This is a genomic window from Rhizobium sp. BE258, from assembly GCF_031457345.1.
In the GTDB taxonomy this organism is placed as follows: domain Bacteria; phylum Pseudomonadota; class Alphaproteobacteria; order Rhizobiales; family Rhizobiaceae; genus Rhizobium.
Genome location: NZ_JAVDWL010000001.1, coordinates 912,119 through 1,101,489 on the forward strand (window position 1 = coordinate 912,119; position 189,371 = coordinate 1,101,489).

The 189,371-nt window shown below is 61.8% G+C and carries 171 protein-coding genes, 2 pseudogenes and 2 riboswitches (1 of these 175 cut by a window edge); of the genes and pseudogenes, 70 read left to right on the forward strand and 103 right to left on the reverse strand.

Going from position 1 to position 189,371, the window contains the following annotated elements; translation table 11 throughout:
• Window positions 1-98, reverse strand: a riboswitch (FMN riboswitch); it reaches 46 nt to the left of the window's first position.
• A gap of 62 nt (window positions 99-160) precedes the next feature.
• The 4 genes from J2X43_RS04240 to J2X43_RS04255 all read right to left on the reverse strand — a co-directional run bounded on the left by J2X43_RS04240 (window position 161) and on the right by J2X43_RS04255 (window position 4,352).
• The gene (locus J2X43_RS04240; protein WP_112444104.1) at window positions 161-1,525 is read right to left on the reverse strand and encodes an FAD-containing oxidoreductase; all 1,365 of its coding nucleotides are present in this window, start codon (window positions 1,523-1,525) and stop codon (window positions 161-163) included.
• Window positions 1,522-1,983 carry a DUF4126 family protein gene (locus tag J2X43_RS04245; RefSeq protein ID WP_112388455.1) on the reverse strand — a complete coding sequence of 154 codons (462 nt, stop codon included), beginning with the start codon at window positions 1,981-1,983 and terminating at the stop codon, window positions 1,522-1,524. Before J2X43_RS04245 ends, J2X43_RS04240 begins: the two co-directional genes overlap by 4 nt.
• Before the next feature lie 86 nt (window positions 1,984-2,069).
• Window positions 2,070-3,332, reverse strand: coding sequence for an NAD(P)/FAD-dependent oxidoreductase (locus J2X43_RS04250; protein WP_112389004.1), 1,263 nt, complete (start codon window positions 3,330-3,332; stop codon window positions 2,070-2,072).
• Window positions 3,333-3,413: 81 nt separating this feature from the next.
• On the reverse strand, window positions 3,414-4,352 hold the full coding sequence (locus tag J2X43_RS04255; RefSeq protein WP_112388454.1) for a LysR family transcriptional regulator: 939 nt from the start codon (window positions 4,350-4,352) through the stop codon (window positions 3,414-3,416).
• Window positions 4,353-4,603: 251 nt separating this feature from the next.
• On the opposite strand from J2X43_RS04255, the gene J2X43_RS04260 reads away from it, so the two are divergent.
• The 7 genes from J2X43_RS04260 (at window position 4,604) to mmsB (ending at window position 11,902) form a co-directional block, all read left to right on the forward strand.
• On the forward strand, window positions 4,604-5,815 hold the full coding sequence (locus tag J2X43_RS04260) for an ABC transporter substrate-binding protein (protein ID WP_112388453.1): 1,212 nt from the start codon (window positions 4,604-4,606) through the stop codon (window positions 5,813-5,815).
• A gap of 3 nt (window positions 5,816-5,818) precedes the next feature.
• Entirely contained in the window at window positions 5,819-6,601 is a 783-nt protein-coding gene (locus J2X43_RS04265; protein ID WP_112388452.1) for an ABC transporter ATP-binding protein, read from the forward strand.
• A complete protein-coding gene (locus J2X43_RS04270; protein ID WP_112388451.1) occupies window positions 6,601-7,302 on the forward strand; it encodes an ABC transporter ATP-binding protein in 702 nt (233 codons plus the stop codon). Before J2X43_RS04265 ends, J2X43_RS04270 begins: the two co-directional genes overlap by 1 nt.
• A 218-nt stretch (window positions 7,303-7,520) precedes the next feature.
• On the forward strand, window positions 7,521-8,408 hold the full coding sequence (locus tag J2X43_RS04275; protein ID WP_112388449.1) for a branched-chain amino acid ABC transporter permease: 888 nt from the start codon (window positions 7,521-7,523) through the stop codon (window positions 8,406-8,408).
• Window position 8,409: 1 nt separating this feature from the next.
• The gene (locus J2X43_RS04280; RefSeq protein ID WP_112538218.1) at window positions 8,410-9,399 is read left to right on the forward strand and encodes a branched-chain amino acid ABC transporter permease; all 990 of its coding nucleotides are present in this window, start codon (window positions 8,410-8,412) and stop codon (window positions 9,397-9,399) included.
• 16 nt (window positions 9,400-9,415) lie between these two features.
• Entirely contained in the window at window positions 9,416-11,011 is a 1,596-nt protein-coding gene (locus tag J2X43_RS04285; protein WP_112389003.1) for a GMC family oxidoreductase, read from the forward strand.
• A 9-nt stretch (window positions 11,012-11,020) separates the two neighbouring features.
• Window positions 11,021-11,902, forward strand: coding sequence for a 3-hydroxyisobutyrate dehydrogenase (mmsB, locus tag J2X43_RS04290; RefSeq protein WP_112388447.1), 882 nt, complete (start codon window positions 11,021-11,023; stop codon window positions 11,900-11,902).
• Here the strand turns inward: mmsB and J2X43_RS04295 are convergent, their stop codons facing one another.
• From J2X43_RS04295 to J2X43_RS04330, 8 genes are all read right to left on the reverse strand, one after another.
• Window positions 11,903-12,661 (reverse strand): fumarylacetoacetate hydrolase family protein, encoded by a 759-nt coding sequence (locus J2X43_RS04295; RefSeq protein WP_112388446.1) that lies wholly within the window; start codon window positions 12,659-12,661, stop codon window positions 11,903-11,905. It abuts the gene before it with no gap.
• A gap of 79 nt (window positions 12,662-12,740) precedes the next feature.
• Complete coding sequence (locus J2X43_RS04300; protein ID WP_112388445.1) at window positions 12,741-14,108, reverse strand: FGGY-family carbohydrate kinase; 1,368 nt, start codon at window positions 14,106-14,108, stop codon at window positions 12,741-12,743.
• Window positions 14,105-14,425, reverse strand: a complete 321-nt coding sequence (gene rhaM / locus J2X43_RS04305; protein WP_112388444.1) for an L-rhamnose mutarotase — start codon at window positions 14,423-14,425, stop codon at window positions 14,105-14,107. The genes J2X43_RS04300 and rhaM overlap by 4 nt, the downstream gene beginning before the upstream one ends.
• Entirely contained in the window at window positions 14,422-15,432 is a 1,011-nt protein-coding gene (locus tag J2X43_RS04310) for an ABC transporter permease (RefSeq protein WP_112388443.1), read from the reverse strand. Before J2X43_RS04310 ends, rhaM begins: the two co-directional genes overlap by 4 nt.
• The gene (locus J2X43_RS04315; protein ID WP_112388442.1) at window positions 15,429-16,430 is read right to left on the reverse strand and encodes an ABC transporter permease; all 1,002 of its coding nucleotides are present in this window, start codon (window positions 16,428-16,430) and stop codon (window positions 15,429-15,431) included. The genes J2X43_RS04310 and J2X43_RS04315 overlap by 4 nt, the downstream gene beginning before the upstream one ends.
• Window positions 16,431-16,439: 9 nt before the next feature.
• A complete protein-coding gene (locus J2X43_RS04320) occupies window positions 16,440-17,975 on the reverse strand; it encodes a sugar ABC transporter ATP-binding protein (protein ID WP_112389002.1) in 1,536 nt (511 codons plus the stop codon).
• Between the two features lie 69 nt (window positions 17,976-18,044).
• Window positions 18,045-19,040, reverse strand: coding sequence for a rhamnose ABC transporter substrate-binding protein (rhaS, locus tag J2X43_RS04325; RefSeq protein ID WP_112388441.1), 996 nt, complete (start codon window positions 19,038-19,040; stop codon window positions 18,045-18,047).
• A 51-nt stretch (window positions 19,041-19,091) separates the two neighbouring features.
• Window positions 19,092-19,904 carry a DeoR/GlpR family DNA-binding transcription regulator gene (locus J2X43_RS04330; protein ID WP_112388440.1) on the reverse strand — a complete coding sequence of 271 codons (813 nt, stop codon included), beginning with the start codon at window positions 19,902-19,904 and terminating at the stop codon, window positions 19,092-19,094.
• 194 nt (window positions 19,905-20,098) lie between these two features.
• On the opposite strand from J2X43_RS04330, the gene J2X43_RS04335 reads away from it, so the two are divergent.
• Both J2X43_RS04335 and rhaI read left to right on the forward strand, forming a co-directional pair.
• Window positions 20,099-22,195, forward strand: a complete 2,097-nt coding sequence (locus tag J2X43_RS04335; protein ID WP_112388439.1) for a bifunctional rhamnulose-1-phosphate aldolase/short-chain dehydrogenase — start codon at window positions 20,099-20,101, stop codon at window positions 22,193-22,195.
• 229 nt (window positions 22,196-22,424) lie between these two features.
• A complete protein-coding gene (rhaI, locus tag J2X43_RS04340; RefSeq protein ID WP_112388438.1) occupies window positions 22,425-23,717 on the forward strand; it encodes an L-rhamnose catabolism isomerase in 1,293 nt (430 codons plus the stop codon).
• Between the two features lie 50 nt (window positions 23,718-23,767).
• On the opposite strand, the gene J2X43_RS04345 is transcribed toward rhaI, so the two are convergent.
• On the reverse strand, window positions 23,768-24,226 hold the full coding sequence (locus tag J2X43_RS04345) for a carboxymuconolactone decarboxylase family protein (RefSeq protein WP_112388437.1): 459 nt from the start codon (window positions 24,224-24,226) through the stop codon (window positions 23,768-23,770).
• Window positions 24,227-24,340: 114 nt separating this feature from the next.
• Between J2X43_RS04345 and J2X43_RS04350 the strand changes: the two genes are divergently transcribed.
• From J2X43_RS04350 to J2X43_RS04375, 6 genes are all read left to right on the forward strand, one after another.
• Window positions 24,341-25,216, forward strand: a complete 876-nt coding sequence (locus J2X43_RS04350; protein ID WP_112388436.1) for a sigma-70 family RNA polymerase sigma factor — start codon at window positions 24,341-24,343, stop codon at window positions 25,214-25,216.
• Between the two features lie 162 nt (window positions 25,217-25,378).
• Entirely contained in the window at window positions 25,379-26,905 is a 1,527-nt protein-coding gene (locus J2X43_RS04355) for an ABC transporter substrate-binding protein (protein ID WP_112388435.1), read from the forward strand.
• Between the two features lie 225 nt (window positions 26,906-27,130).
• Window positions 27,131-28,072 carry an ABC transporter permease gene (locus J2X43_RS04360; protein ID WP_162698694.1) on the forward strand — a complete coding sequence of 314 codons (942 nt, stop codon included), beginning with the start codon at window positions 27,131-27,133 and terminating at the stop codon, window positions 28,070-28,072.
• Window positions 28,072-28,941: an ABC transporter permease gene (locus J2X43_RS04365; RefSeq protein WP_112388433.1), complete on the forward strand. Its 870-nt coding sequence runs from the start codon at window positions 28,072-28,074 to the stop codon at window positions 28,939-28,941. Before J2X43_RS04360 ends, J2X43_RS04365 begins: the two co-directional genes overlap by 1 nt.
• Complete coding sequence (locus J2X43_RS04370; protein WP_112388432.1) at window positions 28,942-30,150, forward strand: amidohydrolase/deacetylase family metallohydrolase; 1,209 nt, start codon at window positions 28,942-28,944, stop codon at window positions 30,148-30,150.
• A gap of 19 nt (window positions 30,151-30,169) precedes the next feature.
• Complete coding sequence (locus J2X43_RS04375) at window positions 30,170-30,682, forward strand: RidA family protein (protein WP_112388431.1); 513 nt, start codon at window positions 30,170-30,172, stop codon at window positions 30,680-30,682.
• Window positions 30,683-30,691: 9 nt separating this feature from the next.
• Here the strand turns inward: J2X43_RS04375 and J2X43_RS04380 are convergent, their stop codons facing one another.
• Complete coding sequence (locus J2X43_RS04380; RefSeq protein ID WP_112444098.1) at window positions 30,692-31,534, reverse strand: IclR family transcriptional regulator; 843 nt, start codon at window positions 31,532-31,534, stop codon at window positions 30,692-30,694.
• 105 nt (window positions 31,535-31,639) lie between these two features.
• On the opposite strand from J2X43_RS04380, the gene J2X43_RS04385 reads away from it, so the two are divergent.
• Together J2X43_RS04385 and J2X43_RS04390 are read left to right on the forward strand one after the other, a co-directional pair.
• Window positions 31,640-32,836 (forward strand): aminotransferase class V-fold PLP-dependent enzyme, encoded by a 1,197-nt coding sequence (locus tag J2X43_RS04385; protein WP_112388429.1) that lies wholly within the window; start codon window positions 31,640-31,642, stop codon window positions 32,834-32,836.
• A gap of 178 nt (window positions 32,837-33,014) precedes the next feature.
• The gene (locus tag J2X43_RS04390) at window positions 33,015-34,847 is read left to right on the forward strand and encodes an ABC transporter ATP-binding protein (protein WP_112388428.1); all 1,833 of its coding nucleotides are present in this window, start codon (window positions 33,015-33,017) and stop codon (window positions 34,845-34,847) included.
• Here the strand turns inward: J2X43_RS04390 and J2X43_RS31030 are convergent.
• The 4 genes and pseudogenes from J2X43_RS31030 to J2X43_RS04405 all read right to left on the reverse strand — a co-directional run bounded on the left by J2X43_RS31030 (window position 34,844) and on the right by J2X43_RS04405 (window position 35,865).
• Entirely contained in the window at window positions 34,844-35,086 is a 243-nt protein-coding gene (locus tag J2X43_RS31030) for a PIN domain-containing protein (protein ID WP_112388427.1), read from the reverse strand. The two genes, J2X43_RS04390 and J2X43_RS31030, sit on opposite strands and share 4 nt — an antisense overlap.
• Window positions 35,085-35,270 (reverse strand): annotated as a pseudogene (locus tag J2X43_RS31035) (PIN domain-containing protein); the annotation flags it as partial. The gene J2X43_RS31030 and the pseudogene J2X43_RS31035, both read right to left, overlap by 2 nt.
• Window positions 35,271-35,513 (reverse strand): type II toxin-antitoxin system Phd/YefM family antitoxin, encoded by a 243-nt coding sequence (locus J2X43_RS04400; RefSeq protein WP_112388426.1) that lies wholly within the window; start codon window positions 35,511-35,513, stop codon window positions 35,271-35,273. It abuts the pseudogene before it with no gap.
• A gap of 133 nt (window positions 35,514-35,646) precedes the next feature.
• Window positions 35,647-35,865 (reverse strand): hypothetical protein, encoded by a 219-nt coding sequence (locus J2X43_RS04405; protein WP_112388425.1) that lies wholly within the window; start codon window positions 35,863-35,865, stop codon window positions 35,647-35,649.
• Window positions 35,866-35,992: 127 nt separating this feature from the next.
• On the opposite strand from J2X43_RS04405, the gene J2X43_RS04410 reads away from it, so the two are divergent.
• Window positions 35,993-36,616, forward strand: a complete 624-nt coding sequence (locus J2X43_RS04410; RefSeq protein WP_112388424.1) for a TetR/AcrR family transcriptional regulator — start codon at window positions 35,993-35,995, stop codon at window positions 36,614-36,616.
• 72 nt (window positions 36,617-36,688) lie between these two features.
• Window positions 36,689-36,877, forward strand: coding sequence for a hypothetical protein (locus J2X43_RS04415; protein WP_112388423.1), 189 nt, complete (start codon window positions 36,689-36,691; stop codon window positions 36,875-36,877).
• Here J2X43_RS04415 and J2X43_RS04420 read toward each other — a convergent pair.
• Window positions 36,874-37,311, reverse strand: coding sequence for a DUF1810 domain-containing protein (locus J2X43_RS04420; protein WP_112388422.1), 438 nt, complete (start codon window positions 37,309-37,311; stop codon window positions 36,874-36,876). The two genes, J2X43_RS04415 and J2X43_RS04420, sit on opposite strands and share 4 nt — an antisense overlap.
• A 59-nt stretch (window positions 37,312-37,370) precedes the next feature.
• A complete protein-coding gene (locus J2X43_RS04425) occupies window positions 37,371-37,646 on the reverse strand; it encodes a hypothetical protein (protein WP_112388421.1) in 276 nt (91 codons plus the stop codon).
• A 234-nt stretch (window positions 37,647-37,880) separates the two neighbouring features.
• On the opposite strand from J2X43_RS04425, the gene J2X43_RS04430 reads away from it, so the two are divergent.
• From J2X43_RS04430 to J2X43_RS04440, 3 genes are read left to right on the forward strand one after another with little or no spacing between them, the layout of a single operon-like run.
• Window positions 37,881-39,248: an amidase gene (locus J2X43_RS04430; protein WP_112388420.1), complete on the forward strand. Its 1,368-nt coding sequence runs from the start codon at window positions 37,881-37,883 to the stop codon at window positions 39,246-39,248.
• 39 nt (window positions 39,249-39,287) lie between these two features.
• Window positions 39,288-40,145, forward strand: a complete 858-nt coding sequence (locus J2X43_RS04435) for a sugar phosphate isomerase/epimerase (RefSeq protein ID WP_112388419.1) — start codon at window positions 39,288-39,290, stop codon at window positions 40,143-40,145.
• 18 nt (window positions 40,146-40,163) lie between these two features.
• Window positions 40,164-40,961 carry an aldolase/citrate lyase family protein gene (locus J2X43_RS04440; protein WP_112388418.1) on the forward strand — a complete coding sequence of 266 codons (798 nt, stop codon included), beginning with the start codon at window positions 40,164-40,166 and terminating at the stop codon, window positions 40,959-40,961.
• Here J2X43_RS04440 and J2X43_RS04445 read toward each other — a convergent pair.
• The 11 genes from J2X43_RS04445 to J2X43_RS04495 form a co-directional block, all read right to left on the reverse strand.
• Entirely contained in the window at window positions 40,958-41,635 is a 678-nt protein-coding gene (locus J2X43_RS04445) for a spermidine synthase (protein WP_112444096.1), read from the reverse strand. The genes J2X43_RS04440 and J2X43_RS04445 overlap by 4 nt on opposite strands.
• A gap of 51 nt (window positions 41,636-41,686) precedes the next feature.
• Window positions 41,687-42,586, reverse strand: a complete 900-nt coding sequence (locus J2X43_RS04450; RefSeq protein ID WP_310291119.1) for an ATP-binding cassette domain-containing protein — start codon at window positions 42,584-42,586, stop codon at window positions 41,687-41,689.
• Window positions 42,583-43,386 carry an ABC transporter ATP-binding protein gene (locus J2X43_RS04455; protein WP_112388415.1) on the reverse strand — a complete coding sequence of 268 codons (804 nt, stop codon included), beginning with the start codon at window positions 43,384-43,386 and terminating at the stop codon, window positions 42,583-42,585. Before J2X43_RS04455 ends, J2X43_RS04450 begins: the two co-directional genes overlap by 4 nt.
• The gene (locus J2X43_RS04460) at window positions 43,383-44,261 is read right to left on the reverse strand and encodes an ABC transporter permease (protein WP_405049567.1); all 879 of its coding nucleotides are present in this window, start codon (window positions 44,259-44,261) and stop codon (window positions 43,383-43,385) included. The genes J2X43_RS04455 and J2X43_RS04460 overlap by 4 nt, the downstream gene beginning before the upstream one ends.
• 13 nt (window positions 44,262-44,274) lie before the next feature.
• Window positions 44,275-45,252, reverse strand: a complete 978-nt coding sequence (locus J2X43_RS04465; protein ID WP_112388413.1) for an ABC transporter permease — start codon at window positions 45,250-45,252, stop codon at window positions 44,275-44,277.
• A gap of 55 nt (window positions 45,253-45,307) precedes the next feature.
• Window positions 45,308-46,957, reverse strand: a complete 1,650-nt coding sequence (locus J2X43_RS04470; RefSeq protein WP_112388412.1) for an ABC transporter substrate-binding protein — start codon at window positions 46,955-46,957, stop codon at window positions 45,308-45,310.
• A gap of 39 nt (window positions 46,958-46,996) precedes the next feature.
• A complete protein-coding gene (locus J2X43_RS04475) occupies window positions 46,997-48,019 on the reverse strand; it encodes a glycoside hydrolase family 3 N-terminal domain-containing protein (RefSeq protein WP_112388411.1) in 1,023 nt (340 codons plus the stop codon).
• 21 nt (window positions 48,020-48,040) lie between these two features.
• Window positions 48,041-48,523 carry a GNAT family N-acetyltransferase gene (locus J2X43_RS04480; protein ID WP_112388410.1) on the reverse strand — a complete coding sequence of 161 codons (483 nt, stop codon included), beginning with the start codon at window positions 48,521-48,523 and terminating at the stop codon, window positions 48,041-48,043.
• Between the two features lie 184 nt (window positions 48,524-48,707).
• A complete protein-coding gene (locus tag J2X43_RS04485) occupies window positions 48,708-49,349 on the reverse strand; it encodes a ThuA domain-containing protein (protein ID WP_112388409.1) in 642 nt (213 codons plus the stop codon).
• A gap of 18 nt (window positions 49,350-49,367) precedes the next feature.
• A complete protein-coding gene (locus J2X43_RS04490) occupies window positions 49,368-50,468 on the reverse strand; it encodes a Gfo/Idh/MocA family protein (RefSeq protein ID WP_112388408.1) in 1,101 nt (366 codons plus the stop codon).
• A gap of 33 nt (window positions 50,469-50,501) precedes the next feature.
• Entirely contained in the window at window positions 50,502-51,701 is a 1,200-nt protein-coding gene (locus J2X43_RS04495; RefSeq protein ID WP_112388407.1) for an ROK family transcriptional regulator, read from the reverse strand.
• A 205-nt stretch (window positions 51,702-51,906) separates the two neighbouring features.
• On the opposite strand from J2X43_RS04495, the gene J2X43_RS04500 reads away from it, so the two are divergent.
• The 4 genes from J2X43_RS04500 (at window position 51,907) to J2X43_RS04515 (ending at window position 55,740) form a co-directional block, all read left to right on the forward strand.
• Window positions 51,907-53,214 (forward strand): ABC transporter substrate-binding protein, encoded by a 1,308-nt coding sequence (locus tag J2X43_RS04500; protein ID WP_112388406.1) that lies wholly within the window; start codon window positions 51,907-51,909, stop codon window positions 53,212-53,214.
• A 71-nt stretch (window positions 53,215-53,285) separates the two neighbouring features.
• Window positions 53,286-54,224, forward strand: a complete 939-nt coding sequence (locus tag J2X43_RS04505) for a carbohydrate ABC transporter permease (protein ID WP_112388405.1) — start codon at window positions 53,286-53,288, stop codon at window positions 54,222-54,224.
• On the forward strand, window positions 54,217-55,065 hold the full coding sequence (locus J2X43_RS04510) for a carbohydrate ABC transporter permease (RefSeq protein WP_112388404.1): 849 nt from the start codon (window positions 54,217-54,219) through the stop codon (window positions 55,063-55,065). The genes J2X43_RS04505 and J2X43_RS04510 overlap by 8 nt, the downstream gene beginning before the upstream one ends.
• Window positions 55,066-55,131: 66 nt before the next feature.
• Complete coding sequence (locus tag J2X43_RS04515; RefSeq protein WP_112388403.1) at window positions 55,132-55,740, forward strand: YdeI family protein; 609 nt, start codon at window positions 55,132-55,134, stop codon at window positions 55,738-55,740.
• A gap of 31 nt (window positions 55,741-55,771) precedes the next feature.
• Here J2X43_RS04515 and thiD read toward each other — a convergent pair whose 3' ends face one another.
• The 9 genes from thiD to J2X43_RS04560 all read right to left on the reverse strand — a co-directional run bounded on the left by thiD (window position 55,772) and on the right by J2X43_RS04560 (window position 64,595).
• Complete coding sequence (gene thiD, locus J2X43_RS04520) at window positions 55,772-56,584, reverse strand: bifunctional hydroxymethylpyrimidine kinase/phosphomethylpyrimidine kinase (protein WP_112388402.1); 813 nt, start codon at window positions 56,582-56,584, stop codon at window positions 55,772-55,774.
• Complete coding sequence (thiE, locus tag J2X43_RS04525; protein WP_112388401.1) at window positions 56,581-57,216, reverse strand: thiamine phosphate synthase; 636 nt, start codon at window positions 57,214-57,216, stop codon at window positions 56,581-56,583. The genes thiD and thiE overlap by 4 nt, the downstream gene beginning before the upstream one ends.
• Window positions 57,213-58,016: a hydroxyethylthiazole kinase gene (gene thiM, locus J2X43_RS04530; RefSeq protein ID WP_112389000.1), complete on the reverse strand. Its 804-nt coding sequence runs from the start codon at window positions 58,014-58,016 to the stop codon at window positions 57,213-57,215. The genes thiE and thiM overlap by 4 nt, the downstream gene beginning before the upstream one ends.
• A gap of 53 nt (window positions 58,017-58,069) precedes the next feature.
• A riboswitch (TPP riboswitch) is annotated at window positions 58,070-58,166 on the reverse strand.
• A gap of 41 nt (window positions 58,167-58,207) precedes the next feature.
• On the reverse strand, window positions 58,208-59,269 hold the full coding sequence (locus J2X43_RS04535) for a sn-glycerol-3-phosphate ABC transporter ATP-binding protein UgpC (RefSeq protein WP_310291140.1): 1,062 nt from the start codon (window positions 59,267-59,269) through the stop codon (window positions 58,208-58,210).
• A gap of 22 nt (window positions 59,270-59,291) precedes the next feature.
• Window positions 59,292-60,146, reverse strand: a complete 855-nt coding sequence (locus J2X43_RS04540) for a sugar phosphate isomerase/epimerase (protein WP_112388399.1) — start codon at window positions 60,144-60,146, stop codon at window positions 59,292-59,294.
• 34 nt (window positions 60,147-60,180) lie between these two features.
• The gene (locus J2X43_RS04545) at window positions 60,181-61,419 is read right to left on the reverse strand and encodes an ROK family transcriptional regulator (RefSeq protein ID WP_112388398.1); all 1,239 of its coding nucleotides are present in this window, start codon (window positions 61,417-61,419) and stop codon (window positions 60,181-60,183) included.
• Between the two features lie 39 nt (window positions 61,420-61,458).
• Window positions 61,459-62,301 (reverse strand): carbohydrate ABC transporter permease, encoded by an 843-nt coding sequence (locus J2X43_RS04550; RefSeq protein ID WP_112388397.1) that lies wholly within the window; start codon window positions 62,299-62,301, stop codon window positions 61,459-61,461.
• The gene (locus J2X43_RS04555) at window positions 62,298-63,227 is read right to left on the reverse strand and encodes a carbohydrate ABC transporter permease (protein WP_112388396.1); all 930 of its coding nucleotides are present in this window, start codon (window positions 63,225-63,227) and stop codon (window positions 62,298-62,300) included. Before J2X43_RS04555 ends, J2X43_RS04550 begins: the two co-directional genes overlap by 4 nt.
• A gap of 69 nt (window positions 63,228-63,296) precedes the next feature.
• On the reverse strand, window positions 63,297-64,595 hold the full coding sequence (locus J2X43_RS04560) for an extracellular solute-binding protein (RefSeq protein WP_112388395.1): 1,299 nt from the start codon (window positions 64,593-64,595) through the stop codon (window positions 63,297-63,299).
• Between the two features lie 276 nt (window positions 64,596-64,871).
• Here J2X43_RS04560 and J2X43_RS04565 point away from each other — a divergent pair, with 276 nt between their 5' ends.
• Complete coding sequence (locus tag J2X43_RS04565) at window positions 64,872-65,918, forward strand: Gfo/Idh/MocA family protein (RefSeq protein ID WP_112388394.1); 1,047 nt, start codon at window positions 64,872-64,874, stop codon at window positions 65,916-65,918.
• Between the two features lies 1 nt (window position 65,919).
• Here J2X43_RS04565 and J2X43_RS04570 read toward each other — a convergent pair whose 3' ends face one another.
• Window positions 65,920-67,053 carry an ROK family transcriptional regulator gene (locus J2X43_RS04570; RefSeq protein ID WP_112388393.1) on the reverse strand — a complete coding sequence of 378 codons (1,134 nt, stop codon included), beginning with the start codon at window positions 67,051-67,053 and terminating at the stop codon, window positions 65,920-65,922.
• Window positions 67,054-67,260: 207 nt separating this feature from the next.
• Between J2X43_RS04570 and J2X43_RS04575 the strand changes: the two genes are divergently transcribed.
• On the forward strand, window positions 67,261-70,287 hold the full coding sequence (locus tag J2X43_RS04575; RefSeq protein WP_112388272.1) for a glycoside hydrolase family 38 C-terminal domain-containing protein: 3,027 nt from the start codon (window positions 67,261-67,263) through the stop codon (window positions 70,285-70,287).
• A 24-nt stretch (window positions 70,288-70,311) separates the two neighbouring features.
• On the opposite strand, the gene J2X43_RS04580 is transcribed toward J2X43_RS04575, so the two are convergent.
• Both J2X43_RS04580 and J2X43_RS04585 read right to left on the reverse strand, forming a co-directional pair.
• Entirely contained in the window at window positions 70,312-74,043 is a 3,732-nt protein-coding gene (locus J2X43_RS04580) for a PAS domain-containing protein (protein ID WP_112388271.1), read from the reverse strand.
• Between the two features lie 120 nt (window positions 74,044-74,163).
• Window positions 74,164-74,658 (reverse strand): cupin domain-containing protein, encoded by a 495-nt coding sequence (locus J2X43_RS04585; protein WP_112388270.1) that lies wholly within the window; start codon window positions 74,656-74,658, stop codon window positions 74,164-74,166.
• A gap of 132 nt (window positions 74,659-74,790) precedes the next feature.
• On the opposite strand from J2X43_RS04585, the gene J2X43_RS04590 reads away from it, so the two are divergent.
• The 8 genes from J2X43_RS04590 to J2X43_RS04625 all read left to right on the forward strand — a co-directional run bounded on the left by J2X43_RS04590 (window position 74,791) and on the right by J2X43_RS04625 (window position 81,911).
• Window positions 74,791-75,339 carry a hypothetical protein gene (locus J2X43_RS04590; protein WP_112388269.1) on the forward strand — a complete coding sequence of 183 codons (549 nt, stop codon included), beginning with the start codon at window positions 74,791-74,793 and terminating at the stop codon, window positions 75,337-75,339.
• A 145-nt stretch (window positions 75,340-75,484) separates the two neighbouring features.
• Window positions 75,485-75,796, forward strand: a complete 312-nt coding sequence (locus tag J2X43_RS04595) for a hypothetical protein (protein ID WP_148654897.1) — start codon at window positions 75,485-75,487, stop codon at window positions 75,794-75,796.
• Between the two features lie 86 nt (window positions 75,797-75,882).
• Window positions 75,883-76,953, forward strand: a complete 1,071-nt coding sequence (locus J2X43_RS04600) for an Ldh family oxidoreductase (protein ID WP_112388267.1) — start codon at window positions 75,883-75,885, stop codon at window positions 76,951-76,953.
• 109 nt (window positions 76,954-77,062) lie between these two features.
• Window positions 77,063-77,821: a FadR/GntR family transcriptional regulator gene (locus J2X43_RS04605; protein WP_112388266.1), complete on the forward strand. Its 759-nt coding sequence runs from the start codon at window positions 77,063-77,065 to the stop codon at window positions 77,819-77,821.
• A gap of 23 nt (window positions 77,822-77,844) precedes the next feature.
• A complete protein-coding gene (locus J2X43_RS04610; RefSeq protein ID WP_112446004.1) occupies window positions 77,845-78,819 on the forward strand; it encodes a sialic acid TRAP transporter substrate-binding protein SiaP in 975 nt (324 codons plus the stop codon).
• A gap of 63 nt (window positions 78,820-78,882) precedes the next feature.
• On the forward strand, window positions 78,883-79,455 hold the full coding sequence (locus tag J2X43_RS04615; protein ID WP_112388264.1) for a TRAP transporter small permease: 573 nt from the start codon (window positions 78,883-78,885) through the stop codon (window positions 79,453-79,455).
• A gap of 4 nt (window positions 79,456-79,459) precedes the next feature.
• Entirely contained in the window at window positions 79,460-80,866 is a 1,407-nt protein-coding gene (locus tag J2X43_RS04620; protein WP_112388263.1) for a TRAP transporter large permease, read from the forward strand.
• A gap of 10 nt (window positions 80,867-80,876) precedes the next feature.
• Window positions 80,877-81,911, forward strand: coding sequence for an L-idonate 5-dehydrogenase (locus tag J2X43_RS04625; protein WP_112388262.1), 1,035 nt, complete (start codon window positions 80,877-80,879; stop codon window positions 81,909-81,911).
• Here J2X43_RS04625 and J2X43_RS04630 read toward each other — a convergent pair.
• The 6 genes from J2X43_RS04630 to J2X43_RS04655 form a co-directional block, all read right to left on the reverse strand.
• Complete coding sequence (locus J2X43_RS04630; protein ID WP_112388261.1) at window positions 81,908-82,960, reverse strand: Ldh family oxidoreductase; 1,053 nt, start codon at window positions 82,958-82,960, stop codon at window positions 81,908-81,910. The genes J2X43_RS04625 and J2X43_RS04630 overlap by 4 nt on opposite strands.
• Before the next feature lie 18 nt (window positions 82,961-82,978).
• A complete protein-coding gene (locus J2X43_RS04635; RefSeq protein WP_112388260.1) occupies window positions 82,979-83,941 on the reverse strand; it encodes a hydroxyacid dehydrogenase in 963 nt (320 codons plus the stop codon).
• A 52-nt stretch (window positions 83,942-83,993) separates the two neighbouring features.
• Window positions 83,994-84,980, reverse strand: a complete 987-nt coding sequence (gene pdxA, locus J2X43_RS04640; protein ID WP_112538211.1) for a 4-hydroxythreonine-4-phosphate dehydrogenase PdxA — start codon at window positions 84,978-84,980, stop codon at window positions 83,994-83,996.
• 12 nt (window positions 84,981-84,992) lie between these two features.
• Entirely contained in the window at window positions 84,993-86,126 is a 1,134-nt protein-coding gene (locus J2X43_RS04645; protein ID WP_112388258.1) for an iron-containing alcohol dehydrogenase, read from the reverse strand.
• 297 nt (window positions 86,127-86,423) lie between these two features.
• On the reverse strand, window positions 86,424-87,614 hold the full coding sequence (locus tag J2X43_RS04650) for an exo-alpha-sialidase (RefSeq protein ID WP_112388257.1): 1,191 nt from the start codon (window positions 87,612-87,614) through the stop codon (window positions 86,424-86,426).
• Window positions 87,615-87,624: 10 nt separating this feature from the next.
• Window positions 87,625-88,530: a dihydrodipicolinate synthase family protein gene (locus tag J2X43_RS04655; protein ID WP_112388256.1), complete on the reverse strand. Its 906-nt coding sequence runs from the start codon at window positions 88,528-88,530 to the stop codon at window positions 87,625-87,627.
• 283 nt (window positions 88,531-88,813) lie between these two features.
• Between J2X43_RS04655 and J2X43_RS04660 the strand changes: the two genes are divergently transcribed.
• From J2X43_RS04660 to J2X43_RS04690, 7 genes are all read left to right on the forward strand, one after another.
• Window positions 88,814-90,454, forward strand: coding sequence for an ABC transporter substrate-binding protein (locus tag J2X43_RS04660; RefSeq protein ID WP_112388255.1), 1,641 nt, complete (start codon window positions 88,814-88,816; stop codon window positions 90,452-90,454).
• A 136-nt stretch (window positions 90,455-90,590) separates the two neighbouring features.
• Window positions 90,591-91,547, forward strand: coding sequence for an ABC transporter permease (locus J2X43_RS04665; RefSeq protein ID WP_112388991.1), 957 nt, complete (start codon window positions 90,591-90,593; stop codon window positions 91,545-91,547).
• Between the two features lie 2 nt (window positions 91,548-91,549).
• Window positions 91,550-92,509, forward strand: coding sequence for an ABC transporter permease (locus J2X43_RS04670; RefSeq protein WP_112388254.1), 960 nt, complete (start codon window positions 91,550-91,552; stop codon window positions 92,507-92,509).
• On the forward strand, window positions 92,509-93,513 hold the full coding sequence (locus J2X43_RS04675) for an ABC transporter ATP-binding protein (protein WP_112388253.1): 1,005 nt from the start codon (window positions 92,509-92,511) through the stop codon (window positions 93,511-93,513). The genes J2X43_RS04670 and J2X43_RS04675 overlap by 1 nt, the downstream gene beginning before the upstream one ends.
• The gene (locus J2X43_RS04680; RefSeq protein ID WP_112388252.1) at window positions 93,513-94,505 is read left to right on the forward strand and encodes an ABC transporter ATP-binding protein; all 993 of its coding nucleotides are present in this window, start codon (window positions 93,513-93,515) and stop codon (window positions 94,503-94,505) included. The genes J2X43_RS04675 and J2X43_RS04680 overlap by 1 nt, the downstream gene beginning before the upstream one ends.
• A complete protein-coding gene (locus J2X43_RS04685; RefSeq protein WP_112388251.1) occupies window positions 94,502-95,563 on the forward strand; it encodes a four-carbon acid sugar kinase family protein in 1,062 nt (353 codons plus the stop codon). Before J2X43_RS04680 ends, J2X43_RS04685 begins: the two co-directional genes overlap by 4 nt.
• A 26-nt stretch (window positions 95,564-95,589) precedes the next feature.
• Complete coding sequence (locus J2X43_RS04690) at window positions 95,590-96,357, forward strand: FadR/GntR family transcriptional regulator (RefSeq protein ID WP_310291159.1); 768 nt, start codon at window positions 95,590-95,592, stop codon at window positions 96,355-96,357.
• On the opposite strand, the gene J2X43_RS04695 is transcribed toward J2X43_RS04690, so the two are convergent.
• The 5 genes from J2X43_RS04695 to J2X43_RS04715 all read right to left on the reverse strand — a co-directional run bounded on the left by J2X43_RS04695 (window position 96,350) and on the right by J2X43_RS04715 (window position 101,075).
• Window positions 96,350-96,742: a DUF779 domain-containing protein gene (locus tag J2X43_RS04695; RefSeq protein ID WP_112388249.1), complete on the reverse strand. Its 393-nt coding sequence runs from the start codon at window positions 96,740-96,742 to the stop codon at window positions 96,350-96,352. The two genes, J2X43_RS04690 and J2X43_RS04695, sit on opposite strands and share 8 nt — an antisense overlap.
• Before the next feature lie 204 nt (window positions 96,743-96,946).
• Entirely contained in the window at window positions 96,947-98,455 is a 1,509-nt protein-coding gene (gene adh / locus J2X43_RS04700) for an aldehyde dehydrogenase (RefSeq protein WP_112388248.1), read from the reverse strand.
• A 135-nt stretch (window positions 98,456-98,590) separates the two neighbouring features.
• Window positions 98,591-99,553 carry a helix-turn-helix domain-containing protein gene (locus J2X43_RS04705; RefSeq protein ID WP_112388247.1) on the reverse strand — a complete coding sequence of 321 codons (963 nt, stop codon included), beginning with the start codon at window positions 99,551-99,553 and terminating at the stop codon, window positions 98,591-98,593.
• Window positions 99,554-99,678: 125 nt separating this feature from the next.
• Window positions 99,679-100,680: a dicarboxylate transporter/tellurite-resistance protein TehA gene (gene tehA, locus J2X43_RS04710; protein ID WP_112388246.1), complete on the reverse strand. Its 1,002-nt coding sequence runs from the start codon at window positions 100,678-100,680 to the stop codon at window positions 99,679-99,681.
• A gap of 56 nt (window positions 100,681-100,736) precedes the next feature.
• Window positions 100,737-101,075, reverse strand: a complete 339-nt coding sequence (locus J2X43_RS04715; RefSeq protein WP_112388245.1) for a carboxymuconolactone decarboxylase family protein — start codon at window positions 101,073-101,075, stop codon at window positions 100,737-100,739.
• A gap of 116 nt (window positions 101,076-101,191) precedes the next feature.
• On the opposite strand from J2X43_RS04715, the gene J2X43_RS04720 reads away from it, so the two are divergent.
• Window positions 101,192-102,106: an AraC family transcriptional regulator gene (locus J2X43_RS04720; RefSeq protein ID WP_112388244.1), complete on the forward strand. Its 915-nt coding sequence runs from the start codon at window positions 101,192-101,194 to the stop codon at window positions 102,104-102,106.
• Between the two features lie 18 nt (window positions 102,107-102,124).
• Here J2X43_RS04720 and J2X43_RS04725 read toward each other — a convergent pair whose 3' ends face one another.
• The 6 genes from J2X43_RS04725 to J2X43_RS04750 form a co-directional block, all read right to left on the reverse strand.
• Window positions 102,125-103,846, reverse strand: a complete 1,722-nt coding sequence (locus J2X43_RS04725; RefSeq protein ID WP_112388243.1) for an ABC transporter ATP-binding protein — start codon at window positions 103,844-103,846, stop codon at window positions 102,125-102,127.
• Between the two features lie 247 nt (window positions 103,847-104,093).
• Window positions 104,094-104,951 carry a transporter substrate-binding domain-containing protein gene (locus J2X43_RS04730; protein WP_112388242.1) on the reverse strand — a complete coding sequence of 286 codons (858 nt, stop codon included), beginning with the start codon at window positions 104,949-104,951 and terminating at the stop codon, window positions 104,094-104,096.
• A 34-nt stretch (window positions 104,952-104,985) separates the two neighbouring features.
• The gene (locus J2X43_RS04735; RefSeq protein WP_112388241.1) at window positions 104,986-105,759 is read right to left on the reverse strand and encodes an ABC transporter ATP-binding protein; all 774 of its coding nucleotides are present in this window, start codon (window positions 105,757-105,759) and stop codon (window positions 104,986-104,988) included.
• Complete coding sequence (locus J2X43_RS04740) at window positions 105,756-106,496, reverse strand: ABC transporter permease (protein ID WP_112388240.1); 741 nt, start codon at window positions 106,494-106,496, stop codon at window positions 105,756-105,758. The genes J2X43_RS04735 and J2X43_RS04740 overlap by 4 nt, the downstream gene beginning before the upstream one ends.
• Complete coding sequence (locus J2X43_RS04745) at window positions 106,496-107,215, reverse strand: ABC transporter permease (protein ID WP_112388990.1); 720 nt, start codon at window positions 107,213-107,215, stop codon at window positions 106,496-106,498. Before J2X43_RS04745 ends, J2X43_RS04740 begins: the two co-directional genes overlap by 1 nt.
• Window positions 107,215-108,636, reverse strand: coding sequence for a M20 family metallopeptidase (locus tag J2X43_RS04750; RefSeq protein ID WP_112388239.1), 1,422 nt, complete (start codon window positions 108,634-108,636; stop codon window positions 107,215-107,217). Before J2X43_RS04750 ends, J2X43_RS04745 begins: the two co-directional genes overlap by 1 nt.
• 175 nt (window positions 108,637-108,811) lie before the next feature.
• Here J2X43_RS04750 and J2X43_RS04755 point away from each other — a divergent pair, with 175 nt between their 5' ends.
• A complete protein-coding gene (locus J2X43_RS04755; protein ID WP_112388238.1) occupies window positions 108,812-109,447 on the forward strand; it encodes a GntR family transcriptional regulator in 636 nt (211 codons plus the stop codon).
• A 49-nt stretch (window positions 109,448-109,496) separates the two neighbouring features.
• On the opposite strand, the gene J2X43_RS04760 is transcribed toward J2X43_RS04755, so the two are convergent.
• The 9 genes from J2X43_RS04760 to J2X43_RS04800 all read right to left on the reverse strand — a co-directional run bounded on the left by J2X43_RS04760 (window position 109,497) and on the right by J2X43_RS04800 (window position 119,434).
• Window positions 109,497-111,221, reverse strand: a complete 1,725-nt coding sequence (locus J2X43_RS04760; protein ID WP_310291172.1) for an ABC transporter substrate-binding protein — start codon at window positions 111,219-111,221, stop codon at window positions 109,497-109,499.
• Window positions 111,222-111,300: 79 nt separating this feature from the next.
• Entirely contained in the window at window positions 111,301-111,582 is a 282-nt protein-coding gene (locus J2X43_RS04765; protein WP_112388236.1) for a DUF2160 domain-containing protein, read from the reverse strand.
• A 13-nt stretch (window positions 111,583-111,595) separates the two neighbouring features.
• Entirely contained in the window at window positions 111,596-112,423 is an 828-nt protein-coding gene (locus J2X43_RS04770) for a carbohydrate ABC transporter permease (RefSeq protein WP_112388235.1), read from the reverse strand.
• 14 nt (window positions 112,424-112,437) lie between these two features.
• Window positions 112,438-113,304, reverse strand: a complete 867-nt coding sequence (locus tag J2X43_RS04775; RefSeq protein WP_112388234.1) for a carbohydrate ABC transporter permease — start codon at window positions 113,302-113,304, stop codon at window positions 112,438-112,440.
• Window positions 113,305-113,307: 3 nt separating this feature from the next.
• Window positions 113,308-114,378, reverse strand: coding sequence for an ABC transporter ATP-binding protein (locus J2X43_RS04780; protein ID WP_112388233.1), 1,071 nt, complete (start codon window positions 114,376-114,378; stop codon window positions 113,308-113,310).
• A 9-nt stretch (window positions 114,379-114,387) separates the two neighbouring features.
• On the reverse strand, window positions 114,388-115,467 hold the full coding sequence (locus J2X43_RS04785; RefSeq protein WP_112388232.1) for an ABC transporter ATP-binding protein: 1,080 nt from the start codon (window positions 115,465-115,467) through the stop codon (window positions 114,388-114,390).
• 42 nt (window positions 115,468-115,509) lie between these two features.
• Window positions 115,510-117,039: a glycerol-3-phosphate dehydrogenase gene (gene glpD, locus J2X43_RS04790; protein WP_310291177.1), complete on the reverse strand. Its 1,530-nt coding sequence runs from the start codon at window positions 117,037-117,039 to the stop codon at window positions 115,510-115,512.
• A 193-nt stretch (window positions 117,040-117,232) separates the two neighbouring features.
• Window positions 117,233-118,465, reverse strand: coding sequence for a peptidase T (gene pepT, locus J2X43_RS04795; RefSeq protein WP_112388230.1), 1,233 nt, complete (start codon window positions 118,463-118,465; stop codon window positions 117,233-117,235).
• A gap of 75 nt (window positions 118,466-118,540) precedes the next feature.
• A complete protein-coding gene (locus J2X43_RS04800) occupies window positions 118,541-119,434 on the reverse strand; it encodes a LysR family transcriptional regulator (RefSeq protein ID WP_112388229.1) in 894 nt (297 codons plus the stop codon).
• A gap of 126 nt (window positions 119,435-119,560) precedes the next feature.
• Here J2X43_RS04800 and J2X43_RS04805 point away from each other — a divergent pair, with 126 nt between their 5' ends.
• Window positions 119,561-120,172: a glutathione S-transferase family protein gene (locus J2X43_RS04805; protein WP_112388228.1), complete on the forward strand. Its 612-nt coding sequence runs from the start codon at window positions 119,561-119,563 to the stop codon at window positions 120,170-120,172.
• 50 nt (window positions 120,173-120,222) lie between these two features.
• A complete protein-coding gene (locus J2X43_RS04810) occupies window positions 120,223-122,274 on the forward strand; it encodes a pyridoxamine 5'-phosphate oxidase family protein (RefSeq protein WP_112388227.1) in 2,052 nt (683 codons plus the stop codon).
• Between the two features lie 666 nt (window positions 122,275-122,940).
• Here J2X43_RS04810 and J2X43_RS04815 read toward each other — a convergent pair.
• The 5 genes from J2X43_RS04815 to J2X43_RS04835 form a co-directional block, all read right to left on the reverse strand.
• A complete protein-coding gene (locus J2X43_RS04815) occupies window positions 122,941-123,579 on the reverse strand; it encodes an alpha/beta fold hydrolase (protein ID WP_112388226.1) in 639 nt (212 codons plus the stop codon).
• 40 nt (window positions 123,580-123,619) lie between these two features.
• On the reverse strand, window positions 123,620-123,817 hold the full coding sequence (locus tag J2X43_RS04820) for a hypothetical protein (RefSeq protein ID WP_112388225.1): 198 nt from the start codon (window positions 123,815-123,817) through the stop codon (window positions 123,620-123,622).
• Window positions 123,818-123,911: 94 nt separating this feature from the next.
• Window positions 123,912-125,291: an aspartate aminotransferase family protein gene (locus tag J2X43_RS04825; RefSeq protein WP_112388224.1), complete on the reverse strand. Its 1,380-nt coding sequence runs from the start codon at window positions 125,289-125,291 to the stop codon at window positions 123,912-123,914.
• A gap of 37 nt (window positions 125,292-125,328) precedes the next feature.
• Complete coding sequence (locus J2X43_RS04830; protein WP_112388223.1) at window positions 125,329-126,825, reverse strand: NAD-dependent succinate-semialdehyde dehydrogenase; 1,497 nt, start codon at window positions 126,823-126,825, stop codon at window positions 125,329-125,331.
• 118 nt (window positions 126,826-126,943) lie between these two features.
• Entirely contained in the window at window positions 126,944-127,438 is a 495-nt protein-coding gene (locus J2X43_RS04835; RefSeq protein WP_112388989.1) for an Lrp/AsnC family transcriptional regulator, read from the reverse strand.
• 194 nt (window positions 127,439-127,632) lie between these two features.
• On the opposite strand from J2X43_RS04835, the gene J2X43_RS04840 reads away from it, so the two are divergent.
• Window positions 127,633-127,956, forward strand: a complete 324-nt coding sequence (locus J2X43_RS04840; RefSeq protein ID WP_112388988.1) for a DUF6074 family protein — start codon at window positions 127,633-127,635, stop codon at window positions 127,954-127,956.
• Between the two features lie 3 nt (window positions 127,957-127,959).
• On the opposite strand, the gene J2X43_RS04845 is transcribed toward J2X43_RS04840, so the two are convergent.
• The 16 genes from J2X43_RS04845 to J2X43_RS04920 form a co-directional block, all read right to left on the reverse strand.
• Entirely contained in the window at window positions 127,960-128,466 is a 507-nt protein-coding gene (locus J2X43_RS04845) for a hypothetical protein (protein ID WP_112388987.1), read from the reverse strand.
• A gap of 69 nt (window positions 128,467-128,535) precedes the next feature.
• Window positions 128,536-129,567, reverse strand: a complete 1,032-nt coding sequence (locus J2X43_RS04850) for a CorA family divalent cation transporter (RefSeq protein WP_112388222.1) — start codon at window positions 129,565-129,567, stop codon at window positions 128,536-128,538.
• Between the two features lie 145 nt (window positions 129,568-129,712).
• Window positions 129,713-132,367: a nitrate reductase gene (locus J2X43_RS04855; RefSeq protein ID WP_112388221.1), complete on the reverse strand. Its 2,655-nt coding sequence runs from the start codon at window positions 132,365-132,367 to the stop codon at window positions 129,713-129,715.
• A gap of 207 nt (window positions 132,368-132,574) precedes the next feature.
• Entirely contained in the window at window positions 132,575-132,910 is a 336-nt protein-coding gene (gene nirD / locus J2X43_RS04860) for a nitrite reductase small subunit NirD (protein WP_112388220.1), read from the reverse strand.
• Between the two features lie 4 nt (window positions 132,911-132,914).
• Window positions 132,915-135,365: a nitrite reductase large subunit NirB gene (gene nirB, locus J2X43_RS04865; protein WP_112388219.1), complete on the reverse strand. Its 2,451-nt coding sequence runs from the start codon at window positions 135,363-135,365 to the stop codon at window positions 132,915-132,917.
• Window positions 135,366-135,369: 4 nt separating this feature from the next.
• Window positions 135,370-136,167, reverse strand: coding sequence for an ABC transporter ATP-binding protein (locus J2X43_RS04870; RefSeq protein WP_112388218.1), 798 nt, complete (start codon window positions 136,165-136,167; stop codon window positions 135,370-135,372).
• Window positions 136,168-136,239: 72 nt separating this feature from the next.
• Window positions 136,240-137,127 carry a nitrate ABC transporter permease gene (gene ntrB, locus J2X43_RS04875; RefSeq protein ID WP_112388217.1) on the reverse strand — a complete coding sequence of 296 codons (888 nt, stop codon included), beginning with the start codon at window positions 137,125-137,127 and terminating at the stop codon, window positions 136,240-136,242.
• 58 nt (window positions 137,128-137,185) lie between these two features.
• Entirely contained in the window at window positions 137,186-138,484 is a 1,299-nt protein-coding gene (locus J2X43_RS04880) for a CmpA/NrtA family ABC transporter substrate-binding protein (RefSeq protein WP_112388216.1), read from the reverse strand.
• Window positions 138,485-138,844: 360 nt separating this feature from the next.
• The gene (locus J2X43_RS04885) at window positions 138,845-140,119 is read right to left on the reverse strand and encodes a CmpA/NrtA family ABC transporter substrate-binding protein (RefSeq protein WP_405049560.1); all 1,275 of its coding nucleotides are present in this window, start codon (window positions 140,117-140,119) and stop codon (window positions 138,845-138,847) included.
• A 49-nt stretch (window positions 140,120-140,168) separates the two neighbouring features.
• A complete protein-coding gene (locus J2X43_RS04890) occupies window positions 140,169-140,756 on the reverse strand; it encodes an ANTAR domain-containing response regulator (RefSeq protein ID WP_112388214.1) in 588 nt (195 codons plus the stop codon).
• Window positions 140,757-140,854: 98 nt separating this feature from the next.
• Window positions 140,855-141,931, reverse strand: a complete 1,077-nt coding sequence (locus J2X43_RS04895; RefSeq protein ID WP_112388213.1) for an ABC transporter ATP-binding protein — start codon at window positions 141,929-141,931, stop codon at window positions 140,855-140,857.
• A 1-nt stretch (window position 141,932) separates the two neighbouring features.
• Window positions 141,933-143,861, reverse strand: a complete 1,929-nt coding sequence (locus tag J2X43_RS04900) for a glycoside hydrolase family 127 protein (RefSeq protein ID WP_112388986.1) — start codon at window positions 143,859-143,861, stop codon at window positions 141,933-141,935.
• Between the two features lie 27 nt (window positions 143,862-143,888).
• Complete coding sequence (locus J2X43_RS04905) at window positions 143,889-144,752, reverse strand: carbohydrate ABC transporter permease (protein WP_112388212.1); 864 nt, start codon at window positions 144,750-144,752, stop codon at window positions 143,889-143,891.
• Window positions 144,752-145,666: a carbohydrate ABC transporter permease gene (locus J2X43_RS04910; protein WP_112388211.1), complete on the reverse strand. Its 915-nt coding sequence runs from the start codon at window positions 145,664-145,666 to the stop codon at window positions 144,752-144,754. The genes J2X43_RS04905 and J2X43_RS04910 overlap by 1 nt, the downstream gene beginning before the upstream one ends.
• Window positions 145,667-145,752: 86 nt before the next feature.
• Window positions 145,753-146,991, reverse strand: coding sequence for a sugar ABC transporter substrate-binding protein (locus J2X43_RS04915; protein WP_112388210.1), 1,239 nt, complete (start codon window positions 146,989-146,991; stop codon window positions 145,753-145,755).
• 40 nt (window positions 146,992-147,031) lie between these two features.
• Complete coding sequence (locus J2X43_RS04920; RefSeq protein WP_310291197.1) at window positions 147,032-148,009, reverse strand: LacI family DNA-binding transcriptional regulator; 978 nt, start codon at window positions 148,007-148,009, stop codon at window positions 147,032-147,034.
• A gap of 302 nt (window positions 148,010-148,311) precedes the next feature.
• Here J2X43_RS04920 and J2X43_RS04925 point away from each other — a divergent pair, with 302 nt between their 5' ends.
• From J2X43_RS04925 to J2X43_RS04940, 4 genes are all read left to right on the forward strand, one after another.
• Window positions 148,312-148,593 carry a type II toxin-antitoxin system ParD family antitoxin gene (locus J2X43_RS04925; RefSeq protein WP_112388208.1) on the forward strand — a complete coding sequence of 94 codons (282 nt, stop codon included), beginning with the start codon at window positions 148,312-148,314 and terminating at the stop codon, window positions 148,591-148,593.
• Window positions 148,583-148,897, forward strand: coding sequence for a type II toxin-antitoxin system RelE/ParE family toxin (locus J2X43_RS04930; RefSeq protein ID WP_112388207.1), 315 nt, complete (start codon window positions 148,583-148,585; stop codon window positions 148,895-148,897). Before J2X43_RS04925 ends, J2X43_RS04930 begins: the two co-directional genes overlap by 11 nt.
• Window positions 148,898-149,052: 155 nt before the next feature.
• A complete protein-coding gene (locus J2X43_RS04935; RefSeq protein ID WP_112388985.1) occupies window positions 149,053-150,246 on the forward strand; it encodes an acyltransferase family protein in 1,194 nt (397 codons plus the stop codon).
• 106 nt (window positions 150,247-150,352) lie between these two features.
• A complete protein-coding gene (locus tag J2X43_RS04940; protein WP_112388206.1) occupies window positions 150,353-151,264 on the forward strand; it encodes an alpha/beta hydrolase in 912 nt (303 codons plus the stop codon).
• A gap of 3 nt (window positions 151,265-151,267) precedes the next feature.
• Here J2X43_RS04940 and J2X43_RS04945 read toward each other — a convergent pair whose 3' ends face one another.
• The 7 genes from J2X43_RS04945 to J2X43_RS04975 all read right to left on the reverse strand — a co-directional run bounded on the left by J2X43_RS04945 (window position 151,268) and on the right by J2X43_RS04975 (window position 161,575).
• Complete coding sequence (locus J2X43_RS04945) at window positions 151,268-153,271, reverse strand: CocE/NonD family hydrolase (protein WP_112388205.1); 2,004 nt, start codon at window positions 153,269-153,271, stop codon at window positions 151,268-151,270.
• A 57-nt stretch (window positions 153,272-153,328) separates the two neighbouring features.
• Window positions 153,329-154,960 carry an ABC transporter ATP-binding protein gene (locus tag J2X43_RS04950; protein WP_112388204.1) on the reverse strand — a complete coding sequence of 544 codons (1,632 nt, stop codon included), beginning with the start codon at window positions 154,958-154,960 and terminating at the stop codon, window positions 153,329-153,331.
• Window positions 154,953-155,780, reverse strand: a complete 828-nt coding sequence (locus J2X43_RS04955; RefSeq protein ID WP_112388203.1) for an ABC transporter permease — start codon at window positions 155,778-155,780, stop codon at window positions 154,953-154,955. The genes J2X43_RS04950 and J2X43_RS04955 overlap by 8 nt, the downstream gene beginning before the upstream one ends.
• Window positions 155,777-156,784, reverse strand: a complete 1,008-nt coding sequence (locus tag J2X43_RS04960; protein ID WP_112388984.1) for an ABC transporter permease — start codon at window positions 156,782-156,784, stop codon at window positions 155,777-155,779. The genes J2X43_RS04955 and J2X43_RS04960 overlap by 4 nt, the downstream gene beginning before the upstream one ends.
• A 92-nt stretch (window positions 156,785-156,876) precedes the next feature.
• A complete protein-coding gene (locus J2X43_RS04965; RefSeq protein ID WP_112388202.1) occupies window positions 156,877-158,466 on the reverse strand; it encodes an ABC transporter substrate-binding protein in 1,590 nt (529 codons plus the stop codon).
• Window positions 158,467-159,171: 705 nt separating this feature from the next.
• The gene (locus tag J2X43_RS04970; RefSeq protein WP_112388200.1) at window positions 159,172-160,665 is read right to left on the reverse strand and encodes a carnitine 3-dehydrogenase; all 1,494 of its coding nucleotides are present in this window, start codon (window positions 160,663-160,665) and stop codon (window positions 159,172-159,174) included.
• 7 nt (window positions 160,666-160,672) lie between these two features.
• Window positions 160,673-161,575 (reverse strand): 3-keto-5-aminohexanoate cleavage protein, encoded by a 903-nt coding sequence (locus tag J2X43_RS04975; protein ID WP_112388199.1) that lies wholly within the window; start codon window positions 161,573-161,575, stop codon window positions 160,673-160,675.
• Window positions 161,576-161,675: 100 nt separating this feature from the next.
• Between J2X43_RS04975 and J2X43_RS04980 the strand changes: the two genes are divergently transcribed.
• Window positions 161,676-162,674: a GlxA family transcriptional regulator gene (locus tag J2X43_RS04980; RefSeq protein ID WP_310291212.1), complete on the forward strand. Its 999-nt coding sequence runs from the start codon at window positions 161,676-161,678 to the stop codon at window positions 162,672-162,674.
• Here the strand turns inward: J2X43_RS04980 and J2X43_RS04985 are convergent.
• Window positions 162,643-163,518 carry a LysR substrate-binding domain-containing protein gene (locus J2X43_RS04985; protein WP_112388197.1) on the reverse strand — a complete coding sequence of 292 codons (876 nt, stop codon included), beginning with the start codon at window positions 163,516-163,518 and terminating at the stop codon, window positions 162,643-162,645. The genes J2X43_RS04980 and J2X43_RS04985 overlap by 32 nt on opposite strands.
• 107 nt (window positions 163,519-163,625) lie before the next feature.
• On the opposite strand from J2X43_RS04985, the gene J2X43_RS04990 reads away from it, so the two are divergent.
• The 7 genes from J2X43_RS04990 to J2X43_RS05020 all read left to right on the forward strand — a co-directional run bounded on the left by J2X43_RS04990 (window position 163,626) and on the right by J2X43_RS05020 (window position 171,046).
• Complete coding sequence (locus J2X43_RS04990) at window positions 163,626-164,549, forward strand: DMT family transporter (RefSeq protein ID WP_112388196.1); 924 nt, start codon at window positions 163,626-163,628, stop codon at window positions 164,547-164,549.
• Window positions 164,550-164,734: 185 nt separating this feature from the next.
• On the forward strand, window positions 164,735-166,315 hold the full coding sequence (locus tag J2X43_RS04995) for an ABC transporter substrate-binding protein (RefSeq protein ID WP_310291216.1): 1,581 nt from the start codon (window positions 164,735-164,737) through the stop codon (window positions 166,313-166,315).
• A complete protein-coding gene (locus tag J2X43_RS05000; RefSeq protein ID WP_112388194.1) occupies window positions 166,316-167,398 on the forward strand; it encodes an ABC transporter permease in 1,083 nt (360 codons plus the stop codon). It abuts the gene before it with no gap.
• Window positions 167,395-168,252, forward strand: coding sequence for an ABC transporter permease (locus J2X43_RS05005; protein WP_112388193.1), 858 nt, complete (start codon window positions 167,395-167,397; stop codon window positions 168,250-168,252). The genes J2X43_RS05000 and J2X43_RS05005 overlap by 4 nt, the downstream gene beginning before the upstream one ends.
• Window positions 168,245-169,069 (forward strand): ABC transporter ATP-binding protein, encoded by an 825-nt coding sequence (locus tag J2X43_RS05010; RefSeq protein WP_112388192.1) that lies wholly within the window; start codon window positions 168,245-168,247, stop codon window positions 169,067-169,069. Before J2X43_RS05005 ends, J2X43_RS05010 begins: the two co-directional genes overlap by 8 nt.
• Window positions 169,066-169,779, forward strand: coding sequence for an ABC transporter ATP-binding protein (locus J2X43_RS05015; protein WP_112388191.1), 714 nt, complete (start codon window positions 169,066-169,068; stop codon window positions 169,777-169,779). Before J2X43_RS05010 ends, J2X43_RS05015 begins: the two co-directional genes overlap by 4 nt.
• Before the next feature lie 139 nt (window positions 169,780-169,918).
• Window positions 169,919-171,046, forward strand: coding sequence for an HPP family protein (locus tag J2X43_RS05020; RefSeq protein WP_112388190.1), 1,128 nt, complete (start codon window positions 169,919-169,921; stop codon window positions 171,044-171,046).
• Window positions 171,047-171,051: 5 nt separating this feature from the next.
• Here the strand turns inward: J2X43_RS05020 and J2X43_RS05025 are convergent, their stop codons facing one another.
• Window positions 171,052-171,354 carry a hypothetical protein gene (locus J2X43_RS05025; protein WP_112388189.1) on the reverse strand — a complete coding sequence of 101 codons (303 nt, stop codon included), beginning with the start codon at window positions 171,352-171,354 and terminating at the stop codon, window positions 171,052-171,054.
• Between the two features lie 219 nt (window positions 171,355-171,573).
• On the reverse strand, window positions 171,574-172,857 hold the full coding sequence (locus J2X43_RS05030) for an ROK family transcriptional regulator (protein ID WP_162698898.1): 1,284 nt from the start codon (window positions 172,855-172,857) through the stop codon (window positions 171,574-171,576).
• A 521-nt stretch (window positions 172,858-173,378) separates the two neighbouring features.
• Between J2X43_RS05030 and J2X43_RS05035 the strand changes: the two genes are divergently transcribed.
• From J2X43_RS05035 to J2X43_RS05080, 10 genes are all read left to right on the forward strand, one after another.
• A complete protein-coding gene (locus J2X43_RS05035) occupies window positions 173,379-174,380 on the forward strand; it encodes an ABC transporter ATP-binding protein (protein WP_112388187.1) in 1,002 nt (333 codons plus the stop codon).
• Between the two features lie 11 nt (window positions 174,381-174,391).
• The gene (locus J2X43_RS05040; RefSeq protein WP_112388186.1) at window positions 174,392-175,261 is read left to right on the forward strand and encodes an ABC transporter permease; all 870 of its coding nucleotides are present in this window, start codon (window positions 174,392-174,394) and stop codon (window positions 175,259-175,261) included.
• Complete coding sequence (locus tag J2X43_RS05045) at window positions 175,258-176,064, forward strand: ABC transporter permease (RefSeq protein WP_310291224.1); 807 nt, start codon at window positions 175,258-175,260, stop codon at window positions 176,062-176,064. The genes J2X43_RS05040 and J2X43_RS05045 overlap by 4 nt, the downstream gene beginning before the upstream one ends.
• 21 nt (window positions 176,065-176,085) lie before the next feature.
• Window positions 176,086-177,123, forward strand: coding sequence for an extracellular solute-binding protein (locus J2X43_RS05050; RefSeq protein WP_112388184.1), 1,038 nt, complete (start codon window positions 176,086-176,088; stop codon window positions 177,121-177,123).
• Window positions 177,124-177,218: 95 nt separating this feature from the next.
• Window positions 177,219-179,192 (forward strand): primary-amine oxidase, encoded by a 1,974-nt coding sequence (locus tag J2X43_RS05055; RefSeq protein ID WP_112541038.1) that lies wholly within the window; start codon window positions 177,219-177,221, stop codon window positions 179,190-179,192.
• A gap of 42 nt (window positions 179,193-179,234) precedes the next feature.
• On the forward strand, window positions 179,235-179,903 hold the full coding sequence (locus tag J2X43_RS05060) for a DUF2182 domain-containing protein (RefSeq protein WP_112388182.1): 669 nt from the start codon (window positions 179,235-179,237) through the stop codon (window positions 179,901-179,903).
• Window positions 179,904-179,951: 48 nt separating this feature from the next.
• Window positions 179,952-181,313 (forward strand): NAD-dependent succinate-semialdehyde dehydrogenase, encoded by a 1,362-nt coding sequence (locus J2X43_RS05065; RefSeq protein WP_112445350.1) that lies wholly within the window; start codon window positions 179,952-179,954, stop codon window positions 181,311-181,313.
• A 333-nt stretch (window positions 181,314-181,646) separates the two neighbouring features.
• Window positions 181,647-182,828: a M24 family metallopeptidase gene (locus tag J2X43_RS05070; RefSeq protein ID WP_112541039.1), complete on the forward strand. Its 1,182-nt coding sequence runs from the start codon at window positions 181,647-181,649 to the stop codon at window positions 182,826-182,828.
• A complete protein-coding gene (locus J2X43_RS05075; RefSeq protein WP_310291232.1) occupies window positions 182,815-183,999 on the forward strand; it encodes an amidohydrolase in 1,185 nt (394 codons plus the stop codon). Before J2X43_RS05070 ends, J2X43_RS05075 begins: the two co-directional genes overlap by 14 nt.
• Window positions 184,000-184,169: 170 nt before the next feature.
• The gene (locus tag J2X43_RS05080; RefSeq protein ID WP_112388180.1) at window positions 184,170-184,871 is read left to right on the forward strand and encodes an SDR family NAD(P)-dependent oxidoreductase; all 702 of its coding nucleotides are present in this window, start codon (window positions 184,170-184,172) and stop codon (window positions 184,869-184,871) included.
• 31 nt (window positions 184,872-184,902) lie between these two features.
• Here the strand turns inward: J2X43_RS05080 and J2X43_RS05085 are convergent, their stop codons facing one another.
• The 3 genes and pseudogenes from J2X43_RS05085 to J2X43_RS05095 all read right to left on the reverse strand — a co-directional run bounded on the left by J2X43_RS05085 (window position 184,903) and on the right by J2X43_RS05095 (window position 188,986).
• Window positions 184,903-186,039, reverse strand: a complete 1,137-nt coding sequence (locus J2X43_RS05085; protein ID WP_112388179.1) for a calcium:proton antiporter — start codon at window positions 186,037-186,039, stop codon at window positions 184,903-184,905.
• 228 nt (window positions 186,040-186,267) lie between these two features.
• A complete protein-coding gene (locus J2X43_RS05090) occupies window positions 186,268-187,269 on the reverse strand; it encodes an IS30 family transposase (RefSeq protein WP_112445352.1) in 1,002 nt (333 codons plus the stop codon).
• A gap of 290 nt (window positions 187,270-187,559) precedes the next feature.
• Window positions 187,560-188,986, reverse strand: a pseudogene (locus tag J2X43_RS05095) (ISNCY family transposase).
• Window positions 188,987-189,371 lie beyond the last annotated feature (385 nt).

The following is a 189,371-nucleotide window of genomic DNA, read 5'->3' on the forward strand; positions in this document are numbered from 1 at the left end:
CCGGATCTGCTGACCTTCCATTGCTGGAAGCGCTCGCGGGCTCCGGGCGTAAACCCGATACCGCCGGTGGGGAATTGCACCCCGCCCTGAGAACAGTGCGAGGTAAATCCAAAATCGGAAAGAATGCAAGTCCGGAAGCGGCGTCAGATGGCCTGTCTGATCAAACCGGCTTGAGATCGCCGATGATGGTCGGAATGAGTTCCGAGACCGTCGGATGGATTGGCACCGACCATTGCAGCACCGGATAGCGGGTTCCGGCATTCATCGCATCGATGATACCGTGGATCGCCTCGTCGCCCTCGATGCCCAGGAAGGCGGCGCCGAGGATTTCCTTGGTCTCCGCATCGGCGACGATCTTCATGAAGCCCTTGGTCTCGCCGCGTTCGTTAGCGCGGCCGACCCGGCTCATCGGCCGTTTGGAGACCATGACCTTGCGGCCCGAGGCGCGGGCCTGCTTCTCGGTGATGCCGGCGCGGCCGAGCGGCGGGTCGATATAGAGCGCGTAGGCCGGAATGCGGCTGGAGACCTTGCGGTCGCCGCCATCCAGCAGGTTGGCGGCGGCGATCTCGAAGTCGTTATAGGATGTATGCGTGAACGCGCCATGGCCGTTGCAGTCACCGAGCGCATAGATGCCGTCGACATTGGTCATCAGCCGGTCATCGACGGTGATGAAGCCGCGCTTGTCGGTCGCGACGCCAGCCGCTTCGAGGCTGAGATCGCCGGTATTCGGCGTGCGGCCGGTGGCGACGAGCACATGGCTTGCCTGGATATCCGGCTTGCCGGAAATCGAGACAGCGACACCGTCAGCCGCGTTCGCGAAAGCGATGTTCTCCGCGCCGGTGTGAACCGTGATGCCTTCGGAAACGATGATCTCCTCGATCGCATCCGAAACATCCTCGTCCTCGCGGGAGGCGAGCTTCGGGCCGCGTTCGATAACCGTCACCTCGGCGCCGAAGCGGCGGTACATCTGCGCGAATTCAAGGCCGATATAGCTGCCGCCGATCACCACGAGATGGCGGGGCAGGGTGTCGAGCTGGATGATCGAGGTGCTGGTGAGGTAATCGATATCGGCAAGGCCGGGAAAATCAGGAATGGCCGGGCGGGCGCCGACATTCAGGAAGATCAACGGTGCGGTCAGCGTCTCGCCGTTCACCTCAACGGTCTTCTGGCCGGCGAATTTCGCATGGCCGTAGATGACCTCCATGGTCTTCATGCCCGAGAACCAGCCGATCAGGCCGTTGCGGGCGTTCATGGTCACCGTCTCGGCGCGTTTGCGCACCGTCTTCATGTCGATCTCGATCGCGCCCGAAATCCTGACACCGTAGTCGCCGCCGGTCCGGGCCACATGGGCGGCGCGAGCGCTGGCGACCAGCGTTTTCGTCGGCATGCAGCCTGCATTGACGCAAGTGCCGCCGAGATACTTGCGCTCGATCAGCGCCACCTTCATGCCCTTCTCGGCCATGCGGGCGGCGAGAAAGGGGCCTGCCTGACCGGCCCCGATGAAGATGGCGTCATAGGTCTTCATGCGACAGCCGATACGATCAGGAGCGCGCCGACGATGGCGATCGCGTCCTCGATGAGGGCGGCGGGCGTATCCTTGCCGAAAGCGGCTGCGAGCTTGCCGCGGACGGCAGCCCCGCCGAGCGTCCCAACGATGGCGCCAACCACACCGGCGATCAGGCCAGCCACCAGCGAGCCGCCGGATGCGCCGATCGTGGCGCCTGTCAACGCACCCATGATGATGCGGGCGCCGAACTGCATCGGCACCTTGCGGCTGGGCGTTGTCGGCAGCTGGTCAGTGATCAGCTCAACGGCGGCCAGCACCGTGAAGATCCACGGCGTCCATTTGTAACCCATGAAGGCAAGCGGCGTCTGCGACACGTCGAACCAGCCGAGGGCTGCCCCCCAGGCGACTGCGGCCGGTGCGGTCATGGCCCGAAGGCCGGCAATGATCCCGATCAAAAATGCAAGAAATAGAAGCATGCGAGGGGTCCCCTTCCTCTGCGAATGCCGAAACGGCACGGCCAGCGTGGCACAAAGCTCTACCGGTTGCAATTGGGGGTGCGGCTCTACCGGCCGAGCGCCTGCAGCGCTTCTTCGGCGGCCCGAAGCCCGCTTTCGTAGGCTCCATGCGCGGTCGAAAAATCTGTGCGGTTGGTCGCTTCGCCGGCGAAGAAGATCCGGTTGTCGAACGGCCTTGCCAGAGCCTGACGCGCCGCCGCATGGCCGGGCAGGGCATGACTGTAGCCACCGCGGATCGAGGGGGTGTTGGTCCACTCGGACGCCGCAAGCGGGCGAAGTTCCCTGTGAATGCAGGAGCCGAACAGGGCCGAAAGCTCCTCCATCGCACGCGGGAAAGCCGCTTGCGGGTTTTCGGCCACGGCGCGGGCGCCGCTTCCGCCGAGGAAGACCTCGATGACGGGCTTGCCGAACGGACGGATATAATAGCTTGCCGTCTTCGGATCGCGGGGATTGCCGATCACGTGGCTTTCGTCATCGAAACTGTGGCCGCCGGTGATTTCGAAATAGAGCTTTTCGTTGTTGCCGAGCGGCAGCTTGGCTGCGGCCTCGCACCATGGGTCGAGCGATGACGGCATGCGGATGACGCCGCCGGCGAGCACATTGGTGGAGATGGTGACGATCACTACTCGCGGTCTGACGGTGCCGCGCTCCGTCTGCAGCATCACGCGACTGCCATCGACAGAAATCGACTGGATGGGCGTTGCGATATGCAGTTCGGCCGAGGCCGGCATGGTGGCTGCGACAAGCGCACCGTAGCCTGTCTCGAGACGCCAGTTGTTTTCCGTCGAGGCCTCGTCATAGGCGGCATAATCCTCCGCGGAGATGCGCTCCAGCTCGTCGCCGCTGATATAGCCGCTCAGCGCCTGAAGATAGGCAAGCCAGGGCTCGCCCGGCTCGACAGCGTCGATGGCACAGTCGCTTGGCGGTGGCGCCTCGGCAACGCGCTCGGCCCAGCGGCCAAAGGCAGCGCGGGCGGCATCGCGCTCGGCGCGCGGAAAACCGAAATCGCGATCCTGCCGATGCCAGGCGCTCGGTTTTCGGTCGACCGTTACGCCCGCTTCTTCGGCAATTCGGGTCCACGGATTGCGGTCGCCCGAATGCAGCCAGCCACAACCGAGATCGATCGCGGCAACAGGCGTGTTCAATGTCCAGGCGCGGCCGCCGATCCGGGGCAGAGCTTCGAAGACCGAAACGGAAAGGCCGCTCTTTGCAAGCCGACGCGCTGCGCCGACGCCTGCGGCGCCCGCTCCGATGATGGCAATGTCAGGTTCTGAATTCATGGGGCAAATGGACTCGAAAAGACGGCGCATCATGGACCCTGCCTCAGGCCGCACGCAAGCCGCTTCGCGGCCCCGCCGGTACGCCAGGCTTTCGCAGGGCTGCCGAGGCGCTCAGCCGCCTCTGCGGACGGCCGATATTGCGAAGGGCGGAATGAAGCGTGCATCCGGCCAGGTAACGGCTTCGCGCAAGAAATCGATGACGGCCCGCACGCGCGGCGCCTGCTTCTGGTCCTGGTGGCAGGTGATCCAGTAGCTGCGGTTCAGATCCACCTCGTCAGGCAATACGCGTTCGAGCTCGGGATAGCGGCTGGCGAAGAAATAGGGGAGCACGCAGAGCCCAAGCCCGTTTCGCGTCGCCGTCAACTGCGCGAAGATGCTGGAGCTCTGGAACTGCGGCTTGATGCGCGGATGAACGTCACCGAGATAATCCAGCCCCGGCGCAAAGATCATCTCCTCGATATAGCTGATGAAGGGATGCGAGAGCAGATCCTCGCGGCTGACGACCGGGGCGTTGGCGGCCAGATAGTCTCGCGAGCCATAGACCTGCAGATGATAGTCGGTGAGTTTCTCGGCATAATAGGGGCCGCCCTTCGGCTCGTCGAGGACAACGCTGATATCCGCCTCCTTGCGCGACAGTGACATGATCTGCTGGATCGTCACCAGCTCCAGCGACAGATGCGGGTGGCGTTCGGCAAATTGCGGCAGCACCGTCGCAAAGAAGAAATTCGCGAACCCTTCGGGAGCACTCAGCCGCACCACGCCGCGCTGCGCCATGGCACCTGTCGCAAGATCGGCCCGCAACCGCTCCGTCTCCTGCTCCATCTTCTCGGCCGTATCAACGAAGCGGTTGCCCATCGCCGTCAGCACATAGCCGCGCGGATTCCGCTCGAAGAGCTTGACCTTCAGCGCGAATTCCAGCCGGTCGATCCGCCGCGAAACGGTGGCATGACTGCTCCGGAGCTGCCGCGCCGCAGTCGACAGCTGCCCGGTTCTGGCCACGGCTAGAAAAAACTGCAGATCGTCCCAAGTAAACTGCGAGGAGTTGGTCATCGAAGGTCCGTGCTTATCTTAGTCTTTGGTCTAATGCAGCTTCGCGTGATGCGCAGCAGAGAGGCCGGAAATGGCGCTTTCGGTACGGATCTGTGCAAAAATGAACAGATACTGTTTGGAATTAATTGTAAACGTCTGGTTGCCTCACGGTGGAAATTCCGTGATCGTGGGCGTTGAGTGGTCGCCTTGAGGAGGGTGGCTCATCAAATTTGAACAGATCGCGATCTGCCAATCTCTGGGAGGAGAGACTTATGCGAAAGAGCTTCATTGCGTCACTTGCATTTCTTCTGGCAAGCAGCACGGCCGTTTTCGCCCAAAGCGGCGCGGTGTCCGACGGTAAGGTCAAGATCGGCATTCTGAACGATCAGTCCGGCGTCTATGCCGATTTCGGCGGCAAGTCTTCGGTCGAGGCCGCCAAGATGGCGGTCGAGGATTTCGGTGGCAAGGTGCTCGATATGCCGATCGAGATTGTCGATGCCGACCACCAGAACAAGCCCGACGTCGCCTCCAACATTGCCCGCCAGTGGTATGACACCGAGCAGGTGGATGCGATCATGGAGCTGACGACATCCTCGGTGGCGCTCGCCGTCCAGGCCGTCGCCAAGGAAAAGAAGAAGATCGATATCGTCACCGGTGCGGCGACCACCGATCTGACCGGCAAGGCCTGCAGCCCCTACGGCTTCCACTGGGCCTACGATACGCATGCACTCGCGGTCGGCACCGGTGGCGCCCTCGTCAAGCAGGGCGGCGACAGCTGGTTCTTCCTGACGGCCGACTATGCCTTCGGCTACTCGCTGGAGCAGCAGACCGGCGACTTCGTCAAGGCAAACGGCGGCACGATCGTCGGCTCAGTCCGTCATCCCCTGTCCAGCCAGGACTTCTCGTCCTTCCTGCTGCAGGCGCAGTCCTCAGGCGCCAAGGTTATCGGCCTGGCGAATGCCGGTCTCGACACCGCGAATGCCATCAAGCAGGCCGCCGAATTCGGCATCGTCCAGGGTGGCCAACGTTTGGCCGCGCTGCTCTTCACGCTCGCCGAAGTGCACGGCCTCGGCCTCGAAGCGGCCCAGGGCCTGACGCTGACCGAAGGCTTCTATTGGAACCGCGACGATGAAAGCCGTGCGTTCGGCAAGAAGTTTTTCGACCGCACCGGCAAGATGCCGAACATGATTCACACGGGCACCTATTCCGCCGTTCTCCAGTATCTGAAAGCCGTCCAGAAGGCCGGCACGGATGAGACGGAAGCGGTGGCCAAGCAACTGCATGAAATGCCCGTCGATGACGTCTTCGGCCGCGGCGGCACTGTTGGCGCCAACGGCCGGATGATCCATGACATGTACCTGCTGCAGGTGAAGAAGCCCGATGAAAGCAAGGAGCCGTGGGACTACTTCAACGTGCTCGCCACAATCCCCGGCAAGGAAGCCTATATCGACCCCGCCAAGAGCGGCTGCGATCTGGTGAAGTGATCGATGGCGGTTTCCGCACCAGTCAATGATACGAAGCCGCGGGTGGTTCTCTCCGCCCGCGGTCTCAGGCGGGATTTCGGCGGCTTCACCGCGGTGAAGAACGTCGATCTCGATGTCCATGATGCCAGCGTCCATGCGCTGATCGGCCCGAACGGGGCAGGCAAGACCACGGTCTTCAACCTGCTGACCAAGTTCCTACAGCCGACGGCGGGCACGATCATGCTGATGGGCACCGATATCACCAGGACGCCGCCCGACCGGGTGGCGCGCATGGGTCTCGTCCGCTCCTTCCAGATTTCGGCGGTCTTTCCGCACCTCACCGTGCTCGACAATGTCCGCGTCGCTCTGCAGCGGCCCAACAATCTCTCGACGCAGTTCTGGCGGCCGCTTTCGGCGCTCGACCAGCTGACGGGCAGAGCCGAGCAGCTGCTCGCCAGCGTCGGCCTATCCAAGGAACGCGATGCGATGGCCGCCGATCTTTCCTACGGCCGCAAGCGGGTGCTGGAGATCGCCACGACACTGGCGCTCGATCCCAAGGTATTGCTGCTCGACGAGCCGATGGCCGGCATGGGGCAGGAGGATGTCAGTGTCGTCTCCGCCATCATCCGCGACGTCGCCCGCGATCGCGCGGTGCTGATGGTCGAGCACAATCTCTCCGTCGTCGCCAATATCTGCCAGCAGGTGACCGTGCTCCAGCGCGGCGAAATCCTGGCCGAGGGCGATTACGCCACCGTCAGCCAGGATCCGCGTGTGCGCCAAGCCTATATGGGCGTAGAGGAGGACTGATGGCGGCACTGCTCGAAATCCAGGGCCTCAATGCCTGGTACGGCGAAAGCCATATCCTGCACGGCATCGACATGACCGTCGGCGAGGGCGAGACGATCACCATCCTCGGCCGCAACGGGGTCGGTAAGACGACGACGCTGCGCACCATCACCGGCATCGTGCGGGCGCGGAAGGGCAGGATCAGCTTTGCCGGAACCGACATGATGCAGGTGCCGCTGCACAAGACGGCGCATAAGGGCATCGGCTTCGTGCCCGAGGAACGCGGCATCTTCTCGACGCTGACGGTTTCGGAAAACCTGCTGCTGCCACCCGTTGTGGCGCCGGGCGGCATGACCATCGATGAAATCTACGAACTCTTCCCGAATCTCTACGAACGGCGCGCCAGCTCCGGCACCAAACTCTCGGGCGGCGAGCAGCAGATGCTGGCGATTGCCCGGGTGCTGCGCACTGGCGTGAAGATGCTGCTGCTCGATGAGCCGACGGAAGGGCTTGCGCCTGTTATTGTCCAACGCATCGGTGAGGTGCTGAAAAAGCTCAAAGAGCGCGGCATGACGATCCTGCTGGTGGAGCAGAACTTCCGCTTTGCGAGCCGCATTGCCGATCGGTTTTACTTGATGGATCACGGGCAAGTCGTGTCGGAATTCCCGGTTGGGGAACTGCCGCAGCGGATGGATACGCTGCACAAGGTTTTGGGGGTTTAGGGTATGGTCGCCAACCTGAATGAAACCTCCATATCCGCCAGCAATACATCCCTCATCCCTGTGCTTGTCACAGGGATCCAGCAGCGCCGCGTCTGCGGCGCGGAGGACTCTTTTCACGCGAAAGACTTCGCGTGGCTGGATTCCTGTGACAAGCACAGGAATGAGGGATGCAGGGAGGGCGCCGTGACGCCTTTCGCCTACCTCGAGCGGGGCGCCCTATGACCATGATCTTCGGCATTCCCGTCCAGGCGCTTCTCGGCCAGCTCTTGATCGGCCTGATCAACGGCTCCTTCTACGCCCTGCTGAGCCTCGGCCTCGCGATCATCTTCGGCCTGCTGCGCGTCATCAACTTCGCCCACGGCGCGCAATATATGCTCGGCGCTTTCGTCGCCTACCTGATGCTCGACTATGGCGGCATCGGCTATTGGCCGGCGCTGATTCTGGCGCCCGTGGTCGTCGGTCTGTTCGGCGCAGTCGTTGAGCGGCTGTTTCTGCGGCGGCTCTATGATCTCGATCCGCTCTACGGCCTGCTCTTCACCTTCGGGATGGCGCTGGCGATCGAGGGGACGTTTCGCTACCTCTACGGCTCCTCCGGCCAGCCCTATGCGACGCCCGCAGCACTTGCCGGCGGCACTAATCTCGGCTTCATGTTCCTGCCGATCTATCGCGGCTGGGTGGTCATCGTCTCGCTGGTCGTCTGCATCGGGACATGGCTGCTGATCGAGAAGACCAAGCTCGGCGCCTATCTGCGCGCCGCGACCGAAAACACCACGCTGGTGCAGGTTTTCGGCGTCAACGTTCCGCTGCTGCTGACGCTGACCTACGCGTTGGGAGCCGGACTTGCTGCTTTCGCCGGAGTGCTGGCCGCGCCGATCTATCAGGTCTCGCCGCTGATGGGCTCGAACATCATCATCGTCGTCTTCGCCGTCGTGGTCGTCGGCGGCATGGGCTCGATCATGGGTGCCATCGTCACTGGCTATGTGCTCGGTATCGCCGAAGGCCTGACGAAGGTTTTCTATCCTGAGGCCTCGAACATCGTGATCTTCGTGATCATGGCGATCGTGCTTCTCATCAGGCCCGCGGGCCTCTTCGGCCGGGATGCGTGACATGACAGAGATCACCGAAACCATCCGCCCGGAAAAGAGCCGTACCGCGCTGTCGGTCCAGGCGGCATTTCTCGTCATCGGCCTGCTGCTGCTGGTGCTCGCGCCGTTCTTCTTCTACCCGATCTTCCTGATGAAGCTGCTCTGCTTCGCGCTCTTTGCCTGCGCCTTCAATCTGCTGCTCGGCTATACCGGGCTGCTGTCATTCGGCCATGCGACCTTCTTCGGTGGCGCCGCCTATTTCACCGCCTATACCGTGAAGTCCTGGGGCTTCCCACCCGAACTCGGCATCCTCACCGGTGTCGCCGGCGCAGCGCTTCTCGGGCTGGTGATGGGCTATCTGGCGATCCGGCGGCAGGGGATCTATTTCGCGATGGTGACGCTGGCGCTGTCGCAGATGTTCTTCTTCTTCTGCCTGCAGGCAAAGTTCACCGAGGGCGAGGACGGTATCCAGTCGGTTCCGCGCGGCCATCTCTTCGGCTTCATCGATCTGAACGATTCCACCAACATGTATTTCTTCGTGCTGGCGGTGTTCTTGATCGGCATGCTGCTGATATGGCGCTTCATCAATTCGCCTTTCGGCATGATCCTGAAGTCGATCCGCGAAAACGAGCAGCGGGCGATCTCGCTCGGCTATTCCGTTGCCCGATACAAGCTCGGCGCCTTTGTGATGTCGGCAGCGCTGGCCGGGCTCGCGGGCGCCGTCAAATCGCTGGTTTTCCAGTTCGCGACGCTGACCGATGTTGCCTGGCAGATGTCGGGCGAGGTGATCCTGATGACGCTGCTCGGCGGTATCGGTACGCTGATCGGGCCAATCTTCGGCGCCGGGCTTGTCGTCACCCTGCAGAACTATCTGGCGACCTCGGAATTTCCGGTGACGATCATCACAGGCATCGTTTTCATGGTCTGCGTCCTGATCTTCCGCCGTGGTATCGTCGGCGAGTTCTATGCGTCGCGGATCGGCCGCATGTTGGGCTTTGTCTATCGCCGTTGAGCGGCTGGTGCTGAAGATGGATCGCTACGACTATATCATCATCGGCGCAGGCAGCGCAGGCTGCGTGCTGGCCAACAGGCTGTCCGAAGACCGCAACAACCGGGTGCTTCTGCTGGAAGCCGGTGGCAACGACAACTACCACTGGATCCACATTCCTGTCGGTTATCTCTACTGCATCAACAACCCGCGCACCGACTGGTGCTTCACGACGGCGCCGGAGGATGGCCTGAACGGCCGTGCGTTGAATTACCCGCGCGGAAAAGTGCTCGGCGGCTGCTCGTCGATCAATGGCATGATCTATATGCGCGGCCAGGCCCGCGACTACGATCTCTGGCGGCAGATGGGCTGCACCGGCTGGAGCTGGGACGACATTCTGCCGTTCTTCCGCAAGTCGGAAGATCACTATCGCGGCACGGACGAGATGCATGGCGCCGGCGGCGAGTGGCGGGTGGAGAAGGCGCGCGTCAAATGGGCGGTGCTCGACGCCTTCCAGCAGGCAGCCAAGGAAGCGGGCATCCCCGTCACCGAGGATTTCAACCGCGGCACCAATGAAGGCTCCGGCTATTTCGACGTGAACCAGCGATCCGGCATTCGCTGGAATGCCACCAAAGCTTTTCTCCGCCCGGCAATGAAGCGCGGCAATCTCAAGGTTCTGACCAAGGCGCAGGTGCGACGGTTGCTGATCGAGGAGGGCGCTGTCACCGGCGTCGAATTCCAGCATGGCGGCATGGCGAAACGCGCCTATGCCTCGAAGGAAACGATCCTTTCGGCCGGTTCGATCGGCTCGCCGCATATTCTGGAGCTCTCGGGGATCGGCCGCGGAGACGTGCTGCAGAATGCCGGGATCGATGTGGTCAGCGAGGTCAGGGGCGTCGGCGAGAACCTGCAGGACCATCTGCAGCTGCGCCTCGCCTACAAGGTGACCGGTGTTCCGACGCTGAACGAGAAGGCGACGAAGCTGATCGGCAAGGCGGCGATCGGGCTGGAATATCTGCTGCGCCGCTCGGGACCGATGGCGATGGCGCCGAGCCAGCTCGGCATCTTCACCCGCTCGGGGCCGGACAAGGAAACGCCCGATCTGCAATATCACGTCCAGCCGGTATCGCTCGACAAGTTCGGCGACCCCGTGCATGCCTTTCCGGCGATCACGGCCAGCGTCTGCAATCTGAGGCCCGAGAGCCGTGGTTCGGTGCATGTCTCGAGCCCGGATTTTGCCGCGCAGCCCATCATTGCGCCAAGATACCTCTCGACGGAACGCGATCGCGACATAGCTGTCAGATCGATAAAGCTGACACGGCGGATCGTCGCCCAGCCGTCCTTCGCCCGTTTCAATCCCGAGGAGTTCAAGCCCGGTCCTGCCTATCGAAATGATGAGGAGCTGGCGCAGGCGGCGGGCGATATCGGCACGACGATCTTTCATCCCGTCGGCACCTGCCGGATGGGCGGTGACCGCGACAGTGTCGTCGATCCGCGGTTGAGGTTTCGGGCGCTCGCCAGGCTCAGGATCGCGGACGCCTCGGTCATGCCGTCGATCACCTCGGGCAACACCAATTCGCCTGTCATCATGATTGCCGAGAAGGCAGCCAGCATGATCCTCGAAGACAACAGATAGGAGACGTCAATGGCACGGATCGCGTTTATCGGCCTCGGCAACATGGGTGGTCCGATGGCCGCTAATCTGGTGAAGGCGGGTCACGATGTGACCGGGTTCGATCTCGCTTCGACGGTGTTGAAGGCGGCGGCGGAGAGTGGCGTGAAACCTGCCAGCCATGCGAGCCAGGCGGTCAAGGGCGCCGAGATCATCCTCACTATGCTGCCGCAGGGCAAGCATGTGCTGACCGCCTGGGCCGACATCTTGCAGTCGGCAGACAAGGGCACGCTTGTCATCGACTGCTCAACGATCGATGTCGAGAGTTCACGCAAGGCGCATGAGCTGGCGCGTGGCGCCGGTTGCCTGTCCCTCGACGCGCCGGTCTCTGGCGGGACGGGCGGGGCGACGGCGGGAACGCTGACCTTCATCGCAGGCGGATCGGACGAGAGCTTTGCCAAGGCAAAGCCCATCCTCGAGGCGATGGGCAAGAAGATCGTCCATTGCGGCGAGGCGGGCGCCGGGCAGGCGGCGAAGATCTGCAACAACATGATCCTGGGCATTTCGATGATCGGTGTCTGCGAGGCCTTCGTGCTTGCGGAGAAGCTTGGTCTCGAACATCAAGCACTGTTCGACGTCGCCTCGACATCGTCGGGCCAATGCTGGTCGATCAACAGCTATTGCCCGGTTCCGGGGCCGGTTCCCGCGTCGCCCGCCAACAACGACTACAAGCCAGGCTTTGCGGCGGCATTGATGCTGAAAGATCTGCGGCTGTCGCAGGAGGCGGCGCTTGCCAGCGGCGCCTCGACACCGCTGGGTGCCGAAGCTGCACAGCTCTACGCTCTGTTCGAAAAGCTCGGCAATGGCGGAAAGGACTTTTCCGCCATCATCGAGATGTTTCGCAACAGGGAGTGATTACCGCACCAGCGCCAGCTGCATCCTCGCATCGCCGAGCGTCACATCGAGTTCGCCGGCTGTTGCGACCTCGATCGCACCGCAGAGCGAGCCTGTCGTGATCACTGCGCCTGCGCGCAGCGAGCTGTCCGGACGGAACGTGTCATTGGCATAATCGACCAGCCAGGTGAGAACGTCGACCTTCACATGCTTGGCGGCCGCATCGTAGATCGGCTGGCCGTTCAACATCACCTTTAAGGGCGTACCGGTGCAGGTATCAAGGATCGATCGCGGCATCACCGGGCCGAGCACGTAGCCGAGATTGGCAAGGCGGTCGGCGAGGAACAGTAGCGGGGAAATCTTGCTGCCTTCGGCAACGGCCGTCCAGGACATCTCGACACCGAGATAGGCGTCCGCAATGGCATCGGCGACTTCGGCGCGCGTGTACTTGCCGCTGGAGCGGATCGGCAGATCCTTGCCGAGGCGCACGGCGATCTCGGCTTCGAACTTCGTACCGGCGACCCAGGGCAGCTTCGCGCCGGAAACGGCTTCGAAATAGGGATGCAGCGGCGCGGTGACCGGCTGATTGTCGGCCGGCATCGAGACCTTCCAGGCGTTGCTGCGAATGCCTTCTTCAGCCGCGAGGAAGTTCTGCGCGTCCATGGCCTGGCGGTGGTCGCCGGGCAACGGGAATTCCGCGGTGGAAGCCTGCTTGCCCGCGTGGCGAAGGCCTGCAAGCTTGGCCGCGAGGGCGCGCGGATCGAAGGTCGAATCTGTCATGGTTTATCCTCCACCTGATGTGTGCGCGCAAACTAGCCGCTCGGGTTAGATGGGGTAAAGGGCGAGCTTGGAAAGACTGTTATTCCGTCAGCGCATACCAGGCGGCGCGATAGGCCTCCAAACCGTCGACAGCAAAGGGCTCGAAGCGTGTTTCCTGTGTTGCCGCCGGCTTGACGCCGGTTAGAAGCGAGGCACCCTGGCTGGTGCCGGTGGAGCCGGGAAGGGCGATCACTGTCCGCTGCGCCAGCGCCGCAAGAAGGATGAGATAGGTGCTGTTTGCGGCAAACGGTCCCTCGACGATCACTGGCCCCTTGGCGCCGATCAGGCCGAGGCACGCCTCGCTCATCAGCGCCAGATAGAGGCAGGCAGCAGTATAGCGTTCAGCCGTGCTGGCATCGCCGGCGTTCAGCCATTGCTTTTCGCGTCCGGGGAAGGGGCCGGAGCCCGGCGCGACATTCGGCAACAGCATGATCTTGCGGGCGATCACGGCAGGTAGCGCGGCAAGCGCCTCGTTCGCAGGCACTGTACCGATCTCGGCAGAGAGAATTTCGAATTCGCGGCCGCCCATGAAACGCGAGGAGGGCACGGCGCGGCCATAGGCATCGACATTGGCGAGCGCATCGCGCCGCGGATCGAGATGTTCGAGATCGCCACCGACGCCGAAATTGATCACCCAGGTGCCGGTCGAGACGACGGCGAAGGGGGCTTCCCGCGAAACCAGATGCGGCAGCAGGGATGCATTGGAATCGTGAATGCCGCAATAAACGGGCACCGATACGCCGATCTCCATGGCTATCTCCGGCCGGACCGGGCCGAGCGCGTCGAAGGCGGAGCGGATCGGCGCCATGAGGCTGCGGATACCGAGCGTATCGACCAGAGAGGAGTATTCGCCGTTTCCAGGGTTCCAGAGGTCGGTGTGGCAGCCGAGCGATGTCGCCTCGTTGGCGGCAACACCGGTCAGCCGCGCGGCCCAATATTGCGGATAGGTGACGATGGTGGCGACCTTCGCGAAGTCATCCGGGAAAGCCGTCTTCTGATAATGCAGCTGGGCGCCGATGTTCAGGCCCATCGTCTGGTGCGGGGAGTAGGTCTCGCTGAAGGGCGGACGGAGCGCAGCATAGGCGTCGCGGATCGGTTGCGGATATTCGTGTTCGTAATCGAGCACCGGCATGGCGAGATTACCAGCGGCATCAAGAAGTGCGGCCGATGCGCCGTGCGTTGTGATCGAGATCGCCTCGAAACCCGGCGCCTTGGCGAAGCGCTTGAAGGCGTCGAGCATAAAGGACCAGAGGGCCTCGATATCGTAATGTGGATAGAGGCCGTCCTTCAGGACGGTATTCGCCATTTTGGCGACGGCGATTTCCTCGCCGGTCGCCGCGTCGAGCACGACGACCTTGGCGTTGGTCTTGCCGATATCGAGAACGGCGATGCGGCGGTAGTCGCTCATGGCATATGGAAGACGCTGACGAGATCGCTCTGGACGGGGGAATTGTCGGGATTGGTGGCCATGATATCGGCCATGTGCGCCCACCATTTCTTCATGACCGGGTGTTCCGGCAGGCTTGCCATCGTGTGATCGGCCGGCCGCGTCAGCACGGCAAACAGCGTACTGGTTTCCCGATCGAGATAGATCCAGTAGTCGCTGGCACCGGATTTTCTCAGTAGATCAACAAGTTCCGGCCAGATCTCGTCATGGCGCTTGATGTATTCGGCTTCCATGCCCGGGTTGAGCTTCATCTTGAAGGCGTGTTTCTGGAGGGTCATTTGGAACTCATCAGCTTGAGGCGGCGGACAATGATCGGGATGGCGATGGTGATGATCAGCAGCAGGCCGATGAAGATCGACATGACGATGCCGGGCACGTTGAGAAGGCCGAGTCCGAAAGTCACGAGACCCATCACGAAGGCGGCAATGACGACGCCGCCGATCGTGCCGGAGCCGCCGAGGATCGACACGCCGCCGAGCACGACCATGGTCACCACTTCGAGTTCCCAGCCCTGCGCGATCGAGGGACGGGTGGAGCCGAGACGCGAGGTCAGGCAGACGGCGGCAATACCGCTCATCACGCCGGTCAGCATGAAGAGGATGAATTTGACGCGCTCGACCGGAATGCCGGAGAAGCGGGCGGCAAAATCGTTGTTGCCGATCGTATAGACCTGACGGCCGAAATTCGTGGCGTGCAGCAGGATGGCAAAGAGGATGGCCAGCACGATGAACAGCACGAATTCGAAGGAAAAGACCCAGAAGACATAGCCCTGGCCGAAATAGGCGAAATCGGCGGGGTATTTTCCATAGGCCTGGTCGCCAAGCACGATATAGGAAATGCCGCGGAAGAGGCTCATCGTGCCGATGGTGACGACGATCGACGGCAGTTTCAGCGCCGAGACGAGGAAGCCATTGAAGAGACCGCAGGCGAGGCCCGTGCCGATGCCGATGGCAACGAGACCGGGCGTTCCGACGCCTGCCTGGGCTGCGGCGCCCATGGCCGTCGAGGCAAGCGCGATGATGGCAGCCACGGACAGATCGATTTCGCCGGCGATGACCAGCAGCGCCATAGCAAAGGCAATCATCGCCTTTTCGGTGAAGTTGAACGTGGCGTCCGAGAGGTTCCAGGCATCGAGAAAATAGGGCGAGGCCACGGAATTAAAGATGAAGATCAGCACCGCGACGCCGAACAGCAGCACTTCCCAGCTCGACATAATGCGGCGGAACGGCGTGCCCAGACGGTCGGGAATGACGCGTTTTTCAGGTGCGGCGGAAACGGTGCTCATGCTGCCACCTCGATTGGCGTTTCGGCTGCGGCCTTGTCACGCAGGATGATGCGGCCGCGGTTGCGCTCGCGTCTGGCGTTGAAGACGACGGCGAGGATGATGACGGTCCCTGAGATCGCCATCTGCGTGAAGGGCGAGATGCCGATGACGGGCAGGGCGTTCTTGATGACGCCGAGGAAAAGCGCGCCAAGCACCGTGCCGACCACCGATCCGACGCCGCCGGCAATCGAGATGCCACCGATAACGCAGGCCGCGACGCTGTCGAGCTCGAAGCCGTTGGCGATATCTACATAGGCGACAGCATAACGCGACACCCAGAGATAGCTGGCCAGACCGGCCAGCGCACCAGAGAGCACGAAAGCCAGGAACTTCGTCCAGCCGGTGTCGATGCCGGCATAGACGGCCGCCGTCGGATTGCCGCCGGTCGCATAGGCGGAGCGGCCGAACTGGGTGTATTTCAGGACGACATACATGATCAGCACGATGACGATCCCGACCCAGCCGAGAACCGGAAGCCCGAGGATCGGCGTGCGCGGAACGGAAAGGAAGGTCGGCGTCATTTGGTGGGCGTTGACCCAGGCGCCGCCCGAGAGCACGAAAGCCATGCCGCGATAGATGGTGAGCGTGCCCAAGGTCACGACGATCGGCGGTATCTCCAGCGCCCAGACCAGAAAGCCGTTGATCGCGCCCAGGCAGGCGCCGATGGCGATGGCTGCAATGATCAGCACTGCCAGCGGCAGATCGGGATAGGCGGCGTTCATCATTGCGATCGCCATGCCGGTGAAGGCCAGATTGGCGGCCACCGACAGGTCGATCGACTTCGTCAGGATCACCGTCATCTGCGCCAGCGCCAGGATGATGAGGATCGAGGTGTCGTTGAAGATGCCGGCGAGATTGTCGGGCGTTGCGAAATCGGCGGCACGCGTCGAGAAGACGCCGATCATCACGACGATGATGAGGAAAAGCAGGGTTTCCCGTTTTCTGATCAGTCTTGCCATGCTTTTCCCTCACGCATTTCCGGTCGCCGCGCGCACCAGCGCCTCTGGCGAAAGCTTGTCGCGGTCGTAGAGGCCGGCCGAAAGGCCTTCCTTCATGACCAGAACACGGTCTGACATCCCGATGATTTCAGGCAGTTCGGACGAGATCATGATGATCGACAGGCCCTCGGCGGCGAGCTCGCTGATGAAGCCGTGGACGGCGGCCTTGGAGCCGATGTCGATGCCCTTGGTCGGCTCGTCGAGGATGATGACCTTCGGCATGGTGGCGAGCCACTTGCCGATGACGACCTTCTGCTGATTGCCGCCCGACAGCGTGCCGACGGGAACGGAGAGCGCCGCGGCGCGCAGATCCAGCCGCTCGGCATATTTGCGGGCGAGCGCGAATTCGTTGGCGGCCTTCAGGAAGCCCTTGCGCGAGGTGCGCGTCAACGATGGCAGCGTCATGTTCTGGTAGATCGGCATCGGCAGGGCCAGGCCATGGCGGCCGCGCTCCTCCGGCACGTAGACGATACCGGCGCGGATCGCATCGAGCGGCGAGCTGATCGAAATCTCCTGCCCCTCCAGCGTCAGCTTGCCCGACAGAGGCTTGGTGATGCCGAAGAGGGACTGGCAGAGTTCGGAGCGCCCGGCGCCGATCAGGCCGTAGATCCCTAGGATTTCGCCTTTGCGGAGCGTGAAGGTGATATCGCGGAATTCCGTGCGGTGACAGTATCTCTCCACAGCGAGAACCGGAGCGCCGATCGCCACGTCGATCTTCGGAAAGGCGTTCTCGACATCGCGGCCGACCATCAGCTTGACGATCGCATCCTGCGGCGTTTCCTTCAGGCGCCCGGCGCCGACGGCCTTGCCGTCGCGGAAGACCACGAAATTGTCGGCGATCTCATAGACCTCGTCGAACTTGTGGCTGATGAAGAGGATCGCCTTGCCCTTGGCCTTCAGGCCCTGGACGATACGGAAGAGGTCGTCGATTTCCTTGCGGGAAAGCGCGGCCGTCGGCTCGTCCATGATGACGATGCGGGCCTCGATCGACAATGCGCGGGCGATCGCCACGAGATGGCGCTGCGCGATCGAGAGGTCCTTCAGGCGGATCGTCGGATCGATATTGCTTTCCAGCGAAATGAGCAGCTCGCGCGAGCGCTCGTTCATCGCCTTCCAGTCGATGGTGCGGAAGCGGGTCTTCGGCGCATGGCCGAGAAAAATGTTTTCGGCGACCGTCAGCTCGTCGAAGAGCACAGTCTCCTGATGAATGGCGGTGACGCCCGCGTCGATCGCGGCCTGCGCGCTCGTAAAGCTGACGGCCTGCCCATCGACGATGATTTCGCCCTCGTTGGGACGGTAGATGCCGGTGAGGATCTTGACCAGCGTCGACTTGCCCGCGCCGTTTTCGCCGATCAGGGCTGTGACCTTGCCGGGATAGAGCGCGATGCTGACGTTATCGAGCGCTTTGACACCCGGAAAGATCTGCGAGATGCCGCGCATTTCCAGAATGGCGGGCGCGTCCTTGGGCTCGGCAGCCGCGACGGGTTCTTGAAGGGCAGTGGTCATCAGCAAAACCATGAAGAAAGAGAAGCCCGGCGGCACGAAGCCGCCGGGTGTTCATGCGTGTTTCGAAGATCAGAAGACCTTGGAGAACTGGTCGATGTTCGAAGCGTTGTAGACGAACGGATCGGACATGGCGGCTTCGCCCTTGTCGTCGATCTTGATCTTGCCCATGCGGCCGGCTTCGATTTCCGTGCCCGGCTTGCCATCGGCATCACCCTTGACGAGGTGATAGGCGATCTGCGTTGCCGAGTAGCCGAGGTCGATCGGGTTCCAGATGGCGAATTCCTTCGTCGCACCCGACTTGATCGCGCCGGCCATTTCGGAAGGCAGGCCGAGACCGGTTACGTAGACCTTGCCGACCAGACCCTTGTCTTCGACAACCTTCGAAGCGGCCAGAACACCAACCGTCGTCGGAGCGACGATGACCTTGACGTTCGGGTTGGACTTCAGAAGGCCTTCAGCTTCGCGGTAGGACTTGTCCGAGAGGTCGTCGCCGTAAACGGTGGTGACGAGGTTCAGGCCGGCGAAGTCCTTGAGCTGCTTCTTCATCTGGTCGATCCAGATGTTCTGGTTCGTCGAGGTCGTCGTTGCCGACAGGATGGCGAAGTCGCCCTTGCCGCCTTCGAGGTGATCCTTGACGAGCGTCAGGCACATCTTGCCGATCAGCTCGTTGGAGGACGGGTTGAGCTGCAGGATGCGGCCTTCAGGCGCAACACCCGAATCCCAGGAGATGACCTTGATGCCGCGCTGAGCAGCCTTCTTGAGTGCCGGAACGACGGCGTCCGGGTCGTTCGCCGAAATCGCGATGGCATCGACGCCCTGTGCGATCAGCGAGTTGATGACTTCGATCTGGCCTTCAGCCGTCGTCGAGGTCGGGCCGGTATAGATCACTTCTACGCCGCCGAGTTCCTTGGCTGCTTCCTGCGCGCCCTTGTTGGCGGCATCGAAGAAGCCGTTGCCCAGCGACTTGACGACGAGACCGATCTTGATGTCCTTGGCGCTGGCCGAACCGGCCATCATGGCGACGGCAAATGCCACTCCAATTGCAAGTTTCTTTGCGAGTTTCATGCTTTCATCCTCCCACGTTGATTAAGTCTAACGACATCCGGCCGGCGCCCCTCAGGCGACCGACGAGGAATCCTCCCTTGCGGCCTGCGCCGCGGCGCTCGCAATAACGAGCTTGATACCTGCATCTTCGATCATCCGGACGGATTCCTCCGGAATTCCATCGTCGGTAATGATCGTCGAAACGCGCTCGAGCGGGCACAGAATGAGGCTCGAGCGGCGGCGGAACTTGCTGGAATCGACCATGACGACGAGCTCGTCGGCCTGGTGCATCAGCTTCTGTTCGCTCTGAATGATCTGCGCATCGGCTTCCATGATGCCGTGCGGGCCGACGCCCTGGGCGCCGAAGAAGAACCGGCGCGCATAGAAATGGCGTATCGCGTCATTATCGAACGGCGAGAGAATGAGGCTCTGCTCGCGATAGATGACGCCACCGGGCACGGTGACGGTGTTCTTCGAATGCTTCACCAGATGCTCGGCAATGGCGAAGGAATTGGTCATCACCTGCATCCGGTGGCCGGACATGAAGTGGACCATCTGGAATGTCGTGGTGCCGCCATTGATGATGATGGCATCGCCGGGATCGCAGAGATCGACGGCGGCGCGGGCGATTGCGCGCTTCTTGTCGATATTGACTGATTCTGAAACCCGGAACGGGCGGCCTGCCAGATTGCCGAGCTGCGGCGGATGAACGGCCTCGGCGCCGCCGCGGACGCGGCGGATCTTGCCCTGTACGTGAAGAGCCGCAATGTCACGACGGATCGTGGCCTCGGAAGCCTCGGTCAGTTCAGCGATATCCTGTATCGTGACGACCGACTTTTCCTGTACCGCGCTCATGATGATGCGATGGCGTTCGCGTTCGTGCATTGGTTCCTCCGTGTCACATTTATTTCGTATCGGTTAAAAGCTGTCAATCAAAAACGATCAAGAATTTTCATATTGCGCTGCACAATAATTGTTTTTGATCGTTTTCGATTGACAACGCGCATTTTCATGAGCGATATCGGTCACGACAAGGGCGTGGATTGCTCCGCGCAAAAGAACTCATATGGGAGGATGACATGGCGGCCAACGTCCGGCTTCTTGATAACCGTTGGGATGACAGCTACGCGGCAAAGCTCGATGAGCCCGGCAAGCTGCTCTACCGCTCCAACCTCCTCGGCGCCGACAAGCGCATCACCAATTACGGCGGTGGCAACACCTCCGCGAAGGTGATGGAAACCGATCCGCTGAACGGCGAAAAGGTCAAGGTTCTCTGGGTCAAGGGCTCCGGCGGCGACGTCGGAACCATCAAGCTCGATGGCTTCGCCACGCTTTACCAGGACAAGCTGGATTCGCTGAAGGGCATCTACAAGGGCACAGCGGACGAAGACCGCATGGTCAGCTTCCTGCCGCATTGCACCTTCAACCTGAACTCGCGTGCCGCCTCGATCGATACGCCGCTGCATGGCTTCGTGCCGTTCACGCATGTCGACCACATGCATCCCGACGCGATCATTGCCATTGCCGCTTCCAAGAATTCCAGGGAATTGACGCAGCAGATCTTCGGCGCCGATATCGGCTGGCTGCCCTGGCGCCGCCCGGGCTTCCAGCTCGGTCTTGATCTCGAAGCCTTCGTCAAGGCCAACCCGAATTCCAAGGGCGTCGTGCTCGAAAGCCACGGCCTCTTCACCTGGGCGAACGACGCCAAGGCCTGCTACGAGCTGACACTCGACATCATCAACAAGGCGATCGTCTGGTTTGCCGAAAAGACCGAGGGAAAGACGATCTTCAGCGGCGCTGCGGCGCAGAGCCTGCCGGTCGCCGAACGCCGCGCGATTGCAGCGCGCCTGATGCCGGAAATTCGCGGCCGCATCGGCAAGCAGGAGCGCAAGCTCGGCCATTTCGACGATCAGGATGCCGTGCTCGAGTTTGTCAATTCGAAGAGCCTTCGCCCGCTCGGCGCGCTCGGCACCAGCTGCCCGGATCATTTCCTGCGCACCAAGATTCGCCCGCTGATCGTCGATTTCGATCCGGCAAAGCCTGATGTCGATGCGATCATTGCTGGTCTGGACGCGGCGCTGGAAGCATATCGCGCCGACTACGCACGCTATTACAATGACTGCAAGCATGACAATTCGCCCGCCATGCGCGATGCGAACCCGGTGATCTTCCTGGTGCCCGGCGTCGGCATGCTGTCCTTTGCTCGCGACAAGGCAACCGCCCGTATCGCCAGCGAGTTCTACGTCAACGCCATCAACGTCATGCGTGGCGCCTCGACGGTCTCGGAATATCAGGGGCTTCCGGAACAGGAAGCCTTCGACATCGAATACTGGCTGCTCGAGGAAGCCAAGCTGCAGCGCATGCCGAAGCCGAAGAGCCTAGCCGGCAAGGTCGCCTTCGTCACCGGCGGCGCCGGCGGTATCGGCCGCGCGACGGCGGCACGTCTGGTGGGCGAGGGCGCCTGCGTCGTGCTTGCCGATATCGATCAGGCCGCGCTCGAAGCGACGGAAGCCGATTTCAAGGCCAAGTTCGGTGCTGACGCCGTTCGCAGCGTCAAGCTCGACGTGACCAAGGAAGATGCCGTCATCTCGACCTTCGCCGAATCCTGCGTCGAGTTCGGCGGTGTCGACATCCTGGTTTCGAATGCCGGTATCGCTTCGTCTGCACCGATCGAAAGCACCGAGCTTTCGATGTGGAACAAGAATATCGACATTCTGGCGACCGGCTACTTTCTGGTGTCGCGCGAAGCCTTCCGGCTGTTCCGCAAGCAGAACCTTGGCGGTAACGTGGTCTTCGTCGCTTCGAAGAACGGTTTGGCGTCGTCGCCGAACGCGGCTGCCTATTGCACCGCCAAGGCTGCCGAAATCCATCTGGCCCGCTGCCTGGCGCTCGAAGGGGCAGAAGCCGGTATCCGCGTCAACACGGTCAACCCGGATGCAGTTCTGCGCGGCTCGAAGATCTGGAACGGCGAATGGCGAGAACAGCGCGCGGCGTCCTCGAAGATCGAGGTGGATGATCTCGAGGAACATTACCGCAAGCGTTCGATGCTGAAGCTCAATGTCTTCCCTGAGGATATCGCCGAGGCAATCTACTTCCTGGCGTCGGATCTCTCGGCGAAGTCCACCGGCAACATCATCAATGTCGATGCCGGTAACGCCCAGAGCTTCCCGCGCTGAGGGGCGTAGTTTCGGAATGATGCGGGGGCCTTGCTCTCCTCCCTCATTCCTGTGCTTGTCACAGGAATCCAGTGCGCCCAAGTCCTTGGGCGCGGGAGACTAGAGGCTTCAGCGATTGGTCAGTTATTCACGGCGCAGACGCGCCGTGGCTGGATTCCTGTGACAAGCACAGGAATGAGGGATAGAGCCGCGGACCTCTCCAGGCCGCGATGCAGATCGGGAGGAAATCATGGCCGAGTTCAAGATCGCGCAGGATGTGATCGCGCAGGAAAACGACAAGCGTGCAGCGGCGCTCAAGGAAGACTATGACGCGCTGGGCGCGACGCTGTCCCGCCGCGGCATCGACATTGAAACAGTCACGCGCCGCGTTTCGGAATTCTTCGTCGCCGTCCCTTCCTGGGGCGTCGGCACCGGCGGCACGCGCTTTGCCCGCTTTCCGGGAACCGGCGAGCCGCGCGGCATCTTCGACAAGCTCGAAGATTGCTCCGTGATCAACGAATTGACGCGGGCGACGCCCAATGTTTCTCTGCACATTCCGTGGGACAAGATGGATGCCAAGGAGCTGAAGGCAAAGGGTGATTCACTCGGCCTCGGCTTCGACGCGATGAATTCCAACACCTTTTCCGATGCGCCCGGCCAGAAGCATTCCTATAAATATGGCTCGCTGAGCCACACCGATGCGGCAACGCGGGCGCAGGCCGTCGAGCACAATCTCGAATGCATCGAAATCGGCAAGGCGATCGGCTCCAAGGCGCTGACGGTCTGGATCGGCGACGGTTCGAACTTCCCGGGCCAGAGCAATTTCACCCGGGCCTTCGAGCGCTATCTCGCCTCCATGGCCGACATCTACAAGGCTCTGCCTGACGACTGGAAGCTGTTCTCCGAGCACAAGATGTACGAGCCGGCCTTCTATTCGACCATCGTGCAGGACTGGGGCACAAACTACCTGATAGCCCAGACGCTCGGCCCCAAGGCACAGTGCCTCGTCGACCTTGGCCACCACGCGCCGAACACCAATATCGAGATGATCGTCGCCCGTCTGGTGCAGTTCGGAAAGCTCGGCGGCTTCCATTTCAACGACTCGAAATATGGCGACGACGATCTCGACGCCGGCTCGATCGAGCCTTACCGCCTGTTCCTCGTCTTCAACGAGCTTGTCGATGCCGAGCAGCGTGGCGTCAATGACTTCAACCCGGCACACATGATCGATCAGTCGCATAACGTGACGGACCCGATCGAAAGCCTGATCAACAGCGCCAACGAAATCCGCCGCGCCTATGCGCAGGCGCTGCTCGTCGATCGCAAGGCGCTGGCTGGTTACCAGGATGGAAACGATGCACTGATGGCGACCGAAACGCTGAAGCGCGCCTACCGTGCCGATGTCGAGCCGATCCTCGCCGAAGCCCGGCGCCGCGCCGGCGGCGCCATCGATCCGGTCGCGACCTATCGCGCCAGCGGCTACCGCAACAAGGTCTCGGCCGAGCGTCCGGCCTCAGCTGCCGGTGGCGGCGGGATAATTTAAGCTTTGCAAGGCTTCGGGCCGCCGTTGTCCTCAACAGCGGCCCTTTGCGTTCAGGGCTTCCATTCACCGGCGATCTGCCGGGTGGCGACGTTCAGCCGGTTCCAGACATTGATATTGGCAATGGCGATGACGAGAGCTGCAATGCTCTTGCCGTCGAAATGACGGGTGGCCTCGTCCCAGATTTCGTCCGGCACAGGGTCTGCCCGGTCGCTGAGCCGTGTGACGGCTTCGGTAAGTGCCAGAGCTGCGCGTTCCTGATGGGAGAAATACGGCGCTTCGCGCCAGGCCGCGACGGCGAAGAGCCTCTCGTCCGTTTCTCCGAGCTTTCGGGCGATGCGCGGATGGCCGTCTACGCAGACGCCGCAACCATTGATCTGGCTGGCGCGCAGATTGACCAGTTCCAGCAGCTTCGGCGACAGCCCGACTTTTTGCGGGACGCTGCTCAGCGCCATCAGCGCCTGCATGGCTTCAGGAAGAACAACGGCCGGATTTCCCATTCTTGATTGCATGTTATGTCTCCTTGTCGATTTCGTGGTTTGAACGATTACGCTGCCATCCGTTGTCACATCGGCCGGCAGCCGTTCGTCATGGTGTTGACGGAACACGCGAGGAGGATGTGACAGATGGACGAGAAGAAATTTCTGGCAGACCAGTTCGAGACCAACCGGACGCATCTGAAGGCAGTGGCCTACCGTATGCTCGGCTCGAGCACCGAGGCGGATGACGCCGTCCAGGAGGCGTGGCTGAGGCTTTCCCGCTCGGATGCCGGGGAGGTGGCGAATATCGGCGGCTGGCTTCGCACCGTGGTTGCCCGCATCTGCCTGGACATGCTGCGCTCGAAGAAGACGCGGCGTGAAGAGCCGCTCGATCTTCCGGTCCACGAAACGATAGCAGACACCAAGGCATCCGCGGATCCGGAGCGCGAGGCACTGGTTGCCGATTCGGTCGGCGTTGCCATGCTGGTTGTCCTCGATCAGCTCGGCCCGGCAGAACGCGTCGCTTTCGTGCTGCACGATATGTTCGACATTCCCTTCGACGATATCGCGCCAATCATCGGCCGGACATCCGAGGCGGCGCGGCAGCTTGCGAGCCGGGCGCGGCGGCGGATTCAGGGGAAGCCGGAGATACCTGCTGCGGATATCGAGCGGCGAAAGACGCTGGTGACGGCATTCCTGGCGGCATCACGCAACGGTGACTTCCAGGCGCTGCTGTCGCTTCTGCATCCCGACGTTGCCTTCGTGCCGGATGCTGCGGCCTTGCGGCTCGGCGATACGGGTGAGCTACACGGCGCGCATGCCGTGGCAACCACCTTCAACGGGCGCGCGCGCGGCGCCCAGGGTGCCTTCATCGACGATGGGTTTGGCTTCATCGTTCATATCCAGGGCGAGCTGCGCATTGCGGCACTCATCGCCTTCGATGGAGACCGAATCTCGCGCATCGAGGCCATTGCCGATGCAGATCATCTTCAGCGCCTCGAATACACGCCGTTCCATCATTAGGCATATGGTCTTCCGCAGGCGATGGCGTGCGCAGTCTCTGCGCATGCCTTTTCATTTCTGCTCATAGAGCCACTTTACCGGTTGACAGGACCACTTCCGCCGATATTCTATTATTAAGCCTGACATAACATAATAGTGGAACAATTCACCGGGAGCATGCAAATGAAGACTCTAGTCGCATTCCTTCTTGGCACCGCGCTGGTCGCACTGCCGACGACATTGATGGCTCAGGAAAAGGGTGGCGTCATCAACGTCGCCACGATCGGCGAACCGCCGACGCTTGATCCGATGTCCTCCACCGCCGATCTCGTCGGCATCGTCACGCAACACATTTTCGAGACGCTCTACACCTTCGACAAGAAGTGGAACGTTACGCCGCTTCTGGCCGAAAGCCTGCCGGAGATCAGCGCCGACGGTAAGACCTACACGATCAAGCTGCGCACCGGCATCAAGTTCCACGACAATACCGACATGACGTCCGACGACGTCGTCGCCTCGCTCAATCGCTGGACGAAGATCGCTTCGCGCGGCAAGCAGGTCGTCGGCTTCATCGATTCGATCACTGCCGTCGATCCGGCGACCGTGAAGATCGTGCTCAAGCAGCCCTATGCGCCGCTGACCTCGCTGCTCGCCTTCAACAATTCCGCCGCGATCATCATTCCGTCCGAAAAGCAGGACGAGCCGATGAAGGAATTCATCGGTACCGGCCCCTACATGCTCAAGGAGCGCAAGGCCGACCAGTATATCCAGCTCGTGCGCTTCGACGGCTACAAGTCGCGCGATGGCGAGAGCGACGGTTATGGTGGTGCGCGCCACCAGTATCTCGACGAAATCCGCTTCGTGCCGGTTCCCGATGCCAATACCCGCGTCGAGGCTGCGGTCTCCGGCCAGTATGATTATGTCGATTCCATCCCGGTCGAATCCTTCGACAAGCTGAAGGCATCGAGCGCCTCGCAGCCGGTCATCCTGAAGCCCTTCGGCTATCCGGTCTTCGTCTTCAACACCAAGGAGGGCGTTGCCAAGAATGTCGAGGTCCGCAAGGCGATCCGTCAGGCGCTCAGCATGGAAGACATGCTGGCGGCAGCCTTCGGCAGCACGGATTTCTACACGCTCGACGGCGATATCTACCCGAAGCCGTTTGCCTGGAACACCGATGCCGGCGTCGAGGGCAATTATAACGTCGCGGATCCCGAAGGCGCTGCAACGGCTGCGAAAAAGGCTGGCTACAATGGTGAGCCGATCCGCATCCTCACCAGCCGCCAGTACGAATTCCACTACAAGATGGCGCAGGTCGCCGCCGAGTATCTGAAGCTTGCCGGCTTCACCGTCGACCTGCAGGTCGTCGATTGGGCAACGCTGACGCAGCGCCGCACGGACTCCAAGCTTTGGGACATCTACATCACCCATAGCCCGTTCTTGCCGGAACCCGCGCTGATCGGTTCGCTGTCGCCGAGCTCGCCCGGCTGGTGGGATACGCCGGCGCGCAAGACGACCGTCGATGCCTTCACCTCGGAAGTCGATCCGCAGAAGCGCATCGCGCTCTGGGCCGATGTCCAGAAGGCGATGTATGACGAGCTTCCCTACATGAAGATCGGCGACTTCAACGCCGTCTCGGCGAAGTCGACCAAACTCGAAGGCGTCGATCCGGCTCCGTGGCCCTACTTCTGGAACGCGTCCGTCAAGAAGTAATCGCGGGCCTCTGATGATGGCGGCTGCTGCTCCCCACCCCCTCATCCCTGTGCTCGTCACAGGGATCCAGCCACGGCGCGTCTGCGCCGTGAATGACCTGAATTGCGTCACAGGGTCTTCTGCGCCCAAGGACTTGGGCGCGCTGGATTCCTTTGACGAGCACAGGAATGAGGGAGTGATTGTTGCCGCCGTCTACTTCCAACCGTGTGCGGGGTGCATGCCTCAATGATACGCTACATTCTCCAGCGCCTTGCGGGCATGATCGTCGTGATGTTTCTCGTCGTCACGATCGTCTTCGTCATCGTGCGCGTCACGCCGGGTGATCCGGCGGCCGTGATGCTCGGCCCCGATGCGACGCCGCAGGACATTGCCGATCTGCGCGCCAGCCTCGGCCTCGACCGGTCTCTCGTGGTGCAATACATCTATTATATCGGCCAGCTGTTGAAGGGCGATCTCGGCCAGTCGATCTTCCTCAACATGCCGGTCACATCGGCGCTGCTCGACCGTGCCGAACCGACCTTCTTCCTGACGATCTTCTCGCTCGCGATCGCCAGCCTGATCGCGCTGCCGATCGGCATCTACGCCGCCTACCGGCGCGGCTCGTTCGTCGACCAGGCGGCAACGACACTGGCGATGTTCGCCGCCAGCATTCCGAGCTTCTGGCTGGGCCTCATTCTGATGCAGGTTTTCGCTGTCCGCTTCGGGATGTTCCCGGTGTCGGGCTATGGCGGGCCCGGCTCGACATTTCTCGACCGCATGTATCACCTGACCCTGCCCGCTTTCGCGCTCGGCATCGTCTCGTCGGCGCTGATCCTTCGCTTCACCCGTGCCTCGATGCTCGACGTGCTGGGTGACGACTATATCCGCACGGCCCGCGCCAAGGGGTTGGTCGAGCGCAAGGTGATCCTCAAGCATGCGCTGAAGAATGCGCTGATTCCGATCCTGACGGTTCTCGGCCTGACCGCGGCTGTGCTGATCTCCGGCGCCGTTGTTACCGAGACAGTCTTTGGCCTTCCCGGTGTCGGCAATCTCGTCGTCTCGGCCGTTCTCCGCCGTGATTATCCGGTTATCCAGGGAGCGCTGCTGGTGATCGCGGCACTCTACGTCCTGATCAATTTTGCGATCGACATGCTCTATCTGCTCGTCGATCCGAGGGTGCGCTACTGATGACGGATATCGCAATCAAGCCCGCGGAAAGCGAAAACCGCAAGTTCATCCGCCGTCTGCTGAGACGCAAGACGGTTGCCTTCGGCCTCGTCATCCTCGTCATCTTCGTGCTGCTGGCAGTCCTGGCCCCTTGGGTCGCGCCTTACTCGCCGTCGAAGCTGTCGATCGTCAACCGGCTGAAGCCGCCGAGCGGAACCTACTTCTTCGGCACCGACGAGTTCGGCCGTGATGTGCTGTCGCGCACGATCTATGCCGGCAGGCTGTCGCTGCTGGTCGGTGTCGCGGTCGTGGCGCTGTCATCGGTGATCGGCGTGACGCTGGGCCTGCTTGCCGGCTTCTTCAAGAAGCTCGACACGCCGATTGCCCGCCTGATCGACGCGATGATGGCCTTTCCGGATATCCTGCTGGCGATCGCGCTCGTCGCCGCGCTCGGTCCGTCTCTGACGACAGTGATCATCGCGTTGTCGATCGTCTATGCACCGCGTCTTGCCCGTATCGTTCGCGCCTCGACGCTTGTCATCCGCGAGCTGCCTTATGTCGAGGCGGCGCAAGCGCTCGGCATTTCGACCTTCCACATCATGACCCGCCATGTGCTGCGCAACCTGCTGTCGCCGATCATGGTACAGGCGACCTTCCTGTTTGCCAGCGCCATGCTGGCCGAAGCCGGTCTCTCCTTCCTCGGCCTCGGCGTCAGCCCTGAAATTCCGACCTGGGGCACGATGATCGCCGCTGGCCGCCAGTATATTGGCCAGGCCGACTGGATGACGCTGTTTCCGGGTGTCGCCATCATTCTCTCCGTGCTCTCGCTCCAGATGGTCGGTGACGGTCTGCGCGACATGCTTGATCCAAAACTTCGAAAGGACCTGTAAATGACCGGTGAAAAAGCGGGCAAGCCGCTCCTCCTCACCAATGTGAAGCCGATGGCTTTCGGTGCCGGAACGCCTGCAGGCGCCGTCGATATCCTCGTCGATGCCGACGGCAAGATTGCCAAGATCGGCCCTCAGCTCGCTGTCTCCGAGGACGTGACGCGCGTCGATGGCAAGGGCGCCTGGATCTCTCCCGGCTGGGTGGACCTGCACGTCCATATCTGGCACGGCGGCACCGATATCTCGATCCGCCCATCCGAATGCGGCGCCGAGCGTGGCGTCACGACGCTTGTCGATGCAGGATCCGCCGGTGAAGCCAACTTCCACGGCTTCCGCGAATATATCATCGAGCCGTCGAAAGAGCGGATCAAGGCCTTCCTGAATCTCGGCTCGATCGGTCTCGTCGCCTGTAACCGCGTTGCGGAGCTGCGTGATATCAGGGATATCGATCTCGATCGCATTCTCGAGTGCTATGCCGAAAACAGCGAACACATCGTCGGCCTTAAGGTGCGTGCCAGCCACGTCATCACCGGCTCCTGGGGTGTGACCCCGGTCAAGCTCGGCAAGAAGATCTCCAAAATCCTGAAGATCCCGATGATGGTGCATGTCGGCGAGCCGCCGGCACTCTATGACGAAGTGCTAGAAATCCTCGGTCCTGGCGACGTCGTCACCCACTGCTTCAACGGCAAGGCGGGCTCCAGCATCATGGAAGACGAGGATCTCTTCAATCTCGCGGAACGTTGCGCAGGCGAGGGCATCCGCCTCGACATCGGCCATGGTGGCGCCTCCTTCTCCTTCAAGGTGGCGGAAGCGGCGATCAATCGCGGGCTGCTGCCGTTTTCGATCTCGACCGACCTGCATGGCCATTCGATGAACTTCCCGGTCTGGGATCTGGCGACGACGATGTCGAAGCTGCTGTCGGTCGGCATGCCGTTCGACAAGGTCGTGGAAGCCGTCACCCATGCCCCGGCCTCGGTCATCAAGCTGTCGATGGAAGATCGCCTGGCTGTCGGCCAGCGCGCCGACTTCACCATCTTCGACCTGATCGATTCCGATATCGAAGCGACCGATTCCAACGGCGACGTATCGGTACTCAACAAACTTTTCGAGCCTCGCTACGCCGTCATCGGCAGCGAGGCGATCACGGCGAGCCGCTATATCCCGCGTGCCCGCAAGCTCGTGCGTCACAGCCACGGCTATTCCTACCGGTAAGAAAGAAGATAGAAATCGCATGACAGGAGCTTACGTGAACACGTCTCCAACCACCGCCAAACTATCCGGTTCGCCTCAGGAGAGGCTGGCGGCGCTTGGCATCACCCTGCCGCCGGCGCCGCCGCCGATCGCCAATTTCGTGACGCATGTCATCGAAGGCAATATTCTCTACCTGTCCGGCCAGGGGCCGCGGGAGGCCGATGGCTTCCTGCATTCCGGCAAGGTCGGCGCCTCCGTCAGCGTCGAGGATGCCTACAAGCATGCACGGCTGACCGGCATCAACCTGCTGTCCGTCATGCAGGATGCACTCGGCGATCTGTCGCGCGTCAAGCGCGTCGTCAAGCTGCTCGGCATGGTCAATGCGGTGCCTGATTTCCTTGATCATCCGAGTGTCATCAACGGCTGCTCCGATCTCTTCATCGATGTCTTCGGCGAAGAGCGCGGACAGCACGCCCGCTCGGCGGTGGGTTTCGGCTCGTTGCCGGGAAACATCACCGTCGAGATCGAAGCGATCGTCGCCTTGCGCGACTAGAGGAGAATGTCAGTGGTTGCGCCAGCCCATAATCTTTTCGATGCGTTCCGCCGACGCGCGCACATGCGCCGTGTAGCGGTTCTCGTCCGAAAAGGCCTTCTGCTCGGGAAGGACGATGGAGATGGTGGCAACGCACTGGCCGTCGCGATCGCAGATCGGCGAGGCGATGCAGGCGACCGCATAGTCGGATTCGCCAGCCTGGATCGAAAGGCGCGACTGGAAAGCTGCGCCTGCCGAACTCGACAGCACCTCGGCGTCCATTTCCGCCCGGCCGGTCGGCGAGGTCTTGGCGCATCGTTTGAACAGATCGACGCGTTCCGGCTCCGGCAGGTGCCCGACGAGCAGGCGGCCGGAGGCCGTCCAGTTCAATGGCACGCGGGTTCCGACGCGGGACGCGACCTGGAAATGGCTCGGACCATCGGCCATGGCAAGCACCAGCATATAGTCGCCGTCGCGGCCGCAGACCTGAACGGTCTCGTCCGCCTCGCGGCAGAGGTCGTGCATTTCATGGGTGGCGACGCTCATGAAATCCAACGAGCGGGCATAGGCAAGACCATAGTGGTAAAGCCGGGAGCCGAGCCAGACCGAGCCGTCCGTATTGCGCGACAGCATGTTCTTCTCGACCAGATCATCGACGATCACATAGACGGTGGAGAGCGGCGCCTTGACGGCCTTCGCGATCGCGTAGACACCGGCTGGAGACCCGGTTTCGTAAAGATAATCAATGACCTGCAGAGCACGGTCGATACCGCTTACGCGCGAACGGCGCGCAGTCTTGCCGCCGTCCGCCTCTTCCACAGAGACGCCGTCTTCGGAGTAAACTGCCGATGATGTCTTGCCGTCCAATTGCACGCTCCTCGTCTGAATATGCGAGTTTATTACATTACTATGGCATAGCCGTCACTGAGGCAAATCGCAACACCCCTCACGCAGCGGCCACCGAAATTGGAGATACAAATGTCTGATGACATCCGCACGTCGATCGGCCTTCGCCCGGTCATCAATGTTTCCGGCACCATGACCAGCCTCGGCGCGTCGATCGTCGTTCCCGAGGCAATTGCCGCCATGTCGGCGATCCTGCCGCAGTTCGTCGAGGTCAACGACCTGCAGCGCAAGGCAAGCGCCGTCATCGCCCGGCTGACGGGCGGCGAGGCGGGCTTCGTCACTGCATCCTGCTCGGCAGGTATCTCGCTGGCTGTCGCAGGCACCATCACCGGAAACAATCTGCTGGCGATCGAGAAGCTGCCTGAGGTGACGACGGAAAAGAACGAAGTGCTCGTGCAGATGGGCCACGTCGTCAGCTATGGCGCGCCTGTCGATCAGGCGATCCGTCTTGCCGGCGGCAAGGTCGTGTTCGTGGGACAGGCGACCTCGACGCATCGCTTCCATATGGAAAATGCGATCACCGAAAAGACAGCCGCCGCCGTCTATGTCGTCTCGCACCACGTCGTCGATTACGGTCTGCTGAACCTAAAGGAATTCGTCGAGATCGCTCACGCCAAGGGCGTGCCCGTCATCGTCGACGCGGCCTCGGAATATGACCTGAAGATCTTCCTTGAGCAGGGGGCAGATATTGCGCTCTATTCCGGCCACAAGTTCCTGGGCGGCCCGACCTCGGGCATCGTCGCCGGAAAGAAGGAGCTGGTCCGCAACGCCTTCCTGCAGAACATGGGCATCGGCCGCGGCATGAAGGTCGGCAAGGAAAGCATCTTCGGCGTCATGGCGGCCTTGGAAGCCTGGGAAAAGCGCGATCACGCCGGCATTCGCGAGCGGGAAACCAGCTATCTCAATCTCTGGAAGGAGAAGCTGGAGGGACGTCCGGGCGTGACCGCGCTGATCGAGCCTGATCCGACCAACAATCCGCTCGACCGCATGCGCGTGATCGTCAAGGCCGACGAGGCGCACATCACCGCCTGGGATCTGGCTGACGCGCTCGCCCGCGGCACGCCGCCGATCATCGTGCGCGATCACGAAGTCGAGCATCACTATTTCTATCTCGATCCGTGCAACCTGCATCCGGGCCAGGAAAAGATCGTCGCCAGCCGTCTGGGCGAGGAACTCGACAAGGCGCGTGGCTCCAACGAGATCATCGCGACGCCGATCGAAAACCGCAGCAAGCACCGCTTCGACGGCGCGCTTCGCTGGCCTGACTAAGGGCCGATTGCCCAGAGAATGAAGCAGTGCGTGAAGCCCTCCCCCTTGTGGGGAGGGGTTGGGGAGGGGATCTTACACAAACCCCTCCCGCCTGCCGTAACCCTCCCCACAAGGGGGAGGGTTACGGCTGCCGCAGCGCCGAGCACTGCCGGACGCAACTGAAACGAAGGGGACGACCATGATCGCGGAAGCTCAGAAAAGACAGGCCATTGATCCGGTCCTCTCCGTCCGTAACCTGACGACATCGTTTCTGGTCGATGGCGCCTGGAAGCCCGTGGTTCGCGAGGTTTCCTTCGATGTCGCGCCCGGCGAGACGGTGGCTATCGTCGGCGAAAGCGGTTCCGGCAAGAGCGTTACCTCGCTGTCGATCATGCGGTTGCTGCAGGCGGATTCGAGCCGTATCGAAGGCAAGATCATGCTTGGCGGGCGTGATCTCCTTGCTCTTCCCGAAGAGGATATGCGCAAGGTTCGCGGCAATGACGTCGCGATGATCTTCCAAGAGCCGATGACGAGCCTCAACCCGCTCTTCACCATCGGCGACCAGATTTCCGAGGCGCTGCTCTGCCACAGGTCGATGTCGAAGGCGGATGCCCGCGCCGAGACGATACGTCTTCTGGAGAAAGTGCGCATTCCCTCCGCGGCCTCGCGTTTCGACGAATATCCGCACCGGTTCTCCGGCGGCATGCGCCAGCGCGTGATGATCGCCATGGCGCTCGCCTCGCGGCCGAAGCTCTTGATCGCCGACGAGCCGACGACAGCACTCGACGTGACAATCCAGGGCCAGATCCTCGACCTGATCAAGATGCTGCAGGAAGAGCAGGGGACGTCGGTCCTCTTCATCACCCACGACATGGGCGTCGTCGCCGAAATCGCCGACCGGACCGTCGTCATGTATCGGGGCGAGCAGGTGGAAACCGGCGAGACCGCCGATATTTTCCACCGCGGCAAGCATCCCTATACGCGGGCGCTCCTATCGGCTGTGCCGGTGCTTGGCTCGATGCAGAACTATGAGCGGCCGCTGCGCTTTCCGGTCGTCAACACGGCGACCGGCGAGTCCGATATTCCGGTGCAGACCGCAGATACGGTCGCTGCCACGGCGCGTCCGGTTCTGGAGGTCAAGAACCTCACCAAGCGCTTCGACATTCACTCCGGTCTTTTCGGCAAGCTGACCGGCCGCGTTCACGCCGTTGAAAACGTCTCCTTCGATCTTCATGCCGGCGAGACGCTGTCGCTGGTTGGCGAATCCGGTTGCGGAAAATCGACCACCGGCCGCGCGATCATGCGGTTGATCGAAGCGCAGAGTGGTTCCGTCATCGCCGACGGCAAGGATGTGCTGGCGCTCGACAAGTCGGGTATGCGCGAGATGCGAAAGATCGTGCAGATGATCTTCCAGGACCCCTTCGCCAGCCTCAACCCGCGCATCCGTGTCGGCGATGCGATTGCCGAACCTTATCTCGAACACAAGATGGGAACGGCAAAGCAGGCAAAGGAGCGCGTCGCCGATCTCCTGACCAAGGTCGGGTTGACGCCCGACATGGCCTCGCGGTTCCCGCATGAATTCTCCGGCGGCCAGCGCCAGCGCATCTGCATTGCCCGGGCGCTTGCGCTGGAGCCAAAGGTGATCGTCGCCGACGAAAGCGTGTCGGCTCTCGACGTCTCGATCAAGGCGCAGGTCATCAACCTGATGCTCGATCTGCAGCAGAGCCTGAACCTCGCCTTCCTGTTCATCTCCCACGACATGGCCGTCGTCGAGCGCGTCAGCCATCGCGTCGCGGTCATGTATCTCGGTGAAATTGTCGAGATCGGCCCGCGCGCGGCGGTCTTCGGAAATCCGCAGCACGACTACACGAGAAAGCTGATGGCGGCAGTCCCCGTGCCCGATCCCGACAGAAGGAGCGAGAAACGGGCGGTGGCAAACGACGAGATCAAGAGCCCCATTCGGCCCGTCGATTACGCGATCAAGCCGCTGGAATACCGGGAAGTGTCACCCGGGCATCTAGTGGCGGTCTAGATCAGCCGCGCAGGGATTTCGAGTGCTGCGCCTGCATCCGCCAGGCGGCGGTCCAGCGTTACGAGTTGCGCGCGCGTTTCCTCGGCCAAAGCCAGGTGCAGTGCGTCGCCGGCCCCCAGGTCGACGTTTCGCTGGGCGGTAAGTTTCGCCGCAAGGGCAAAGTGGCGTCTTTCGACGGCAAACCAGCTCGAAGGTCTCGTGGACCAATCCCTCGAAGACCTGCTGGATCTCGGCCTGATATTGGCTGTTCAGCTGCCCGGCGCGGATTTTCAACGCGATTGCCGACGAAAACTCGGTCAGCGTCCAATCGCTGACAACCACGCGGCTCGTGTTCACCGCGTCCCACAAAAAAGCGCTGGCCCGCTCGCTTGAATCGTCGTTGACCAGCGCGGCGATAATGACGGACGTGTCGAGATAGAACATTCAGTACCGTTCGCTGTTGCGCATGCTGCGGATGAAAGTGCCGGAATCGACGCTCTGCTTCGGCTGCGCTTGGCGCAATGCCCGCAACGCTTCGAGGTCGATCGGTGTCTTGGGTTTCCTGATCGGAACGATTTCGGCCACCGGCTTGCCGTGTTTCAGAATTTGCACGGTTTCGCCTGCCTCGACGCGTTCGACGAGTTCGCTGAAATGCGCCTTCACGTCTTCAAGATTAACCTGCGTCATCGCCGCACCTTCATGGGTCTCGAGAGGGTCATATTACCGGAGAGAGGTGAGGGGCAAGCGCATAAAACAGCGAAAGCCGCCGCGTGGGGGATCGCGGCGGCTTTCGCACGGGGGCAGGGAAGGTCCCCGGATGTCAACCGAAGCAGCAAACCGTAGACGGATTTGCGGAGGCCCGGTTGGCGATGGCGTTGATGAAATTGCCGACCTTGGAGGTGTTCGGCTCGCGTTTACGTGCGGCCGTCTCCAGGAGTTGCTTGAAGTCTTCAAGCTTCACGCCGTCGGCGCGCATCACCATGGCGATCAGCGGGTCGCGAAGAGCTTCGGAAATGGTCAAATCTATGGCCTTTGTCATGGTAGTCCTCCTTTCGTGGGCGGTCGCCCGTGTTCCGCAGCCGCAGTCTGCCCTCTCGGCATTGACTCTCGCGATCGGCGGTGTTACCGGTAAGTAACAATGCATTTGTTACCGATCGGTCACATCGATGTCAAGGACTTCGTCCTCAAAAAAATCAGAAACTTCGACTGAAATCGCCCAAGGCATCACGGACGAAAAGATCCCTCCGCGGGAGCGTATCGTCTCGACGGCCTCGGAGCTTTTCCGCGAGCATGGCATCCGCGGCATCGGCGTCGATGCCATTGCCGATGCGGCTCTTACGAACAAGATGACGCTCTACAGGCATTTCGGCTCCAAGGATGAGCTGATCTGCGAAACGCTGCGGCGCGCCTCTGAAAAGGCGGAGCAGATCTGGCGTGATCTGGAAACCGCTCACCCGGGTAATCCGCGTGCCCAGCTCGATGCCTGGGTCGAAGGCCGCGCGCACTGTCTGAACGGCGAGCCGGCGGGCTGCGATCTTGCCAATGCGGCGATCGAGCTCAAGGGCGAGGGCCATCCGGCCTATGGCGTCATTGAGCGCCACAAGGCCGATCAGCGTCAGCGCCTCGTCGCGCTTTGCGCCGCAGCCGGCGCCAGCGAGCCGCAGCTTTTGGCCGATACGCTCACTCTGCTTCTCGAAGGTGCGCGCGTGACGCGTCAGTCGATGGGCAGCGATGGCTGCTGCAGCCATTTCGCCAAAGCGGCAAGTGCTGCCGTCGCCTCCTATTGCTGAAGCACACCGCCGTGGAACCTCCGCGGCGGCGAGGCGTTACCTTCCTGGTCAGGAAGAACCCGTGGCAGTGATATGAACTACACCTATCTCCATCGTCTCTATGCCAAGCGCGCCGAGCTTGAAGCCAAGCTTGAGTTGCACGAGGCACGCGACTGCTTCGGCGACGAGGAGATAGAAGACGGTACCGAAGCAGATCTGCGGCAGCGCCTCAGCGAAGTCACCCAGGAAATCGACAATCTGGAACATTCGCCGGGCGGCTAACTTGCAGCGTCCAGAAGCTCGACAGTCCGCCTGTCGAATTCTCCCTCGTAATATTTGTCGATCGCCCGGTGAAAGGGCGAGCCGTGGTCGCTGATCGCGGCAAACAGCGTGAGCGACGAGCGGAACTTCAGATCATCCGGCGACCCGAGAATGTCATGAGCGCTCCGGCCATCCACCGCCAGCATCGCATCGACGCAGCGAAGCAACCTGGTTCCAAGGATCGGATCGGCGAGATAGGCGGCAGCTTCCTCGGCAGAGCGGATGGCGTATTTCTCCGCCATCGATGAAGTTCCAAGTCCTGCGATCTGCGGAAAGATGAACCACATCCAGTGCGATCGCTTGCGGCCTGCCTTCAGCTCGGACAGAGCCTGGCCATAAATGCCGTTTTGTGCGTCGATGAAACGATCGAGATCGTAGTTCAGGTCACTGGACATGGGGCGCCTCCCTTGCGGGGAACATATGGGAGGCTGCGTGGATTTCCATCATGCTGCCGTCAGCAGCCCCTTTCGGCGTAGGGGCTATATTCGCGGCACGCATCCAGATGGTGGTGGGGGTGCGGAACAGCGGTGACGGGCGCGGCAATTGCCGAGGTCGTCACGGGATCGGTTGCGACAGGCGTGGTGAAGTGGCCGGTGAGGCCGACGATCGCAAGAAGCGCGATCGCTGATACGACTACGAGCCGCTCAATGCCTGAAAGCCTCTGGGCCTTCACATGTTCGGCATAATCCTGCTCGCCGTCGCCGGCGCTAAAACTGTCAAAATTGGTCATGGCATGAAACTCCGAGTATCGCCGCGAGACCTGCCATGAGCTAACCGCTCACAGCGGGTGGGAGCCCGCGTGCGCCACACATTTATGTAGCCGCCTCATTGAATTTAAGCCGTCGCTCAGCAAACGCTGTGTTCAGAAAATGGTATCAATAGACGTTATTGCCCAATCCGGTACTGGCGATGATCGGCGATCCGCGATAGTTCTTTGACCCAGCAGAGATTGCGGATTTTTTCCATGACCAAATCATATGGCGCGATGTCCATTGCGCAGCTTTCTGTCCTTATTCAAAGCGGTGAAGCGGATCCTGTCGCAGTGACGGAATCGATCCTTGCCGGTATCACATCCTATCCGGATCAGACGATTTTCCTCGAACTGACCGAGGATCGCGCCCTTTCGGAAGCCAAGGCATCGGCCGAGCGCCTGAGGCAGGGCCGGTCGCTCGGCGTGCTCGATGGCATACCGATTGCCTGGAAGGATCTCTTCGATATCGAGGGCATCCCGACGACGGCGGGCTCGACCGTTCTGTCCGATGCGCCGGCGGCAAAGAGTGATGCGGCTATCGTCACGGCGCTGAAGCAGGCCGGGATGATCGCCGTCGGCCGCACCAATATGAGCGAATTCGCTTTCTCTGGCCTCGGCATCAATCCGCACTACGGCACGCCGCACAACCCGCACGGCAAGGACCAGCCGCGCATTCCGGGCGGCTCGTCTTCGGGTGCGGGCGCTGCCGTCGCCGCGGGCCTCGTGCCGGTTGCCATGGGCACCGATACCGGTGGATCGGTGCGTATTCCGGCGGCGTTGAACGGCATCACCGGCTACAAGGCAACCCACGGCCGTCACGCCATGGGCGGGGTCTTCCCATTGTCCGGAAATCTGGATTCGCTTGGTCCGCTCTGTCGCACAGTGCAGGATGCCGTGTGGGTGGACGCAGCAATGCGCGGCCGGACTTCGTCCGAGATCACCCGGCGCCCGATCGAAGGTCTTGAAGTCGTCATTCCCGAGAATGTTGTATTCGACGGTGCCGAGCCCGGTGTTGTCGCCACCTTCGAAGCCACAGTCGAGCGGCTGAGCCGCAAGGGCGTCCGCTTTACGCGCATCAAGATGCCAGTCTTCGACGAGATTTTCGCGTTGATGGCAAGATACGGTGCGCTTGTCACCGCAGAAGCCTTTGCCCTGCACCGCGAGCGTCTGGCGGGGCCGGAAGCGGCGCGGATGGACCATCGCGTCGTCATGCGCACCCGGCTCGGCGAGCGCACGACCACTGCCGATTATATCGCCATTCTGGCTGAACGCCGCCGGATGATCGCCGAGAGCGAGGCGCTGATCGCTGGCCGGTTGCTCGCCTTCCCGGCAGTCGCCCACGTCGCGCCGCCGATCGCGCCGCTGGAAGCGGATGACGAGCTCTTCATCGCCGTCAACGGCAAGACCTTGCGCAACACGCTCATCGGCAATTTCCTCGACTGGTGCGGCGTCTCGATGCCCTGCGGCCGCGGCGATGCGGATATGCCGGTCGGCTTCCTGCTGTCAGCGCCTGCCAACTGCGACGAAGCGCTGCTTTCGGCGGCGCTCGCGATCGAGCCGGCGGTGCAGGAGGGGTTCTGAGCGGGCCCGAAAATTATCTGAAATCGGAGGAGTAAGATAATGACGTCACTGCCGAACGGCCGCTTCGCGGTCTCCACCTGGTCACTGCACCGCCTTTTGGGGCCGACCTATCCCTACAGCCCGGATCCGGCAAAGAGCGCTGCGCGCCAGGAGCCGTACGGGGCAGGCGGGGCATCGCTGATAGAACTGCCGAAGCAGCTTGCCGAGCGCGGCATCCATTGCATCGAAGTCTGCTCCTTCCATCTGCCGAGCCTCGATCCGGCCTACCTGGCCGAGTTTCGCGCGGCGATGAAGGCGTCGGGTATCCTGTTCCAGACGCTGCTCGTCGAAGACGGCGATCCGAGCCATCCTGAAAACAGCGAGCGCGATATCCGCTGGATGGCCGGCTGGATCGAAATCGCCAAGGCGCTCGGCGCCGAAAATATGCGCGTCATCGCCGGCAAGCAGAAGCCGTCGGAAGAAAACCTGCAGCGGGCGCTGACGAAACTGAAATGGCTGGCCGCGCAGGCTGACGGAAGCGGTGTTCGCATCGTTGTCGAGAATTGGTTCGACCTGCTGCCGGCACCCAAAGAGATGAACTGGCTGCTCGACGGTCTCGACGGCAAGATCGGGCTCAACGGCGACCTCGGCAACTGGGCGGCGCCTGCGAAATATGCCGGTCTCGCCGATATCATGGGCCGCGCCGAGCTTTGCCACGCCAAGGCCGATTACAATGCCTCCGGGCTCGACTCGGACGACTATCGCAAATGCCTGGAGGCCAGCCGATCGGCGGGTTACACCGGGCCGTTCACGCTGATCTATGACTCGCCCTTCTTCGCGGACGAGTGGGATGGCATCCTTTTGCAGAAGGCCTTCATCGAGGACTTCTTGGACACGCGCCAACGCGCAATCGCTTGAAATGCAAGGAGACATGACATGAGCGCCCCATCGGCTATCGACGGCTTCGCGGCGAGGATCAAAAAGGGCGGCCACGGCGGTCTGGTTTCAGCCTGGATCGGCATTCCCTCGCCGCTGATGGTCAATCATCTGGCGCAGGAGGATTTCGACACGCTGGTCCTCGATATGCAGCACGGCATGTGGGACCTCGGCACTGCGGCGGCGACCGTCTCGCAGATCAGGGCGGCTGGAAAGCCGGCGCTGGCGCGCATTCCGGTCGGCGATTTCGCGGCTGCCTCGCGCCTGCTCGATGCCGGTTTCTCCGGTATCATCGCGCCGATGGTGAACTCCAAGGCGGATGCCGAAGCACTGGTTAGCTTCACCAAATATCCGCCGCTCGGTGAGCGCAGCTGGGGACCGACACTGGCCCTGAATCACACGGGCATTTCGGCCGGCGATTATCTGAAGACCGCAAACGACCTGACCGTGACGATCGCCATGGTCGAGACCCGGGCAGCACTCGCTGCAGTCGACGATATTCTTGGCGTTGATGGTATCGACGGCATTTTCGTTGGCCCTTCGGATCTCTCGATCGCGCTGTCCAACGGTGCGAAGGTTGCGCCGGATACGCCCGAGATCGACAAGGAGCTGTCGCATGTGATCGCCCGCTGCCGGGCGCACAAGAAGTTCGTCTGTGCCTTTGGCAGCGACGGCGCGCGGGCCGGCGAAATGCTGACGCTCGGCTGCGATCTGGTGATCGCGGCAGGCGATTCCACGCAGTTGCGCAATGGCGCCGCCCGCGAGATTGCGGCCGCCCGGAAGGGCTTCAAGGCTTAACGGTTAGGCTTGACCGCCAGCCAGATAACGTGACGCGCGCCGCGGCCCTTCCCGGCGCGCGTACTCACCGCTTCGGTGGCAAAGCCGCCATCCTTGAGCCGGCGGGTAAAGCTGGTGTCCGGTCCCGACGACCAGACGGCCAGCACGCCGCCGGCGCGCAGTGCGGCCTTGGTCGCGCTTATGCCGCCGAAATCGTAGAGCCTGTCGTTGGACTTGCGGGTCAGCCCGTCCGGGCCATTGTCGACGTCGAGCAGGATCGCATCGAACCCAGCCTTTGCGGCGCGGATCGCTTCGCCGACATCACCCTCGAAGATCGTCACGCGCGGATCATCCAGGCATCCCTTGAACACCTCGGCCATAGGCCCGCGTGCCCAGGCAACGACTGCCGGAACCAGCTCGGCGACGACGACTTCGGCATCACCGGGGAGAACGGCGAGCGCCGCCCGCAGTGTGAAACCCATGCCGAGACCGCCGATCAGCACCTTCGGCCGCTTGTGGCTCTTGATGCGCTCGTAGGAGAGGGTGGCGAGGGCTTCTTCCGAGCCGCTGAGACGGCTGTTCATCAGCTCGTTGGCGCCGAGCATGATGGAAAATTCCGAGCCGCGCTGCTTGAGCCGCAGGTCGCCGCCGTCGCCGGGGATGGTTGCCTTGTCGAGTTCGATCCAGGGGAGCATGCCGTTTCGCCTTCCGTTCGGCCGCTCCCCTAGCACAAGCGATAAATGAAGTCACAGGCTGCGGGCAAAATGTCCCGGCGATGCCTCGATGATGGTGTCCTGGGTGGCGGCAGCCGCCTTGCGGATGCCATCGACCTCTTCCGGCTTCAGCTGCGTCTTCGGATCATCGAAGCGGACGTCCGGATCCGGTACCGCCGACAGCAGCAGCCGGGTATAGGGATGGATCGGGTTGTCGATCACCTCTGAAGTCGGTCCCCATTCGACGATCTGGCCGGAATACGTGACGGCGATATCCTCAGCGACGTAGCGGGCGGTCGCGATATCGTGGGTGATGTAGAGAAGGCCGAGATTCATCTGTTGCTTCATCTCGTTCAGCAGATTGAGGACGCCGAGGCGTACCGAGACGTCGAGCATCGAGGTCGGCTCGTCCGCCACGATGATCTCGGGCTTTGCAGCAAGCGCACGCGCAATGTTGACGCGCTGGCGCTGGCCGCCGGAGAGCTCGTGCGGATATTTCGGGGCGACGAGATCGGGGTCAAGGCGCACGCGCTCGAGCAGCTCGCGCACTGTTGCCTCGATCGCCGACGCCTTGATATCGGGGCGGTGCAGCTTGAGCGGCCGTGTCAGATGATAGGCAATCGTATGCGCCGGGTTCAGCGAAGCGAAGGGATCCTGAAAGATCATCTGCACCGAACGCCGGTAGTCGGCGATTTCAGCGCGGCCCGCAGCTTCGACCGGCCTGCCCTTGTAGAGGATCTGGCCCGAGGTCGGCGCATATTCGCGCATGGCCATGCGGGCGCAGGTCGTTTTGCCGCTACCGGATTCGCCGACCAGCGCCAGGGCGCGGCCGGGGTGGAGCGCAAACGAGATCGACCGCGCGGCATGCACTGTCGAGCTGCCGTGTCCGAACGTCTTATCGACCTTGTCGAGAGAGAGGATCGCTTCGCTCATGCGAGCACGCCTCCATGCAGTGAGGGGAAGGAGGCCCAGAGCTTCTTCGTATAGTCGTGCTGCGGGTTCTTGTAGATGTCTTCGGCGCTGTTCTGCTCGACGAGCTTGCCCGCCAGCATGATGCCGATGCGGTCGCAGAACTGCACCATCAGTCCGAGATCATGGGTGATGAACAGCACCGAGAAGCCGAACTGGCGGCGCAGCTCGTTGATGCGCTGCAGGATTTCGCGCTGGACGACGACGTCGAGTGCCGTCGTTGGCTCGTCCATGACGACGAGCTTCGGATCGAGCGCCATGCAGATGGCAATGACGATGCGCTGGCGCATGCCGCCGGAAAACTGATGCGGGTAGTTGCGCATCCGGTCCGGGGCGATATCGACGAGCTTCAGCATCTCGGCCGCCCGTTCGCGCGCCTGCGCCTTGGTCATTCCCTTGTGCTTCTTCAGCACGTCATAGAACTGGTCCTCGATGCGCAGAACCGGGTTCAGCGAATTCATGGCACTCTGAAAGACCATGGCGACTTCGCGCCAGCGGAAGGCTGCAAGGGCTTGCGGGTCGAGGTCGAGGACTTCGCGGCCGGCAAGCAGGATTTCGCTGCCCTTGCGGATCAGCGCCGGCGGCTTGTGCAGGCGGCTGATGGCAAAGGCGATCGTGCTCTTGCCGCAGCCGGATTCACCGGCAAGGCCGAAGACTTCGCCGGGCGCTACATCGAAGCTCACATTGTCGACAGCGCGGAAATCCTTTTCCTCGCCGATATAGTCGATGGTCAGGTTTTTGACCGACAGCAGTGGCTGGCTCACAGGCGGCCCTCCCCGGTGCGGATCAATGTCTTCCAGCGGCCGAGCTGTCCGCCGGTGCGAAGCCGCGGATTGGCAACCTCGTCGACGGCGAAATTCAGCAGCGACATGCCGATGCCGAGCAGCGCCAGTGCGAAGCAGGGTGTCAGGATATCCCACCAGGCGCCGACCGAGAGCGCGGATGCCTTCTGTGCGTTATAGAGCATGGCTCCCCATGAAACGGCCCGGGGATCGCCGAGACCGAGGAATTCCAGCGTCGCTTCGGTGATGATCGCAAAGATGACGCTGCCGATGAAATTGATGCCGACGATCGAGATGACGTTCGGGAAGATCTCGAACAGCATGATGCGCCATTGCGGCTCGCCCATCGTTTCTGCCGATTTGACGAAGTCCTTCTGCTTGACCGAAAGCGTCTCGGCGCGGGTGACGCGTGCGCCCCAGGCCCAGGAGGTTCCGCCAAGGATCAGGGCGATGACGAGGGGGCTCGCCTGGCCGATGAAGGCGGCGAGCACGAGCAGCAGCGGCAGGTTCGGAACGACGAGCACCATGTTGGTGAAGAAGCTGATGACCTCGTCGGTCTTGCCGCCGCGGTAGCCTGAGATGATCCCCAGCGCCGTGCCGACGATGGTGATCAGCAGGCCGGCGCCGAAGCCGACGGCGAGCGAGGTTCGGGCGCCGTAGATCAGCCGCGAAAACACGTCCTGGCCGATGCGCGTCGTGCCGAGCAGATGATCGAGCGACGGCGCCTGATGCGGACGGCCGGTGCGCGCCGTCGGATCATATTGCGTGATCAAAGGCGCGGCGATCGCCACGATGATGATGAAGAGAATGATGGCAACGCCGACGAGTGCCTTGCGGTTGCGCAGCAGGCCGGAAATGAGGGTCTTCATGTCACGCTCCCTTCAATCGCGGATCAAGCAGCACGTAGCTGACATCGACGATGAAATTAGCGACCAGCATGGTGGTGGTCATGATCAGGAGCTGTCCCTGGATAACGGGGTAATCGCGGGCTAGGATTGCCTGGTAGAGGATGTTGCCGAGGCCGGGATAATTATAGACCACCTCTGTGACCAGCGACCCGCCGAGGATGGTGCCGATGGCGATCGCCAGCGACGAGACGGTCGGCAGCAGCGCGTTGCGCGCGGCATACCAGATCATCACGTGCCGGTCGGAGAGACCCTTGGCGCGCGCCATGACGATATAGTCCTCGCCGAGCAGGTTGATCATGTTGTTGCGCATGGTGACGGCAAAGCCGCCGGTCATGACGGCGCAGAGCGTGATCATCGGCAAGACGGCGTGATAGAGCACGCTGCCGATATATTGCAGCGTGAAGGCCGGATCGAGCGACGGATCGGCGGCATAGCCGTTCGGAAACCAGCCGAGCGTGAAACCAAAGATGAAGACGACGATCAGCGAGGTGACGACGGCCGGAACCGAGGTCGCGAAGATCGCCACGACCGAGACGATGACGTCGAAAGCACTGCCACGGCGCCAGGCGGCGAGGATGCCGAGGAAGCTGCCGATGGTGAAGCTGATGACCGTCGCGGTGCCCATCAGGCCGACGGTCCAGACGAGGGCATGACCGAGAACCGAGGTGACCGGCAACGGGAAATACTTGACCGAGCGGCCGAGATCACCGGTGAAGATACTGCCGAGATAGGTCAGATATTGCTGCCACAGCGGCCCGTCCACGAAACCGAAAGTCAGCTTCAATGCCTGCAGGCTCTCCGGCGGCAGTTCGGCGCCGGCGCTCGAGAACATGATCTGCACCGGGTCACCCGGCATCAGGCGCGGCAGGAAGAAATTGATCGTTGCCGCCGCGATGAAGGCTGCCAAGTAGAAAGCCAGGCGGCGTAGCAGGAAAGCCATGGAAACTCCGTGAAACCGGGAGCGGCTGAGGGGAGCCGCTCCCGAGGGTCCGTGCTTACTTTACCGGCTCGAGAGCGAGCAGGTTCAGAAGGCGAGCGGGGTTGGTGCGCGAGATGGACGGATTGACGAAGGGGTTCTCCTTGGTCGACCAGCCGGTGAAGCGCTTGGTGTTGTACTGATACCAGTTCGGGTTGTTGAAGACCGGGATCATCGGCAGATTTTCGGCAACGATACGCTGAGCCTTGTTCATCGCTTCCTTCTGCTTGCCGAGATCGGCGGTCTGCGTGAACTGGGTGACGAGAGCCTCGACCTCGGGATTGAACCAGCGCTGCGCCGTGAAGCGTGTCTTGCCCTTGTCCGAAGCGCTGAAGGCGCGCTTGTAGGGATAGTAGGGCGACGACGAGGCCGGCAGGCTGTTGATCGCGGCGTCGAACTTGCCTTCGATCAAGTCAGAGGTCCAGACGGCTTCTTCCGGGGTCTCGATCTTGGCGTCGATGCCTACGGCCTGCATGCCTTCGATGGCGATGTTGACGGTGTCGATCCAGTCGGTCCAGGAATTCGGCACGATGATCGTGAAGGAAATCTTCGAACCGTCAGGATTGTCGCGGAAACCGTCGCCATCCTTGTCCTTGTAGCCGGCTTCGTCGAGAAGCGCCTTGGCGGCGTCGGCGTCATAGGCTGCCGACTTGCCGAAATCGGCCTTCACGGACGGGTCCGCCCAGCTCTTGTAGAGCTCGCCCATCAGGCCGGGATCTTCGTTCAGCGTCGGATAGCCGTAGCCTGCGACGTCGATCATCGTCTTGCGGTCCAGCGACATGGAGACCGCGCGGCGGAACTTGACGTCGTTGAAGGCCTTCTTGTTGCTCTCGTTGGCGGTTTCCTGGTTGAACAGGAAGGCCACCATGCTACTCGGCGAATACCAGTAGTGATAGTGATCAGGGTCCTTCGAGACATAGACATTGTCGATATCGGGAATGAAGGAAACGCCCCAGTCGAGCGTGCCGTCAGCGGTCGCCGTCAGGATCTGGTTGTTGTCGGCGAGCTGCGGGAAGCGCATGCAGTCGACCTTAAGGTGCTCGGCATCCCAATAGTTCGGGTTGCGGCACTGGTCATAGGTCTGGCCGGTGAAGCGCGGAACTTCGGTCAGCGGGCCGCTGCCGACAGGGGTTTCGTTGGCGAAGGTGACCGGATCGGCAACGTCCTTCCAGACGTGCTCGGGAACGATCGGCAGCTGCGACAGCTGTTCGGCGGCGAGCGAGCTCGGGTCCTTCAGCGTGAAGCGGACGGTCTGGCCATCGACGGCTTCGACGCCGGTGATGAAGCTCCAGATGCTGACGAAGTCGAGAGCCGGGAACTTCTTGAGATATTCGTAGGTGAACTTGACGTCGGCAGCCGTCAGCGGCTTGCCGTCCGACCACTTGAGGCCCGAGCGCAGCTTGAACTCGATCGTCTTCAGATCGTCGGACTGCTTGAAGCTTTCGGCCAGGCGGAAGACCGGCTTGTTGCTGTCGAAGCGGTTGAAGATCACCAGCGGCTCATAGATGAAGTCGAGCGTCGACTGGCGCGACGACGTCTGGTTGAACGGGTTGAAGTTGCGAACCCAGGTCGTCGCCGGTTCGATGTTGGCGGTCAAAACGGTTTGCGCCATGGCGGTGCCGGACAGCAGTGACAGAGCTGTTGCGGCGGCGAATATGTATTTTTTCACTTTATTCCCCTTGGTTGGTTGCTTCGCGAACCGGGCTGGTCAGGCGGCCAGCACGGTCTTGAACATGTCCTCGACTTCCGCATGTGCAGCGCGGACGTCGATCTTGAGATTGCCGAGGCGGGCTTTGCCGGCCTCGATACGGGCAAGTGCTGCAGCTGTGAGCGGGCGGGCGGCCTTGGCGGCTGCTTCGCTTTCCGGAATGTCGCCATGGCTGTGAAGCGCGATGTCGAAACCGGCGTCGAGCACCTGCTTGACGCGTTCCGGCATGGTGCCCTGCAGCGATTCCATGAAGATGCAGTCCGAGATCAGCACGCCCTCGTAGCCCATGTCCTTGCGGATCACGTTATGCATGACCGGCGAGATGGAGGCGGGCAGTTCCTTGTCGTAGGCGGTATAGACGACGTGGGCAACCATCGCCCAAGGCGTGTCCTTCAGCGCCACGAAGGGCTTGAAATCGGTGGCTTCGAGTGTCTCGCGCGATGCATCGACGACTGGGCGCTCCTTGTGGGAATCGAGCGTTGCGCGGCCGTGGCCCGGAATGTGCTTCATGACGGGCATGTTACCGGTTTCGAGCAGGCCATCGACGACCTCGCGGCCGAGGGCGGCGATGATGTCAGGATCGGCACCGAACGAGCGGGCGCCGATGACGGCGCTCGTGGTCGGGAAGACCAGGTCGAGAACCGGCGAGCAGCCGCTCGTCAAGCCGAGCTCGGTCATCATCGCGCCCATGGCCTGGGAGGAAAGGCGAAGTGCACGCTTGGCGAGTTCGAGATCACGCTGAGCGAGCTCGGCAAAGGCGCCGAAGCTGCGGAAGAGCGGCCATGGACCGGCATCCAGATGCTGGACGCGTCCGCCTTCTTGGTCGGTGAATACAGGCGCATCCTCACGGCCAACAGCCTCGCGGAAGCGTTCGATCAGCACCTTGACGTCGCCGGGGGTCTTCAGGTTGCGGCGGCCGACGAAGAGACCAAGCGGATTGGTTTCGCGAAACAGCGCGAACTCGTCGTCCGACAGGGTCGGATTGGGCATGCCGACGAAAAGGGCGAGGGGGGTCTTGGACACTCTTTATGCTCCGGTATCAGTTTAGGTCTTCGGCTTGCTTCTGAGCATGCCTTCGTAGGTGCCCTTGTCGGGCGCGGGGATGGGTACGGCGCCAGCGGTCTTGGCGTAGAAATCGACCGGGCCTGCGTCGCCGATGAAGGCATAGGCGTGGCCAAGCGTCTTCATCGTCTGTAGGCAGGCGGAAAAGAGGGCGAGGCCGATGCCCTTGCCGCGGGCTTCAGGTGCCACGCCAGTCGGGCCGAAGAAGCCGCGTGCCGTGGTGTCGTAACAGGCAAAGCCGAGAAGCTTGCCGCCATCGACGGCGATCAGGCACGCATTGGGCTGGCGGGAAAACGCGACGGTGACTTCGCTCGCCCAGTTCTCGCTGAAATGCTCGCGAACCCAGGCGGTAACGACATGCATTTCCGGCGGCAGGGCCGGACGGATGGTGACACCGGTTTCATCGGCCTTTAATCTCAGTCCGTCGAGCGTCTTCGAATATAGGTTTACCAGCAGGTCGGGCACCTGTCGTCCTCCAATATTCCGTTATTACGGAATGTATCCCCTTTTAATGACATAGACTTCGTCGTTTCGATCCTGGATGTCAACAGGGAATCTGGGGGAGGACAGAACGCCGCGCAGGGGGCGGCAAAACGCAAATAGCCCGGCTCTGCGCCGGGCTATCCAAGGCTCTTGCAAGATCAGTGATTTAGCGCGCTGCCCAGTTGGCTCCGCGGCGGAAGATGGTCTTCATTTCAGGCACGCCGAATTCCTTGGCCTGATGGCCGAGCGAGGAATAGAAGACGCGGCCCTTGCCATATTTGCGCTTCCAGACGACGGGCATGACCACGCCGTCGATCCAATAGGCATGGTCGCCGGTGAAGGTCGTCGTCGCCAGCACTTCGTTCGACGGATCGACATGCATGTAATATTGCTCCGACGTGTAGGGGAAATCGACGATCCCCTCCATGACAGGGTCATCGTGCCTGGTGATGTTGACTTTATAGTCGATGATATTGCCGGGGTGGGCGACCCACTGGCCGCCGATCATGAACTGGTATTCGACGCATTCGCGAAAGCTGTCGCCGGCGCCGCCGTGGTAACCGGCAATGCCGACGCCGTTTTCCACAGCCGCGGCCAGGTTCTTGATCTCTTCCTTTTCGATCTTCGACATGGTGACGATCGGTACGACGAGGCTGAGATCGTGCACGGAAGGGTCGGCGAAGGCTTCGGTACTATGCTCGACATAGACCTTGAAGCCGTCCTCCTCGAGCATGTCCTTGATGATGACGGCGCATTCCTGCGGCTCGTGGCCGCTCCATCCGCCCCAGACGATCAGTGCTTCACGCATGCATATTCCTCCTGAAAATTATTTGGCGAGCCGCCCGTCGACGAGCGATTCCGAGAGCGGCGCGGGCCGCTCGGTGGCCGTGGTGATGGTGACCGTGCGGCCGCTTTCCGAGGCCGTGTGGAACGCTTCCATGACCTCGAGCACATGCAGCGCCAGACTGCCATTGGCGCGATGCGGCCGGTTCGAGCGGATCGCATGGGCAAGGTCGGCGACACCGATCGAGCGGTAGTTGCCATCGGCATAAGGCGAGGTCAGTTCCTGCGTCTCGAAGCTGCCGCCCTTCTTGAAAAACTGCACTTCGCCGCCGAAATGGTTCGGATCGGGGACGATCAGCGTGCCCTCGGTACCGTAGACTTCAAGTGGCACATGCTTGTGGCCCGCAACATCGAAGCTCATGCCGATCTGCACGACCGCGCCATTGGCAAAGGCCATGACACCGGCCACATGGGTCGGCACGTGAACCGGGATCTTCTCGCCGTTGCGCGGTTCGCTGGTGATGACGCGCTCCTTGCGCGGTGCCACGGCGAAACCGGCAACCTGCGCGACCGGGCCGAAGAGATTGACGAGATCGGTGATGTAATAAGGCCCCATGTCGAGCATCGGTCCGCCGCCGACTTCATAATAGAAGGCCGGATTCGGGTGCCAGCGCTCATGGCCCGGGCACATGAAGGTCGCGGTGCCGCCAACCGGCTGGCCGATGACGCCGCTATCGACGAGAGTCCGCGCCGTCTGATGGCCGCCACCGAGGAATGTATCGGGCGCTGCGCCAATGCGAAGATTCTTCGCCTTGGCGGCTTCCGCCAATTTTTTCCCTTCCGCGAAATTAATGCCGAGCGGCTTTTCGGAATAGGTGTGCTTGCCTGCGTCCAGCGCCTGCAGGCCAACGGCGACATGGGCCTTCGGCACCGTCAGATTGACGATGATCTCGATCTTGGGATCGGCGAAAAGCTCGTCGATATTCTTTGCCGGGACATTGAATTCCGCCGCTTTCGCATCGGCCAGTGCGCGGTTGAGATCGGCCACGCCCCGGATGTCGAGGATCGGGAAGGAAGCCATCGCCTTCAGGTAGGCGCCCGAAATATTGCCGCATCCGATGATGCCGATACCGACTTTTTCCATAAGTTCCTCCCAGGATATGTATCTGTTTCAGCGCTATAGCGCTGGCCCCGTGGTGCTCCAGGGCGATTCATAGAGTTCGTAGAGCGCGACGGCGGCAGCACCCTGCGCCCAGAAATCGTCGCTGGAATCGTCGAAGACGAGTTCGGTGACGCCCTTCAGCGATGGCGGGATCGCCACCGCATAGGCATCGCGAAGGCTGTTCAGGAACGGCTCGCCGAGCGCCAGGCTGGATCCAACGAGGATGACGCGCGGTGGAGCGAAAAGGGTTACTATATTGGCGACCGTCAGGCCGACTGCCTCACCGGCGCGAATGGCCGAGGCGATCAGCGTATTGTCCTCGGCCTTGATCAGCGCCTGGGCGTGGGTCATGCCCCGGCCAAGCCGGATCGCTTCGGCAAAACGGCCGTCGGCCTGTTGATCGCCGAGGATGGCGCTTTCGCCCGCCTGAGTGGAGAGGCGTACCGTGCCCTGCGGCCCCATGCCGAGCACGAGGTCGCCGAGATTATGGCTGAGGCCGCCCGCGCCGCGGAACAGCTGGTTGCCGTGCAGCACCCCAAGGCCCAGCGTTTGTTCGAGCGAAATCAGCACCATGTCTTCCAGATCGCGCGCCTTGCCGAACCAGTGATGGGCAAGCGTGATGGCGTGCGCGTCACTCTCGACGATCGTCGATGTGCCGAGTCGCGCCGTCATCTCGGCGGCGAAATCGACATTCACCTCGCGGAAGATCGGGCTGCTGCGCACATGACCGGTGCGATGTTCGATGACGCCGGGAAGGCCGAGGCAGACGGTATCGACATCCTCGAGCGAGAGCCCGGCATCGACCACGCAGCGGCGCACGCCGTCTTCCACGAGATCGGCGATGACGGCGATCGGCTGCCGGTCGATGCGGATCGGAAGCGTCAGCTTTGACAACACGTCGCCACGAAAATCGGTGACGACGAAGATCATGCGGTTGGCGGCGATCTTCGCGCCGACGACGCGGGCGGCATCCGGGTTCAGCTCCAGCATCACCCGCGGTCTGCCGCGCGCCGCTTCGTTGCGGATGTCGCCTTCATGCCGCGGCAGGATGAGGCCGTCGTCGAGCAGCGAAGCGGTGATCGCGGAAACGGTCGTCGTCGACAGCTGGGTGCGTTCGCTGATCTCCACACGCGAGATCGGCCCGTGGCGGCGGATCGTATCCAGCACGTTCAAGCGATTGATCGCGCGCATCAATTCGGGATCTGCGGTCTTCATGAAATCTAGCCGGGCAATCGCTTGAATGGGGCCGTGGCCCAAATATTTTCGACGGGTTACAAATTAAATAACAGGCAGTAACAGGCCTCTGTCAAGCCGGAACGGCAAAAATTTGGGCAGTTGGGTTGACATTGTGCGCAAGCTCCGTTGAATTAATCCGCATAGGGGAAAAATTGTGAGGATGGAGCCCCTGGGAGGAAAAATCATGACGTATATGCACAAGGGCCTGGCCCTTCGCGGCAAGCGCATTGCATTTCTGGCAGCCGCTGCAGGGGTTTCGCTGATACTCGGCGCCAGTGCGGCTTCGGCGAAGACTGTCGTCAAATGGCTACATCTGGAGCTTGATCCGAAATTCGTGGCGAAGTGGGAAGAGATCGTCAAGAAATACGAAGAGCTGCATCCCGACGTCGATATCCAAATGCAGTTCCTGGAAAACGAGGCCTTCAAGGCCAAGCTGCCGACGCTTCTGCAATCCGACGACGTGCCCGATTTCTTCTACAGCTGGGGCGGGGGCGTCCTGAAGCAGCAGTCCGAAACCGGCGCGCTGCAGGAGGTCACGGCCGCGCTCGACGCTGATGGCGGCAAGCTGCGCAAGCAGTTCACGCCCGCTTCCGTTAACGGCATGTCCTTCGACGGCAAGGTCTGGGCCGTGCCCTACAAGGTCGGCCTCGTCAGCTTCTTCTACAACAAGGAGCTGTTTGCCAAGGCCGGCGTGAAAGCCGAAGACATCAAGAGCTGGGCCAATTTCCTCGATGCCGTGAAGAAGCTGAAGGATGGCGGCGTCGTGCCGATCGCCGGTGGCGGCGGTGAGAAGTGGCCGATCCACTTCTACTGGAGCTACCTCGTCATGCGCGAAGGCGGCCAGAAGGTGTTCGACGCTGCCAAGAAGGGTGAGGGCGAAGGCTTCCTCGATCCGGCGATCATCAAGGCCGGTGACGACCTCGCCGCGCTCGGCAAGCTTGAACCCTTCCAGCCTGGCTACCTTGGCGTGACATGGCCGCAGGCGCTCGGCGTCTTCGGCGACGGCAAGGCGGCGATGATCCTCGGCTTCGAGAACACCGAAGCCAACCAGCGCAAGAATGCCGGCGACGGCAAGGGTCTGGCGCCTGAGAATATCGGCCGTTTTGCCTTCCCGACAGTCGATGGCGGCGCGGGCAAAGCCACTGATACGCTCGGCGGTCTGAACGGCTGGGTGGTCACCAAGAAGGCGTCCAAGGAGGCGATCGACTTTCTCGCCTATCTGACGAATGCCGATAACGAGCGGGAAATGGCGAAGAACGCCATGTTGCTGCCGGTCGCTGTCGGCGCCGATGACGGTGTCGTCAACCCGCTGCTCGCCGAATCCGCCAAGCAGCTCGCCGGTTCCACCTGGCACCAGAACTTCTTCGACCAGGATCTCGGCGCCGCCGTCGGCCGCGTCGTCAATGACGTCTCGGTCGAAATCGTCTCGGGCCAGATGAGTTCGAAGGATGGCGCCCAGCAGATCCAGGACGCGTTCGAACTGGAGCAGTGATCCACTCCGCATTCTCTTCCCGGCGCCGCAAGGCGCCGGGACCTGATCAGGCGCATGCGAAAGCAGGACACATGGCTGACATTTCCGTTTCAACTGGCATCGGCGCGAAAGGCCTTTCCAAGAGCGCGCGAAAGAACCGCAGTTCGATCGCGCATGACCGCTGGGCCATCCTGCTGCTCTTCCTGCCGCCGGCGCTGATCCTTTTCACGCTCTTCGTCATCATGCCGATGGGCGAGGCGGCCTGGTACAGTTTCTACAAGTGGAACGGCTACGGCACGCCAACCGAATTCATCGCCTTCAAGAACTTCCAGGTGCTGTTCCGCAATGCCGCCTTCAGCCAGGCGCTCATCAACAACGGCCTGATCATCATCATCTCGATCGCCATCCAGGTGCCGCTGGCAATCTGGCTTTCGACCATGCTGGCGCACCGCATTCCGGGTGTCGTCACTTACAGGCTGATCTTCTTCCTGCCCTACGTCCTGGCAGATGTCGCGGCCGGTCTCATCTGGCGCTTCGTCTATGACGGCGACTATGGCCTGTTTGCCGCAACGGCCAATTTCTTCGGCTTTGCCAACCCCTATGTGCTGGCCGACAAGGACGTGGCGATCTATGCGGTGCTCGGCGTCGTCGTCTGGAAGTACTTCGGCTTCCACATGATGCTGTTCATCGCCGGCCTTCAATCCGTGGACAAGAACGTGCTCGAAGCAGCCGATATCGACGGCGCTTCCGGCTGGCAGAAATTCCGCTACATCACGCTGCCATTGCTCGGCTCGACGCTGCGCCTGTCGATCTTCTTTGCGGTCATCGGCTCCCTGCAGCTTTTCGACATGATCATGCCGCTGACCGGCGGCGGCCCATCGAACTCGACGCAGACGATGGTCACCTTCCTCTACACCTACGGCGTCATGCGCATGCAGGTGGGCCTCGGCAGCGCCGTCGGCGTCGTGCTGTTCATCATCTGCGTGACGCTCGCCTTCGGCTACAAAAGGATATTCATGCGCAATGACTGACACGACCGACACCATTCGCATGCAAACGGGGACGAAAGTCTATCTCTACGTCTCGCTGACGCTGATCGCCGCCCTCGTGCTCATTCCGCTGCTGACAACGGCGCTTGGCGGCTTCAAGACGCTGGGGGATTTGCGCGTCAATCCGTTCGGCCTGCCGGCCGCATGGCAATGGTCGAACTATACTGACATCCTTTTCGGCGAGCGCTACTGGCTGCAGATCTTCAATTCGCTGGTCATTGCGGTGCTGACAGTGTCGCTGACGCTGATCGTCTCGTCGATGGCAGCCTTCACCTTCGCGCATGTGCGCTTCTTCGGCTCGTCGTTCCTGCTGAACTATTTCCTGCTCGGGCTGATGTTCCCGGCCGCCACCGCCATTCTGCCGCTCTTCATCCGCATCCGCGATCTCGGATTGCTGGATACCTATTGGGGCGTGGTGCTGCCGCAGGTGGCCTTCGGCCTTGGTATGAGCATTCTCTTGTTTAGGAATTATTTTCGCAACCTTCCGGAAGAATTGTTCCAGGCGGCCTTCGTCGATGGCTGCGGCTATCTGCGCTTCTTCTGGTACATCTCTCTACCGCTATCGCGGCCGATCATCGCCACGGTTAGCATCATCTCCTTCGTCGGCAGCTGGAACAGCTATATCCTGCCGCTCATCATGCTCAATTCGGAATCGAAATATCCCTGGCCTCTCGGCATCATGGTCTATCGCGGCGAATTCGGCACCGAATGGCAGCTGGTGCTGGCCTTCATCACGTTGACGATCATGCCGACCATCATCGTCTTCTTCCTTGCCCAGAAACACATCATTGCCGGTCTGACGGCCGGAGCGGTCAAGTCCTGAGCGAGTTGAAGTTTGCGCCGTGGCCGCTACCATGGCCGGGCGCAGGCTTCACGGGGGATAAAGCGAATGGCTCCGATCGTCGTCGATCCGGACAAGGTGCATGAATTCAGCAATGCCGGGGAATTCTACGACTGGCTTTCGAAGTATCACGATAAAGAAAACGAGGTCTGGATCCGCATCTTCAAGGTGGCCTCGGGCCTGCCATCGATCACGCCCGTCGAGGCGATCGATGCCGTGCTCTGCTGGGGCTGGATCGATGCGGTGCGCAAGAGCCTCGATGAGAAGAGCTATTTGCAGCGCTACACCCGGCGCACGAAGAACGGAACATGGAGCCAGATCAACGTCGACAATGTCGCACGACTGATCAGTGAAGGCCGGATGACCGGTCACGGTCTGCGCGAGGTCGAGGCCGCCAAGGCCGACGGCCGCTGGGACCGTGCCTATGGCAGCGGCAAGAACATGAAGATCCCCGACGATCTGCAGGCGGCGATCGATGCCGAGCCGGAGGCGAGGGACATGCTGGCAAAGCTCAGCGAGCAGAACCGTTTCGCGCTGGCATTCCGCATGCACAAGATCAAGACCGAAGCCGGCCGGAGGCGGAATATCGAGAGCTTCGTCGCCATGCTCAAAAAGGGCGAGACGATCTATCCGCAGGGAAAAAAGCAGAAGGGTTGAGACCGGCGGCTTTTTCGCCGGTCCCGGTGTCTCACAGGTCCGGCTCGTTCCACAAGGCGTGAAAGTGATGGACGGGGCCGTGACCTGAGCCGACGCCGAGTTGACCTGCCGCCGCCACCGCATCGGCGAGGTATCGCTTGGCGATGGCAACGGCGGCTTCCGGCGATTTGCCCTTGGCGAGCTCTGCGGCAAGAGCGCTGGAAAGAGTGCATCCGGTACCATGGGTGTTCTTCGTCGGAACCCGCGGTGCCTCGAACCAGGTGATGTGATCGGCGCTCGCCAGCACATCGGGACTGTCGTTGCCGCCGAGATGGCCGCCCTTGAGGAGAACCATTCCAGGGCCGAGCGTCAGCAGCTTGCGCGCCTGATCCTGCATCTGCTCGCGGCTTTCGGCATGGCCTTCACCGAGCAGCGCTGCCGCCTCCGGCAAGTTCGGGGTCAGCATCGTTGCGAGCGGCAGGAGACGCGTGGTTAGCGCGCCGATCGCAGCAATGTCGAGGAGGGTGGCGCCGCCCTTGGCGATCATGACGGGATCGAGCACGATGGGAATACCGCGATGCGGCTGCAGGGCATCGGCGACCGCCTCGGCAATCGCGGCATTGGCGATCATGCCGATCTTGACGGCATCGACGCGCACATCGGCGAAAACCATGCGGATTTGCTCAGCGACAAACGCCGGAGAGACCGTCTGCACGGCAGAAACGCCCGTCGTGTTCTGTGCGGTCAGCGCCGTCAGCACGGCCATGCCATAGGTGCCACGCGCCGAGAAAGCCTTGAGATCGGTCTGGATGCCGGCGCCGCCCGAGGGGTCGGACCCGGCAATCGAGAGGACGTTACGGATCATGAGCGTGCCTTTCTGATGCTGGCTGCGATGGCTGCGGTCGCCGCCTGCGGATCGGGCTGGCCGCAGATCGCCGAGACGACCGCAAGGCCCTCGGCGCCGGTGGCAAGCACCGGGCCGACATGCTCGGCCTTCAGCCCGCCGATCGCTACGGAGCGAACCGGGCAGGCACGAACGAGATCGGCCAGACCTGTCAGGCCGATCGGTTGCTTATGGTCAGGCTTCGTCGCGGTGGCAAAGACCGGGCCGATTCCGGCATAATCGACGATGGCGGGATCCACCGCGGCGGCAAGCGCCGCCGTCTCGACCGACAGGCCGAGGATCATGTCCGGCCCGATCTTCCGGCGAGCTTCAATCGCGCCGAGATCATCTTGGCCGATATGCAATCCGTCGGCACCGAGCGCGATCGCCGCCTCGACATCGTCGTTGACGATGAGCAGCGCGTTGCTGCCCGTGAGCACATGCTGCAAAGCCCGGCCGGTTTCGATCATTTGCCGGGTGTCCGCCGTCTTGTCGCGCAGTTGCACGATGGTCGCCCCGCCGGCAACGGCGGCACGCGCGGTTTCGACAAGCCCGTATCCGGCACAGAGATGCGGATCGAGGACGAGATAGAGGGAAAGATCGAAGGTCTTCACGCCGGGCTGATCCTTGCCGCCTGGTCGAGGCCCGGACCGTCGAGTGCCGCGAGCGCATCAAGGAAACGCCAGGAGAAGGAGCCGGGGCCTTTCGCTTCCAGCGCTGCCTGTTCGCCGGCGACGGCAAACATTGCCAGCGCTGCGACTGTCGCATCGAAAGTCTCCTCGGGCGCAATCGCGGCAAAGGCGCCGGTCAGGCAGGTCAGCGAGCAGCCGAGCGCGGTGATCTGCGGCATGAGGGCCGAGCCGCCGGCGATCCTGACAGCACGCGCGCCATCGGTGACGAAATCGATCGGACCGGTGACCGCAACGGCAGCACCATACTGGGCGGCAATGCTGCGGGCGGCACCTTCCGCCTGCTCGACGGGATCGCGGCTGTCGACGCCCTGGCCGCGGCTTTCGCTGCCGGCAAGCGCGATGATCTCGGAAGCATTACCGCGGATGATTGCCGGATTGAGATCGAGCAGCGCCGCAACGCTCTCCCGGCGGTAGCCCGTCGCGTAATGGGCGACCGGATCCAGCACCCAGGGCTTGCCGTTGCGGGCAGCGGCCTTCGCCGCCTGTTTCATGCCGCTCACCCAGGCGGGCGACAGCGTGCCGATATTGATCGTCAATGCCCCGGATATCGCCGCGAATTCACCGGCTTCCTCTTCGGCATGCACCATGGCGGGCGAGGCGCCCGCGGCCAACACGACATTGGCGGCGATGTTCATCGCGACATAGTTGGTGATGCAGTGAACGAGCGGCGGCGCGGCGCGCAGCGCGGTCAGCAATTGTCCGGGTGATCTCGAAGTCGTCATCTTGCGTCCCTTGTGGGGCGGGGCAAGACGCCGGAGGCCGGACGAACGAAAGCGAAGGGCCTCGAGCGACTCCCTCCGCCAGCATTATCTGGTTCAGGTTCAAAGGGTACCTCTCAGCCCGCCTTCCGGCGAACGCCCCTGTCTCTCAACGCCTTCGTCATCGCAAATTATCGGCGGCTTGTCACGCCCTATCAGTTCAGCCGGGCCTCGCCGCTGACGATACGCTGCTCGCCTTCATCGAAGAGATGAACGGCATCATGAATGGGCGCAACCTTCAGGACATCGCCGGGCGCTGCTCTGATCCGCTCGCGGAAGACGCAGCTGATGGTCTGCGTACCGAGTCTGGCGATGACGAGGGTTTCCGATCCCGTCGGCTCAACGACGACAGTGGTGATCTCGATGCCACCGGGGTCGAGCCGGAGATGTTCGGGGCGGATGCCGTAGGTTACGGCATCGCCCGGACGGCGGTCGCTTGGGAGGATGATGCCGTCTTCGGTGCGGAAACCCACATCCGTCATGCTGCCCTTGATGAAGTTCATGGCGGGCGAGCCGATGAAGCCCGCGACGAACAGGTTGTTGGGCCGGTCGTAGAGATCGAGCGGAGAACCGGACTGCTCGATGCGGCCGTCCTTCATGACGACGATCTTGTCGGCCATGGTCATGGCCTCGATCTGGTCGTGGGTGACGTAGATCGTCGTCGTCTGCAGCCGCTGGTGCAGTTCCTTGATCTCCGAGCGCATCTGGACGCGCAGCTTGGCATCGAGATTGGAGAGCGGTTCGTCGAAGAGGAAGACGGCCGGGTCGCGCACGATTGCCCGGCCCATGGCAACACGCTGGCGCTGGCCGCCGGAGAGCTGTTTCGGATAGCGTTCGAGCAGGCTTTCGAGGCCGAGAATCTTGGCGGCATTGCCGACGCGCTTGTCTATCTCCTCTCGCGGCATACGCTTCAGCCGCAGCGAGAAGCTCATGTTCTTGGCAACCGTCATATGCGGATAGAGCGCATAGTTCTGGAACACCATGGCGATGTCCCGGTCCTTCGGTGCCAGCTCGTTGACGATGTGCTTGCCGATCTGGATCTCACCGCCGGTAATGCCCTCGAGGCCGGCGATCATCCTGAGCAGCGTCGATTTTCCGCAGCCGGACGGTCCGACGAGAACCACGAACTCGCCGTCGCGGATATCGACCGATACGCCCTTGATGGCCTTGAACGCGCCATAGTCCTTGCGGGCATTATTCACGGAAACATGAGCCATTGTCGTCCTCCCCAGGCCGCGATCAGAGCGTGTTCAAGGTGTTTCTGAGAAAGCCGAGGCCGACGCGCTCGCCCTCCTTGCGGGCCTCCAGGTCCTTGCCCGGCCAGCCGTAGGCGGCATCCTCATGCTCGATCGAGATCGTGCCGTCGAAACCGTAGCTCACGGCCTGGCGCAGGAATTTCGTCCAGTCAAGAAGGCCGAGGCCGGGCAGCTTGTATTGCCACCAGCCCTTGCCGTGATAGCCGACGGCCTGCTGTACGGCGGGATCGATCGCGGTGTCCTTGGCATGGAGGATGGCAATGCGGTCCTTGACGTCCTCGAGCGCCTTATAGGGATCGACGCCGATGCGCAGGAAGTGCGAGGGGTCGAATTCCAGCCCGAAGCGGCGGTCTGGAATGCGCTTGAACAGCTCGTCGTAGCCCCTCGGCGTCGTGCCGACGAAATTGTCCTTCGGCCCTGGCCAGTTTTCGATCGCGAAGATCAGGCCGCTCGATGCCGTCTCGGCAATCAGGCCGTTGGTGTAGGCGGCGAAGTCGTCATAATTGGCCTCGTCGCTGGCTTCATCGTTGCGTCCCGGGAAGATCACAAAGATCGGCACACCAGCCTCGCCGATCGCCTGGGCGAATTCCGAGGTGCGCGAGCGCAGATCCTTGCGCTTGGCATTGTCGGCGTCGAGCTGGTTGCCGAAATAGGTGATGGAGGAGACGTAGAGATTGCGCTCGCGAGCGAGTGCCACGGCAGAGCGGACCTTGTCGGGCGTCTTGATATGCCCGCCGACATCGATCTCGATGGCATCGAAACCGGCGGAGGCCGCGAAATCGACCACTTCTTCCAGCGGCCGGTCGTTGAACGTCGACGTATAGAAACCGATCTTCATCAAAATCCTCCCAGGCGCCGCCGCGGCGGCTGTTCTAGTTGTTCAGGCGATCCATGTATTTCAGGGGTGAACGCGTGCGTTGAACCTCATCTGACGACGCTAGCATCAGCGCTGCCGCCATTGGCATGGCCGCAGCACCGATCGCCGAAGCATCGTCGCCAAGCGAGGCGCGGTGAAGCGACGGCAAAGCGGCGTCGGCGGCATCGAGATGCTCATGTACATAGCGCAGCAGCTCGTCGATCATGCGGATCGGCAGCCGCCCGCCGACCAGGATGGCGTCGGGATCGATGATCATGCCGATATGCCGGACAGCGACGGCCAAATGGGCGCTCATCTCCCGCAGCCATTGCGAGACCAGCCGCTTTCCGCGCGTATCGAGCGTCAGTAGATCCTGCGGTACGCTGACCTTGATGCCGTGTTCCGCGAGGAACTCGTAAAGGCAGAACAGGGAAAAGATCTCGCCGAGCAGCCGCACCTTCTGCGCCCGCTCGTCCTTACCGTCGGCAATCGGCAGCCAGCCGATTTCGCCGCTAAGGCCCATGGCGCCGCGGTGGCCATTGCCATCCAGCACCAGTCCGCCGCCGGGGCAGGCATTTATGGCGATGTAGAGGAAGCTGCGGCTTTCGGCGCCGAGCCCATAGTCGAGTTCGGCCAGTGCCGCGGCATTGGTTTCGTTCTCGATGAAGACGGGGTGCTGCGTCAGGCCTTCGATCGCGGTGCGCACGTCGAATTCCAGCCATTCGGAATAGTCGGCCGGCTTGCCTGGAAAGGATATTTCGCCCAGCCAGTCCGGCATGGCGAGACCGATACCGGCCAGATGAGCGTCGTCGATCAGGCGGCTGCGCTGAAAATGTGATATCGCGTCGGCCGACAGCTGCATGAATTCGGCAGGCAGAATGTAGCGCTTTTCGTGATGCACGCGGGCACGCACATTGCCGACCGCGTCGACGGCAAGGATGGTCAGGTGATCGCGGTCGATATTGATGCCGATGGCGAAGAACGCGTCCGGATTGATCTCGAGCTCGATGGCGGGCTGTCCGCGCAAACCGTGGCGGCGCCGAGCCTCGATGATCAGGCCCTCGTCCAGCAGCCGGTCGACGATGCGGGCGATGGCCGGCTTGGTGAAGCCGGTCTGTCTTGCAATCTCCGCCCGCGAAATCGGGGCCTGCCGGTGGATGCAGCGCAGCACGACGGCGCGGTTATGCTCGCCTGCATCTTCGACATTTGCCCCCGATAGATCGGGGGAGAGCTTGACGCCCGCGGTCTGGTTCATGGTCGCGATCCTTCATCTTCCATCGGCATCAGACCGGTCTCATCCCTTGACTGCGCCGCTGGTCATCGCGCCGAGAATCAGTCTCTGGAGCGACAGGAAGGCCACGATCGCCGGTACGACGGAGATCAGGCAGGCGGCGGCAAGCAGCTGGATCGACGAGTCGGTCTGCATGCCGCGGAAGTTAAAGATACCGACGCCGATCGGCATCAGATTGTTTTGGGTCAGCAGCAGAAAAGGCACGAGGAATTGCGACCATCCGGCAATGACGGTGATAATAAAGACCGAGGCGATGCCCGGCGCCGAGAGCGGCAGGACGATACGCCAGAACACCGAGAAGCGATTGCAGCCATCGATCATCGCGGCCTCGTCAAGACTGCGCGGGATGCTATCGACTGTGCTCTTCAACAGCCAGGTCGCCAGCGGCACCCCGAGCGCGATATAGACCATGACGACGGCAAAATGCGTGTCGAGCAGGCCTAGCTTGTTCATGTAGCGATAGAGCGGCACCATGATCACAAGCGGCGAGATCATCTGGAAGAGCAGCAACCCCATCATCGACAGGCCCTTGCCGCGAAAGTGGAAGCGCGAGAAGGCATAGGCTGCAGGCAGCGCCACGATGAGAACGCCGAGACCGCTGAGCGCCGCAAGCTTCAGCCCGTTCCACAGATAAAGCGGGAAATAGCTGTTGTTGAGAACGGCGACGAAGTTTTCCATCGTCGGATTGTGTGGGATGTAGCGGGCGACGCCGCGATAGATCTCGCGCCGGTCGCGCATCGCCATCGACAGCAGATAGGAGAGGGGGCCGGCGAAGAAAACGAACATCGCCAGCATGAACAGATAGCTCAGAAAATCGCCAAACCGCGTGCCGGTGCGCCCGCTCATTGCTCTTCCTCCTTGGGCAGGAACGACGCATAGACGAAGGCGAGCCCGAGACTGATGATCAGCATCAGCACGGAGAGAACGCTGCCGCCCGACAGGTCGTAATTTCTGAAGACGATGTTGAAGACGTAAAGCGAGATCACTTCCGTCGCACGGCCGGGACCGCCACCTGTCAGCGTGATGATCGCGTCGAAGGTGTTCAGCGTCATGATGGTGATCAGGATCATGTTGACCAGGATCGCGGCGCGCAGCTGAGGAATGGTAACGAAGAAGAACTGCTGCGATCCGGTTGCGCCATCCACTTCCGCCGCCTCGTAGAGCGAGGGGTCGATCGCCTTCAGTGCCGCATACATGACGACCATCGAGAAAGCCGCACCGCGCCAGATGTTGGATATCAGCGCCGACCAGGGCGCGATCGACGGATCCGAGAGCCAGGCGACGGCGGGCAGGTGCATCATTCTGAGGATGCTGTTCAGCGCGCCATAAGGCGCTTCGGAAAACAGCATCTGCCAGATGATGCCGCCGGCGATACCCGGGACTACCCAGGCGACAAGCGCCGTGGTGCGCAGGATCGTCGTGCCGAACAGGCCGCGCTTTTCGCCTCGAACGACGACGACCGCGACGGCAAGTCCGAGGATCTGCTGGCCGATAACGCTCCCGCCGACGAAGATCAGCGTTGCCCACAGGATATCAGGCAGCTGCGGCGAGCTCAGCGCATTGGAGATCGAGCCGAGTGTATAATCCTGATTGTCGCCGATCAGCGTGGCATTGGTGAACGACAGGCGGAACACGTCGATGACGGGGTAGAGATAGAAGATGCCTATGACGATGATCACGGGCATGATCCAGGGCAAGGGTGCCCCGGCGAAACGGCGCATGAACGATCTGCTGTGAGGCGGGCTGACGGCCTCGATGGCGATAGGGCTCATTGGGCTTCTCTGTCCGGGTTTGGGAATGCCGGCGGCGCCCATTTCCGGGCGCCGCCACGATCACAATCTCTAGAGACGCTTGTAAGCCTCCATCGTCGCATTGAACGCGCCGTCCAGTGCTTCTTCCGGCTTCTTGGTGCCGGAGAGGACGTCACCCATCATGATCTGGATCTGGTTGGAGATCTCAGGATAGATCGGTGCACCCGGCCGCGCCTGACCGTTCACCAGGGCGTCGGCGAAGGTCTTGTTGGCTTCGGTCGAGAAGACATCATATTTCGTGAACAGCGACTTGCGCGTCGGAAGCTGCTGCTGCAGAGCGTTTGCCGGTCCCATATAGACCTCGCGGGCGAGGTTGGCGCACATCTCGACCTTGTCCTTGTCCTTGGCGAAGGATGCGATCGTCCAGCCGCCGGTTCCCGTTGAGCGCTGGTCGGCGGTCGGACCGGGGATCGGCGAGAAGGTCCAGTTCTTGAACTCTTCGTCGTCGAGCGTGGCCTTCAGCTGTGCATATTGCCAGTTGCCGCCGATGAAGAGGGCGGTGGTTCCGGCCGCAGCCGCCGCGTTCAGGTCGTCATAGTTACCGATCGTCGTCACGCGCTTCGGTGCGGCACCTGAATCGACGAGGTCCTTGTAATAGTTGAGCGCCTTGAGGAACTTCTCCTTGTTTTCACCTTCGCCAAAGATCGGCTTGCCTGTGTCGTCGACCAGTTTGCCGCCGAGTGCCCAATAGTTGGCGAGCCAGTCGAAGGTCGAGCCCTCATAACGGCCGGCGTTGAAGAGGATTCCCTCCATGCCTTCGCCGACAGATGCGATGCCGGCCTTCTTCAGGTCGTCCCAGGTCTGGGGCGCGTCGGCGACGATCGACTTGTTGCGATAGAGCACGCGCAAGTCGGTATCCCACCACCAGGCGCGGACGCTCTTGTCCTTGTCGGTGATGCCCTCGCGGATGAAGGGGAAGAGGTCGTCCACTTCTTCCTTCGAGAAGTATGGCGTGAAATCCGCCAGCACGTGATTGACCATGAACTGCGAGAGCACGAAGGAATCGACCGCGGCGCAATCCGGCGCGTTGCCGGCCTTGGCCTGCTCGAGCATCTTGGCCTGTTCGGTGCCGATATCGGCCGACATGAACTGCATCTGCAGCTTCCAGTCGGGATGCTTCTTGATGAAATCGACGAAGAGTTTCTGGTAGCCTTCGGCGATCTTTGCGTCGGCATTGTTGGGACTGTCGTTTGTCAGGCGAACGACGAGGGACTTCGGTGCATCGGCAAGGCCGATCCTGTCCTTCGTCGCCAGTTCTTGGGCAAATGCGGCAGGCACTGAAAATAACATTGTGCTCAGCGCCAATGCGCCGACGAACGCTCTCTTCATGATGGGTCTCCTCCCCATTTTCAACGGATACAGCCTGGTGGTCAGTTGACCTCTCCTCAATTCCATGCTGCATTAATTAGATTAAGTTACTTTGATTTGATGTCAAGCCGCACTTGGGAGGAATGAGATGCTGGCGACATTCAACACAAGTTAGGCGGGTTAAAACCCGGTTTCCCACGGATCGAACAGGCGTCTTGCGACCGTCGCAACACGCACAGGATGTGTTTTGCCCGGCTGCCGACGTGGTGGCCGAACGTGATATCTATGGAGGATAAGATGCGATTACTCATTCTCGGCACTGGCGGAATGGCGAACCAGCACGCTGCGCGGTTCAAGGAGATCGAAGGGGTCAGCGTTGTCGGCGGCGTCGATGTCGTGCCCGAGCGGCTGGCGGCTTTTTGCGCCGAACACGGCATAGCCAAGCAGTTCAGCACGCTTGAGGAGGCGCTGGCTTGGGGCGAATTCGATGCTGTCGCCAATGTCACCCCCGATCGAATCCATCATCCGACGACGCTGCAGGCGATCGCCGCTGGCAAGCATGTGTTCTGCGAAAAACCGCTCGCAACGGATGCCACCAAGGCGATGGAAATGACCGAAGCGATCGAGAAATCGGGCAAGGTCGGTATGGTGAATTTCACCTACCGCAATTCGCCGGCTCTCCAGAAGGGAAGGCAGATGGTGCTGGCTGGCGAGATCGGCGCTGTCAGGCATGTCGAGGCTTCGCATCTGCAGAGCTGGCTGGTCGGCCGCCACTGGGGCGACTGGAAGAGCGAGAGCAAATGGCTGTGGCGGCTTAGCAAGAAGCACGGCTCGAACGGCGCGCTCGGCGATATTGGCATCCACATCGTCGATTTCGCCTCTTATGGTTCGGGGCTCGACGTCGCCCATGTCTTTGCGAGGTTGAAGACTTTCAACAAGGCGCCGGGCGACAAGATCGGTGAGTATGATCTCGACGCCAATGACAGCTTCACGATGAATGTCGATTTCACCTCAGGGGCGATCGGCACCATCCAGGCGACACGAACGGCAGCGGGGCAGATGGACCAGCTGCGCCTTCGCGTCTATGGCGAGACCGGTTCGATCGAAATGATCTACGACACCGGAAAATCGACACTGCGCGCCTGCCTTGGCGAGGACGTGCACACCGCGACCTGGCGCGATATCGGCTTCGATCCCGTCGAGACCAACTACCAGCGTTTCGTCCAGGCGGTGCGTGCCGGGAAGACGCAGGAGCCGTCGTTCCGGCGGGCGGCCAATATCCAGAAGGTTCTGGACAAGGCGCTCGCTTCCGATCTCAGCCGTACGGACGAAGCGCTGGCATAGATCAGGCCGAAACCGGCGGCAGCAGGGTGTTGAGGAACGGCAGCAATGCCGCCCCGAGCGCAATGCCGCCGCCGCTGAAGCTGGCCGGTTTCATCGGCGAGATCCACGGCGTCAGGAACGGGCGCTTCGAGGTATCGCGGCGCTCCACCGACAACTGATGGATCAGCGCCTCGATGGTAGCCCGCGGCAGATCGCTGCCGATCATGATGACGCTCGGGGCGACGAAGCCGGCGATCGCGATGATCGGGTCGAGCAGATGGCTTGCGGCGTCGCGGATCCACTGCCCGAGTTCGTGCGGCGAGGCCTCACCATCTTCGAGAACGCGTGCAAAGGTCTCGCTGCCGACAGCCGCGCGCAGTGCTCCGAACCCGGCCACGCTGTTCAGCCTGACATTGTCGGGACCGGTCAGCATTTCGCCAATGCCGCCCGCCCTGCCATGAACGCCGGAATAGGGCGCGCCGCGGACGAGGAAGCCGGCCTGGACGTCCTCGTCGAGAATGATCATCGCAAGGCCGCCCACCGTTGCCGGGCTGCCGATCGTGCGCTCGGCCAGCAGGCTGGCGGTACATTCGTTTTCGACCTCGGGCTTCGGAAGTCCGGAGAGCGCAGCAAGCGCCTCGTTCTGCTCGTCCGTCCAGATATTCGAGCCGATGCCTGCACCGATGATCGGCAAGGCCGCGTGGCGGTCCATCATTTCCTTGATGGCGCTGTGGACGGACGTCACCATGGCAGCTGGATCTGGCTGGAAATAGGCGCGGTCATGCACCTGGCCGCTGAGATCGATCAGCACGGCTTCGCAGCGGCGTTCACGGATCCTGATGCCGATCGAAAAGGCCCCACCCGGGCGCAATGCGAATTCGGCAGCGGCCGCCCCGCCGCCCGCGCCATTGCGCCGGTTCGAGGTCACAAGGCCTTCTTCGCCGAGGCGGCGAAGGATGTTGGTGATCCCTGGGCCGGTCAGTCCGGAGTGCTGGCCTAGCTCCATCCGCGTCAGCGGCCCATGTCGGCGGATCGCCTCCAGGATGACGCGGATATTCCGGTCGGCGATCTCCCCGGATCGCAAACCAACCGTTTTGCCGCGCGCAACGCCCGGTTCCTGGGTCTGACGCCGCGGCCCTGATCGAAGATACCGCATGACCGTCTTTCTTGAGCACTGACTTGCTTTTGTATCACACCCGAAAGTCTCGCAACTGATTTCTCGCGCTTGACGTGAAAACAAAGTTACTTAATCTAAGAGGGCCGCGCGATCTGTTGGAGGAGACGGAGCCGTGCCGCTGGCGGCTCGTCCGCGCCATTCCACTCTCCCCGCCCGAGCATTCGACATCATTCGATAGGACACGCCATGTCTCTCACCATTGCCCAGCGTCTCGACAGCCTGAAAGCACGCACCGCCGAACTCGCCCATTGGCGCGACAGGCAGAGCGTGGAAATCGACGGCTGGACCTTCGACGGCGAGCCGATCGCCCATCACCAGGATTGGCCGCATCGCAAGGGCACGGTGCATTTTTCCGCTTCGGCAAAAGCGCCGGCCGACTGGCCGCTGGACAAGATCCGCCTGCAGCTCGATCTCGGTGGCGAAAGTCTGGTCACGCTTAACTACGGCGGTGAGGAAGCCGAGACGTTCGGGCTCGATCCCTATCATCAGGAGTTTCCTGTCAGGGGCCGCGAGTTTTCCATTTCGACGGAGAGCGTCGCGCGTTTCCCCTTCGGCGAGCCCAACCGTGCGCCGCGGCTGAACAAGGCGCGGCTGATCTGGCTGGACGAGCCGGTTCACCGGCTGCATCTGCTGCTGCGGCAGATCACCGAAGCTGTCGATGTGCTCGACGGGCACGAAGCTGTCGCGCATATGATCGAAGCGGCCGAACAGGCGCTCAGCAGTCTCGACTGGCCGTCGGATACGGCTGCCTATGTGTCCCGCACGTCGGGTGCGGTCATGCAGCAGAGGATCTGGGAATTGCCTGAGCTGCAGGATGATCCGGCCGGGCTCGACGACCAGCAGAGCGCCACGGCGCAGGCAGCTTTCGATGCGCTGACGATCAGGCTGAAGGAACTGCAGAAGCGCTTCCCGCCGAATGGCGAACTGCTTTTGACCGGCCACGCCCATATCGATCTCGCCTGGCTGTGGCCGTATAACGAGACCCGCCGGAAGATGCGCCGTACCTTCAATACCGCCCTGTCGCTGATGGAGCGCTCCGGCGATTTCCGCTTTAATCAGTCCACCGCCCATTATTATGCGCAGATGGAAGAGGATGATCCGGCGCTGTTGGAGAGGATCAAGGCTAAGGTCGCCGAAGGCAAATGGGAAACGGTCGGCGGCATGTGGGTCGAGCCCGATACCAATATGCCGACAGGCGAAAGCCTGGTCCGCCAGGTTCTCTATGGTCAGCGCTATTTTGAGAAAACTTTCGGCATCCGCCACAGCGTCTGCTGGCTGCCGGATTGCTTCGGTTTTTCGGGCGCCTTGCCGCAGATCCTCAAGCTTGGCGGCATCGACAGCTTCTTCACCATCAAGGTCAACTGGAGCGAGACCAACCATATTCCCTCCGATCTGTTCTGGTGGAAGGGCCTCGATGGCAGCCAGGTGCTGACCCATACATTCGACAATCCGATGCATGGCTATAACGGCTTCGTGCAGCCGGATTGCTTCGTGCCGACCTGGAAGAATTTCCGCGGAAAGACCCAGCACGAGACCTCGCTTCTGGCCGTCGGTTACGGCGATGGCGGTGGCGGCGTGACGCCTGAAATGGTCGAGCGCGAGCTGCAGCTGCGCGATTTCCCGGCGATCCCGCAGGCCCGCTGGGGCACGGTGAAAGGCTATTACGAACAGGCGCACAAGACCGCGGCGGAAAAGCAGCTGCCGGTCTGGGATGGGGAAATCTATCTCGAACTCCACCGCGCCACACTGACGACGCAGAGTGGGGTCAAGCGCAAGCATCGCCAGGCCGAGCGTGCGCTGATCACCGCTGAAACCATTGCCTCGCTCGCCCATATGCTGGGCGCGGAAAAGCCGCGGAGCCTCGAAAGCGATTGGCGCGTGGTGTTGAAGAATGAGTTCCACGACATCCTGCCGGGGTCAAGCATCCGCGAGGTCTATGCCGATGCCGAACACGAGCTCGACGGCGTGATCGGCAACGCCCGCCAGGAGCAGGCGGCAGGCCTGACCGCGCTCGCCTCTGTCCTGCCAAGGGGCGCGGCATCATCTGCGCTTCTGGTGGTCAATCCGTCGCTTGCAGCGCGGCCGCTGAACGCCACGCTGCCTGACGGAACGGCCATTTCGTCTGCCGATATCGTCGCGCCGCTTTCCGTCGCGGTTTTCGATCGCAGCGCTCTGAAGCCTGCCAGCGGCCTGAAGGCAGCCAGGCAGGTGCTGGAGAACGAGCATCTCTCCGTGACAATCGGCACGGATGGCTCGGTGACGAGCCTGATCCACAAGGCAAGCGGCCGTGAGGCGGTCGATGGCTCAGCCAACCAGCTCTGGGTCTATCCGGCCGACAAGCCGCGCAATTGGGATGCCTGGGATGTCGATGCCGACTATACCGCCAAGGCGATCCGCCTCGATACGCCTGATAGCATCGAGCTGATCGAGAGCGGTCCGTCGCGGGCGGCGATCCGCGTCGTGCACCGCTACCGGAATTCGCGCGTCACCAACACCTATGTTCTGACGGCCAATGCCAAGCGCCTCGATATCGAGACCGAGATCGACTGGCACGACCGCCGCACGATGCTGCGCACCCTGAACCCGGTCGCCATCAGCGCCCGGCAGGCAACGTTCGAATGCGCTTATGGCGTGGTCGAGCGCGCGACCCATACGAACACCTCTTGGGAACAGGCGATGTTCGAAGCCGCCGCCCACCGCTTCGTCGATATCAGCGAGCCGGGCTTCGGCGTGGCGCTGCTCAACAATGCCAAGTATGGCCACAGCGCCCGCGGCAATGTCATCGGCATGAGCATCGTGCGCGCGCCCGTCTATCCCGATCCGCTTGCCGATGAAGGCGCGCAGAAATTCACCTATGCGCTGATGCCGCACGAAGGCGCCTGGCATGAGGGCGGCGTTCTCGACGAGGCACTGGATCTCAACCAGCCGCTGATGACGGTCGAGGCAAGCGGACTGGCAACCGGAACGCTGTCGCCTGTCGGCGTTACGGGCACGCCTGTGGCCTTCTCGGGCCTGAAGCCTGCAGAGGAGGGCGAGGGGCTGGTGCTGCGCCTCTACGAACCGGCCGGGCGCCGCGGCAAGCTTTCGCTGTCGCTGCCCTCCGGATGGAAGGCATCCGGCGCGTTGAACATCCTTGAGGAACCGATGGAGCGGAAAGGTGCTGCCGACATCATGCCCTTCGAAATCCGGACCTGGAAACTGCAGAAGGGCTGATGCCGATCGGCAGGATAGCGCCCGCTAACGCGGGCGCGTCTGCCTTAAGACTGCGGCGGCGAGATCGGCCTGGCTATAGGGCTTGAGAAGAACAAGCGCGCTTTGATCTGCCTCGAAGCCTGCGACAGACGTATTGCCTGTCGCAAAGATCACGGGGAGCTGGGGATCGAGGGCGCGCGCCTTCTTCGCCAGCTCGGCGCCCGAGAGGCCGGGCAGGCCGACATCGGTCAGCAACAGGTCGAAACTGTCGGGTGACAGCTTCGCCAGCGCCTCTTCTGCGCTGCCTGCCTCGCTGACGCGGTGCCCGGATTGCTGCAGCATCTCGGCGGTATCCATGCGGATGAAATCGTCGTCCTCGACATAGAGGATCCGCAACGACGCCGCCGGGGCCGCAGCTGCGGCGCTCCGCCGTTCGCCCTGCGCGGCGCGCGCCAGATTGCGCTGGCGCTGATTGTTCAGAACGTGGCGGATCTTGCGGGCGAGGGCCTCGCGGCTATAGGGCTTGGACAGGAGATCGACGCCGGCATCCAGCCGCCCGCCGTGGACGATCGAGTTCTCCGTATAACCAGATGTGAACAGCACGGCGACATCGGGCAGGCGCTCTTTCGCCTTGCGCGCCAATTCCGCACTTTTCAGCGGTCCGGGCATGACGACGTCGGTGAACAGCAGATCGATCGGAATGCCGCTTTCGATGACCGTCAGTGCGCTGGCTGCGTCCTTGGCCTTCAGGATGCTGTAGCCGAGATCGGCAAGCATCTCGACAACGGTGGCACGAACTTCCTCGTCGTCCTCGGCAACAAGGATGGTCTCCTGGCCGCCGGTCGCCGGGCCATGGTCGCCTTCGGTCAGCAGATCCTCTTCTTCCAGAGTGCGCGGCAGATAGAGACGAACGGTGGTGCCTTGTCCGATCTCCGAATAGATCTTCACGTGGCCGCCGGATTGCTTGACGAAGCCGTAGACCATCGAAAGGCCGAGTCCGGTTCCCTTGCCGACAGGCTTGGTCGAAAAGAACGGTTCGAACACCTTGCCGATGACCTCGGGCGGCATGCCGGACCCGGTGTCGCTGACCGCCAGCATCACATATTGCCCGGCGCTGACATCGGCATGCCGGCGCGCGTAGTCGTCGTCGATAAAGGCGTTGCCGACCTCGATCGTCAGCTTGCCGCTTCCATCCATCGCATCGCGGGCATTGATCGCCAGATTGAGGATGGCGTTTTCGATCTGCACCGGATCGACGAAGGTGTTCCACAATCCTCCGGCGCGGATCGTCTCGATCTCGATGGCTTCGCCGATGGTCCGCCGCAGCATCTCGCCCATATTGGCGACGAAGCGCCCGACATTGACGACCTTCGGCTCAAGCGGCTGGCGCCGACCGAAGGCGAGTAGCTGGCTCGCAAGTTTCGAGCCACGATTGACGCCGGCAAGCGCGTGATCGATGCGCCTCTGCGCGCGCTCGTTGCCGACGACATCCTTGCTCAGAAGATAGAGATTACCGGCAACAACCTGTAGCAAGTTGTTGAAATCATGCGCAACGCCACCGGTCAGCTGGCCGATCGCTTCCATCTTCTGCGTTTGCCGGATCAGCTCTTCGGCTTCCTGTAGTGCCGCGGCCTGTTCTTTCTCGGCCGTGACGTCCCGCCCATAGGCATAGACCATCTCCTGCTCGAAGGAAAACCGCCAGGAAACAGTGCGTTGGCCGCCTTGCTTGTGGTTGAACCGCAGCTCGACACCCTGCAGCTCGCCGCCGGAAACGGCCTGCTTCAGGGCGGTGTCGAAGACCGTTGCGTCACCGGTCACCAGAAACTCACACATGCGGTGACCCGCCACTTCCTTCCGGCGGTGGCCGAGCAGCCCGGACCATGCCGGATTGATCGCCCGCACTTCGCCATCGGGCCGCATGACGACGAGAATGTCGCCCGCGTTGCGCCAGACGCGGTCGAGTTCAGCGCTGCGTTCCGCGACTTTCCTCTCCAGCGATGCGGCAAATTCCTGCAGCGCCTCTTCAGCGCGGCGGCGTTCGACGGCAGTGCGGGTGCGCTCGGCAAAATCACGGATGAAATCGAGCTCGACCTGCGGCCATTCGCGGGGCACCGCGTTGTTGAGGAAGAGAACGGCAGCAATCTGGCCATTCTCGCTCAAGGGAACCGTGACGGCGGAATGGACACCGATCGCCTTCAGCGCATGGGAGGTCGCAGCCGTGCGCGGATCCTCGTCGACATCGGCAAAGACCACCGTCTCGTTGCGCTTGAGGTCGTCGATATAGGTGCCGTATTCGCGAAAATGCAGCGTGCCTGCAATGCTCCGATTGCCGGCAACGTTCCAGTCCCGCTCGATCGTCACCGTTTCGGCAACCGGATCGATGATCCCGTAACCGGCCCGGGTGACGTGCATGGCCCGGCCGAGGATTTCGGCTGCGGCATAAGCAATTTCAGTCGGTTCGGTCGTTTGGCGGATGCAGTCTGCGAGATCGATCAGAGCGATGCGGCGCGCCTCCTCGTGCCGTGCGTCGGTGATATCGCTGTTGACGCCGATCATGCCGAGGAACTCGCCGCGAACGCCGAAGCGGGGCCGGGCGTCGGTGTGCAAGAGGCGGTACTCGCCTTCGTCGTTGCGATAGCGCGCCTCGACCGCAAAGGCCTCGCGCCTGGCGACGGCCTTTGTCACCTGGTCCATCAGCGGCGGGACATCGTCGGGATGGATCGTGGCGTTCCAGTCGAATGTCGAGATATCGCGCTCCGCCACACCCCAGAACTGCCGCATCGAGGCGTTGAGATAAAGGCAGTGCATCGCCTCGTCGCTCATCCAGAGCATGACCGGGGCATTTTCGGCGACCAGCCTGAAGCGCGATTCACTTTCGCGCGCAGCGTCCTCGGCTTCCTTGCGCTCGGTGACATCGTAGCCTTGGACGAAAATGCCGCCGATTTCGCCGTCATCGCCGGTCAGCGGCTGGTAGATGAAATCCAGGTAGCGGTCGATCAGTTCGGCATCCGGCCGTTGCTGCAGCTTCACCAGCTGTTCGCTGCCGATATAGGGGATGCCGGTGCGGCGCACCTGATCGAGCAGGGCCACAAACCCCTGCTCCTCGACCTCGGGCAGCGCTTCGCGGATCGTCTTGCCGATCACGTTGCGATGGCCGACAAGCTGCTGATACGCCGCATTGGCGATTTCGAACCTGTGATCCGCGCCGCTCATCGTCGCCACGAAGCCGGGCGCCTGTTCGAACATTTTCTGCAGCCGCGCCTTTTCGGCCCTGAGCTGACGTTCCGCCTTCACCTTGGCCGTTGTCTCGACGACGATCGCCATGACCGCGACCGGTTTTCCGGTCTCGTCGCAGATCGGCGAATAATCGAGCTTGGTCCACAGCCGCTCCGGCTCGCTGGTGCCACGGCGATAGAGCATCAGCTCCTGATCTTCATAGACAAGCGTCCCGCCAGCCAGCACGACCTTCATCACATGGTCGTTGAAGTCGGCGACTTCAGGCCAGCCCTCGCGAACCTTCGAGCCGAAGAGATTAGGATGACGGCGGCCGGCGAAATCGGAATAGGCGTCGTTGTAGATCATCACGCCGTCTTCGTTCCAGAGCGTCACGATCGGCACGGGGGAGTTCAGGATCAGGCTGCAAACGCTTCTCAGCGTCGGCGACCATCCGCTGATCGGCCCAAGCGAGGTTGCCGACCAGTCGAAGTTTGCAATGATCTCAGCGGCCTCGCTTCCTCTCTTCAGGAAGGAATGACCGTGTATGCTGGCTTGATGCATCTTGTCCGACCCGCGTTTCCATCGGGAAACTGCCCATGAATATCGCCATAACTATAGAGCGATCGCTAACCGGCAAGAGCCCAGGAAAATCGAGATTGCAAAACCAGTTAACGCCGGTTCTTAAGCCTTGTGGATCGGATCGACCCAGGCCACTTCCTCCGGCTTCTCGACCGGCTCGATATCGAGATTGACGACCACCGGATCCTGGCCGGAGCGGACGAGCACGCATTCCAGCGTCTCGTCGCGGCTGGCATTGATTTCCTGGTGCGGAACGTAGGGCGGGACGAAGATGAAATCGCCGGGGCCGGCCTCGGCGACGAATTCCAGGTTTTCGCCCCATCGCATTCTGGCCTTGCCCTCGACGACGTAGATGATGCTTTCGAGATCGCCGTGGTGATGAGCGCCGGTCTTGGCATTGGCATGGATCGTCACGGTGCCCGCCCAGATCTTCTCGGCGCCGGCGCGGGCATTGTCGATCGCCGTCGCCCTGTTCATGCCCGGCGTCTGGGCCGTGTTCGGATCGAGCGCATTACCCGGAATGACCTTCACGCCGTGTGCGCGCCAATCGATCGGGCCGTGCGTGTGATCTCCCGAATGGTCGTGATCATGGCTCATCGTAAATCTCCTCTTCGGCAATTGTGCCCGGGATAGCGCAGGCGAAGCAAGAGGTACTTGCCCGAGATCGGCGATGGAGTTTGAGAGCCCGGACTGCTATCTCCGTCGCGACGGAGAAACGAGAATGACGCCATGAGCCACATCCCGCAGATCGACTACGACACCGCATCCGACGATATCCGCCAGGCGCATGACGAGGAAGTCCGGGTGCGCGGCCGGATGACCAATATGAAGAGAACGCTGCTGCACTCGCCTGCCGCGCACCGCATCTATGCCGAATGGTTCACCCTGCGCGCCGAGCTCAATCCTGCCGTCAGCGACCGGGAGATCTGGATCTTCTCGCACGCGATCTCGAAATCCTGCAACTCGAAGATCGCCATCACCTTCTTCCGCCGCGCGCTTGTCAATGCCGGCTTCGATCCGGATGCGCTGGTTCTTTCAGACAGGGAACGCCTGCTTGCCGATTTCGGCACGGCGATCGTTGCCGACTCGAACGCGATCCCCGCGGCGATCTGGGAGCGGCTCAAGCAGCTCTATCCTGCCAAGGTGCTCGTCGATCTCGTCGCCTTTGCAGGCATCATGCTGGCGACGGCGGTCTTCAACAACGTCGTGGAGATCGATTTCGATCCGGAACTTGAGGCATTTGCCGAAGGTGCTGCGCATCCCGTTACGTCAGGTTGAACTCCGCGTGGCATTCTCCTGTGCGAAACCGGCGCATATCCCCAAAAAGTGGGATATCGCTGCGGCCTAAATGAGCACATAACCCGCCCTGGTTGAGCGGCAACGATTCGGTATCGTCGCTGCTTCCAAGGAGGAGTTGAGGATGATGTCTGATGTGATCGCGCAGATCGCCCGCGCAGCGGCGGAGCTGGAGGTGGAGCTTCGTTCTTTACTGCAGCTTGATCAGGATATGTCGCAGCCGTCTCAGGATGATGCCGAAACGTTGCCGCATCTTCTGGCCGAACGGTTTCCGCAGCTTTCCGGCGAACGTGCAGAACTTAGAGGCCTGCTGAAGATCGGCCGGGCGGCGCGGCGCAGCGAGCACCTGTCTCCGGCCGTTGCCTCCGCAGCGCTGGCAATGACGGCCGAATTCCGAACGATGATTGCAAGACTGGGCGCACGCGCGCAGCTCGTCTAGCCGCTCGCATGACCCGTATGCCGCTTTACGCGCAGCGGAAGCTCGCTTAGTTCTTCTGAACAGGGTTCAGGAGCGGATCGAGCGATATGGCCGGCAACATAGCTTCCACTGATATCTTGGCGCCGCTTGCTGCCATCTCGGAATTTTGCGAGCGGGTCCTGACCGCCTCGGGCGCCAGCCAGTCGACGGCAGAGGCCGCCACGAGAGCGATGATGCACGGAACCCGCCACGGCATCGACAGTCACGGCGTCCGGCTGCTGGCTCACTACGTGAAAGGACTGACCGAAGGGCGGCTCAATCCCAATCCGGCGCTGAAATTGGCAAGCGCCTTCGGCGCCATCGCCTCGCTGGACGCCGACAATGCCCATGGCGCGCTGGCGACCTATACCGCCATGGAGCATGCGACCCGTCTGGCGGGCGAGTTCGGCATCGGCGCCGTCGCGGTGCGTAACTCGTCGCATTTCGGCCCGGCCGGCGCCTATGCGATGGATGCGGCAAGCCGGGGCTTTATCGGTTTTACCTTCTGCAATTCCGACAGCTTTGTCCGTCTTCACGACGGCGCGATGCGTTTTCACGGCACCAACCCTATCGCCTGCGCCGTGCCGGTTCGGGGGCAAAATCCCTGGCTTTTCGATATGGCGACCAGCGCGGTTCCTTATAATCGCGTCCAGCTCTATCGCAGCCTCGGCCGCGACCTTCCATCCGGTGTTGCGTCGGACGAGCGCGGCCACGATACGACAAACCCCGATATCGCCGATATGCTGGCGCCGCTTGGCGGTGAATTCGGCTTCAAGGGCGCCGGGCTCGCCGGCATTTCCGAAATCCTCAGCGCCGTGCTCACGGGGATGAAGTTGAGTTTCGACGTCGCACCAATGCCAGGCCCCGATTTCTCGACGCCACGCGGACTTGGCGCCTTCGTCCTCGCGCTCAATCCGGCGGCGTTTCTCGACGTCGAAACTTTCGACGCCGCCATGACGCGCTATGTCGAGACGTTGCGCAATTCGCCGGCGCGCGATGGCTTCAATGTCATGGCACCCGGCGACCGGGAGTGGGCTGTGGCGGAGCGCCGGGAGCGCGAAGGCGTCACGATCGACCCGGTAACCGCGGCATCCTTCCGCAAGCTCGCCGCGGACTATGCTGTGAACTCGCCTATTTGACGTCATGCGGCGGATTGACGCACAACTTTGCCGATGGTACGTCTGATTCAATTGGTCAGGCCATTTGACCGATTGCGCGCTTGAGGAGGCGCGTCAGGGGGAGGCAGCCATGTTTTCGGCCGTGGAGTCACGCCGCCTTTACAGGCAGGTGGCGGATCAGATTCGTCTTATGATAATCCGCGGCGACCTTGCCGTCGGGCACCGGTTGCCGGCCGAGCGCGACCTTGCCGAACAGCTCTCGGTGTCGCGGCCGACGGTGCGCGAAGCGCTGATCGTTCTTGAGGTTGAAGGTCTCGTCAACATCCGCATGGGCTCTGGCATCTATGTCGTGCGCCAGCATGCCGTCGGCAGCACGGGTAGCGAGCGGGAGCCGGTCGAGGGACCCTTCGAGCTGCTGCAGGCACGCGCGATCATCGAATGCGCCATTGCCGAAGAGGCCGCCAGGACTGCAAAGCCCGAGGATATCGAGCGTCTCGATGAGACACTGCAGCGCATGAGCGGCGTGGTCAACGATGCCAGTGCGGTGCTTGCCGCCGACCGTGCGTTTCACACCGGCATCGCCGCAATCGTACAGAATTCCACGCTGATCCGGGTCACCGGCGAAATGTTCGACATGCGCCTGACGCCCTATTTCGAGAAGCTGGCTAGCCACTTCGAGGGGCCGGTCACCTGGCGCTCTGCGGTGGACGAGCACCGCGTCATTCGCGATGCGATCGCCGCTGGCGACGCAGCGGGCGCGAAGGCTGCGATGCGCGCACATCTGACCATGTCGCAGAAGAGATTTTCCGAAAGCTTCGGGGAGGAGTTTTCGGGGGAGGAGGGGCGCGGCCAGCAGGCCGGGCCGAAAAAGGGAATTGCAGTTACTTAAACAGAGCTCAGGAGGAGAGAGCGATGAAAATGAAATTGGCAACGATCGTCTGCACGGCTGCGGCGATCATGGCATCGACGGCAATTGCACATGCGCAGACGGTTCTGAAATGGGCCCATGTCTACGAAACCTCGGAACCCTTCCACACGGAATCGGTCTGGGCCGCCGGCGAGATCAACAAGCGTACCAATGGCCGCTACAAGATCGACGTTTTCCCGGCTTCGCAGCTCGGCAAGGAAGCCGACATCAATCAGGGCCTGAAGCTCGGCACCGTCGATATCATCATCTCCGGCTCAAGCTTCGCCGCCCGCGACTACAAGCCGATCGGCGTCACCTATTTCCCCTATATCTTCCGCAGCCCGGAACACCTGATCGCCTATACCAAGAGCGACGTCTTCAAACGCCTCGCCAAGGGCTACGAGGACAAGACCGGCAACCACATTGCCGCCGTCAGCTACTACGGCACCCGCCACACGACCTCCAACAAGCCGATTGCCAAATGCGCCGACATGGCGGGGTTGAAGATCCGCGTGCCCGATGTGCCGGCCTATCTTGCCATGCCGCGCGCCTGCGGCGCCAACACGACGCCGATCGCATTCGCGGAAGTTTATCTGGCGCTCCAGAACGGCACGGTCGAGGCCCAGGAGAACCCGCTGACGACGATCGAGGCGAAGAAGTTCTATGAGGTTCAGAAGAACATCATCCTGACCGGCCACATCGTCGACCACCTCAACACGGTGGTCTCGAAGACACTGTGGGCGAGCCTTTCGGACGAAGACAAGAAGATCTTCGGTGACGTCATGCAGGAAGCCGCCGAGCGCACCACCAAGACGATCGAAGGCAAGGAAAACAGCCTGATCGCTACCTTCAAGGAGAAGGGTCTGAACGTCGCCGAGATCGACAAGGCCGATTTCGAGAAGACGGTCATGGACAAGGTGAAGTTCGAGGACTTCGGCTACGACAAGGCCGATTGGGAAGCGATCCGCGCGATTCAGTAAAGCCCGCGGCGCGGCGTCTCCGGACGCCGCGTCCATTCTTTCCGCAGGGGATCAACGCCGCTCATGACGCAAGAAATTCACACGCAGGTGACCGCCGAAGAGATCGGTCAGGAATTCGAAGGCCACGCGCCGACCGCCAACATTTCCGACTATGCCATCGAAGACTGGATCACGCTGATCGTCTTCTGGCTGATGGCGGGCTGTGTCTTCCTGCAGTTCTTCACCCGCTATGTGCTGAACGACAGCTACGCCTGGACCGAGGAAATTGCCATCAACTGCCTGATTGGCGTCGTTTTCCTTGGCGCGATCATGTGCGTGCGCACCTCGCGCCACATTCAGGTGGACGTCTTCTATCACTATATGCCGGCACGCCTGGCCCGCGTCCTCGCGACTGTCGTCGATATCGTCCGCATCGGCTTCTTCGCTTACGCCTGCCACCTGATGTGGCGCTATGTGGACGTTGTCGCCGACGAGCAGATGGTCACCATCGATCTGCCCCGCAACATCGTCTTCTACAGCGTGCTCGTCGCCTTCGTGCTGATGCTGATCCGTGCGGTGATCGTCTTCATCGCCAACATGCGCCGCGGCTACTCGGTTCTCGAGCGCCCCGAAGAATTCCAGACCGTCGAGGGTTGATCCAATGCTGCTGCTTCTTGGCTCTTTTCTGGTGCTGATGCTGATCGGCGTGCCCGTTGCTATCGCGATGGCCGTCGCCTCGGTGCTTTACATTGTTCTCTACGGTGTTGCGCCCGATATCATCGTGGCGCAGCGGATGATCGCCGGCGTCGAAAGTTTCCCGCTGCTCGCCGTGCCCTTCTTCATCCTCGCCGGCAATCTGATGAACTCGGCAGGCGTGACCGGCCGCATTTATTCCTTCGCGGTGGCCCTCGTCGGCTGGATGAAGGGCGGTTTGGCGCAGGTCAATATCATCGGTTCGGTGATCTTTTCCGGCATGTCCGGCACTGCTCTCGCCGATGCCGCCGGTATCGGCACCATCGAGATCAAGGCGATGAAGGACCACGGCTACCCGGTTGAAGCTGCTGTCGGCGTCACAGCCGCCTCGGCGACGCTCGGCCCGATCTTCCCGCCGTCGCTTCCCTTCGTCATCTACGGCATGATGGCGAATGTTTCTATCGGCGCGCTGTTCATGGCCGGCATTCTGCCGGGCATCGTCATGACGCTGCTGATGATGGTCACCGTTGCCGGTTTCGCCTATGTCAAACGCTGGGGTTCGGACGCGCCGTTCGACGTCAAACAGCTGCTTTCGGCCGGTATGGAAATCGTCGTGGTTCTCTTGGTGCCGCTGTCGATCTATCTGATGATGCTTGCCGGACTATCGATGAATGCCGCTGCCGGTATCGCGCTCTCGACGCTGCTCGGGCTCGACTGGTATTTCGGCTTCTCCGCCGTCATGGCGCTGATGACCCCCGTCATCCTGATCGGCGGCATGACGATGGGCTGGTTCACGCCGACAGAAGCGGCCGTCGCGGCCGTTCTCTGGTCGCTTTTCCTCGGCCTGGTGCGCTACCGGACGATGACATTCTCGACACTGGCGAAGGCAAGCTTCGATACGATCGAGACCACGGCTTCGGTGCTCTTCATCGTCACGGCCGCCTCGGTCTTCGCCTGGCTTCTGACCGTCAGTCAGGCGGCGCAGCTGCTGTCGGACGCGATCCTGTCGATCACCGACAACAAGTGGGTGTTCCTGATCCTGGTCAACTTGCTGATGCTCTTCGTCGGCTGCTTCCTCGATACGATCGCGGCGATCACCATTCTGGTGCCGATCCTGCTGCCGATTGTTGCCAAGTTCGGGATCGATCCGGTGCAGTTTGGCCTGATCATGACGTTGAACTTGATGATCGGGCTGCTGCATCCGCCGCTCGGCATGGTGCTGTTCGTGCTCTCGCGCGTGGCCAAGCTCTCGGTGGAGCGGACGACGATCGCCATTCTGCCATGGCTGGTGCCGCTCTTCGTCGCATTGATCTTGATCACCTTTGTGCCGTCTATATCTCTCTGGCTGCCGCAGCAGCTTGGCCTGTTGCGCTAGGAGGATGGGAATGCAGACGCGTCTGGCACGGCTTTATGCCAAGGGTGACTTGAGGATCGAGGCGGCTGAGGTTCTTGAACCCGGACCGGGAGAGGTTTTGCTGAAGATGGCGGCCGCAGGTATCTGCGGCTCCGACTTGCATTATTATCAGGACGGTGGCTTCGGCCCCGTCAGGGTTCGCGAGCCGATCATTCCGGGACATGAAGCGGCGGGGATTGTCGAAAAGGCGGGCGAGGGTGTTCCCCTGAAGGCGGGTACGCTCGTCGCGGTCAATCCGAGCCAACCCTGCGGCCATTGCGAATATTGCCAGAAGGGCATGCCGATCCATTGCCTGGAAATGCGCTTCATGGGCAGTGCCATGCGGCTGCCGCACGAGCAGGGGATGTTCCGCGAGTGGCTGGTGGTTCCCGCCAAGCAGTGCTTCGAAGCCGGGCCGGAAACAAGTGCGGCGGAGGCTGCCTGCAGCGAACCCTTGTCTGTCTGCCTGCATGCCGCCTCGCGGGCGGGAGAGATCAGGGGCAAGCGGGTTCTGGTCACCGGCGCCGGGCCGATCGGCTCCTTGATGGTTGCCGTTGTCAAACATCATGGCGCGGCGGAGATCGTCGTCACCGACCTTGCGGATGCCGCGCTGGAGCGTGCTGTGGCGATGGGTGCAACGCGTGCGGTCAATGTCTCCCAGGGCGCCGGGGCACTCGCGGAATTCGAGGCCGGCAAGGGCTATTTCGATCTCGTCTTCGAATGCTCCGCGGCAGCCCCGGCGATCCGCGGCGCGATCGCGACGGTGAAGCCGCGCGGGACGATCGTGCAGGTGGGTGTATCGGGCGAAGTTCCGGTGCCGCTCAATGCCATCGTTGCCAAGGAGCTGCATATCCACGGAACGCAGCGGTTCCACGAGGAATTCGCGACCGCCGTCGCGCTGATCTCAAGCCGGGCGATCGATGTCCGCCCGATCATCAGCCACAGCCTGCCGCTTGCGCAGGCAGATGCTGCCTTCCTGCTGGCGGGCGACAGGAGCGCCGCCTGCAAGGTGCAGCTGACCTTTTAGACGGGTAGCGCAACACCCAGCCGTTCGGCATGAGGCTTCAGTGAGTCCATGATGCCCGGAAACAGCACGACGCCGTCCTCGAGCGCCTTGCGCTTGCGGGCAAGGCCATTCTCGCCGGGAAGGCGCACACGCGCCACGCCGGGGCGGGGCGGATTGCTGTGGCAGGCGTCAACGAGCCAACCGGTCTGGCGCAGGAAGGCGTCACGGCCGCCGAAGGCATCGGGATCGAAGACCTGAACGGTGACCGCCGCATTGGTGCCCTTCGGCTGATCGACGCGGCCATAGCCGGCGAGGCCCTGGGTAAAGGCTTCGACATGCAGCGCCATGCCATACCCCTTCTGGCCGTGGTCGAGACCGCCGGTTGGAAGAAGCGTGCCGCCGCGCTCGATGACACGTGGGTCACGGCTCGGATTGCCGTTCTCGTCGAGCAGCCAGTCGTGCTCGTATTGCCTGCCTTCGCGAACCAGGCGCTGGGCCATGTTCACCGTGGTGATCGAGGCGCTGATATCGATGAGAATGGGATCGCCGGGTGTCGGGATGCCGTGGGCGACCGGGTTCGGCGTATAGACGCCCTTGGTGCCGCCGAAGGGGGCGACTTGCGCGCCCGAAGGGCTGGAACTGGCGATGCTGACCATGTAGCCGCGGTCTGTGGCGAGCGTCAGGTAGGCGGCGAGGCAGCCGATATGATGGCTGTCGGCAATCGTCACGGTGGCCGTTCCATATTGCGCGGCGCGATTGCTGGCGAGCTTGACGGCTTCGGACGTCAGCCAGGCGCCGGGCAGGCGCTTGCCCTTCCAAGCAATGGCCGGACCGCGATCCGAGATGACATCGGGGGCGCCCGAAACCGTCATCACACCGTCGGCAACGCTCTGCAGATACCAGCCTGCAAGCGCCAGACCGTGTGTCGTATGGCCGAGCAGGTCGGCTTCGACAAGAAATCGCGAGACGGCGTCCGCCTTGTCATCCTCAAGACCAGCCGCCGAGAACAGCGACGTTGCGAAGGCGCGCAGTGCCTCCGCCGGATAGCGTTTGTCTGTCGTATCGGCCATGTCAGCCTCCGTTGGTGTTCAGCGGGCGAGGAAGCGCGGATGCAGGGTCTCGCCGCGCAAGGTCGCCAACACATGTTCGGCCGCGATGACCGACATGGCGCGCTTGGCGTCGAGCGTGACGCCGGCGACATGCGGCGTGACGATGGTGTTCGGCAGCGAGAAAAGCGGGTTGTCCTTATCCGGCGGCTCGACGGCAAAACTATCGAGTCCGGCTCCTGCGAGGTGGCCGCTTTTCAACGCCGCAATCAGTGCCGCTTCGTCGACGACTTCGCCGCGCGCCGTATTCACGAGGTAAGCGCCGCGCTTCATCAGGCCGAGCCGTCTGGAGTCGATCAGGTCGCGCGTCTCAGGCGTCAGAGGGCAGTGCAGGCTGACGATGTCGGCGTTTGCCAGCAGTTTGTCGAGATCGGTCTCGCGGGTGACGTCTTCGAAGGCTTCGGCAGGCGTATGCGGATCGAAGGCGGAAATTTCCATGCCGAGCGCCTTCGCCATCTTGCCCAGCGTCTGGCCGATAAAGCCGAAGCCGACGATGCCGAGGCGCTGGCCGCGCAGCTCGCGGCCCTGATACTGGCCCTTGTCCCAAGTGCCATCGCGGATCAGCGCATCCTGCCGGGAAAAATCCTTCACCAGCGCCATGATAAGCGCCAGCGCGTGCTCGGCGACAGAAATGCCATTGCTGCCTGTCGTCATCGAAACGGGAATGCCGAGCTCGGCGGCCGCCTTGACGTCGATATCGTTGGTGCCGACGCCGTGTTTGGCGATATGGCGGAGGTTGCCGCCTGATGTCATTTCTTCGGGGCCGAGGACATCGGCAAGCAGGCGGATGATGGCACCCTGGGGCTGGTGCTCCTTCATCAGGGCAATCACCGTAGCGCGGTCGATATAGGGCTTGGTCTGGACGACCTTGACGCCTTCCTTCTCCAGGACTTCGCGCCCTTCGGGCGCAAGTTCTCCTCCGAGAACGAGAACGGTTCTCTGCATGCCTGCCTCCTCATTTCCTCCCGGAAAGCGGCGCAGTCTGCGCCGCCGGGTGCTACGCCGCCTTGCGCGGCGAGCGCGCCATCAGCCGGGCATAAGCGATGGCCGAGAGCATGTTGACGTGATTGGCCTTGCCGGTTCCGGCAATGTCGAAGGCCGTGCCGTGATCGACCGAGACGCGGTCGATCGGCAGCCCGAGCGATACGTTGACGGCGGTCTCGAAGGCGACGAGCTTGATCGGGATATGGCCCTGATCGTGATACTGGGCGATGACCAGATCGAAAGCGCCGTTATAGGCGCGGGCGAATACGGTATCGGCCGAGATCGGGCCAACGACATCGATGCCCTTGGCCTGCGCCAGCTCGACCGCTGGGGCCAGGAATTCGCTGTCCTCGGTGCCGAAGAGGCCGTTTTCGCCGCAGTGCGGATTGATGCCGGCGACGGCGATCCGCGGCTTCATCCCGAGACGCATGAAGTGATTATGGCCAGCCTGGATCGTCGCCAGCACGCGCTCCGTCTTGGCGCGCTCGATGGCGCCGCGCAGCGAGACGTGGGTGGAGACGTGAATGGTGTTCAGCCGCTCTGAGGCGAGCAGCATGAAGGAGCTCTTCGAGCCCGTCAGATGCGCGAGCAGGCCGGTATGGCCATCGAAATGATGACCGGCAAGATTCATCGCTTCCTTGTTGATCGGCGCGGTGACGATGACGTCGGCTTCGCCCGACATGGCGAGATCGACGGCGCGGCTGATGTATTTCACCGAGGCATCGCCTGCAACCGGGCTGACCTTGCCGATTTCAGGCAGTGGCGCGCCAAGCTCCACTTCGTCGACGGCGATCGTCGAGCCGTCTTCCGAGGCAGTGGGTCCGAAGCGCAGGCTGGTGCCGGTGGCGCAGTCGGCGCGAACGAGCGCTTCCGTATTGCCGACGATGACGAAATCCTTACGCTCGCCAGCCGGCATTGCCGCCAGCGCCTTGACGATCACTTCAGGGCCAACACCAGCGGGATCACCGAGCGTTACCGCCACTTTTGCATTCTTCGTCATCGTCAAATTCCCTTAAAAAGCAGCCTGGTAGATGGCGCGGATATCGTCACGCGCGAGTTCGCGGGGATTATTGTCGAGCAGGCGGCGGATCGCAAAGGCATCGTCCGCCATGGCATCGAGATCATCGGAGGGAACGCCAAGGCCCGAGAGCTTCATCTCGATGCCGAGATCGGCGCAGAAGGCATAGGCCGCATCGAAGACCGAGCTGACGTCATCGGATGTCTGGTGGCCGAGGGCGGCCATCACGGCGCGGGTCTTTTCCGGAACGGAAGGCGTGTTGAAGGCCAGCACATGCGGGAAGATCAGCGCGTTGGCGGCGCCATGCGCCACATGCCAGCGGGTGCCGAGCGGATAGGCCAGTGCATGCCCACCGGCGGTATTGACCGGACCGAGGCAGAAGCCGCCATAGAGCGAGGCAAGCGACAGACCGGCACGCGCTTCGGCATCGGCACCATCCTTGACGGCGCGGGCAAGATACTTGCCGACGAGGCGGGCGCCTTCTATCGCATAAATATCGATCATCGGATGGGCCTTGCGATTGGTGAAGGCCTCAACGCAATGAGCCATGGCATCGACACCCGTTGCAGCCGTCGTGCGGGCGGGAACGGTAAAGGTCAGACCGGGATCGATGACCGCGATATCGGCCAGCATGTAAAGGCTTTCGACGGCAAGCTTCACCTGCGTCGCGGGATCGGTGACGAGGGCGCGGGTGCCAGCCTCGCTGCCGGTTCCGGATGTCGTCGGAACCTGCGCCAGCGCCACCTTGCGCGGGCCGGTCACTTTGTGGGGGCCGACGACCTCGCGCAGCGTTTGCGGCGAACCGGCGAGAACGGCGGCGAGCTTGGCAAGATCCATGGCGCTGCCACCGCCGAAACCGACGATCAGCTCGGCATTGGCCGCATTCGCGGCGGCCAGCACCTTGTCGAGATTGGCAATGTCGGGCTCGGGAGTGACATCGGCGAACACGGAGACGTGGCCCGGCAGTTCCAACACATCGACACGCGACGCGTTGAACGCATCGGAGATGACGAGCGTGCGCGTATAGCCCTTGCTTTCCGCCCACTTGCCGAGCTTGTCGGCGGTGCCGACGCCAAACTCGATGACTTCAGGCCTGACAACCGTGATGGGCGAATCCAGACTGACCATGAACACGGCTCCTCCATAAATGCGGCCAAAGCCGTTATTGATGTAAAGTTGTTATATCAACTTCACGTTTCTGGCAATAAGCGAGGCGATGGTTTTTCAGCAGTTTTGCGGAAACGTTCTGAAGCGCATCCGATAAAATCGAGAAAATAGCCTATAAATCAGGATGTTGATGGCTTTCATCTTGTGCCGTCAACTGTGATGTCGCAAATCCAAGCTATGCCCGGCAGCTGCGAAATCACTTGTAAATAGACGAGTCGATCCCGCGTCAAAGCGCGCGGAATCGGCCGACTTGATCCTTCATACGGCTACATCGCTTGGCAGGCGAACATATTTGATCGCCCGGCGATAATAGGTGTAGGCGATGTGCAATGCTCCATCCGGCCCCTCGGTGATCGACGGATAGGAGAATTCGCGGTTGAGCGAGTCCTTAGAGTTGTTGCTGAGGCAATAGCCGTCGCCGGTATCGAGATCGATATGGCTATCGAAGCTCTTGCCGCTATTGGTGGAGATTGCCAGGCTGAGCGGTGCGCGCGGAACACCCCACACGGCCTTTCGCCTTGTTTCTGCTGCGCTTTCTGTGGCTTTCGCCTCGCCCTTATCGCTTTCGATCTCGTCGTAGAGCGACTCGCGGCGCGCATCCGATGTCTCGGCATTGCTGTGGTTGTAAACCATCGCAATCCGCCCGTCCGCCAGCTTGGTTGCCTGGATCGACGAGTTGTTGTTCGGCAGGTTGACCGGCTTCGGCGCCGACCAGCTCTCGCCATTGTCATCCGATTCCGAGGAGAGAACATGTTCGGAAAAACGGTTGCGGAAGAAAGCGACCATTTTACTTCCGTTGAGCGGAATGATGTTCATGTGGACGGCGCCGAGGCTGTCGGGCACGTCGATCATCGTCCAGCTCTCGCCCTGATCGCGCGATACGAGAACGCCTGCCGTGTCTGCATCGCCGCTCCAGCGCTGGCCGGGCAGGCTCACACAGCGGAATGCCGGCAGAAGCCAGGTTCCCGCGGAGTTGACGATGACAGGCTGGCGAACGAAGGTGCCGGGCAGATCGCAGAGAACACGGACGGATCCGAACGTCTTGCAACCATCTTCGGAGATGCGGCACTTTACAATTGACCCATCCTGGTCACCAGATGTCTGTGACGTGTAAAGCAGCCAGACGTTTCCGTCGGGGGCCTTGAAAATCAGCGGATTCTGCTCGGATTTTGCCGGATCGTCGGAGAGCTTTTCGGCTTCCGACCATTGATCCGACCCCGGCGCGAGGCGCGACATGTAAACGGAAATGTCGCCCATTCCCTCCATCGTTCCGCCGAACCAGACGCAGGTCAGCGTGCCATCGGCCAGAAAGGCCAGGTTGGCGGCATGGTTCTGGATGCAGGGTGACGGCAGGTAGGCGTCGGCCCGGCCGGGCTGCGCCGGATTGGGGCCGATTTTCCCGTTCATCAGCGCCGGAACGGCTTCCGGCGGCAGCGCGGTAAAGCTCATGACATCCTCCTCACGGCAGCTGCGCGTAACCTTCGGAAAGGGCGGCATAGTCGGCGTCGCTGAGGGCGACGAGCGGCGGGCGGGTGCGCTTCCAGGCGGCATTGCCGGTCTTCAGGCCGACCATCGCCTTGATCGTCGGGATCTGGACGTAGGAGTTGGAGAGCGTACGGTAGGCATTGATGCGGGCCTGGGCCTTCTCGACCTTGTCTGCCTGCGCTTCGTCATGGACGTGATCGTAAACGGCGCGCAGCGAGTCGGCGACGAGGTTGGAGGTCGCCGTGATGCAGCCGGCGCCGCCGGCCTTGAGGAGCGGCAGCAGCAGCGGATCGGCGCCGCAGAGAACCGAAAAATCCGGATAGGCGGCGATGATCGCCTGCATGTTGTTGAAATCGCCTGCAGATTCCTTGATGCCGACGACCGTGTCAGGGAAAGCCTCGATCAGGCGGCCGATCAGCGGAACGGACAGCGGAATGCCGGAGACCTGCGGGATGTGATAAAGGATCACCTGCAGGCGGCTGTCGTTGATGCCTTCGAAAATCGCCGAATAGGCGTTGAAGAGACCGTCGTCGGTCACGCCCTTGTAGTAGAAGGGCGGCAGCATCACGACGTTGGTGACGCCAAGCGAAAGCGCATGCTTTGTCAGCTCGATCGTTTCGGGAATGGCGGCAACGCCGGTGCCCGGAAGGAGCTTGTCAGGCGAGATGCCGGCCTTCAGCGCGGCTTCGAGCAGCATCCGGCGCTCGGCAATCGAAAAGGAGTTCGCTTCGCCTGTCGTGCCGAGCAGGGCAACGCCGTGGCAGCCTTCATCAAGCAGGCGCTTGCAATGCTCGGTGAAGAGCGCAACGTCGGGGCTGCCGTCGGCGTTCAAGGGCGTGGTGGCGGCGCTGAAAACGCCGGTGATCTTGTGATTGCTCAAAGCATCCTCCTCTGCAGCGTGATGCTGCTCCTGGCACTTGCCGTGCGTGACTTTTCCTCGAAATGATAAGTTGTTGTCAATCTTACAAGCTGCGTCAGAATGACGTTGGTATTTTATCTATATGAAATTAAATGATAAAAATTTTTTGCGTGGATTTGAAAGTTGAAAACGGCAAATTTGGATTGACAGATTTACATTATCGCGCAAATCTCAGGGGCATTGTAAGGCGTCCGGCTCGGGGAGGGTTTTCGAGTACGCGCTGTTTTGCCCATGGGAGGAATGTATGACAGACCGCAATGACAAGAATGCTTCCACGGTTTCGCGCCGCGACGCGCTGAAGCTCGGTCTCGCCGCCGGCGTCGGCTTCACGCTGTTTGGCATGAGCGCCCGCATCGTCATGGCTGACGACGGCCAGGTGCTGAAGGCCATCAATCCGGCCTTCGATCAGGACTGGTCGCCGCTGCGCGGCGGTGGCCGTACGTTCCGCTGGAATTCATTCTGGTGGGCCTCGCCGATGTATTTCGACGCCGAAGGCAAGCTCAATCCCTACGTCTTCACCAGCTGGGAATCCCCGGACAAGAAGGTCTGGACCTTCAAGATCGATCCGAAGGCTGTGTTCTCCGACGGCAGCAAGATCACCGCGGCCGACGTCAAGGGCTCCTGGGAAGTCGCTTCCCGCCCGAACACCAAGAGCCAGCGCGCCGATCAGGTCATGGGCAAGGTTGACGGTTACAAGGACGTCGCCGGCGGTTCGGCCACCGAGATCTCGGGCGTTGCCACGCCTGACGAAGGTACCGTCGTCGTCACGCTGACGGAAGCCGACCCGATCTTCTTCATGCGCCTTGCCAACCACATCATCCCGATCACCAAGGCTTCGCAGTCCAAGGGCAGCGATGGCGAGGAAGTGGCTGACTGGTACAAGCCCGACAACAGCGCCGTCTATTCCGGCCCGTTCAAGCTGACCGCGCTCGATATCGACGCTGGCACGCTGACCTTCGAGCCGAACGAGAACTTCTTCGGCACCAAGCCGAAGCTTGCCCGCATCGAGATCGCCTCGATCGAAGACAACGTCACGGCAACGCAGCTCATCAAGTCGGGCGAATACAATGCCCATACCGAGCTGGTCACCTCGACCATCATCCAGGACCTCGGCCCGGAATTCTCCGCCGGCCCGATCATCCCGACCAGCCAGCACTTCTGGTTCAACGTCAAGCGCGCGCCGATGGACGATCCGAAGGTTCGCCAGGCGCTGATCATGGCGATCGACCGCGACGGTCTCTTCAAGGCATCCTATCCGGATGGCCCGCACAAGAAGGCCGATCAGATCCTGAACTCGGTCCCGGGTGCCGACAATTCCGGCTTCGAGCCCTATCCCTACGATCCTGAGGGCGCCAAGAAGCTGCTCGCCGAATCCAGCTACGGCGGTCCCGATCGCCTGCCGAAGATCATGTTCGTCGGCATCTCGGCTCCGGCCATTCAGGCAGCTGCCCAGTTCATTGCTGAGCAGTGGCGCCAGAACCTCGGCATCACCGCCGTCGATATGAAGCCGCAGCAGGACTCCTATGCCGGTCCGGACCAGAACTCGGTCCAGATCTTCCGCGACGACGTCGGCACCCGCGTTCCGGATGCCGTGTCCTATCTCTCGGGCTGCATCGCCTCCACGTCGTCCAACGCCCAGAACAAGCTCGGCGGTTACAAGAACGACAAGGTGGATGCGGCTCTCGCAGAAGCGGCCACCAAGGCTGCTGACGATCCTGATCGCATCAAGCTCGCCCAGGATGCCCAGAAGGCATTCCGTGACGATTGGGCGTTCATTCCGTGGTATTCTCAGGCCATGTCCCGCTGGGCAACCAAGGACGTCAAGGGCATGGAGAAGAACCTCGACTGGCAGGTCGTCGCTCCCTGGGACGTATCGGTTGGCTGATTGAGACGGCAAAGCCGGTCTCTCCAGCCCCCAAGCAACCGCGCGAAGGCCTCAGGGTCTTCGCGCAAGTTTCAAGAAAAGGTGCGGTCCGCGTCAGTTTGCGGAGAACGTTCCTGACAACAGGTGGGAGGTGGCCTTGCTTCGCTACGTGTTAACGCGATTTGCCATCTGGATTCCGTCGGTTCTCGTCGTCATGCTTGCCGTCTATGCGATGGCATTCTACGGCGCCGGCGATCCGATCAAGCTGATCTTTCTTCGTGCGCCAGGCGACGTCGCCTATAATCCGGAGCGCATCGAAGCCATCCGCGAAAGTGCTGGCCTCAACAAGCCCTTCATCGAGCAGTTCGGCTATTACATCTGGAACCTGCTGCATGGCCAGTTCGGCAATTCGCTGACCTCAGGCCGTTCGGTCTGGGCCATGGTCTCGGCTGCCGCGCCTGTGTCCTTCAAGCTGGCGCTCTGTTCCATCATCCTGACGGCGGTTGTTGCGATCCCGCTCGGGATGATCGCCGCGCTGAACCAGAATTCCCGCATCGACTACACGATCATCGGCTCGGCGCTGTTCCTCTGGGCGATCCCGGCCTATGTCGCCGGTCCGCTGCTGATGGTCGGCCTCATCGTGCTCCTGCCGATGATCAAGGTGCCCTATGGCTGGGGCGGCGTCTTCGACGTGCGCATCATCCTGCCGCTGATCGTCTTGTCCTTCCAGCCGATCGCGCTGATCGTGCGCCAGACACGCGCCGCCGTCATCGAGGTGCTGTCGGAAGATTTCGTCCGCACCGCCCGCGCCAAGGGCGTTCCTGAACTGGTCGTGGCGCTGAAGCATATTCTGCGGCCCGTCCTGACGCCCGTCGTCACCCAGCTCGGCCTCATCATGATCACCATCGTCAACGGCGCGATCTTCGTCGAGCTGGTCTTCGGTCTGCCCGGCCTTGGACGCCTGACCGTGCAGGCGCTGACCAACTCGGACTACCCCGTCATCCTCGCGATCACGCTGATCGGATCCTTCCTCGTCATGGTCTCGAACCTGCTTGTCGATGTGCTCTATCCGATGCTTGATCCGCGTGCCAACGACGCAAGAAGGAGCCGCTGACCATGTCCGCCATCCCTCTCTCGACAATCGAAACTGCCGATGAACCGCCGGTCAGCCTGTGGCGTGACGCCTGGTTCCGCCTGAAGCGCAACAAGCTTGCTGTTTTCGGCCTGGCTGTCGTCCTGATCCTGGCATTCGCCGCGATCTTCGGTCCCTATCTGACGCCTTACGACTACCTCAGCCAGGATCTGCAGGCGCGTAACGCCGCCCCGTCCATGGCGCATCTGTTCGGAACCGATGATCTCGGTCGCGATGTCTTCAGCCGCGTCGTCTTCGGCACGCGTACGGCGTTTCTCGTCGCCGTGGTCGTCACCTTCATCGCCGTGCTGATTGGCCTGACGCTCGGCGCGGTCGCGGGCTTCTTCGGCAATCCGTTCGACCGCGTCATCATGTGGCTGACTGATGTCACCATGTCGGTACCCAACCTGCTGCTCGTCGTCGTCATCAACGCATCGCTGAAGTCGCCGATCACCAACTGGATGGAGGCGCAGTATCAGGCGACCCTCAATCCCTTCTATCGCCAGACGATCTGGGTCGACTTCCTGCTGGTCTTCGGTTCGATGGCGTTGATTTCCTGGCCGCCCTATGCACGCCTCGTCCGCGCCCAGGTGCTGTCGATCCGCAGCCGGCCCTATATTACCGCCGCACAGGCACTCGGTCTTTCCAACTGGGTCATCATCAAGCGCTACGTGATCCCGAACGCGCTCGGTCCGCTGATCGTCTCGGTCAGCGCTGGTCTCGGCACCGCGATGGTTCTGGAAAGCGCGTTCTCGTTCCTCGGCGTCGGCGTCAACCCGCCGACCCCCAGCTGGGGCAACATGATCTCGGATGGTCTGCGCGTCTGGCAGCATTATCCGCATCTTCTTGCCGCTCCGGCGGCCGTGCTCGGCCTTGCCTCGGTTGCCTTCAGCTTCCTCGGCGACGGTCTCAACGACGCGCTCAACCCGCGGGGCAACAAGTGATGAACACGAAGACATCAGAACGCCTTCTCGACGTCCGCGATCTCACCGTCGAGATCGATGGCCGCAACGGCCCCGCCGTCGTCGTCGATGGCATCGATCTCTATGTCAACAAGGGCGAGACGCTCGGCGTCGTCGGCGAATCCGGTTGCGGCAAGAGCCTGACGATGCTCTCGCTCATGCGATTGCTGCCGAACAAGATCAAGGTCACCAAGGGCAGCGCCGCCTTCGATGGCCGCGACTTGCAGAAGATGTCGAATTCCGAACTGCGCAAGGTGCGCGGCGGCGATATCGGCTTCGTCTTCCAGGATCCGATGACCTCGCTGAACCCGGTCATGCGTGTTGGAGCGCAAATATGCGAGCCGCTGATCTATCATCGCAAGATGAGCAAGGCGGAGGCACGTACCCGCGCCATCGAACTGCTGCGGCTCGTCGGCATTCCCGGCCCGGAAGAGCGGCTGATGGCCTATCCGCACGAGCTTTCGGGCGGCATGCGCCAGCGCGTGATGATCGCCATCGGGTTGGCCTGCAATCCGAAGCTCCTGATCGCCGACGAGCCGACGACGGCGCTCGACGTCACCATCCAGGCCCAGATCGTCGATCTGGTGAAGGATCTGCGCGCCAAGCTCGGCATGTCTGTCGTCTGGATCACCCACGATCTGGCGCTGATCGCCGGTCTGGTCGATCGCGTTGCCGTGCTTTATGCCGGCACCGTTGTCGAAGACGCGCCTGTCGACGAGCTCTATGCCCGTCCGAGCCATCCGTATACGCGCGGCCTTTTGGCCTCGATCCCGAAGCTCTCGGACGCGCCGACGAGTCGGCTTTCCTCGATCGGTGGAACGCCACCGGAGCCCGGCCGCCGCCCCAAGGGCTGCCCGTTTGCGCCGCGCTGTCCGCTGGCGGAAGCCATCTGCCACGAGCGGGTGCCGAAGCTCGAGCCCGTCGCCGGTGCCGGAAATCACCGCGCCGCATGCTTCGTCGTCCAGAAAATGCAGGAGGCTGCGTGATGGGTGCTCAACCGCTTCTGAAGGTCGAAAACCTCGTCAAGCATTTCCACGTCAAGCTCGGCGCCTTCGGCGACCGCTCGGCGACGGTTTATGCGCTCGACAATGTCAACCTCGACATCATGGAAGGTGAGACGCTGAGCCTCGTTGGAGAGTCCGGCTGCGGCAAGTCCACGACCGGTTTCACCATTCTCAACCTCTACAAGGCGACTTCGGGCCGCGTGGTCTATAAGGGCCAGGATCTGGCGACGCTCGACGAAAAGCAGATGCGGCCCTTCCGCCGCGACCTGCAGATCGTCTTCCAGGACCCGTATTCGACGCTCAACCCGCGCATGACCATCGGCGAGGCGATCGGCGAACCGATCCTCTTCCACAAGCTCTGCACCAAAGCTGAGCTGAAGGACAGGATCGCCGCGCTGCTGACCGATGTCGGCCTGCCGACCCGCTTTGCCCAGCGCTACCCGCACGAACTGTCCGGCGGCCAGCGCCAGCGCGTCGTCATTGCCCGCGCTCTCGCCTGCCAGCCGAAATTCATCGTCTGCGACGAGGCAATTTCGGCGCTCGACGTGTCGATCCAGGCGCAGATCATCAACCTGCTTCTCGACCTGCAGGACAAATACGGACTGACCTACCTCTTCATCGCCCACGACCTTGCCGTCGTGCGCCACATCAGCACCCGCGTCGGCGTCATGTATCTCGGCCGTCTGGCCGAGCTCGCGAGCCGCGAGGAGCTGTTCGACAACCCGCTCCATCCCTATACCAAGGCGCTGCTTTCCGCGGTTCCGGAAACCGATCCGGAGCATGAACGCACCCGTCAGCGGCAGATCCTGCAGGGTGATGTTCCGAGCCCGCTCAACCCGCCGTCTGGCTGCCGTTTCCACACGCGCTGCCCAGTGGCGATGGACGTCTGTTCGAAAGTCATTCCGGAATGGAAGGAAGCCAAACCAGGCCATCTGGTCGCCTGCCACGCCGTCAACACGGGACAGACTGCATGACGTTGAAAGCTGCCATCATTGCCGACGACCTGACGGGCGCGCTGGATACCGGCACGCCCTTCGTGGACGCCGGGCTTTCGGTGGCGGTGGCAATCGATGTCGAGACCGCCGATGAGGCGCTTGCCGCCGGAACGGATGTTGTGGTCATCAACACGGCGTCGCGGGCTTTGTCCGCGGACGAGGCGGCCGGACGTGTCCGGCTAGCTGCCAAGGCGCTGAGCGCCAGGCAACCCGGTATCGTGATGAAAAAGATCGACTCTCGGCTGAAGGGCAATGTCGCTGCGGAGTCCGCAGCTCTTGCGGACGCGCTCGGCCTTGCCAGGATCGTTGTCGCTCCTGCCATTCCCGATCAGGACCGGACCACCTATCGCGGCTTTGTCGTCGGCCGCGGCGTCGAAAAGCCGATCCCGGTTGCCGATCTCTTCGCCGGACGCGAACTGGACGTCTCGGTTGCCGACGCCGAAAGCGATTATGATCTCGACGATATCGTTCTCGCCAACGATTGGGCTTTGGTCCTGGGGGTCGGTGCACGCGGCCTCGGCTCGGCGCTTGCCCGAAAGCTTGGCCGGAGCGGTGGCCAGCCACTGCCGTTCGAGGCATCGCGCCGCACGCTCTTTGCCTTTGGTTCGCGTGACCCGATCACCTCGGCACAGATGAACCGGCTGGAAGCCTCCGGCACGCTGCGCGCCGCAATCGATGCGCCGATGGGCACCGTCGAATGCGGCGAGGGCCTTGCCCTTCCCGTGCTGCTCCGCTGCAGTGGCGAAATCTCGGGAGACGGCGCTGCCGTCGCCCGGCGTTTCGCCGGCGGCGTCAAGGCCGTCATCGACGACACCAAGCCCGACATGCTGATGGTCGGCGGCGGCGACACGGCGCTTGCGGTCTTTCGCGAACTCGGCATCCGCACATTGATGCCGAAGGGCGAGATCGAGGCTGGCGTGCCGTGGTTCGACGTTGCGGCTGCTGATGGACGGCATTTCCGGTGTGCGGTGAAATCCGGGGGCTTCGGCAATTCCGAGAGTCTGCTAAGACTGGTTCCACGGAATCAGGCGGCTTGAGCATGAGACCGACGGGGAGAATGGGCGTGGATGAAGCAAATGGCGCATCGCTGAATGCGGGGAACGGTCCGGCAGCAAAGCCGGAACGCGGCAAGGCCGTGAAGCTCGTCGATCGCGTCTTCGACCAGATCCTCGAGCGCATCCGCGCCGGCAACTATCCGCCGGATTCGCGCCTGCCTGGCGAACATGAACTCGCCTCGATGCTCGGCGTCTCGCGCCCGATCGTTCGCGATGCGCTGGCGAAGCTGCGCGAGCAGGGCACCGTTTATGCGCGCCAAGGCGCCGGCACCTTTGTCAGCGCCCACGGCTCGCCGACGACGCAGCTTGCCTACTCGCCGGTCAAGACGATCGCCGATATCCAGCGCTGCTATGAATTCCGCCTGACGATCGAGCCTGCGGCGGCCTATTTCGCGGCCAAGCGGCGCGATGAGCCGGCGATCCAGAAGATCGCCTCGGCGCTGTCGGATCTGCGCGAAGCGACGAGCCACCAGCTGCATCGCAGCGATGCGGATTTCGTCTTCCACCGCTGCGTCGCCGAGGCGGCAAACAATCACTATTACACTGCCTCGCTCGATGCGCTGAAGCCGCATATCGCGGTCGGCATGCATCTGCACGGCCTGTCGCTGCTCGGCCCGCGCCAGGGTCTCGAGCAGGTCTACGAAGAGCACAACGAAATCTACAGGGCTGTCGCCGAGGGGCGCGCCGACGATGCGCGGAACCTGATGCAGACCCACCTCGAAGGGTCGCGTGACCGCTTGTTCGAGGGCAGGGCGCTCGATCTGTCGTTCAAATAGCGCGTTTGCCGATATCGGCGATAGCGCAAGCCTCGCCGCCGCCGAAAATGCGCGAGCGGGTGAGGAAGCGTTTCTCGCGTCCATTGTCCAGCGAGAACATGCCCCCGCGTCCGGGTACAACGTCGATGATCAGTTGCGTGTGTTTCCACGCTTCGAACTGGCTGGCGCTGATATAGACCGGCACGCCGCCGATCTCGCCGAGCTTGACGTCGTTGTCGCCGATCATGAATTCGCTTGCGGGGTAGCACATCGGCGACGAGCCGTCGCAACAGCCGCCGGATTGGTGGAACAGGATATTCGGATGATCGGCACGGATTTCACCGATCAGTTCGAGAGCTGCGTCTGTGGCCAGCACGCGAGGCTCGCCTTCGATTGTTTCTTCCATTTGGTTCCTCCCGTGGTTGAGGAGAGGAAACCCCTCCCCAACCCCTCCCCACAAGGGGGAGGGGCTAGTCTGTTGCGCCCTTCCTGTCCGCAACACCGTCTCATCCGCATTGATGTTGCCGAAGAACGAGCGGGTGCCTCAAGGTAAGCCCCTCCCCCTTGTGGGGAGGGGTTGGGGAGGGGACTCTCCCTCCAAACGCTACTCTCAGAAGAACCCAAGCGACTTCGGGCTGTAGCTCACCAGCATGTTCTTGGTCTGCTGATAGTGATCGAGCATCATCTTGTGGGTCTCGCGGCCGATACCGGATTGCTTGTAGCCGCCGAAGGCCGCATGCGCCGGGTAGGCGTGGTAGCAATTCGTCCAGACGCGGCCGGCCTGGATTTCACGGCCGAAGCGGTAGGCGCGGTTGCCGTCGCGGGTCCAGACGCCGGCGCCGAGGCCATAGAGCGTGTCGTTGGCGATCTCCAGCGCTTCCTTCTCATCCTTGAAGGTCGTCACCGAGACCACCGGCCCGAAGATTTCCTCCTGGAAGATGCGCATCTTGTTGTGGCCCTTGAAGATCGTCGGCTTGACGTAGTAGCCGCTCGCAAGCTCGCCACCGAGATCGTTGCGGGCGCCGCCGGTCAGAACCTCGGCGCCTTCCTGGCGGCCGATATCGAGGTAGGCGAGGATCTTTTCCAGCTGCTCGCTCGATGCCTGAGCGCCGATCATCGTCGCGCTGTCCAACGGGTTGCCCTGCTTGATCGCTTCGACGCGCTTGACGGCCTTTTCCATGAAACGGTCATAGACGGATTCCTGGATGAGCGCGCGGCTCGGGCAGGTGCAGACCTCGCCCTGGTTCAGCGCAAACATTGCAAAGCCTTCGAGCGCCTTGTCGAGGAAGTCGTCATCCTCGGCCATCACATCGGCGAAGAAGATGTTGGGCGACTTGCCGCCGAGCTCAAGCGTCACCGGAATGAGGTTCTGGCTGGCATATTGCATGATCAGCCTGCCCGTAGAGGTTTCGCCGGTAAAGGCGATCTTGGCAATGCGCGGGCTGGTGGCGAGCGGCTTGCCGGCTTCGAGACCGAAACCGTTGACGATGTTGAGGACGCCGGGGGGCAGAAGATCGCCGATGATTTCCGCCCAGACGAGCAGCGATGCGGGCGTCTGTTCGGCCGGCTTGATGACGACGCAGTTGCCGGCGGCGAGCGCCGGAGCAAGCTTCCATGCGGCCATCAGGATCGGGAAGTTCCAGGGAATGATCTGGCCAACGACGCCGAGCGGTTCATGGAAATGATAGGCGACGGTGTCGTTGTCGATCTCGCCGATCGAGCCTTCCTGGGCGCGAATGCAGGATGCGAAATAGCGGAAGTGGTCGATTGCCAGCGGAATATCGGCGGCCATGGTTTCGCGGATCGGCTTGCCGTTGTCCCAGGTTTCGGCCTGTGCCAGAAGCTCCAGCTTGTCTTCCATGCGCTGGGCGATCTTCATCAGGATATTGGAGCGCTCGGCAGGCGCCGTTCTGCCCCACTTGTCCTTGGCGGCATGGGCCGCGTCGATCGCCGCGTTGATGTCCTTTTCGTCGGAGCGGGGGATTTCGCAGAGCTTGCCGCCGGTGACGGGCGTGATGTTGTCGAAATATTTCCCGCCGATCGGTTCGCGCCACTCGCCACCGATATAGTTGCCGTATTTCAGCTTGAACGGAGATTCGACGATCTTCTGATGCAGCATGTCATCCTCCCTTGATGATGCCAGGTTCGGGAACGAACCAGTGGAGGAAATCTGCGCGTCTTTTGGCTTTCGAAATACCCGCCCGGGGCAATGCCGCACTGCACACTGTCGCAGCGCTGCGACAGGCTTGAGAGCTCAGTGCAGGTTGAGCCGCTTCATCTTGCGGTGAAGCGTGGCGCGGCTCATGCCAAGATTGGCAGCGGCCTGCGAGACATTGCCGTTGGTGCGTGTCAGCGCCCGCATCAGCGCAGCGCGCTCCGCGTCCATCAGCGCCTCCTCGCCGTCGGCCGGGCGGCTTTCCTGCAGGGCATCGGCCGCGGGGATGCCGGCGGCGATCCGGCGGTCGTCGAGTTTCAGCGCCAGCCGGGCGGCACGCGTGGCGCCAAGCACCAGATCGTGACGGTCGACGGCAAGCAGGGCGGCAGCGGAATTGGAGCCTGAAGGCACCATCAGGAAACGGGAGCCTGCAAAGGCGCTGCGGAAGATATTGAGCTCGATACGCATCGCCGCGTCACGCACCGCCTGCGCCAGGATCGACAGGGTCATCTCGTTGACGTCGTCGCGGCAGGTGGAGATGTCGAGAGCGGCGGCCAGCTGGCCGCGATGGTCGCGGATCGGCGCGGTCGTGCAGCTGAGCTTGATGTTCGAAGAGAGGAAGTGCTGGTCGCGAAAGATCGAGACGGAGCGCTCGTCGGCCAGCGCCGTGCCGATGCCGTTCGTACCGACGCTCGCTTCTGTCCAGACCGAGCCGGTCCAGAGGCCGAGGTCGTTGAACTCCTTGTCGTCGGCACTGGCGCCGCGGCGCTCCAGTGCCACCCCTTCGCGGCAGGTCAGAAGCAGGCAGCAGCCTGCCTTGCCGACCGTCAGGAACAGCCGGTCGAGCTCATCGCTCGCGTCGCGGATCAGTTGTTCGGATTGTTCGCGGGCAAGCCGGAATTCCTGCTCGGTCAAGCGCAAGGGGGTGCGCTTCTCTTCCGGAGTCAGCTGATGCTTGTCCATGCAGCGGCGCCAGGAGGCAACGATCGGGGAGCTGGCTGCAGCAGAGTTCTGCTGCGCCCACGTGTAGACATGGTCGGCATGCGCTGTGGTTTCGTGCATCTGCTCCTCCCACGGAACGTAGACAGCAGTCTGGGGCAAATGCCGTCTCATTGCAATTCTGCTTAAGGAAGCAGCCTGTTCCATGTCTCAGGGGAACTGTCGCAGATCTGCGACAGTTCGCTGTTTCAGCTGGTCTTTGGCTGTGTGGCGGGCAGAAGCTTGCCGCGGGCAATCAGCCAGAGCGTGCCGATCGCGATCAGGCCGACCACGGCATTGACAGCGATGAAGATTACCACGGCCAGACCTTGGAGCGCCGCGTCGTCGCTATGGCTGGCAACGCGGATCGTGGCGGTGGCAAGGGCGGTCGCACCGAAGGTGAAGGCCCAGTAGGAACCAGCGAAGGGCTGCTCCATGATCCAGGGCAGGAGACGCAGCAGGATAGCCGCCTCCAGGATGGCGTAGCCGAGCATCGCATGAACCAGCATGTCGGGCGTCCCGCCGTTGACACTGAGATAGGCGACACTGCCGACCGCCGGAGGGGCGAGCTGGATACCCAGTGTCGGGCGCAGTTGCACGGCGAGTTCCGGCGCCGTCAGCAGGCGATGCAGCAACACCGAGTCGATCGCCAGCCAGGCGAAGAAGCCGGCGCCGAAGGCAAGCTGGCCGAGCTCATGGTGTCCGAGTGCACCGAGAACGATGGCGGAGACGAAGGAGCCGGCGACCGTCGGCAGATAAAGGACGGGTGTCGTGGCGGTCACATCACGGCCGCCCTGCCACAATCCTCCGGTCCGCCACAGGGCGAAGGCGAAGGTGAAGACGACGCCGACACCGAAGAGGAGTTCGGTCGCTGCCCGCGAATAGGGCAAGAGAGCGAGGCCAGCCAGCATGGTGGCGACACCGGCGAGGCCGACGAAGCAGCATTGAACGGCATGCTCCAGCTCGGCCAGTGCCTCGCTCCGGGCATTCAGCCATTTCAGGCCGTAGAGGACGCTGACGACGAGCCAGACGGCCACTGCCAGCAGGCTGAGGATCTCGCCCGGCGCGGCGGGCAAGCCCCAGACCGAGGCCGCCGCCCGCCAACTGTTGCCGAGCCCGGCAATGCCGAGAACCATGCCGAAGAAGGATGCCGGGACACGCGGCATCTGGAAACCGGCCCTTGCCGGCATGTCTGCAGCTTGCATTGCCATGACCTCGCTTCAACAGGGGAGCGGAAGGCGCGCGCCTTCCGCGTCGCAGAATGTACTTAACCGGCGATCGCCTCGGCGGCGTCGAGGACGCGGGCCGAATAGACCATGGCGGCGCCGGCATTGATAGCCACCGCAACACCGAGCGCCTCGGAGATTTCCTCCTTGGTCGCACCCTGCTTCAGGGCTTCCGTCGTGTGGACGGCAATACAGCCGTCACAACGCACCGTCACCGCAACGGCGAGCGCGATCAGTTCGCGCTGCTTGGCGTCAAGATAATTGGTCTTCTGCCCGGCCGTCGAGAGGGTCTGGTAACCCTTCACCGTCTCAGGCACGGTCTTGCCGAATTCGCCGATCCGGGCGATCAGCTGGCTGCGGTATTCTTTCCAGTTCAACATGGTCTTGCCTTTCCATCATCTTCAGCAGCGCCGTCGCTGTCTGTTGGGATGGAATATGGACTTTTCAGGCGATCCGATGAATGTTTGAGAAAGTCAAATTCTAGCGTGATCGTCTCATGGATATCCTCAGCCGCCTTATCGACCTTGCCGGGCTGCGCACCAGCCTGGACATTCGCTGCCGTCTTGAGGGCTCTTTCGCGATCGACCACGAACCGGCCGGTCGCGGCGTGATCCCGTTTCATGTCGTCCTTTCCGGTAGCTGCCGTCTGCGGCTACCTGATCGGCGAACCTTCGAAATGGTGGCAGGAGATTTCCTCCTGCTACCGCGCGGCGAGGCGCATCTGATTGTCGGCCGCGACACCGGTGCCCGGCCATCGCCCGTCAGGGTCTCACATGACGGTATGCTTCCGGTGCGGGCGAATGGCGATGGACCGCCCGATGTCGATCTGCTCTGCGGGCATTTCGATGCGGCAGCGGGTTTGTCATCGCTGCTGCTCGACACCCTGCCTGATGTCTTTCATGCTTCGCTGGCCGGAGCGCAGTCGCAGGAGACCCTGAAGCTGCTGGTCGGAATCCTGCGTGACGAGGCGATGCATCAGGAAGCCGGTGCGTTGACGGTTGCCACGGCAATCTGCCTCGCACTGCTGGCGATGGCGCTGCGGGCGCTAAACAATGCAGCGCTCGGCACCGCCGGTCTCGTGGCGCTGATTGCCAATCCGCGCTTCTCGCGCGCGCTGAAGGCTGTGATCGCGAACCCGGCGGAAGATTGGACGATCGAGCGGCTGGCGTCGCTCAGCGCCATGTCACGCGCCACTTATGCCAGACAGTTCAAGGAAACGTCGGGAATGACCGTGGCGGGCTTTCTGACCGACCTCCGTATGACGCTTGCCAGCGACCTCTTGATCCGCACGCGCCGGACGGTCGCCGATATCGCAGTGGAGGTCGGCTATGACTCCGAGGCGGCCTTCGGCAAGGCATTCAAGGCAAGGCGTGGAGTGCCACCGGCGCGCTTCAGGCAGCAGATGGCCTGAAGCGCGCCGGGCATTTTCTCAGGCGACGGCGCCGAACTGGGCGTCGTGCAGGCGGGCATAGGCACCGTTGCGGGAGAGAAGCTCCTTGTGGGTGCCTTCCTCGTCGATGCCATCGCGCCCCATCACCACGATGCGGTCGGCATTGCGGATCGTGGCCAGACGGTGGGCGACGACGAGCGTCGTGCGTCCCTCCGAAAGTTCCGAAAGCGCCTGCTGGATCTGATACTCGGTCGCCGTGTCGAGCGCCGACGTGGCCTCGTCAAGGATCAGGATCGGCGGGTTCTTCAGGAAGATGCGGGCGATCGCCAAACGCTGCTTCTGGCCACCCGAGAGCTTCACACCCCGCTCGCCGGTCGGCGTGTCCAGCCCTGACGGTAGGGAGCGTACGAATTCATCCAGCGACGAGCGGCGCAAGGCCTCCATGATCTCGGCATCGGACGCGCCAAGACGGCCGTAAGCGATATTCTCGCGGATGGTCGAGCCGAACAGGAACACATCCTGCTGGACGATGCCGATCTGGCTGCGCAGCGACGCCTGCGTCATGTCGCGGATATCAATGCCATCGATGGTGATGGCGCCCGACGTGACATCGTAGAAGCGCGGCAACAGCGAGCAGATGGTGGTCTTTCCCGCACCCGAGGGGCCGACAAAAGCGACGGTCTCGCCTGCCGATATCTTCAGGTTCAGATGCTCGAAGACCTTGCCGTCGTCCGAATAGCCGAAGGAGACGTCGTTATAGACGATGTCGCCCCGCAACGAGTTGACCGTCATTGCATTCGGCCGGTCGGCGAGATCCGGCTCGGTGTCGATCAGCGAAATGAAGCGCTTAAAGCCGGCAATGCCCTTCGGATACATCTCCAGCACCGAGGTGATCTTGTCGATCGGGTGGAAGAAGACATTGACCAACAGCAGGAAGCCGACGAAGCCGCCATAGGTCAGCTCGCCTGACACGACATACCAGGTGCCGGCCACCATGATGATCAGCTGCACCAGGCGCGTGCTGAAATAGCTGAGCGCGATGCTTGCGGTCATGTAGGCATAGGCGTTGAGCTTGGTTTCCTTGTAGCCTTCGTTGTTGCGGGCAAAGAGCTCGCTTTCGTAGCCTTCATTGCCGAACGCCTTGACGACGCGGATACCGCCGACGCTTTCCTGGACGCGGGTGTTGAAGTCACCGACCTTGCGGAACAGATTGCGCCAGGTCACCGTCATCTTGGCGCCGTAACGGCTGACGAGCCAGGTCATGAACGGCACGATCGCGGTGGTGATCAGCGCCAGCTTCCAGTGGACCGAGAACATCAGCAGGAAGGCGCCGATGAAGGTCATGATGGCGATGAACACGTCCTCGGGGCCGTGATGCGCGACCTCGCCGACCTCTTCGAGGTCCTTGGTGACGTGGGTGATCAGGTGGCCGGTCTTGTTGTTGTCGAAATAGCGGAACGACAGCTTCTGGATGTGATCGAAAGCCTGGCGGCGCATATCCGACTCGATCGAGATGCCGAGCGCATGGCCCCAATAGTTGACCACGGCCGATAGAGCCGTGTTGATCGCGTAGATGGCGAGCAGTGCCGCGGCGACGGCAGCAATCAGTCCCCAGTCGCGGCCGGGCAGCAGCTCGTCGACGAAGAGCTTGACGGCCAGCGGAAAGCCGAGCTCCAGCAGGCCTGCCAGAACGGCGCAGCCGAAGTCGAGGAAGAACAACCGCTTGTAGCGGCCATAATAGGAAAAGAAGCGACGAAACATGAATGCCCTCCGGGGCAATATTTGTCAGGATCGTTGGATGGGAAGCGGGTCAAGCAGACGCGCCAGATCGGCACCGCTGCTCAGCGTTGAAATGTGCCGAAATTTCTCATCGGACGATCCTCCTTCATGAGTCGCTGAAGCCTTATAGTATGAGCTGCTGTATAAGTCACTACAGCTTGTGGGTGGAAAACGAAAAGCCCGGCGAGCTATTGTCCGCCGGGCTTCAAGAATGACCGTGATCAGAGGCTCACTTCGGTGTGACGTCGAAGCCGAACCACTTTTCCGACAGCGTCTTGATGGTGCCGTCAGCCTTGGCGGCGGCGATCGCGTCGTTGAACATCGCCTTCAGTGCGGCGTCGTCCTTGCGCAGGCCAACCGAGCTGCCACGGCCGAGGAAGCCGCCCTGGAAGCGCGGACCCGTCGTCGTCATGTCTTCGTTGCCCGGCTTCTGCGAAGCGGTCGTCAGGTAGGCCATCGAAGCCATGACCAGATCGACGCGACCGGCCTTGAGGTCGAGATCGTGCTCTTCGGTGGTCTTGTATTCGCGGACTTCGACGACGCCCTTGAGGTACTTGTCGACGAAGGCGGCAGCGGTGGAGGCTGTCTGGACGCCGATCGTCTTGCCCTGCAGCGCAGGCTTGATCTTGTCGATTTCGGCGGCGGCGCCGGACTCATCGCTGGCGAGCGAGAAGACCTGGCCCTTTTCCGGCAGGTTTGCCAGATCGCTCTGCTTCGAGGTGGCAAAGGCCTGACCGGTCGAGCCGTAGGAATCGCTGAAAGCGATCACTTCCTCGCGCTTGGCGGTCGCCGACATGCCGGAGATGATGGCGTCGAACTTGCCGGCGTTGAGTGCCGGGATCATGCCGTCGAAGTTCTGGACGACGACCTTGCACTCGACCTTCATGTGGGCGCAAAGATACTTGGTGAGCTCGATCTCGTAGCCGTCGAGCGTGCCATCAGGCTTGGTGAAATTGTAAGGCTTGAACGAACCTTCGGTGGCGATCGTCACCGTCGTCCACTTCTTGTCGTCGGCATGGGCGATGCCTGCCGTGGCGAGAACGGCCGTCGCGGCGGCCGCAGTCAAAACCCGCGAAAGAATTGTCATTGTAGCTCCCCTTTTCTTGGTTTGGGCTGAGAAATTACTTGCTGATGAACTGCTTGAAGCGTTCCGAGCGTGAATTGGCAAAAACGTCCTGCGGCTTGCCGTCTTCTTCGACGAGTCCCTGATGCAGGAAGACGACGCGGCTTGAGACGTCGCGGGCGAAGCTCATCTCGTGGGTTACGACCAGCATGGTGCGGCCTTCTTCGGCGAGCGCGCGCATGACGCGGAGAACTTCGCCGACCAGTTCAGGATCGAGCGCCGATGTCGGCTCATCGAACAACATCACTTTCGGACGCATCGCCAGCGCCCGGGCGATCGCCGCACGCTGCTGCTGACCACCCGAAAGGTGGGCCGGATAGAAATTGCGCTTCTCGGCAATGCCGACCTTGGCAAGCAGTGCCTCGGCCTCCTCGATGCATTCGGCGCGATTGCGCCTCTGCACGTGAACCGGCGCCTCGATGACATTCTCCAGCACGGTCTTGTGGGACCAGAGATTGAAGCTCTGAAACACCATGCCGAGCTGCGAGCGAATGCGATCGACCTGTTTGCGATCGGCCGGGCGGCTTGCGCCCTTGGCGTCAGGGACCATCCGGATTGTTTCGCCGGCAACGGTCACTTCGCCGGAATTCGGCGTTTCCAGCAGGTTGATGCAGCGCAGGAATGTCGATTTTCCAGAGCCTGACGAGCCGAGGATCGACACGACGTCGCCTTCATGCGCGTCGAGCGAGATGCCTTTGAGCACTTCGACATTGCCGAAGCTCTTGTGCAGTTTTTTGACGCTGAGCGCGATCGGGGAAGGGGTGGGGGTCATCGGGCCTCTCCTTCAAGTGCGGGAGCAGACACGTCTGCCGGATGATAGGGCACGGGCTGGCGCAGATGCGGGCTCAACCAGTATTCGACGAGATGGACGAGGCGCGTCAGCAGGAAGTTGATCGCCAGATAGATCGCACCGGCGACGATGAAGACCTCGATCGCCCGGTAGCTCTCGGAGATGATGCGCGCGGCAACGCCGGTGACTTCCATCAGCGTGATGATCGATGCCAGCGAGGTCGCCTTGACCATCGAGATCATCTCGTTGCTGTAGCCGGGCAGAGCCTGGCGGATCGCCAGCGGCAGCACGATGCGTCGGAACTGCATTAGCCGCGGCATCCCGCAGGCGCGTGCCGCCTCGATCTGGCCGAAGGGAACCGAAAGCAGACCGCCGCGGATGATTTCGCTGGCGTAGGCCGCGGTATTCATCGTCAGTGCCAGCACCGCGCACCAGTAGGGGTCGCGCAGGAACGGCCAGAATATGCTGTGGCGGACGGCTGGAAACTGGCTGAGACCGTAATAGAGCAGGAAAATCTGGACGAGCAGCGGCGTGCCGCGAAAGACGAAGACGTAGGCGCGGGCAAACCACTCAAGCCCCTTGTTGCCGGACAGGCGGCAGAGCGCGATCGCCAGTGCCAGAACGGCGCCAAGTGCGATCGAGGTGGCTGCAAGTTCGAGCGTCAGCGGGATGGCTGAAATCAGGTTGACGAAGGTCTCGGAAAGAAATTGCCAGTCCATCAGCCTCTCCTCACGCCGCGCGAGAAGTGCTTTTCGGCACGTCTCAGGAACAGGCCAGAGCCGGTGGAAATGACGAGGTAGATTGCACCGGCAATGACGTAGAAGTCGAAGGGCAGGCCGGTCGAACCGGCGGCGATCTGCGTCTGGCGCAAGAGTTCGGCGACGCCGGTGATCGAGACGAGGGCGGATTCTTTCAGCACCACCTGCCAGACATTGCCGAGACCGGGAAGGGCGTGGCGCAAGGTCAGCGGCGCGATGATGCGGCGGAAACGCAGCCAGCGGCCCATGCCGCAGGCGATCGCCGCCTCGATCTCACCGGGATGTACCGCCTTGAAGGCGCCGCGGAAGACTTCGGTGAATTGGGCGCCAGAGGTGATGCCAACGGCGAGCGAGCCGGCGAGGAAGCCCGGAAACCCGAGAAAGCCTTCGGCCCCGAAGAGCTGGCCGATCGCCGTCACGGCGGCACTGCCGCCGAAATAGAAGAGGTAGATGACGAGCAGATCGGGAATGCCGCGCAACACCGTGGTGTAGGTGTCGGCAGCGATCCTGAGGCCGCGTCCGCCTGATATCTTCGCCCAAGCGCCGAAGGAACCGATGACGGCGCCGGTCGAATAGCCGGCGAGCGCGACGAGAACGGTCATCCACGCGCCTGCAAGCAGCGCCTTGCCCCATCCATCGGGGCCGAAGCTGATGAGCTCTAGGATGCCCGGCTGATTCATCATGCCGACCTTTCGGGAAGCGGCGGCTGCACGTCGTCGGGGATCGGATTGACGAACGGCGTCCCATCGAGGCGGGCCTTAAGGTCCGCCTTGGCCGCCTCGATGAGATCAGGGTTGCGGATCAGATCGATGGCGGTGCTCGCCATGACCTTCGCCGCGTGTTCCGTGCCCTTGTGGGCAGCCGGAAGTTTGCCCTGGGCAACAAGTTGCCAGGAATGACCGGGCGTACCGATCGCATAGGTGGCGCCGCGCATCTGCACTGTTGGTACTACCCAGCTCACGCTGCCGACATCGGTGGAACCGACGATCGAGCTGTCGCCGGCATAGAGCGGGAAGATCTCTTCGCAGAGCGGCTGATCCTTCTTTGGCTTCAGACCGAAACGGGCGTAGGACGAGGCGATATCCTCAGGGCTCATCGTCGCCTGGAACTTGCGGGCGGTCTCGCGGTCGGCATCGTCGAAGACAGGCGGGCCGAGGCGCTGGAGATTGGCAAACATAAGATCTTCGAGCGGCACGTTGCCAACCAGATTGGCGTCGCCGCTGATCACTTCGCTGCGCACCGATGTTTCCGTCATCAGCGCGGCACCCTCGGCAACCTTCTTGACGCGGGCAACGAGTGATAGAAGTTCCGGCAGGTTGCGGGCGCGGACCAGATAACGGACGGTCGCCTTGGCCTGAACCACGTTCGGCGCCGAGCCACCGGTATCGGTGACGGCGTAATGGATGCGGGCGCTCGACGGCATATGCTCGCGCATGTAGTTGACGCCGACATTCATCAGCTCGACGGCGTCAAGCGCGCTGCGGCCGAGATGCGGGGTGGCCGAAGCGTGCGAGGCGCGGCCGGAGAAATGGAAGTTTAGCTCGTTGCAGGCAAGCGACAGCGGATTGTTGACGCCGGCAAAGGCTGCCGGATGCCAGCAGATGGCGATATCGACGTCATCGAAGACGCCGGCGCGAACCATGAAACCCTTGGAGGAGCCGCCCTCTTCAGCCGGGCAACCGTAATAGCGGATGCGTCCCTTGAGACCATTCGCAGCAAGGAAATCCTTGACGGCGGAGGCTGCCAGCATGGAGCCGGCACCCAGCATGTTGTGGCCGCAGCCATGGCCGTGACCGTTCACTTCGGCCTCGCGCTTTTCGGCAAGCCCGGCCACCTGGCTGAGGCCTGGAAGTGCATCGAACTCACCGAGAATGGCGATCACGGGTCCGCCCTCGCCAGCCTCGCCCATGACGGCGGTCGGCAACCCGGCAATGCCGCGCTCGACGCGGAAGCCCTCGGCTTCCAGCTGGCGCGCATGCTCGTCGGCCGAGCGGTATTCCTCGTAATTCGTCTCCGGCATATCCCAGATGCGGTCACTGAGCGCAGCGAAGGATGCGCTCTTGGCTTCGACGATATCCCAAACGGCTTCGATGTTTTTCATGACTTTCAAAACGGCTTCGTTTCGCATAGTATCCAAAATTGGCGCCAATTTAGGTTACAAAAATTCTTTGCGCAATCCATGTGCATGAATAAATTTTGGACAAACTCAAGCGGTTGCCACGCCTACAGAATTTGGAACAGGCGTGCTATCGATGATGCAAAACAGGGGATTGCGAATGGCAGACGTCGTGATGGAAGAGGGGCCGGAAGCGGCAGAAGCACGCGACGTCACGGACTTCATCCTGCAGGACATTCTCGCCGGCGTGCTTTTGCCCGGGACGTGGCTGAAGCAGATCGATCTCGAGCGCCGCTACAAATGCACGCGCCCCGAAGTGCGCCGTGCGCTGGACCGCCTGGCACAGAAGCGCCTTGTCGAGCACGTTCCGAACCGCGGCTACCACGTTTATGAGCCGGATGGCCGCCGCGCCCAGGAAGTCAGCGAAATCCGCATCATTCTCGAAACCGCGATCGCGGCAACGATCGTTTCAAATGCTGCGGCAGACGAGATCGCCAAGCTTCGGAAGCTTGCCGATCATTTCGACCTGATGGTGCTGAATGGAACGATGCTGGAGCTCTACGAAGCCAATCTGGCCTTCCATCGCCAGCTGCTGACGCTCGGCGGCAATCTCGAACTTGTCGACCTCATTACCGAAATCCGCCAGAGGACCTCCTCGGCGCCGGTCTCGCAATGGCGCACCCGCGCCCGTGTCGAACAATCCGGCCGCGAGCATCATCAGATGATCGATGCGATTGCGGCCGGGGATGTCGAAAGCCTGAAGGCGCTGGTCCGCCAGCATATCCTGCAGCGCTGAATCAAACAGGCCGGGATACTCGTATCTCCCGGCCTGCCTTTGGTCATGATCAGTTGGACTGCCAGCTCTTGACCAGCTCGTCGTAATTGACCGTCACCGGCTTTTCCTTCTCGTTCTCGATCTTCAACTGCGGAGCGAGGTTGCCCTTGGCGACGGCATCCTTGTTCCAATACTCAAGATCATGCTCTTCGGCGAGCTTCGGACCGATATCACCCTGCACCTTGGCGCGTTCGAGGCGTTGGAGCACCTTTTCCTGCTCGGAGCAAAGCGAGTCCATGGCTTCCTGCGCGGTCTTGGCGCCGGAAGAAGCGTCACCCACGGCCTGCCACCAAAGCTGTGCCAGCTTCGGATAATCGGGAACGTTGGTGCCGGTCGGAGACCACTGAACGCGGGCCGGCGAGCGGTAGAACTCGATCAGGCCGCCGAGCTTCGGAGCGCGCTCCGTGAAGCTCTTGTCGCGAATGGTCGACTCGCGGATGAAGGTGAGGCCGACATGGCTCTTCTTCACGTCCACGGTCTTCGACGTCACGAACTGCGCGTAGAGCCATGCGGCCTTGGCGCGGTCATCGGGGGTCGATTTCATCAGCGTCCAGGAACCGACATCCTGATAGCCGAGCTTCATGCCGTCCTTCCAGTAGACGCCATGCGGTGAAGGCGCCATGCGCCATTTCGGCGTGCCGTCCTCGTTGACGACAGGCAGGCCTGGCTTGACGGCGTCAGCCGTGAAAGCCGTATACCAGAAGATCTGCTGAGCTACTTCGCCCTGCGCCGGCACGGGGCCGGATTCGGAGAAGTTCATGCCCTGTGCTGCCGGCGGTGCATAGGCCTTCAGCCAATCCAGATATTTCTGGATCGAATAGACGGCAGCCGGGCCGTTCGTGTCGCCGCCACGGGCAACGCACGAACCGACAGGACGTGAATTCTCGTCGACCTTGATGCCCCATTCGTCGACAGGAAGACCGTTCGGCAGGCCCTTGTCACCATTGCCGGCCATCGACAGCCAGGCATCGGTGAAGCGCCATCCGAGCGACGGGTCCTTCTTGCCGTAGTCCATATGGCCGAAGACCTTCTTGCCGCCGATGTCGCGGCCGGTGAAGAATTCGGCGATGTCCTCATAGGCTGACCAGTTGACCGGAACGCCGAGATCGTAGCCGTACTTCGCCTTGAAGTCGGCCTTGTTCTTCTCGTCGTTGAACCAGTCGTAGCGGAACCAGTAGAGGTTCGCGAACTGCTGGTCGGGAAGCTGATAGAGCTTCTTGTCGGGCGCAGTCGTGAACTTGGTGCCGATAAAGTCGTCGATGTCGAGGCCGGGATTGGTAACGTCCTTGCCTTCGTTGGCCATCCAGTCGGTGAGCGAACGGGCCTGCTGGTAGCGCCAATGGGTGCCGATCAGGTCCGAGTCGTTGACGTAGGCGTCGTAGATGTTCTCGCCCGACTGCATCTGCGTCTGCAGCTTTTCGACGACGTCGCCTTCGCCGATCAGGTCGTGGGTGATCTTGATGCCGGTGATTGCCGTGAAGGCGGGCGCCAGGACCTTCGATTCATATTCGTGGGTCGTCAGCGTTTCGGAAACGACCTTGATGTCCATGCCGGCAAAAGGCTTGCCCGCATCGATGAACCACTGCATTTCCTTTTCTTGGTCGGCGCGCGGAAGCGACGAGAGATCGCCGATTTCCTTGTCGAGAAAGGCTTTCGCCTCGTCCATCCCGGCATAGGCAGAGCCTGTCATTGCCAGCAAAATGCCTGCTGTCGTCGCAAGTAGATGCCGTCGCATAATATCCTCCCAGGGTTAGCGATTGCAGTCTTCACGTTTCAGGCGGCCAGTACCCCCGGCCATCTGTCTAAACTTGGCATCACACGTAACGGAACACGCCGATCGCGTAGATCACGGAGATGCCAAGAGCCCACCACAGGCCGGGTCCGACAAGGCCCAGCCATGCGAGATGAATGAACGCTGCCCCCAGCAGCGAGATGAAGAGACGGTCGCCGCGCGTGGTCTCGAAGCGCAGCAGGCCGGTGCGCGGAGAGCCCCCCGGCACGAAATATTCCCAGACGCTCATGCCTGCGAGCAGCACGAGGATCGTCAGGAAGAACAGCGCCGTCGGCAGTGTCCAGGCCATCCAGGAAAAGCTCATTTCCGTCTCCTCCTCAGACGCGGCCCAGGGCAAAGCCCTTTGCGATGTAGTTTCGAACGAAATAGATGACGAGTGCGCCGGGCACGATGGTCAGCACCCCGGCCGCCGCAAGCACACCCCAGTCCATGCCGGCCGCCGAGACCGTTCGCGTCATGATCGCCGAGATCGGCTTTGCCGCGGTTGTGGTCAGCGTGCGGGCGAGCAGCAGCTCCACCCACGAGAACATGAAGCAGAAGAAGGCCGCGACCCCGACGCCGCTGGCGATCAGCGGCATGAAGATCTTCACGAAGAAGCGGGGGAAGGAATAGCCGTCGATATAGGCCGTCTCGTCGATTTCCTTCGGCACGCCGGACATGAAGCCTTCAAGGATCCAGACCGCCAGTGGCACGTTGAACAGGCAATGCGCCAGCGCCACGGCGATATGGGTGTCGATCAGCCCGAAGGCCGAATAGAGCTGGAAGAAGGGCAGGGCAAAAACTGCGGGCGGTGCCATGCGGTTGGTCAAGAGCCAGAAGAACAGGTGCTTGTCGCCGAGGAACCGGTAGCGCGAAAACGCATAGGCCGCAGGCAGGGCCGCCAGAACCGAAATCACCGTATTCATGGCCACATAGATGATCGAGTTGATGTAGCCGTTATACCAGGACGGATCGGTGAAAATCACCGCGTAGTTGGCGAGCGTCGGATTCTGCGGCCAGAGCGAGAAGGCCCCGGTGATTTCCGAGTTCTCCTTGAAGCTCATGTTGACCAGCCAGTAGATCGGCAGGAGCAGGAAGACGATATAGAGCGTCGAAACCACCCAGGAGAAGTTTCCGGCGGGCTTGTATTTCATTGTCTGAGCCATGGTCCTCTCCTTTCTCAGGCGTTTTCGTCGCTGCTGGTCATCACGGTGTAGAAGATCCACGAGAGCAGCAGGATGATCAGGAAGTAGATGATCGACATGGCCGCGGCCGGGCCGAGGTCGAACTGGCCGACCGCCGTCTTCACAAGATCGATCGACAGGAACGTCGTCGAATTGCCAGGCCCGCCGCCTGTCACGACAAAGGGTTCGGTGTAGATCATGAAGCTGTCCATGAAGCGCAGCAGCACGGCGATCAGAAGCACGCGCTTCATCTTCGGCAGCTGGATGTAGCGGAAGACGGACCAGCGAGAGGCGCCGTCGATCTTCGCCGCCTGATAATAGGCGTCGGGGATCGAGACGAGGCCGGCATAGCAGAGCAGCACGACGAGGCTCGTCCAGTGCCAGACATCCATGACGATAACGGTGATCCAGGCATCGGCGGGATCACGGACGTAGTTATAATCGAGCCCGATCGCCTCCAGCGTATGGCCGAGCAGACCGATATCGACGCGGCCGAAGACCTGCCAGATGGTGCCGACGACGTTCCACGGAATGAGCAGCGGTAGCGACATCAGCACCAGGCAGACCGGGACGCCGAGCCCCTTCTTCGGCATGTTGAGCGCGATGAAGATGCCGAGCGGGATCTCGATCGCCAGAATGATCAGCGAGAAGGCGAGGTTGCGCTGCAGCGCCGCCCAAAACCGATCCGATTCCAGCGTCTGCACGAACCAGTCGGTTCCGGCCCAGAAGAACTCGTTGTTGCCGAACGTGTCCTGAACCGAATAGTTGACGACGGTCATCAGCGGGATGACGGCCGAAAAGGCGACGAGCACCAGCACCGGCAGGACGAGAAACCAGGCTTTGTTGTTCAAGGTCTTTTCCATGGATCAGGCCTCCCTGCCGACGCGCCAGGAATTGGCGTAGATGCTGATGGCCGCGGGATCGAAATTGACCCGGGCATCCTCCGGAATTTCCCCATCTTCGGGCACGACGATCGCCAGCGGCTGCCCGGCGAAGCGGGCGCGGACGATCTTCTGACGGCCGATATCCTCGACCTTCGAGATCGTGACCGGCATGCCCTCGCGGCCGAGCCTGACGAATTCGGGGCGGATGCCGAGCTCCACCTTCGATGCCCCGTCAGTGCGTGGCGCGTAGTCGAGATTGATGGTCTGTTCGCCGACGCTGACCGCGTTTCCGGAAACTTTGGCCGGCATGACGTTCATGCCCGGCGAGCCGATGAAATAGCCGACAAAGGTGTGGCTCGGCCGTTCGAACAGTTCGGCCGGCGTGCCGATCTGGACGATCTCGCCCTCATACATGACGACGACTTTTTCCGCGAAGGTCAGCGCCTCGGTCTGGTCGTGGGTGACATAGACCATGGTGAAGCCGAACTGCTTGTGCAGCCGTTTCAGCTGCGAGCGCAGCACCCATTTCATATGCGGATCGATGACGGTCAGCGGTTCGTCGAACAGGATGGCGTTGACGTCGTTGCGAACGAGGCCGCGGCCGAGCGAGATCTTCTGCTTCTGGTCGGCGGTCAGACGCTGCGCCTTGCGCTTCGCCCAGTCCGAGAGATCGATCATCTCGAGGATTTCGCGGACGCGCCTGTCGACTTCGGGCTCGGCGACGCCGCGGTTGCGTAGCGGGAAGGCCAGATTGTCGTAGACGGTCATCGTGTCGTAGATGACCGGGAACTGGAATACCTGGGCGATGTTTCGCGCTTGCGTCGACAGGTTGGTGACATCCTTGCCGTCGAACAGGATGCGTCCATGCGATGGCTGAAGAAGCCCGGATATGATGTTGAGAAGCGTGGTCTTTCCACAGCCGGAAGGGCCAAGCAGCGCATAGGCGCCGCCATCGGTCCATTCGTGATCGACTTCCTTCAGGGCGTAATCCTTGTCGGATTTCGGATCCGGCCCGTAGGCGTGGCGGATATGGTCGAGCGTGATGCGTGCCATGTGAGCCTCCTAAGCCGCGTGGTTGCCGGTTGCGATCGCTCGTCCACCCGGCCCGAAGGCCATCAGATGGCGGGTATCGAGGAAGACAGCGACCTCAGTGTCCGGGTCGATGTCGTGAATGCCATGCGCCAGCATCACCCAGCGCACGCCGTTGAAATCCAGATGGACGAAGCTCTCCGACCCGGTGATCTCAGATATCAGCGTGCGTGCCGAAAGCTTCGGCGAGGCGCCGGTCTGCTGCGAAAGCGCCAGATGGTGAGGGTGGAAGGCGATGGTCACGACGCCATCCGCCATGCCGGCGAGATGCCGGGGCACGGGTATCTCCGCACCGCTTGCATGCTGGAAGCTTGCTGCGCGCTTGGTCACCTCGATGAAGTTCAGCGGCGGGTCGGCGAAGGTCTTGGCGGTGATCAGATCGGCTGGGCGGCGATAGACCTCGATCGTCTTGCCGAACTGAGTGACGCGGCCTTCGCTGAGGGTAACCGTGTTGCCGCCGAGAAGCAGCGCTTCCGAGGGCTCCGTCGTAGCATAGACGAAGATCGCGCCCGAGGCGGCGAAGATGCGCGGCAGTTCCTCGCGCAGTTCTTCGCGCAGCTTGTAGTCCAGGTTGGCGAGCGGCTCGTCGAGCAGCACCAGGCTGGCGTTCTTGACGAGGGCTCGGGCAAGGGCCGTGCGCTGCTGCTGGCCACCGGAGAGATTGAGCGGCGTGCGATCGAGATACGGCGTCAGCTTCATCAGCTCGGCCGCCTTGCGCACCTCGGCGTCGATGGTCTTGGCGTCGTGACCTGCAATGCGCATCGGCGAGGCGATGTTCTCATAGACCGAGAGCGCCGGGTAATTGATGAACTGCTGGTAGACCATCGCCACCTGGCGCTTCTGCACCGGCATGCCGGTGACGTCGGCGCCGTCGAAATAGACGGAGCCGCTGGTCGGCTTGTCGAGGCCGGCCATCAGGCGCATCAGCGACGTCTTGCCTGACAGCGTCGGCCCCAGCAGGACGTTCAGCGTTCCCCGTTCGAAAGTCAGGTTGGTCGGGTGAATGTGATACTCACCGCCGACCATCTTTGCGGCATTGCGCAGTTCCAGCATTCCGGCTCCCGTGCCTCCTCAAGACGGGGACCACATGCCGCTCTATCCGGCCATTTGCGCGGGCAGGGCGGCGATGTACTCCTCCAGTGTCTGCATCTGTTCCGTCGTCATGTGCAATCCGGCCTTCGTTCTCCGCCAGAGAACATCCTCGGCGGTGAAGGCCCATTCATTCTGCATGAGATAGCGCACCTCGGCCTCATAGAGATCCGATCCGAAATGCCTGCCGAGATCGGCCGTGGACGCGGCCTTGCCGAGCAGCACATTGGCCCTGGTGCCATAGCGGCGCGTCAGCCGGCGGGCATGGGCCGACGTTAGGAACGGATAGGCAGCCTTCAGCTTGCCAACCTCCGCCTCATAGCCCTGCACCGGAAAATCCCCGCCCGGCAGATGGCTCTTGGCCGTCCACGGACTGCCCTTGACGCCGATCGCCTCGCCGATCTTATCCAGCGCATGTTCCGACAGACGCCGGTAGGTGGTGAGCTTGCCGCCGAAGACGTTCAGCAGTGGTGCGTTGTTGACTTCGGTCCCGTCCTTGCCTTCGAGCTTCAGCACGTAATCGCGGGTCGCCTCCTGCGCCTTCGAGGCGCCATCGTCGAACAGCGGGCGAACCGCCGAATAGGTCCAGACGATATCCTCGGGCTTCACCGGCTCCTTGAAATACTCGGAGGCCGCGTTGCAGAGATAGGTGGTCTCTTCGCCGGAGATTCTGACATCCTTGGGGTCGCCGGTGTAATCGCGGTCGGTGGTGCCGATCAGCGTGAAGTCGCTCTCATAGGGAATGGCGAAGATGATGCGGTTGTCGGGGTTCTGGAAGAAATAGGCCTTCGGCCCCTCGAACTTCTTCCGGACGATGATATGGCTGCCCTGGACGAGGCGGACATGGCGTGCCTCGTTCTCGCCGAAGGCGGCGCGGATCACATGATCGACCCAGGGACCGGCGGCATTGACCAGCATGCGGGCCTGATGCGTTGAACTGCGTCCCGACAGCGTATCGACCGTCTCGATGGTCCAGAGGCCATTCTCGCGCCGTGCGGAGACGACTTTCGTGCGCGGCATGATCAGCGCGCCGCGGTCGCTGGCATCCCTGGCATTGAGCACCACCATGCGGGCGTCGTCGACCCAGCCGTCGGAATATTCGAAGGCTTTCGTAAACAGCGCCTTCAGCGGCTTGCCGGCCGGATCGGTTCGCATGTCGAGCGTCGCCGTCGGCGGCAGCAGCTTGCGGCCACCGAGGTGATCATAGAGGAACAGCCCGAGACGGATCAGCCAGGCAGGCCGGATGCCGCCCTTGTGATAGGGTAGCACGAAGCGCATCGGCCAGATGATGTGCGGGGCCATTGCCCAGAGCACCTCGCGCTCCATTAGCGATTCACGCACCAGGCGGAATTCGTAATGTTCGAGATAGCGCAGACCGCCATGGATCAGCTTGGTGGCACCCGACGACGTGCCGGAGGCGACGTCGTTCATCTCGGCCAGCGCCACCGAATAGCCGCGTCCAGCCGCATCCCGGGCGATCCCGCAGCCGTTGATACCGCCGCCGATCACGAATAGGTCGTGAAGTGCCTGGCCCACATTCCCCTCCCGTGTGCCTTTTGTCTCGGTTACCCTCCCCGGCAAACCGAAACTACGCAGACTAGAAGTGAAGACGAAGCGAATGTCAAACGAATGTTTCGGGCATCTAAAACCGGAAGATCAGAGGCAAATCATTGCTCAGCTGTGCAATGACTGAAAACCGCACTTTCGCTTTGCCGCCGCATGCGGTGGCTCAAGCCCGCTCCTCCCAGATCCTGGCGATTTCGACGATCGTCGCCACGGCCTTTTCCATATCCTGCAGGCTCACCCACTCCAGCGGCGAGTGGAAGGCATGTCCGCCGTCGAAGATGTTGGCGGTCGGCAGGCCCATGAAGGAAAGCCGCGAACCGTCCGTCCCGCCACGGATGCTGCCGCGCAGCGGGGTCATGCCTGCACGCCTGATCGCCTCGATCGCGTGGTCGACGATCTCCGGATTGCGGTCGAGCACGGCCTTCATGTTACGGTACTGGTGCTTGACGCTGAATGTGTAGGAGGAGCCGGGATAGGCTTTCATGACATCCTTGACGATCCCCTCGAGCAGGGCTTCCTTGGCGGCAAGGCCGTCATCGACGAAATCGCGGATGATGAAGCCGAGCTCGGCCTTCTCCATCGAACCGCTGACGCCGGTCGGGTGAATGAAGCCGTCGCGCCCTGAGGTCGTTTCCGGCGCGATCTCTTTCGGCAGCCGGGCGATGATATCGCCGGCGATCTTGATGGCGTTCTCCATCTTGCCCTTGGCAAAGCCCGGATGCATGGCGAGGCCCTGGATGACGATCTCGACGCCGTCGGCGGAAAAGGTCTCGTCCTCGATTTCGCCGGCCGTCGAGCCGTCGACCGTGTAGGCGAACTCGGCGCCAAGCTTCTTGAGATCCGCCTTGTCGACGCCGCGGCCGATTTCCTCGTCTGGTGTAAGCAGCAGTTTGATCGTCCCGTGCTTGATATCGGGATTATCGATCAGGAATTTCGCCGCCGTCATGATTTCGGCGAGCCCCGCCTTGTCGTCGGCGCCGAGCAGCGTCGTTCCGTCGGTGGTGATGATGTCGTTGCCGATCTGGTTCTTCAGCTCGGGATGATCCGCGACACGGATCACCTGCTGCGGATCGCCCGTCAGCCTGATATCGCCGCCCTGGTAATTCCTGACGATCTGCGGCTTGACGTTCGTCCCGGTAAAGTCGGGCGCGGTGTCCATATGCGAGCAGAAGCAGATCACCGGAACGGTCTTGGCGGTGTTTGCGGGAATGGTCGTGTAGACATAGCCGTGCTCGTCGAGATGCGCGTCGGCAAGGCCGATCTCCAGCAGCTCTTCAACGAGGACCCGGCCGAGATTCTTCTGCTTCTCGGTCGAGGGCTGGCTTTTCGATGCCGGGTCTGACTGGGTGTCGATGACGGCGTAGCGCAGGAAGCGGTCGAGAACGGTGGGGGTCATGGGATCATCCGGTATGGCGTGGCGAAAAGACCGGTATAGCCGCTGACGGCGCCAAGGTGAACGGCGTTTCGGCGCCTATCGCAAGACAGCGCGAAGCCGCGGCGCGGCAAAGTCGAGAAAGGCCCGGAGCTTCAGCGGCAGGACGCCCTGTGACAGATGCACGAGACTGACGGGGGAGGGTGGCTGTTCGAATTCTTCCAGTAGCGGCACCAGCAGCCCGTCCTCGACGGCGCGTTTTGCCTGGTAGGAGAGCGTCCGGGTGATGCCGAGACCGGAGACCGCCGCATCGACCGCAGCTTCGGCGGTGTTGACGGAAAGCCGGGGATGGATCGGCGTGGAGACATCCTGACCATCCTGGCGAAAGACCCATAACTGGGCCGGTGTGACCCCTTCGAAGGAAATGCAGGCGTGATCGGCAAGCTGCTGCGGATCAAGGGGCGTGCCGTGCCGCCGCAGATAATCCGGGCTGGCATAGGCCGTTCGCCTGACGGTGCCGAGCCGGGTCGCAATCAGGTTGTTTTCCGAGAGGTGGCGGATGCGCAGCGCCACGTCGATGTGCTCGTCGGCCAGGCTGACCGGCCGGTCGCTCATCACCAGCCGCATGTTGATGTCAGGGAAGGCTTTCAGGAAATCGGTGATGACAGGCAGGACGTGCAGCCGTCCGAATACGATCGGCGCTGTCATCGTCAGGTCGCCCTTGGGCGCCAGATATTCGCCGGTGGCTCGCCGTTCCGCCTCCTCGACGCGTCCGAGGATTTCGCGCGCCGCACTGACATAGCCTTCGCCTGCTTCGGTCAGCGAAATGCGGCGGTTGGTGCGCCTGATCAGCCGGATGCCGAGATGGGCCTCCAGCTCCGATATCTTGCGGCTGACAGTCGGTAGAGGCGAGTGCAGGGCGCGCGAGGCCGCCGACAGGCTGCCATTCTCGACCACCGCCAAAAGCACGCTCATCGCATCAAGACGATCCATCTGACCTTCCGAAAAACGAGAGGATAACTATCAAGATCGCTATCTACTACAGAAAAGCGGAAATCACTAGGTTTCTTCGCAGGTCTTCGGACCAACGGATTTCAACCCGCTGCGAAAGGCACCCCAATGAAACTCCACCACTTCCCGCTTTCCGGCCACGCGCACCGCGCCGTCCTGTTTCTCTCGCTCCTCGGCGTCAAGGCTGAGCTTGTCGAAGTCGATATCCCCGGCGGCGCACATAAGTCGCCTGACTATCTAAAGCTCAATCCGTTCGGCCAGGTGCCGGTTCTGGAAGATGGCGACGTGGCGGTCAGCGATTCCAACGCCATCCTCGTTTATGTCGCCACGAAACTTGGCCGCAAGGATTGGCTGCCGGATGATGCTGCAACGGCGGCGAAGGTGCAGAAGTGGCTTTCGGTGGCTGCAGGCGAAATCGCCTACGGCCCAGCAGCGGCGCGCCTGATCACCGTCTTCGGTGCCAATTTCCGCGCCGAGGAAGTGATTGCCCGCGCCCACCGCATTCTGACGCTGATCAATGCCGAGCTTGAGACGCATCGTTTCATCATCGGCGACCGGCCGACGATCGCCGACGTCTCGCTCTACAGCTACATCGTCAACGCACCTGAGGGGAACGTCGACCTCGCGGCCTATCCCGAGGTTCGCCACTGGCTGGCCCGGATCGAGGCGCTTCCGGGCTTCGTGCCGTTCCAGAAGACAGCGGCTGGCCTTGCCGCCTAGCGGCAAACCGCGGCCGGAGACATCCGGCCGCTTCTCCATTGGAGGCTCCCATGCTTGATAGTGCCGAAATACCAGCTTCGCCCTGGCACGAAGGCGAACTCGAACTGCAGCGCAGCGTCGGGATGGCCGAGCAGATGGATCCTGTCGGCCGCAAGGTGCTGCGCACCTATCTGCTCGACCAGCATCGCGAGTTCTACCCGCTGCTGCCGTTCATCGTCATCGGCGCGGTCGATCCGGATGGCGCCCCTTGGGCGACGATCCGCGCCGGGCAGCCCGGTTTCCTGCATTCTCCGGACCCGCTGACGCTCGATGTCGAGGCGGCGCGTGATCGTAGTGATCCGGCCGAGCGCGGCATGGAGGACGGCGATCCGATCGGTATGGTTGGTGTCGATCTGATCACCCGCCGCAGAAACCGGCTGAACGGCACGGTCAGCCGCAGCGCAGATGACCGCTTTTCCGTCACCGTCGGCCAGAGCTTCGGCAACTGCCCGCGCTATATCCAGAACCGCCAGTTTGCGTTCATCCGTGATCCGGCTGCAAGCTCCACTCCCGCGGCAATCGTCTCGGACCGGCTGGAAGGCGAGGCACGGAAGATCATCGAGGAAGCCGATACGTTCTTCGTCGCCTCTTATGCCGATCGCGGTGCGGGCCGGGAAGTGGACGTTTCCCACCGCGGCGGCAAGCCGAGCTTCGTTCGCATCAATGCCGATGGCAGCCTGACCGTGCCGGATTTCAACGGCAACCTGTTCTTCAGCACACTTGGCAATTTCATGATCAACCCGCGTGCAGGGCTGGTGTTCGTCGATCACGAAAGCGGCGGCCTGCTGCAGTTGACGGGAGCGGTCGAGGTCGTCCTGGATTCGCCGGAGATCGCAGCGTTCGATGGTGCCGAGCGCCTCTGGCGCTTCACACCGGAGAAGATCGTGCTGCGGCCGGAGGCCTTGCCGCTGCGCTGGACCTTTGCCGAAAACGGCTTCTCTCCGAGCAGCCTGATGACCGGCAGCTGGGCGCAGGCGGAGCGCCGCCTGCAGGCCGCCGAAAGGGCCAACAACTGGCGGCGTTTCCGCATCGAGAAGGCTGTCGATGAGAGCGAGACGATCCGTTCGCTGACACTGGCACCCGTCGATGGCGAGGCGCTCATCCCGCATCTTGCGGGTCAGCACCTGCCGATCCGCATCGCCGACGGCGATCAGCATATCCGCCGGAGCTATACGATATCGAGCGCGCCATCGGACGGCCACTACCGGCTGAGCGTCAAGCGGGAGGGCAAGGCATCGAACCTGCTGCACCGGATGCAGCCTGGCGACGAGATCGAGGCACGTGCGCCTGGCGGTGCCTTCACCATCGAGGCGATGGAGCGCAAGCGGCCCGCGGTTCTGCTGGCCGCCGGCATCGGCATCACGCCCATGCTATCGATGCTACGCCATGTGGTTCATGAAGGCGACCGCACACGTCACCGCCGGCCGATCTGGCTGTTCCGGTCGTCACGCACAGTGGGCGAGCGCGCCTTCGATCAGGAAATTGCCGGGCTGGTCGAGCGCGCAAATGGCTCGGTCCACGATATCCGAGTGCTGAGTTCCCCGGCTGCCGAAGATGCGGGAAATTACGATGCGGCGGGCCGCATCGACATGAATCTCCTGAAGGCGCATCTGCCATTCGGCGACTATGACTTCTATCTCTGCGGCCCCGGCGCCTTCATGCAATCGATTCATGATGGTTTGCGTGGATTGAACATCGCGGAAGAGCGCATCCATGCCGAAGCCTTCGGTCCCTCGGCCCTGAAGCGCGATACCTTGGCAGGACAACCCAACACACCGCCGTCGGTTCCTGCTGCGACAACGCCTGCGAAGGTAATCTTCACGCAGTCTGCCAAGGAAGCGCGATGGAAGCCGGGGGATGGTTCACTGCTTGAATTTGCCGAAGCACGCGGGCTTTCCCCGGCATATGGCTGCCGTGCCGGGAACTGCGGCGACTGCAGAACGCGCATCGTCAAAGGCGCTGTCAGCTACATCTCGGAGCCCAGCTATCCAGTCGAAGGCGGCGAGGCGTTGATCTGCTGTTCGGTGCCTGCAGAAGGTGGCGATCTGCTACTCGACATCTGATGCAAAATGGGCGTCGAACAGGCGGAAAAACTGGCTGAATACAGCCGTTAACGGCGCCTATACCATGAAATATGATGCTCGTTTTGCGTTCTTTACCAAGTGGCACACCTTATAGGAAAATCTGTCCCACTATCAAACAGGAGGGACAGCATGAACGCTGCACCAAATTACGGTCTGATAGGTCTGGTCAGCGTAACAATGATCGTTATAGCTGCCGCCGTTTTGACTTACGCCGCGTGAGTCAGACAGACCATGTCATATCGCGCCAAATCTCATAAGGCGCTTGGCGAAGGCTTCTCCCCGGCCTCGTTAAGCTTACCCCGTAACCACCACATCAGCATTCACTTGAATACGCCCCATTTTAAGGCATTCTCCGGCCGTGGCCACACGAGCCGGTTCAAGTATTGCGTACCGGCTTTCTAGTACGCCCGCCTCCCAGCCCTGATGGGAGGCGGGTGTCCTTTAAGCGTCGTGGGGACGCCGATCAATAAATTGCAGAAAATGCCCATCGAACCCTTGAAATCGCGGGGGCGTGAAGCTATTTAGCGCTCACCACCCGTATCGATGGCCTGCGAAGCCGACCTCTGGTCAGCCAAGCGTTTGCCGTCCGGGCAATAAAGAAAAGGTGCTCCCCGAAAGGGTAGAGCACCTTTTTCTTTTTCGGCTCTATGTCAGCGTTGCAGCCCAGGCTGCGACTTTTGTGCCTGTTGTCTTCAGATGGTCGGACGCCGAGAAGCCGGAAAGCTTCTTGCGCGGGACCAGGTCATGGTCGCCGTCTTCCAGCCACAGGATCCGGATCGCTGCCGAAAGCCTATAGCCCTCGACCTCGGGCCGGGTGCCGAATTCGTCGCGCGTACCCTGCACGATCAAGGTTGGCGTGCGTAATCCTTCCAGATGGGCGGTGCGCAGCTGCGCTGGTTTCTCCGGCGGATGGAAGGGATAGCCGAGGCAGAGAAGCCCGGCGATCTGACCGGCCGCGAAAAGGTCATCGGCCACCATGCTGGCGACCCGCCCGCCCATCGACTTGCCGCCGATGATCAGCCTGCCTTGGCAATTGAGAGCCTCGACGGCGTCACGATATTCCGACTGCAGCGTCTCGGCCTTCGGTGGAGGGCGGCGCTGGCCGGATGTCCGGCGGGCAGACATATAGCCGAATTCGAACCGGGCGACGCGGAAACCCGCGTCGGCGAGTGCTGCAGATACAGCATTCATCGATTTGGAATCCATTGGGGCGCCCGCGCCATGGGCGAGAAGAATAGTGGTTCCGGCGTCATCGGCGCCTGTTATCAGGAAGCGGCTGTCCATCGCTGCTTTCTACAGGCTGACCGCGGTTGCCGCCAGCGCCTTAATGGAAACGCGGCAGATCCGGCAGACCGGCGAATTGCTCCGTCAGAATTTCGCTGAGCGCCACCAGCACTTCCTTGCGGGAAAAGCCGACTGCCTCGAACCTGTCGATGATATCGACGATGTCGAGTTCGACCTCTCCACGGCAATGAGCGACGCGCTCGGCGGAGACCATCAGTGCGTCTTCAAGTGTCAGCATGGTTTTGCTCCTTCTGCACAAGGCAAACTGGCGAGCAAACAATTGGTTCCGCAACCGGTGGAGGGGAGCCCGCTATTGCGGGCTCCCTGATCCATCAAACCGACTTGAACACCGTATCGATGGCGCCGGCGGCCGCCTTGACAACGATATCGGCCTCTTCGCGGGTGAGGCAGAGCGGCGGCGCAAAGCCGAGGATATCACCCTGCGGCATGGCCCGGCCGATGACGCCGCGCTCGAGAAGGGCAGCAGAGATCTGCGGGCCGATCTTGCGGGAAACGTCGAAGAATTTGCGGTCGTCCTTGTCCTCGACAAATTCGATCGCCGCCATGAGGCCGTCGCCGCGCACTTCGCCGACATGCTTGTGGGAGCCGACAGCCTTGGCAAGCTCGCTGCGGAAATAGGCGCCGGTCTCGCCGGCATTCTTGACGAGATCCAGCTCGTCGATCAGTTCGAGATTGGCAATGCCGGCTGCCGCGCAAATGGGGTGCGCCGCATAGGTCCAGCCATGACCTATCGCGCCCATTTGATCCGACCCCTGAACCAGCACCTGCCAGACTTTGTCGGAGACGATGGTGCCGGAGAGCGGCGCGTAGGCCGAGGTCAGGCCCTTGGCGATGGTGATGAGACCCGGCTTCATGCCGTAGTGATCGGAGCCGAACATGGTGCCGAGGCGGCCGAAGCCGGTGACCACTTCGTCGGCGACAAGCATGACGTCATACTTGTCGAGCACGGCTTGAATCTTCTGCCAGTATCCCTTCGGCGGCGGCACGATGCCACCGGTCCCGAGGATCGGCTCGCCGATGAAGGCTGCAACCGTATCCGGGCCTTCGGCGAGAATCATCTCCTCCAGCTTGTCGGCGCAATATTGCGAGAACTGCTCCTCGTCCATCGAGCGGTCCGGGCGGCGGAAATAGTACGGTGCCTCGGTGTGGAGGACGGGCGCTCGCGGCAGGTCGAAGGCCTTGTGGAAGAGCTCAAGCCCGGTCAGCGAGCCGGTCATGACACCGGAGCCGTGATAGCCGCGCCAGCGCGAGATGATCTTCTTCTTTTCCGGGCGGCCGAGAATGTTGTTGTAGTACCAGATCAGCTTGATGTTGGTCTCGTTCGCATCCGAGCCGGACAGGCCGAAATAGACGCGGCTCATGCCTTCGGGTGCCCGGTCGATGATCATCTTCGACAGCGTGATGGAGGCTTCCGTGCCGTGACCGACATAAGAATGGTAGTAGGCGAGGTTCTTCGCCTGATTGGCGATCGCGTCGGCGATCTTCTGCCGACCGTAGCCGACATTGACGCAGTAGAGACCGGCAAAGGCATCCAGGCTGGTGCGGCCGTTGGTGTCGGTGATGTAGGCGCCTTCGCCCGACGAGATGACGCGGGTCGGCGTTTCGCCGCGGGCATGCATGCCCATGTGCGTCGAGGGATGGAAGAAGTGGTCGCGGTCCCAGGCGTTGAGTTCGTTGCTTCTGTCGAGCATGGCAGATGTCCTTGATGTGGTGAGTGTGAGTGCCGCGTCAGGCGGCGGTGTCGATGCAGAGATATTTGAGCTCGGTGAAGGCCTCGATGCCGTGGCGCGAACCTTCGCGGCCGAGGCCGGATTGCTTCCAGCCGCCGAAGGGGATCGGACCGCCCGTGATCTTGACGCGGTTGATCGCCACCATGCCGTATTCGAGCGCCCGTCCGAGCCGCATCTGCCGCGCACCATTGGCGGTCACGACATAGGCGACGAGCCCGTATTCGGTGTCGTTCGCCTTGGCGACGACTTCCTCTTCGGTATCGAAGACGGTGATGCCCGCGACCGGGCCGAAGGTTTCCTCGCGCATGATCAGCGCATCGGCGGGAACATTGGAGAGCAGCGTCGGCTCGAAAAACAGTTTGCCCGCCTTGTGCCGCTTGCCGCCGGTGACGAGCCTGGCGCCGCGCTTCAGCGCATCCTCGACCTGCTCCTCGACCTTGGCGATAGCCCGCTCATGCATCAGCGGGCCGATTTCGGCACCGGTGGACAGGCCGTCGCCGACCTTCAGTTCGCGGATACGCTCGGCAAATGACGCTTCAAACCGGGCGGCGATCGAGCGATGCACGAAGATGCGGTTGGCGGCGAGGCAGTCCTGGCCGGAGGTCGCAAACTTCGCATCGATGGCGATCTTCACCGCCTGCGCGACATCGGCATCATCGAAGATGATCAGAGGGGCGTGGCCGCCGAGCTCCATGACGAGCCGCTTCATGGTTGGCGCGCATTGGCCCGCGATCAGCCTACCGATACCGGTCGAGCCGGTAAAGCTGATTGCCCGGATGCGCTCGTCTTCGCAAAGGCGGCCGACGATGGTCGCAGCATCGCCGGTCACGACGTTGAAGACCCCGGCGGGAAGCCCGGCACGCTCGCCGAGTTCGGCAAGAGCCAGCGCAGAGAGCGGCGTTTCGGAAGAGGGGTGGGCAACGACGCTGCAGCCGGCGGCAAGGGCGGCGGCCGCCTTGCGGGTGATCATCGCGGACGGAAAATTCCAAGGCGTGACGATGCCGACGACACCAAGCGCTTCGCGGCGAACGATCATCTCGGCGCCCGGCAGATGGCTGGTGACGTTTTCGGCATTCAGCCGCTTGCCCTCTTCGGCATACCATTCGACGAAGGAGGCGGCATAGTCGATTTCGCCGAGCGATTCCGACAGCGGCTTGCCTTGCTCCAGCGTCATGATCAGAGCCAGATCGTCCTTGGCTTCCAGCATCAGGTCGTGCCATTTGCGAAGAATCCGGGCCCGCTCCTGCGGCAGCATCGCCCGCCAGGCGGGCATGGCGCGGGCAGCGGAATCGATGGTCGCCGTGGTCTCTTCAGCGCCAAGGCTCGCCACCCAGGCGATGGTCGCGCCGCTTGCGGGATCGGCAACCTCGAAGCTTTTGCCGTCGGTGCCTGCAGACCAGCGGCCATCGCAATAGGCGAGGTCGCGCAGCAGATGCCTGTCCTTGAGGCGCGACAGCGCCTGATGAAAATCGGGGCGGGCAAAAACCGCAGTCATGTCTGTCTCCTCGTTACCGACGGCGAAGTCTTTCACGGGAGGAGGCGAGATTTTGTCCTTTGAGGGCGCTTTAAAGAGAGAGATTGTCTAAGGCTTCGCGGCAGGCCACACGATCTGTCTATGGCGCGGATGGGGTCTCTGTCTGCACCAGGGCTGCGACCGGCAAGACCGTCTCATCCTTGACGGTCTTGGTGACGATATAGGTGAAATAGCGCTCGATCCCGAGCTCGCGATCGAGCAGACCATCGATCAGCCGCTGGTAGGCATCGATGTCAGGAGCTGCGACCTTGAGGAAGTAATCGACGCCACCACCAACCGACCAGCAGCCGACGATTTCCGGGACGCCGGTGACCGCCCGCTCGAAGCGTTCGAAATCGCTCTGCCGGTGATTGGCGAGCGTCACTTCTACCATCACGCTGGCGACCGGGGCGATTTTGCGCAGGGCGATGCGCGCATGATAACCGGTGACGATGCCTGCCTTTTCCAGCTTGCGCAGCCGCATCCAGCAGGGCGTCGGCGAAAGCCCGGCCTTTTCTGCCAAAGCAAGTTTGGTAATGCGGCCATCCCGCTGAATCGCATCGAGAATTCTGAGGTCGATGGCATCAAGTTTCATGATCGTTCCGGCCGTCCAAATCATTTCAAAAGCGAGCGCGACAATGGAAGCGCATTTGGCTGGCGTCAATCGAGGTGACCTCCAGGATACCTGAATAACGCCGCAAGGCAGATCGGGACGCGATCTCTTCGATGCGCAAGCAGTCGTTAACCATCGCCGGTCTAACGATTGAGTTCGTGAACCGGGATGATTCGATGGATGCCTCTCCTGCGGCGCTTCTTGCCGCTCTTAAGAACAGTGAACTTTTGATCGTGCGCGATGTGAGCAAGGCAGGCGATGTCGATCGTTGCGCCGAAACGCTCGACAACCTGCATGGCGAGGCAGCCGTGACATTCTGGAAGGCTGAGTGCCGCCGGCTGGCGGATGAATTGGCACAGTGCGGACTGGCAAGCGAAGCGATCAGCGAGCGCGTTCTCGATTTTCAGGCAACCGTCCAGACGGTACTCGTCCAGCGCCACCAGGCCCGGGCCTTGGCCGCAACGCGCGCCGAACAGCAGAAGAAGCGCCGTATCGCCTGATTGTCAGAGCCGGCGCAGGCTGATCTCGCTGGTGACCACGGTCTTGCCGGATGCCGGATCCCTGTCGACCGTCTGGATCGACAACTGGCTATTACCGCGCTTGCTGATCGTCATGTTGGCATTGCGGTCGCCATTGATCAGACGCGCCCAGCGGACCGCGAGATTGATCACATCGCCCTGACGACTTCCCGAAAGCTGCGAGGGCGCCCCTGACGGGCCGACATAGGTTCCGGAATAGCGCGTGCCCCGTGCCGTCAGGTCGGCTGATATGGCGCGGTTGATCACCAGAAGCCCGCGGCAATTTCCGCGCATAGAGATCGAAGCGCCCGGCGCGTTGATATTGAACTTGCAAGAGACATTGATCGGCGAGCTGCCGATCTTGCGGGTGACCTTGCCGGTCCCGGTCCAGTTGCCGCTGAGCGGCTGCAGGAAGCCCGCTTCGTCAGCGGCGGCCGGTGCCGCAACGCAAAGTCCGGCAAGAATTGCAAAGAGGCGTGCCTGAATACGCATGATCTCAATCCCCATGAGCGGAATTGACACAGAACGCAGTGAAAGCGGCGACGGTTCCGCCCAATGGCATCAGAGCCAGTTGATGCGTTTGAGGATATAGAGGGTCGCGATCGAGGTTGCCGCCACGAAGGCGACGATGATGATGAAGGCCCAGGTGTCGTTGACGCCAGGAATGCCGCCGACATTCATGCCGAACAGGCCGGCGACGACGCTCGGCGGCAGCAGTAGCGCCGCAAGGGCGGCAAGCCGGTTGGAATTGCGGGCGATGCGCTCACTGATCACGGTCGACAAGTCGTCATGCAGGATGCCGGTGCGGTCGCGGATCGCATCCAGATATTCGATGAAGCGCATCAGCTTGTCGATGACCTCGCGCATCCGGAGCTTGTCGCGCTCGGCAAGCCAGGGCGCGTCGTCATGCTCGATGCGGTTCAGCGCGTCGCGCTGTGGTGCGAGGTAGCGGCGCAACTGTACGGACCGCCGGCGCAACAGCTTCAGACGCTCCCGGACCTCGGCGGCCTCACCATGAAAGATCAATTCGTCGAGTTCGTCGACTTCCTCGTCCATCTGGTCAAGAACCGGCTCCAGGTCCCTGACAAGCTTGTCGCTGACGAGGGCGAGCAACTCGCCTGTCCGCTTCGGCCCTTTGCCCTTTTCGAGCGCCTGCCGGATATCGCGCAGCGCTGTGATGTAGTGGCCGCTGTCGCGTAGCGTCACGACGCGATTTTCATCCACCCAGGCATGGAGGGGAACGAGATCGATCTCGATGGTGGCGTCCCCGGCTTCCTCGGGTGGCGCCGCGCAGACGCCGCGCAGGATGATCAGCAGACCGTCGTCGACGGGCTCGACGCGTGGACGGGATTCGTCCTCCAGCAAGGCATCGGCAACGAGCGGATCGAAGCCACCGTTGCTGGCGACCCAGGCGGCTGCGGCGTCGTGATCGCGTTCCAGGTGGACCCAGAGAATGCCATCAGCAGGCTTCCAGTCACGAAGACCGGCCGCGCCGATTTCGCGGCAGCCGCCCTTGCCATCGAGAATGACGGCAAAACGTATGCCGGGTTCCACGCCATAGCTTAGCTGGATCTTCTGGCCTGCGACCTCCATCCGTGCCCATCCTCCCGTCGAAAGTGCAAAAAAGAAAGCGAAATCATGCGGCTATTTCGGCATGGTTTAGCACTTCGCGAAGGGCGGCGGAACTACAGTTTCTGATCAATGATCGCATGCTTTACGGCCTGTTCGGCCGAGCCGATCACTCCGCTGCAGCCGCAAGACATCCGTCGATGATCGTGCGGATTTCGGCGCGGCAGGAGCCGCAATTGGTTCCAGCATTCAGCTCCTTGCCGACCGCTTCGACGCTGTGACAGCCGCCGCGGATCGCGCCGATGATCTGGTTGACCCCGACGCCGAAGCAGGAGCAGACGGTGGCGCCCGGATCCGGCTTTCCGGCGCCCGGCCGGCCGGCGGCGATCGCGAAGCGTTTGCGCAAGTCGTCATGCGAGGCAACCAGTTGCTGGATCGCCCAGGCGCGGGCGACGGCGACCGGCTCGGCGGCGATAAAGAGGGCGGCAAGCAGGCGGCTGCCGTCGAAAAAGGCGAGGCGGGTCTCACCAGTCGCGCCGTCGGTGTAGCCGATCGGCTCGGCCTCTATCGGAATTCCGAGATGCGCTCTGCACCACCCTGTCCAATCCTGCATGCTGTCGCATGCGGCAAATTCCAGCCGCCAGCCACCGTCGGCCTTGGCGAGTGCCCAGTAATCGCAGTCGAGACCATGCGGTTTTTCGACCGATACCGCGAAGCCATAGTGCTGTACCTTCACCGGCTGCAGCTTGACCGCGACGTTCTTCGAGGCCGGCTGGCCGGAAAGCGGATCAACGACAGGGGCGACAACGGCATCGATGCGGGACCGGGCGGCGAACTGGTCGTTCCAATGCATCGGGACGAACACGCTGCCGCGGGCCTGCCGGCCGGTCACCAGCGCGCGGACAACCGCCGTGCCATGCGGACTTTCGAGCTGCACCAGACCGGCACTGCGCACACCAAGTTCGATCGCGTCGCGGGGATGGATTTCCGCGAAGGGTTCGGCGATATGGGCAGACAGGCGCGCGCTTTTTCCCGTGCGGGTCATGGTGTGCCACTGGTCGCGGATACGCCCGGTGTTGAGTGTCAGCGGGTAGTCGCTGCTGGTGCGATCCGTCTCAGGCAACTCGATGGCGATGAAACGGGCACGGCGATCGCCGTGAAAGAAGCCGCCCTGGCTGAAGAACCGGGGCGTGTTGCCACCGCCTGACGGCGCCGGCCATTGGAAGGGCGGCTGACTGTCGTAAGCATCAGGATCCAGATCGGCATGCGCGCCGATATCGAAATCGCGGGTGCCGGCATTCTCGAAAGCGGACAATGCGGCATGCTCGGCGAATATCGTCGCAGGGTTTTCGAAGCCGAAAGCGCTCGTGTGTCCCATGCGGCGCGCGACTTGCGCAAGCTGCCACCAGTCCGGCTTTGCCTCGCCGGGAACGGTCAGGAACGGACGCTGGCGGGAAATGCGGCGCTCGGAGTTGGTGACGGTGCCATCCTTTTCTCCCCATCCAAGCGATGGCAGCAGCACATCGGCATGGCGGGTCGTATCAGTCTCTTGCAGAACATCGGAAACGACGACGAAGGGGCAGGCGGCAATCGCTGCCTCGACAGCATCGGCATCCGGCATCGAGACGACGGGATTGGTGGCCATGATCCAGAGCGCCTTGATGCGCCCATCGGCGACGGCGCGGAACATGTCGACGGCCTTGAGACCGGGCTTCTGCGCAATGACGGGCGACGACCAGAAGCGCTGGACACGATCCCTGTCGGCGGCGTTTTCGATTGCCATATGCGCAGCCAGCATATTGGCGAGACCGCCGACCTCGCGTCCGCCCATGGCATTCGGCTGGCCGGTCAGCGAAAACGGCCCCATGCCCGCCCGGCCGATTCGGCCGGTCGCCAGGTGACAGTTGATGATGGCGTTGACCTTGTCCGTGCCCGATGACGACTGGTTGACGCCCTGGCTGTAGCAGGTGACGGCCCGCTCGGTGGTCTCAAACAGCCGGAAGAATTCGCGGAGCTGCATGGCGGGCAGCCCGGTCCGTTCAAGCAGCGTGTCCCAGCTTACCGATGATGCGGCCGCGAAGGCCTCGCCAAATCCCGCCGTGTGAGCGCCGATATAGTTCTGGTCGATCGCTGGACTGGTGGCGATATGCGCCAGCAATCCGGTAAAAAGCGCGACGTCGCCATCGGGGCGGATCGCAAGGTGCAGGTCGGCGATATCGGAGGTCATCGTTCGGCGCGGATCGATGACGACGATCTTCATGCCCGGGCGGGCGGCCTTGGCGGCGGAAAGCCGCTGATAAAGAACCGGGTGGCACCAGGCAAGATTCGAACCCGTCAGGATGACGAGATCGGCAAGCTCCAGATCCTCGTAGGCGCCGGGCACGGTGTCCGATCCGAAGGCGCGGCGGTGACCGGCGACGGACGACGACATGCAGAGGCGGGAATTGGTGTCGATATTGCCCGAACCGATGAAGCCTTTCATCAACTTGTTGGCGACGTAGTAGTCCTCGGTCAGCAGCTGGCCGGAGACATAGAAGGCGACGGCATTGGGACCGTGTTCGGCGATAGCTTCGGAGAATTTGGAGGCTACGAGGTCGAGGGCGGCATTCCAGTTTGACCGTTCTCCACCGATCTCAGGATAAAGCAGGCGGCCGTCGAGATCGATGGTTTCGGCGAGGGCCGAGCCTTTGGAGCAGAGGCGGCCGAAATTGGCGGGATGGTCGGGGTCGCCTCGGACGGAGACGGTGCCGCTGTCATCGAGTTTCGCGATGACGCCGCAGCCGACGCCGCAATAGGGGCAGGTCGTTTTGGTTTCAGTGGGCATGGGGGTTGGCCCTCATGCCCTGGTGCGTGGGGCTACCCCCCTCTGTCCTACCGGACATCTCCCCCACAAGGGGGGAGATCGACATGTGGAACGCATCTCCCCAAACAACCGAGGTTGGAGCGAGCGGGCGAGCCCAGCCAATCTCCCCCCTTGTGGGGGAGATGCCTGGCAAGGCTGAGGGGGGTAGCTCCGAACGCATCCGTCTGATCACTCCGCCGCCATCATCAAGCTCTCGAACGCGACAAACAGCGCCCCATCCTCGTTTCTGACAGGGATCGTCCGCACCGCTCCATCATCCGCCCCGAGCGCCTTGCCCGTTTCCAGCGAGATCACCCAGTTGTGCAGCGGGCAGGTGACGGCTTTGCCGTGGACGATACCCTGCGAGAGCGGCCCGCCCTTGTGCGGGCAGTGATCCTCGATCGCGAAGACCTCGTTCTCCGCCGTCCTGAAAACGGCTATCTTGCCTTGAGGCGTCTTTACGCAGCGCGCGCCGCGCAGCGGGATGTCGGATATGCTGCCGATCGAAATCCAGTTCATATCCATCTCCTCACTCTGCCGCTTCGCTGAAGCCGACGGTCGCCATCGGCTTGAACTCGTGCTTGTCCTTGCCGGAGACCCGCTCCGACCAGGGGTCGACCTGGGCGAATGTCTGCGAGAAGACGAAGCGCTCGTAATATCCGCGGCGCTTGTCGTGATCGGTCATGATCTGGCGGCGGATCTCGTCGAGACCGATGCGCTTTGCCCATTTATAGATGCGCTCGAGATAGCGGCCCTGCTCGCGGTACATCTGCGTCAGCGCCACGATATGCTCCAGCGCCTCATCCTCGGTTTTCACCAGGCCGAGCACCTCCGTGCCCTTGATGTCGAGACCCGCGGCGCCGGCAAAGTGGATCTCGAAACCGGAATCGACGCAGATGACGCCGATATCCTTGCAGGTCGCCTCGGCGCAGTTGCGCGGACACCCGGAGACCGCGAGCTTCAATTTTGCCGGTGTCCAGGAACCCCACATGAACTTTTCGATGCGGATGCCGAGGCCGGTGGAATCCTGCGTGCCGAAGCGGCACCAGTCGGAGCCGACGCAGGTCTTCACGGTCCGAAGTCCCTTGGCATAGGCCTGACCGGAGATGAAGCCCGCCTTGCCGAGATCGGCCCATACCGCCGGCAGGTCTTCCTTCTCGATCCCCAGAAGGTCGATCCGCTGGCCGCCGGTGACTTTCACCATCGGGATCTCGAACTTGTCGACGACATCGGCGATGGCGCGCAATTCGCTGGCGTTCGTCACCCCACCCCACATGCGCGGCACGACGGAATAGGTGCCATCCTTCTGGATGTTGGCATGGACGCGCTCGTTGATGAAACGTGACTGGTAGTCGTCGGCATATTCATCCGGCCAGTCGGCGACGAGATAATAGTTGAGCGCCGGGCGGCATTTGGCGCAGCCGCAGGAGGTCTTCCATTCCAGTTCCTGCATGACCGCGGGGATCGTCTTCAGCTTTTTCGCCTTGATCAGGCGCCTGACGTCGTCGTGGCCGAGCTCGGTGCAGGTGCACATCGGCTGAACCGCCTTGGCACTGTAGGCGTCGCCGAGCGTCAGCGACATCAGCTGTTCGACAAGCCCGGTGCAGGAGCCACAGGAGGCTGACGCCTTCGTATGAGCGCGGACATCATCGAGCGATGTCAGACCCTTGGAGGTGATGGCAGACGTGATCTTTCCCTTGCAAACGCCGTTGCAGCCACAGATTTCCGCATCATCCGGCAAGGCTGCAACGGCCGCCATAGGGTCCAGCGGCGACCCTCCCTGGTAGGCCTGGCCGAAGATCAGCGTATCGCGCATCTGCGAAATATCGGTCGCCTTCTTCTTCAGGTCGTTGAACCAGGCGCCGTCGGCGGTTTCGCCGTAGAGCACCGTGCCGATGATGCGGTTTTCCTTGATGACGAGCCGCTTGTAGATGCCGGCTGTCGCATCGCGGAGCACGATCTCTTCGCGATCGTCGCCATCGGCAAAATCGCCAAGCGAGAAGAGCTCGATGCCGGTGACCTTAAGCTTGGTCGGCGTATCGGAGTGGACGAAGGCGGGTTTGGTATCACCGGCCAGATGCGCGGCGGCAATGCGCGCCATCTCGTAGAGCGGCGCGACAAGTCCATAGACCATGCCACCGACCTCGGCGCATTCGCCAAGCGAGAAAATGCTGCCGTCGGACGTCTGCATGCCGTCATCGACGACGATACCGCGATTGACGGTCAGCCCGGCGTCCTTTGCAAGACCGGCATTGGGTCGGATGCCGACAGCCATGACGACGAGGGTGGCGGGAATGATCCTGCCATCATCGAGCTCGATGCCTTCGACCTTGCCATTGCCGATAATCGCCTTGGTATTGGCCTTGCAGATCACCTTGATGCCGCGTTCCTCGATCGCCTTCTGCAGGAGATAACCGGCGGCGGGATCGAGCTGGCGCTCCATCAGGGTCGGGTTGACGTGCAGCACGGTCACATCCATGCCGCGCAAGCTGAGACCCGCGGCCGCTTCAAGCCCCAGCAGGCCGCCGCCGATGACGACGGCCTTGGCGCGCGACTGTGCGGCAAGCAGCATGGCCTGCACATCGTCCAGATCGCGATAGGTGATGACCCCCGGCAGATCCTTGCCGGGAACCGGGATGATGAAGGGAACGGAGCCTGTGGCGATGACGAGTTTGTCGTAGCTCTCGGTGACGCCGTGATCTGACGTGACGGTCTTCGCTGTCCGGTCGATCGCGACGATCTTGTGGCCCTTGTAGAGCGTGATGCCGTGATCGATGTACCAGCCGTCGCCATGGATGACGATCTGGTCATAGGTCTTCTCACCGGAGAGAACCGGCGACAGCATGATGCGGTCGTAGTTGACGCGCGGTTCCGCGTTGAAGATCGTGACCTGATAGCGGCCGGGTGCCTGTTCGAAGAGATGCTCCAGCATGCGCCCGGGCGCCATGCCATTGCCGATGATGACGAGTTTCTCGGTCATGGGGTCACTCCGCAGCTTCGACGAAGCGGTGACGTTCGTAAAGGAACTTCAGCACGGCCTCGCGGCATTTGAGATAGGTTCGGTCGGAAGCAAGCTCGATTCGGCCCCGCGGCCGCGGGATCGGAACGTCTAGGACTTCGCCAATCCGGGCAGCCGGGCCATTGGTCATCATCACGATCCGGTCGGACAGCAGTACCGCTTCATCGACGTCGTGGGTGATCATCACCATGGTGTTGCCGAGCCGCTGATGAATTTCCATCACCGCATCCTGCAGATGGGCGCGGGTCAGGGCATCGAGCGCGCCAAAGGGCTCGTCGAGCAACAGGATCTTCGGTTCCATCGCTAGTGCGCGTGCTATGCCGACACGCTGCTTCATGCCGCCCGAGATTTCGGCGGGGCGCTTGTCCCTGGCATGCGCCATCTGCACGAGATCGAGATTGGCCATCACCCAGTCATGGCGTTCCGCCTTCGTCTTGGTGCCGCCGAAGACTTTGGAGACGGCCAGATTGACGTTGTCATAGACCGACAGCCAGGGTAGCAGCGAGTGGTTCTGGAACACCACGGCGCGTTCCGGCCCCGGTGCATTCACCTCCCGGTTTTCAAGCAAAACGGCGCCTGAAGATACCGGCGTCAGGCCGGCGATCAGGTTGAGCAGCGTGGACTTGCCGCAGCCGGAATGGCCGATGATCGAGACGAACTCGCCTTTGGCGATCGTCAGGTTGATCCCCTTCAGGACTTCGGCGCGCGTGCCGCCGCGGTCGAAATGCTTGTCGATATGGTCGAGCTTCAAATAGGCAGTCATCTGAGTATCCCTTGTTGTGGACGCAATTCCGGACCGAAAACCGGTTCCCATTTTTCCTGGAATTGCTGCTCCTCAGTTTGCGCCGCGGGTAATCAGCCGTCCGGCTGCCGCAACGAGCTTGTCGAGGGCGAAGCCGACGACGCCGATATAGGCGAGCGCGACGATGATGTCGGGCAGGCGCGACGAGTTCCACGCATCCCAGATGAAGAAGCCGATGCCGACGCCGCCAGTCAGCATTTCGGCCGCGACGATGGCGAGCCAGGACAGGCCGACGCCGATCCTAAGGCCGGTGAAGATGTAGGGGGCGGCAGATGGCAGCATGATCTTGAAGAAGAATTCGACCTGGTTGAGCCGCAGCACCTCGGCAACGTTGCGGTAGTCCTGCGGAATGTTGCGCACGCCAACGGCAGTATTGATGATCACGGGCCAGACCGAGGTGATGAAGATCACGAAGATTGCCGATGGATTGCTGTCCTGGAAGGCAGCCAGCGACAGCGGCAGCCAGGCGAGTGGCGGAACGGTGCGCAGCACTTGGAAGATCGGGTCGAGCCCGCGCATCGCCCAGACCGACTGGCCGATGATGGCGCCGATGACGATGCCGCCCACGGCCGCCAGGCCGAAGCCATAGGCAACGCGTTGCAGCGAAATCAGCACGCGCCAGCCGAGGCCGATATCCTGCGAACCATAGTTGAAGAACGGATAGGCGATCAGATCATAGCTTTCCTGCCAGACCTGATGCGGCGAGGGGAGCGAGGCGGTCGGCGACGAACAGAGAACCTGCCAGACGCCGAGGATGATGAAGAGCACGATCATCGGCGGGACGACATTGCGTACGATGGCCGCGCCGAGATTGCCGAGGTTGAAACGCCGCACCGGCGGCTTGGTCAGATGCACCACTTTCGCGGCTTTCGATGAGGCCGGGACCGGCGTGAGCGGTTCGTTCTTTGCGAGGGCTGACATGCGATCGCTCCTTGAGAATGAAAAGGCCGGCGCGCCCGTCACGCGCCGGAGGCGGGAACTAGGACGCGGCCTTGATGGCGAGGCTATCGAGGTAGGCGGATGGGTTTTCGGGATCGAAGACCTTGCCGTCGAAGAAGGTCTCCTTGCCGCGCGATGCCGAGGCCGGAATATCCGCGGCGGCAACGCCGAGATCCTTGGCAGCCTCACGCCAGATGTCCTCGCGGTTCACCTGATCGACCAGTGTCTTGATATCCGTATCCGGCGCGAACTTACCCCAGCGGATGTTTTCGGAAATGAACCAGCTGTCATGGCTCTTGAAGGGGTAGGAAACGCCGCCGGCCCAGAACTTCATATAGAGATCCGTGCCATGCTCGACGCGGCCATTGCCGTAGTTGATATCGCCCTTGAGGCGCCCGAGCACATCCTTCGGCGGCACGTTGAACCATTGCCGCTTTCCAAGGATCGCCGACATCTCCTCCTTGTTGTCCATGCTGTCGCACCATTGCTGGGCTTCCATCACCGCCATCAGCAATGCCTTGGCGGCGTTCGGGTTTTTCTCGATCCAGTCGGCGCGCATGCCGAGCGCCTTTTCAGGGTGGTGCTTCCAGAGTTCGCCGGTGGTTGCCGCGGTGAAGCCGATGCCCTGGTTGACGAGCTGCTCGTTCCAGGGCTCGCCGACACAGAAGACGTCCATGTTGCCGACCTTCATGTTGGCCACCATCTGCGGTGGCGGAACGACGATGGTCGAGACATCCTTGTCGGGATCGATCCCGCCGGCGGCCAGCCAATAGCGGACCCAGAGATCATGCGTGCCGCCCGGGAAGGTCATCGCAACCTTGACCTCACCGCCACCGGCTTTCTTCTTCTCGAAGGCCGCCTTGAGCTTCGAGGCGTCAAGCCCGACGCCGGTACCGGCATATTCCTTGGCGACGGAGATGCCCTGGCTGTCGTAGTTGAGGCGCGCGAGTAGAGCCATCCGCACCGGCTGATTGTTCTGGGTCACCTTGCCGGTGTGCATGAGATAAGGCAGCGGCGAGAGGATATGCGCGCCATCGATGCCGTTCGCAGCACCGCCAAGGACGAGATTGTCGCGCGTGGCACCCCATGACGCCTGCTTGGCGACATCAACATCGGGCATTCCGTGCTTTTCGAAGAGACCCTTTTCCTTGGCCACGATCAAGGGAGCTGCATCCGTCAGCGCGATGAAGCCGAGCTTAGCGCCGGATGCTTCCGGTCCTGCCGATGCAGCGAAAGCGCCCGATGGGAAGGCGGAACGGACTGCGCCGATGAGGGCAGCGGTGGCGGTTATCTTCAGGACGTTGCGGCGGCCGATGCTGCCGGAGAAGATCTTGGTCATGCGCAGTCCCCTTGCTGTCGAGTGGTTGCCGGATTTTGGGCATAAAAAAACGCCGCTCGGAGATTGCGTCTGCGGGAAGGAAGGGTCCCGGACTGCAAAAACCTTGCGACGTCGATGTCTGTTGCGAACGCCTATCGCGCGCTCGTCTGCCTGGATCGCCGTTGATCCGGGCGCTATTAGCCTTGCAAAGGGCGTGCCAGTTTCAGAAGAGGCTATTCAAGCATCTGGAAAGGTTGCGCCTTTTAGCCAAAAAGGGCGATCTGCCTCAAATAGAGCAGCGCTGAGAACTGCGTATCTTTTATGCGAATGCTCTCAACAAGGCGCGCCCGGCTGCCATCGATTTGTGCAGCGCAGTAGAGCTTACGCCTCTGTGGGCTCGCGGATAAAGATGGATGCGCTCTTGACCGGAAAGCCGTTGATGTAGCCCGCGAAGTCGCCCGGATCGAAGATCCGGCCGTCCATGAAGCGGTCGCCATCGCGCTCACCCTCGATTCGGACATCGGCGTCTTCAGGTGTGCAGTCATCACCGAGTGCAGCACGGTAGAGGTCGGGCCGGTAGGCGGAAGCGGCGGCGCGTGCCAGCGTCAGGCTTGGTTCCGCCTGGCCCCAGCGCACCATCTGGCTATAGATCCAGAGCGCCTGGCTGGGCCGCGGATAATTGGCGTGACCGGCGTGGAATTGGAAGTAGTTTTCGATGACCCGGCGGTTGCCCTTGGCGTCGAGGCTGAATTCGCCGGCGAGAACGTGACGGATGATCTCGACCGGGGCAGCGATATAGCGAGCGTCGGCCAGCGCTTCCGCCAGCGCATCGTGATTGGCGGGGTCGTCGCACCAGCGGGCCGCGCCATCCAGCGCCACGATCAGCCGTGACACGGTTTCCGGGTGGCTCTCGGCCCAATCAGGCCGCATGCCGATCACCTTTTCCGGCGCCGAAGGCCAGATATCCTGCTTGGCGGCGACGATGCGGCCGACGCCGCGTTCGGAGGCCACCATGTTCCACGGTGCGCCAACGCAGAAACCGTCGATGCCGCCGGCCGCCAGCGCGTCTGAGGTCAGCGGCGGCGGAACGACTACCAGCTTCACGTCCCTGTCCGGATCGATGCCGCCAGCTGCGAGCCAGTAGCGGAATTCGTAATTGTGCGACGAGAAGGGATAGGTCATCCCAAGAGTCGGCATGGCTTCGCCGCGCGCGCGCATATCGGCGAGAACGGCCGCAAGCGCCTTGGCATTGTCGAGCGCGCCGGCGGTCTCGGAAATGCCTGCCGTCTGCTGCATGCGCTCGAACAGGCGAGTGGAGAGTGTGATCGCATTGCCGCCGCGGCCGAGCGAAAAGGGCGTGATTGCGGGGGACGGATTGGAGCCGAGGCCGAGCATGGCTGCGACCGGCATCGGCGACAGCATATGGGCGATGTCGAATTGGCGGAACGCTAGCCGGTCGCGCACATTGGCCCAGGAGACATCCTTGACCAGGTCGAGCGTCAGCCCTTCCTTCTTGGCAAAGCCGAATTCCGCAGCAGCGATCAAGACCGAAGCGTCGACCAACGGAATGAATCCGGCGCGCAGGACTTTTGGTCCTTCACCGGTCAAGAGTGCGGGAGATGCGGCGCGGCCATCGCCGCTGCTGATTTTGGTCAAGACATTCACTCCAGCGTCCTCCGGGCACCCATCGCGTCGAAGAGAGGGCTCACATCAAAAGCCCGGCCGCAGTCACGACGCTCTGCGCGATTTCAGACATTTTCTTCTTTTCGTTCATCGCCGTTTGGCGCAGCAACGCGAAGGCTTCCTCTTCCGACAGGCCACGCATCCGCATCATGATGCCCTTGGCCCGCTCGACGACCTTGCGCTCCTCAAGGGCTGATTTGGCATCGGCAAGCTCGCGTTGCAAGCGGCTGAAGGCATTGAAGCGACTGACGGCCATATCGAGGATCGGCTTGACGCGCTCCTTCTTCAGTCCGTCGACCACATAGGCCGAGACGCCGGCATCGACGGCAGCCTCGATCGAGGCGCTATCGGAGCGATCGACGAACATGGCGATCGGGCGGCTGACCGAGCGCGTCAGCTGAAACAGATGTTCCATCATGTCGCGGTTCGGATTTTCGATATCGATGATGATGACATCAGGCTTTAGCGTTTCGATAATGCGCGCCACGCCCTGGACCTCGTGAATGACGGTGACGCGCAGATGCCCGGCTTCGCGCAATCCCTCTTCGATGATCGAGGCACGGATCGCGGTTTCGTCGATGACAAGGATCGTCAGGTCGAGGTGGTTCATGCGTCAGTTATGACGCAGTGCAGCAAGACTCGCAAGAGAATGGCTATAAATTTGAGCAAAGCGAATCTGTGGATAAAAAATAGGCGACCGCTGTCGAGTTAGTCCCGCCTCAATCCTTTATCATCGAACAGTCTGATATCCTCCGGCGAAGCCCGCAAGGCGACCTCGGCGCCGACGTCGATCGGCACGGCCGAACGGTATTCCACCGTCAGCGGCTGGCCATCCGGCAGCTGGCAGTAGAGATATTGCGTCCCGCCGAGATATTCGGAGAAATCGACGGTGGCTCGCAAGGTGCCCGCGGTTTCGCCGGTTGCAAGGGTCAGATGCTCTGGGCGAATGCCGAGCGTCACCTTGGTACCTGTCGAAAGACCGTCGCCGGAGATCGGCGACTGTATCGTCTGTCCACCGGCCGCGATAAGGCCAACGCCGCGCCATTCGGCGTTCAGCAGGTTCATGCGCGGCGAGCCGATGAAACCAGCGACGAAGACATTTGCCGGCCTTTCGTAGACTTCGCGCGGCGTGCCGGTCTGCTCGACGCGGCCATCGCGCAGCACGACGATCTTGTCGGCCAGCGTCATCGCCTCGGTCTGATCATGCGTCACATAGATCATCGTGTTGCCGAGCTCGCGGTGCAGCCTGGCGATCTCGATGCGCATGGAGACACGCAGCTCTGCATCCAGGTTCGACAAGGGCTCGTCAAACAGGAAGACGTCGGGCTTGCGGACGATGGCCCGCCCGATCGCGACGCGCTGCCGCTGGCCGCCGGAAAGCTGGCCGGGGCGGCGGTCGAGAAGATGGTCGATCTTCAGGATCGCCGACGCCGCCTTGACGCGGGCATCTATCTCCGGAGTTTGTGTCCGCGCCATCTTCAGCCCGAAAGCGAGGTTATCGCGCACGCTCATATGCGGATAGAGCGCATAGGACTGAAAGACCATGGCGATGCCGCGGTCGGAGGGATCGAGATCGGTGACATTGCGTCCCTTGATTTCGATCTCGCCATCGGTGACATCTTCCAACCCGGCAATCATCCGTAGTAGCGTGGACTTGCCACAGCCGGACGGGCCGACGAAGACCACGAAGGATCCCTCCGCGATCGTCAGGTCGACGCCATGGATGACGTCGAGACTGCCGAAGCTCTTGCGAATGCCTGAGAGCACCACTCCTGTATCAGGCATCTTATTCACCACGGGCCTCGCCAGCGCGAACCCAGACCAGCATCTCACCCGGTTCGCGGTTATCCCACAGAGGATAAGGAACGAAGCGCGCCGTTGCGGGCTTCGCTGAAGGCGGTGATGTCCGGTAGAGATCTGCACCCCAGTCCGACGTGTCGCGGCTCACCGGCAGATCGAGCGCGACGGCGCCGCGCAATCCGGCGACTTCCGAGACCTTCGCCTTCGACGGATCGGCGGAAAGCGAAATGCCGTTCAGTCCTGCGCCGTTATCCGTCTCCTCGACGCAATAGACCAGCGGCCCACGCATCAGCGCGGTGCGTCCGGCATCCTGGCGCACGCGCGGATTGGCGAAGAGCTTTCGGGCTGCAAGCGGAATGACGAGATCCACCTTGTCGCCGCTCTTCCATTCCCGCTCGATGCGAGCATAACCGTCCACGACGACGGATTCGAGGGCGATGCTTTCTCCATTGACGGAAAGCGTCGAGCCATCAGCCCATTCCGGGATACGCAACGAGATGGCAAAGCGGGCAGGGCGGTCGAGATCGAGGTCGAAATGGATCGCGCCGTCCCATGGGTAACGCGTCGTCTGCGCCAACTCGACCTTGGCACCTGAGACCTCGAAGCGAGCCTTGCTTTCCCCATAGAGATGGACGGCAATCTCGTCTTCGGCGACCGCATACATGTAGGAGCCGACGGATGCCAGAAGCCGGGCAATGTTCGGCGGGCAGCAGGGGCAATGGTGCCAGATCCAGCGATGATGCTTGCCGGAGCTTTCCAGCGGGTTTTCGTAGAAGAAGGTCTTGCCGTCGAGCGACAGACCCGCCATCGCGCCGTTGTAGAGCGCCTGCTCCATGATATCGGCATAGCGGCGGTTGGGGCCGCGGCCGAGCATGCGGTTGGCCCAGAAGACGAGGCCGACGGAGGCGCAGGTCTCGGCATAGGCGCTCTCGTTCGGCAGGTCGTAATAGTCGGTGAAGCCTTCGTTGGAAGCCGCCGGGCCAATACCGCCGGTGACATACATCTGCTTGGTCGTCAGGTCGTCCCAGAGCGTCTCGAGCGCCGCGGTCAGCGTATCGTCGTTATACTCGGTGGCGATATCGGCCATGCCCGCATAGAGATACATGGCGCGTACGGCATGGCCGACGACCTTCTTCTGCTCGCGCACCGGCAGATGTGCCTGGCCATATTCATAGGTCTTCTGATGGAAATCGGCAGCACTGCGGCCATCGCGGGTCGCTTCCTCGGTGAAGAAATGCGGTTCAGTGCCGCGCTCGTCGATGAAGAACTTCGAGAGGTCGAGATATTTCTTCTCGCCGGTCACGCGGGCGAGCTTCACCAGCGCAAGCTCCACTTCCTCATGGCCGCAATAGCCGGGAAGTTTGCCGGGGCCATGGCCGAAGACAGTGATCAGGTAATCGGCATAGCGGCACATGATGTCGAGCAGCTTGCGCTTGCCTGTTGCCTGGTAGTAGGCGACGGCACCCTCGATCAGGTGCCCGGCGCAATAGAGTTCGTGATGGTCGCGCAGGTTCGTCCAGCGGCGGCCGGGCTGCACGCGCTGGAACCAGGCGTTCAGGTAGCCGTCCTTGTCCTGCAGCTTCTCGTACATGTCGATGATCTCGTCGACGCGGGCCTCAAGCTTCGGATTGGTGCGGCGGTAGAGCGAATAGGCCACTGTTTCGATCGACTTGCCGAGATCGCTGTCCCAGAACATCTGCGTCGAGCCGCCCCATGGGCCGATCGGGATGACGACGCCGGGGCTTGGCTGGTTGACGTCAATCGCCTGGATCAGCCCCGCCTCGACGCAGCGGTCGAGCAGCGTTTCGGCCGTCGAATCGCAGATCGCATCCTGGCGGTCGCCGAACAGGCCGGCGAGCTCGACGCTCGGCACGGGCAGGGGACGGAACTGGCGGTCTCTCTTCAGCTTGTTCATGGCTTCATCCATTTCGTTGAAAGATCATCATTTCACCGCGCCGGCCATCAGCCCGCGCATGTAGTAGCGTTGCAGAAGCAGGAAGACGATCAGACAGGGGATCGTCATGACGACGACACCGGCCTGGACCGCACCCCAGTTGATGGCGCCAAGGCGCCCGGCGCGCACCGCCGTCATCAGGACGGGCAGCGTGTATTTCTCGTTGCTGGAGAGCAGCACGAGAGCGGCAAGGAACTCGTTCCAGGCGTTCAGGAAGGCAAAGATCGCGACAGTCGCGACGCCCGGCAGGACGAGAGGCAGGAGCACGCGGATCAGCAGCTTCATATCGCGCGCACCATCGATCTGCGCCGCTTCCTCGATCTCCTTCGGCACGGCGTCGAAGGCATTGCGCATCATGAAGACCGAGAAGGGCAGCTGCAGCGTCACATAGACGAGCGTCAGCCCGAGCAGCGAGTTGTTGAGGCCGAGCTTTGCGAGGATGATGAAGAGCGGCGTCAGGATCGACTGGAACGGGATCATCAGCGTGGCGATGATCAACACGAAGAGCGCGTTCTTCAAGGGAAAGCGGTAGCGCGAGAAGCCATATCCGGCGAGCAGGCTGACGGCGACCGTCAGCACCACCGTTGCCAGCGACACGAACAACGAATTGATCATGTGCTGCCAGATACCGGCGCCGAACGTATCGAGCAGCGCATACGCATCGAAGCTGACGCCTGTCGTCGGCCATGGCGGCAAGGGCGGTAGGCTGGCTTCCGTGCCATGCCGGAAAGACGAGAGCAGGGCGATGACGAAGGGCGCCAGGAAGAACACCGAAATGGCGATGCCTGCGACATGATAGGCCGATTGCGAGCGGAAGCGCTTGCGGGCGCGGCGCTGACTGGAGGAAGTCATCAGCGTTCCTCCCCGACACGCAGCAGCCAGAGCTGGACGATGGAGATCGCCACCAGGATCGCCAGCAGCGCGATCGACAAAGCGGCGCCATAGCCGAGATTGAAGGACACGAAGGACTGGTTGAAGATGTAGTAGACCACCGAGATCATTTTGTTCTGAGGCCCGCCCGAGGTCATGATGTAGAACTGGTCGAAGGCGAGGATCGAGCCTGTAACCGAGACGATCAGCGCCAGCGCAATGGTCTTGCGCATCAGCGGCAGGGTGAGATGGCGGAAGCGCTGCCAGCGCCCGGCGCCGTCGATGCGGGCGGCTTCGGTGAGTTCCGTGGGAATGGCCTGCAGTCCGGTCAGCAGGATAATCATCGTGAAACCGGCAATCTTCCAGACGACCATGACGACGATGGTTGCAAAGGCGGTGTCGAAGCTCGCCATGATATTGGGGCTGCGCTCGACGAGACCGAGGGCGCCCAGCGCCGGGCCGAAGAAGCCGCTGTCGACATTGGCCAGCCACACCCAGAGCAGCGAGGCCGTGGCGAGACCGACGACCACGGGCAGGAAGATGATCGTTCTGTAGGTGCTGACGAAGCGCCGCTCCTTCTCGACAAAGATTGCCAGCGGAAAGGCAACGGCGAAAATCGCGATGGTGACGATGACGGTGTAATAGGCGGTGAAATTCAGCGCCGCCATGAAGCGGCTGTCATTGAACATGCGGGTATAATTGGCAAAGCCGATCCAGCGCTGCGCGCCCATCAGCGGCCAGTTGTGCAGGCTCATCCAGCCGGTAAACAGCACCGGCATCACGAAGAAGACGATGACCAGCGCCATGGCCGGCGCGATGTAGAAAAGTCCGCGCCATTGCGATCTGCGCCGCCGCTTGCGACCGGCGAGCTGGCGCTGGGGACCTGAAACGGTCATCGAAACGCTCCGCATCTTTCATTGCTGCATAAGGGATGGATCGGCCGGAGAGCTGCCACCGCTCCCCGGCCGCGGCCGGGAGAGACTTATTGGCCGCTGTCTATGATCGACTGCATTTCGGACTGGGCGTTCGAGAACGCACCATCGACATCGTCGCCGAAGATCGCTGCGTTGGTGAACGTTGCCCAGGGGCCGTTGGCGCTGTTGATCAGGTCGTTGAACTGCAGCGTGTAGGGCGTCTTGGCGACGGCGATCGCCTTCAGGCCGACTTCCATGCGCGGGTCGAGCCCGGCGAGGACCTCACTGGCGATATCGCCGCGGGTCGGCAGGCTGCCATACTTGGCCATCACTTTCTGGCCGTCCATCGAGTAGATATATTCGATGAACTCCTTCACCGCGTCGATCTTCTTCGTGCCCTTGGTGATGACGAAGTTGTCGCCACCGGCGAAGGATGACGGCTTGCCATCGACGCCGGGGATCAGCGTCACGCCGAAGTTGATATCCGGATGGCTGGTGACCAGCGTGCCGATGGCAAAGGCGCCCAGCGACTGCTGGCCGATCTTGCCGTTGGTGAAGCTCAGGAAGTTCGAGCCGTTATCGCTGGCAGCGCCTGCCGGAACTAGATCCTTCTTGACCATGTCACGGTAGAAGCCGACAGCCTTGCGCATCTGCGGCGTATCGAGCGTCGCAGTCTTGCCATCGGCCGACAGGATATCCGCACCACCGCCCCAGACGAGCGGCGTGAAGGTGAAGATCATGCAGCCGCCGCAACCGCCGCCCGAGAAATAGAAGCCATAGGTATCGTCACCGAGCTTGCGGATCTTCTCGGCATTTGCCTCGATTTCTTCCCAGGTCGCGGGCGCCTTTTCAGGGTCGAGCCCGGCCTTCTTGTAGAGGTCTTTGTTCCAGGCGAAGACCGAGGTCTCGACCGAAAGCGGCAGGCCGTAGATCTTGTCCTGATAGGTGCCGAGCCGGACATGCGACGGCGACAGCGAGTTGAAATAGGGCAGTTTCTTCGCCCAATCCGTCAGGTCCTCCAGCTGCCCTGCTGCGGCGAAGGCCGGCGTGTAGATCAGGTCCATCGACAGCGCATCGGGCGCCTGGCCGCCGGCGATTGCCGTCGCATATTTCTGCACCAACTCGCTGAACGGCACTTCGGTCGCGACGACCTGGTTTTCGTGGCTGGAATTATAGGCTTCGACGACCTTCTTGAAGGCGTCGCCGATACCTGAGCGAACCCACATTTCAATCTTTTCGGCAGCCGAGGCTGTCGATACGAGGCTAAGGGTGGCAAGGCTCGTTGCCACCAACAGACGCTTCATCATGGCACTCCTCCCAATAGGGCGCGTCTCCTTCGCGCCGTTTCTAAATCCCGAGGGCGTCGCCCCCGCATGTCTGCCGCACCACGAGGCGGCACGGCAATTTCCGGATGCCGGGCTCCACCGGCCGCCCTTCGGCAAGCGCCAGAACCGTCAATCCGGCCTGGCGCCCCAGTTCCCGCAGCTCCATGTCCACCGTTGTCAGCGGCGGACGGGTCTGGGCGGCGACAATCTCCCAATTGTCGAAGCCGACCACCGAAACATCCTGCGGCACCTTGATGCCGCGCTCGCGCAACGCGTCGATGACGCCGCGGGCAATCTGGTCGTTGCCGCAGAAGATGCCGTCGGGTCTTTCGCCCCCGGCACTCCAGAGCCTTGCGACCGCATCGTGCCCCCAGCTTTCCGACCAGACGCCGAACATCACGGGCCGCTCGCTGTCGGCAGCCTCGCGAAATGCGTTGGCCCGTTCGCGCACCGAGAAGAAATCCTCCGGCCCGGTGATATGCACGAGCCGCCGCCGCCCAAGCTTCGCCAGCCATTCCGCGGCAAGCTTTGCGCCATGTGCGTCGTCGGAACGGAAAGTGACGCTGTCAGGCGCCCCTTCGGTGAAGGCGTAGACGACAGGCACATGCAAATTCGACAGATCGACCGGCAACCGTCTATCCAGACGCTTTCCTGTCGCGATGATGCCGTCCACCTGCTTGTCGAGCATCGCATCGACATGGATCTGCGCGAGGGCCGGATCATCCTCGATGGCGCAGAGGAAGACCGAGACGCCATGATCGACCAGCGCCTCGGAAATCCCCGCCATGACAGGCAGGGTGAAACGGCCGTATGTGTCGTTGGTCAGAAGCCCGATCGTGAAGCTGCGCTTGCTGAGCAGACCGCGCGCCAGAGCATTCGGCCGGAAGCCGATCTCGGCTGCGATGCGCTTGACCCGCTCTCGGGTATCGATGCCCATGCGGCCCGTGTCGTTCAGCGCCTTCGATGCCGTCGAGATACTGACGCCGGCGGCCGCCGCCACGTCGTGAATGGTAATCCGCCCGCGCTTTCCTCCCGCGATATCCAGTGTCGTCCTCCCGCAGTTCGACGGTGAGAAAACCTTTTACCAAGTCGGCTGTCAAGTGAGAAAAGGTTTTCTCACAGCTGATAGCTGTCTTGCTTCGATCGCGGTTGTGAATAGCGGTGAGCGAGGATGGCTATCGCGCCCTCGATGGGAGAGGTGAAATACTGAAACGTCATTGGAAGCAGCGCTTCCATTCACGTGAGACTTGCAGAATGCTCGGGCGGTAGTAATATTTACCACCGATGTTGGAGAAACAGCCGATGGCCAATGTTGAAAAGATCAGTGTTTCCATGACGCCGCAGCAGGCCGATCTGCTTCGCGATGCAGTAAGCAGCGGCGCCTACGCGAGCAATAGCGAAGTGATCCGCGAGGCTCTGCGGGACTGGACCGCCAAATGGGAGAACCGCAAAGGCGACATCGAGCGCCTACGCCGCGCGTGGGAAGAAGGCAAGGCGAGCGGAGAGCCGGTTGCCGCTGATTTCGAGAGCATTCGAATGGAGGCGCGCAAAGCATTGGACACAGCGCGCAACAATGGCCGCTAAGCTACTCTGGCTACCGAAGGCTCTGACGGATGTGCACGACATCTACGTGCAAATCGGCCTCGACAATCCTGCCTCTGCCGAGCGCTTCTTCGATCGGTTTGAGCAAAAGGCACAGTTACTGGCAGGCCAGCCACGCATGGGAGTGCGCCGCCCTGAGATCAGCGCAACCACGCGAATGCTTGTCGAAGCGCCATTTGTAATTCTTTACGAGACCATTCCTGACGATGATGAGGCACCGATCGAAACCGTTCAGATCGTCCGTGTCATAGACGGTCGTCGCGATCTCGAAAATCTGCCGATTTGACCCAGGCAAGATCACACTAGCTCGCCGGCACCTGCTTGGCATCTCGCTTGTTTGGCTAATAAAGCATCGGTTTACGAAGTTTCGGCAGCGATCCTTAATATCTGAGGGGTACAGCATATCGGATGATGGTGCTGTGCGGGGATCCGTCGTCTGCGATGAGAGAGAGACTTTACTATGTGGATCGTCTGAGGGTTTTCGCCTTTGGCCTGCTGATCCTCTATCATTCCGCGGCCGCATTCTTCCCTGACATGGGCTGGCTGCTGCATAGCGAGAATACCAGTCGCGGCCTGTCGCTCATCATGGATTTTCCGCGCGCCTGGCGTCTTGCGCTGCTGTTCTTCATATCCGGCATGGGCGTCGCCTTTACCTTCAAGCCAGAGCACGGGCTGACATTCATTTACCGGCGCACCCTGCGCCTGCTCATCCCGCTGCTCTTTGCCATGGCTGTCATCGTCGTGCCGCAGGTCTGGTACGAGCGGATGTATGAGAACGGCTATACCGGTTTGTTCCTGGAATTCTGGCTGACGCGCTATTTCACCGAGGGAAAATATCCGACCGGCAATTTCACCTGGGCGCATATGTGGTTCGTCGCCTACCTGCTGGTGATGTCCGTCATCTGCTACCCGATCTTTCAGTATCTGCTGCGGCCGGGAAACCCGGTCTTTGCCTGGTTCGAGCGCACGGCCAGGACAGGCGCTATCTATCTTTTCTTCCTTCTGCCCCTTGGCCTCAACCTGGCGCTTTCGCCGATCTACCCGCGCGAGACCAACGCGCTCTATAATGACGGCGCCTGGTTTGCCGTCTGGGCCAGCTGGTTCGGCCTCGGCTTCCTGATTTCCCGCCATCACCGGGCGCTGATCGGTACGCTGATTGCGCGCCGCTATGTCAGCGGCGGGATCGCGCTGGCGACCACCATCTGGCTCTATCTGGCATCCTGGACGGTCGCGCCGGAACAAGCGATCGGCAGCTACGATATCAACGAGACGCTACTCTTCAAGACCAGCGTCTTCCTGCTTGCCTGGAGCATGATCCTCACCCTGATCGGATTTGCGGCGCGCTATCTCAATCAGCCGAGCGAACGTCTGGTGACGATGAACCGGCTGGTTTTCCCGCTCTATATCGTCCACCAGACGGTAACGGTCGGAGCGCTCTATTATATCCTGCCGCTCGATTTGCCGGCGATCCCGAGCTTTGCACTTGTCGCTGCGGCAACGGCTGTTATCTCGATTGCCTTTGCGTTTGCCGTCGATCAGTTGCCGAGCCCGTTGCGCCAATTGGTGGGGCTGACGGACAAGCCGCGGCCGGCGCGCGAAAACGACGCACTGGAGCGCTCGGCGCGGCGTGGATAATCGCCCTTCTGGCGGGTTCCGGCGCGGGGATGGCGTCAACGCGCTTGCCTAATATTTGCGGCAAATCCTATCCTGTGTGATATCGCCGAACCGCACGGATTGTACCATGACCGCTACGCGCCCGATGCCCGAAGAAAAGGGTATTCTTGAGTTCCTGGAGATCTGCGCCAGCGTCTATTCGGACGATGCGATATCGCAATCGATTGAGGCGCAACGGGCGCAATATGATGCGCTTTGCGCCCGCTTCAGCCCGCCGATTCCAGAGGGACTGACATTTGCCGACAGCATCATTCGGGGCGTCCCGACGCGGCGCTATCGGCCGGCGAAGGTGACGACACCGACGCTGCTTCTTTATCTGCATGGCGGCGGCTTCGTCGTTGGCTCGCTGGAAAGCCACCATGCCATTTGCGCCGAGATTATCGAGTTTACCGGCGCCGAACTCGTCGCTGTCGATTACCGGCTGGCGCCTGAGCACCTTTGGCCGGCACAGACCGACGATGGTTTCACGGTGCTTTCGGCGCTTGCAGAAAGCGGACAGCGGATCGTGCTGATCGGCGATAGTGCGGGCGGCAATCTGGCCGCGGGTCTGGCCGTTCGCGCAGCGCAGACGGGCATCTCCAGCATTGCAGGTCAGGTGCTGATCTATCCGGCTCTCGGCGGCGATCTTTCCAAGGGATCGTATATCGAGATGGCCGAGGCACCGGGGCTGACCACCACCGATGTCGCCTACTACCGCGAGGTTCTGCAGGCGCCGCAGGATGATCCCGTTGCCGCGCCGCTGAACAGCGCCTCGGTAAAGGGCCTGCCGCCCGCTTTCATCACTGCCGCTGCTTTCGATCCGGTACGCGATGACGCGCGGAACTATGCGGCACGGCTGGCAGAAGCCGGCGTCGAGGTCTGGTTCCGCGAAGAACCACAGATGGTGCATGCCTGGCTGCGCGCGCGCCACATGAGCGACGGAGCGCTAGCCGGATTTCGCGCCGTTTGCGAAGCAGTACGCCGCTTCGCTTGTGGCTGAGGCTCACATCAGGTCGCGCGGAATGCGCTTTTCCGCAAATACCTTCTCGAAGACCTGAACATCTCCTTCATAGGCGGTCACCACGGCGCTGATGACCCATTCGCTGGCGGTGCAGCCAATCTTTGCGGTCGAGACCGTCCGCACGAACCAGCCTAGGCGGCGCATGTCACAGGTCCAGGTGGATGTGCCGGCCATCGATAGCGGATCGCCCGGCGTGATCGACCAGGTTTCTTCGCGCAACTGCCGCGTCGAGAGCCCGGCATCCGGATGTTCGAAGAGGCCAGTATCCTCATGTATCCGGTAATCGGTGCGATTGGCCGAGAGATCGCGCAGAACCTGCCGCTTTGTCACCGATGGCGCGTGCTCGATATATTTCGGCAGCGGATCGGGATTTTCGGGCTCGGGAATGCTGATTTTCCTGTGATCGCCAAGCAAAGGCAGCCCCAAGCCAAGCGAAGCGATATCGATCTCGACACCGAGATCGTCGGGTGGCGGCAGGATCATCGGCCAATAGGCCGTCGAGATCGCCAAGCGGATGCGGTGGCCCTTGCGGAAGCGATAGCCGCAGGCATCCAGCTGCAGCCGGATGGACACCGTTTCACCCGGGACCAGCGGCTGCGGATCCGCATTGCTGTCCTTATGGGTGAGATTGATGACGCCGAAGGCGACGCGTGTTGCCGTTCCGTCGGGATGAACGTCGACGAGACGGGCGCAGAGATTGCCGGTCTTCGCCGGCGAGCGCAGGGACAGCGTCAGCACCGGGCGGCCGAGATAGTCGTGATCCGATCCGAGCGGCATCGTGTCGAAAATCAGCGAACCGGCATCGTCGGAGCGCTGATCCAGCGCCATTTCGGCGTCCGGTTTCAGCGTGAAGTATTCACCCGAAGACGTCCCAGTATCGAGTGGCGAGCGAAGATAGGCGCTATGTTCCGGGGCCTGCGGGATCGGCATGCCCTCGGTGAGCTTGCCGAACTGCTCGACATAGAAGCACTGCATTTCGGGTGCGGTCCAGACATCCTTCGCCACCCAGAACCCGGGATCGAAATCGCGCCGCGGGGCAGGGCGGATGGCGTCGAGAATGTAGGCGCGGGTCTGCGGCAGCTTGTCGATGCCGTTGTCCTCGCCGCGCAACCACTTGTTCCACCAGGCGATCGCCTCGCTGTGGAAATCCGTGCGTGGTTTTGGCCAGGCGAAATGTGGATATTTGTGCACCCAGGGGCCGACAAGCGCCTTGGCCTTTTCACCGAGGCCTTCGACTGCCATCAGCGGTGTGTTGCGATACCCGTCTGCCCATCCGGCAAGCACGAGGGCCGGGATTTCGACGTCCCCGAAATTCTCCGAGATCGAGCCATGCTGCCAGAATTCATCGCGGCGCTGGTGCGTCAGCCACTCTTCCATGAAAAACGGCTCGTGTTCGAGACGCTCCAGCCACATTTCTCTCCAGCGATCGCCGACCAATTCAGGGTCGGGCGAGCGGGACTGATAGCCGAGCATTGTCGCCGCCCAGGAAAGCTGCGCCGAGAGATGGCAGCCGTTCTTGTAGTGGATGTCGTCATTGTAGCGATCGACCGTCGAGGCGATCGAGATAACCGCCTTCAGCGCCGGCGGGCGAAGGGCTGCGACTTGGAGGCTGTTGAACCCGCCCCAGGAGATGCCCATCATGCCGACCGAGCCGTTCGACCATGGTTGCGCGGCGATCCAGGCGATCAGCTCGCAGGCATTGGCCAGTTCGAGCTCGGTATATTCGCCATCGATAACGCCATCGGATTCGCCGGACCCGCGGATATCGACGCGCACGCCGGCGATGCCTGCGGCGGCAAAGACCGGATAGGTCGACTCGTCGCGCAGGCAGGTTCCGTCGCGTTTGCGGTAGGGCAGGAATTCGAAGACAGCGGGAACCGGATCGCTCTCGGCGCCATCAGGCATCCAGATGCGGGCGGCAAGCCGGGTGCCGTCGTCAAGCGTGATCCATTGATTTTCGATGGTGGTGAAGCCGCGGTCGGTCATGCCTTTTCCTCGATGCACTTTTGCAAGACGAGGCGGCTTGCGCCGCCCCGCGCCTATTCAGTTGCCCGCACTTTCCATCCGCCGCGTGGCAAGAACCCGCTCCAGCCAGCCGATCTCCATCTCCGGCACGGATTTGAGCAGCAGGTCGGTATAGTCGTCGAAGGGCGGCGAGAGCGCCTTCGATTTCGGCCCGAATCTGACAAGCTTGCCACGATGCATCACCGCCACGCTATCGGCGATCGCCCGGACGATGGCGATATCGTGGGTGATGAAGATATAGGAGAGCTGCTCCTCCTCCTGCAGCCGCAGCAGCAGCTTCAGGATCCCCTCCGCCACCAGCGGGTCGAGCGCCGAGGTCGGTTCGTCGCAGAGAATGAGCTCGGGCTTCGCCGCCAGCGCCCGGGCGATCGCCACACGTTGCTTCTGCCCGCCGGAGAGTTCCGCCGGATAACGGTCGATGAAGCCGTTGCCCATTTCGATCTGGTCGAGCAGCTCCTTCACCCGCGCCGTCTTCTTGGCGCCGCGCAGCCCATAGTAGAAGGTGAGGGGACGGCCGATGATATCACGAACGGTCTGGCGCGGGTTCATTGCTGTGTCGGCCATCTGATAGATCAGCTGGATGCGACGGAGATCGTCATTCGAGCGCTTCTTCAGATCCGGCGTCAGCGGCTTGCCGTCGAAGATCACGCGGCCCTGGTTCGGCGGCAGCAGGCCGGTGATGACGCGCGCGAGCGTCGATTTTCCGGAACCGGATTCGCCGACGACCGCCAGTGTCTGGCCCTTCGGCACGTGTAGAGAAACGTCGTGCAGCACCTTGAAGCCGTTGGAATATTCGGCGCTGACATTCTCGACCTTCAGGAGTGTCCCCGATTGATCCGGCGCCTCCGCGCGCGCGGCCTGCCGGACATTGACCAGCGCCCGCGTATAGTCCTGCTGCGGTTGCTCGATGATCTGCTGCACGCTGCCATATTCCACCGTCTTGCCGTGCCGGAGAACCATGATGTCATCGGAGATCTGCGCAACGACGGCGAGGTCGTGGGTGATGTAGAGGGCCGCCGTATGCGTCTCCTCGATCGCATGCTTGATGGCGGCGAGCACGTCAATCTGCGTTGTGACGTCGAGCGCCGTGGTCGGTTCGTCGAAAACGATCAGCGACGGGTTGGAGCAAAGCGCCATGGCGGTCATGGCGCGCTGCAGCTGGCCACCGGAGACCTGATGCGGGAAGCGGTCGCCGAAGGTTTCCGGGTTCGGCAGACCAAGCACCTGGAAGAGATAAAGCGCCCGCTTGCGTGCCTCGTCCTTGGTCATCAACCCGTGCTTGACCGAAGCCTCGATCACCTGGTCACCGAGCTTGTGCGCCGGGTTGAAGGCGGCGGCCGCCGACTGCGCCACGTAGCAGACACGGGCGCCGCGGATCTGCCTTATGCCGCCCTTGCCGAGCGGCAGGATGTCCTTGCCCTCGAGCAGCACCTCGCCGCCGGTGATCTCGGCGCCGCCGCGGCCATAGGCGAGCGCCGACAGACCGATGGTCGATTTGCCGGCGCCGGATTCGCCGATCAGGCCGAGCACCTTGCCCTTTTGCAGGTCGAAGGAAACGCCATCGACGATCGTCACCCGTTTCGGCGGCTCGCCGGGCGGATAGCTGGTGGCCTCGATCTTCAGATTGCGAACGGAAAGAAGCTCAGGCATCGCCGCGCCCTCCCTTGAGGCTGGATGTGCGTTTCAAAAGCCAGTCGACGACGAGATTGACGCAGACGGCAAGAGCAGCGATCGCCGTTCCCGGAACGAGTGCTGCCGAAATGCCGAAGATGATGCCGTCCTTGTTGTCCTTCACCATGCCACCCCAGTCTGCTGCTGGCGGCTGGATGCCGAGGCCGAGGAAGGAGAGGGTGGAGAGAAACAGGATCGAGAAGGCGAAGCGCAGGCCGAATTCGGCCAAAAGCGGGGTCAGCGTATTCGGCAGGATTTCCCGGAAGATGATCCAGGCCTTGCCCTCGCCACGCAGCTTTGCGGCCTCGACGAATTCCATGACGGCCACATCGAGCGCCACGGCGCGGCCGAGGCGGTAGACGCGGGTGGAATCGAGGACCGCCATGACGAGGATCAGGATGATGATGTTCTGCGGCAGGACCGCCAGAACGACGAGCGCGAAGATCAGCGTAGGGATCGACATCATCAGGTCGTTGAAACGCGAGAACACGGTATCGATAATGCCGCGTGACACAGCTGCCGTGAAGCTCAGCAGGATGCCGAGCGAAAATGAGATCAGCGTTGCGCCGAGCGCCACGAAGAGCGTGGTGCGGGCGCCGTAGATCAGCCGCGAAAGAATATCGCGGCCGAGATTGTCGAGGCCGAAGAAATACTGGCTGTCGGCCATCTGCCAGACATTGCCGACCACTTCGGTCTCGCCATAAGGGGCAATCCAGGGGGCAAAGATCGCGAAGATGAAGGCGATGACGATACCGGTCATGCCGACCCAAGCGGTGATGGGGATATCTCTCAATCTCATCGCGGGTGCCTCAATCTTGGATTGGCGACGATGGCCAGGATGTCGGCGATCATGTTGAGGAAGATGTAGACGGCGGCGAAGATCAGACCGCAGGCCTGCACCACGGGCATGTCGCGCACCGTCACCGCATCCACCATGTACTGGCCCATGCCGGGATAGACGAAGACCACCTCGACCACGACGACGCCGACCACGAGATAGGCGAGGTTGAGCGCCACGACATTGATGATCGGGGCCAGCGCGTTGGGCGCCGCATGCTTGACGATGGAGCGGAAGGCGCTGAGGCCCTTGAGTTCCGCCGTCTCCATATAGGCCGACGACATGACCGAAAGGATCGCCGCCCGCGTCATACGCATCATGTGGGCGAGGACGACGAGAACCAGTGTTGCCGTCGGCAGTGCGATCGCCTGCAGCCGCTCGGCAAAGCCCATGCTGTCATAGACGGTTGCCGGAAAGGTCGCGACGCCGAGTTTGACGGCGAAGACGAGGATAAGCAGGTATCCGATGAAGAATTCCGGCAGCGAGATCGCCGCCAGCGAAATCACGTTGATGATCTTGTCGGGCAGCCGGTTTCGGAAATGCACAGAGAACATGCCGAGCGCCACGGCCAGCGGCACAGAGATCAATGCGGCAAAACCGGCAAGAAACAGCGAGTTCCCGAGACGTTTGCCGATCTGCTCGCTGACCGAGTTCTTGCTGGCCCAGGACGTACCGAAGTCACCCTGAACGGCATTGCCGAGCCATTCGAAATAACGCGTCGTCACCGGCCGGTCGAGGCCGAGATCCTGGCGGATATTGGCGACCGCCTGCGGCGTTGCCGACTGGCCGAGATAGGTGGTGGCGAAATCGCCGGGCAGGGCTTCCAGCCCGCCGAAGATCAGAACCGACACCGCAAGCAGCAGGATGAGCGAGAGCACGAAGCGCTCGATGATGAGGGCAAGCAGCGGAAAACGCTGCCTGAACCTCAGGCCCGGCAGTGGACTGCCGGTCGATGGACTGGACATGGCGAAAGCCTCGCGCTGAAACGTCAGGGGGACCGCAAGGGACATCCTTGCGGTCCTGGTTCAGTCAGAGATGGCGGGGAAGCCCCCGGCCGTCAGGCATCAAGCCAGACGCGAGTGGCGACGTAGCCGTTCGACATGTCGTTGCCGATATCGTGGACATAGCCCTTCACCTGCTTGGAGCAGGCGTTCACGAAGTCGTTGAACATCGGCAGGATCAGTCCGCCTTCGTCGCGCACCATCATTGCCATGGTGCGGTACATGTCCTTGCGCTTGGTCTCGTCGAGTTCCGAGCGTGCTTCGAGCAGCAGCTTGTCGAAGTCGGGACGCTTGAAGCGGGTGTCGTTCCAGTCGGCCGTCGAGAGATAGGCCGTGGAATACATCTGGTCCTGCGTCGGGCGCCCACCCCAGTAGGAGGTCGAGAAGGGCTGTACGTTCCAGACGTTGGTCCAGTAGCCGTCACCCGGCTCGCGTTTGACCTCGATCTCGATGCCGGCCTTCTTGCAGCTTTCCTGATAGAGAACCGCCGCATCGACGCCGCCCGGGAAGGCGACTTCGGAGGTGCGCAGCAGCACAGAACCGCTGTGGCCGGACTTCTTGTAATGGAAGGCCGCCTTGTCGGGATCGTAGGCGCGCTGCTCGATGCCTTCGGGGAAGAGGGCATAGGTGTTGTTGATCGGGAAGTCGTTGCCGACCTTGCCGTAGCCGCCGAGGATCTTCTTGACCATGGTTTCGCGGTCCATGGCGTATTTCAGCGCGAGGCGAAGGTCGTTGTTGTCGAACGGCGCCTTGTCGCAATGCATGATGAAGACATAGTGGCCACGGCCCGAGGTCGAGAGAATCTCGACGGTCGGCGCGCGCTTCAGAAGGTCGACGGTCTTCGGATCGACACGGTTGATATAGTGCACCTGGCCGGACGAAAGCGCCGCGATGCGGGCGGTGGCGTCGTTCATGCCGATGATTTCGATGGAATCGACATAGCCGCGATCCGAGCGCCAGTCGTCGGCGTTCTTTTCGAAGGTGGCGCGGACGCCCGGCTCGAAGCTCGCCAGCTTATAGGGACCGGTACCGATCGAGGCGAGCGGATCGTCATTGCCGCCATTCGGCTGGATGACCAGGTGATAGTCCGTCAGTAGCAGCGGCATATCCGCATTGCCTTCGGTCAGCGTCAGCACGAGGTTGCCGCCGTCGGCCTTGATATCCTTGATCGAACCGAGAACGCCGAGCGCGCCCGATTCCGACTTCTTGTCGGTATGACGCTTCAGGGTGGCGACGACGTCGTCGATCGTCAGTTCCTTGCCGTTGTGGAATTTCACGCCCTTGCGGATCTTGAAGGTCCAGGTGGCGGCGTCCTTCGACGGCTCCCAGGATTCGGCCAGCGACGGAACGGCGGCACCCGTCAGCGGATCGGATTCCACCAGCATGTCGCCCCAGCAGCGGCCGACGCAGAACATGAATTGCGAGAGAAACTTCGCCGGGTCCTTCGAGTCGGTGGCAGCGCCGCCTTCGAGGCCAAGCTTCAGGTGGCCGCCGCGCTTTGGTTCGGCGGCTTCAGCGCTTTCGGTGAAGAGCTTGTCGGCGACGGCGAGCGTGAGGCCGGCAGCCATGGCGCGTCCCAGAAATTCGCGGCGGTTCAACCCGCCGGCGGTGACGCGGCTTGCAAGATATTTCGTGTAGTCGTTCATTCCCCTGTTCCTTCTTGTCATGATTTAAGAATTGGCAAGTGGACCGCAGAACCGGTTTCCTCTCCGGTGCCAGGTCCATATTCGTTCGGGAAAACGTCGCGGTTGGTGCCGCCCTATCTTCCTTTCTCGGTTCGACGATTGCGCGTGAGCGGAGGCGCCAGCTTGATGGCGCGGCGATCGGGAATGCCGGGATTTCTTATTGTCCGGCTTGTTTCCTGAAGATCGGAATGATGGGTGAGAATGGCGCCTGCGATGGCGAGACGACAGCGTGCCGCATGCGTCTTCGCCGCGGCGGAAGGCGGGGAGGTCAGCAGCTCAAAGGCGGTAAAGCTACGTCCGTTCAACCTACGCTACCTCCGCTCTTGCGGCGACACGGCCCGTCAGGACTGCCTCTGCCTCTGATATGAGTGAGATTGAATTAAGGGCTGTTTTGGACAGTAGGGGGGCGGGTGTAGCGACATGATCTGCATCGTATGCGACATAACGAGCATATGCCCACACCAAGGGCGGTTTCGCATTGATGGGGGCGGAAAACATTTCGTGCCTCCGCTGGAAAAGCCACCCAGCAGAAAGAGATGCAGTCCCATCCCTCTGGTTGTATTGGTTGATTTCTGCGCTGCCATGCACACCCCATCCCGCTAGCCCGCGCAGTGATGCCTCGCGGTATCTGCTTTCGGGAAGGGGAGTTGGCAGACAGCTCATTGCTCACCCCTGTTTCTTCTGCCCGACATGGCGTCCAACGCCATCCGGGGCAGGGAGGAAGGAATGGCGCTCGGCAATCGCTTTCGCCTCGGCCAGGATTTCCGGCGGCGCCGAAACCGCCTTTCCGGCCTTGGAATCCACATGCAGCAGCATCTGCTCGGCGGTCGCCAATAACTCGCCACTCGCCGCATCGCAGATGCTGTGGAAGACGTGCAGCCGCTTGTCATCGACCAAGAGCAGCTGGCAGGTCGAATAGATCGCCTGGCCAAGCTTGGCTTCGCCGAGATGCCGGATATGGGTCTCCACGGTGTAGTAGCTGTGTCCGGCCTCGACATAGGCGAGACCGGCGCCGATCAGCCGTAGCAGCGCGTCCGTGGTATCGCCGAAGACCTGCAGGTAGCGATGCTCGGTCATGTGGCCGTTGTAATCGACCCAGGCCGGGCTGACCTTGGTATCGACAAGCCGAAGCGGAGCCGAAGTCTTCGCCTGTTCGGCCGGCTTTGCAGCAGCCCAGAGCGAATGCTCGAAATCCTTGAGCAGCTTGCCCGCACCCCAGCCCTTGCCGCCATCACCGACCTTCAGAGCCTGGAAGATACCGGCCAGGTTTTCATCGCGGATCCGTTCGAGCTCGCGGATCGACAGATCGCCCGCTTGCTCGTCCGACTGCTGACCGATCTTTTCGACAAGCGCATCGTCGAGATCGACGACATCCGTCAGCTTGGTCCAGGGCCACTGCAGGCAGGGGCCGAACTGCGCCAGGAAATGGCGCATCCCTGCTTCACCACCGGCGATCCGATAGGTCTGGAATAGACCCATCTGCGCCCAGCGCAGGCCGAAGGAATAGCGGATCACGTCGTCGAGCGTCTCGACGGTGCAGATATCGTCCTGGATCAGCCACAGCGCCTCGCGCCACAGCGCCTCCAGAAGGCGATCGCCGACGAAGGCCTCGATCTCCTTGGCGATATGAACGCCCTTCATGCCGATCGGCGGCAGCTTTTCCAATGCCGCCTTGATCGTTGCATGGCTGGTCTTCTCGCCGCCGACGATCTCTACCAGCGGCAGCAGGTAGACCGGGTTGTAGGGATGGGCGACGAACAGGCGATCGGGGAACTGCATGTCTCGCTGCAGATCGGTCGGCAAAAGGCCCGAGGTCGAGGAGCCGATCAGCGCATCGGGGCGGCAGGCGGCATCGATATGGGTCAGGACGCCGCGCTTCAGATCGAGCCGTTCGGGGACGCTTTCCTGGATCCAGTCGGCATCGACAACGGCTTCTTCAAGCGTCTTGCAGAAGGTCAGCTTGCCGCGCGGGGGCAGGGGGGCGCCTGTCAGCATCGCATAGGCGCGCTCGGCATTGGCGATCACCTCACCGACGATGCGCTGCGCTTCCGGATGCGGGTCGAAGACATCGACATCGATCCCGGCCAGCAGGAACCTTGCGATCCATCCGCCACCGATGACGCCGCCGCCGACACAGGCTGCCTTGTTGATCTTGATCATGCAGCCCTCAACGCTTCTTCAGCTTCAGTTTTTCACGCACGGCCGCAGGCCCGATGATGCGCGCACCCATGCCCTCGACCACCTGCACGGCCTTTTCGACCAGTTGCGCATTGGTGGCGAGCATGCCTTTCCCGGCATAGAGATTGTCTTCGAGGCCGACGCGGACATTGCCGCCCGCGAGCACCGCCGCAGCCGGATAGGCCATGGCGTTGCGGCCGATCGAGAAGGCCGAGAAGGTCCAGCTCTTGGGCACGTTATTGACCATCGCCATGAAGGTGTTGAGATCGTCAGGCGCGCCCCAGGGAATGCCCATGCAGAGCTGGATCAGCACCGGATCCTCGATCAGGCCTTCTTCGGCGAGCTGCTTGGCAAACCAGAGATGGCCGGTGTCGAAGGCCTCGATCTCGGGGCGCACTCCGAGATCGGTCATCTTCTTCGCCATCGCCCGCAGCATCGCCGGCGTGTTGGTCATGACGTAATCGCCGAGGCTGAAATTCATCGTGCCGCAGTCGAGCGTGCAGATCTCCGGCAGGCATTCGGCGATATGGCTGACGCGCTCGGTGGCGCCGGCCATGTCGGTGCCTTCGGGATTGAGCGGCAGCGGGCGTTCGACATCGCCGAAAATCAGGTCACCGCCCATGCCGGCAGTCAAGTTCAGCACGACGTCGATATCGGCGGAGCGGATGCGGTCCGTCACTTCGCGGTAGAGATCGTTGCGGCGGCTTGCAGCCCCCGTCTCGGGATCGCGGACGTGACAGTGAACAACGGCCGCCCCCGCCTTGGCGGCGTCGATCGCGGAATCCGCGATCTGCTTGGGAGTAATGGGAACGTGGCTGGATTTCGAAACCGTGTCACCGGCGCCGGTGACGGCACAGGTGATGAAGACATCGCGGTTCATCGCAAGAGGCATCGTGTTCTCCCTCGTATTGACCCCATTACGCTGCAAGATGCGGCCGCATGCTTTGCAGAAACGGAATTGATTGATACAGTTTCGGCAATCTGGAGAGACCATGCTCAGCCGCTCGAACGACCGCCTCGATCTCGATCTTCTCGTTCTGCCGGAGACGAACCTGATCCTGCTCGCCTCGGTGATTGAGCCGATGCGCGGGGCAAACCGTATCGCCGGCAGCGAGCTCTACCGCTGGCGGCTTTTGACGCCTGATGGCGCGCCTGTCTTGACGACGAGCGGCATTCCGGTGCCTGCGGCCGGGGCATTCAGCACTGCACGGGAGGATGCGCCACTCTTCGTTCTGGCGAGCTACAACTGGCGCCGCAGCGCGACAGCAGCGCTGAAAATGCAGCTCTCGCAGGCGGCGCGCCATCGCAGCGTCATTGCCGGAATCGAATCCGGCACCTGGCTGCTGGCCGAATCCAGCCTTCTCGACCGCCTGACGGCAACGATTCACTGGGAGGATTTCGAGGATTTTTCGCTGGCCTATCCGCAGGTCAAAGCGGTCAAGGACCGCTTCGTCATCGACGGAAAGCGCCTCACCACGGCGGGGCCGCTCCCGACCGTCGATCTGATGCTGGAGATCATCCGCCAGCGGCAGGGCTATTCGCTGGCGCTCGAAGTCAGCCGCCTTTTCAGCTACGAGCAGATCTCGTTCCACAACCAAAGCCAGCTTTCACCCTCCGCCGCGGGCTTGAGCATGCGCGATCCGCGCGTGGCGGCGGCCGTGCGTCTGATGGAGGAGCATATCGAGCAGCCGGTCATGCTGAGCCGTATCGCCAAACGCGTCGGCGTCAGCGCCCGCCACTTGCAGGGATTGTTTCAGGAGAGCATCGGCGCGCCGCCACATGTGCATTATCTGGCATTGCGGCTGAATGCGGCGCGGCGGAAAGTCATCGAGACCAAGGCATCTTTCGCTGATATCGCCGCCGCTACCGGGTTCAACTCCGCCTCCGCCTTTGCCCGCAGCTACCGCGCGAGCTTCTCCGAAAGCCCCTCAGACACCCGGCGGAGGCTGCGCCGCCCCGTTACGCCAGTGCCTGATACCCAATCGGCTTGAACGCCTCGCGAACCATTTCCGCGAGCTCGCGGACAGCTTCGGTTGAATGATAAGGATTGCGGCGCAGAACGACACGCGAGGAATCGACCGGCGGAAAGCCGTCATCTGCCGTCAGCTCCCGGCAACCGGGCGGGATATTGCTCCGCGACAGCGTGGTCACTGCGAGGCCCGCGGATGCTGCGTTCTTCAACCCGGAGCTTGTGTCTGCGACAAAAGCGACCCGGTATTTCCGTCCCTGGAGATCGAGCGAACGGAAGGCGAAGTCGCGCGACCATGTGGAATTCCGGTAGGTCGCAATCGGCAGGGGATCGAGATCCTGCAGCCGGTGCACCATGGAGGTGACCCACACCGTCGGATCGACGCAGAGAACCTCACCCGGCGACTGGTTGTTCCAGTCGAAGACCACAGCGAGATCGAGCTCGTCGCGCTCGAGCGCGGCAAGATTCCGCGCCGTGTAATCGCAGGACACCGTAACCTCGACAGCCGGATGCCGGACGGCAAAGGCGGAAAGTGCTGCCGGCAGCACCGTCTGGCTGTATTCCTCGGGAATGCCGATGCGGACCGGCCCATCCAGCGGCTTGGTACGGATCGTCGCCGCAGCTTCGTCCAGCAGGTCGATGACGCGGCGCGCATAGGGCAGGAGCTGCAGGCCCCAGCGGGTCGGCACAACGCCGCGGGCTCCGCGCTCGAAGAGACTTTCGCCTATGGTTTCCTCAAGTTTCTTGATCTGCGCGCTGACCGCAGACTGCGTCCGCCCGATCGCCTGCGCCGCTGCCGAAAAATTCGACGTCTCGACGACGACGAGGAAGGTCCGGAGCAGATCGCTTTCGATGGGTTGCCGCATGGTCCAGCCACAAAAAATTCAGATGGCAGCCATCTCAACTATTCGTTTGCCTGATGTCAAGAATGAGAGCAAACAGGGCAAATCAGACCTCTGGTTCGGGAAAACCAATGTCACTCAATACGGACGTCCGCCCGCTCGGATTGAGCGAGCACGAGAAGGGCGTCATTCTGGTGGTTGCCGCAACGCTGGCTTGGAGCGCGAGCGGCATCTACTCACGCATGCTCAGCATCGATGCCTGGACGACGATCGCCTGGCGGTCGCTGTTCGGCGGCCTGTTTCTGCTGATACCGAGCTTCTTCCTCGAAGGCGGCTTGTCGAGAAAGCAATGGGCTTCGATCTTCCATCCGTCGGGCATGGCGATGATCGCCTGCCAGACCTTTTGCCAGGCCTGTTTCATCGGCGCGCTCTATACGACCAGCGTGGCAAATGTCGCGGTGATCTATGCGACGGCCCCGTTCATCGCCGCGCTGCTCGGCTGGTTGCTGCTCCGGGAACGCGTTGCACGGCGAACCATGATGGCGGGCGGCGCCTGTCTGCTCGGCGTCGTCATCATCGTCGCCTCGTCGATCGGGGGAGGGACGGGCCTCGGCGATCTTCTCGCCCTCGGCATGACGGCATCCTTCGCCCTGATCATCGTCATTCCGCGTATCAGCCCCGGCGTGCCAAGCCTGCCGCCGACCATCGTCAGCGCTTTCCTGACACTGGCGATCTTCTCGCCCTTCGGTTCAGTCGGATCGATCGACCTCTATAACTGGGTCGTCCTTGCAGCTTTCGGCGCCACCAACTTCTCGATCGCGCTTGTGCTGTTCCTCGCCGGCGCGAAGCGCATGCCGCCGGCCGAGGCGGCGCTCATCGGCACGATGGAAATCGTCCTGACGCCATTTTGGGTTTGGCTGTTTCTCAGCGAGAGGCCTCCCCTGGCAACCGTGCTCGGTGGGGTCGTCATCGTCGCAGCCGTCGTCTGGCACACGGCTGCCGATTTCCTGCGGGGGCGCACGGAAGCACGCTCGCGCGGCAAAACTGCCGCGTGAACATGCGTCCTCAATGCCGGCTTTTGAGAAAACAGGCGTTGCCAGAATATTTTTCCTGTACGAACACCAAAATCGAAACGATCTGATCTGTCGAAACAATTGCCGCGCCGTAAGTTGACGGCCTGCGGGTGACACGGCGCATCGCCGGAACGACGCTCAAAGAAGAAATATATAAGGAGATCAAAATGTTGCTGCAGTCTTGCCGCGCCGCGCTGCTCGGTGCCGTTTTCAGCTTTGCTTTAAGCCCGCTCGCCGCCTACGCCGAAACCCCTGCCGATACGCTGGTCGTTGCGCAGTCGATCGATGACGCCGTCAGCTTCGACCCGGCCGAAGGTTTCGAACTCACCACCGTTCAGTCATTCAACAATCTCTATCAGCGTCTCGTACAGTCGAACCGCGACGACGGCACCAAGATCGAGCCGGCGCTCGCCGCGTCCTGGGAAGCTGGCAGTGACGGCAAGAACCTGACCTTCGCGCTCGCCGATGCCAAGTTCGCATCCGGCAATCCGGTTCGTCCTGAAGACGTGATCTTCTCGCTGACACGCGCCGTCAAGCTCAACAAATCCCCGGCCTTCATCCTCAATGAACTCGGCTGGAAGGCCGACAACGTCGATGCCGCCGTCACCAAGGTAGACGACAAGCACGTGAAGCTCACATGGACCGCCGATGTCGGTGCCGGCTTTGCGCTGTCGCTGCTGACCGCGCCGATCGCTTCGGTTGTCGATGAGCAGACGGTTTCGGCAGAGGCCAAGGACAATGATTTCGGCAATGGCTGGTTGAAGACCAATTCCGCAGGCAGCGGCGCCTTCACGATCGCCACCTACACGCCGCATGAGGCGCTGGTGCTGCAGGCGAACGCCAATTCGTCCGACAAGCCGAAGCTCGAGAATGTCATCATCAGCAACGTGCCCGACGTCGGCGCCCGCCGCCTGCTCGTCGAGCAGGGCGATGCCGATATCGCCCGCGGCCTCGCTGCCGACCAGATCGACGCACTGAAGGACAAGAGTGGCGTCAAGGTTCTCTCGGTTCCCTCGGCACGCACCGATTACATCCTCTTGAACACCAAGGCCAACCCGACGCTCGGCAACCCGGCCTTCTGGGAAGCAGCCCGCTATCTCGTCGACTACGATGGTATCGCCAAGAACCTGCTGCGCGGCCAGAGCACTGTTCACCAGTCCTTCCTGCCGGTCGGCTTCCCGGGCGCTCTGACGGACACCCCGTTCAAGCTCGACGTCGAGAAGGCGAAGAAGGTACTTGCGGATGCAGGCATCAAGACGCCGTTCAAGGTCGAGTTCATCGTCTTCAACGACCAGCCGTTCCTCTCGATCGCCCAGTCGCTGCAGTCGACCTTCGCTCAGGCCGGTATCACCCTCGATATCCAGCCGGGCGTCGCCAGCGACATCTATGCCCGCGGCCGCTCCGGCAAGTTCGAAATGACGCTGCGTTACTGGATCCCGGACTATTTCGATCCGCATTCCAACGCGAGCGCCTTTGCAATCAACAAGGACAACTCGACCAACACGGCCGCGAAATATGCCGGCTGGGTGATCCCCGAGCTGACCGACGAGACGCTCGCCGCCGTCAAGGAACAGGACGCCGCCAAGCGCGCCGCGCTCTATCAGGACCTGCAGAAGAAGATCCAGGCGAGTTCGCCCTTCATCTTTACGCTTCAGGGCAACGATCAGGTCGTGATAAGCGACAAGGTCAAGAACTATGCCCAGGGCCTGAATGCAGATCAGGTCTATTACGACAAGGTAGAGAAATAAGTGCCGCAAACGGCAACCGATAATAGCGCCGACATGAACAACTCCCGCCAGCACAACAGCTGGCGGGAGTTGTCTTTCGTCTGGCCGCTCATCAAGTGGACATGGTCTTTCGCGCTGACGCTGTTCGGGTTAGCGGTGGTGACCTTTGCGATGACGCGGCTCTCGCCGATCGATCCGGCGCTGCAGCTGGTCGGCGATCATGCCAGCCAATCGACCTATCAGCAGGCGCGGGTGGAGCTGGGGCTCGATCAGCCCTTGCCACTTCAGTTCGTCCGCTATGTCGAGACGGCGCTGTCGGGCAATTTCGGCCAGTCGATCTCCACAGGCCAGCCGGTCGCCAAGGATATCGCCCGCACCTTCCCGGCAACGATCGAGCTGGCGACCGCGGCCATCATTCTGGGAGCCGTGATCGGCCTTGCGCTCGGCATCGCCGCCGCCATGCGGCAAGGCACCTGGGTGGATAGTCTTGCCCGCTTCGTCTCGCTCTTTGGCTACTCGGTGCCGATCTTCTGGCTTGGCCTGCTGATGCTGCTCCTGTTTTACGCCCGGCTGCACTGGGCGCCGGGACCGGGCAGGGCGGATGTGGTTTTTCAATACACCGTCAAGCCGGTCACCGGCTTTGCCCTGATCGATACATGGATGTCCGGCAAGGCGGGCGCCTTTCGCGATGCACTCGCCCATCTGGCATTGCCGGCCACCGTTCTGGCCCTGAATGCGCTGGCTGCCATCTCCCGGCTGACGCGTGCCGCCATCCTCACCGAACTCGGCCAGGAATATGTGACGACAGCGCGCGCCAAAGGGGCAGGTCTCGGCCGCATCGTCTTCGTCCACATTCTTCCCAATATTTCAGGAACGCTACTGACCGTGATTGCTCTTTCCTACGCCAGTCTGCTCGAAGGCGCGGTGTTGACGGAAACCGTCTTTGCCTGGCCCGGTATCGGCCGCTATCTGACGACGGCGATGTTTGCGGGGGACATGCCTGCCATCCTCGGCGCCACACTGATCGTCGGCGCCTGCTTCGTGCTTCTGAATGCGCTGACCGATCTCGGTGTCGCCCGGCTGGAAGCGGGGAAGACGCGATGAGTGCGATCGTCCAAGCGCCGCTCGGCGGTCCGTCCTTCGTCCGGCGTGTCCTGCGCTCGCCATCGGCCGCCGCCGGCAGCGCCGTTGTGCTTCTCATTCTCACCTTCGCGCTGCTGGCGCCGCTGATTGCGCCCTATGACCCAAACCTGCAGGAGACCGCAAACCGGCTGATGCCGCCGAGCGCCCTGCACTGGCTCGGCACCGACGCCTTCGGAAGAGATATCCTGTCGCGCATGATTTACGGCGCGCGGCCGACCTTGCTCCTCGTTCTCGTCGTCGTGCTGCTGATGGCGCCGCTCGGCATTCTCGTCGGCATCTTCGCGGGCTTCTTCGGCGGCATGACCGAGCGCCTGCTGATGCGGATCACCGATATCGTCATGTCCTTTCCGCGTCTGCTGCTCGCCTTCGCCTTTGTCGCGATCATGGGGCCGGGCCTCATCAACGGTGCATTGGCGCTGGCGCTGACCAGCTGGCCAGCCTATGCGCGGCAAGCCCGCGTGGAGACCGCTGCTCTGAGGCGCAGCGATTATCTGGCGGCCGCCGAAATGGTCGGTATCCGGGGAGCGCGATTGCTTTGGGGCCATATCCTGCCGTTGGTGCTGCCATCCGCCATCATCCGTCTGGCGCTCGATCTCTCGGGAATCATTCTCGCGGCCGCGGGGCTGGGGTTCCTCGGCCTCGGCGTTCGTCCGCCGACGGCGGAATGGGGTTCGATGGTCTCCGAAGGCACGCAGGTGATCTTCGATCAATGGTGGGTGGCCGCGGTTCCCGGTGTTGCCATTCTCGTCACCTCCTTTTCCTTCAATCTGCTGGCCGACGGCCTGCGCGACATTCTGGATCCGCGTCATGACTGAGCCGCTGCTCTCCGCCGAGGATCTATCTGTTACCTTTCCCTCGGAGGCCGGCCCGATCCGGGTTGTCGATGGAATTTCCTTTTCGGTCGGACGCGAAGTGGTCGCACTCGTCGGTGAATCCGGTTCTGGCAAGTCGATGACGGGCAGGGCGGTCATGGGCCTTCTGCCGAGGCGCGCTGAGGTCGCGGCGAAACGCTTGTCCTTCGATGAAAAGGACCTCACTGCGCTTTCAGCGTCCGGCTGGAACAGCCTGCGCGGCAGCGGCCTTGGCCTGATTTTGCAGGATCCAAAATATTCGCTGAACCCGGCCCGTAAAATCGGCCGGCAGGTCGAGGAAACCCTGCTGCTGCACACCAAGCTTTCATCCGCTGAACGGCGCGAGTGCGCACTCGACATGCTCGGCAAGGTCGGCCTGCCTGACCCCGGGCGGATCTATTCCAGTTATCCTGCCGCCTTGTCGGGCGGAATGGGCCAGCGCGTGATGATCGCTGCCATGCTGATCAACCGGCCGAAGCTGCTGATAGCCGACGAACCGACATCGGCGCTCGATCGCGAGCTACAGGACCAGATCCTGACCTTGCTGCGCTCGCTGACCGAAGAGCTCGGCATGGGGCTGCTGCTGATCAGCCACGACCTGCAACAGGTTTCCCGCTATGCCGACCGCGTCATGGTCATGCGCCAGGGAAGGATCGAGGAGCAGATGGCCTCCGCCGATCTTGCCAATGCCAGCTCCGCCTATACCCGTGCACTCTGGGCCGCCCGCCCGTCGGCGGCGACCTATGGGACACGGCTTCCCGTCTATGGAGACGAGGCATGAGCGCGCTGACGATCGCCGATCTCTCCGTCACTTTCCAGGGCGGTGGCAAGGGCTTCACCGCCGTGCGCGGGGTGAGTTTCGATGTCGCGCCGGGCGAGACCTTCGGACTTATCGGCCCGTCGGGATGCGGCAAGACCACCGTTCTGCGCGCAGTCGCCGGCTTGAACACCAATTGGCAGGGCTCGATCTCGGTGTTTGGCGAACCTCTGCACCCCGGCCGGAAAATCACCGGCGCCTTACGCGCCGGTATCCAGATGGTGTTCCAGGATCCCTATTCGTCGCTGCATCCGCGCCATCGCATCTCCCGCATTCTCGGCGAGCCGCTTTCGCTGCGCGGCATTCGCAATGTCGAGGAAGAGGTGCGTATCGCGCTCGATCAGGTTGGGCTGCCCTCAGCCGTTGCCGGCCGCTATCCGCACCAGCTTTCTGGCGGCCAGCGCCAGCGTGTGGCGATTGCCCGTGCGCTCTTGCTCAAACCCAAGCTGTTGTTGCTCGACGAGCCGACCTCGGCGCTCGATGTCTCGGTGCAGGCCGAAATCCTGAACCTGCTCAACGATCTCAAGGCCTCGCACGGCTTGACCTTCATTCTGGTCACCCACGACACCGGCGTCGTCGCCCATATGTGTGACCGCGCCGTCGTCATGGAAGCCGGGAGGGTTGCGCAAGTCCTGGATCGAGAGGCGCTTTCCGGCAGCACCGTGCCCGATTGAATTCCAGGCTGTAAACTGGCCGGCAGTGAACATGCGGCATAGGTACACCGGTTCGAACTTCTCCTTTTCGCCACGGCAAACATCCGCTATCAACCGCGTCGACATACCGAAACTGCAAACGGTCTTATCTGGCTACCCCATGACCCCTCCCAGTCCGCAGCGCTTTTCCGATAAAAACTCGCTTGCGTCCCGCCTGTTTCACCCGATCCTTGCCGGCGCCACGCTGCGGGACCGGCTGCTCGCCTGTTTGGGCGCGCTCGTCGCCATCGCGATGACGGGCATGTTGTGTGGATTCCTGTTCGGTGAGGGATCGCATCTGCCGCTGATCGTAGCCCCCATGGGAGCTTCCGCTGTTCTATTGTTCGCTGTCCCCGCAAGCCCGCTCGCGCAGCCATGGTCGATCATCGGCGGCAATACCATCTCGGCTTTGATGGGCGTCGCGGCAGCGAGCCTGATCAGGGATCCGATCGTTGCCACAGGCGTCGGCGTATCGCTCGCCATTGCGGCCATGTCCCTGACACGATGCCTGCACCCGCCCGGCGGCGCTGCGGCGCTGACCGCTGTTCTCGGCGGACCCGTCGTCGCCAGCTGGGGCCTGCTTTTCCCCTTCGTGCCGGTGGCTCTCAATTCCTGCTTGCTGGTGGCGATCGGGCTGCTGTTCCACAAGCTCTCGCGGCACAACTATCCGCATGTCGTCATCGCGCCCGCAAATACCCATCGGACCGCCGATCCACGTCCGGAAGAGCGGACGGGATTTCGGGAGGAAGATATCGACGCGGCACTTGCGGCACTGAACGAGACCTTCGACATCGACCGTGCCGACCTTGGCCGTTTGCTGCGCCGGGTTGAATTCGAGGCCGTCGCGCGCTCCAATGCCGAGATCAGCTGCGCCGACATCATGTCGCGTGATGTGATCGCCATCGACGCCGATGCGACAGTCGAACAGGCCCGCTGGCTGCTGCTCAACCACAACGTCCGCACCCTGCCGGTGAGGGATGCCCGGCGGCGGCTGATCGGCACCGTTGGACTGCGCGAACTGGCGCTTTTTTCGGGTGCCCTGGAAGGGCGCATTTCGGAAGCGACGACAGCGCGCGCCAGTGACCGCGCCTTCGATCTTCTGCCTCTGCTGACCAACGGCCGGACGCATGCCGTCATCATCATCGACGAGAACGATCAAATTCTTGGCTTGGTTTCGCAGACGGACCTCCTGAGCTCCGTCTCACGCTCGCTGCCGAAAAAACCCGGCGAAGAGGGTGCAGCGGCCTGAACAGCTCAGCGCAGCGCCAGATAGCAGAGCAGGCAGGCTGCCGATAAGACGGCCGCCAGCCTCGGGCTTTGCTGATCGAAAATCAGTGCAACCACGATGCCACCCGCGACCGTCAGGCTTGCGTGCCAGAGGTCCTTGTCCGATACGGTCAAGGCGAGGGCTGCCAGAAAAACCGCGCTCGCAACCATGGTGACCGGTTCCGACTGTTCGGCGATGTCGCGCCGGGCAAGATAGGGAAGGGCAAAGCGGCGCAGGCTGAGGCCGAGCGCCGCCGCAAGCAGAAGACAGGTCATCAGAAGGTTGAACATCGGCCGCCGATCGATTGTTGGTCGATCAATCGACGCAAATCCCGTGCCATTTGAAAACAGCCTGTATTGCCGTAGCCTCCGGCGGTCACTGACTATTTCTTCCGCACCCAGCGCGTTTTTTCGTCAGATTGGCTGTGCAATCTCGTTATGCCGAGCAACGCTGTAAGGCCTATACGTCGACCCGTTGCATGGCTGTTGGCACGCTTCGGATCCAACGGCTTAGCGCCGGCCGAGATCGATGCCGAGTGAGACAAGGGCGGGATTGTCGGTTGCGGCCGCGCCGGCAGCGTTACTGGCAAAGCCAGAGACGTTGGGTTGAAGCGCGATTGCGATCGGCAATGCTGCCGCGCCAAGCGCTGGAAGCTCCGAGCTGTGCTCGGCCCTCATCAAGCGGGGTAGGGTGCTTGAATGCCGGTGGATCATCGCCGGCGGCAGCGGCGTCGTCGCATCCATGAGACGTTCGAGAAGCTCTGCCGGCAACCCGCCGCCGATGACGACGGTGTCCGGGTCGAACATTGCCTCGATATTGCGGATCGCGATGCGCAGATACTGCGCCGCCTCACGCAGCCACGCTGTCAGGCGTGGATCGTCCTCAACCAAGCGCTCGACAAGCTCTTCGGCCGAAACCTCGTCCGGCGTGCGTGCCGGGCCGCAGATGGTTTCTGCCGCCGCATAGAAGGAGACATATTGCTCCAGGCAGCCGCGGCTGCCGCAGGCACAGAACCGTCCGCCCGGCTTGACGATCAGGTGGCCGATTTCGCCGGCGCCGCCGAACGCCCCTCGAAAGTGCTGGCCATCCAGTACCAGACCGCCGCCAATGCCGAGATTGAAGTGCAGATAGAAGAACGAGCGGACCGTGCGCCCGATACCATAGAGCCGCTCGCCGATCGCCGCGACCGTCGCGTCATTCTCGACAAATGTCTTGATCCCCGTCAGTTCCTCGAGACGCGATGTCAGCGGAAACTTCGTCCAATCGTCGCCTTCCTGCACCTTGTCGTACCAGAAGGTGCCGTTCTCGACGGTGCCCGGAACGCTGCAGCCCACACCCCAGATCTCCTCGCGCCGCACTTGCCCCGCCACCAGCAGCCCGGAGGCGATGTCCGCCAGCACGCCGGCGGTAGTCTTCGGGTCGCGCTCGCCAAGGATCCGGGTTTCGGTGGCGACAACTGCGCCGGTCAGATCGACAAGCAGGCCGGTGACGCGCTGATAGGCGAGGCTGAGGCCGATCGTGTAGCCGCCGCTCGGATTGAGAGACAGCTCCACAGCCGGCTGCCCACGCTGTCCTGCACGTTTGCCCTGCTGGCGGATCAGGCCTGCTTCCTCGAGATCCGCCGCGATGTTCGAGATTGCCTGAACCGTCAGGCCGATCGTTTGCGCCAGCTCGGTACGGGTGATCGGTCCACTGCGCCGGACGGCATCGAACACGGCTCTCCTGTTGAGCGTTCGGGTCTGTAGCAGGTTTGTGCCGGGCAGCGCACCGTCACGATCGAGGCGAAGATTCATGCCGCCATTCATACCATCACGGCCTGCTTTATCAAAAGCCTTTTAATTAAAAAGTGTTGTGTTATCTTTTCCGCATCTACTGTTCGAATGACAGTGGCAACGGGTGAACGCGAAGCTATGAAAGAGCCGGATAACCGGCCGTTGGCAGCTGGCATTTGAATGCCGGAAAGGTGAGTGCAGAACTGGGATGACATTGATAGAAACTGCCCGAAGCCGGCGCTAGCAGCTGCTACGCGGTAGGGGCAGGCGTTCACAACGGTGCTTCCGACGGAAGCTGCCGACGGTTTATCTTTGGTTGCATTTTTCCAATGCCGCTGACGCAGGTAAATCTTACCGGTTTCTTCGAAAACTACGCTAAAACAGTCGGTTGAGTCATGTTGTTAACCTCTATTTGTTGACGCGATCGCATCAGAGGGCGGTAAAAAATAAAATTCTGATGTTCAACTTGACAATGTAAATTCGCCACTGCTAGTTAATAACTAAATAGTTACATAGCGGCTTGGGAGACTGGTTTGCGAGCGATGATCACCATCGAGAATGTCTCAAAATCGTTTCCTACGAAGGGCGCTGGCGCGTCCACGGCTCTGGACGGGGTGAGCCTACAAATCCAGGACCGCGAGTTCTTCACGCTGCTTGGCCCCTCCGGCTGCGGTAAGACAACACTTTTGCGCATTATTGCCGGTTTCGAACTTCCGACCGTCGGAACAGTCCGGATAGAGGGGGCGGACTCCTCTTTCTTGCCGCCGCAGAAGCGGCCGGTGAATACGGTTTTCCAGAGCTATGCCCTCTTTCCGCACATGACCGTCGCCGAAAACGTTGGTTTTGGACTGCAGATGCAAAAGGTGCCCAAGGCTGAACGGGATCTTCGCGTTGCGGAGGTGCTGCGGCTGGTGCGGCTCGAAACCATGGCGGCGAGATTGCCTCGCCAGCTCTCCGGGGGGCAGCAGCAGCGTGTGGCCCTGGCGAGGGCGCTTGCACCGCGGCCCAAAGTGTTGCTGCTCGACGAGCCGCTGAGCGCCCTTGACCTGAAATTGCGCAAGGAAATGCAGAGCGAGTTGAAGCGGCTGCAGCGGGAAACCGGCATTACCTTCGTCCTCGTCACCCATGACCAGGAAGAAGCGTTGGCGATGTCCGACCATATCGCCGTGATGTCGGCCGGCCGCGTGCTGCAGATCGGCGAGCCGCGCGAGATCTACGACAATCCGAAGAGCCGCTTCGTGGCTGATTTCATCGGCGAATCTAATGTCTTGCCCGGCGCCATGATCGGCCGCGGCAACGACATTCTGATCGCGGTGCGGCCGGAAAGGATCGCGGTCTCGGCGCCGGCTAGCGGCTCGGCGGGGCGGATCCGTGGCACGGTCACCGCAGTGACCTATCTCGGGCTCGATACGCTCTACGAAATCGTCATCGAGAACGGTGATCGGCTGCGCAGCCGCACCCGCCAGTCGGTGGATGGCCTGGCCGCCGGGCAGGCCGTGGTGCTGGACTGGTCGAGCGATGCCGAACGGCATCTGACGAACTAGGGAGAGGGCGGATGAACACACAGCGCACATTGACGCTCGCTGCCCCGGCCGTCCTGGTCATCGGCATCTTCATGGTGCTGCCGTTGCTGGTGGCCGTCGCCTATTCCTTCATGACTGCCAACCCCTATGGCGGCGTCGACATGCCGTTGACGCTGGATGCCTATGTGCAGTTCCTCTTCCAGCGCGATTTCGATGATACGCTGCTGTTTTCCTGGAGCTATGTGATCATCAGCCTGCGGTCGGTCTATCTGGCGGGCCTGACGACGGCGATCTGTATGCTGCTCGGCTTTCCGGTTGCCTGGTACCTGGTTTGCCAGTCTGAGAACCGCCGCCGGACGCTGCTTTTTCTCGTCACCTTGCCATTCTGGATCAACACGCTGATCAGGACCTATTGCTGGGTGTTGATCCTGCGGGACGAGGGTTTGGCAAATGGCCTTCTCAAGGCTGCCGGGGTGATCTCGACGCCCTTGCCGCTGCTCTACAACGACGGCTCGATCCTGCTCGGGCTCGTCTATACCTTTCTGCCCTTCATGGTTCTGCCGGTCTATTCGACGCTGGAGCGGATCGACCCGCGGCTGATCGAGGCAGCCTATGATCTCTACGCCAGCCGGATCGCCGTTTTTCACCGGGTTGTCTGGCCGCTGGCAAAGCCCGGTGTTCTCGTCGGCGCCAGCCTTGTCTTTGCACCATCACTCGGCTCGTTCCTGGCCCCTGATCTTCTCGGCGGCGGGAAGAAGCTCCTTGTCGGCAGCCTGGTGCAGATGCAGTTCACCTCATCGCGCAACTGGCCATTCGGCGCTGCCCTTTCGATCCTGGTGACGATCGCTGTTCTGGCAATCTTCCTAGTCCGGTCCAGAAAGGCCGAGGAGGCGCGGCTATGAAGACGCAGCGTCCATTCGACTGGCGTCATACGCCGGGTTTCGGCCCTTTCACGGCCGCCATTCTGATCTTTCTCTATCTGCCGCTGGCCATTCTGGTCGTCTACGCATTCAACGCCAATCAGCTGGTGACCATTTGGTCCGGCTTCAGCCTGCGCTGGTTTGGCGAAGTGGCGGCCAACGAGGATATCCGGCGGGCGGCTTTCAACAGCATTGTCATCGCCATTGTCGCGACAACCTCCTCCACAGTGATTGCCACGGCCGGGGCCATCGCTCTCGAGCGCGGTGACTTGAAGGGGGGGCGCGGGGCACTCACCTCCTTGATCGCGCTCCCCCTGATCGTTCCGGAAATCATCGTTGCGATCATGACGCTGATCTTCTTTTCGGCGCTCGGGATGACCAACGGGCTGGTCAACCTGATGATTGCTCACACGGTATTCTGCATCCCCTTCGCGCTCTTGCCTATCCAGGCCAGATTGCGCGATCTCGGCACCAATCTGGAAGAAGCAGCCCGCGATCTTTACGCCAGCGAATGGCAGCTGTTCCGCTGCGTAACGTTTCCTCTGCTGCTGCCTGCGATCTTTGCCGGTGCGCTGATGGCTTTCGTCGTCTCGCTGGACGATTTCCTGATCAGCCTGATGGTCTCAGGTGCAGGATCGACCACCTTGCCCGTCTATGTCTACGGCATGATGCGCCTCGGCGTCACGCCGGAGGTCAATGCCATTTCCACCATCCTGCTCGGTATCTCGCTTGTGCTCGTCACCGGCGCGCTGCTGCTCGGGCGCAAGAGCCAAGGCAACGAATAACCAAAAAAGAAGAGGGTGAACATGAAGACCGCAAAGAGGATGCTGGCAACCGCCAGTCTGCTTGCCATCGTCGCTCCATGCATCGCGCATGCCGACGCTGGCGTCCTGCATATCTACAACTGGACCGACTATACCTCGGAGGAGATGGTCAAGAAATTCGAGGCCGAAACTGGCATCAAGGTGACGATCGACACCTATGACTCCAATGAAACGGCACTGGCGAAGATTAGCTCGGGCGCCGCCGGCTACGACGTCATGATCATCAGCAACGATTTCGTACCGATCTTCATCAAGCAGGGATTGCTCGAGAAGGTCGGCGTGGCCTCCATGCCGAACTTCAAGAACCTGGATCCGAAATGGCAGAAGCGCAGCTGGGACCCGAAGGCCGAATATACGGTTCCATGGGTCTGGGGGACGACCTCCTATTCGGTCGATACCGCTGTCTATAAGGGAGCGACCGACAGCCTGAAGGCGCTGTTTGAGCCGTCCGATGATCTCAAGGGCAAGATCGGCATGTTCGGCTCGCCGTCTGAGGTGATGTCACTTGGTCTCCTCTATCTCGGCAAGGACCAGTGCAACAGCAATCCGGCTGATCTAAAGGCGCTGAACGCGCTGCTCGAAGCCCAGAAGCCTTTCGTCAAGGTCTACAATTCGGACGGCACGACAGAGCGCCAGGTCTCCGGCGAAACCGTGATGCACGAGCAGTGGTCGGGCAAGGCGCTCGCCTCACGCCTGCAGAAGCCGACGATCAAGTATGTCTTCCCGAAGGAAGGGGCGGTCGGCTGGATGGACAATGTCGCGGTTCCGAAAGGCGCTCCAAATCCCGAGAACGCCAAGAAGTTCCTGAACTTCCTGATGGATCCTGAGAACATTGCCCTGCAGCAGAAATCAACCGGCTATCAGAGCGCAGTCACCGGTTCCGACAAGTTCCTGCCAAAGGAAACGGGTGAATCGCCCGAATTCAATCCGCCGAAAGATATGAAGATCGTCTTTGCGCCTGCCTGCGAAGAAAAGGCAACCCGCGCCTACGACCGCATCTGGACATCGCTCCGCCAGTGATCAGCCAAAAATAGGCGGGCGCGAATGCCCTGCCATTCCACGCATAAGACGGCAGGCGGCGCGTAGCTTCCGGCCATGAATTTGAGGACAGAACCATGAATGAAGCCGTCAAACCTGCCACCCTCAAACCTGCTGCGGCACCTCCGCCGCCGAAGCATTTGCAGGCACTGGCGCCACTCACCCCGGACGAGATCAATATCGCCGTCGCGGTCGTCAAGGCGGATCCTGAACTTGGCCCAGGCGTTCTGTTCGAGAATATCGACCTTCGCGAGCCATCGCCTGCCGAATACCGTGCTTATCTTGACGGCGGAAAACTGCCGCGCGAGGCGCGTATCAACGTCAACCATCTCGATGTCCCAGGCGTCTGGCAGCTCATTGTTTCTGTTGCCGACAAGGCAATCATCCGTCGCACGCATTTCCCGGCCGCGCGTGCCGGCTTCATGGTCGAGCAGATGATAAGCGTCGAGGTCAACGTCAAGAACGACCCGCGCTTCATCGAGGCCTGCCGCAAGCGCGGCATCTCCGACATGACGGGTGTGATCGTCGATTCCTGGTCGGGCGGCAATTTCGGCCATGAAGATGAGGAGGGAAGGCTGATCTCGCACACCTTTTCCTGGCTGCGCGTTCATGAGTTCGGCAACTACTATGCCCACCCAATCGAGGGGCTGAATGCAGTGATCGACGTGAAGACCGGCGAAGTGCTGCGGGTCGACGATTATACCGATCATCCGCCAATCCCGATGACGCGCTACGATTACGATCCGGAGTTCCTGCCGCCGCCGGACGCGCCGCTGAAGCCGCTCGATGTCGTTCAGCCGGATGGCGTCAGCTTCACGATCAAGGACCATGCGATTTCCTGGGACAAGTGGACGCTCGCGATCGGCTTTACGCCACGCGAAGGTCTCGTGCTTCACGATATCCGGTTTGACGGCCGCTCCGTCGTGCGGCGTGCGGCTATTGCCGAGCTCGTCGTTCCCTACGGATCACCACTCTACGGCCACGCCCGCCAGAACATTTTCGATGTCGGCGAGTACGGCTTCGGCAAGCTGACCAATTCGCTGAAGCTCGGCTGCGATTGCCTCGGCCAGATCCAGTATCTCGACGCACATGTGAACGGATTGAAAGGCGAGGTCGTCACTATCGAAAAGGCGGTCTGCATCCATGAGGAAGACGCCGGAATCCTCTGGAAACACTGGGATTTCCGAACAGGGCGGACGGTGCTGCACCGCGGCCGCAAGCTTGTCATTTCGAGCATCTGCACTGTCGGAAACTACGAATATGCCCAGTACTGGTATCTCGATCAGGCCGGTGAAATCGAATTCGAGATGAAGGCGACCGGCATCGTCAATACCAATGCATGCCATCCCGGACAGCCGGACAAATACTCGACGGAAATTCAGCCGGGCCTCGGCGCTCCGATCCATCAGCACATCTTCTGCGCGCGCCTCGATATGGCGGTGGATGGCGGCGGCAACAGCGTTGTCGAAACCAACTCCTACATGGAGCCCTTCAGCGACAGCAATCCGTATGGCAACGCCTTCCATGCTGTCGATACGGTGCTGAAGACCGAGCTTGCGGCGGCGCGGCGCGCCGATCTCTCCACCCATCGCAGCTGGAAGGTCGTCAATCCGAACAAGCTGAACCAGGTCGGCAAACCGGTCGCCTACAAGCTCCATGCCCCGAACTGCGTCACACCGATGATCCAGGACGACGGTCCTTCAGGTATCCGCTCCAACTTCATCCGCAATCACATCTGGGTCACGCCGTTCAATGAGAATGAACGCTATCCTGCAGGAGAATTCGTTGCCAATTCCGATGGCAGAGATGGTCTCGCAGAGCTCGTCAAACAGGACCGCAATGTCGAGAACACCGACATCGTGCTCTGGCATTCCTTTGGTCTCCACCATGTCGTGCGCGCCGAAGACTTTCCGGTTCAGCCTTGCATTTCCTGCGGCTTCTCGCTCGCGCCGGCCGGTTTCTTCGAGGTCAATCCGTCGAACAATCTGCCGCCGGTGATCAACAGGGCAAGCGTTCTCGCTGGAGAGAACAAGGCAAGCTGCTGCAGCTGATCTGAGGACAGTGACCGGTGGCGAACCGCCACCGGTCACTTGATGATGAAGCTTTGGGACAAGGGCATGGTCACGGCGATAGCACGACGGAATATCAGCAGCGGTGCCACCGATTGCGGCATGCTGGCGGTCGGTCTCGCGGCGTGGCTTGCGCTCTACTGCGCTCCACAGGCGGTCGGCGATGTTATCTGCCGGTCAGCTGGCGTGTCCACCACGGCGCCCCTCGGATTAGTGCAGGCAATCGCATCCTGGCTCGTCATGATGACGGCGATGGCCGCTCCGTCGCTGCTCCTGTCGCGCGGGCTGTTTCGTCTGAGCTGCAAGGCAGCGTCACAACCGGTATCGATGCTTCTTGCCGCAGCCATTACCGGCGCCCTGGCCGAGTGGCTGATGCGCCCGGTCGGGCTCGTCGATAGCGATGGCCGTTTCGCTGCGCCGCTTTTTGCCCCCGCCATGTTTGCCGCCGCCGTCCTGGTGTTGATCCGAGGCCGGAATGAACAGGGCAGGGAGGTGCTCTGCCGTGCCGCCTGCTGCGCCAGCATGGTTCTGCTGCAATTCGCTGGAGGGGTCTCCAACATGATCTGGATGGCGGTAATTTCCGGTTGGATGGTGCTGGAGAGCCTCGTTCCGTGGCGGCGCGAATTTGCCGTTCTTGGTGGCCTGACGCTCGGTCTCGCCGCCAGTTTTTCTCTGCTGCAGGGAAGCAGCTGACGCTTCCTGCACTTCGATGCCTGCCTGCTAAAACAAGAGGAGATTTAGATGGGCTTCCTTTCCTACAATCCAACCGATGGACAATTGATCGGCCGCTACGAAGAACACACCGGAGCCGAGGTCGAACGGATCCTCGATCAGTCGCACAAGACCTGGAAGACCTGGTCCGCCGCACCGCTCAGCGAGCGCGCTGCTTTTCTGAACCGCCTTGCGGATCTGCTGGAGGCGCGTGTCGACGAATATGCCGCGCTGATCGTTTCGGAGATGGGCAAGCCATTCGCCGAAGCACAGGGCGAAATCAAGAAATCGGCTTTCGGCGCCCGGCACTTCGCCGGTGACGGATTGGCCTATATCGCCGACGAGCCGATCCCCGGAACGCCCGCCAAGATCGTCTATCAATCGATCGGGCCGATTTTCGGGATCATGCCGTGGAATCTTCCCTTCTGGCAGGTGCTGCGCTTCTTCATCCCGGCCGCCCTCATCGGCAACACCGTGATCGTCAAGCATGCCGAAACGGTCCAGGGATCGGCGGCGGCGATCGAGAAGCTGATCCTCGATGCCGGCGCGCCGCAGGGGCTCTATTCCAATCTCGTGATCGATCGCAAACGTGCTCCTGCCGTCATTGCCGATCCACGCATCGCCGCCGTCACGGTGACGGGCAGCACGGCTGCGGGCCGCACGGTTGCGGAGCAGGCGGGTTCTCTCGGCAAGAAAGTGGTGCTGGAACTCGGCGGCTCGGATCCCTTCGTCGTCTTCGACGATGCCGATTTCGATAAAGCGGTGCAGATGGCAGTGGTCTCGCGCTATTCGAACAACGCGCAGAGCTGCATCGCCGCCAAGCGGATTTTCGTCCACGCGCCGATTGCCGAGCGCTTCGCCGCAGCCTTTGTCGATGCCGTCAAGCGCATTCCGGTCGGTGATCCGATGAAGGCGGAAACAAAGCTCGGTCCGCTGGCCCGAGCCGATATCCGAGACAATGTCCAGCGTCAGGTCGATGACGCCGTGAAGGCAGGCGCGCGCGTTCTGACCGGTGGCAAATCGATCCCCGGCGACGGCTATTTCTACGAGCCGACGGTGATTGCCGGATTGCCCCGCGATGCGGCGGTGGCACGCGAGGAGTTTTTCGGCCCCGTCGCAATGCTCTTCACTTTCAAGGATGAAGACGAGGCCGTGGCACTGGCAAATGATACGGAATACGGCCTCGGCGCTGCCGTGTGGAGCAGCAATCCGGAACGCGCCGAACGCGTCGCCTCCCGCATCGAGGCTGGAGCCGTCTTTATCAACGATTTCGTCCGTTCCGATCCCCGCGCGCCCTTCGGCGGCATCAAGGGCTCGGGCTTCGGCCGGGAGCTTGGCGGTCTCGGCGCGCGTGAGCTCGCCAATGCCAAACTCGTCTGGAAAGGTGCTTGATCAAAGAACAAAGCCAACCGGGTCCTCCGGTTGGCTTCTCGGCTCAACGCCCGTTTGATTATCTAGCGCCGCACTGTTCAGTGCGCCCTCGCGAACTGAAACGGTAAAAGATCGTCGCTCTGCGCTTCCGCATCGATGGCAGCAATGCCACCGATGATGGCTCGGGCCAAGGCTTCGCTCAACTTGGCAAAGAGAGAAATCGTCTAGCGAGGGGGGAAACTTTAGACCAAAAATGTGCGGAGGTGATGCCACACTCGGTACTTAAGGGCATGTTGCGCCGGGTTGCGCGACATGAAACCCTTTGATCAGAGTACATGTAGGTGAGGGGCAAGAATGATCGAGCTGCCGTTTGACAGACGCGAATACCAGGAGCGTCTCGGCCGGATACGTGCGGAGATGGGCAGGCGCGATCTCGAGCTTCTTGTGATCAACGACGTCGCCAACCAGCACTATATTACGGGCTACGACGGCTGGTCCTTCTATACCCCACAGACCGTCTTGCTGCCGATCGAGGAAAGCGCGGAGCCGGTCTGGCTCGGCCGTGCCATGGATGCGGCCGGCGGCTTGCTGACGGCGTGGATGCGCCCGGACAACATCGTCGGATTTCCCGAGGGCTACGTACAGCAATCCGATCGTCACCCGATGGATTGGATCGCGCAGTGGATCACTGCGAAGGGATGGGGCAGCCGGCGGATCGGCATCGAGCTCGAAGCCTACTATTACTCACCCAAGGCACATGCCCGCCTGACCGCAGGACTCCCGAATGCAACATTCGTTGACGCTGATCTGTTGGTCAATTGGATAAGGTCGGTGAAGAGCCCGGCCGAGATCGACTATCTCCGCAAGGCATCCCGGCTCGCAGAGGCAGCGGTTTCAACCGCCTATGACATTATCGCGCCAGGCGTTCGTGAATGCGATGCCATCGCGAAGATCCAGGCCGCGCAGATCGCTGGAAGTCCCGACTTTGCCGGAGACATCACCGCATTGCCGCCCACCATTCTCGCGGGTGAAAACGCCTCGGCCCCTCACATCATGTGGAGCAACCGCCGCTTTGGCGCAAACGAGACGATCGCTCTCGAACTCGCCGGCGTCTGCCGCCGGTACACGTCCGGTTTGGCGCGGACGATGCAGTTGGGGAAAGCACCGCAACAAGTCACCAACACCGCCAACGCCGTTCTTGAGGGAATGGAGGCTGTGCTCTCGGCGATCAGGCCGGGTGTGCTTGCCGAGGGTGTGGAACTCGCATGGCGCAAAGTGATCGAGCGCCATGGGCTCAAGAAGGAATCCCGGATCGGATACTCGATCGGCGTTGCCTATCCGCCCGACTGGGGTGAGCACACGATCAGCCTGCGTCCTGGAGACAAGTCGGTCCTGCAGCCGGGCAATGTCCTGCATTCGATCCTGGGCATGTGGATGGACGGGTGGGGCATAGAGGTGAGCGAAACCATTCTGGTGACGGAGACCGGTTGTGAAACCCTCACCAATTTTCCTAGAGAGATCCATGCCAAGACCTGACACTCTGTCGCCGGGCCAGATCAAGCACATGCTGGAGGTGCGAAGACACCTGCATGCCCATCCCGAGCTGTCAAATAAGGAGAGCCGGACGCAAGCCTATCTGCGCGGCCAGCTGGAGACCGGAGGATTGACAGCAGTCCGCGATGTTGCGGGCTTCGGGCTTGCGGTCGATATCGAGGGAACAGCCGGCTTTTCCAACCGGAAGGTTGCCGTTCGCGCTGATATCGACGCCTTGCCGATCGAGGAACACTCCGGCGTTGCATTCTCTTCGACCGTGAAGGGCGTCATGCATGCATGCGGCCATGATGCGCATGCGGCTATGGTGTTGGCTGCGGCAACGCATCTTCACCGGCATCGCGACACCTTTGCCGGAACGGTCCGCTTCATATTCCAGCCCGCAGAGGAGGCCGAGCCTCTCGGCGGCCGCCGCATCGTAGAAGAAGGGCTCCTCGACGATATTGACGCGGCGATCGGTATTCATGTCGATCCCTACACGCAGGCAGGCAAGATTGCCGTCGCCGGCGGCCCCTTTACGCTTGCCAGCGACATTTTCGATGCCGTGATCCGCGGCTCGTCGGCACATGCGGCCAAGCCGGAGGAAGGCGTTGATGCCATTGCCGTGGCATGCGCCATGGTCTCGGAACTGCAAAAAATCGTTTCGAGGGAGCGGGATGCCTACGATCCTTTGGTCATCTCCGTGACCAGCATCGAAGGCGGCGGTTCCTACAATGTCGTTGCCGATACCGTCCGCTTGAAGGGAACCATCCGCAGCGGCAGCCCGGCGACGCGTCTCCGCGCCCGCGAACGTGTCCAGGACATATTGAAGGGTCTTGCGCTCGCGCATAGGGCAACGGTCGAATTCAGCCTTGTCGAGGGCGAGCCACCTGTCGTCAACGATCCGGCACTGGCCCGCGTTGTCGCATTGGCGGCGGACACCCTGTTCGGTGCCGGAACTGCGGTTGCGGCGGCCGGATGGACAGCCGCCGATGACTTCGGCTTCTACAGCGAGAAACGGCCCTCAGTCTACTTCAGGCTTGGCATCCGCAATGAGGCGGAGGGCTGTATCTATCCCCTTCATCACCCGCAGTTCAAGATTGATGAGACTGCCTTGAGAGTCGGCGCCGAACTCGTCGTAAAAATCGCGTGTGACGCCCTAGGCGAGGGGCTATGAGGCTGCCCGACCGCTAGTCATTGCCGAAGTCTGGATGGATCCGGTTTTGAAGCCGCATAGCGGCATCAAGAAAAAATCACACCCTCCGAACCAGTTCCTGCTTTCCCGCCATTGCGTGGCGGCAGCATCGATCCGATCTGTATCTTCAGCGGCCACATCGGAGAAGAGACATGTCGACCATTCCCTATCGCAGCGCGCTCATCATCGGAGCGGGCCCAGGCATCAGCGCCTCACTGACGAGAAGCTTTCGCTTGGCAGGCCTCTCCGTTGCCATCGCTGCTCGCGACACCGGCAAACTCAAATCGCTGGCAGAGCAGACCGGTGCCATCGCTCTTGAGGTCGACGCCAGCGACCCGAGCCAGGTCGAGAGACTTTTCGCGCAAACGGACGCGCATATCGGACCGCCTGAGGTCGTCATCTATAACGCTAGCGGCCGCGTGCGCGGACCACTCACCGATCTTGATCCCTCGGAGGTCGAAAGGGCAGTGGCCGTTTCCGCGTTGGGTGCATTCTACTCGGTACAGCAAGCCGCCAGGCGCATGCTTGCGGCCGGCAAGGGCGCGATCCTGCTGACGGGTGCTACGGCCGGCGTAAAGGGCTTCGCCAACTCGGCACCGTTCGCCATGGGGAAATTCGCGCTGCGCGGGCTGGCACAAAGTGCTGCGAGAGAACTGGCTCCGAAGGGAATTCATGTCGCCCATGTGGTGGTTGACGGGGGTGTCCGGAGCGAGCTTCGCGGCGATCCCGCGGAAGCGCCGGATAGCACGCTCGACCCTGACGCAATCGCACAAACCTACATCGATCTCTTGCGCCAGCATCGAAGCGCCTGGTCATGGGAGATCGAAGTCAGGCCATGGGTCGAGCGGTTCTGACGGTCACAGTTCGGCATGCGCGAAGGCGTCCTTAGGGGATTGCTGAAACCAGCAGAAACACCGCAAATATCACCAGATGGATCGCGCCCTGCAGCACCGTCGTCCTGCCGGTGCCCAAAGTCAGGGTGCTGACGAAGAGGGTCAGCACCAACAGCGTCGTGTTTGCTGCTGAGATCCCCAGCGACAGTTGCTGATCGAGAACGAGCGAGACGACGGCGACGGCCGGGATGGTGAGGCCGATACTCGCAATCGCCGATCCGAGAGCGAGGTTGATGCTGTTTTGAAGCTGGTTCTTCAGCGCGGACTTCGCCGCCGCAATGCCTTCCGGCAAAAGCACGATCGCGGCGATCACCACGCCGACGAAGGTGTGGGGCAGGCCTGCCAGATCGATCGCCCTGTCGAGAGAGGGGGAAAGGGTCTTGGCAAGCAGGACGACGGCGGCGAGAGATACCAGCAGGAGACCGAGGCATGCCAGCGATTCCCGGTCGGATGGCTTCGCGTGGTGCTCTGCCACCGCGCTATCGCTTTCCACATTGTCAGCTGGCGCATCCAGGAAATAGGCGCGATGCTTGACGGTCTGCACGAAGACGAAGACGGCCCAAAGCATCAGGGAAACCAACCCGACGAACATTGCTTGCAGCGGCGAGTATGACGGCCCAAGGACTGTCAGCGTGTGGTTCGGCAGGATCAGCGCCAGCGCGGCGAGGGTGCCGAGCACGGCCAGGGCAGACGACGCGCCCTGAAGCTGGAACGTCTGCTCGAAGTGCCGCCGGCCGCCCACGATCAGGCAAAGCCCGACAACGCCGTTGAGCACGATCATCACGGCCGCAAATACCGTATCACGCGCAACCGAACCACTGCCTTCTGCTCCTGAGGCCATGATGGAGACGATCAGCGCAACTTCAATGACAGTCACGGCGATCGCCAGCAGGATCGAGCCGAAAGGTTCGCCGAGCTTGAGTGCCAGGACCTCGGCGTGATGGACGGCGCTGAAGACGGAAGCACCAAGGAAGACGGCCGCAAAAACCAGCACCAGTGCCGCGTCCGATGGCACGACATGGAGAAACTTCAGCGCCAATAGGACCGAGGCAAGAAGCGGAGCCACCCAGGTCCAGGCCGGAATTGCCGCGTGATGTGTTTCGGTGGCGGCAATCGAAGCTTGCTTCATAGCTGTTCCTGACTTCCGGCGGTGTTTGATCAGACGTGTAGCGACAGAGGCAATCTATAATCGAGGAGATCATCAAATGCACGCCGAACGTTCTGGAGCCGACCGTCGGCCACGGCAGTCTAGTTCATCATCTTTTGTGCTTCGAGGGAACTCCTCGCGAGAGGCGCAGCACGTCCGGCGTGGGGAAGCTAACCCAAGTGCATCATGGCCGCCTTGGAGGGTAGGGCATCAGCCACCTTCGCGCAAATAGGCAGCAAAGGCTTCGGCGGGGGTCCGGTATCCGAGGCATTTGCGAGGCTGTGAGTTTAGATGATGCGCCAACTCAGTCAGCTGTTGCTGGGTGACATTGGCAAGATCCGTGTCAACAGGCATGAAGCGTCGGATACGTTTGTTGGTGTTCTCAACGGCGCCTTTCTGCCATGGCGCGCTGGGATCGCAGAACCAGCTCCTTGCGCCGATGCCTTCCTCCAAAGCCCTGAAGCCGCTGAACTCCGTGCCGCGATCGAAGGTAAAGCTCCGCCGCGCCATCGCTGGCAACGGCGAGAAAGCATGAACGATCTTATCCATGATCGGTCGCGAATGACGACTGTTGTTCTTGAGCATGACCGTATAGCGGCTCTCGCGTTCAATCAGTGAGGTGACATTGGTCGGCCCAAGCTCCCGCTTGAAGATCAGCAGATCGCCTTCCCAATGTCCGAACTCGGTCCGATTGCCAATAAAATCAGGCCTTTGAGATATCCTGCAATCGGCCGGGAAGACGTTGCCGCGCGGTCGGCGAGAGCCTCGAGGTCGACGCTTGCGGCGTGCCTCCGGCAGATAGCGATAGAGGCCCAGACCATAATCCTCCTTGCAGTAGACAAAGCGATAAATGGTCTCAGGGCAAATGCGAACCGGGTTGGCGGCATCTTCGGCAAGACGGCCGGCAATCTGCTCCGGGGACCAATAGGCCTTCAGGCGGTCAATTACCAGCTCGCGCAATCTTGGGTGCCGCCTGAGCTTGCGCAGCCTTCGACGCCGCTCCTTGGCGATGTCATCGGCGATCGTATCAAAGTAGCCGGTGTACTCGGGAAACTCGCGATCGTGAAAAGTGTTGCGCTTGAGCTCACGATAGATCGTTGAGCGATGACGTCCGAGCTGGCGGGCGATCTCGCCAACTGGCACCTTTCGCTCTCTGAGATGATAAAGACGGCGACGATAGGCGATGGTGAACTGCTGATAGCAAAGCGACATGCCAAAATCTCCAAAGTGAAGCCATTGAAATTACTAGCATGTCGGACTTGGAAATAGAATGTACCGCGACGCACATCATGTCACAGCTATTTAAAGATGAGACAAAATAAGCAATTTAGAAACGCGACGTAATTCTATTAACTATTACTGGAATTGCAAGATTCTATATTGATGTGTGCTCGGGAATTAGCCGCCGTCCGGGCGGAGATGGCCAGGGTTGCGCAGCTCGGTCGGCGGCGGATGACTCAAGCGCAATCATATACTGCGCTTTCTCAGCCGGATCGCTTACATCACTCGGCCGGACCCAGGCGCGCCAACGCTTGCCGCCGTCGGGCGATGACGGCAGGATCCTTCGTAAAATCCGTCTTTCGTCCAGGTTCGGTGCCGCGTTTCTGATAACCGTTGCTGACACTGCCATCGGGAATACCGAACATGTGATCCGTCTGTCCGCTTCGACGCGGTCCCCTTTTGCTGCGCTGCTGCTCACGCCCCGCCTGCAGCTCAGCGACAACAGACAGCATGTCGTCCAGCCGCTTGTTCTCGACCACTTCGGATCGGTGTACTGACCGTAACGTATCGAACGTCTTGTAGGGCAGGGAGGCTTCCCCGTCCGTGATCTCAAGTCGTCCGTCAGGATAATCGCAAACAATCAGCTTCTTTCCCGCCAGCGCCCTGGCGCGCTCTGTCGGGTCCAGGATGAACATCACCTTGTCGTAGCGCAGCGTCAAGGAATGCGACAGCTTGCGAACCTCCTTGCGGCACATGGCATCATCGAGGTTCTCATGATCGGCCAACGGCCGGTGCATGTCCTTCGGATTGCGCGGTGGCTTCCCGAAACGCGTATTGAAATCCGCCATGAACTCAGGCGCATATGCGTTGGCCGCCTCGATCGTATCGATACCGCGCAGCCGCAATTCCTTCACCAGCCGATCCTGCAGCGTCTGATTGGCGCGTTCCACCCGGCCTTTCGCCTGCGGGGTGTTGGCGCAGATAATGTCGATGTTCAACTCATAAAGCGCCCGGCCGAATTGCGTCAGACCGCTCGTGCGGTCCGTCATCGAGGCATGCGTGCTGCGGAAAACACCGTGCTTGTCACTGTAAAACGCAATCGGTTTGCCCCATTGCTGCAAGTAAGCCTTCGTCGCATGCAGATAGTCAAAGGTGTTCTCAGAGGCGGCAAAGCGCAGATGCAACAGCTTGCCGGTCGCATCGTCGATGTAGACGAGCAGGGCGCATTTGCGGCCACGGTCCTCGAACCACCAGTGATGCGACCCGTCGATCTGGACGAGTTCACCAAAGCAATCACGCCGGCCGCGTGGCTGGAAGACCCGCTTCTTGCGCTCGCGGCGTGATACCCATATGCCGGCTTCCATCATCCATTGGCGCAACGTCTCTTTGCTGACGGAAATCCGATGGCGCTCAACTAGCTTCTCGGCCGCCAAGGTTGGGCCAAAATCCACGTAATGCTCACGCACCAGGTCGAGAGCCAGATTGCGGAAATCCTCACTGTGGCGCCGGTTGCTCGGGCGGCCGCGCTTCTTCGAGACGAGACCGTCGAGCCCGTCCAGATCATAGGCCTGCAACAGACGATGGACTTGGCTGCGACTGAGCCCAACTAGCTCAGCCGCCCGCGTGACCGTCAGGCCGCCTTGGCGACCTGCCGAATATGTTCAAGACGATGCAATTCCTTCTGCGACATGACAATCAAACAGGACATGACGACTCCGAACATAAATGGCCTCGACCACGATGCACGTCGCTTGTCTTGCTTCCCAATGCTGACGTTCAGCTAGCATCCCAAGAGGCGACGACTGTCGCATCTCTAACTAGCCTATATGTCGCATCTCTAAAATGCCGCTACACATCATGTGGCGTGAGAGTTGAAATGTCCGCCGGTTTGCAAAGTTAAAATGTCCGCAAGGCCACCATACGGCACACCGGCCAGCCCCGATCTGACCGGCTGATCCCGGTTGCAAGATCAGATCGGGGCGGGTGGTAAATACACCACTTCGGCTTTAGCTTTGAGACGCCTCACTCAGCAGCCTGCTGCCGCGACAGTGCTTTCTTTCGCCGAGCAATCACCGCCGGATCGTTCACAAAAT

What these genes read in the sequence shown, in the direction of transcription:
- J2X43_RS04240 (WP_112444104.1), bottom strand. Translation starts at nt 1,525, where the DNA reads ATGAAGACCTATGACGCCATCTTCATCGGGGCCGGTCAGGCAGGCCCC.
- J2X43_RS04245 (WP_112388455.1), bottom strand. Translation starts at nt 1,983, where the DNA reads ATGCTTCTATTTCTTGCATTTTTGATCGGGATCATTGCCGGCCTTCGG.
- J2X43_RS04250 (WP_112389004.1), bottom strand. Translation starts at nt 3,332, where the DNA reads ATGCGCCGTCTTTTCGAGTCCATTTGCCCCATGAATTCAGAACCTGAC.
- J2X43_RS04255 (WP_112388454.1), bottom strand. Translation starts at nt 4,352, where the DNA reads ATGACCAACTCCTCGCAGTTTACTTGGGACGATCTGCAGTTTTTTCTA.
- J2X43_RS04260 (WP_112388453.1), top strand. Translation starts at nt 4,604, where the DNA reads ATGCGAAAGAGCTTCATTGCGTCACTTGCATTTCTTCTGGCAAGCAGC.
- J2X43_RS04265 (WP_112388452.1), top strand. Translation starts at nt 5,819, where the DNA reads ATGGCGGTTTCCGCACCAGTCAATGATACGAAGCCGCGGGTGGTTCTC.
- J2X43_RS04270 (WP_112388451.1), top strand. Translation starts at nt 6,601, where the DNA reads ATGGCGGCACTGCTCGAAATCCAGGGCCTCAATGCCTGGTACGGCGAA.
- J2X43_RS04275 (WP_112388449.1), top strand. Translation starts at nt 7,521, where the DNA reads ATGACCATGATCTTCGGCATTCCCGTCCAGGCGCTTCTCGGCCAGCTC.
- J2X43_RS04280 (WP_112538218.1), top strand. Translation starts at nt 8,410, where the DNA reads ATGACAGAGATCACCGAAACCATCCGCCCGGAAAAGAGCCGTACCGCG.
- J2X43_RS04285 (WP_112389003.1), top strand. Translation starts at nt 9,416, where the DNA reads ATGGATCGCTACGACTATATCATCATCGGCGCAGGCAGCGCAGGCTGC.
- mmsB (WP_112388447.1), top strand. Translation starts at nt 11,021, where the DNA reads ATGGCACGGATCGCGTTTATCGGCCTCGGCAACATGGGTGGTCCGATG.
- J2X43_RS04295 (WP_112388446.1), bottom strand. Translation starts at nt 12,661, where the DNA reads ATGACAGATTCGACCTTCGATCCGCGCGCCCTCGCGGCCAAGCTTGCA.
- J2X43_RS04300 (WP_112388445.1), bottom strand. Translation starts at nt 14,108, where the DNA reads ATGAGCGACTACCGCCGCATCGCCGTTCTCGATATCGGCAAGACCAAC.
- rhaM (WP_112388444.1), bottom strand. Translation starts at nt 14,425, where the DNA reads ATGACCCTCCAGAAACACGCCTTCAAGATGAAGCTCAACCCGGGCATG.
- J2X43_RS04310 (WP_112388443.1), bottom strand. Translation starts at nt 15,432, where the DNA reads ATGAGCACCGTTTCCGCCGCACCTGAAAAACGCGTCATTCCCGACCGT.
- J2X43_RS04315 (WP_112388442.1), bottom strand. Translation starts at nt 16,430, where the DNA reads ATGGCAAGACTGATCAGAAAACGGGAAACCCTGCTTTTCCTCATCATC.
- J2X43_RS04320 (WP_112389002.1), bottom strand. Translation starts at nt 17,975, where the DNA reads ATGACCACTGCCCTTCAAGAACCCGTCGCGGCTGCCGAGCCCAAGGAC.
- rhaS (WP_112388441.1), bottom strand. Translation starts at nt 19,040, where the DNA reads ATGAAACTCGCAAAGAAACTTGCAATTGGAGTGGCATTTGCCGTCGCC.
- J2X43_RS04330 (WP_112388440.1), bottom strand. Translation starts at nt 19,904, where the DNA reads ATGCACGAACGCGAACGCCATCGCATCATCATGAGCGCGGTACAGGAA.
- J2X43_RS04335 (WP_112388439.1), top strand. Translation starts at nt 20,099, where the DNA reads ATGGCGGCCAACGTCCGGCTTCTTGATAACCGTTGGGATGACAGCTAC.
- rhaI (WP_112388438.1), top strand. Translation starts at nt 22,425, where the DNA reads ATGGCCGAGTTCAAGATCGCGCAGGATGTGATCGCGCAGGAAAACGAC.
- J2X43_RS04345 (WP_112388437.1), bottom strand. Translation starts at nt 24,226, where the DNA reads ATGCAATCAAGAATGGGAAATCCGGCCGTTGTTCTTCCTGAAGCCATG.
- J2X43_RS04350 (WP_112388436.1), top strand. Translation starts at nt 24,341, where the DNA reads ATGGACGAGAAGAAATTTCTGGCAGACCAGTTCGAGACCAACCGGACG.
- J2X43_RS04355 (WP_112388435.1), top strand. Translation starts at nt 25,379, where the DNA reads ATGAAGACTCTAGTCGCATTCCTTCTTGGCACCGCGCTGGTCGCACTG.
- J2X43_RS04360 (WP_162698694.1), top strand. Translation starts at nt 27,131, where the DNA reads ATGATACGCTACATTCTCCAGCGCCTTGCGGGCATGATCGTCGTGATG.
- J2X43_RS04365 (WP_112388433.1), top strand. Translation starts at nt 28,072, where the DNA reads ATGACGGATATCGCAATCAAGCCCGCGGAAAGCGAAAACCGCAAGTTC.
- J2X43_RS04370 (WP_112388432.1), top strand. Translation starts at nt 28,942, where the DNA reads ATGACCGGTGAAAAAGCGGGCAAGCCGCTCCTCCTCACCAATGTGAAG.
- J2X43_RS04375 (WP_112388431.1), top strand. Translation starts at nt 30,170, where the DNA reads ATGACAGGAGCTTACGTGAACACGTCTCCAACCACCGCCAAACTATCC.
- J2X43_RS04385 (WP_112388429.1), top strand. Translation starts at nt 31,640, where the DNA reads ATGTCTGATGACATCCGCACGTCGATCGGCCTTCGCCCGGTCATCAAT.
- J2X43_RS04390 (WP_112388428.1), top strand. Translation starts at nt 33,015, where the DNA reads ATGATCGCGGAAGCTCAGAAAAGACAGGCCATTGATCCGGTCCTCTCC.
- J2X43_RS04400 (WP_112388426.1), bottom strand. Translation starts at nt 35,513, where the DNA reads ATGACGCAGGTTAATCTTGAAGACGTGAAGGCGCATTTCAGCGAACTC.
- J2X43_RS04405 (WP_112388425.1), bottom strand. Translation starts at nt 35,865, where the DNA reads ATGACAAAGGCCATAGATTTGACCATTTCCGAAGCTCTTCGCGACCCG.
- J2X43_RS04410 (WP_112388424.1), top strand. Translation starts at nt 35,993, where the DNA reads ATGTCAAGGACTTCGTCCTCAAAAAAATCAGAAACTTCGACTGAAATC.
- J2X43_RS04415 (WP_112388423.1), top strand. Translation starts at nt 36,689, where the DNA reads ATGAACTACACCTATCTCCATCGTCTCTATGCCAAGCGCGCCGAGCTT.
- J2X43_RS04420 (WP_112388422.1), bottom strand. Translation starts at nt 37,311, where the DNA reads ATGTCCAGTGACCTGAACTACGATCTCGATCGTTTCATCGACGCACAA.
- J2X43_RS04425 (WP_112388421.1), bottom strand. Translation starts at nt 37,646, where the DNA reads ATGACCAATTTTGACAGTTTTAGCGCCGGCGACGGCGAGCAGGATTAT.
- J2X43_RS04430 (WP_112388420.1), top strand. Translation starts at nt 37,881, where the DNA reads ATGACCAAATCATATGGCGCGATGTCCATTGCGCAGCTTTCTGTCCTT.
- J2X43_RS04435 (WP_112388419.1), top strand. Translation starts at nt 39,288, where the DNA reads ATGACGTCACTGCCGAACGGCCGCTTCGCGGTCTCCACCTGGTCACTG.
- J2X43_RS04440 (WP_112388418.1), top strand. Translation starts at nt 40,164, where the DNA reads ATGAGCGCCCCATCGGCTATCGACGGCTTCGCGGCGAGGATCAAAAAG.
- J2X43_RS04445 (WP_112444096.1), bottom strand. Translation starts at nt 41,635, where the DNA reads ATGCTCCCCTGGATCGAACTCGACAAGGCAACCATCCCCGGCGACGGC.
- J2X43_RS04450 (WP_310291119.1), bottom strand. Translation starts at nt 42,586, where the DNA reads ATGAGCGAAGCGATCCTCTCTCTCGACAAGGTCGATAAGACGTTCGGA.
- J2X43_RS04465 (WP_112388413.1), bottom strand. Translation starts at nt 45,252, where the DNA reads ATGGCTTTCCTGCTACGCCGCCTGGCTTTCTACTTGGCAGCCTTCATC.
- J2X43_RS04485 (WP_112388409.1), bottom strand. Translation starts at nt 49,349, where the DNA reads ATGCGTGAAGCACTGATCGTCTGGGGCGGATGGAGCGGCCACGAGCCG.
- J2X43_RS04490 (WP_112388408.1), bottom strand. Translation starts at nt 50,468, where the DNA reads ATGGAAAAAGTCGGTATCGGCATCATCGGATGCGGCAATATTTCGGGC.
- J2X43_RS04495 (WP_112388407.1), bottom strand. Translation starts at nt 51,701, where the DNA reads ATGAAGACCGCAGATCCCGAATTGATGCGCGCGATCAATCGCTTGAAC.
- J2X43_RS04500 (WP_112388406.1), top strand. Translation starts at nt 51,907, where the DNA reads ATGACGTATATGCACAAGGGCCTGGCCCTTCGCGGCAAGCGCATTGCA.
- J2X43_RS04505 (WP_112388405.1), top strand. Translation starts at nt 53,286, where the DNA reads ATGGCTGACATTTCCGTTTCAACTGGCATCGGCGCGAAAGGCCTTTCC.
- J2X43_RS04510 (WP_112388404.1), top strand. Translation starts at nt 54,217, where the DNA reads ATGACTGACACGACCGACACCATTCGCATGCAAACGGGGACGAAAGTC.
- J2X43_RS04515 (WP_112388403.1), top strand. Translation starts at nt 55,132, where the DNA reads ATGGCTCCGATCGTCGTCGATCCGGACAAGGTGCATGAATTCAGCAAT.
- thiD (WP_112388402.1), bottom strand. Translation starts at nt 56,584, where the DNA reads ATGATCCGTAACGTCCTCTCGATTGCCGGGTCCGACCCCTCGGGCGGC.
- thiM (WP_112389000.1), bottom strand. Translation starts at nt 58,016, where the DNA reads ATGACGACTTCGAGATCACCCGGACAATTGCTGACCGCGCTGCGCGCC.
- J2X43_RS04535 (WP_310291140.1), bottom strand. Translation starts at nt 59,269, where the DNA reads ATGGCTCATGTTTCCGTGAATAATGCCCGCAAGGACTATGGCGCGTTC.
- J2X43_RS04540 (WP_112388399.1), bottom strand. Translation starts at nt 60,146, where the DNA reads ATGAAGATCGGTTTCTATACGTCGACGTTCAACGACCGGCCGCTGGAA.
- J2X43_RS04545 (WP_112388398.1), bottom strand. Translation starts at nt 61,419, where the DNA reads ATGAACCAGACCGCGGGCGTCAAGCTCTCCCCCGATCTATCGGGGGCA.
- J2X43_RS04550 (WP_112388397.1), bottom strand. Translation starts at nt 62,301, where the DNA reads ATGAGCGGGCGCACCGGCACGCGGTTTGGCGATTTTCTGAGCTATCTG.
- J2X43_RS04555 (WP_112388396.1), bottom strand. Translation starts at nt 63,227, where the DNA reads ATGAGCCCTATCGCCATCGAGGCCGTCAGCCCGCCTCACAGCAGATCG.
- J2X43_RS04560 (WP_112388395.1), bottom strand. Translation starts at nt 64,595, where the DNA reads ATGAAGAGAGCGTTCGTCGGCGCATTGGCGCTGAGCACAATGTTATTT.
- J2X43_RS04565 (WP_112388394.1), top strand. Translation starts at nt 64,872, where the DNA reads ATGCGATTACTCATTCTCGGCACTGGCGGAATGGCGAACCAGCACGCT.
- J2X43_RS04570 (WP_112388393.1), bottom strand. Translation starts at nt 67,053, where the DNA reads ATGCGGTATCTTCGATCAGGGCCGCGGCGTCAGACCCAGGAACCGGGC.
- J2X43_RS04575 (WP_112388272.1), top strand. Translation starts at nt 67,261, where the DNA reads ATGTCTCTCACCATTGCCCAGCGTCTCGACAGCCTGAAAGCACGCACC.
- J2X43_RS04580 (WP_112388271.1), bottom strand. Translation starts at nt 74,043, where the DNA reads ATGCATCAAGCCAGCATACACGGTCATTCCTTCCTGAAGAGAGGAAGC.
- J2X43_RS04585 (WP_112388270.1), bottom strand. Translation starts at nt 74,658, where the DNA reads ATGAGCCATGATCACGACCATTCGGGAGATCACACGCACGGCCCGATC.
- J2X43_RS04590 (WP_112388269.1), top strand. Translation starts at nt 74,791, where the DNA reads ATGAGCCACATCCCGCAGATCGACTACGACACCGCATCCGACGATATC.
- J2X43_RS04595 (WP_148654897.1), top strand. Translation starts at nt 75,485, where the DNA reads ATGTCTGATGTGATCGCGCAGATCGCCCGCGCAGCGGCGGAGCTGGAG.
- J2X43_RS04600 (WP_112388267.1), top strand. Translation starts at nt 75,883, where the DNA reads ATGGCCGGCAACATAGCTTCCACTGATATCTTGGCGCCGCTTGCTGCC.
- J2X43_RS04605 (WP_112388266.1), top strand. Translation starts at nt 77,063, where the DNA reads ATGTTTTCGGCCGTGGAGTCACGCCGCCTTTACAGGCAGGTGGCGGAT.
- J2X43_RS04610 (WP_112446004.1), top strand. Translation starts at nt 77,845, where the DNA reads ATGAAAATGAAATTGGCAACGATCGTCTGCACGGCTGCGGCGATCATG.
- J2X43_RS04615 (WP_112388264.1), top strand. Translation starts at nt 78,883, where the DNA reads ATGACGCAAGAAATTCACACGCAGGTGACCGCCGAAGAGATCGGTCAG.
- J2X43_RS04620 (WP_112388263.1), top strand. Translation starts at nt 79,460, where the DNA reads ATGCTGCTGCTTCTTGGCTCTTTTCTGGTGCTGATGCTGATCGGCGTG.
- J2X43_RS04625 (WP_112388262.1), top strand. Translation starts at nt 80,877, where the DNA reads ATGCAGACGCGTCTGGCACGGCTTTATGCCAAGGGTGACTTGAGGATC.
- J2X43_RS04630 (WP_112388261.1), bottom strand. Translation starts at nt 82,960, where the DNA reads ATGGCCGATACGACAGACAAACGCTATCCGGCGGAGGCACTGCGCGCC.
- J2X43_RS04635 (WP_112388260.1), bottom strand. Translation starts at nt 83,941, where the DNA reads ATGCAGAGAACCGTTCTCGTTCTCGGAGGAGAACTTGCGCCCGAAGGG.
- pdxA (WP_112538211.1), bottom strand. Translation starts at nt 84,980, where the DNA reads ATGACGAAGAATGCAAAAGTGGCGGTAACGCTCGGTGATCCCGCTGGT.
- J2X43_RS04645 (WP_112388258.1), bottom strand. Translation starts at nt 86,126, where the DNA reads ATGGTCAGTCTGGATTCGCCCATCACGGTTGTCAGGCCTGAAGTCATC.
- J2X43_RS04650 (WP_112388257.1), bottom strand. Translation starts at nt 87,614, where the DNA reads ATGAGCTTTACCGCGCTGCCGCCGGAAGCCGTTCCGGCGCTGATGAAC.
- J2X43_RS04660 (WP_112388255.1), top strand. Translation starts at nt 88,814, where the DNA reads ATGACAGACCGCAATGACAAGAATGCTTCCACGGTTTCGCGCCGCGAC.
- J2X43_RS04670 (WP_112388254.1), top strand. Translation starts at nt 91,550, where the DNA reads ATGTCCGCCATCCCTCTCTCGACAATCGAAACTGCCGATGAACCGCCG.
- J2X43_RS04675 (WP_112388253.1), top strand. Translation starts at nt 92,509, where the DNA reads ATGAACACGAAGACATCAGAACGCCTTCTCGACGTCCGCGATCTCACC.
- J2X43_RS04680 (WP_112388252.1), top strand. Translation starts at nt 93,513, where the DNA reads ATGGGTGCTCAACCGCTTCTGAAGGTCGAAAACCTCGTCAAGCATTTC.
- J2X43_RS04685 (WP_112388251.1), top strand. Translation starts at nt 94,502, where the DNA reads ATGACGTTGAAAGCTGCCATCATTGCCGACGACCTGACGGGCGCGCTG.
- J2X43_RS04695 (WP_112388249.1), bottom strand. Translation starts at nt 96,742, where the DNA reads ATGGAAGAAACAATCGAAGGCGAGCCTCGCGTGCTGGCCACAGACGCA.
- adh (WP_112388248.1), bottom strand. Translation starts at nt 98,455, where the DNA reads ATGCTGCATCAGAAGATCGTCGAATCTCCGTTCAAGCTGAAATACGGC.
- J2X43_RS04705 (WP_112388247.1), bottom strand. Translation starts at nt 99,553, where the DNA reads ATGCACGAAACCACAGCGCATGCCGACCATGTCTACACGTGGGCGCAG.
- tehA (WP_112388246.1), bottom strand. Translation starts at nt 100,680, where the DNA reads ATGGCAATGCAAGCTGCAGACATGCCGGCAAGGGCCGGTTTCCAGATG.
- J2X43_RS04715 (WP_112388245.1), bottom strand. Translation starts at nt 101,075, where the DNA reads ATGTTGAACTGGAAAGAATACCGCAGCCAGCTGATCGCCCGGATCGGC.
- J2X43_RS04720 (WP_112388244.1), top strand. Translation starts at nt 101,192, where the DNA reads ATGGATATCCTCAGCCGCCTTATCGACCTTGCCGGGCTGCGCACCAGC.
- J2X43_RS04725 (WP_112388243.1), bottom strand. Translation starts at nt 103,846, where the DNA reads ATGTTTCGTCGCTTCTTTTCCTATTATGGCCGCTACAAGCGGTTGTTC.
- J2X43_RS04730 (WP_112388242.1), bottom strand. Translation starts at nt 104,951, where the DNA reads ATGACAATTCTTTCGCGGGTTTTGACTGCGGCCGCCGCGACGGCCGTT.
- J2X43_RS04735 (WP_112388241.1), bottom strand. Translation starts at nt 105,759, where the DNA reads ATGACCCCCACCCCTTCCCCGATCGCGCTCAGCGTCAAAAAACTGCAC.
- J2X43_RS04740 (WP_112388240.1), bottom strand. Translation starts at nt 106,496, where the DNA reads ATGGACTGGCAATTTCTTTCCGAGACCTTCGTCAACCTGATTTCAGCC.
- J2X43_RS04745 (WP_112388990.1), bottom strand. Translation starts at nt 107,215, where the DNA reads ATGAATCAGCCGGGCATCCTAGAGCTCATCAGCTTCGGCCCCGATGGA.
- J2X43_RS04750 (WP_112388239.1), bottom strand. Translation starts at nt 108,636, where the DNA reads ATGAAAAACATCGAAGCCGTTTGGGATATCGTCGAAGCCAAGAGCGCA.
- J2X43_RS04755 (WP_112388238.1), top strand. Translation starts at nt 108,812, where the DNA reads ATGGCAGACGTCGTGATGGAAGAGGGGCCGGAAGCGGCAGAAGCACGC.
- J2X43_RS04760 (WP_310291172.1), bottom strand. Translation starts at nt 111,221, where the DNA reads ATGCGACGGCATCTACTTGCGACGACAGCAGGCATTTTGCTGGCAATG.
- J2X43_RS04765 (WP_112388236.1), bottom strand. Translation starts at nt 111,582, where the DNA reads ATGAGCTTTTCCTGGATGGCCTGGACACTGCCGACGGCGCTGTTCTTC.
- J2X43_RS04770 (WP_112388235.1), bottom strand. Translation starts at nt 112,423, where the DNA reads ATGGCTCAGACAATGAAATACAAGCCCGCCGGAAACTTCTCCTGGGTG.
- J2X43_RS04775 (WP_112388234.1), bottom strand. Translation starts at nt 113,304, where the DNA reads ATGGAAAAGACCTTGAACAACAAAGCCTGGTTTCTCGTCCTGCCGGTG.
- J2X43_RS04780 (WP_112388233.1), bottom strand. Translation starts at nt 114,378, where the DNA reads ATGGCACGCATCACGCTCGACCATATCCGCCACGCCTACGGGCCGGAT.
- J2X43_RS04785 (WP_112388232.1), bottom strand. Translation starts at nt 115,467, where the DNA reads ATGCTGGAACTGCGCAATGCCGCAAAGATGGTCGGCGGTGAGTATCAC.
- pepT (WP_112388230.1), bottom strand. Translation starts at nt 118,465, where the DNA reads ATGACCCCCACCGTTCTCGACCGCTTCCTGCGCTACGCCGTCATCGAC.
- J2X43_RS04800 (WP_112388229.1), bottom strand. Translation starts at nt 119,434, where the DNA reads ATGGATCGTCTTGATGCGATGAGCGTGCTTTTGGCGGTGGTCGAGAAT.
- J2X43_RS04805 (WP_112388228.1), top strand. Translation starts at nt 119,561, where the DNA reads ATGAAACTCCACCACTTCCCGCTTTCCGGCCACGCGCACCGCGCCGTC.
- J2X43_RS04810 (WP_112388227.1), top strand. Translation starts at nt 120,223, where the DNA reads ATGCTTGATAGTGCCGAAATACCAGCTTCGCCCTGGCACGAAGGCGAA.
- J2X43_RS04815 (WP_112388226.1), bottom strand. Translation starts at nt 123,579, where the DNA reads ATGGACAGCCGCTTCCTGATAACAGGCGCCGATGACGCCGGAACCACT.
- J2X43_RS04820 (WP_112388225.1), bottom strand. Translation starts at nt 123,817, where the DNA reads ATGCTGACACTTGAAGACGCACTGATGGTCTCCGCCGAGCGCGTCGCT.
- J2X43_RS04825 (WP_112388224.1), bottom strand. Translation starts at nt 125,291, where the DNA reads ATGCTCGACAGAAGCAACGAACTCAACGCCTGGGACCGCGACCACTTC.
- J2X43_RS04830 (WP_112388223.1), bottom strand. Translation starts at nt 126,825, where the DNA reads ATGACTGCGGTTTTTGCCCGCCCCGATTTTCATCAGGCGCTGTCGCGC.
- J2X43_RS04835 (WP_112388989.1), bottom strand. Translation starts at nt 127,438, where the DNA reads ATGAAACTTGATGCCATCGACCTCAGAATTCTCGATGCGATTCAGCGG.
- J2X43_RS04840 (WP_112388988.1), top strand. Translation starts at nt 127,633, where the DNA reads ATGGATGCCTCTCCTGCGGCGCTTCTTGCCGCTCTTAAGAACAGTGAA.
- J2X43_RS04845 (WP_112388987.1), bottom strand. Translation starts at nt 128,466, where the DNA reads ATGCGTATTCAGGCACGCCTCTTTGCAATTCTTGCCGGACTTTGCGTT.
- J2X43_RS04850 (WP_112388222.1), bottom strand. Translation starts at nt 129,567, where the DNA reads ATGGAGGTCGCAGGCCAGAAGATCCAGCTAAGCTATGGCGTGGAACCC.
- J2X43_RS04855 (WP_112388221.1), bottom strand. Translation starts at nt 132,367, where the DNA reads ATGCCCACTGAAACCAAAACGACCTGCCCCTATTGCGGCGTCGGCTGC.
- nirD (WP_112388220.1), bottom strand. Translation starts at nt 132,910, where the DNA reads ATGGATATGAACTGGATTTCGATCGGCAGCATATCCGACATCCCGCTG.
- nirB (WP_112388219.1), bottom strand. Translation starts at nt 135,365, where the DNA reads ATGACCGAGAAACTCGTCATCATCGGCAATGGCATGGCGCCCGGGCGC.
- J2X43_RS04870 (WP_112388218.1), bottom strand. Translation starts at nt 136,167, where the DNA reads ATGACTGCCTATTTGAAGCTCGACCATATCGACAAGCATTTCGACCGC.
- ntrB (WP_112388217.1), bottom strand. Translation starts at nt 137,127, where the DNA reads ATGTCAGCCCTCGCAAAGAACGAACCGCTCACGCCGGTCCCGGCCTCA.
- J2X43_RS04880 (WP_112388216.1), bottom strand. Translation starts at nt 138,484, where the DNA reads ATGACCAAGATCTTCTCCGGCAGCATCGGCCGCCGCAACGTCCTGAAG.
- J2X43_RS04890 (WP_112388214.1), bottom strand. Translation starts at nt 140,756, where the DNA reads ATGAACCACCTCGACCTGACGATCCTTGTCATCGACGAAACCGCGATC.
- J2X43_RS04895 (WP_112388213.1), bottom strand. Translation starts at nt 141,931, where the DNA reads ATGCCTGATACAGGAGTGGTGCTCTCAGGCATTCGCAAGAGCTTCGGC.
- J2X43_RS04900 (WP_112388986.1), bottom strand. Translation starts at nt 143,861, where the DNA reads ATGAACAAGCTGAAGAGAGACCGCCAGTTCCGTCCCCTGCCCGTGCCG.
- J2X43_RS04905 (WP_112388212.1), bottom strand. Translation starts at nt 144,752, where the DNA reads ATGACTTCCTCCAGTCAGCGCCGCGCCCGCAAGCGCTTCCGCTCGCAA.
- J2X43_RS04910 (WP_112388211.1), bottom strand. Translation starts at nt 145,666, where the DNA reads ATGACCGTTTCAGGTCCCCAGCGCCAGCTCGCCGGTCGCAAGCGGCGG.
- J2X43_RS04915 (WP_112388210.1), bottom strand. Translation starts at nt 146,991, where the DNA reads ATGATGAAGCGTCTGTTGGTGGCAACGAGCCTTGCCACCCTTAGCCTC.
- J2X43_RS04925 (WP_112388208.1), top strand. Translation starts at nt 148,312, where the DNA reads ATGGCCAATGTTGAAAAGATCAGTGTTTCCATGACGCCGCAGCAGGCC.
- J2X43_RS04930 (WP_112388207.1), top strand. Translation starts at nt 148,583, where the DNA reads ATGGCCGCTAAGCTACTCTGGCTACCGAAGGCTCTGACGGATGTGCAC.
- J2X43_RS04935 (WP_112388985.1), top strand. Translation starts at nt 149,053, where the DNA reads ATGAGAGAGAGACTTTACTATGTGGATCGTCTGAGGGTTTTCGCCTTT.
- J2X43_RS04940 (WP_112388206.1), top strand. Translation starts at nt 150,353, where the DNA reads ATGACCGCTACGCGCCCGATGCCCGAAGAAAAGGGTATTCTTGAGTTC.
- J2X43_RS04945 (WP_112388205.1), bottom strand. Translation starts at nt 153,271, where the DNA reads ATGACCGACCGCGGCTTCACCACCATCGAAAATCAATGGATCACGCTT.
- J2X43_RS04950 (WP_112388204.1), bottom strand. Translation starts at nt 154,960, where the DNA reads ATGCCTGAGCTTCTTTCCGTTCGCAATCTGAAGATCGAGGCCACCAGC.
- J2X43_RS04955 (WP_112388203.1), bottom strand. Translation starts at nt 155,780, where the DNA reads ATGAGATTGAGAGATATCCCCATCACCGCTTGGGTCGGCATGACCGGT.
- J2X43_RS04960 (WP_112388984.1), bottom strand. Translation starts at nt 156,784, where the DNA reads ATGTCCAGTCCATCGACCGGCAGTCCACTGCCGGGCCTGAGGTTCAGG.
- J2X43_RS04965 (WP_112388202.1), bottom strand. Translation starts at nt 158,466, where the DNA reads ATGAACGACTACACGAAATATCTTGCAAGCCGCGTCACCGCCGGCGGG.
- J2X43_RS04970 (WP_112388200.1), bottom strand. Translation starts at nt 160,665, where the DNA reads ATGATCAAGATCAACAAGGCAGCCTGTGTCGGCGGCGGCGTCATCGGT.
- J2X43_RS04975 (WP_112388199.1), bottom strand. Translation starts at nt 161,575, where the DNA reads ATGCCTCTTGCGATGAACCGCGATGTCTTCATCACCTGTGCCGTCACC.
- J2X43_RS04980 (WP_310291212.1), top strand. Translation starts at nt 161,676, where the DNA reads ATGCTCAGCCGCTCGAACGACCGCCTCGATCTCGATCTTCTCGTTCTG.
- J2X43_RS04985 (WP_112388197.1), bottom strand. Translation starts at nt 163,518, where the DNA reads ATGCGGCAACCCATCGAAAGCGATCTGCTCCGGACCTTCCTCGTCGTC.
- J2X43_RS04990 (WP_112388196.1), top strand. Translation starts at nt 163,626, where the DNA reads ATGTCACTCAATACGGACGTCCGCCCGCTCGGATTGAGCGAGCACGAG.
- J2X43_RS04995 (WP_310291216.1), top strand. Translation starts at nt 164,735, where the DNA reads ATGTTGCTGCAGTCTTGCCGCGCCGCGCTGCTCGGTGCCGTTTTCAGC.
- J2X43_RS05005 (WP_112388193.1), top strand. Translation starts at nt 167,395, where the DNA reads ATGAGTGCGATCGTCCAAGCGCCGCTCGGCGGTCCGTCCTTCGTCCGG.
- J2X43_RS05010 (WP_112388192.1), top strand. Translation starts at nt 168,245, where the DNA reads ATGACTGAGCCGCTGCTCTCCGCCGAGGATCTATCTGTTACCTTTCCC.
- J2X43_RS05015 (WP_112388191.1), top strand. Translation starts at nt 169,066, where the DNA reads ATGAGCGCGCTGACGATCGCCGATCTCTCCGTCACTTTCCAGGGCGGT.
- J2X43_RS05020 (WP_112388190.1), top strand. Translation starts at nt 169,919, where the DNA reads ATGACCCCTCCCAGTCCGCAGCGCTTTTCCGATAAAAACTCGCTTGCG.
- J2X43_RS05025 (WP_112388189.1), bottom strand. Translation starts at nt 171,354, where the DNA reads ATGTTCAACCTTCTGATGACCTGTCTTCTGCTTGCGGCGGCGCTCGGC.
- J2X43_RS05030 (WP_162698898.1), bottom strand. Translation starts at nt 172,857, where the DNA reads ATGAATCTTCGCCTCGATCGTGACGGTGCGCTGCCCGGCACAAACCTG.
- J2X43_RS05035 (WP_112388187.1), top strand. Translation starts at nt 173,379, where the DNA reads ATGATCACCATCGAGAATGTCTCAAAATCGTTTCCTACGAAGGGCGCT.
- J2X43_RS05040 (WP_112388186.1), top strand. Translation starts at nt 174,392, where the DNA reads ATGAACACACAGCGCACATTGACGCTCGCTGCCCCGGCCGTCCTGGTC.
- J2X43_RS05045 (WP_310291224.1), top strand. Translation starts at nt 175,258, where the DNA reads ATGAAGACGCAGCGTCCATTCGACTGGCGTCATACGCCGGGTTTCGGC.
- J2X43_RS05050 (WP_112388184.1), top strand. Translation starts at nt 176,086, where the DNA reads ATGAAGACCGCAAAGAGGATGCTGGCAACCGCCAGTCTGCTTGCCATC.
- J2X43_RS05055 (WP_112541038.1), top strand. Translation starts at nt 177,219, where the DNA reads ATGAATGAAGCCGTCAAACCTGCCACCCTCAAACCTGCTGCGGCACCT.
- J2X43_RS05060 (WP_112388182.1), top strand. Translation starts at nt 179,235, where the DNA reads ATGATGAAGCTTTGGGACAAGGGCATGGTCACGGCGATAGCACGACGG.
- J2X43_RS05065 (WP_112445350.1), top strand. Translation starts at nt 179,952, where the DNA reads ATGGGCTTCCTTTCCTACAATCCAACCGATGGACAATTGATCGGCCGC.
- J2X43_RS05070 (WP_112541039.1), top strand. Translation starts at nt 181,647, where the DNA reads ATGATCGAGCTGCCGTTTGACAGACGCGAATACCAGGAGCGTCTCGGC.
- J2X43_RS05075 (WP_310291232.1), top strand. Translation starts at nt 182,815, where the DNA reads ATGCCAAGACCTGACACTCTGTCGCCGGGCCAGATCAAGCACATGCTG.
- J2X43_RS05080 (WP_112388180.1), top strand. Translation starts at nt 184,170, where the DNA reads ATGTCGACCATTCCCTATCGCAGCGCGCTCATCATCGGAGCGGGCCCA.
- J2X43_RS05085 (WP_112388179.1), bottom strand. Translation starts at nt 186,039, where the DNA reads ATGAAGCAAGCTTCGATTGCCGCCACCGAAACACATCACGCGGCAATT.
- J2X43_RS05090 (WP_112445352.1), bottom strand. Translation starts at nt 187,269, where the DNA reads ATGTCGCTTTGCTATCAGCAGTTCACCATCGCCTATCGTCGCCGTCTT.